The 230,686-nt window shown below is 47.1% G+C and carries 194 protein-coding genes, 1 tRNA gene, 5 pseudogenes and 1 riboswitch (2 of these 201 only partly in view); of the genes and pseudogenes, 90 read left to right on the forward strand and 110 right to left on the reverse strand.

Annotation, left to right across the window (positions count from 1 at the left end; translation table 11 throughout):
- Both AC3CIC_RS19220 and ompV read left to right on the forward strand, forming a co-directional pair.
- A protein-coding gene (locus AC3CIC_RS19220) for an ATP-binding protein (RefSeq protein WP_488516751.1) crosses the window boundary here: on the forward strand, positions 1–481 show its 3' portion. 824 nt of this gene lie to the left of the window's left edge; only the last 481 of its 1,305 coding nucleotides appear in the window; its start codon lies off the left edge, out of view; the stop codon is at positions 479–481.
- Positions 482–574: 93 nt separating this feature from the next.
- Positions 575–1,351: an outer membrane protein OmpV gene (ompV, locus tag AC3CIC_RS19225; RefSeq protein ID WP_488516752.1), complete on the forward strand. Its 777-nt coding sequence runs from the start codon at positions 575–577 to the stop codon at positions 1,349–1,351.
- A gap of 199 nt (positions 1,352–1,550) precedes the next feature.
- Here the strand turns inward: ompV and xsc are convergent, their stop codons facing one another.
- Entirely contained in the window at positions 1,551–3,362 is a 1,812-nt protein-coding gene (gene xsc, locus AC3CIC_RS19230; protein ID WP_394209142.1) for a sulfoacetaldehyde acetyltransferase, read from the reverse strand.
- Positions 3,363–3,571: 209 nt separating this feature from the next.
- On the opposite strand from xsc, the gene AC3CIC_RS19235 reads away from it, so the two are divergent.
- The 3 genes from AC3CIC_RS19235 to AC3CIC_RS19245 all read left to right on the forward strand — a co-directional run bounded on the left by AC3CIC_RS19235 (position 3,572) and on the right by AC3CIC_RS19245 (position 7,228).
- A complete protein-coding gene (locus AC3CIC_RS19235) occupies positions 3,572–4,555 on the forward strand; it encodes an AAA family ATPase (RefSeq protein WP_488516753.1) in 984 nt (327 codons plus the stop codon).
- Positions 4,552–6,309 carry a cobaltochelatase CobT-related protein gene (locus AC3CIC_RS19240; RefSeq protein WP_488516754.1) on the forward strand — a complete coding sequence of 586 codons (1,758 nt, stop codon included), beginning with the start codon at positions 4,552–4,554 and terminating at the stop codon, positions 6,307–6,309. The genes AC3CIC_RS19235 and AC3CIC_RS19240 overlap by 4 nt, the downstream gene beginning before the upstream one ends.
- Positions 6,310–6,424: 115 nt before the next feature.
- The gene (locus AC3CIC_RS19245; protein WP_274164330.1) at positions 6,425–7,228 is read left to right on the forward strand and encodes an IclR family transcriptional regulator; all 804 of its coding nucleotides are present in this window, start codon (positions 6,425–6,427) and stop codon (positions 7,226–7,228) included.
- 150 nt (positions 7,229–7,378) lie between these two features.
- Here the strand turns inward: AC3CIC_RS19245 and AC3CIC_RS19250 are convergent, their stop codons facing one another.
- From AC3CIC_RS19250 to AC3CIC_RS19270, 5 genes are read right to left on the reverse strand one after another with little or no spacing between them, the layout of a single operon-like run.
- A complete protein-coding gene (locus tag AC3CIC_RS19250; RefSeq protein ID WP_274164295.1) occupies positions 7,379–8,110 on the reverse strand; it encodes a DUF599 domain-containing protein in 732 nt (243 codons plus the stop codon).
- A gap of 22 nt (positions 8,111–8,132) precedes the next feature.
- A complete protein-coding gene (locus AC3CIC_RS19255) occupies positions 8,133–9,713 on the reverse strand; it encodes a gamma-glutamyltransferase family protein (protein WP_488516755.1) in 1,581 nt (526 codons plus the stop codon).
- Positions 9,714–9,715: 2 nt separating this feature from the next.
- The gene (locus AC3CIC_RS19260; RefSeq protein WP_274164297.1) at positions 9,716–11,200 is read right to left on the reverse strand and encodes a tripartite tricarboxylate transporter permease; all 1,485 of its coding nucleotides are present in this window, start codon (positions 11,198–11,200) and stop codon (positions 9,716–9,718) included.
- Between the two features lie 15 nt (positions 11,201–11,215).
- Positions 11,216–11,671 carry a tripartite tricarboxylate transporter TctB family protein gene (locus AC3CIC_RS19265; RefSeq protein ID WP_488516756.1) on the reverse strand — a complete coding sequence of 152 codons (456 nt, stop codon included), beginning with the start codon at positions 11,669–11,671 and terminating at the stop codon, positions 11,216–11,218.
- Between the two features lie 46 nt (positions 11,672–11,717).
- Positions 11,718–12,671, reverse strand: a complete 954-nt coding sequence (locus tag AC3CIC_RS19270) for a Bug family tripartite tricarboxylate transporter substrate binding protein (protein WP_274164299.1) — start codon at positions 12,669–12,671, stop codon at positions 11,718–11,720.
- A 137-nt stretch (positions 12,672–12,808) separates the two neighbouring features.
- Here AC3CIC_RS19270 and AC3CIC_RS19275 point away from each other — a divergent pair, with 137 nt between their 5' ends.
- A complete protein-coding gene (locus tag AC3CIC_RS19275) occupies positions 12,809–13,570 on the forward strand; it encodes an IclR family transcriptional regulator (protein ID WP_488516757.1) in 762 nt (253 codons plus the stop codon).
- Positions 13,571–13,676: 106 nt separating this feature from the next.
- Here AC3CIC_RS19275 and AC3CIC_RS19280 read toward each other — a convergent pair whose 3' ends face one another.
- The 3 genes from AC3CIC_RS19280 to AC3CIC_RS19290 all read right to left on the reverse strand — a co-directional run bounded on the left by AC3CIC_RS19280 (position 13,677) and on the right by AC3CIC_RS19290 (position 16,757).
- Positions 13,677–14,966: a TRAP transporter large permease gene (locus AC3CIC_RS19280; RefSeq protein WP_488516758.1), complete on the reverse strand. Its 1,290-nt coding sequence runs from the start codon at positions 14,964–14,966 to the stop codon at positions 13,677–13,679.
- Positions 14,967–14,975: 9 nt separating this feature from the next.
- Positions 14,976–15,503: a TRAP transporter small permease gene (locus AC3CIC_RS19285; RefSeq protein WP_394209137.1), complete on the reverse strand. Its 528-nt coding sequence runs from the start codon at positions 15,501–15,503 to the stop codon at positions 14,976–14,978.
- 90 nt (positions 15,504–15,593) lie between these two features.
- The gene (locus AC3CIC_RS19290; protein WP_488516841.1) at positions 15,594–16,757 is read right to left on the reverse strand and encodes a TRAP transporter substrate-binding protein; all 1,164 of its coding nucleotides are present in this window, start codon (positions 16,755–16,757) and stop codon (positions 15,594–15,596) included.
- A gap of 431 nt (positions 16,758–17,188) precedes the next feature.
- Between AC3CIC_RS19290 and AC3CIC_RS19295 the strand changes: the two are divergent.
- A pseudogene (locus AC3CIC_RS19295) lies at positions 17,189–18,802 on the forward strand (GMC family oxidoreductase).
- Between the two features lie 59 nt (positions 18,803–18,861).
- Here AC3CIC_RS19295 and AC3CIC_RS19300 read toward each other — a convergent pair.
- The gene (locus tag AC3CIC_RS19300) at positions 18,862–19,629 is read right to left on the reverse strand and encodes an IclR family transcriptional regulator (protein ID WP_488516759.1); all 768 of its coding nucleotides are present in this window, start codon (positions 19,627–19,629) and stop codon (positions 18,862–18,864) included.
- Between the two features lie 303 nt (positions 19,630–19,932).
- Complete coding sequence (locus AC3CIC_RS19305; RefSeq protein WP_488516760.1) at positions 19,933–21,123, reverse strand: benzoate/H(+) symporter BenE family transporter; 1,191 nt, start codon at positions 21,121–21,123, stop codon at positions 19,933–19,935.
- Between the two features lie 88 nt (positions 21,124–21,211).
- Between AC3CIC_RS19305 and AC3CIC_RS19310 the strand changes: the two genes are divergently transcribed.
- The 5 genes from AC3CIC_RS19310 to AC3CIC_RS19330 all read left to right on the forward strand — a co-directional run bounded on the left by AC3CIC_RS19310 (position 21,212) and on the right by AC3CIC_RS19330 (position 25,517).
- Complete coding sequence (locus AC3CIC_RS19310) at positions 21,212–21,772, forward strand: helix-turn-helix domain-containing protein (protein WP_488516761.1); 561 nt, start codon at positions 21,212–21,214, stop codon at positions 21,770–21,772.
- Positions 21,773–21,899: 127 nt separating this feature from the next.
- Positions 21,900–22,256, forward strand: coding sequence for a MipA/OmpV family protein (locus AC3CIC_RS19315; RefSeq protein ID WP_488516842.1), 357 nt, complete (start codon positions 21,900–21,902; stop codon positions 22,254–22,256).
- Positions 22,139–22,393, forward strand: a complete 255-nt coding sequence (locus AC3CIC_RS19320) for a MipA/OmpV family protein (protein WP_488516843.1) — start codon at positions 22,139–22,141, stop codon at positions 22,391–22,393. The genes AC3CIC_RS19315 and AC3CIC_RS19320 overlap by 118 nt, the downstream gene beginning before the upstream one ends.
- 458 nt (positions 22,394–22,851) lie before the next feature.
- Positions 22,852–24,156 (forward strand): solute carrier family 23 protein, encoded by a 1,305-nt coding sequence (locus tag AC3CIC_RS19325; RefSeq protein WP_488516762.1) that lies wholly within the window; start codon positions 22,852–22,854, stop codon positions 24,154–24,156.
- The gene (locus AC3CIC_RS19330; protein WP_488516763.1) at positions 24,153–25,517 is read left to right on the forward strand and encodes an amidohydrolase family protein; all 1,365 of its coding nucleotides are present in this window, start codon (positions 24,153–24,155) and stop codon (positions 25,515–25,517) included. The genes AC3CIC_RS19325 and AC3CIC_RS19330 overlap by 4 nt, the downstream gene beginning before the upstream one ends.
- A gap of 72 nt (positions 25,518–25,589) precedes the next feature.
- Here AC3CIC_RS19330 and AC3CIC_RS19335 read toward each other — a convergent pair whose 3' ends face one another.
- From AC3CIC_RS19335 to AC3CIC_RS19385, 11 genes and pseudogenes are all read right to left on the reverse strand, one after another.
- Positions 25,590–26,120 (reverse strand): hypothetical protein, encoded by a 531-nt coding sequence (locus AC3CIC_RS19335; RefSeq protein ID WP_488516764.1) that lies wholly within the window; start codon positions 26,118–26,120, stop codon positions 25,590–25,592.
- Between the two features lie 246 nt (positions 26,121–26,366).
- Positions 26,367–26,504, reverse strand: a complete 138-nt coding sequence (locus AC3CIC_RS19340) for a hypothetical protein (protein ID WP_198928362.1) — start codon at positions 26,502–26,504, stop codon at positions 26,367–26,369.
- A 171-nt stretch (positions 26,505–26,675) separates the two neighbouring features.
- Complete coding sequence (gene sigZ, locus AC3CIC_RS19345; protein WP_488516765.1) at positions 26,676–27,221, reverse strand: RNA polymerase sigma factor SigZ; 546 nt, start codon at positions 27,219–27,221, stop codon at positions 26,676–26,678.
- 60 nt (positions 27,222–27,281) lie between these two features.
- Positions 27,282–28,732, reverse strand: a pseudogene (locus AC3CIC_RS19350) (glutathione synthase).
- 76 nt (positions 28,733–28,808) lie between these two features.
- Complete coding sequence (locus AC3CIC_RS19355) at positions 28,809–28,952, reverse strand: hypothetical protein (protein WP_488516766.1); 144 nt, start codon at positions 28,950–28,952, stop codon at positions 28,809–28,811.
- A gap of 44 nt (positions 28,953–28,996) precedes the next feature.
- Positions 28,997–30,592, reverse strand: a complete 1,596-nt coding sequence (locus AC3CIC_RS19360) for an ABC transporter ATP-binding protein (RefSeq protein ID WP_488516767.1) — start codon at positions 30,590–30,592, stop codon at positions 28,997–28,999.
- Positions 30,582–32,420 (reverse strand): ABC transporter ATP-binding protein, encoded by a 1,839-nt coding sequence (locus AC3CIC_RS19365; RefSeq protein WP_488516768.1) that lies wholly within the window; start codon positions 32,418–32,420, stop codon positions 30,582–30,584. Before AC3CIC_RS19365 ends, AC3CIC_RS19360 begins: the two co-directional genes overlap by 11 nt.
- A 56-nt stretch (positions 32,421–32,476) precedes the next feature.
- Complete coding sequence (locus AC3CIC_RS19370) at positions 32,477–33,256, reverse strand: hypothetical protein (protein ID WP_488516769.1); 780 nt, start codon at positions 33,254–33,256, stop codon at positions 32,477–32,479.
- Complete coding sequence (locus AC3CIC_RS19375) at positions 33,219–33,518, reverse strand: hypothetical protein (RefSeq protein ID WP_488516770.1); 300 nt, start codon at positions 33,516–33,518, stop codon at positions 33,219–33,221. Before AC3CIC_RS19375 ends, AC3CIC_RS19370 begins: the two co-directional genes overlap by 38 nt.
- 260 nt (positions 33,519–33,778) lie before the next feature.
- The gene (locus tag AC3CIC_RS19380) at positions 33,779–34,981 is read right to left on the reverse strand and encodes an acetate/propionate family kinase (protein WP_488516771.1); all 1,203 of its coding nucleotides are present in this window, start codon (positions 34,979–34,981) and stop codon (positions 33,779–33,781) included.
- A gap of 231 nt (positions 34,982–35,212) precedes the next feature.
- Complete coding sequence (locus AC3CIC_RS19385; RefSeq protein WP_016962510.1) at positions 35,213–35,674, reverse strand: TetR/AcrR family transcriptional regulator; 462 nt, start codon at positions 35,672–35,674, stop codon at positions 35,213–35,215.
- Between the two features lie 454 nt (positions 35,675–36,128).
- Here AC3CIC_RS19385 and AC3CIC_RS19390 point away from each other — a divergent pair, with 454 nt between their 5' ends.
- Entirely contained in the window at positions 36,129–37,775 is a 1,647-nt protein-coding gene (locus AC3CIC_RS19390) for an AMP-binding protein (RefSeq protein ID WP_488516772.1), read from the forward strand.
- A gap of 183 nt (positions 37,776–37,958) precedes the next feature.
- Complete coding sequence (locus tag AC3CIC_RS19395; RefSeq protein ID WP_488516773.1) at positions 37,959–38,255, forward strand: DUF406 family protein; 297 nt, start codon at positions 37,959–37,961, stop codon at positions 38,253–38,255.
- Positions 38,256–38,370: 115 nt separating this feature from the next.
- On the opposite strand, the gene AC3CIC_RS19400 is transcribed toward AC3CIC_RS19395, so the two are convergent.
- Complete coding sequence (locus AC3CIC_RS19400) at positions 38,371–42,423, reverse strand: hybrid sensor histidine kinase/response regulator (protein ID WP_488516774.1); 4,053 nt, start codon at positions 42,421–42,423, stop codon at positions 38,371–38,373.
- A gap of 248 nt (positions 42,424–42,671) precedes the next feature.
- Here AC3CIC_RS19400 and AC3CIC_RS19405 point away from each other — a divergent pair, with 248 nt between their 5' ends.
- Positions 42,672–43,526 carry a DMT family transporter gene (locus tag AC3CIC_RS19405; protein ID WP_016962515.1) on the forward strand — a complete coding sequence of 285 codons (855 nt, stop codon included), beginning with the start codon at positions 42,672–42,674 and terminating at the stop codon, positions 43,524–43,526.
- 32 nt (positions 43,527–43,558) lie between these two features.
- Here the strand turns inward: AC3CIC_RS19405 and AC3CIC_RS19410 are convergent, their stop codons facing one another.
- The 3 genes from AC3CIC_RS19410 to AC3CIC_RS19420 all read right to left on the reverse strand — a co-directional run bounded on the left by AC3CIC_RS19410 (position 43,559) and on the right by AC3CIC_RS19420 (position 46,454).
- The gene (locus AC3CIC_RS19410; protein ID WP_016962516.1) at positions 43,559–44,167 is read right to left on the reverse strand and encodes a DNA-J related domain-containing protein; all 609 of its coding nucleotides are present in this window, start codon (positions 44,165–44,167) and stop codon (positions 43,559–43,561) included.
- A gap of 416 nt (positions 44,168–44,583) precedes the next feature.
- The gene (gcvT, locus tag AC3CIC_RS19415; RefSeq protein ID WP_488516775.1) at positions 44,584–45,702 is read right to left on the reverse strand and encodes a glycine cleavage system aminomethyltransferase GcvT; all 1,119 of its coding nucleotides are present in this window, start codon (positions 45,700–45,702) and stop codon (positions 44,584–44,586) included.
- Between the two features lie 119 nt (positions 45,703–45,821).
- On the reverse strand, positions 45,822–46,454 hold the full coding sequence (locus AC3CIC_RS19420) for a helix-turn-helix domain-containing protein (protein ID WP_017003715.1): 633 nt from the start codon (positions 46,452–46,454) through the stop codon (positions 45,822–45,824).
- A gap of 632 nt (positions 46,455–47,086) precedes the next feature.
- On the opposite strand from AC3CIC_RS19420, the gene AC3CIC_RS19425 reads away from it, so the two are divergent.
- From AC3CIC_RS19425 to AC3CIC_RS19440, 4 genes are all read left to right on the forward strand, one after another.
- A complete protein-coding gene (locus AC3CIC_RS19425; protein ID WP_488516776.1) occupies positions 47,087–48,487 on the forward strand; it encodes an L-serine ammonia-lyase in 1,401 nt (466 codons plus the stop codon).
- A gap of 141 nt (positions 48,488–48,628) precedes the next feature.
- Positions 48,629–49,006: a glycine cleavage system protein GcvH gene (gene gcvH / locus AC3CIC_RS19430; RefSeq protein ID WP_394209118.1), complete on the forward strand. Its 378-nt coding sequence runs from the start codon at positions 48,629–48,631 to the stop codon at positions 49,004–49,006.
- A gap of 15 nt (positions 49,007–49,021) precedes the next feature.
- Positions 49,022–51,886 carry an aminomethyl-transferring glycine dehydrogenase gene (gene gcvP, locus AC3CIC_RS19435; RefSeq protein ID WP_488516777.1) on the forward strand — a complete coding sequence of 955 codons (2,865 nt, stop codon included), beginning with the start codon at positions 49,022–49,024 and terminating at the stop codon, positions 51,884–51,886.
- Between the two features lie 360 nt (positions 51,887–52,246).
- Entirely contained in the window at positions 52,247–54,715 is a 2,469-nt protein-coding gene (locus AC3CIC_RS19440; RefSeq protein WP_488516778.1) for a calcium-binding protein, read from the forward strand.
- A 52-nt stretch (positions 54,716–54,767) separates the two neighbouring features.
- On the opposite strand, the gene AC3CIC_RS19445 is transcribed toward AC3CIC_RS19440, so the two are convergent.
- Positions 54,768–55,409 carry a class II aldolase/adducin family protein gene (locus tag AC3CIC_RS19445; protein WP_488516779.1) on the reverse strand — a complete coding sequence of 214 codons (642 nt, stop codon included), beginning with the start codon at positions 55,407–55,409 and terminating at the stop codon, positions 54,768–54,770.
- A gap of 49 nt (positions 55,410–55,458) precedes the next feature.
- A complete protein-coding gene (locus AC3CIC_RS19450; protein WP_488516780.1) occupies positions 55,459–56,133 on the reverse strand; it encodes a GntR family transcriptional regulator in 675 nt (224 codons plus the stop codon).
- Positions 56,134–56,708: 575 nt separating this feature from the next.
- On the opposite strand from AC3CIC_RS19450, the gene AC3CIC_RS19455 reads away from it, so the two are divergent.
- The 4 genes from AC3CIC_RS19455 to AC3CIC_RS19470 all read left to right on the forward strand — a co-directional run bounded on the left by AC3CIC_RS19455 (position 56,709) and on the right by AC3CIC_RS19470 (position 59,017).
- The gene (locus tag AC3CIC_RS19455; RefSeq protein WP_017003719.1) at positions 56,709–56,933 is read left to right on the forward strand and encodes a hypothetical protein; all 225 of its coding nucleotides are present in this window, start codon (positions 56,709–56,711) and stop codon (positions 56,931–56,933) included.
- Positions 56,933–57,283 (forward strand): hypothetical protein, encoded by a 351-nt coding sequence (locus AC3CIC_RS19460; RefSeq protein ID WP_488516781.1) that lies wholly within the window; start codon positions 56,933–56,935, stop codon positions 57,281–57,283. Before AC3CIC_RS19455 ends, AC3CIC_RS19460 begins: the two co-directional genes overlap by 1 nt.
- A 164-nt stretch (positions 57,284–57,447) precedes the next feature.
- The gene (locus AC3CIC_RS19465) at positions 57,448–58,299 is read left to right on the forward strand and encodes an AraC family transcriptional regulator (RefSeq protein ID WP_016962529.1); all 852 of its coding nucleotides are present in this window, start codon (positions 57,448–57,450) and stop codon (positions 58,297–58,299) included.
- Between the two features lie 115 nt (positions 58,300–58,414).
- Positions 58,415–59,017 (forward strand): LysE family translocator, encoded by a 603-nt coding sequence (locus AC3CIC_RS19470; RefSeq protein WP_016962530.1) that lies wholly within the window; start codon positions 58,415–58,417, stop codon positions 59,015–59,017.
- Between the two features lie 107 nt (positions 59,018–59,124).
- Here AC3CIC_RS19470 and AC3CIC_RS19475 read toward each other — a convergent pair whose 3' ends face one another.
- Together AC3CIC_RS19475 and AC3CIC_RS19480 are read right to left on the reverse strand one after the other, a co-directional pair.
- Entirely contained in the window at positions 59,125–60,231 is a 1,107-nt protein-coding gene (locus tag AC3CIC_RS19475; RefSeq protein WP_488516782.1) for a M20/M25/M40 family metallo-hydrolase, read from the reverse strand.
- Between the two features lie 206 nt (positions 60,232–60,437).
- A complete protein-coding gene (locus AC3CIC_RS19480) occupies positions 60,438–61,094 on the reverse strand; it encodes a glutathione S-transferase family protein (RefSeq protein ID WP_488516783.1) in 657 nt (218 codons plus the stop codon).
- Positions 61,095–61,217: 123 nt separating this feature from the next.
- On the opposite strand from AC3CIC_RS19480, the gene AC3CIC_RS19485 reads away from it, so the two are divergent.
- Positions 61,218–62,084: a LysR family transcriptional regulator gene (locus AC3CIC_RS19485; RefSeq protein ID WP_488516784.1), complete on the forward strand. Its 867-nt coding sequence runs from the start codon at positions 61,218–61,220 to the stop codon at positions 62,082–62,084.
- A 156-nt stretch (positions 62,085–62,240) separates the two neighbouring features.
- Here the strand turns inward: AC3CIC_RS19485 and AC3CIC_RS19490 are convergent, their stop codons facing one another.
- From AC3CIC_RS19490 to AC3CIC_RS19520, 7 genes are all read right to left on the reverse strand, one after another.
- A complete protein-coding gene (locus AC3CIC_RS19490; protein ID WP_488516785.1) occupies positions 62,241–62,864 on the reverse strand; it encodes a LysE family translocator in 624 nt (207 codons plus the stop codon).
- A 206-nt stretch (positions 62,865–63,070) separates the two neighbouring features.
- Complete coding sequence (locus AC3CIC_RS19495) at positions 63,071–64,429, reverse strand: diguanylate cyclase domain-containing protein (RefSeq protein ID WP_488516786.1); 1,359 nt, start codon at positions 64,427–64,429, stop codon at positions 63,071–63,073.
- Between the two features lie 59 nt (positions 64,430–64,488).
- On the reverse strand, positions 64,489–65,007 hold the full coding sequence (locus AC3CIC_RS19500) for a CHASE sensor domain-containing protein (protein ID WP_488516787.1): 519 nt from the start codon (positions 65,005–65,007) through the stop codon (positions 64,489–64,491).
- Complete coding sequence (locus AC3CIC_RS19505) at positions 65,004–65,489, reverse strand: YfiR family protein (RefSeq protein WP_488516788.1); 486 nt, start codon at positions 65,487–65,489, stop codon at positions 65,004–65,006. The genes AC3CIC_RS19500 and AC3CIC_RS19505 overlap by 4 nt, the downstream gene beginning before the upstream one ends.
- Before the next feature lie 91 nt (positions 65,490–65,580).
- Positions 65,581–67,737 carry a TonB-dependent receptor plug domain-containing protein gene (locus AC3CIC_RS19510; RefSeq protein ID WP_488516789.1) on the reverse strand — a complete coding sequence of 719 codons (2,157 nt, stop codon included), beginning with the start codon at positions 67,735–67,737 and terminating at the stop codon, positions 65,581–65,583.
- 362 nt (positions 67,738–68,099) lie between these two features.
- The gene (locus AC3CIC_RS19515; protein WP_488516790.1) at positions 68,100–68,645 is read right to left on the reverse strand and encodes an ADP-ribose pyrophosphatase; all 546 of its coding nucleotides are present in this window, start codon (positions 68,643–68,645) and stop codon (positions 68,100–68,102) included.
- 48 nt (positions 68,646–68,693) lie between these two features.
- A complete protein-coding gene (locus AC3CIC_RS19520; protein WP_488516791.1) occupies positions 68,694–69,263 on the reverse strand; it encodes a cysteine hydrolase family protein in 570 nt (189 codons plus the stop codon).
- Positions 69,264–69,459: 196 nt separating this feature from the next.
- Here AC3CIC_RS19520 and efpL point away from each other — a divergent pair, with 196 nt between their 5' ends.
- Entirely contained in the window at positions 69,460–70,026 is a 567-nt protein-coding gene (gene efpL / locus AC3CIC_RS19525) for an elongation factor P-like protein EfpL (RefSeq protein WP_016962543.1), read from the forward strand.
- A 119-nt stretch (positions 70,027–70,145) separates the two neighbouring features.
- Here efpL and AC3CIC_RS19530 read toward each other — a convergent pair whose 3' ends face one another.
- The 6 genes from AC3CIC_RS19530 to AC3CIC_RS19555 form a co-directional block, all read right to left on the reverse strand.
- Positions 70,146–70,904, reverse strand: coding sequence for a DUF3726 domain-containing protein (locus AC3CIC_RS19530; RefSeq protein ID WP_488516792.1), 759 nt, complete (start codon positions 70,902–70,904; stop codon positions 70,146–70,148).
- Complete coding sequence (locus tag AC3CIC_RS19535; protein ID WP_488516793.1) at positions 70,901–72,610, reverse strand: hypothetical protein; 1,710 nt, start codon at positions 72,608–72,610, stop codon at positions 70,901–70,903. Before AC3CIC_RS19535 ends, AC3CIC_RS19530 begins: the two co-directional genes overlap by 4 nt.
- 137 nt (positions 72,611–72,747) lie before the next feature.
- A complete protein-coding gene (locus AC3CIC_RS19540) occupies positions 72,748–74,319 on the reverse strand; it encodes a BCCT family transporter (RefSeq protein WP_394209279.1) in 1,572 nt (523 codons plus the stop codon).
- Positions 74,320–74,407: 88 nt separating this feature from the next.
- On the reverse strand, positions 74,408–75,397 hold the full coding sequence (locus AC3CIC_RS19545) for a membrane dipeptidase (protein ID WP_394209100.1): 990 nt from the start codon (positions 75,395–75,397) through the stop codon (positions 74,408–74,410).
- Between the two features lie 39 nt (positions 75,398–75,436).
- Entirely contained in the window at positions 75,437–76,885 is a 1,449-nt protein-coding gene (locus AC3CIC_RS19550; protein WP_488516794.1) for an aldehyde dehydrogenase family protein, read from the reverse strand.
- Between the two features lie 29 nt (positions 76,886–76,914).
- On the reverse strand, positions 76,915–77,319 hold the full coding sequence (locus tag AC3CIC_RS19555; protein WP_488516795.1) for a RidA family protein: 405 nt from the start codon (positions 77,317–77,319) through the stop codon (positions 76,915–76,917).
- Positions 77,320–77,463: 144 nt separating this feature from the next.
- Between AC3CIC_RS19555 and AC3CIC_RS19560 the strand changes: the two genes are divergently transcribed.
- The 6 genes from AC3CIC_RS19560 to AC3CIC_RS19585 all read left to right on the forward strand — a co-directional run bounded on the left by AC3CIC_RS19560 (position 77,464) and on the right by AC3CIC_RS19585 (position 87,682).
- On the forward strand, positions 77,464–78,363 hold the full coding sequence (locus AC3CIC_RS19560) for a LysR family transcriptional regulator (protein ID WP_488516796.1): 900 nt from the start codon (positions 77,464–77,466) through the stop codon (positions 78,361–78,363).
- A 128-nt stretch (positions 78,364–78,491) separates the two neighbouring features.
- Positions 78,492–78,920 carry a thioredoxin TrxC gene (gene trxC / locus AC3CIC_RS19565; protein ID WP_488516797.1) on the forward strand — a complete coding sequence of 143 codons (429 nt, stop codon included), beginning with the start codon at positions 78,492–78,494 and terminating at the stop codon, positions 78,918–78,920.
- Between the two features lie 219 nt (positions 78,921–79,139).
- Complete coding sequence (locus AC3CIC_RS19570; RefSeq protein WP_488516798.1) at positions 79,140–81,020, forward strand: methyl-accepting chemotaxis protein; 1,881 nt, start codon at positions 79,140–79,142, stop codon at positions 81,018–81,020.
- A 478-nt stretch (positions 81,021–81,498) separates the two neighbouring features.
- Positions 81,499–83,307 carry a hypothetical protein gene (locus AC3CIC_RS19575; protein ID WP_488516799.1) on the forward strand — a complete coding sequence of 603 codons (1,809 nt, stop codon included), beginning with the start codon at positions 81,499–81,501 and terminating at the stop codon, positions 83,305–83,307.
- Between the two features lie 503 nt (positions 83,308–83,810).
- The gene (locus AC3CIC_RS19580; protein WP_488516800.1) at positions 83,811–85,571 is read left to right on the forward strand and encodes a hypothetical protein; all 1,761 of its coding nucleotides are present in this window, start codon (positions 83,811–83,813) and stop codon (positions 85,569–85,571) included.
- A gap of 386 nt (positions 85,572–85,957) precedes the next feature.
- The gene (locus tag AC3CIC_RS19585; protein ID WP_488516801.1) at positions 85,958–87,682 is read left to right on the forward strand and encodes a hypothetical protein; all 1,725 of its coding nucleotides are present in this window, start codon (positions 85,958–85,960) and stop codon (positions 87,680–87,682) included.
- Between the two features lie 80 nt (positions 87,683–87,762).
- On the opposite strand, the gene pcp is transcribed toward AC3CIC_RS19585, so the two are convergent.
- Genes pcp through AC3CIC_RS19600 form a run of 3 tightly spaced genes read right to left on the reverse strand, consistent with a single transcriptional unit; the run spans position 87,763 to position 90,044 of the window.
- Positions 87,763–88,401 (reverse strand): pyroglutamyl-peptidase I, encoded by a 639-nt coding sequence (pcp, locus tag AC3CIC_RS19590; RefSeq protein ID WP_017003735.1) that lies wholly within the window; start codon positions 88,399–88,401, stop codon positions 87,763–87,765.
- An 11-nt stretch (positions 88,402–88,412) separates the two neighbouring features.
- On the reverse strand, positions 88,413–89,318 hold the full coding sequence (locus AC3CIC_RS19595; RefSeq protein ID WP_394209092.1) for a DUF979 domain-containing protein: 906 nt from the start codon (positions 89,316–89,318) through the stop codon (positions 88,413–88,415).
- 3 nt (positions 89,319–89,321) lie between these two features.
- On the reverse strand, positions 89,322–90,044 hold the full coding sequence (locus tag AC3CIC_RS19600; protein WP_029486365.1) for a DUF969 domain-containing protein: 723 nt from the start codon (positions 90,042–90,044) through the stop codon (positions 89,322–89,324).
- Between the two features lie 441 nt (positions 90,045–90,485).
- Here AC3CIC_RS19600 and AC3CIC_RS19605 point away from each other — a divergent pair, with 441 nt between their 5' ends.
- Both AC3CIC_RS19605 and AC3CIC_RS19610 read left to right on the forward strand, forming a co-directional pair.
- Positions 90,486–91,064 carry a hypothetical protein gene (locus AC3CIC_RS19605; protein ID WP_488516802.1) on the forward strand — a complete coding sequence of 193 codons (579 nt, stop codon included), beginning with the start codon at positions 90,486–90,488 and terminating at the stop codon, positions 91,062–91,064.
- Positions 91,065–91,310: 246 nt separating this feature from the next.
- Positions 91,311–91,737, forward strand: a pseudogene (locus AC3CIC_RS19610) (L,D-transpeptidase family protein).
- A gap of 154 nt (positions 91,738–91,891) precedes the next feature.
- On the opposite strand, the gene gbpA reads toward AC3CIC_RS19610, so the two are convergent.
- The 5 genes from gbpA to AC3CIC_RS19635 all read right to left on the reverse strand — a co-directional run bounded on the left by gbpA (position 91,892) and on the right by AC3CIC_RS19635 (position 97,886).
- Positions 91,892–93,454 (reverse strand): N-acetylglucosamine-binding protein GbpA, encoded by a 1,563-nt coding sequence (gene gbpA / locus AC3CIC_RS19615; RefSeq protein ID WP_488516803.1) that lies wholly within the window; start codon positions 93,452–93,454, stop codon positions 91,892–91,894.
- Between the two features lie 80 nt (positions 93,455–93,534).
- Positions 93,535–93,638, reverse strand: a riboswitch (cyclic di-GMP riboswitch).
- Between the two features lie 123 nt (positions 93,639–93,761).
- Positions 93,762–94,241, reverse strand: a complete 480-nt coding sequence (locus AC3CIC_RS19620; protein WP_488516804.1) for a GNAT family N-acetyltransferase — start codon at positions 94,239–94,241, stop codon at positions 93,762–93,764.
- Positions 94,241–96,223: a monovalent cation:proton antiporter-2 (CPA2) family protein gene (locus AC3CIC_RS19625; protein WP_488516805.1), complete on the reverse strand. Its 1,983-nt coding sequence runs from the start codon at positions 96,221–96,223 to the stop codon at positions 94,241–94,243. Before AC3CIC_RS19625 ends, AC3CIC_RS19620 begins: the two co-directional genes overlap by 1 nt.
- Entirely contained in the window at positions 96,220–96,849 is a 630-nt protein-coding gene (locus tag AC3CIC_RS19630) for an NAD(P)H-dependent oxidoreductase (RefSeq protein ID WP_016959649.1), read from the reverse strand. Before AC3CIC_RS19630 ends, AC3CIC_RS19625 begins: the two co-directional genes overlap by 4 nt.
- Positions 96,850–97,250: 401 nt before the next feature.
- A complete protein-coding gene (locus tag AC3CIC_RS19635) occupies positions 97,251–97,886 on the reverse strand; it encodes a LysE family translocator (RefSeq protein ID WP_394209087.1) in 636 nt (211 codons plus the stop codon).
- Between the two features lie 106 nt (positions 97,887–97,992).
- Between AC3CIC_RS19635 and AC3CIC_RS19640 the strand changes: the two genes are divergently transcribed.
- From AC3CIC_RS19640 to rarD, 4 genes are all read left to right on the forward strand, one after another.
- Positions 97,993–98,409, forward strand: coding sequence for a thiol-disulfide oxidoreductase DCC family protein (locus AC3CIC_RS19640; RefSeq protein WP_488516806.1), 417 nt, complete (start codon positions 97,993–97,995; stop codon positions 98,407–98,409).
- Positions 98,410–98,639: 230 nt separating this feature from the next.
- The gene (locus AC3CIC_RS19645) at positions 98,640–99,341 is read left to right on the forward strand and encodes a flagellar brake protein (protein ID WP_488516807.1); all 702 of its coding nucleotides are present in this window, start codon (positions 98,640–98,642) and stop codon (positions 99,339–99,341) included.
- A gap of 57 nt (positions 99,342–99,398) precedes the next feature.
- The gene (locus AC3CIC_RS19650) at positions 99,399–100,691 is read left to right on the forward strand and encodes an alpha/beta fold hydrolase (RefSeq protein WP_488516808.1); all 1,293 of its coding nucleotides are present in this window, start codon (positions 99,399–99,401) and stop codon (positions 100,689–100,691) included.
- Positions 100,692–100,993: 302 nt separating this feature from the next.
- A complete protein-coding gene (gene rarD, locus AC3CIC_RS19655) occupies positions 100,994–101,893 on the forward strand; it encodes an EamA family transporter RarD (protein ID WP_488516809.1) in 900 nt (299 codons plus the stop codon).
- Between the two features lie 245 nt (positions 101,894–102,138).
- Here rarD and AC3CIC_RS19660 read toward each other — a convergent pair whose 3' ends face one another.
- From AC3CIC_RS19660 to AC3CIC_RS19670, 3 genes are all read right to left on the reverse strand, one after another.
- A complete protein-coding gene (locus AC3CIC_RS19660; protein WP_488516810.1) occupies positions 102,139–105,294 on the reverse strand; it encodes an efflux RND transporter permease subunit in 3,156 nt (1,051 codons plus the stop codon).
- A 6-nt stretch (positions 105,295–105,300) separates the two neighbouring features.
- Positions 105,301–106,422 (reverse strand): efflux RND transporter periplasmic adaptor subunit, encoded by a 1,122-nt coding sequence (locus AC3CIC_RS19665; protein ID WP_488516811.1) that lies wholly within the window; start codon positions 106,420–106,422, stop codon positions 105,301–105,303.
- 294 nt (positions 106,423–106,716) lie between these two features.
- Positions 106,717–107,241, reverse strand: a complete 525-nt coding sequence (locus tag AC3CIC_RS19670; RefSeq protein WP_488516812.1) for an NADPH-dependent FMN reductase — start codon at positions 107,239–107,241, stop codon at positions 106,717–106,719.
- 311 nt (positions 107,242–107,552) lie between these two features.
- Between AC3CIC_RS19670 and AC3CIC_RS19675 the strand changes: the two genes are divergently transcribed.
- Together AC3CIC_RS19675 and AC3CIC_RS19680 are read left to right on the forward strand one after the other, a co-directional pair.
- Complete coding sequence (locus AC3CIC_RS19675; protein WP_488516813.1) at positions 107,553–109,115, forward strand: ABC transporter substrate-binding protein; 1,563 nt, start codon at positions 107,553–107,555, stop codon at positions 109,113–109,115.
- A gap of 83 nt (positions 109,116–109,198) precedes the next feature.
- The gene (locus tag AC3CIC_RS19680) at positions 109,199–112,102 is read left to right on the forward strand and encodes a methyl-accepting chemotaxis protein (RefSeq protein WP_488516814.1); all 2,904 of its coding nucleotides are present in this window, start codon (positions 109,199–109,201) and stop codon (positions 112,100–112,102) included.
- 72 nt (positions 112,103–112,174) lie between these two features.
- On the opposite strand, the gene AC3CIC_RS19685 is transcribed toward AC3CIC_RS19680, so the two are convergent.
- The gene (locus AC3CIC_RS19685; protein WP_488516815.1) at positions 112,175–113,539 is read right to left on the reverse strand and encodes an MATE family efflux transporter; all 1,365 of its coding nucleotides are present in this window, start codon (positions 113,537–113,539) and stop codon (positions 112,175–112,177) included.
- Between the two features lie 104 nt (positions 113,540–113,643).
- On the opposite strand from AC3CIC_RS19685, the gene AC3CIC_RS19690 reads away from it, so the two are divergent.
- Together AC3CIC_RS19690 and AC3CIC_RS19695 are read left to right on the forward strand one after the other, a co-directional pair.
- Positions 113,644–114,528, forward strand: a complete 885-nt coding sequence (locus AC3CIC_RS19690) for a LysR family transcriptional regulator (protein ID WP_488516816.1) — start codon at positions 113,644–113,646, stop codon at positions 114,526–114,528.
- 61 nt (positions 114,529–114,589) lie between these two features.
- On the forward strand, positions 114,590–115,399 hold the full coding sequence (locus AC3CIC_RS19695) for a heparin lyase I family protein (RefSeq protein ID WP_488516817.1): 810 nt from the start codon (positions 114,590–114,592) through the stop codon (positions 115,397–115,399).
- Positions 115,400–115,485: 86 nt separating this feature from the next.
- Here the strand turns inward: AC3CIC_RS19695 and AC3CIC_RS19700 are convergent, their stop codons facing one another.
- The 7 genes from AC3CIC_RS19700 to AC3CIC_RS19730 all read right to left on the reverse strand — a co-directional run bounded on the left by AC3CIC_RS19700 (position 115,486) and on the right by AC3CIC_RS19730 (position 120,362).
- Positions 115,486–115,965 carry a DUF3299 domain-containing protein gene (locus AC3CIC_RS19700; RefSeq protein WP_488516844.1) on the reverse strand — a complete coding sequence of 160 codons (480 nt, stop codon included), beginning with the start codon at positions 115,963–115,965 and terminating at the stop codon, positions 115,486–115,488.
- 4 nt (positions 115,966–115,969) lie between these two features.
- A complete protein-coding gene (locus AC3CIC_RS19705) occupies positions 115,970–117,226 on the reverse strand; it encodes an ABC transporter permease (protein ID WP_488516818.1) in 1,257 nt (418 codons plus the stop codon).
- Positions 117,227–117,919, reverse strand: a complete 693-nt coding sequence (locus tag AC3CIC_RS19710) for an ABC transporter ATP-binding protein (RefSeq protein WP_488516819.1) — start codon at positions 117,917–117,919, stop codon at positions 117,227–117,229.
- Between the two features lie 38 nt (positions 117,920–117,957).
- Positions 117,958–118,689 carry a zinc uptake protein ZrgA gene (gene zrgA / locus AC3CIC_RS19715; protein ID WP_488516820.1) on the reverse strand — a complete coding sequence of 244 codons (732 nt, stop codon included), beginning with the start codon at positions 118,687–118,689 and terminating at the stop codon, positions 117,958–117,960.
- A gap of 33 nt (positions 118,690–118,722) precedes the next feature.
- Positions 118,723–119,010: a hypothetical protein gene (locus AC3CIC_RS19720; RefSeq protein WP_488516821.1), complete on the reverse strand. Its 288-nt coding sequence runs from the start codon at positions 119,008–119,010 to the stop codon at positions 118,723–118,725.
- 155 nt (positions 119,011–119,165) lie between these two features.
- Positions 119,166–119,241, reverse strand: a tRNA-Asn gene (locus AC3CIC_RS19725).
- Between the two features lie 146 nt (positions 119,242–119,387).
- Complete coding sequence (locus AC3CIC_RS19730; protein WP_488516822.1) at positions 119,388–120,362, reverse strand: Gfo/Idh/MocA family protein; 975 nt, start codon at positions 120,360–120,362, stop codon at positions 119,388–119,390.
- A 270-nt stretch (positions 120,363–120,632) separates the two neighbouring features.
- Between AC3CIC_RS19730 and AC3CIC_RS19735 the strand changes: the two genes are divergently transcribed.
- From AC3CIC_RS19735 to AC3CIC_RS19770, 8 genes are all read left to right on the forward strand, one after another.
- Entirely contained in the window at positions 120,633–121,310 is a 678-nt protein-coding gene (locus AC3CIC_RS19735) for a hypothetical protein (RefSeq protein ID WP_488516823.1), read from the forward strand.
- Between the two features lie 168 nt (positions 121,311–121,478).
- Positions 121,479–122,105 carry a tetratricopeptide repeat protein gene (locus AC3CIC_RS19740; RefSeq protein WP_488516824.1) on the forward strand — a complete coding sequence of 209 codons (627 nt, stop codon included), beginning with the start codon at positions 121,479–121,481 and terminating at the stop codon, positions 122,103–122,105.
- Positions 122,106–122,196: 91 nt separating this feature from the next.
- On the forward strand, positions 122,197–124,182 hold the full coding sequence (locus AC3CIC_RS19745; RefSeq protein WP_488516825.1) for a metallophosphoesterase family protein: 1,986 nt from the start codon (positions 122,197–122,199) through the stop codon (positions 124,180–124,182).
- 58 nt (positions 124,183–124,240) lie between these two features.
- Positions 124,241–124,504 (forward strand): DUF2960 family protein, encoded by a 264-nt coding sequence (locus tag AC3CIC_RS19750; RefSeq protein ID WP_016958360.1) that lies wholly within the window; start codon positions 124,241–124,243, stop codon positions 124,502–124,504.
- Positions 124,505–124,769: 265 nt separating this feature from the next.
- On the forward strand, positions 124,770–125,006 hold the full coding sequence (locus AC3CIC_RS19755; protein ID WP_488516826.1) for an HP1242/YdcH family protein: 237 nt from the start codon (positions 124,770–124,772) through the stop codon (positions 125,004–125,006).
- Between the two features lie 285 nt (positions 125,007–125,291).
- Positions 125,292–127,304, forward strand: a complete 2,013-nt coding sequence (locus tag AC3CIC_RS19760; RefSeq protein ID WP_488516827.1) for a diguanylate cyclase — start codon at positions 125,292–125,294, stop codon at positions 127,302–127,304.
- A gap of 91 nt (positions 127,305–127,395) precedes the next feature.
- Positions 127,396–128,562 carry a PQQ-dependent sugar dehydrogenase gene (locus AC3CIC_RS19765; RefSeq protein ID WP_488516828.1) on the forward strand — a complete coding sequence of 389 codons (1,167 nt, stop codon included), beginning with the start codon at positions 127,396–127,398 and terminating at the stop codon, positions 128,560–128,562.
- A gap of 391 nt (positions 128,563–128,953) precedes the next feature.
- Positions 128,954–129,757 carry a substrate-binding periplasmic protein gene (locus AC3CIC_RS19770; RefSeq protein WP_488515931.1) on the forward strand — a complete coding sequence of 268 codons (804 nt, stop codon included), beginning with the start codon at positions 128,954–128,956 and terminating at the stop codon, positions 129,755–129,757.
- A gap of 149 nt (positions 129,758–129,906) precedes the next feature.
- Here AC3CIC_RS19770 and AC3CIC_RS19775 read toward each other — a convergent pair.
- Positions 129,907–131,212 (reverse strand): annotated as a pseudogene (locus AC3CIC_RS19775) (glycoside hydrolase family 18 protein).
- Between the two features lie 350 nt (positions 131,213–131,562).
- Between AC3CIC_RS19775 and AC3CIC_RS19780 the strand changes: the two are divergent.
- The 4 genes from AC3CIC_RS19780 to AC3CIC_RS19795 all read left to right on the forward strand — a co-directional run bounded on the left by AC3CIC_RS19780 (position 131,563) and on the right by AC3CIC_RS19795 (position 137,274).
- Positions 131,563–132,066 carry a hypothetical protein gene (locus AC3CIC_RS19780; RefSeq protein ID WP_016958354.1) on the forward strand — a complete coding sequence of 168 codons (504 nt, stop codon included), beginning with the start codon at positions 131,563–131,565 and terminating at the stop codon, positions 132,064–132,066.
- 135 nt (positions 132,067–132,201) lie between these two features.
- On the forward strand, positions 132,202–133,056 hold the full coding sequence (locus tag AC3CIC_RS19785; protein WP_488515932.1) for a lipase family protein: 855 nt from the start codon (positions 132,202–132,204) through the stop codon (positions 133,054–133,056).
- Positions 133,057–133,338: 282 nt separating this feature from the next.
- The gene (locus AC3CIC_RS19790) at positions 133,339–135,015 is read left to right on the forward strand and encodes a YncE family protein (RefSeq protein WP_488515933.1); all 1,677 of its coding nucleotides are present in this window, start codon (positions 133,339–133,341) and stop codon (positions 135,013–135,015) included.
- A gap of 588 nt (positions 135,016–135,603) precedes the next feature.
- The gene (locus AC3CIC_RS19795; protein WP_488515934.1) at positions 135,604–137,274 is read left to right on the forward strand and encodes a YncE family protein; all 1,671 of its coding nucleotides are present in this window, start codon (positions 135,604–135,606) and stop codon (positions 137,272–137,274) included.
- Between the two features lie 124 nt (positions 137,275–137,398).
- On the opposite strand, the gene AC3CIC_RS19800 is transcribed toward AC3CIC_RS19795, so the two are convergent.
- Entirely contained in the window at positions 137,399–137,860 is a 462-nt protein-coding gene (locus AC3CIC_RS19800; protein WP_394209064.1) for a YaiI/YqxD family protein, read from the reverse strand.
- Positions 137,861–137,932: 72 nt separating this feature from the next.
- Positions 137,933–138,271 (reverse strand): c-type cytochrome, encoded by a 339-nt coding sequence (locus AC3CIC_RS19805; RefSeq protein ID WP_488515935.1) that lies wholly within the window; start codon positions 138,269–138,271, stop codon positions 137,933–137,935.
- Between the two features lie 377 nt (positions 138,272–138,648).
- Here AC3CIC_RS19805 and AC3CIC_RS19810 point away from each other — a divergent pair, with 377 nt between their 5' ends.
- Together AC3CIC_RS19810 and AC3CIC_RS19815 are read left to right on the forward strand one after the other, a co-directional pair.
- The gene (locus tag AC3CIC_RS19810; protein ID WP_488516845.1) at positions 138,649–140,466 is read left to right on the forward strand and encodes a PhoX family protein; all 1,818 of its coding nucleotides are present in this window, start codon (positions 138,649–138,651) and stop codon (positions 140,464–140,466) included.
- Between the two features lie 394 nt (positions 140,467–140,860).
- Complete coding sequence (locus AC3CIC_RS19815; protein ID WP_488515936.1) at positions 140,861–141,781, forward strand: hypothetical protein; 921 nt, start codon at positions 140,861–140,863, stop codon at positions 141,779–141,781.
- Between the two features lie 94 nt (positions 141,782–141,875).
- Here the strand turns inward: AC3CIC_RS19815 and AC3CIC_RS19820 are convergent, their stop codons facing one another.
- Positions 141,876–142,340 (reverse strand): Mpo1 family 2-hydroxy fatty acid dioxygenase, encoded by a 465-nt coding sequence (locus tag AC3CIC_RS19820; protein WP_488516846.1) that lies wholly within the window; start codon positions 142,338–142,340, stop codon positions 141,876–141,878.
- A 9-nt stretch (positions 142,341–142,349) separates the two neighbouring features.
- Positions 142,350–142,883 (reverse strand): GNAT family N-acetyltransferase, encoded by a 534-nt coding sequence (locus AC3CIC_RS19825; protein ID WP_488515937.1) that lies wholly within the window; start codon positions 142,881–142,883, stop codon positions 142,350–142,352.
- Between the two features lie 799 nt (positions 142,884–143,682).
- Here AC3CIC_RS19825 and katG point away from each other — a divergent pair.
- The 4 genes and pseudogenes from katG to gltS all read left to right on the forward strand — a co-directional run bounded on the left by katG (position 143,683) and on the right by gltS (position 149,254).
- Positions 143,683–145,892: pseudogene (gene katG / locus AC3CIC_RS19830) on the forward strand (catalase/peroxidase HPI).
- A gap of 402 nt (positions 145,893–146,294) precedes the next feature.
- Positions 146,295–146,909 carry an S-(hydroxymethyl)glutathione synthase gene (gfa, locus tag AC3CIC_RS19835; RefSeq protein ID WP_016958344.1) on the forward strand — a complete coding sequence of 205 codons (615 nt, stop codon included), beginning with the start codon at positions 146,295–146,297 and terminating at the stop codon, positions 146,907–146,909.
- A gap of 295 nt (positions 146,910–147,204) precedes the next feature.
- Positions 147,205–147,543 carry a DUF1840 domain-containing protein gene (locus AC3CIC_RS19840; protein ID WP_488515938.1) on the forward strand — a complete coding sequence of 113 codons (339 nt, stop codon included), beginning with the start codon at positions 147,205–147,207 and terminating at the stop codon, positions 147,541–147,543.
- Positions 147,544–148,027: 484 nt separating this feature from the next.
- Entirely contained in the window at positions 148,028–149,254 is a 1,227-nt protein-coding gene (gltS, locus tag AC3CIC_RS19845) for a sodium/glutamate symporter (protein ID WP_488515939.1), read from the forward strand.
- Between the two features lie 101 nt (positions 149,255–149,355).
- Here the strand turns inward: gltS and AC3CIC_RS19850 are convergent, their stop codons facing one another.
- From AC3CIC_RS19850 to AC3CIC_RS19875, 6 genes are all read right to left on the reverse strand, one after another.
- A complete protein-coding gene (locus AC3CIC_RS19850) occupies positions 149,356–150,447 on the reverse strand; it encodes a TRAP transporter substrate-binding protein (protein WP_488515940.1) in 1,092 nt (363 codons plus the stop codon).
- Between the two features lie 87 nt (positions 150,448–150,534).
- On the reverse strand, positions 150,535–151,824 hold the full coding sequence (locus AC3CIC_RS19855) for a TRAP transporter large permease (protein ID WP_016958340.1): 1,290 nt from the start codon (positions 151,822–151,824) through the stop codon (positions 150,535–150,537).
- Between the two features lie 37 nt (positions 151,825–151,861).
- Positions 151,862–152,392 carry a TRAP transporter small permease gene (locus AC3CIC_RS19860; RefSeq protein WP_016958339.1) on the reverse strand — a complete coding sequence of 177 codons (531 nt, stop codon included), beginning with the start codon at positions 152,390–152,392 and terminating at the stop codon, positions 151,862–151,864.
- The gene (locus AC3CIC_RS19865; protein WP_016958338.1) at positions 152,392–152,868 is read right to left on the reverse strand and encodes a flavin reductase family protein; all 477 of its coding nucleotides are present in this window, start codon (positions 152,866–152,868) and stop codon (positions 152,392–152,394) included. The genes AC3CIC_RS19860 and AC3CIC_RS19865 overlap by 1 nt, the downstream gene beginning before the upstream one ends.
- Positions 152,865–153,767, reverse strand: a complete 903-nt coding sequence (locus AC3CIC_RS19870) for an aldo/keto reductase (RefSeq protein WP_488515941.1) — start codon at positions 153,765–153,767, stop codon at positions 152,865–152,867. Before AC3CIC_RS19870 ends, AC3CIC_RS19865 begins: the two co-directional genes overlap by 4 nt.
- Positions 153,764–154,921, reverse strand: a complete 1,158-nt coding sequence (locus AC3CIC_RS19875; RefSeq protein WP_017006214.1) for an LLM class flavin-dependent oxidoreductase — start codon at positions 154,919–154,921, stop codon at positions 153,764–153,766. Before AC3CIC_RS19875 ends, AC3CIC_RS19870 begins: the two co-directional genes overlap by 4 nt.
- A gap of 224 nt (positions 154,922–155,145) precedes the next feature.
- Between AC3CIC_RS19875 and AC3CIC_RS19880 the strand changes: the two genes are divergently transcribed.
- From AC3CIC_RS19880 to AC3CIC_RS19890, 3 genes are all read left to right on the forward strand, one after another.
- The gene (locus tag AC3CIC_RS19880; RefSeq protein WP_394209048.1) at positions 155,146–155,853 is read left to right on the forward strand and encodes a GntR family transcriptional regulator; all 708 of its coding nucleotides are present in this window, start codon (positions 155,146–155,148) and stop codon (positions 155,851–155,853) included.
- Positions 155,854–155,914: 61 nt separating this feature from the next.
- Positions 155,915–157,048 carry a Gfo/Idh/MocA family protein gene (locus AC3CIC_RS19885; RefSeq protein WP_488515942.1) on the forward strand — a complete coding sequence of 378 codons (1,134 nt, stop codon included), beginning with the start codon at positions 155,915–155,917 and terminating at the stop codon, positions 157,046–157,048.
- Positions 157,049–157,169: 121 nt separating this feature from the next.
- Positions 157,170–157,946, forward strand: coding sequence for a siderophore-interacting protein (locus AC3CIC_RS19890; protein WP_488515943.1), 777 nt, complete (start codon positions 157,170–157,172; stop codon positions 157,944–157,946).
- A gap of 21 nt (positions 157,947–157,967) precedes the next feature.
- On the opposite strand, the gene AC3CIC_RS19895 is transcribed toward AC3CIC_RS19890, so the two are convergent.
- Genes AC3CIC_RS19895 through AC3CIC_RS19910 form a run of 4 tightly spaced genes read right to left on the reverse strand, consistent with a single transcriptional unit; the run spans position 157,968 to position 163,241 of the window.
- On the reverse strand, positions 157,968–158,213 hold the full coding sequence (locus AC3CIC_RS19895) for a formate dehydrogenase subunit delta (RefSeq protein ID WP_016958332.1): 246 nt from the start codon (positions 158,211–158,213) through the stop codon (positions 157,968–157,970).
- The gene (gene fdhF / locus AC3CIC_RS19900) at positions 158,214–161,087 is read right to left on the reverse strand and encodes a formate dehydrogenase subunit alpha (protein ID WP_488515944.1); all 2,874 of its coding nucleotides are present in this window, start codon (positions 161,085–161,087) and stop codon (positions 158,214–158,216) included.
- A gap of 52 nt (positions 161,088–161,139) precedes the next feature.
- Complete coding sequence (locus AC3CIC_RS19905) at positions 161,140–162,717, reverse strand: formate dehydrogenase beta subunit (RefSeq protein WP_488515945.1); 1,578 nt, start codon at positions 162,715–162,717, stop codon at positions 161,140–161,142.
- A complete protein-coding gene (locus tag AC3CIC_RS19910) occupies positions 162,714–163,241 on the reverse strand; it encodes a formate dehydrogenase subunit gamma (protein ID WP_016958329.1) in 528 nt (175 codons plus the stop codon). Before AC3CIC_RS19910 ends, AC3CIC_RS19905 begins: the two co-directional genes overlap by 4 nt.
- Positions 163,242–163,502: 261 nt before the next feature.
- Here AC3CIC_RS19910 and AC3CIC_RS19915 point away from each other — a divergent pair, with 261 nt between their 5' ends.
- From AC3CIC_RS19915 to AC3CIC_RS19935, 5 genes are all read left to right on the forward strand, one after another.
- Positions 163,503–164,594, forward strand: a complete 1,092-nt coding sequence (locus tag AC3CIC_RS19915) for a PfkB family carbohydrate kinase (RefSeq protein ID WP_488515946.1) — start codon at positions 163,503–163,505, stop codon at positions 164,592–164,594.
- The gene (locus AC3CIC_RS19920; protein WP_488515947.1) at positions 164,588–165,502 is read left to right on the forward strand and encodes a pseudouridine-5'-phosphate glycosidase; all 915 of its coding nucleotides are present in this window, start codon (positions 164,588–164,590) and stop codon (positions 165,500–165,502) included. Before AC3CIC_RS19915 ends, AC3CIC_RS19920 begins: the two co-directional genes overlap by 7 nt.
- A 321-nt stretch (positions 165,503–165,823) precedes the next feature.
- Positions 165,824–166,870 carry a choline metabolism transcriptional regulator GbdR gene (gbdR, locus tag AC3CIC_RS19925; protein WP_488515948.1) on the forward strand — a complete coding sequence of 349 codons (1,047 nt, stop codon included), beginning with the start codon at positions 165,824–165,826 and terminating at the stop codon, positions 166,868–166,870.
- A 532-nt stretch (positions 166,871–167,402) separates the two neighbouring features.
- Positions 167,403–168,089 carry an SDR family oxidoreductase gene (locus tag AC3CIC_RS19930; RefSeq protein WP_488515949.1) on the forward strand — a complete coding sequence of 229 codons (687 nt, stop codon included), beginning with the start codon at positions 167,403–167,405 and terminating at the stop codon, positions 168,087–168,089.
- The gene (locus tag AC3CIC_RS19935) at positions 168,079–168,543 is read left to right on the forward strand and encodes a GNAT family N-acetyltransferase (RefSeq protein ID WP_488515950.1); all 465 of its coding nucleotides are present in this window, start codon (positions 168,079–168,081) and stop codon (positions 168,541–168,543) included. Before AC3CIC_RS19930 ends, AC3CIC_RS19935 begins: the two co-directional genes overlap by 11 nt.
- Before the next feature lie 67 nt (positions 168,544–168,610).
- Here the strand turns inward: AC3CIC_RS19935 and AC3CIC_RS19940 are convergent, their stop codons facing one another.
- From AC3CIC_RS19940 to AC3CIC_RS19950, 3 genes are all read right to left on the reverse strand, one after another.
- A complete protein-coding gene (locus AC3CIC_RS19940) occupies positions 168,611–169,072 on the reverse strand; it encodes an Hsp20 family protein (RefSeq protein WP_488516847.1) in 462 nt (153 codons plus the stop codon).
- Positions 169,073–169,738: 666 nt separating this feature from the next.
- Complete coding sequence (locus tag AC3CIC_RS19945) at positions 169,739–170,503, reverse strand: AraC family transcriptional regulator (RefSeq protein WP_017006219.1); 765 nt, start codon at positions 170,501–170,503, stop codon at positions 169,739–169,741.
- A gap of 298 nt (positions 170,504–170,801) precedes the next feature.
- Entirely contained in the window at positions 170,802–171,704 is a 903-nt protein-coding gene (locus AC3CIC_RS19950) for an AraC family transcriptional regulator (RefSeq protein ID WP_488515951.1), read from the reverse strand.
- A gap of 271 nt (positions 171,705–171,975) precedes the next feature.
- Between AC3CIC_RS19950 and AC3CIC_RS19955 the strand changes: the two genes are divergently transcribed.
- A complete protein-coding gene (locus AC3CIC_RS19955) occupies positions 171,976–172,335 on the forward strand; it encodes a DUF6404 family protein (protein ID WP_241823942.1) in 360 nt (119 codons plus the stop codon).
- Positions 172,336–172,889: 554 nt separating this feature from the next.
- Here the strand turns inward: AC3CIC_RS19955 and AC3CIC_RS19960 are convergent.
- The 4 genes from AC3CIC_RS19960 to AC3CIC_RS19975 form a co-directional block, all read right to left on the reverse strand.
- The gene (locus tag AC3CIC_RS19960) at positions 172,890–173,738 is read right to left on the reverse strand and encodes an ABC transporter permease (RefSeq protein ID WP_016958316.1); all 849 of its coding nucleotides are present in this window, start codon (positions 173,736–173,738) and stop codon (positions 172,890–172,892) included.
- Positions 173,739–173,747: 9 nt separating this feature from the next.
- Positions 173,748–175,004, reverse strand: a complete 1,257-nt coding sequence (locus tag AC3CIC_RS19965) for an ABC transporter permease (RefSeq protein WP_016958315.1) — start codon at positions 175,002–175,004, stop codon at positions 173,748–173,750.
- A 70-nt stretch (positions 175,005–175,074) separates the two neighbouring features.
- Complete coding sequence (locus AC3CIC_RS19970; protein WP_016958314.1) at positions 175,075–176,160, reverse strand: extracellular solute-binding protein; 1,086 nt, start codon at positions 176,158–176,160, stop codon at positions 175,075–175,077.
- Positions 176,161–176,350: 190 nt separating this feature from the next.
- Positions 176,351–177,463: an ABC transporter ATP-binding protein gene (locus tag AC3CIC_RS19975; RefSeq protein WP_016958313.1), complete on the reverse strand. Its 1,113-nt coding sequence runs from the start codon at positions 177,461–177,463 to the stop codon at positions 176,351–176,353.
- 259 nt (positions 177,464–177,722) lie between these two features.
- On the opposite strand from AC3CIC_RS19975, the gene AC3CIC_RS19980 reads away from it, so the two are divergent.
- Positions 177,723–178,709, forward strand: coding sequence for an ABC transporter substrate-binding protein (locus tag AC3CIC_RS19980; RefSeq protein ID WP_488515952.1), 987 nt, complete (start codon positions 177,723–177,725; stop codon positions 178,707–178,709).
- Positions 178,710–178,768: 59 nt separating this feature from the next.
- Here the strand turns inward: AC3CIC_RS19980 and AC3CIC_RS19985 are convergent, their stop codons facing one another.
- Positions 178,769–179,530, reverse strand: a complete 762-nt coding sequence (locus tag AC3CIC_RS19985; protein ID WP_488515953.1) for a ribonuclease H1 domain-containing protein — start codon at positions 179,528–179,530, stop codon at positions 178,769–178,771.
- 232 nt (positions 179,531–179,762) lie between these two features.
- Here AC3CIC_RS19985 and AC3CIC_RS19990 point away from each other — a divergent pair, with 232 nt between their 5' ends.
- Entirely contained in the window at positions 179,763–180,110 is a 348-nt protein-coding gene (locus AC3CIC_RS19990; RefSeq protein WP_488515954.1) for a DOPA 4,5-dioxygenase family protein, read from the forward strand.
- Between the two features lie 149 nt (positions 180,111–180,259).
- Positions 180,260–180,826: a DUF6151 family protein gene (locus AC3CIC_RS19995; RefSeq protein ID WP_488515955.1), complete on the forward strand. Its 567-nt coding sequence runs from the start codon at positions 180,260–180,262 to the stop codon at positions 180,824–180,826.
- 6 nt (positions 180,827–180,832) lie between these two features.
- On the opposite strand, the gene AC3CIC_RS20000 is transcribed toward AC3CIC_RS19995, so the two are convergent.
- Positions 180,833–181,720: a LysR family transcriptional regulator gene (locus AC3CIC_RS20000; protein WP_488515956.1), complete on the reverse strand. Its 888-nt coding sequence runs from the start codon at positions 181,718–181,720 to the stop codon at positions 180,833–180,835.
- Between the two features lie 175 nt (positions 181,721–181,895).
- On the opposite strand from AC3CIC_RS20000, the gene AC3CIC_RS20005 reads away from it, so the two are divergent.
- Positions 181,896–182,744 carry a type 1 glutamine amidotransferase domain-containing protein gene (locus AC3CIC_RS20005; protein WP_488515957.1) on the forward strand — a complete coding sequence of 283 codons (849 nt, stop codon included), beginning with the start codon at positions 181,896–181,898 and terminating at the stop codon, positions 182,742–182,744.
- Positions 182,745–182,850: 106 nt separating this feature from the next.
- Here AC3CIC_RS20005 and AC3CIC_RS20010 read toward each other — a convergent pair whose 3' ends face one another.
- Positions 182,851–183,597 carry an AAA family ATPase gene (locus AC3CIC_RS20010; RefSeq protein WP_488515958.1) on the reverse strand — a complete coding sequence of 249 codons (747 nt, stop codon included), beginning with the start codon at positions 183,595–183,597 and terminating at the stop codon, positions 182,851–182,853.
- Positions 183,598–183,798: 201 nt separating this feature from the next.
- Between AC3CIC_RS20010 and AC3CIC_RS20015 the strand changes: the two genes are divergently transcribed.
- Positions 183,799–185,517: an RluA family pseudouridine synthase gene (locus AC3CIC_RS20015; protein ID WP_488515959.1), complete on the forward strand. Its 1,719-nt coding sequence runs from the start codon at positions 183,799–183,801 to the stop codon at positions 185,515–185,517.
- Between the two features lie 100 nt (positions 185,518–185,617).
- On the opposite strand, the gene AC3CIC_RS20020 is transcribed toward AC3CIC_RS20015, so the two are convergent.
- Both AC3CIC_RS20020 and AC3CIC_RS20025 read right to left on the reverse strand, forming a co-directional pair.
- Positions 185,618–185,953: a rhodanese-like domain-containing protein gene (locus tag AC3CIC_RS20020; protein WP_017006633.1), complete on the reverse strand. Its 336-nt coding sequence runs from the start codon at positions 185,951–185,953 to the stop codon at positions 185,618–185,620.
- Positions 185,954–186,095: 142 nt separating this feature from the next.
- Positions 186,096–186,986 (reverse strand): helix-turn-helix domain-containing protein, encoded by an 891-nt coding sequence (locus tag AC3CIC_RS20025; RefSeq protein ID WP_488515960.1) that lies wholly within the window; start codon positions 186,984–186,986, stop codon positions 186,096–186,098.
- Positions 186,987–187,447: 461 nt separating this feature from the next.
- Here AC3CIC_RS20025 and AC3CIC_RS20030 point away from each other — a divergent pair, with 461 nt between their 5' ends.
- The 3 genes from AC3CIC_RS20030 (at position 187,448) to AC3CIC_RS20040 (ending at position 192,322) form a co-directional block, all read left to right on the forward strand.
- The gene (locus AC3CIC_RS20030; RefSeq protein ID WP_488515961.1) at positions 187,448–188,551 is read left to right on the forward strand and encodes an efflux RND transporter periplasmic adaptor subunit; all 1,104 of its coding nucleotides are present in this window, start codon (positions 187,448–187,450) and stop codon (positions 188,549–188,551) included.
- A gap of 10 nt (positions 188,552–188,561) precedes the next feature.
- Positions 188,562–191,675, forward strand: a complete 3,114-nt coding sequence (locus AC3CIC_RS20035) for an efflux RND transporter permease subunit (RefSeq protein WP_488515962.1) — start codon at positions 188,562–188,564, stop codon at positions 191,673–191,675.
- 155 nt (positions 191,676–191,830) lie between these two features.
- Positions 191,831–192,322: a peptidylprolyl isomerase gene (locus AC3CIC_RS20040; RefSeq protein ID WP_016958305.1), complete on the forward strand. Its 492-nt coding sequence runs from the start codon at positions 191,831–191,833 to the stop codon at positions 192,320–192,322.
- Positions 192,323–192,417: 95 nt separating this feature from the next.
- On the opposite strand, the gene rodA is transcribed toward AC3CIC_RS20040, so the two are convergent.
- The 4 genes from rodA to AC3CIC_RS20060 form a co-directional block, all read right to left on the reverse strand.
- Positions 192,418–193,527: a rod shape-determining protein RodA gene (rodA, locus tag AC3CIC_RS20045; protein WP_016958304.1), complete on the reverse strand. Its 1,110-nt coding sequence runs from the start codon at positions 193,525–193,527 to the stop codon at positions 192,418–192,420.
- 65 nt (positions 193,528–193,592) lie between these two features.
- Positions 193,593–194,264: a DedA family protein gene (locus AC3CIC_RS20050; RefSeq protein ID WP_488515963.1), complete on the reverse strand. Its 672-nt coding sequence runs from the start codon at positions 194,262–194,264 to the stop codon at positions 193,593–193,595.
- A 63-nt stretch (positions 194,265–194,327) separates the two neighbouring features.
- Positions 194,328–194,768 carry a hypothetical protein gene (locus AC3CIC_RS20055; protein WP_488515964.1) on the reverse strand — a complete coding sequence of 147 codons (441 nt, stop codon included), beginning with the start codon at positions 194,766–194,768 and terminating at the stop codon, positions 194,328–194,330.
- 159 nt (positions 194,769–194,927) lie between these two features.
- Positions 194,928–195,653: a phosphatase PAP2 family protein gene (locus AC3CIC_RS20060; RefSeq protein WP_488515965.1), complete on the reverse strand. Its 726-nt coding sequence runs from the start codon at positions 195,651–195,653 to the stop codon at positions 194,928–194,930.
- 129 nt (positions 195,654–195,782) lie between these two features.
- On the opposite strand from AC3CIC_RS20060, the gene AC3CIC_RS20065 reads away from it, so the two are divergent.
- Both AC3CIC_RS20065 and AC3CIC_RS20070 read left to right on the forward strand, forming a co-directional pair.
- The gene (locus tag AC3CIC_RS20065) at positions 195,783–196,112 is read left to right on the forward strand and encodes a DHCW motif cupin fold protein (protein WP_394209022.1); all 330 of its coding nucleotides are present in this window, start codon (positions 195,783–195,785) and stop codon (positions 196,110–196,112) included.
- A 189-nt stretch (positions 196,113–196,301) separates the two neighbouring features.
- A complete protein-coding gene (locus AC3CIC_RS20070; protein WP_017006628.1) occupies positions 196,302–196,961 on the forward strand; it encodes a DNA-methyltransferase in 660 nt (219 codons plus the stop codon).
- A gap of 81 nt (positions 196,962–197,042) precedes the next feature.
- Here AC3CIC_RS20070 and rlmF read toward each other — a convergent pair whose 3' ends face one another.
- From rlmF to AC3CIC_RS20085, 3 genes are all read right to left on the reverse strand, one after another.
- Complete coding sequence (gene rlmF, locus AC3CIC_RS20075; protein WP_488515966.1) at positions 197,043–198,080, reverse strand: 23S rRNA (adenine(1618)-N(6))-methyltransferase RlmF; 1,038 nt, start codon at positions 198,078–198,080, stop codon at positions 197,043–197,045.
- Positions 198,081–198,201: 121 nt separating this feature from the next.
- Entirely contained in the window at positions 198,202–198,591 is a 390-nt protein-coding gene (locus AC3CIC_RS20080) for a cupin domain-containing protein (RefSeq protein ID WP_017006623.1), read from the reverse strand.
- Positions 198,588–198,962, reverse strand: a complete 375-nt coding sequence (locus tag AC3CIC_RS20085) for a YkvA family protein (protein ID WP_371732801.1) — start codon at positions 198,960–198,962, stop codon at positions 198,588–198,590. Before AC3CIC_RS20085 ends, AC3CIC_RS20080 begins: the two co-directional genes overlap by 4 nt.
- Positions 198,963–199,199: 237 nt before the next feature.
- Here AC3CIC_RS20085 and AC3CIC_RS20090 point away from each other — a divergent pair, with 237 nt between their 5' ends.
- Complete coding sequence (locus AC3CIC_RS20090; protein WP_488515967.1) at positions 199,200–200,228, forward strand: ion channel; 1,029 nt, start codon at positions 199,200–199,202, stop codon at positions 200,226–200,228.
- Between the two features lie 120 nt (positions 200,229–200,348).
- Here AC3CIC_RS20090 and AC3CIC_RS20095 read toward each other — a convergent pair whose 3' ends face one another.
- Both AC3CIC_RS20095 and AC3CIC_RS20100 read right to left on the reverse strand, forming a co-directional pair.
- Complete coding sequence (locus AC3CIC_RS20095) at positions 200,349–201,305, reverse strand: GTPase family protein (protein WP_488515968.1); 957 nt, start codon at positions 201,303–201,305, stop codon at positions 200,349–200,351.
- 207 nt (positions 201,306–201,512) lie between these two features.
- On the reverse strand, positions 201,513–202,586 hold the full coding sequence (locus AC3CIC_RS20100; protein WP_488515969.1) for a GTPase family protein: 1,074 nt from the start codon (positions 202,584–202,586) through the stop codon (positions 201,513–201,515).
- Positions 202,587–203,095: 509 nt separating this feature from the next.
- On the opposite strand from AC3CIC_RS20100, the gene AC3CIC_RS20105 reads away from it, so the two are divergent.
- The 4 genes from AC3CIC_RS20105 to AC3CIC_RS20120 all read left to right on the forward strand — a co-directional run bounded on the left by AC3CIC_RS20105 (position 203,096) and on the right by AC3CIC_RS20120 (position 207,332).
- Positions 203,096–204,496, forward strand: coding sequence for a tryptophanase (locus AC3CIC_RS20105; RefSeq protein ID WP_488515970.1), 1,401 nt, complete (start codon positions 203,096–203,098; stop codon positions 204,494–204,496).
- Between the two features lie 418 nt (positions 204,497–204,914).
- Complete coding sequence (locus tag AC3CIC_RS20110) at positions 204,915–205,283, forward strand: hypothetical protein (protein ID WP_488515971.1); 369 nt, start codon at positions 204,915–204,917, stop codon at positions 205,281–205,283.
- A 55-nt stretch (positions 205,284–205,338) separates the two neighbouring features.
- A complete protein-coding gene (locus tag AC3CIC_RS20115; protein WP_488515972.1) occupies positions 205,339–206,421 on the forward strand; it encodes a hypothetical protein in 1,083 nt (360 codons plus the stop codon).
- Between the two features lie 65 nt (positions 206,422–206,486).
- Positions 206,487–207,332 carry a hypothetical protein gene (locus AC3CIC_RS20120; RefSeq protein ID WP_488515973.1) on the forward strand — a complete coding sequence of 282 codons (846 nt, stop codon included), beginning with the start codon at positions 206,487–206,489 and terminating at the stop codon, positions 207,330–207,332.
- Positions 207,333–207,361: 29 nt separating this feature from the next.
- Here the strand turns inward: AC3CIC_RS20120 and AC3CIC_RS20125 are convergent, their stop codons facing one another.
- Both AC3CIC_RS20125 and malX read right to left on the reverse strand, forming a co-directional pair.
- Positions 207,362–208,540 carry a MalY/PatB family protein gene (locus tag AC3CIC_RS20125; RefSeq protein WP_488515974.1) on the reverse strand — a complete coding sequence of 393 codons (1,179 nt, stop codon included), beginning with the start codon at positions 208,538–208,540 and terminating at the stop codon, positions 207,362–207,364.
- A 78-nt stretch (positions 208,541–208,618) separates the two neighbouring features.
- Entirely contained in the window at positions 208,619–210,193 is a 1,575-nt protein-coding gene (malX, locus tag AC3CIC_RS20130) for a maltose/glucose-specific PTS transporter subunit IIBC (protein ID WP_016958288.1), read from the reverse strand.
- 251 nt (positions 210,194–210,444) lie between these two features.
- Here malX and malI point away from each other — a divergent pair, with 251 nt between their 5' ends.
- The 5 genes from malI (at position 210,445) to AC3CIC_RS20155 (ending at position 217,015) form a co-directional block, all read left to right on the forward strand.
- A complete protein-coding gene (malI, locus tag AC3CIC_RS20135) occupies positions 210,445–211,458 on the forward strand; it encodes a Mal regulon transcriptional regulator MalI (protein ID WP_488515975.1) in 1,014 nt (337 codons plus the stop codon).
- Positions 211,459–211,554: 96 nt separating this feature from the next.
- Positions 211,555–212,637, forward strand: a complete 1,083-nt coding sequence (locus AC3CIC_RS20140) for a site-2 protease family protein (RefSeq protein ID WP_488515976.1) — start codon at positions 211,555–211,557, stop codon at positions 212,635–212,637.
- Positions 212,638–212,941: 304 nt separating this feature from the next.
- Positions 212,942–214,651 carry a hypothetical protein gene (locus AC3CIC_RS20145; RefSeq protein WP_488515977.1) on the forward strand — a complete coding sequence of 570 codons (1,710 nt, stop codon included), beginning with the start codon at positions 212,942–212,944 and terminating at the stop codon, positions 214,649–214,651.
- 229 nt (positions 214,652–214,880) lie between these two features.
- Positions 214,881–215,633 carry a class I SAM-dependent DNA methyltransferase gene (locus AC3CIC_RS20150; RefSeq protein ID WP_016958285.1) on the forward strand — a complete coding sequence of 251 codons (753 nt, stop codon included), beginning with the start codon at positions 214,881–214,883 and terminating at the stop codon, positions 215,631–215,633.
- A 149-nt stretch (positions 215,634–215,782) separates the two neighbouring features.
- Positions 215,783–217,015 (forward strand): DEAD/DEAH box helicase, encoded by a 1,233-nt coding sequence (locus AC3CIC_RS20155; protein WP_016958284.1) that lies wholly within the window; start codon positions 215,783–215,785, stop codon positions 217,013–217,015.
- 114 nt (positions 217,016–217,129) lie between these two features.
- Here the strand turns inward: AC3CIC_RS20155 and AC3CIC_RS20160 are convergent, their stop codons facing one another.
- The 4 genes from AC3CIC_RS20160 to AC3CIC_RS20175 form a co-directional block, all read right to left on the reverse strand.
- Positions 217,130–219,097, reverse strand: a complete 1,968-nt coding sequence (locus AC3CIC_RS20160) for an LTA synthase family protein (RefSeq protein WP_488515978.1) — start codon at positions 219,095–219,097, stop codon at positions 217,130–217,132.
- A 58-nt stretch (positions 219,098–219,155) separates the two neighbouring features.
- Positions 219,156–219,512 (reverse strand): diacylglycerol kinase, encoded by a 357-nt coding sequence (locus AC3CIC_RS20165; protein ID WP_017003801.1) that lies wholly within the window; start codon positions 219,510–219,512, stop codon positions 219,156–219,158.
- Positions 219,513–219,929: 417 nt separating this feature from the next.
- Entirely contained in the window at positions 219,930–220,484 is a 555-nt protein-coding gene (locus tag AC3CIC_RS20170; protein WP_016958278.1) for a mechanosensitive ion channel family protein, read from the reverse strand.
- Positions 220,484–221,419 (reverse strand): CorA family divalent cation transporter, encoded by a 936-nt coding sequence (locus AC3CIC_RS20175; RefSeq protein ID WP_488515979.1) that lies wholly within the window; start codon positions 221,417–221,419, stop codon positions 220,484–220,486. The genes AC3CIC_RS20170 and AC3CIC_RS20175 overlap by 1 nt, the downstream gene beginning before the upstream one ends.
- A gap of 133 nt (positions 221,420–221,552) precedes the next feature.
- Here AC3CIC_RS20175 and AC3CIC_RS20180 point away from each other — a divergent pair, with 133 nt between their 5' ends.
- A complete protein-coding gene (locus tag AC3CIC_RS20180) occupies positions 221,553–222,902 on the forward strand; it encodes a magnesium transporter (protein ID WP_488515980.1) in 1,350 nt (449 codons plus the stop codon).
- Positions 222,903–222,977: 75 nt separating this feature from the next.
- On the opposite strand, the gene AC3CIC_RS20185 is transcribed toward AC3CIC_RS20180, so the two are convergent.
- Both AC3CIC_RS20185 and AC3CIC_RS20190 read right to left on the reverse strand, forming a co-directional pair.
- Complete coding sequence (locus AC3CIC_RS20185; protein ID WP_029486153.1) at positions 222,978–223,322, reverse strand: metalloregulator ArsR/SmtB family transcription factor; 345 nt, start codon at positions 223,320–223,322, stop codon at positions 222,978–222,980.
- Between the two features lie 87 nt (positions 223,323–223,409).
- On the reverse strand, positions 223,410–223,634 hold the full coding sequence (locus AC3CIC_RS20190) for a glutaredoxin family protein (protein ID WP_488515981.1): 225 nt from the start codon (positions 223,632–223,634) through the stop codon (positions 223,410–223,412).
- A gap of 249 nt (positions 223,635–223,883) precedes the next feature.
- Between AC3CIC_RS20190 and AC3CIC_RS20195 the strand changes: the two genes are divergently transcribed.
- On the forward strand, positions 223,884–225,620 hold the full coding sequence (locus AC3CIC_RS20195; RefSeq protein ID WP_488515982.1) for a hypothetical protein: 1,737 nt from the start codon (positions 223,884–223,886) through the stop codon (positions 225,618–225,620).
- On the opposite strand, the gene AC3CIC_RS20200 is transcribed toward AC3CIC_RS20195, so the two are convergent.
- The 4 genes in view from AC3CIC_RS20200 to AC3CIC_RS20215 are tightly spaced (at most 20 nt apart) and all read right to left on the reverse strand, a layout consistent with a single transcriptional unit that may run on beyond the window.
- On the reverse strand, positions 225,617–226,432 hold the full coding sequence (locus AC3CIC_RS20200) for an adenine nucleotide alpha hydrolase family protein (RefSeq protein WP_488515983.1): 816 nt from the start codon (positions 226,430–226,432) through the stop codon (positions 225,617–225,619). The genes AC3CIC_RS20195 and AC3CIC_RS20200 overlap by 4 nt on opposite strands.
- On the reverse strand, positions 226,422–227,684 hold the full coding sequence (locus AC3CIC_RS20205) for an electron transfer flavoprotein subunit alpha/FixB family protein (protein WP_488515984.1): 1,263 nt from the start codon (positions 227,682–227,684) through the stop codon (positions 226,422–226,424). The genes AC3CIC_RS20200 and AC3CIC_RS20205 overlap by 11 nt, the downstream gene beginning before the upstream one ends.
- Entirely contained in the window at positions 227,677–229,605 is a 1,929-nt protein-coding gene (locus AC3CIC_RS20210) for a DUF3483 domain-containing protein (RefSeq protein WP_488515985.1), read from the reverse strand. Before AC3CIC_RS20210 ends, AC3CIC_RS20205 begins: the two co-directional genes overlap by 8 nt.
- Before the next feature lie 20 nt (positions 229,606–229,625).
- Positions 229,626–230,686, reverse strand: partial view of an oxidoreductase gene (locus AC3CIC_RS20215; protein ID WP_488515986.1) — the 3' portion only. The gene runs 1,000 nt beyond the window's last position; only the last 1,061 of its 2,061 coding nucleotides appear in the window; its start codon lies off the right edge, out of view; the stop codon is at positions 229,626–229,628.

Consider the following 230,686-nt stretch of genomic DNA (forward strand, 5'->3'; position numbering starts at 1 on the left):
AGGCCGTCAGGACGCACCGCTTAACAAAGAGGAAATTGCGGCCCGCCCCTTTATAACGCATTTGATAGCTCGCCTCCCGAATTCCCAAAACCGTCAAATAGACGCAATGGTTGACCCTGACATTGTGTTTATGGCTGACAAAACGTTACTAAAGCGCGCGATTGAAAACGTGTTAGTCAATGCCATGAGGTACTCAGTATCAAGGGTGACAGTGCATTGTTCTCAACATGCGCAAACCATTAAAATCATCGTTGAAGATGATGGCCCCGGTATCCCAGAGCCGTTTCGCGAACGCGTTTTCGAACCCTTTTTTAGCGTTGACCCGTCAAGGAACAAAGCAAATATGGGGCACGGGTTGGGGTTATCCATCGTTAAGTTAATCGTTGAGAAACATGACGGTCAGGCGACCTTCGAAGAAGGTTCCACGGGCGGTGCCAAACTCGTTCTTACCATTCCAAATCATGGCTCTGACAATCAGTGACAAAGTAGTCACCAACTAATGACAAACTGATCCTTTTGTCAGTCTGATTGATTTTGTACGGTGTTCACAACACGTACAGCTAAGGACAGAATCATGAAAAACATTGTCGTTTTATTCTCAACGCTTGCCGCAGCCTCTGCCGTGCATGCCGCGGGGGACACGTATATTTTAAACGGTAGTATCTACACCAAACAAAACACATGGATAGCGGAGGCGGGCGTTGCTGGCATCAGCGATCTCTACAAGGAACAGGATGATTCAGTCGTTCCTGTGTTGAATTTTGGCTACCACGGTGATGACTTCAATGTCGATTTTACTGGCGCGAACTATCGCGTCTACGGTACAGACAGTGATCAGGTAAACATCGGGGTTATCCTGACCAGCGCTGGGCTAGCGTATGACGATGACACCTCAGACTTTCTAAAAGGTATGGATGACCGTGACTTGAGTGTCGACCTCGGCTTGAACGTAGATTTTAGACTCGGGACAGGCGTGATTTCGACCTATTTCCAACACGATGTATCGGGCGCCTACAAAGGATATATAGCTGGTGCAAGATACTTCGACATTGCCACCATCGGTGATGCAGATTTTGTCTCTTTCGCCGGTGTAATGCTGCAAAGTAAAGACTTTGTCGACTACTATTTTGGCGTCAATCAAAACGAAGCGCGAGCCAATCGCCCAGCCTACACCGGTGACAGCAGTGTGGCTTATGAGTTGGGATATAAGCTGATTTATCCTCTCAGTGAAAGCTGGAACCTGACACAGTCAACGCAATACACACGTTTAGGCAGCGACGTTGCTGACTCTCCCATTGTTGACAGCGCCAACCAGTGGATGGTTGGAGCAACCATCGCCTATCACTTCTAAAACGCACAAAAGCCTGACGACAACATCAGGCTTATTTTTCCGCAAACTAACGCAATGAACACCTTACCTGTTTTACCGACAGCACAATGGGTGTTTTAGCGTTTGAGAGAGGTTTGGCTGAATACACTCAGCCAAACACTCACCTTTCCATCATTCAATGAATTTCATCGTTCAGCCCTGCTGACTTCACGAAGTCTGATTAAACATAATCTTGATATTTTTCGAGGAAACGAATTGGCGTAGAGAGCGCATCGCGACGGAATGGGTCTCCCAGCTCCTGAGTACACATGATCTCAATCACGGTGGTTTTCCCTTCGTTCATCTGTTTGTCGATCGCGGTTTTAAGTGCTGGGCCAACATCTTCCAAACGATCTACAGTGACACCTTCCGCGCCCATCGCGCGTGCAATTTCTGCGAAGCTTTCGTTATCCAACTCACCCGCAACAAAGCGACGGTTGTAGAAATCAACTTGGTTCTTTTTCTCTGCGCCCCACTGACGGTTATGGAAAACCACTGCCGTTACGGGAATGTGGTGTCTCACACAGGTCATGGTTTCAATCAGACTCATTCCCCAAGCGCCATCACCAGCGTAAGAAATAGCAGGTCTGTCTGGCGCCGCCATTTTGGCGCCAATGATGGTTGGGAATGCGTACCCACAATTACCAAAACTCATTGCCGCGAAGAAACTGCGGGGCTTCTCGAATCTTAAGTAGCTATTGGCAATGGAGTTAATGTTGCCAATATCTGTAGAAACCATGACATCTTCCGGCATCGCTTTTTCTAGCTCACGCAGAACTTGGCGGGGGTGGAGATATTCGCCACCAGAAAATGGCGTTTCATTTGCGTTGTGTTCAATCATGTCGAGGCTGAAAGCGTCTTTTTCATGCGTCCACTCGTCCAGCTCTTTTTCCCAAGCATCTTTTTCCTGTTTCATGATGCCAAGTCGCTCTTCTTTATTGCTATCACATGCCAGATCTCGGCTACTTAAGCGCTCGGTCAGTGCCACCGCTGCCGCTTTCGCATCACCACAGATACCGACTGAAATTTTCTTCACCAATCCCAGCATTTTGTTGTCAGCATCAATCTGGATGATTTTGGCGTTCTGCGGCCAGTAATCAAGGCCGTGTTGTGGCAAGGTGCCAAATGGCCCAAGGCGTGAGCCCAGCGCAATCACAACATCCGCTTGAGCGATCAATTTCATTGCGGCTTTTGAACCTTGGTAACCTAACGGGCCACACCACTGCGGATGTGAAGCGGGGAATGAATCATTGTGCAGGTAGCTATTTACCACTGGTGCACCCAAACGCTCAGCCAGTGCTTTGCATTCTTCAACAGCATCTGCCATCACGACGCCGCCACCAGAAATGATCACAGGGAACTTGGCTTCAGCAAGGATATCTGCTGCTTCATTCAAACTACTCTCGCCACCAGCGCCCCGATCTAAGCGGGCTGGTTTCGGAATTTCACAGGTAATTTCGCCATAAAAGTAGTCGCGTGGAATATTCAACTGCGTAGGGCCCATTTCGCTCATGGCTCTATCAAAACAACGCCCTGTGTACTCCGCCATTCTTGCTGGGTGAGTGACATGTCCTTGGTATTTAGTGAATTCCTGAAACATCGGGAGTTGGTTACACTCTTGGAATCCTCCCAACCCCATGGTCGTGGTTCCTGTTTCTGGTGTGATCACCACCACAGGGCTGTGTGCCCAGTAAGCCGCCGCAATCGCAGTAACACAGTTACTGATCCCTGGGCCATTCTGACCAATCACCACCCCATGATTTCCAGACACACGTGAGTAGCCATCTGCCATATGTGCTGCACCTTGCTCATGCACCACTGGGATCATCTGAATCCCAGCAGGCGCGAAGATATCCATCGCATCCATGAACGCAGATCCCATGATGCCAAACATCGTTGTGACGTTGTTTGCGACCAGTGTTTCCACAAATGCTTCTGATGGCGTCATCTTAGTTGGACCTTCAACAACAGTACGTCCTGATGATTCACTCATTATGTTCTCCTTGCCAAATTTCATAAAATGGAATTAAATGTTTCGTTATACGGAATTTAACATCCAGTTAATGCCATGCCTTGGGATTGGTCAATGAATAAATTTAATAACGGAATGTTTTATTTCGTAAGTCTCACCACCGAGAAATGGTGTCGTTGGTAAAGCAGGAGGCACAAACGCTTGCTGAAAGGATTATTGAAGGAGGAGCAATGGAGACCACAATGTTACAAGGGCCCGATATTCTGGTGTCTGCCAAAGAAGTATTCGGTATCGATACGCATTTACTTGTACCCGCGTTTTCTAATACCAGTGAATTGGTACCCAAAATTGACCCTGACTATGTGTTCAATCCAGAAGTGACCACGGCTATTCTCGCGGGCTTCGCTCACAACCGAAGAACACTGATTCAAGGGCTACATGGCACGGGTAAATCCACCCACATTGAGCAAGTTGCAGCCCGGCTTAACTGGCCTTGCATGAGAATCAACCTTGACGGGCATATCAGCCGACTGGACTTGGTAGGAAAAGATACTTTGGTTATTCGAGATGAAAAGCAGGTCACTGAATTCCAAGATGGCATTCTACCTTGGTCAGCGAGCCGACCCATCGCGCTGATCCTCGACGAGTATGATGCCGGAAGGCCTGACGTGATGTTTGTCATTCAGCGCTTGCTTGAAAAAGATGGAAAGCTCGTCATGACAGATAAAAACAGAGTGATCGAGCCGCATCCTTCATTTCGCCTTTTTGCCACAGCCAACACTGTCGGCTTAGGGAATTTACAGGGTCTGTATTCTGGCACTCAGATATTAAATCAAGCGCAAATCGACCGATGGAACCTTGTCGTGACACTCAATTACCTCGAACCGAAAGCAGAAGCCAAAATAGTTTTAGCACGTGCTCCCTCCAACAATACTGAGCGCGGAAGAAAGCTGGTGGCACAAATGGTTGAACTTGCGAACCTCACGCGCCAAGCGTTTTCAACCGGTGATACATCAACGTTAATGTCGCCACGAACAGTGATTACATGGGCGGAGAATTGCGAAATCTTCACAGACCCGAAAGTTGCCTTTCGCCTCACCTTCCTAAACAAATGTGATGAAGCCGAATGGCCAATCATCAACGAGCTTTATCAACGTTGTTTCAATGAGGAAATCTTAGAGGAAGACTCCGCTTTAACGGGCACTGAAAGATGAATCGCGCTCACCACTCCGAACCCGCACCTTTTACCCGAGCCCAACAGCGTAGACGGGAGCTCACGCTAGCAACCATCCGCTCAGAAACGGGCAACTCGGAGCTCAAGCTTCGTGGTGAGCATTTTTACAATGGAACGGTGTATATGCCGATCTCAGCCGCTCACTTACAGGCTGATGATCTTTCCCATGATGCGCAAGCACAGCGCGGGCGGGCGGACGCTATTTCATCACGCCTTTTGTTCAGTGATGCAGATCTTTATCAATCTACAATGCCTGCCGAATCTTTGGCTGGAATGCTATTTGACCTGCTTGAGCAATTTCGCACCGAGGCTTTGTTCAGCGACGGCAGCCAGTTGGGTACCCAACAAAATATTCGCCATCGTTTTGATGCATGGAGCAGACTGGCATTGCATGCAAGCCTCATGGAGTCAAAGCTCGGTATCTTACTGTTCACCGTGATTCAAATTGTTCGGTCACGCCTTTTTTCAATGCCTATCGACCCAGAGATTGAAGACTTAATTGAAGCGACCCGCGCCGGCATTGTGCCCAGCCTGGGTACAGAATTATCCGGTCTTCGTCGCAACAAATACAACCAAAGAGACTTTGGGCGACATGCATTATCACTGGCCGAAAAAGTGTCCAACATGGTGAACGAATGCCAGCGAGATGAGGACGATGAAGAGAAAACACATCAAATTCTCAGCGCATTTCCGCTATTACTCAGGGCAGACATTGATACTGAAAACACCTACTCTTCAGCCACAGGAGGAAACAGCAAGTCCTTTGTGGCACATCGTCATCAATATCAAATATTTAGCCGCGAGTTTGATTCCGAGATCGAAGCATGCAGTTTGGTGAGAAACGTACAGCTTGCAGAATTTCGATCACACCTTGATAAACGTTTTGCTCATTTGGGACTTAACCTTCGGGAAATTGCCAGAAGACTGCTGCTTTGTTTAAACCAACAAACACGGGACGGTTGGCAATTCGAGGAAGAAGAAGGATACATCGACGGAGGTCGCCTTCCACAGGTTGTCTCATCCCCTATGGAAAAGCGCGTATTTATTAAAGAACACTTCGTTGAACGTCCTGATAGCGCTGTCACCATACTCATTGACTGCTCAGGCTCCATGAAACAGCACATGGAAAATATTATCCATCTCGTTGATGGGCTGGTCAGGGCGCTTGGCATTGGTAGTGTACCTACTGAGGTTCTCGGATACACAACCCACGCATGGAATGGTGGGCGACCTTACAAACAATGGTTGATGACCAGCAGGCAGGCGATGCCAGGCAGAATGAACGAAGTTTGCCATTTGATCTTTAAAGATGCCAAAACACATTGGCGTCAGGGCTCTAAAAACCTTGCCGCACTAATGAAGGGAGACATTTTCCGTGAAGGAATTGATGGCGAAGCGATTGAATGGGCATCGGCAAGGTCGAATCAGATAGATGCCTCAAGACATGTATTACTAGTGATATCTGATGGCAGTCCCATGGACACGGCGACTCACCTGACAAATGATGATTTCTATTTAGACAACCACCTCAGGCAAGTCATCGCACAAAGGGGAAAACAGGGTGACATCATTGCTGCAATCGGTGTTGGTACAGACCTCAGCCGCTTCTACCCTAAAAACTTAACGTTAAATGTTGATTTCGAGCCCGATAGTGCAACGTTTAACGACGTCATCATGCACATTACGGCGTCAGTTAGGGAAACACGAGTAAAACGGCGGAATTCGCAAAAGTAAGCTAGGCAACGAATATCTACGTGAACACATGGCAACAGATTTCATTTTCTAAGATGATTTATTGTCATTTTCCGAAACTCTGATATACATGGCGGGTATGGAGGAAGGGATAACAATGACAAACAGTAAAAAATCCGATCTGGCCGTTTTAGACGGTGATACACCAACATTACGATTATTCTCTTTGCTGGAAATCATTGCAAAAAAAGACGAATTCTTCTCATTGCAAGATCTCACCGAAGAAACCAATATTCCCAAACCTTCACTGCATAGAATGCTTCAGCAGCTTGAAAGCGCAGGTATCATTCAACGTGACGGCGACGAGCGCCACTATGGAAGCGGCGCGAGATTACGTCATCTGGCAGAAGATGTGTTGTTAAATTCAACAACGCACAGCGCCAGACACCAAGTATTAAGCCAGTTGCGGGATGAGGTTGGAGAAAGCTGTAACCTCACCTCTTTGTCTGGTGGTGAAGTCATTTACGTAGACCGTGTAGAAACAGAAGCACCTTTGCGTTTCCATTTGCATCCAGGCTCTAAGGTACCAGTTCACTGTTCGGCAACAGGTAAATTGTTTCTAGCAAATATGGCCCCTTCCCAGCGCCGTAGACTGCTTAGTAACGCAGAACTGACAGCTTTCACCGAGAAAACAATCATTGATATGTCATCTCTGGAAAAAGAATTAGAAAACGTCAAAGCGTGCGGCTATGGAATCGACAATGAAGAATTCTTGCCTGGATTATTGTGTGTAGCCGTTCTGGTGCCGTCTAAACGCGGAAGGTCAAACCTCGCTGTTGCTATTCAGGCTCCCATCATGCGACTAAAAGCTGAACAGGCCTTACATTTCTTGCCAGCACTGCAAAGGGCTTCTTTAGCATTCGCAAAGATTGAAGACGAAAGCTGGGGCGATGATCATTGACTCTGTGGGGAAGAGATGACTGCCCCACAGTCAACTAGCCTCGCTTGAGTTGAGTTGAGTTGAGTTGAGTTGAGTTGAGTTGAGTTGATCAGTGTAAACGTGGTTCGCTGATAAACATAATATCTCCTCCATTCAACCGACGTTCTGCCCTTAGCGACTCTCCGTTGAAGAACCTGACGAAGGCCATTCAATGTCTTCCATTGACGTTATATTAAAGGCTCTTGAAAAGAACTCTCTTCTTAAAATAACAAGAATAACAATGAGAAATACAGCATAGAAAACATAAGGGTGTATAATCCAGGCCAAAGATGACATCCCAAAATAATACGCCCTTACACCATATTGAAAATGGTATGACGCTAAGACACTCATCTCTGAAAGTTTGTTCACAACAAGGCTCGCTGCTTTTGAGTCTTTCTCACTTGGCTCTGGCGCTGAACCAAGCATAAGCAAAGAATTCGCGTGTAAACTCATAGACCAAGCAAATTCAAAAAATGCAATCACCATAATTATCAATAAACTCGTTATTTTTAAAACCACAGCCTCCTCTGTCGTTCCATTCAAATAAGAAAAAGAGTTTATTTTTTCGGTGATTGAGTGACTCGTACCCAACAGTGCAACTAAGCCACTGATGACAAAAACAGTCGTTGTCGCAAAGAAAGATACATTATGAATAAGACCTCTAACCAAACTGACATCCGTAATTCTCTCATGACGCCAGAGCATTTGTGTTGCCCACGCTTTTCTCCATAACATCATTTGACTGGAAATATTCTTCCCAAATATGGCTTTACTTATAGGCTCATAAAGAAATAAAGACAAAAAGAGGACAACAAGTGCTATCAGATCGCCGTCATTCAGCTTTTGTAAAAATTCAGTCATCCCCTTTCACCAATCACACCCTTTACTCTTTGATCGAATCTGACCAGGCTGACATCACCTCTGTCATCCCAGAGTTTTCAAGCCGACCATCTTCAACTTGACTCGAAATGATGCTCGGACAAGCGAAATTGAACGGATATATAGTCCGTGGGGCTAATTTGACCTGTCGTAGTGATCCCCTTAAATCCTCAACGAGACTTTCATCCATAGTGTCATCGACAATCGTGAGATCACTCAGGCTAGTATCTATCCTCGGCATCCGCATTGCCTTCTCAATATCCACCTTATAATCCAAGATAAACGAGGATAGCTGCGCGACTGCTGGCATTATTTTTCTTCCGCCCGATGCCCCTAAAGCGAAGTAAAGACCATCACTGCGTTTGAGAATAGTGGGACACATATTCGCCAAGCACCATTTATCCGCAGCGAGAGAGTTCGGCATATTGGGCTCTGGGTCAAACCACATAATGCCGTTGTTCATAAGAATGCCACTGTCCCCCAGCATCAACTTGGAGCCGAAAATTGAAAGCAGTGTCTGCGTGACCGATACGCAATTCCCCTCCGAATCAACAACATTAAAATGTGTCGTGCAACTAGGCGCCACTTCTTTACGTTCATCCCCCATAAAACGATAACGCTCTTCGTTGGCCAACCTAATGGCAGTGTCATATACCTTGTAGGCTTTTGAGTCAGGAGAATTGCCCTCTGGCTGCCAATTCTCCATAAGTGAAAGAGTGCGTTTTAAGGTTGGTCCGGCAGTCATTGACGGCGTACCAAATATGGTATGGTCGCGATAACTGTATTTATCTGCAGTCTGCAAAGTCGCCGTGTAGCTTTCAAAGTCTTCCAAGCAATGCTTGCCACCTGCTGCGATAAGTTCATTGACAATGGTTCTTGCTAACTCCCCGCGGTAAAAGCTTTGATGCCCCTCCTCTGCTATTGTCTTCAGCGTTTTAGCAAGGCTAGACTGATCACAGACGTTTGATGAATGAGAAGTCCAAGCAGAAGATTTAGGGAAAAGACCGGAATCCAGAAAAGTCTCGGCGGAGGCTTTATACAGCACCAGATCTTTAGTTACGGAAGAAATAATCAGCTGCGCGTACCAATCAACGGCTAACCCTTTCTTAGCAAGGTCTATTGATGGTTGAATGAGTTCTTTCCAAGGAAGTGATGAAAAATGCTCAGCTGCCAGCCCCATTCCAGCAACTTGACCGGGAATAGCCACCGCCAACGCACCAGTAACATTCCTGTCTTCATGGACGCGTGTCCAAGGAAACAGATCTGTCGCCGAACCTTCAACCAAAGGATAGTCTTCGACATCAAGATTCTTAGGTGATTTCATACCGAAGTTGATCACCTTAACGTCGTCCGTTTTGGCTAAACGAACCACCATAAAGCCGCCACCACCGATACCACTCATCCAAGGTTCTGCGACGCCTAAAGCGAACGATGTTGCTATTGCAGCATCAACAGCGTTTCCGCCGTTTCTTAAAACCTGAGCACCGATTTCTGAAGCTATGCGACTTTGTGAGGTCACCAAACCACGGTGAGTACGAACGACCTTTTTAGTGATATTCCAAGACGATGACTGAGACAAACTCACGGTTAAACTCCATTTTTATTTGTGTTACGACGGAAAATCACCACCGCAGATATGATAGATAAAACTAAAAACAACACAGAAAGTGGCGTAGAGACGAAGATGAGCCAATTCCCTTCAGACAGGGTGAGCGCCTGACGCACTGCTTGTTCACCCACTGGCTCAAGAACAAAGCCAATCATCATTGGGGCAAGAGGAAAATCGAGCTTTCGCATGACGTAACCCAGCAAACCGAACCCCAACATAATCCAAAGATCGACCGTGCTGTTGTTGAACCCATAAACGCCAACAACACAAAACACAGCGATGATGGGCAACAAGACACTTTGGGGTATTCTCGTAATCTGAAAAAACAGCTTTATCGCGACCTTACCAACAAGAGGTAGAAACAGTGATGCGATAAAAAGCACGACGAACAGTGAATAAATCAACGAAATATCTTCACTAAAAAGCGCAGGACCAGGAGCCAAGCCATGTATCAGGAAGGCTCCCATCAGGACAGCAGTTGTCACATCTCCTGGCACACCTAATGCGAGCAGAGGAATCAAAGCACCACCGCAGGTAGCATTGTTCGCTGACTCTGCGGCAGCGACTCCCTCTAACTCTCCTTGGCCAAATTTCTCGGGTGTCGCCGATTTCCTTTTTGCCTCGGAATAGGACAGAAACGCCGCGGGCGTTGCTCCCAACCCGGGTATCGCCCCCAGCACAACACCAATGAATGAGCCTCTGCAGATGGTCTTTAAGCTCCCCCTGATTTGAAACCATGAAATAGATGAACTGGCTTTGCCGTTGGCTTGTTTCGCTGTCTGTTTCTCAACCAAATTTTCTGCTTGGATCAGGAGCTCAGAAACGGCGAATAAACCGATCAGCATCGCCATCAGAGAAATACCGTTCATCAAATTGACGTTATCAAAGGTAAACCTTGGTGTGGCAACCATCGGATCTAGCCCGACAGTCCCAAAAAGAAAGCCTAATGAAGCGGCTATCAACCCCTTCGAAAGTGAATTGCCTGACACACCAGCCACAACAAGAAGCGCAAAAAGTACTAGGGTTGAAAATTCCGGCGGCCCAAAATTCGTCGCCAATTTGGCAAGGGAGACTGCGCCCAGAACTAATATGACAGTAGCAATAACATCAGCAATAACGGAAGCCCACAGCGCCATCCCCATCGCCTCGCTTCCCCTTCCTTTTTGAGCCAAAGGGTAGCCATCCAAAACAGTCGCTGCTGCTGCGGGAGAGCCTGGCGTATTCAATAAAATGGCTGGGATACTCCCCCCAAAAAGACACCCTTTATACGCCCCTAACAAAACGCAAAATGCGGTTAGAGGACTAAATCCATAGGTGAGCGGGATAATCAACGCAATACCCATGGTGCCGGTTAGCCCGGGTATTGCCCCCATAAAGATGCCAAATGCGACGCCAACAAAAATAGCGACAAGATTCACTACAGAAAAAACTGAAATAACAGATTGAAAGATTTCGCCTTCCATACAACCCTCCTTGGTTTAAACGGACATTCCCAGCCCAACAACAAACAGTGCATAGAGAGCGAGGGTGACCAGCATAGGTATGATGATTAGCGTCGCTAGTCGTCGTACTCCATTGATAAGAAAGAGCAGAAACATCATTGCTGATACAGAAAGGATGAAACCGTATTTCTCAAATACACTGATAAATAGGACTATCACAAGAACAGAGAGAGAAGGTCGAAGCCAAGTTCTAACATTCTGCTTTGGGGCTACCGTTTCTTGTTCACTAGAGGCTTTATCGAAACTGCTTATAAACAGAAAACTTGCGCCAATACCGACCAACGCACAACCAAAGTACGGGAAGAACCTTGGTGACAAAGCGATAGATTGAGTATCTTCAACCTGTTCTGGTATTAATATGACACCTATACCCGCAGCAATAATGACAAGCACCACTGCTGACAATCTGTCCTTTAATTTTTGATTCATCATTCCTTCCTGAATTCCTGCTCTAACCTTCCCCTCGCTTAATACTGGGCTATTTCCCTAGCCCAGAAAGCTGAATGATTTCGCCTTGTTCGTGGAACGTTTCTGTCACATTCTCCTCAAATTCCTTCGAGTCGAGATAGTTCACCTGCATAGCCAGTTTTTCGATAATCGCCTTGAAACCCTCGGTTTCTGTCGCGACTTTTATTGCACTGGCAAGTCGCTCTACCACTTCATCTGGGATCCCTTTTGGACCCGCAATACCCAAAATAGAAGGCGCAGAGATCTCGTACCCTGCATCAATCAAGGTTGGTACATTTGGGAACTCAGCCATTCGCTTGTCGGTAATGATTGAAAGCAGTTTAAATTCGCCAGAGCGGACTTGAGGCAACCACTCTGTTGCTCCAGCCATCAAATCGACGTGCCCACCCAACAGCGCAGTGACACTTGCAGCACCACCTTTAAACGGGATGGCTTTCCACTTCAGCGACTCTTGTTGCGCGAGACGCTCCATAGCAAGGTGTTGTGGAGTGCCTGCACCCGCTATTGCATAACTCACTTCGCCTGGATTTTGCTTTACATATTCGACAAGCTCTTCAATGGAAGAGTAAGGAGCATCCTTGGGGGCCACTATTCCAAGGTTCCACTGGGCAATTTGAGAGATAAAAGAAAAGTCATTTAAAGGATCGTATGGCAGGTTTTGCATATGAGGGGACAATACTGCAGCGCCTGTCGTTAATGTAAAAATGGAATAACCATCTGGGCGCTGTGCTTTCGATAACGCCGCAGCGACAGATCCGCCACCTCCCGGTTTATTAATGACGGTGACTTTCTCACCAAGGCTTTTCTCAAGTTCAGTGGATAGCACTCGTGACACTGTGTCCGTTGTTCCACCCGCCCCATAACCAACCGTAAGTTTAATTGTCTTCGTTGGCCATTCAGCAGCTTGAGTGAAATTGGCGACAAAAGAAAGCGCAGCAAAAAGAGTAGCGAATAGATACTTCATGATATTTACCTCTATATACATTGCATTGCAATACTAAGTTGTGTATTGTGTTACTTCGTTAACAACCCTATAACGATCAGGTTACGATCGCAAACCAGATCTTGCTTTCAAATGTCTTATTTCTGAGGATTTAGTAGATGGAGAATCGCTTATTTGTCGGCTCGGTTAAGAAAGCCTTTGAAATTATTGAAGCTTTTGACGTGAGAACGCAAAGCATGAGTTTGACCGAACTCGTTCAAGTTACTGGAATGGGGAAAAGTGCGGTACAACGATATGTTTACACACTTGAAGAACTGGGGTATTTGACCAAGAGTCCAACCTCAAAGCGATATGAACTCTCCTTAAAAATGCTACTTCCAGCAAGTAGTTACCTCAGTCAGAATAATTTGGTGAGTGCTATAAATCCCCATATTATCAATCTGCGTCAGAACTTGGATGCACGCGTGGGCGTCAGTGTTTATCACCAAGAAAAAGTGGTTTATCTCATTCCACTACAAAGCATCACGGAAGCCTACCCTAACGATTATCCAGGCTTTACGGTGCCCATTTACTGTACAAGCTCGGGGAGGATATTCCTTTCCACTTTTGATGATAACAAGGTTGACTCAATTTTGGAGAAGGAAGCCAAAAAACCATTCACGCCACTGACAATCACAAATGAAGAAGACATCAAGAATGAAGTGCAGAAGTTCAAGCAAAATGGATATTGCATAACTAATCAAGAGATCAGTCATGGAAAGATAAATATCTCAGTGCCTATACTTAATTATGACAAAGAGATAATAGCCTGCATTGTCGCAATATTTAAAACAAGCGAATGGGATGATAAACGCTTAGTAAAAAAGGTTTTCCCCATAATACAAGAAGTTGCATCATTCATCCGAATCCCTTCCAGATAAATATGATCATATACGCCCGAATACTGGCCAGAAACAAAAACGGCGCTGTTAGAAAGCGCCGTTTTTCGTTATAGATGATTTCTGCTAGTTCTGAAATCTAAGCTGTCTAGCCGACCGCCGAGAATTGCACCAAATAGGTTGAGAGTGGCGACCAGAATGCAATGATCATCCACGCGACCATGAGCGCAAACAGATACGGCAGTACATATTTCACAATGGTGAAGTACGGTATCCCCGTTATTCCGCTGGCGACATACAGGTTCAACCCATACGGCGGCGTAATAAAGCCAATGGCATCCCCAACCAAAAAGATCACCGCAAAGTGAATAGGGTCAACCCCCACGCTGTAAGCAATTGGCGCAAGGATGGGCGCGAGAATGATGGTATTTGGCAGGCTTTCTAACACGGTTCCCGCCAACAGCACCAACATCATGCAGGCAATCAACACAAAAGTGGGATCACCAATCGCTGACATCCACCCTCGCACCACTTCGCCTGCACCCAGCAATGACAGCAACTGCTGCATCACAACAGACACCGCAATCAAGGGCGCTAGCATGCCTGTGATTTGCCCGGAGCGAAGTAAAATGTTCGGCAGTTCTCGCAGCTTGATTTGGCGCGTGATAAGCACGCCCGCTATCAAACAAAACCCGACCGTTACACCCGCCGCTTCTGTGGGAGAAAACGCACCCGAATAAATGCCGTATATCACAATGCCGATAGCGATAATGCCAAGGTAGGCTTTCAAGCCGGTTTTAAGAATACGCTTGGGTTCAAATTTGATTAAATTCCCCCAACCGTTTTTCTTACAAACCACATAACATGCTAACTGCATGGCGATCACCATGAGTAAGCCTGGTAGCATGCCACCGACGAACAAGTCGCTGATGGAGAGGTCCAGCAAAAAACCATAAACGATAAAGATGATACTCGGCGGGATGATGATCCCAACGGTACCACCCGCCGCCGCTGTTGCAGCTGCAAAACGCTCATCGTAATTATTCTTTACCATTTCGGGCTGCATAATAGAGCCAATCGTCGCCGTCGTGCCCGCATTTGAACCCGATATGGCCGCGAACATGCCACAAGCACCTATGGTCGCCATGCCTAAGCCGCCTCTCACCCACCCCAAGATGGAATACGCGAAATCCGACATACGTTTGGCAATGCCTGCAGCATTGATTAAATCCCCCGTCATAATGAACAGCGGTAACGCCAGCAAGCCGAAGAAATTCAAACCTTCGAACAAAGTCACGCCAATATTGGCGAGAGTAAAATCGATAACCAGGCTGCAACCGACAACCCAAAAACCAATTACGAGAAAAATGGGAACGCCGATAATAAATAGCAGCGTCACACCAAGAGAGATCAGCGTAATAAGTGTGCCGTCTTCCATATTCTGCTCCTAATCCAGTAACGACGCTTGAAGCACAAACGGCTCTTTACGCTGATATTGCTTAATGTCTTTGGCCAAATTTTGCAGCACGCGAATCACTATCAACCCCCATGCGAGCGGTGTGGCGAGATAAAACCACCACTCCATGACATCATCAGTACCACCCACAATCGCGAAATTGTCATAGGCGATATACGTTTGATTGGTCGCATGGTAAATCACGATGCCTGCAAAGGTAATCCAGAGCACTGCATCCAATATCAGACAGAAAAATTGAAGGCGATAAGAGAGTCGCGCCCGAACTTCTGTTAAGGCTAAATGTGTGCGTTTTTTGATGTTGTACGAGGCACCAAACCAGGTCACCCAGAGGAAAAGCAGCACAGGCACAGTCGTGCTCCATGGTACTTGTTGGTTGAACAAAAACCGCCGAACAACCTCTACGAAAATAATGCCAGCCATACTTGAATAGGTGATCAAGATGATGACCTTTTCCGTGTTTTCATCTAACCATTTGAGCAAGGTATGTAGCGGTTTCATGCTGACCTCACAGATCGTTGAATAAAGATACGCGCAGGCCAGTTTGCAGATGCGTTTTCACATCAGCAAACAGACTCAGCGCGACGGTATTTAGCTCGTCCACCAGCGTTGTGGCGGCACATTAACAACTTGCGTATCGCGAGGAATTTCTCGCGCAATGTCGTAGATTTCTTGGTAGGTATCGTGACCACCCGACCACTTGTTTAAGCGATCTCGCCATTGCTGCCAAGGTTCTGGATTAAACTCTGGCGAACACATTTCCTCGGCTTTACGCAATTCAGCGTCAGACAAGGTGGCAACGCGGGTGTTGTTTTCCGCGAAAATGGTGCCTGGTCGTGGCGGGTTTGTCGCACCGACAATGTCAGTAAGCGCGGCTTCATTCATACCTTGCGTAAAGATTTGCGCGACATAAGCAGACTCCATCACGTCGTCTTGAAGATCTGAGCCCAGCTTATCGAACACAGGCAAACTCATTGCAGTGTGTTCCGTACCCGAGAAGAATTTGAGATCAACACATTGCGAAACCACAGGAGCCATACCGGCATACGCCACCGCGCCCATCCAGGTTTCAGCGCCGTCGATCAAGCCCTGCTTCAAGCCATCTAACGTCTCTTCCCAAGCGATTGGGACAGGGTTGAGGTTCATCAACTGCATGGCGATTCGCCCGAGTTGCGTTCCCGTAACGCGGTTTTTTGTTCCTGCAAGTTGATCGATGGATGTCACCAATGGCTTATCTTTCCATTTCAAGCCAAGTTGAATGCCTCGTAACTCACAGTGCGTAAACAAAAATTGCAATTTGTGACGCTGGCGAAGGGGCTCTCTAAATAACGGTTCACTTTTCTTACTGTAGAAAAAATGAAATTGAGAAGCGCGGGATGGGAACATATAGGCGTAATCCAACACATTGAGATACGGTGCACCCCCTGCGGAGTTTTGGGTCGAAGCTGAATACATGTCGACAATGCCCTGCTGTGTTTTTTTCACACAGTTGGTTTGTCCACAGATTTGGTTACTTCCAATAAACTCAACGCGAATCGCGCCGTTTGTCCGTTGCTCAAGGTCTCTAGCGAAAAAAAGCTGTGCCGATTTTTGAATATCGAGGTTTTTCTCGTTAAAACCTGACGCACCAAATTTCAATTGGAACTTTGGCGGTGCAGAATAGCGTTCGTTTTGGGTATTCTCGGCGGCTCTCGCCAGCGTGGATACGGTGGCTCCTACTCCCAATGTACCCGCAGCGATCAGGGTTGATGTCATCCCAAAATGGGCGGACACCTTCATAAAGTCCCTTCTCGTGAGTATCTCCCGATTCTTGCTCATGCTCGCACTCCTTTGTGTTGGCTTTCGCTCAAACGTTTACGCTGGCATGCCGACATTTGCGTTCTCAAACAGAGCGGATGGCATTCACCACCGCTAACTCTGAAATCCAAGCAATCCAACGTTCAGTCGATATATTTGTCCCTCGCTCTTCATCATTATCCAATCACCAAAATGTTAATGGCTGGTTAATTTTCGAACCAGAACATTCCATTTATGGCATAGAAAAACCAAAATTCAAGCCTTGACTATGAAAATCGAGATCATTAGTCTCATATTTTAATGTTTGAGAATTTCCATATTTGGATTGAGTCAAGAGGATGTCGCCTTGAGTTCATGACATCAACTAGCAAACAGGGAGGAGGGAAAAGATGGGATTATCTTCAAATCATTACGATTTTATCGTGGTTGGTGCGGGATCAGCTGGGTGTGTACTCGCCAATAGACTGTCCGAAAACCCTTCCATTCGGGTGCTTTTGATAGAAGCTGGCGGGAAAGACAACAATCCCTGGTTACATATACCGGTGGGATATTTCAAAACCATGCATAACCCAAAAACGGATTGGTGTTATGTCACCGAGCCTGATCCCGGTATTAATTCACGCCAATTACAATGACCAAGAGGAAAAGTGCTTGGGGGTTCTAGCGCACTCAATGGTTTGCTGTATGTTCGCGGGCAAGCGGAAGATTACGACCATTGGGCAGCGTTGGGGAACCAAGGCTGGTCTTATCAAGAAGTTCTACCCTACTTTAAAAAATCAGAGGACCAAGAACGCGGCTCGGATGATTTCCATGGGGTAAACGGTCCGCAAAAAGTCAGTGATTTACGATTACGTCGCCCCATTGCTGACCATTTTATTAACTCAGCAATTAAGCTAGGCATCCCCTACAATCCTGATTGCAATGGTGACGTTCAAGAAGGCGTCGGATACTTCCAACAAACGGCATATAAGGGCTTTCGTTGGAGTACGGCAAAATCCTTTCTACGCCCCGCTAAACACAGAGAAAATTTAGATATTCTTACCCATCACCATGTGTCAAAAGTACTGTTTGAAGGCAAAACTGCCATCGGCATTGAAGTGCTTAAAGACAATGTAAAACGTCAAATCATGGCAAATCGTGAAGTCATTTTGAGCGCAGGTGCCATCGGATCACCACAACTGCTTCAACTCTCTGGCATTGGCCCAGCTTCTCTGCTCAATGAACTCAATATTCCGGTGTTACATGATCTAGCAGGCGTAGGGGAAAATTTGCAAGATCACCTTCAAGTCCGATTGGTATTCAAAACCAGCGAACGAACGCTCAATGATGAATTAAACAGTCTCGTAAAACGCGTCATGGTGGCGATGCAATATCTCTTTAATCGCACTGGCCCACTGACGCTGGCGGCAAGCCAAGTCACCATTTTCACCCAATCAGACCCTCATTTAACACGCCCAGATATTCAATTTCACATGCAACCTCTGAGTGCGGATAAACCGGGAGATGGCGTACACCCATTTTCTGCGTTTACTGCATCAGTGTGTCAACTTCGCCCTTACAGCCGAGGAAGTGTAAAAATCACCTCGACAGATCCCCTTGCGCACCCTGCCATTCAGCCCCGCTACCTTTCGGATGAACGCGACCAAACCGTGATCATCAATGCAATAAAAGTGGCCCGAAGTATCGCCAGCACGCCACCGCTTTCTGAACATATTTTGAGTGAATATGTACCTGGAGAGAAATACCAAACTGATGAAGAATTATTAGTCGCGGCGAGAGAATACAGCCAAACCATTTATCACCCTACCAGCACATGCAAAATGGGCCTTGATGACATGGCCGTCGTGAACCCAAGGCTACAGGTTTATGGAGTGAAGAATTTACGTGTGGTTGACGCATCGATCATGCCGGAGATCGCCTCTGGCAACACCAATGCACCCACTATTATGATCGCCGAAAAGGCATCAGACATGATTTTGGAAGACAACGGTATCCCACATTAAATATTAGGAAAATCGCGCATTACAAACACAGCAATTGGCGATGAAATCGCCTTTGCTGCTTACTCGTCGGAGATACCGAATTCAGCCACCGCCAAACGCTGAGCCGCGCGACGCAACAGCGGTAAATACTGCCTGAGTTCTTCCGGCGTTTTTCGAGCAGAAGGCGCATGCACTGCCACGGTAAACGCAACACGGTTATCGTTGTCAATCACAGGAACAGCAAGCGCGACCATATCATCAAGAAACTCTCCTGAATCCATACCGACTCCATCTTCGGCGATTTTCGCCAAATGGGTTTCTAACTGATAGATATCAGTGATGGTTTGGGCCGTTTCACGCGTGAGGTTCATGCTTTTGAGCAGACGTTTACGCGCTGACGCTTTCATGTCCGCCAAGAACAGTTTTCCGGATGCGGTACAATGCAGCGGATAATGCGTGCCAACAGGCAAGTGAATGCGATAAGGCCAGTTAGTTTCGACGCGTTCTAAATACAAAATTTCATAGCCGTCCAAAATGGTCAGATTGCAGGTTTCCCCTACCTCGTCAGACAGCTCTTTAAGAATGGTATAGCGGTGCACATTGATGGAGGAATTCTTTAGCGTGTCTCTGGCTAGATCCCGTAAACGAGGACCCGCGGTGAAGCGTTTGCCATCTGGCTCTCGCTGCAAGAGCCCCTCTTCTTCCATCTGTTGCGCGATCCGGTGAACGGTTTGTTTTGGAAGATCTAACTCTTCGGCAAGATAAACACTCGAGAGCGGCTTGTCTGCTTTCACAATCTTTTCAAGGATATGAAAGCCACGAATAAGCGTTGATTGTGTTTCCTTCATTCTACCCTTCCGTTTGTCGTTTGTTCTTTATTGGAACGTGAAAAATGAAACATCAAAGTATCTTGATTTTATTAAGCATCGATAAGGATAGCCAACTCTCATCCATTAATTGAGACATTGAGTCCTGAATGTTCACAAAATCATATTGGATAAGCATGCCATTAAACATCGCATTGCGATGTTCTTTTATGTCAGAGAAAGAAAAAAAGAGATGATGAGAGCAAATCAAAACAACTATTTCTAAACGGTAACGCACTGATATCAGAGCGATAGTATTGCGTTCAATGCTCGAAGTGGTTCCCGTTATTCAATCGACGAAGAGCCATTTTTACGAACCGCGCTAGCCCCATAATTGTAGAACCAGCAGCAGAACAGTCCGATACACAACCCCCAAAAAGCGCTGCCGATACCAAATAAATTCGTTCCAGACGCGGTGAACAGAAACGTAAGCAGTGCTGGCTCTCGATACTGAGTGTCTGACATCGACACTGCTAAGCTGTTCATTAGTGTTGGCATCACCGCAAGACCTGCAATCGCAATGACAATCGCTTCGGGAACTGCACTAAATAGAGAAACAAATGACATGCCCATGATGCCCGCTAAAAGGTAAAACACACCCATCGAAATCCCGGCCATATAACGTGTCTTTGGGTTTTCATCCGCATTTGGCCCCATACAAATTGCGCCAGTGATTGCGGCAAGATTAAAAGCAAAGCCACCAAACGGCGCTAATAACAGACCTGTCACACCTGTGGTTGTTATCACTTTGGACGAATCAACGCGGTAACCATTCGCTTTCAATACCGCAAATCCCGGTAAATTCTGCGAGGCCATGGTCACGATAAACAGGGGTATTCCAACACTGACCAACGAGAAAAACTCAAAATCTGGAGTCATGAATACAGGAACGGTTAAACCCATCGTCACCGCACTGACATCTAGCTTCTCCATACCAATACACATTCCCAGCGCAACGATGAAAATAATTGGAATCAATAAGTTACCTAACCAAATCCTTGCCACTATAAACACTGCCAGCATGACAAAGACAACTTGACCTTCTTCAACCAGTGACGTAAACAAGCCCAATCCAAATTGCAGTAAAATGCCCGCTAGCATGGCAGATGCTATCGCTGTTGGTATCTGTTTCAGTACTCTTTCAAATATTCCCGCTAATCCAACTATCGTAATTAACGCAGAACTAAACAAAAACACGGCAATTGCCTGATTCATTGTCAGCCCTTCGAGGGATGTAATTAACAATGCCGCGCCAGGTGTAGACCACGCAGTGACGATAGGTTTCTTATAGCGATATGAGAGCGCTATGGTGGTTACACCCATACCTATCCCCAACGCCCAAAACCATGAAGCTACCTGCTCTTCAGTGGCACCAGCACTCATCGCGGCTTGGAAAATTATCGCTGCGGCACTCGCATAACCAATGAAAACGGCGATAAAACCCGTACTTACATGGGAAAGTTTTAGCTTAGTCATGTTAATTCGTCCCTGTGTGCGTTATAACGTCTACTTAATCAACCTAGCATCCGTGCGTTATAGCGCACAAGTTATTTGTTGAGAAAATATGCAAACAGAAATAAAAGTCGGTGAACACTTAAAGCGTCTTCGTAAAGAAAAAGGGTGGAGCTTAGACAAAGCAGCGAAAGCTACTGGAGTGAGCAAAGCAATGCTGGGGCAAGTTGAGCGCGGCGAATCAAGCCCAACCGTAGCAAAACTGTGGCAAATAGCATCGGGGTTCGATGTGTCATTTTCTAGTTTTATCGCGACCAGTTCCAATAATGAACTCACCAGTCTTTTCAGAGATGCGAGCGAATTAAGGCGTGAGGAATACAATGTTGGATTTTTTGTCAGCTTGTTGTTTCCTTTCGAACCGGCACTAGGCTTTGAAATATTCGAACTAACCCTCGCACCCCATTATCAGCATGAATCCGATCCTCACAATCTTGGCGTTACCGAACACATCCTGTGTATTTCTGGCGAGATGGCGGTATTGTTTGATGGTGAATGGCATACGTTACTTGCAGGACAAGCCGTACGCTTCAGTGCTAACCAGGTTCATGGCTACAAAAACATCGGCGAAGTAAATGCTGTTTTCCATAATGTTATTCATTACCCTCACAAGTAGGCAGCAGAGCATTCCCGAGTGCCTTGGATAACCGACGAATCTGGCAGGATATGGACAGCCCTCGCGATATTTTGGAGAAAATCGTGACTACGGTACAGACAGTGATCAGGTAAACATCGGGGTTATCCTGACCAGCGTTGGGCTAGCGTATGACGATGACACCTCAGATTTTCTAAAAGGTATGGATGACCGCGACTTGAGTGTCGACCTCGGCTTGAACGTAGATTTTAGACTCGGGACAGGCGTGATTTCGACCTACTTCCAACACGATGTATCGGGCGCATACAAAGGATATATAGCTGGTGCAAGATACTTCGACATTGCCACCATCGGTGATGCTGATTTTGTCTCTTTCGCCGGTGTATGCTGCAAAGTAAAGACTTTGTCGACTACTATTTTGGCGTCAATCAAAACGAAGCGCGAGCCAATCGCCCAGCCTACACCGGTGACAGCAGTGTGGCTTATGAGTTGGGATACAAGCTGATTTATCCTCTCAGTGAAAGCTGGAACCTGACACAGTCAACGCAATACACAAGTTTAGGCAGCGACGTTGCTGACTCTCCCATTGTAGACAGCGCTAACCAGTGGATGGTTGGAGCGACCATCGCCTATCACTTCTAAAACGCGCAAAAGCCTGACGACAACATCAGGCTTATTTTTCCGCACACTGACGCAATGAACACCTTACCTGTTTTACCGACAGCACAATGGGTGTTTTAGCGTCTGAGAGAGGTTTGGCTGAACACACTCAGCCAAACACTCACCCTGAACGCCTATCTGAGGACAACGCCTATGTGAGGACAGGCATATTAAATATACATCCTAAGTTCACATCAATAATGAAGAATTCGCACGGTCGAATCGTTTATGCTTCGACGGGTTTTCTTAAAGTGCCCACAAAACCACCACTCAAACACGCAATCGAGAGAGATCGATAAAAACCCATACGCAAACGATTGCCTTCCTTCAAAAAGCGAGTAAGATGCGCGCCAATTTCAAGGCGTTACTGACGTTGGTTGCTCACCAAAGGGCCAAGTGTACGCCTGCCGATTTCAAGACTCACTTTGGTACTAAAACCTATGAAAACTGCTGTTCCTTTGAATATCGATGAAAAGATCTCTTTGCCGAAATCTTTGTCTCTTGGTGCACAACATGTGCTGGCGATGGACCTCTACATCGTCCCAATTATCCTTGCGGGTTTACTTTCTCTTTCCGTTGGTGATACATCTTCTCTCATCCAAATGACGTTTATCGTTGCGGGTCTGTGTACCATTATCCAATCTGGCTTCTTACTCAAATTACCCGTCATGCAAGGCCCCTCTTACATTCCTATCGGCGCCATTGCCGCAATTGGTAAATCTATGGGCATGGGCGCGGTGTATGGTGCGATGATCCCCGTCGCGATTTGTGTCGCGCTACTCGGTCGCCCTTTGAACCTGTTCAGTAAGTTGGTCAAAACCTTCGTCCCCCCCATCGTCGGTGGTACGGTGATAATTGTCGTGGGCATCTCTTTGTTGCCTGTGGCATTTAATGGCATTTACACCGTCGACCGCCCCGCTGCGAATATTCTTATCGCCATGGCGAGTATGTTCTCACTAAGCGCGTTCATTTTACTTGGCTGCTTTATCAAGCAACTTCATTGGCTACGTTTGGCATCCGTTCTAGGAGCCATTGTTGTTGGTACACTCGTTGCTGCGTCAATGGGCATGGCGGACTTCTCTGCCGTATCCCACGCCGCATGGATTGAGCTTCCAAGCTTGCTGCCGTTTGGCGCACTGGTATTCGACCCACTCGCCATCATGACGCTGTTGTTTGTCACCATGATCGTACTGGTTGAAACCACAGGCACTTGGTGCGCGGTTACTGCGGTCACGGGTTCCGATTTGGATGACAACCGTTTGAACCGCGGCGCAACGGGTGAAGCAGCAGGTCAATTTATCTGTTCCCTATTGGGCGGAAGCCCTGTGACAGGTTATTCCACTAATGCAGGAATCATTGCCGTAACCGGTGTGGCTTCACGTCGCGCGATTATCGCAGGCGGCTTTATTCTTCTCGTCCTTGGCCTTGTTCCAAAGCTCACTAGCCTGATTGCTTCCGTACCGCATGCAGTAATTGCCGGCATATTTGCGGTTATCTGTGTGGTGATTGCCATGAACGGTTTTCGCGTTGTCCAGAACATACAGCTTACCGAACGCAACATGTTGGTGATCGGTTTGCCTATTATGCTTTCACTGGGTGCGGTTCTGATGCCTCGTGAAATCATTTATGCGCTCCCTGAACTCGTGGGATATTTGGCGAACTCAGGCATTGCTATTGGCGCGCTGGCTGCGGTTATTCTGAATTTCATTCTTCCTGAAGAAGCATCACAAGAGGCCAAGGCATGATTAACATGACCCAGATTCAATTCGGCATTTTGGCAGACACTTTCCATGCCCCTGTAAAAGGCGAGCTGGCGTTCATTCCAGACTTCTTGATCCTTGTTGATTTACGTGGCGACATTGTAGCTACCTTCCATTCTGACGATGTGGATTACAGCGTTCATCTGAACGCATTATGCGACTCACTGACGCTGATCACCGTTGAGAAAGGCCAGTACCTGATGCCAGGTTTGGTTGACTTGCACTGTCACGCTCCGCAGTGGCCACAAGCTGGTAAAGGGTTAGATCTGCCGCTTTACGATTGGCTCCAAAACTACACTTTCCCACTGGAAAACCGTTATAGCGACTTGGCGTTTGCTGAAAGTGTGTATCAAGACGTGACCCGCACACTTTTGGCGAACGGAACCACCAGCGCGGTGTACTTTGCGTCTATACATCGTGAAGCCTCAGTGCTTCTCGCAAACATCAGCCTTGAACAGGGCCAACGCGCGTTCGTTGGCAGAATCAACATGGACAACGCAGAGCAATGTCCTGCGTTCTATCGCGAGTCATCGGTTGAGCAATCACTCGCTGACACGGAAGCATTCATTCACAACGTGCGCGGCATGAAAGGCAATGAACACGGCTTAGTGAAGCCAGTGATCACACCTCGCTTCGTGCCGAGTTGCACCGAAACATTGCTACGGGAATTAGGCAAACTGGTTCAGCACCACGACGTTCACATGCAAACGCATTGCTCTGAAAGCGACTGGGCACGGGATTATGCATTACAACACTATGGCAAGTCCGACATTGAGATCTATGCTGAAGCTGGGTTGTTGAATAACAAAACCGTGCTGGCACACTCTATTTTCCTGACCGACAACGACGTTGCTGTAATGAAAGAATTTGATGCGGGGATTGGCCACTGCCCGCTGTCGAATATGTATTTTGCCAACGCCGCCATGCACACGCGTGAATTACTAGATAGCGGCGTAAGCATTGGCCTCGGCAGTGATATTGCAGGCGCACCATCTCCTTCGATATTCCGCGCCAGTTTTGACGCTGTTACCCATTCTCGCGTTCGCGAAGACGGTGTAGATTCACGTTTGGCGGCAGGAGAGCGCGGCGTTGCTGGTTCGCGTGTTAGCTTTGTTGATGCATTCTGGATGGCAACCGCGGGCGGTGGACGTGTATTGAATGAAAAAGTGGGTCTGTTCGAGAAAGATTTCCATTTCGATGCGCTCGTTATCAAACCGAGTGCCTTGGGTAACCTACGAATCTGGCAGGATATGGACAGCCCTCGCGATATTTTGGAGAAAATCGTGTCATTGGGCCAACGCTGCGATATCGACAAAGTCTGGGTACAAGGCAAGCAAGTTCGATAATTTCTGACCATCACTCAACCTCCCCTACGTGTGTATGGGAGGTTTTGTTAGTGTGCTCTCATCGCTCGCTCATCATTCAAGAACAATAGAGATATAATTCGTTTTGTACGGCGCTATAGTGGCCTCGCCGGTCGCATAATACTTTGTGCCGGTCTCTTTAGATTGCACTTTAAAATAGTACTTGCCCGCCGCAACGGTAATCGTTTGATAAGTCCCCTCGCTTGCAATGAAAATACTATCATCCGCGAGCCAGCCTTCCGGCGACACTTCAAAGAGATTCCCATTGCATTCCAAAGAACCCGTTCTCGGCTGAGAGCAACTTTCGACAAATACTTCCGTTCTGGAATTGGGGTTTTTTACTGTTTTGGTCACTGTTATCGAACCATAATCTCGACTTGATCTTTCTGCGTCGAAAATCGAAATCGTCTCTTTCTCTACGCTAAAGCCCTTGTCATTTTTCACCACGGTGCCAATGCCCCCTACAGAGCCTAAAACCCCATTTATGGCACCATTAACACCATCATTAACCACTTGTCCTAAATCTTTATCCGCACAACCAGACAAAGTTGCGGTTACCACTATCGCCAACGCTAATTTCTTCATACTCTTTCCTTTTTATTCTTATTTACATCCCATGCCGAGAGAACATTAACACCACTGAAAGCACGTGAGATGTCTCAAAATAGAGTTCAACTGCAACCAAGGAATCGGCGTTCACATATGTCACTGTTTGCTCACTGGCATTGTTGTTTTTGCAAAGAGAAATCAAAGCGGCTTTCATTAAGCGGACACAAAAAGAGCCACAATATGTGGCTCTACGGCAAAGCGATTAAATGACTCAAAAAGCCGTTAGTGATGACCACCATTGTGGCAATCAAAGAATGAAAGGCTTGGCATTGACCAGTCGTGTGTCAAATGCGTGTCTAACGCATACGCAGTGCCCGTTAGACCGAAAAGCACAAGTGCAGCAATTGCGAGTTTTTTCATTGAGTAAATCCTTATTATTTTTGCTTATACCCAAACAACGCAGCAAGTATCGTTGTTTTCGCTGCAAAAAGAAGGAGATTTACCTAGCTTTACGCTTAGTGACCATTCAATGACATAAGGACAAAAAACCGCCTTTCTAAGACGGTTTTAAACCGCGGATTTTTAGAACCGTTATTGGCAGCGCACATCGCCTTTCTGACGCGCTTCGTAATCAATCACACTCCCATTCTTATCGAGAGACAATTCGCAGCACGCGTGAAATAGCGAATTGATCTTTTCTCGGCTTTTTTTAAGGCGTGATTTCAGCGTCGAGTAGTTGATTCCCATTTCTTCGGCATACGCCTTTTGGGACTGTCCATGAAGCTCAATGGACGTGAGCATTTCTGCGTCTTCTTCCGGCAGCGCTTGAATAAAAGGCAGCAGGCAAGTGAGAAGATCTTCTCGCACTTGTTCCTTTTCTTTCTCAAACCAAAGGTCTTCTTGACCAATTTGATTTAAGCGACCCTTTTGACGATAAAAATCGATAATGGCATTGTTCGCCACCTGAAACAGCCAAGACTTCACTTTCGTCCTGTCTTTCACTTCATTAAGGTGAAGATAGGTTTTCAGCAAGATGTCTTGCAACAAGTCTTCGACATCATCAGAGCTGGATACTTTCGAATGAAGAAAAGCTTTCACACTCGATTGGTACTCACCCCACACTGTTTCAATTGTCATCGTTTCACTCTTTAAGCGCCGCGATCACTCGCGGCTATCGATTTTCATTGTCGACCGAATCTATTCGATAAGCGTGATGGAATCTACTATCCCCTTACCGCTATGAATGCCGCCTTCGTTTTCTTGTGCTGGTTTACTTCGCACTAAGTAGCCAGCGTAGCCACTGTACTCTGTGACAGGCACGCCGTTGAAGTAGGCCGTAAACAGACCTATTTCACTGACAAGATCATCCACAAGCGTTTGCTTCCCATCGCGCACGGCAATGGTCGGGCGTTCTCGTTCGTGTGGATATAGCCGCTGCATCAGTGCCCACGCATCATAATCTTCAGGCTTTAAGCTGGCGAGCTTATTTACAATGTCGTCACCGAATACACAGTGACCACCGCCTTCGCCTTGGTTTTTCAGCACCCAAGCATGTTTGTCAGCGTCCGCTTTAAACCACGCGATGGTTTGTGCGCTAACTGGCAACATGTCTGCCAATACACTTTTCACTCGCAACGCTTCTTCTTCGCTCAATGCCCAGCGGGTTAAATCTCGCGCCGTCATCATGGTGAGGAGCATCTGCATGGTTTTGCTGGTTGCCAATTGTTGCCCTACGGTCGCGTTCACTGCCACATGGTGCTGTTCAATAAACACGCGGGTTTGGCTCAGCGTTTCGCAACACTCGTCTTCGCACAATTCAGGCGCAAAATAGTCTGAATATTGGTAACCGACGCGGAGATATACCACATCAATCGCCCCAATGTCTTTCAAGATCAAGCGTTGGTTTTCGCCAGTCGATAATTGCGTCGATAATTGGTCAAACGTTCGGCGCACCGTGCGAACACCACGTTGTTGCAATGCCACTTCCAATAGATGCTGGTCATAAACATTGTCTTCGTTCTTTTGCACCACCATCAAGAATGTGTGCTGCCCTTCACCACCAAAATGCGATCGAATTTCTTGCGCAGCAATCGCAATACCGTGCGCCAATTGGTCTAAACAGGCATTGTCTGCAGGGACAGCAGTTGGCGATTCTACCCATGTGTTATAGGTATCCGGCCATTGGGGCGCATGTAGTCATGCAGTTCATTGGCACGCTGGCCAAAAGGCCCCATTCCCGCTGCAATACCGTTGAATTCGATCACTTTCGCACCTTGTTCACGGTCATCCATGTAATCGGTTCGCATCAAAAGGAGCGGCTTGCGTTCTGCCATTAACGGCGCGTGTTCCGTCCCGTGAATTTGCGTATGCATTTTCAGCAAACGGCCAAAGAACGGATCCGCGTTCGCCATGCTGCGAAGTGATGACTGCAGAAAAGCGTGGTCTTCTGACACTTGGCTGATCAATTTGGTCAGCATCGGCGTCACATTCATTATGTGGTCGAACACATGACGTTTCATGGTCATCGGGGCAAGGCTATACGGACAATGTCTCGCGGTTCCATCCGCATTTTTTATTGCCACGCCATGCATGATTTGCCACTGGCATGCTTCGTCTGTGATTTGTTTATCAACGATTGGAGAATTCACTGTGTTCACCTTACTGCTCCCTTCGACGCATGTTGTTTGTGTTTTAACGCTGCGCATGACGCCATTTGATGACGTTTCATGCTGTTGCCAAGCCGAGATGGGCATTTTCAGTTTCATGTTCTTCTTGTTCTTTCTGTGCAAGATATAACTCTCGGTACTCGCCAATTTGAGCCACTAGCTCGTCATGGGTACCGCGTTGGACAACCTTCCCTTTGCTCATCACTAATATTTGATCCGCATTCTTAATGGTTGAAAGGCGGTGCGCTACCGCAATGACTGTTCGTCCATGTTGAATATTTGATAACGCGCTTTTAACGGTTTCTTCGGTTTCGCTGTCAATGTTGGCCGTCGCTTCATCCAGCAAATAGATCTCTGGCCCGTGAGCAAAACGCGTGCCAACGCAATCAGTTGCTTTTCACCCACAGACAATGATGAACCGCCATTGCCGGGTTGATGTTCATACCCTTCAGGCAAGCGCTCGATAAACGCCGATGCATTCACTTCTCTGGCGGCATCAATCGCAACATCTGAGCGGGTTTCACGCTGCATTAAGTCGATGTTCTCTCGAATGGATCCGCTAAACATGTAAGGGTCTTGCGAGACCAAGCCAAACAGACGACGAATTTGCGCATCAGGCAGATCGTCGATGCGTTGTCCACCCACCAAAATGTCGCCTTCATGATGCGGATAAAAACGCATCAGCAGGTTCACCACCGAACTTTTCCCACTACCACTAGGGGCGACAATGGCTGTGAACTGGCCGCTTTTTGCCACGAAGCTGACATCATCCAGCGCGTTAACGCCCTCTTCATACGCTAAACGCACATGCTTGAACTCGATGTCTTTTTGTGGCGCAAGTTCGACCATTGGCGCATCGTCTTTTTGGGCGTGATGCACAGGTTCATCAAGGATTTCGAAAATGCGCGCGGAGGACACCAGCGCCACCTGCATCTTTCGAAGTTCCATCGACAGCTGCCTAAACGGTTCGAAGAAGCGTTCGATGTAGTTCAAGAAGGCGTAAAGCGTACCGACTTCGACCACGGTTTGTAGCGAAGCATTGCCAAACCAAGCCACGATGCCAAGCGCGGTTAATGAACCAACCAAGCGCGTGAATGGCAGCAGCATCAAACTGTCTACGGCGATCGAGCGGGTGCGGAAGTTAAACCATGTATCGTTGTCTTTCTCGAAGCGCGCTTTAAACGCGTTCTCTTGGCGAAATGCCTGAACCAATGACATGCCTTGAAGCGATTCACTGATAGTGTTGTTGATATGGCTAATCTGAACGCGAATACCATTAAACACGGGCGTCGACACCTTGCGGTAGATCTGCATGGTTGCTAGCAGCACCGGAATCAATGCCAGGCTGATAATCGCCAAACGCCAATCCAGCAACGCTATCGCAATGAAAATACCCACGATGCGCAAACTTCCCTGAATGACAGTGGGAAAGGTCGAAACAAACAGATCACGCAGCGATTCGGTGTCGTTAGTGACATAAGACACCATACGACCTGTTGATAGGCGGTCAAACGCCGCAATCGGCAGTCTCAATACATGATCAAACAGCTGCTTGCGAACATCGTTGACCACCAACAAGGCGCCATGCTTAAACGAGAGAGACTGCAAATACTGAAAGCCTGCTTGGCACATATAAAGCAGCAATACGGCGGCACTTAGCACGCCTAAGTGCTTCCAATCAAACTGCTGAGGCACGATCACTTCGTCAATGATGACTTTCGCCAGCCAAGGAATCGCCATTTCCGCGGATACAGACACCAACATGAATGCAAAGGCAACGGCAAATCGCGCCTTGTGTGGCAAGGTGAAACGAACGAGACGCCCCATAGATTTACTCAACATGGCTTCCCTCCTCCGCATCGGCGTTATTAACGTCATGATTGTCATGCGTGATTGACGTGTTTAACTGAACATGCGTGTGAGCTTGGCGTTCATACACGGCGGCGTACCAACCCTTTTCTGCCATTAATGCCTGATGCTTGCCGCGTTCAATCACCTCGCCTTGATCGAGCACGAGAATGTCGTCAGCATGTCGTAAGTTAGGGAGCCGTTGTGTCACCAACAGCATGGACTTATGACCATAGTGTTTCTTCAAGTTATGACGAACGATGGCCTCTGTTTTCATGTCTAGTGCACTGAATGGGTCATCCAACAGCAAGATATCGGCATCCACCAACAATGCACGCGCCAACGCTACACGCTGTCGCTGACCACCAGACAGGTTTGCTCCATTCTCATTAAGCGGGGCATTAAACCCGCCCGTCATCGCTTCAATTTCCTGCTTGATACCTGCCATTTCGGCGACAAACGCGATTTCTTCGTCTGTTGCATGAGGTTTCCCCATGGCAATGTTTTCTGAAATTGAACCCGAGAACAACAGCGGCTTTTGAGGCACCCAAGCCAATTTTCCGCGTAGTGAATCAAACGTCAGGTGCTCGGTGTTCATCCCTGCCAAGGTGATCTCAGATTGCATATCGCTCAAACCGTATTGACGCATGATCAAACTGATCAGGGTACTTTTCCCACCGCCTGTTGGGCCGGTGATGCCAATAAAACCACCCGCTGGTATCGTAAACGCCACGTCTTTGAGTACCGGTATTGATGTGTCAGCGGATGAGGTATCAGTAGATGAGGTGTAAGCAAATGAACGCACATTCACAGAAAGGTTCGAAGGAGCGCCGTTAGGAATCACGGCGTGTCCTTCTATCACGTCTGGCTTTTGAGCAAACAACGCTTCAAGACGTTTCCACGACGTATTACCACGTTGGAACACGTTGAACTGCCAGCCAAATTGCAGGAACGGCCCCAGTAACTGCGCAAGGTACAACGTGAAGCTCGTAAACAAACCAACCGTAATGGCATTTTCACTGATCATCCATCCGCCATAAGCAAGGGTGATGACGAACGAAGTGCCGTAGATCAATTGAATGGTTGGCCCAAACAGTGAATCGACTTTCGCAACATCAATGTTGGCTGCTAACGTCTCATCCAGCTTTTCACCAAAGCGCGCTTTTTGTCGTGGGTTAATGCCATGAGAACGCACGGCACGAATACCTGCGACAGTTTCACGCACTTCCTCGTTCAGGTGAGAGAATGCCTGCTGCGCGCGTCCAAAGTGTTTTTGCATACCTGCGCCGTAACGATTGGTAACCAGTACCAACAGCGGAAACGGCAACAATGCGACGGCGGTGAGATGGCCGCTAACCAAAAACACCATACCGAAGATCACGGTAAAGCCTGCAATTAACGAATCCACCAGCGTCATCACGCCATCACCCGCAGCGGATTCCACCGCATTCAGGTCATTGGTGGCATGTGCCATTAAATCGCCCGCACTGTGCTTGCCATAAAACGACGGTGACATGGCCGTGAAATGCAAAAACAAATCTCGACGGATCACACGGGAGATCTCTATTGCTGCCCCATAAAGCTGGCTATTCCATACATACCTGAGGGCATACATGGCAATCGCGGCGACAAAGATACCCGCTAAGTGGGTTATCAGTAATTGGCTTGTCAACGCATCATTACTGATCGCATCAACAATACGGCCAATTAGCCAAGGTGGTGCAAGGTTAAGTATCGCGACGGTTTGCAGCGCAAAAAACGCGATCAAATATCGGCGAGTACATAGCTTCATGTAGCCGCGCATTTTCCAAATTAATTCCATGGGGTCATCTATTCGTATTAGTAGCCGAAGTTATCAATCACAGTTATCAATCACAATTAGCAATCGCACGTGATGGCTGTTTTCTTGGTCAAGAATGTGCTGAATGACAATTCCTGCACATGCTCCAATTCGGCTTGCTGATTGAGTAACGTCGTCTCAAGATCATTGAGCTGGCCTACCGTCTCTGCCGAAACGGGATACGCGCTGTGTGTCAACATGTGCCCTTCAGACAATCGTTGAACCAGTTCACGATAACCAATGTCATTCGCTGTCATGTCGGCCAGCATCATCGCAGAAGGCGTTAATGACATATCGGACAGCTTCTGTTTTTCCAACGAAAGGCTCAACGAATGCGCCTGCGTGTTGAAACCGCTATCAAACAAGGCGGCGACATCATCCATCGCACCTAATAGCGCTTCTCCTAATTCAACAAGCGACACGTCACCATCGACCGTCGGCAGCATAAGGCCTGGTTTTCTTCCCATTGTTGTCACTAATTCAACACGCTGTTGAATCATTAATTGCTCTTCACGGGTCAACGATGGGCTCGGCGCGAGCGCACAATGCGTGAGGAAGAGATCGAGGAAATCGCTCTGGGCTTCACTCAGACCGAGCGGCAAATAGGGATTGTTGTCTACCGTGCGAAGCTCAACATACTCCACACCATGACGACACATGGCTTCCAATGGACGCAATTCTGCATTCACGACTTTCGGTCTCACTGAGCCGTAGAGTTCGTTTTCAAGCTGTAAAATGGCGTTGTTGAGTTGCTGATTGTCGTTCAAATGACGGTATTGCTCACTCGGCATCGCCAACAGCGCTGAAACGCCTTTCAAATACGCCCGAAACGAAATGATGCAATGAGGACAAACAATCAAACATCTGGTTTTTGTTTGTGTAGGCTGGCGTGATCAACTCCAGCTGAGCTTCCGCAAAATCAGTGGTGATAAACGGATGCGTTAAAGCAGAACCCAAGGTTCTAGGGTGTAAGGTTTTCGCCAATGCGCCTTTAGGCGTTGTCCGAATGGTTTCCTTTTCAATACCGCGGCGGATGCCTCCTAGCGTGCCTACCAATACTTTCTCTAGTTTTTTCGTCATCTTTCTTATATTCAGTAATGAGTGACATAAAATCACCACATAAAACATGCGTGGTGTTTCAGTGTTCTTTACCTATAAGACGCAGACAAACGAGAAAAGACGACGAAAAGTGACATTTATTTTTAGCCCGATGCCGCTAAATGGATCGAGTGGCTTCTCACTCTATAAATTTGACCACCTTCAAACATGTAGAGCTTGGAGAACACAAAAAAGCCGCTGACTCTCATCAGCGGCTTTTCTTAACTCAACGCGATATTGATTTATTGCTTAGTGAACTCAACAGCTTGCGATGCAATCACGAATTCTTCGTTCGTTGGGATAACCAACACGACAGCATCCAGGAGGTCAGATTTTGCAATCATGCCGCCTTTGCCGAAGCGTGCTGCTTCATTACCCGTTTCGTCTTCAACAAAACCCAAAATTCTTAGGTTCTTGAGCACTTCACGACGAATTGGCAGTGAGTTCTCACCGATCCCGCCCGTAAAGATGATGGCATCAAGGCTGTCGAGGGTGATCATGTAAGAACTGATGAACTTAGCAACACGATAGGTGAACACTTCAAAGGCCAGTTTTGCACCTTCGTGACCGTTATCCATGGCTTCAAGAATGCCACGTGCATCAGACGTTAGTCCGGATACACCTAGGAAACCCGATTTCTTGTTCAAGGTGTCGAACACTTGCTCTTGGCTCCAGCCTTTTTTCAGCAAGAACTCGATGATACCTGGGTCCAAGTCGCCAGAGCGTGTCCCCATCATCAGGCCAGCTAGCGGTGTGAAGCCCATTGAGGTATCTACCGATTCGCCATTGCGCACAGCACACACCGATGCACCGTTGCCCAAGTGAACAGAGATAACGTTGGTGTCTTCAATCTTCTTGTCCAATACCTTTGCTGCTTCACGGCTAACAAAGTAGTGGCTAGTGCCGTGGAAGCCGTAGCGACGAATACCGTATTCTGTATAAAGTTCGTTTGAGATAGCGCCCGTAAACGCTTTCTGCGGCATAGTTTGGTGGAACGCGGTATCGAACACTGCAACTTGTGGCAAGCTTGGGAAAGCCTTCATGGCAGCACGAATGCCCATGACGTTTGCTGGATTGTGAAGCGGAGCCAAATCACTCAGTGCATCAATTTCAGCGACTACGCTTTCATCAATCAGCGTTGCAGTAGCAAACTTCTCACCGCCGTGAACGACGCGGTGACCAATAGCAACCAATTGGCTGCCAACATCCATGTTTTCGACCAATTCAACGATGATTCCCACCGCTTTCTCGTGGTGACTACCACCTTGTTCAAGCATAACTTCTTGCTTGTCTTGTCCTTCGCGTTTCCAGCTAATGCGCGCATCGTCAAGACCGAAGCACTCGCCAAGGCCAGATAGGATAGCCTCGCCAGATTGTGCATTCATCAATGCGAATTTAAGGGAGGAACTGCCTGCGTTGAGGACCAGTACTAGTGAATTGCTCATGAAAAATCTCGTTGGCAAATGGGTGATACGGAATACTCAGATTCAGAATCTCCATTATTCAATTAATTTTTAACTACACAATGTTTATTTGAATGATTAAACGTTTTTTAACCTTTTAATGTTTCAGATCAAAAATGCGCACGCTTACTGACAAAAATGAACGTTATCAGTCTCCATAAGACACAAAAAAACGCCGATATAGGCGCTTTAAAAGTCAAGCTATTTGGCAATTCAGGCCATGGTAAGAAGCGACTTGCCTAGCAGCCATTCAAACTCTTTTTCGAACTCTTCACCATAGCGATTACAGCACACATCATGCAATTTTCGGCTGGCATGGCTGGTGAACTCTACTGCATTTTCCGACGAAACGGAGTGAAGAAAGAAGAGGCGGAGAACGGCAGTAAATCGGTTGTCAGATCGAAGTGCGGTTAGCCAGCTCTCAATGAATGTACGCTTATCGCCTTCTAGATCTAACCGATCGATCAATATGTTCAGTAACCTGTCATCTAGACGTGTAATGAAATCGGTTTTCTTTGGAAAGTGGTGGCTGATCCCTGTACGAGATATGCCTGTCTGCTGACTCAGTGTTGTGTATGACATCTTGTCGTATCCAAGCGTAACCAATTGGTCAACCACCGCATCAAGGATCGTTCTTATCGTGACTTCAGTATCTTCTTTGCTTCTCTTTGGCATGGTCTTATCCCTGTTTCTTGGCTTCAATCAACTGTAACAATCAAGACATCAGTTCTACTGCTGCAAGCGCTTCTATTATTTATGTCGCATTACCGTAGAGCTTGATTACGCTTAAAACGAAAGAGTTTACCGACCACCTACCCTTAAGTTAACGATCTTAAAGATAGTACATGTGTACACTTTATGAGCAAAAGACGTTCGAAAATCCAAGAAGCGTGAACAGCGTTAGATTTGAGGGCGGGTATCAACATGAATCTGTAACGTACTGAAAGCAAAATGCTATTCTATGTTAACAACACGTGAACAAAATGCAGCGAGCGTTACCTGCATCAAAATTTGAACAAGTGTTTAAATGAATCTCTTGACCTAAGCACATAGAAATCCTTAATTTAACACTTCGATAACATAGAATTATAATTATTACTCTATTCCCTACAGCTATACGGAGTCCTTTATGGCTCAACCAAAACCTTACCAACAAGCTCTTCGCTGGGCTGAAGAACGCCCGAATGAGATCTTTCTTCGCCAGATCATCAACCGTCAGTTTAAGGACTTCACTTACTCTGATGCTGTTGACCAAGCTCTGAGGATCGTTTCTGCCCTGAGAGGTATGGGACTGGAACCTGGAGATAAAATCGGCTTGATTTCGAAGAACTGCGCAGAGTGGTTCATCACCGATCTTGCTTTGATGCTAGGAAGTTATGTCAGCGTCCCCATTTTCCCAACCGCGGGCGCAGATACCATTGGGCATTGTCTCGATCACTCAGAAGCAAGGTTGTTGTTTGTAGGTAAATTGGACGACACAAAAGCGCTGAAAGAGACCCTAGAAACCCGTAGCAAGCTTCCCACTATAGCGTTCCCTTATCCCACCATTCATTGCGGTTACGACTGGGGTGATTTGATTGCTCAACATAGCCGAGCTGAAGTGAACCCAGAGCATCAAGACGACGATTTAATGTCTATCGTGTACACCTCCGGTACGTCTGGTTTGCCAAAAGGCGCCATGCTGACTCACGGTGGTTTTGCTTGGTCGTCACAACAACTGATTAATAGCATTGGTATGCGAGAGGGCGAACGCCTGTTTTCTTACTTGCCACTCGCACACATTACAGAGCGTGTTTACATTCTTGGCACAGCAATGATGTCCGGCATTTGCACTGCATTTCCTGAATCTCTCGATACCTTTATTGATGATGTCAAAATGCACCGCCCGACCCTGTTCATTTCTGTACCGCGTCTATGGACGCTGTTTCAGCAACGTATTCAGCAAAAACTGCCTCCTGCGAAACTCAACATTTTGCTCAAGATCCCTGTGGTTTCTGGCTTAATTAAAAAGAAGATCGCGCAGAACCTTGGCTTGGACCAAGCGCGCGTACTCGGGTGTGGTTCTGCACCAGTATCAGCAGCACTGCTGAGCTGGTATGAAAAGCTCGGGTTACACATTACTGAAGCATGGGGTATGACGGAGTCGTTTGCTTATAGCACGTTGAATTACCCATTCAGAAAAGACAAAATCGGTACCGTCGGTAATGCCGGCCCGGGTGTTGCGATGAGAATTGCTGCTGATGGCGAGATCCTTGTGAAAAGTCAGGGGCTTTTTGCTGGATACTACAAAAACCCAGAAGCCAGTGCTGAAACCATCATTGATGGCTGGCTGCATACCGGTGACATTGGCGATATTGATAACGAGGGTTACCTCACTATTCAAGGGCGTAAGAATGACACGTTCAAAACGGCCAAAGGTAAGTTTGTTAGCCCTGTGCCTATTGAGAAGCGGCTGTTTGAACTCAGTAACGTGGAAATGATGTGCTTGGTTGGCTCAGGCATGCCTGGTCCTGTTCTTCTGGCTCTCCCCCATGATTTCCCTAACTTTGATCGCGCGCGCTATGAGCGTCGCGTGACGAAAGTGATTGAGACCATCAACAAGGAGCTTGAATCACACGCGAAAATCAAAGGTGTGTTGATGATCAAAGAGCCTTGGAGCATTGAAAACGGATTACTAACACCAACGTTAAAAATCCGTCGTCACCTGCTTGAAAAGAAATACCATGATGTCGGTGCGGTATGGCCTGCTGATAAACTGGTGCAATGGGAAGACTAATCCTATTTATATCAAGCATCTAAACGGGCCTTTTGGCCCGTTTTTTATTGCGTTCAATTCGACAGGTTGATTCATTTTCTCTCGATAACCCAATAAAAAACCCTACAAACCGAGGCGTTAAATGTAGTAATATTACGAAAAGTCGAAAGACTATCCTCATCCCCATCATCGAGAGAGTGATCAATGAGCCAGGAAGAATATCAAGTATGTGATGCGTGCGGCGTGACCGCAGAAATGGGTTACGTGATCAGCGAAGGCGATGACGCTGCTGAAGTTGAAATCTTTGCGTCGGACAAAACAGCCGCCATGGCTGAGTTTCGTGCTTACCTGTCACTGGCGAAAGAAGTTAATGACGCAGTGATTCATGACCTCGATGAAAACGCAGAGTGGGTGTTAAACCCACTGACCGTGAAGCTTAAGTTTGAATGCAGTGCTGAGAAGCTCATTTTTGAACTCCGTAGCCGCGCACTGGCAAAATAAAACTCGATCATTCTTGTTAGTGCTTGTTGCTATCACTGAACACAATGAATGAAAAAAGGCCGTTAGCTAAATCTGCTAACGGCCTTTTTGTTTTCAGTCACTCACCAAAACAACGTTAGAACAATGTCGGCGTGTTTTCCTCTTCATCCACACCCAGCGTATCGATAACTGCTTCAAGTTTCTTCGCCGCGATTTCATATTCGAACTTGCGAATGGCGTCTTCAACAGTATCGAGATCAACATCCATGCTTTTCGAGCTTTGTTTTATACCTGTAATAAAATCAACCGCCTGCGTATCAAAATTATTGAGCAAGATTTTAAGTTGCTCCAATTCAATACGAAACTCTCTTGGCGTATAACCCGCAAAACCGGCTTCCACGGGCTTCGCTTCTTCCTCTTTTTCACCCGGAATGTAGGTTTTTATTTGTTTTAAGCACGCCTCGATTTTGTCCATCAGGCTGGCATCCATTTTCAGATCTGTGCTTGCTTGATCTTCAAGATTCCCGGCAAGAACGGCCAAACCTTTCGCTGAAACATTGGCAGCAGCGCCTTTCAAAGAGTGAGCAAACATCTCAACATCTTCTCGATTTTCATCAGCCAGTGCCTGACGGATTTTATCAATCACGGCCAATTTCGTATCTGTGAATGCCCCCATAACTTTCCAGTAGGCTTTCGAATTGCCGCCGATACGGTTAATCCCCTCATTGGCATCAAGAACCAGTGGATCAATGTCTGCAAGTTGAACATCAATTTCATCTTGAACTTTTTGAACGTTGAGCACGACCGACGATTTCACCACCTCTTTGGACGCTGTCGTCCACCGTTGGATGGTCGTAAGAAGCTCATCCACATCTATCGGCTTAGATACGTGGTCATTCATGCCTGCTTCTTTACACTGCTTCACGTCTCGTTCCATGGCATTAGCCGTCATGGCGACAATCGGCAGCCCCGCCAATGACTCAATTTCTCGAATTTTCTTGGTGGTCGTCACCCCATCCATCACGGGCATCTGCATATCCATCAACACAATGTCGAAGTGTTGCTCCTGCACCATGTCGAGTGCAATTTGGCCGTTGTCTGCCACTTCAATCACTGGATCAAACTGCTCAAGAATACCCTTGGCGACTTCTTGGTTGATCATGTTGTCCTCAACCAGAAGTATTTTTAGCCCTGTAAAGTCGATCTCTTCAGACACATCTTCATGTGCGTCACGGCTATTAAGAAGTTTAAGCTCCTCTTGCCCGAATGCTTCCATCAAAGCATCAAACAACGAAGACGGGTTAATTGGCTTAACCAAAGCAGCATCAAACAGCGTCTGAACATCGTCACCGATCAACCCAGCATCTTCACCATAGGCACTGGCAAGAATCACTTTCGGCATTTTATTGATTTCTAGTGCATGGATTTGCATCGTGGCTTCATCACCATTAATGCCCGGCATTTTCCAATCCATCACGACGACATCAAAGCCATCGTTACTTTGATCGGCAGATTGCACTTCGAACACGGCTTCTTCACCATTAGAGACTGCCGCCACGCGCAGATTTAGGTTATCAAGCAAGGCATACATGATGTCTCGTGACGCTTGGTTATCATCCACAACCAACACACGTTTATCATTGAGCACGGTCGCTTTAGCCACCTGCTCTTTAATGCTGGATTCGCTGCGACCACAACGAATGGTAAACGAGAACGTGGAACCTTTTCCGGGTTCACTCGCGACCCAAATTCGCCCGCCCATCAATTCAACAAAGCTTTTTGAAATGGTTAAACCAAGCCCTGTACCACCGTATTTTCGCGTGATAGAGCCATCTGCCTGAGAGAACGACTGGAATAAGCGCCCCAACTGTTCATCGGACATGCCAATCCCCGAATCCTGAATGTCGAATTGCACTTCGACAATGTCATCGCATTCGGTCACTTTTCTGGCGCGAATAATAATTTCGCCGCTGTCGGTGAATTTAACGGAGTTACCCGTCAGGTTAATAATAATTTGTCCTAGGCGTAACGGGTCACCAACGAGGTCATCTGGCAGGTCGGGGTCAATATCGAAAATGAGCTCCAACTCTTTTTCTTTCGCTTTGACTGAAATGATGTTGCTGATGTTATCCAGCACTTCACTAAAGCGGAATCCGATGTGTTCGACCGAGAGCTTACCGGCTTCAATTTTCGAGAAATCGAGAATGTCATTGATGATGCCAAGCAACGACTTACCCGCTTTTTCAATATTGCCGACATAGTTACGTTGCTTGTCATTCAAATCCGTTAACAATGCTAAGTGAGACATACCCAATATGGCATTCATTGGAGTACGGATTTCATGGCTCATATTCGCCAAGAATTCCCCTTTGGCTTTACTGGCCTCTGTGGCTTGGTCTTTCGCGGCAATCAAATCAGATTCGAGGCGTTTTTGGGTAGTGACATCGACGAACATGCCCACAACCCCCAAGGGCTCGCCATCGCCGCCGTAATAAGTGGCTTCATACACCGTTAATATTCGGACATCGCCATTGGCATTCGGAAGCTCTATCTCATAGACACTTGAGCCTGGGTTTTCGAGCAGTGTTTTTTCTTTTTCATCGAACATGGTGGCGACATCTTCGGTAAATAGCTCCGACGGTGTTTTGTCCATGACATCGACATAGAAAAGGCCAAGAAAGTCAGTGAACGCGTCGTTGACGCCGATGTAATAGCCTTCGGTGTTTCTAAAGTAGGTAGGGTTTGGTATCGCATTAATAATTTGCTGGTTGAGCTTCAACTGCTCAGAAACACGGTGCTCCGCTTCGAGCTGTAACTCGGCGTTAATGGTGAGCTGAATGCCCACGGCCAAATCTTCTTGCGCCTCTAATAACCAATCAATTTCCTTGTCAGAGAAAGTACGTACAGACCCTAATTCCAACACCCCGACCATGTCGTTATTGACAATAAGGGGCATGAAATACATTTCTTCCAACATCAAGTGACCAGCAGGTAATGCAAGCGCGAATTTGTCTTTGTCGTTTCTGATCCGCAGAAACTCTTTCGTCAGCATAATCGTGCGATGGAAAGAGACGGCTTCTACGTCCATTTCTTCCGTTTTTTCATCAACACCCACGCCGCCCACCAAATTCAGCTTTTCACCTCGGAGAACGTAGATTGCAACATATGGCAACTCAAGGCGTTGTGAATAGAAGTTCGACACTTGAAGGCCAAGATCTTTTGTGTCTGAACACCCCCGAATCAAATCTGAAAACGCTTTGATTTGACGGCTGAACTCAAACCTCTGGGCAATTTCAGCCAACACTTCATTTTGAGCAGCAGCAAGGTCTTTCAATTCGCCTTGGCTTTCCACCTCAAGTTTGAACTCAAACTGCTTGTCACGCACCTTGCTGACGATAACGCGACGAATGTTATCCAGCGGTTTTAGGAATCGATACCACAACAAGACGGTGGACATTCCCACAGTTACTATCAACAAAAATGCCATCGATATAGCAACGCCATCCATGTTTGCCCGTTGCTGAATCAGCTGATCCAGTTCTGCATGGGAACTTTTATCGATGGCATCATAAAATGCGCCAATAGGCCCCATAATTTTATTCTTTGCATGGATATACTCTGGCCCGAATAGCATTTGTTGCGCAAGTTCAGGATCGGGAATGACACGTTCAATACCACGAGCCGTGCGTTTCTTCCCTTGGATCAAATTCATTGCCTCTTGCTCAATGGAAATGAGCTCTTGCGATCGAATAAGTGCTTGGGTCAAAAACGACATTTGCGCTTCACTCACCCCCGAATCGCGCATGCGGCTGAACAACGAAGGGAAATCGGGACGAATTGGAATATCAGGGGCTTGCACTTCATAGTTGGGATCAGACAACTGGGCCCAATAATCAAAATTAAAGCTCTCAGGAAGCGGGAGCTGTCCATCACGTACCGCTTTCACATTCTCGAACAAGTAACGCCAGCGATTGTTCGATGTGACGGCATAATTTCGCGCAAACTGTGTTAGCAATTCGGAGCTGTTTTTTAACTCTGTTGCCAACGCATACTGTTCATAGCGTTTTTCATAAATGATATTTATGTCTTTTGAGAGGGCTTCTGAGCGTATGTTTGCAAATATAGTTAACACGCCAAGAACGAGAATAAACCCCATTAATGCGAAGAAAATGTGGCGAATCGATCTCATTTTGTCTCCAAAGTCTCGAAATGGTGACACCGCTATCACATAAGCGTAGACCGCTAGTGACAGTTGATAAAGTGAGAAAAAGCAAAAGCCTGTTTGCACTTATCGATAAATCACGTCATAACTGAGTAACGCTCAAAAAATATCCAAACATGAGCAGTACGAGAGTTTGCGCGAGCACATTGGATTGGCACAGAGACGGAACTCATGAAGAGGTAAAAGTGACGCCCATTTACAAAGGAACGATGGCAATGCTAATTGGCATTTCCATACTCAGCGTCGATAGTCTGTTAATCAGATTAATTGAGGCATCCGGTTGGACGTTGCTTTTCTGGCGAGGCCTGATCTCTGCAATAGTGATTACGGCATTTGTACTTGTCCGTAACCCCAAAGAATCGCTAACAGCACTGAAAAAACCTTCCAAAAATTTACTGATCGGGTCTTTGGCATTCTCTCTCTCCACGGTGTGTTTCGTTTTATCGATTGAACACACTCAAGTTGCCAGCACGCTTATTATTATCAATGTCAGCCCGTTGATCTGCGCAGCGCTTGCGTTTGTGTTTTTAAAAGAAAAAATTGACACAAGAACTCTCTTGGCGATAGTTGCAGCGACTTTTGGCATCGTGTTTGTTTTTTATGGGAAGGCGTTACCGAACGCGTCGTTTGGCAATATGATGGCGTTAGTCACTGCATTGATGTTGGCCACTTATTTTGTGGTACTACGAGAAAGTAAAAGCGCAAATGCTCAACTGTTCCTGATCTTTGGCGGACTATGTACAGCGACCATTGCGCTGATAGCAGGTGCAGAGCCCTTTTCGCTGACGCAGCAAGAGTGGGTATATATTCTCATTTTGTGTGCGGGTGTTGTGCCTGTTTCCTTTATCTTGATTTCCATTGGCCCGAAATACCTTCCTGCTGCTCATGCCAATCTCTTCATGCTGTTAGAGGCAATTCTTGGGCCGATTTTTGTTTGGATGGCATTGGGAGAAGTACCGAGTGAGAATGTATTGATCGGGGGTGGAATTATCTTGCTGACGCTAGTGTTGTTTACACTCTCGGCGGCAAAGAGCCGAAAAATGTCCAATAAAAAGCCCAGCGCACTGTAATCAATACGCTGGGCATCGTGTTGAATGCCAACCTATAAGCGCAAACTCTGCCACGCTTCGCACATAGTACGAAATGTCGCAGCATCACCTTCAGGGCGATCGGGGTGCCACTTCAACGCCATTTTGCGCCACTGTCGGCGGATCTCTAAGTTTGATGCTGTATCTGATAACCCCAAGGCTTTTAACGCATTGCGCCGTTCTACGGTAGTTTCGCTGCAGTGACCAACGTGCTGCTGATACCGTTTCCAAAATGACTTGAGCAGCTCTCGAACGTCTTCTGTCTGCGCATCATAGTTTTTCCAATCCATGTAGTATTCGCGCAATGGATCATCGCGATTCACTTCATGTTGGACAAAACCTGACCCTGCTCCACGCCACATCAATCGAATATCCATGGATTCAACTTGAAGCCATTGGTTGGGAAGCAACGTCTCTTGTAACTGGTAGAGCGCGTTCATGATGAGAAAATTACGCTTAAACAGGTCCAATTGGGGATCATCATCCAAGTGGTCCATGATGGTATTTTTCTGCAGTTCAGCCATTAGGTAGTGGACTTTCCAGCTTTCATTCGACGCTTCAAGAACACTAAGTATCGGCCAGATCAGAGGGTTATCAATTTCATCCCGTTGTTCTGCAAGCATACTGCCATTTCTCCTTTGCCCTAATGTCGTACTTATAAGACATTAATCCATAATCACGTGAATCGCCTACAAAATTGCTTTCTTCTGTAATGAGTCACAACTTCTTGTCTTCTTCAGTTTGGCGTTACCGCTCGCTATTGACAAAAGACTCAGAAAACAGAGGTTGCATACTCAGTGCCAGTTTTGAGATTAAGTGTTAGATTTTTCGACATTGTGATTAGTGAAAAACGTGAGATATGCGCAGGGTGTTGAGAAGAAAGAAAAAAGGCCAAAGCGAGGCTTTGGCCTTTTGACTAGATAACAATAGACAAGCGTTAATCAGATTAAACGCATCGTGACAAAGCGGCAAAAAAGTGACGCAATATCATTTTCACCGCATCGCTAACAACGTTAAACGACCTGATTACACGCAGTGCTTAACCGCGGTAATAGCGCTGTGGCACGAACGGCATTTTCTCTACCGTCATCGGCAATTTCTTACCACGCACTTCCGCAAACACTTCCGTGCCAATCACTGCACTTGCTATTGCTACATAGCCCATCGCTACGGGTTGACCTTTGGTTGGGCCAAACGTGCCGCTGGTGACGATACCTATTTCATTGTCATCGGCATCAAACAGTTTTGCGCCTTCGCGAACAGGCGCTTTGCTTGAACCAATGAGACCAACACGCTTACGTGACACATCTTTGGTGGCGATTTGATCAAGAATAATGTCAGCACCAGGGAAGCCACCCGCTCGTTCGCCGTCTGCACGACGTGGCTTGCTGATCGCCCAAAGCAAACTTGCTTCAACTGGCGTAGTGGTGGTGTCGATGTCGTGCCCATACAGGCACAATCCGCACTCAAGACGCAGTGAATCACGCGCGCCAAGACCAATCCACTCGACTTCGTCGTTCGCTAGCACTGAGCGAGCAAACGCATCGGCTTGATCGGCAGGCACTGAGATTTCATAGCCATCTTCACCGGTGTAGCCTGAGCGACTCACCACGCATTCTATGCCGCCAAGATCCATCATTGCCGCGTCCATAAACACCATGTCTGCCACAGCAGGGTTCAAACGGGCAAGCACGTCAGCCGCTTTCGGGCCTTGTAAGGCAAGCAGTGCGCGATCTTCAATCAGTTCCAGCGTGACATCCGCAGGCAAGTTAGCCCGTAGATGTGCAATGTCCTGTTCTTTACATGCTGCATTAACGACCACAAACAGGTGATCGCCAAAGTTGGTCACCATCAAGTCATCCATCAAGCCGCCTTGCTCATTGGTAAACAGTGCATAGCGTTGTTTACCTGCTGGCAGATCAATAATATCGACTGGCACTAATGCTTCCAGCGCCTTTGCCGCGTTTTCGCCGTGAAGGCGAAGTTGCCCCATGTGCGAAACGTCAAACAAGCCGGCATTATCACGGCAATGAATGTGTTCTTTACGCACACCTAACGCGTACTGAACGGGCATTTCGTAACCAGCAAATGGCACCATTTTGCCACCCATTTCAATGTGCAGATCGTGTAGCGGGGTTTTCAAAAGATCCTGAGACATGTTTCACTCCATGATCACGGCGTCAGCCGACGTTCTCGCATTTCCGCTCTATCTGTAAGCTCAAGATGTACGCAAGCTAAAGATATTAACGGGCTAAAATATGTGTGCACCTGACACTATCAGGACGCGGTCACCCATAAAATCAGGGCATCTTGTTCACTGGACGAGGTAAGCATGTGACCCATCGCGGCGTCGTAATACACGCTGTCACCCTCATTCAGTTCAATCGCTTCATAAAACTCAGAAAAGAAAGCAATGCTGCCTTCTAGTACTAATAGGAATTCTTCGCCATCGTGACGGATCCACTCGTCGTACTCTTCAAATGTGCGAGCACGAACCCGTGATTTGAACGGAAACATTTTTTTGTTGGTGAGTTGCGACGCCAACAATTCATGTTCATAGGTTCCCGTTGGGCGCATCTTGCCTTCACCCATGCGCGTGACATCACGACGACCCATCGCTTTGCGCTGTTTCGGTGGCGCAAACAATTGGGGAATATCAATGTTCAACCCCGCCGCCAGTTTCTGCATGGCTTGGAATGTAGGCGAGATTTGTTCATTTTCAATCTTGGATAAGGTAGAGCGCGCCAAGCCAGTTAACTTGCTCGCTTCTTCTAACGTTAGCCCACTACTCGTGCGAATTTCTTTTAGGCGCTCGCCTAACTTTAGCGGTGCAATATGTGCATCAGCTTGTCCACTCGCTCTTTCAATGGTTACTGACGGATACACATCCTGTGCATCTGAGTCTGTCATTTTTCGTCCCTCACCTTTGGCAATTCATCAAGCACGTTGTTGGCGTATTTGTCGTGAGCCGCCATTTTTACACGAGAATAGATTTACTCAACACGGCCAAGTTAACATTTTTAACAAAAAGTTTCCTATAGGAAACTTACTCACTCACCATGGTTTGCTTAACACTGATGTTCAGCACAGAATTTCAGACTAAGTCCAATGGGGTGACAGCTCAAGAAATAACCGCTCGAACAGAGATAATATCAAGTGACTGTTTTATATGATTATTATTTATTTACAAGTAAATGCTAATTGCAATCTTTTCAGCAAAATAGTAAAAAGGCAAACGTTTGCGCAAGCTAGGTATTCTTGATGCATCTATCAAGGAACTTAAATGCAAAACTGTCTACGGGATCACAATGAGAGTTTCCTATAGGAAATTTTGTTTTGCACGACGCAAATACGGGTTGTATGTTACGCAAATGTTGAAGTCGAAATAACGATAATAAACCACTCTTGCTATACCCAAAGTAGACATGTGCAAAGCACAGGCTGAAATGGGCAACAATGAGAACTGGACGACAACACCTGACACGGACTAACCATTACCTCGGTATCCGTGATGCTTAACCTACAAAGCAAGGATACGTGCGATGAGTCATAGCATGTTTGACCTGTTTAAAATTGGCGTTGGCCCTTCAAGCTCCCACACTGTGGGTCCGATGTTGGCAAGCGCTCGATTCGCTTCTGCGTTACGTGAAAAGGAACGGCTCCACAATGTGGAGAATGTGCGTGTCGAACTTTATGGTTCGTTGGCGCTCACCGGAAAAGGCCACGCAACCGATGTTGCTTGTGTGATGGGATTAATGGGGGAATGGCCAGATAGCATCAACTCAGACGATATCCCTACACTGGCCGCCATGGTCAAAGGCAGTAAAGAACTGCCTTTAGATGGTCATCGTTTTATTCCGTTTGATTGGGATACCGATCTGGTCTTCCATTTTGACCAAGTGCTCCCCGAACACCCTAACGGTATGACGTTGACAGCCTTAGGTGAGAATGCTGAAGCCCTGCTCTCTCGGACCTATTTTTCGGTTGGAGGAGGCTTTGTTGTAGAAAAAGGTGAAACGGATGCGCTGGCCTCTGATTTCAAGCCGCCTTTTCCGTTTACCAGTGCCGTCGAACTGTTGGCACATTGTGAGGAAGAAAACAAATCGATTGCGCAAATCATGTTTGTGAACGAACTCGCTCGAGCAAAACATGAGGACAAACACGCAACCATCGACACAATAAACCAAAACATTGAAGCCATTTGGCAAGTGATGTTGTCTTGTATTGAGCGCGGCATTGAACAAGACGGCGTCTTACCTGGCGGATTACAGCTCAAACGACGCGCTAAGAATCTACACGATCGTATTGTAAAGAAAGATACCGATGGCTTGCCCGTGGACACCAACGATTGGGTCAACATGTATGCCATGGCAGTTAATGAAGAAAACGCCGCGGGCGGTCGTGTTGTCACGGCACCAACCAATGGCGCGGCAGGTGTCATCCCAGCAGTATTGGCGTACTACAACAAGTTTGTTGCGCCAAACAATGTTGAAGGCATCCGAACGTTTTTGGCGACAGCCGCTGCGATTGGTTCGCTTTACAAAACCAATGCGTCTATTTCAGCTGCCGAAGTTGGATGCCAAGGTGAAATTGGCGTGGCGTGCTCAATGGCAGCAGCTGGATTAGCCGCGGCGATGGGGGCGACACCAGAACAAATTGAAAACGCGGCGGAAATCGGCATGGAGCACAATCTTGGCCTGACGTGTGACCCTATCAATGGTTTGGTGCAAGTACCCTGTATTGAACGAAACACTATGGGCGCAGTGAAAGCGATTAACGCGACTCGCTTAGCGCTCAATGGTGACGGCAGTCACCATGTTTCGCTTGATAGCGTGATTAAAACCATGCACGAGACGGGTCTCGACATGATGAGTAAGTACAAAGAAACGTCCCAAGGCGGGTTGGCAACGAACGCCATTGCCATCAATGTGGTCGCTTGCTAACCAATGTTGATGTGAAAAAACCTGACCAGCACGAAGAATTTATCGGTGTTCAGAGGGAAATGCTGAACACCAAGGAAGCCCAAATTTTCCGCTGTATGTATAGCGGACAACAATTAACTCGTTTCATACGGAGATGTAAAAATGGATGCAACCCTGAAGTTTTCTAAGAGCCATGAGTGGGTAAAAGACAACGGCGACGGCACTGTCACTGTTGGGATTTCTGATCACGCACAACAACTTCTTGGCGATGTCGTTTTTGTCGATCTGCCAGAAGTTGGTAGTGATGTGGAAGTCGGCGAAGGCTTTTCTCTCGTAGAATCAGTAAAAGCAGCATCGGATATTTACGGCCCAGTAAATGGCGAAGTGCTTGAAGTTAACGAAAATCTGGATGACAGCCCAGAGTTGGTTAACGAAGAACCTTTCGAGGGCGGTTGGATTGCAAAAATCAAGCTCGCAGATGACAGCAACCTTGATCATCTGATGAACGCTGAAGCATACCTAGAAACTATCGAAGACTAATTCAGGACGCAGGTCATGACAGAATCACGCCTACTCGATCAACTGCAATCTCACAATGAGTTTGCCACTCGCCACAATGGTCCGCGCGAATCCGATCAGCACGAGATGCTGAAAACGGTAAACGCCACCAGCCTCGAACACTTGATTGAAGAAACAGTGCCTGCTGCCATCCGTTTGGCTCAGCCGCTGGATCTTGACGACGCTCTGAGCGAAGTCGCTATGCTGCAAAAGCTAAAAGCGATTGCTAGCAAGAACATCATTAAGCGAAGCTTTATTGGTCAAGGTTACTATGGCACTCACACGCCAAACCCAATTCTGCGCAACGTGCTTGAAAACCCAGGTTGGTACACGGCTTATACCCCGTATCAACCTGAAATCTCCCAAGGTCGCCTTGAATCTCTGCTGAACTTCCAGCAAATGGTGATGGATTTGACCGGCATGGATCTCGCAAACGCATCACTGCTGGATGAAGCGACAGCTGCTGCAGAAGCCATGACCCTGTGTAAACGTGGCGGTAAGAGCAAAAGTAATACCTTCTTCGTGGCTGACGACGTTCACTCACAAACACTGGACGTGATTAAGACTCGCGCACAATTTATGGGTTTCGACGTCGTTGTTGGTGCAGAAGACACGCTGCCGACCCATGATGTCTTCGGTGCGCTTCTTCAATACCCAGGCACAACGGGCCAAGTGCGCGATTTGACAGCGCTTATTGCATCTGCCCAAGCGAACAAAACATTGGTTGCTGTGGCGACTGACCTTCTCTCGTTAACCTTGTTAAAAGCTCCGGGTGAAATGGGCGCTGATGTTGTCATTGGTTCGGCACAACGATTCGGCGTGCCAATGGGCTTTGGTGGTCCTCACGCGGCCTTTATGGCCACGCGTGACAAGCTGAAACGCACCATGCCGGGCCGTGTTATTGGCGTATCTGTTGATACCAAAGGCCACCAAGCATTGCGCATGGCGATGCAAACTCGCGAGCAACATATTCGCCGTGAGAAAGCCACGTCTAACATCTGTACGGCGCAAGCACTTCTGGCGAACATGGCAGCTTTTTACGCGGTTTATCATGGTCCACAAGGCCTGAAGAAGATCGCACGTCGTGTACATCATTTGACGGCTTTGGCAGCAGCAGCATTTAACCACGCAGGCGTTGCGCTAGCGCACCATGATTTCTTCGACACCATCGCGTTGAATACTGGCTCGGACACTGACGCTTTGTTCCAAAAAGCACAAGACGCTGGTTTCAATCTGCGCAAACTAGAGGGTCAACTGAGTATCAGTTTCGATGAGACAACCACACTGGAAGAAGTGAATGCACTGGTTGCAGCACTGACTGACGAATCAGACGTTGCGCCTTTCGCTTCTTCTGTGGAAGCAGACGAATTCGCCGCGATTCCAGAAACGTGCCGTCGCACTAGTGATTACCTGACTCACCCTGTGTTTAATACACACCAGAGTGAAACCCAGCTAATGCGCTACATGAAGAAGCTGGAAAACAAAGATTTTTCTTTGACTCACGGCATGATCCCACTAGGCAGCTGCACCATGAAGCTAAACGCAGCCGCAGAAATGATCCCTGTGACTTGGCCAGAATTCGGCGCATTGCACCCGTTTGTTCCTGCGAATCAAGCGTTAGGTTATGGCGAACTGGCAACGTCGTTGAACAAGATGCTTTGTGAAATCACAGGCTACGATGCCATGTCGCTTCAACCAAATTCTGGCGCGCAAGGCGAATACGCGGGTTTAATCGCCATTCAGCGTTATCACGAAAGCCGTGGCGACACGCACCGCAATGTTTGCCTGATCCCAAGCTCTGCACATGGCACGAACCCAGCATCAGCCTCGATGGTTTCCATGAAAGTGGTCGTTGTCGGCTGTGATGACAATGGCAACATCGATGTGGCGGATCTGAAAGCGAAGATCGAAAAACACCGCAACGAATTGTCATGCATCATGATCACTTACCCATCTACACATGGTGTATATGAAGAAGCGGTTCAAGAAGTGTGTGAATTGGTTCATGAAGCAGGCGGTCAAGTTTACCTTGATGGCGCTAACATGAACGCACAGGTAGGTTTGACCACGCCAGGCTTTATTGGCTCTGACGTGTCTCACCTTAACCTGCACAAAACCTTCTGTATTCCACACGGTGGTGGCGGTCCAGGTATGGGTCCAATCGGTGTGAAATCGCACCTTGCACCCTTCTTGCCAGGCCACGTAGAAGACGGCTCAAACTTCGCGGTGTCTGCTGCGCAGTTGGGCAGTGCGTCTATCTTACCTATCTCATGGGCATACATCGCCATGATGGGTGAGCAAGGCCTAACAGAAGCCACCAAGATCGCTATCTTGAGCGCGAACTATGTGATGGAGCGTTTGCGCCCTTACTACCCTGTCCTGTACCGCGGTACACATGGTCGTATTGCGCATGAGTGCATCATTGATATTCGCCCACTTAAAGACGCGTCAGGCATCAGTGAAGAAGACATCGCGAAACGCCTGATGGACTTTGGTTTCCATGCACCAACCATGTCGTTCCCTGTTGCGGGCACACTGATGATTGAGCCAACGGAAAGTGAAGACAAAGCAGAGCTAGATCGTTTCTGTGATGCAATGATCGCTATTCGTGAAGAAATCGCAAAAGTACAAGACGGTGAATGGCCGCTGGAAAACAACCCATTGGTCAATGCACCGCACACCCAAGCTGATCTGATGTCGGCAGAGTGGGAACGTCCATACAGCCGCGAGCAAGCCTGTTTCCCTAGCGTACAAGCGAAGGCTGCCAAATACTGGCCAACGGTAAATCGTGTCGATAACGTCTACGGTGATCGTAACCTGATTTGTTCTTGCCCTAGCATTGAAAGCTACGTGGAAGAGTAATCCACTTGTTTCATTAAGCGCTGCAGAACGATATAAAAAGGGCCATCGAATACGATGGCCCTTTTCTTTTTGATCAAAATCTATCTTTGTCTAGATAAAACCCCATATTGACCAGTTATTCCCCCCCCCTCAAAAAACTCTCTATTTTCACTTAAAACATCCTTCACCTCGCTGGGACCTAAAAACAGTAGAAAATCACAGGAAAATCACTAATAAACAAACGTTTATTGTTTAATGTCATAATGAGAAATACGCAAAAATCATCTTCATTATGAGACGCATATTGCACTATTTGTACATCCCTAAAATTACTTCTAGGCTCGAGTCATAAGTTAACTTTAATGGACTCTTGGAGTTGTTATGACAAAGCGCAAATTGGACGTTACAGATGTGGAAGGAAACGTATTTGTCATTTCATCATCTGGCAAGCAGGAAGTATTAAAGGCAGGCGATGAGCTTAAGAAAGGCGACATCATTGTTAGTGAACATAGTGACTCTGCATCCGTAGAAACCAAAGACGAGGTCATTGAACTCAATGATGAAATCTTACTGATCGGGAAAGATGAAGATACACAAATCGTTTTACCGGACAGTACGCCAGCTAAAGTCATTGAAATAGTCAGTGCTCAAAACCACCCCGTTGAAGCCAACTCGATGACTGATTTTTCCGGCTTCAATGGTGACGACGGCTCATTACTGAAGAGCTTGTTTGATGCCGCAAAAGACCTAAACCCAGAGGTCAATCTCACGCCTCCACAGTTTTACGGTGTGCTGTCTACCAGATATAGCACGTACATCGCCGCCCAATTAGGAAACCAGGACAACAACGATCAAAATAACGACACCAACTCTCAAACCGAAAACAACGGGAAAGATAAAGATAAAAACGACGATGAAGATCGTCCAGATTCCGTTATCGTCGGTACACCTCAAGATGACGTGTTAAATGGCACGTCACAAGACGACATTATCTTCGCCAAACAAAATGACGATATCGCCCACGACCTGGAAGGAGACGATAAACTCTACGGCTCGCAAGGAAACGACATCTTATTCGGCGATGAAGGCAAAGACACCCTCTATGGCAGCGTAGGTACCGACACACTGTACGGCGGTGACGACGATGATGTGCTTTACGGTGGCAACGCAAAAGACGGCCTGTTTGGCGGCAAAGGCGACGACATTCTATATGGCGGTACCGGCAAGGACATCATGAATGGTGGTGATGATAAAGACACGTTGTATGGCGACGTCGGTAACGACATTCTCAAAGGCGACAAGGGTGATGACAAGCTATATGGCGGCAAAGGCAACGATGTTCAGCTTGGTGGCGAGGGTGACGATAAGCTTTGGGGTGATAAAGGCAACGATAGCCTGTCTGGTGGTGACGGCAAAGATTTGATCTATGGCGGTGTTGGTAACGATGTTGTCAAGGGTGGCGACGGTGACGACACCCTTTATGGTAGCGATGGCAATGACGTCGTGTTTGGCGACAACGGTAAAGACAAGCTTTACGGCGGTAACGGCAATGACACATTAGACGGCGGGGATGACGATGACCGTCTGAATGGCGGCAGCGGCGATGACTTACTGTTCGGTGGCAAAGGTGATGATAACCTTTCTGGCAGCAGCGGCAGCGATACTGTGTATGGTGGTGAAGGTACAAATACCCTTACGCTCGGCAGCGGTAACAATGTGGTTGTTTATGACGGTAAAGGTAATGACACTGTGACCGATTTCAGTGTTCGCGATGACAAAATCGTGGTGCCTAAAGCCTTGGGACTTCTTTCGTTCGAATTTCTTGATTTATCACAAGATGGGGACGACACCTTACTGTCGGTTGGCGATAATATACTTCGTCTAGAAAACATCGCATTCTCAACGCTTAGCGATGACAATTTTGAATTTGCATCAGACAATGAGTTCGCGTCTTTCATCTCAACCCCTGCCCCCTCTTTTGATGAGGTGGCCGTCGTGAACAACAGCCAAGGTAACTTCCTTGCTACAGGGAATTTGGTCGAGAGTGAACAAGCCGTTGGTCAGTGGCATCTCGCCTCGTTCACAGTGGATGGCTCTGTTTATGAAGTGAGCGATGCGACTGTCGTAGTTGAAACTTCGCGTGGCGAACTGACCATTTTTGGCAGTGATGATGAAAACCATGACGAAGGCAGCTACTCCTATCGATTGACGTCGGAAGCGATCACAGACGAAGTACTAGAGCAGTTTGAGTTCACGCTGGCGAATGAATTTGATGAAACCATAGAAAGCACCTTTGATATTCGTTCTGGCGGCAATGCAGATGCTGCGCTGCATGATCTGGTCGATGATAATATTATCGACGGGCTCACGGGCGACAACGTCCTAGTAGGTGACGACGACATGAATATCATGCGTGGTTTCTCTGGGAACGATTATATCGACGCCGGCTTGGGGAATGATCTGATCACTGGCGGTGCAGGCTCTGATGACATGTTTGGTGGGGAAGGTTCTGATACGTTTATTTTCCTACAGACCGATGCAGGTCAAAACACCCTCGATACCATCAACGACTACTCAGTGACTGACGACCTACTTGATCTCCGTGATATTCTTGATAGTGTCGAAAACGAAGATATTGGCCTATACCTAGTGTCACTTGAAAACAATGCTGACAATGAAGCCGTCCTATCCATTGCGTCAAATGCATCGGATGTGGACCAACAAATCGAATTTTCTGGTCTGTCTGTTTCCGATATTGCAGAAAGTCTTGGTATGGCATCTTCTTCCTTCGGACAAGACGTCATTACAAATCTGCTAGAAGAAAACAAAATCATCACCGCTGATTTTTAGTTTTCACCCAATTCAACCAACACCCAAAGGCCTGTCATCGCAGGCCTTTTTCTCAATGTGCGAATACCGCTTTAATCTCGGCAATCTCTTCATTACTGAGATATTGCAGGTTTTCATTTGGAGTTTGTAATCTTAGTGCTGCCGTTTCTTCCAGCTCTTCAAAGTTATACATAGCACCTTTAAGGTTTTCACCCATGACAACTAAACCCGCATTTGTTGTCAACAAAGCATGATGCTGTCTGGCTTTTTCTGCCAGCATACAAAACTCATTACTGATTCCATTGTTATCAGTGACCGAGACTCGGGGTAGTATCGGCGTTCGCATCGCAACAAACGGCGCAAACGCAGGCAAAACGTTCTCCGGATTAAGGCTCTCGTTGTCTGCCAGTTTTGAAATGTGTTTGGAACGCATAGAAACAATGGCGCGATACTTGGGATTCGCACGATATATAGCCAAGTGGCACTCAACATCCCATTGCGGCTTCTCTCCGGATATGAGCTGACCTTCTAGAGACATTAATGAAAGCAACTGTGGTTGCAGCTTTCCATGACCCAAACCGTTTGGCGTCATCAAGACTGTGTCATCGCTCATCAACACAGAGAGATTACCTCGCCCTTCTACACCTTGTCTGTGCAAAAAAAGTTCGCGGCTGTAATCAACGAGCTGCTTCCGTAGATTACCCTGCTCTAACATGTCTCATCTCCAACCAAATAATTGTCACTGCCAAAAATATCGTAAACGTCTATTGAGTCTGTCTTGCTTCAATCAAGCCTGTAATACCTTTCATTAAAGCAATCAAATCTTCCGAGGAACGCTGTAAGTACGCTTCATGAGTATGTTTCGCCGTTTCTTTGTCACCACGTTCAATTGCGCTGACTAAATGCGAGTACGCATCAACTGAATCCCAAGGCGTTGCGCCTAATTTGGAAACCATTGCCCGAACACGGCGAGATTTATCCATCATGCGCTGCATGAGCAATAAAAAGGTTTTGTTACCCGTTAACCGGATCAGCGACATACGAAAACCTGCTTCATGCCTCATCCACTTAGTGTGGCTTTGCTGGTCACGTGCGTCATGAAGTCCTTGAAGATGAAATCTTAAGGTATCCCAACGCTTTTCATCCAGCGTTTGGAGATCAAGATGGCTGATGGCAAATAGCTCCAACGCGGCAACCACCTCAAGCACTTCATGAAGCTCATCCAAGGAGATTGGCTTGATATAGATGCCGCGTCTTGGCACTGGCTCAACCAACCCTTCTTGCGCCAACCGAATACATGCTTCCCTCAGTGGCGTACGTGAAACGTCGATACGACGTGCCAGCGCCTCTTCGAGGTAGTAACTCCCGACTTCAAGTTCATTGGACAAAACCATTTGCCTGACAGCCTGATATGCCGTTTCTGTCAGCGTTCTTCTCATCACCATCCTTAACATTCATGCGCTTCGCTGTGGAAGATGCCTCCCCCGAAAGACTCGCATTGCGTCATGACCATTTATACGTATTTCATACTTTATGTATACATTGATAGTTTTGTTAGAAAGTGAAAATTTCGCAAGTTGAAGACACTTATTAACTTATATACATCAATAAATGAGAGGCTTATCACTTAATCTCTCAATCTCAAGTCATAAAAATCATAGGTCATTTTTGCGAATTTAGAATTTTCCTATTTTTAATGTATACATTAAATTGTCTTTTAGAGCCGCTAGAAATACGTTACATGGATAGAATGAGGAATGGATAGACGAATAGATGGAGTGTCTAAGCAAGGGCGGCACTTGAAGGGAGAGAACAATCAGCCTCTGATTGAATCCGATACGGTTAAAATACCTCCATATTTTCACTGTTCTATTGATACAGATCTCAAAAATAGGCTTTTAGACTACCGATTCATTCGGCAAACCGTAGTCTGAATACTCCTTTACAGCACAAAACATCAGGATGATGAAATGTTGCAGTAGAGTATCTCTAGTAAGAAACCAAGGAGGGCGAGATGGCAGAACAAAACGATACGCTTTATTGTGAGGACTGTGGGCAGGTGACGCTCCATATGCACATCCAACTCGAGCCACGAAAAATTTCCCCAGACAGCACCTTCTTTCAACGTGCCACGATTGTTCTTTCGAACTCAATGGATTTAATGCTCGGCAGCGCCTACGAACAATGCACATGCTGTGGTTCAACGTTTGGGTACACAGACAGTATTGGCGGTATCTAATGGCGTTAAGCGCGCTTAGTGACCTGCTCAATAACAACGGCTTTAACGCGACAATGAAAAATGGGAATGTCCGCGTGCATTCAGGTTGGGCGGTGTTGCCGATTACCATTAAGCACGACATCGCCAAAGACATGCTTGTCGTGGCATACAATCAAACCGGTCAATTGCTTGTCGCTATCCTCTTTGTTATTCAGTGCTTCATGTTCCTAGGCGCTGGCGCATTTTTCTCAGCTGGGCTTGCTGGGTCTGTCGTGTTTTTGTGTGCGATGAATGTTGTTTTGACTGACTCTTCGGCCAAAGAAATACGCCAACACTTACGGCAAATGGCCCTTCCTCAGCAAGACATTTAATCCTTTCTCTCATCCTACTAAGAGCCAAGTTCCTTTTGGACGAGGCCTTACATCAAAACGTCTTGACGCCGCTGGGCGTAAATCGAGCAATTTTGTTCAAGTTTTGATGCCCTTCGATGCTTATACTTTGCCAAGATGTTAAATCGGCACACAGGGGAATCGACGTGAACGCAGAGAATCACTTTCATTTTGCTAACAGCAAACACCTTGATGGTGTCTCCGTACTTGATGCCAATATGCGTGAATTTGCCTACGATAAGCATGCCCATGAAGAGTTCTCGATTGGCGTGACATTACAAGGCCGCCAAGATTTTTTCTGTCAAGGGGCGTACCACAAAAACCCCGCTGGCTGTGTGTTGCTGTTTAATCCTGAAGATGTCCACGACGGCAGTTCAGGCGGTCAACAAGATCTTGAGTACCTGATGTTGTATGTGCATCCCAAAAGCGTAGACAGTCAGTTTAAGGCACTTGGTGTGCGTGACCCCAACCATCTTCGCGTTGAAGGTTGCCGTCTTGATAGCTTGGCGCTGCGCAACCAAGCATTGATGATGTCTTCGTTAATCAAAGATAAACAAAGCACTCGCATTGAACAGGAATCAGCGCTGTTTCAGCTTTCTCATGCCATGGTGTCTTGTGCTGGGCTGCTTGACGAATTAGGCCCGTCTCGCCGACAAGATACCCTACTCCTTCGCGCCAAAGAGTTTATCCAATGTAATCTCGATAAAGACATGTCTATTGATGACATCGCGAATGCTGCATCTCTATCAAAATTCCACTTCATTCGGCTTTTTCGGGCCCAATTTGGTATCACACCACACCAATATGTTTTGAATTGCCGCATCAATGGGGCGAGAAAAGCATTGGGATCAGGCATGCTTTCCAGCGATGTTGCCCAAGCATTCGGTTTTGCTGACAGCAGCCACTTGAATCGTCGCTTTAAGCGCGTGTATGGCATGACGCCGAAACAATATCAGATTCAGGTCCGCCAGCTACCGCCGCCGATATTCTCTACCTAACGTCTTTTTCGCAAGCACTTACGCTCGCTATTCCATCCTATTCATCTCATTCATTTCTTCAGTAAACACACTGAGGACGTCATTTTTGCGCCTTCAATAAAGAGGTAAGATCGCCATGTTAGAACTCTGGGCATACGCTTTTGGCATCATGTACTCCCCAGGCCCTGTCAATTTACTCGGGCTTCACGGGGGGATTCACGGAAGAACAAAGCAGAATATCCCTTATTTTGTGGGGGTTGCAGCAGCAATGTTTATCTTGTTTGTCACCATGAACCTCATTGGTGGCTCGCTGGTCACTCAATCCTCGTTGCCATATTTCAGCGTGCTTGGTTGTGGCTACATTTTCTATATCGCCTACAAACTGCTAAGGGCTACTGTGACACTGACGGGGCATGATAATGAAGAATATCTGACCTTCAAAGACGGGCTCATCCTGCAACTGCTTAACCCCAAAGGCCTAATTGCCACGCTCCCTATCGTCACCATTCAGTTTCCTGCCGCAGGTATTCACGGTACAAGCAGTGTATTTTGGATCGCCGTCTTAAGCATGTTGGCCTTCGGTGCGCCAACGTCTTATTCATTAATAGGTAGTTTGCTAGGAAGACGAATTGAACAACCCATGTATTTTCGGGTGTTTAACATCGTAATGGCGTTGTTACTTGTCTTCGTTGCGTTTGAGATTGGATACCAACACGTTTATTTACCTTGGTTTGGATAAGATAAAAAAGGCCGCCTAAATAGGCGGCCAGTGTGATTCGATGTTCACTTCAACGTTGGACTGCATGTGATAGTTTCAATGTCTGTACACATCACAGAGTCTCTGCATCATTTGGTCACGTAAGAACGAACAAACTCACTGATAGCGACGAGATCGGCAATCGCAATGAACTCTTCCGTCGTGTGAACTTTTGCCATGCCTGTCGACATGTTCACCGTCAGCAGGCCTTTCTCGTTAAAAACGTTGGCGTCAGAACCGCCACCCGTAGATTTGGTCACAGGCTCAATGCCGATTGCTTCGAACGCTGCTTTAATCGCAACAACATGTGGGTTGTCATCAGAAATACGGTAGGCGTTGTAAGAACGCGTTGATTCAATTTGAATGCCTGCACCGTGCTTTTCCGCTGCGGCTTCAAACGTCGACACCATATGCTCAACTTGTTTCGCCAGTTTGTTGTCATCCAGCGAGCGCGCTTCTGCTTCAATGTAAAGCTCAGGCATCACGATGTTAGTCGCTTGCCCTCCACGCACCACACCAATATTTGCAGTGGTTTCTTCATCGATACGACTGAGGGTCATGTTACTGATTGCATCAGACGCCACGGTTAGCGCATTAATGCCAGTTTCCGGCGCCAAGCCCGCGTGCGCAGGTTTGCCTTTGATGGTGATTTTTAGGCTTTGCTGACCCGGTGCAGTCGTAATAATCGTGCCTATTGGGCCGCCTGAATCCAAGACAATCGCTTGCTGCGATTCGATCATACTCATGTCGAAGTGCTTCGCACCTTCAAGGCCCAGTTCTTCATAAACCGTAAAAGCCACTTCAATCGTTTTGTGAGCTTCACTGCTTTCTTGAATCGTGCGTATCGCTTCCATCACAGCGGCAATACCCGATTTGTCATCGCCACCCAAAATGGTTTCGCCGTTGGAGCGAATAATGCCATCTTCAATAACGGGCTCAATGCCGTTGCCTGGCGTCACAGTATCCATGTGGCTGCTGAAAATGATGCTACCATTCAGCGAACCTTTCAGTTTCCCGTAGATGTTAAAACCATTAGAAATGGCGTCTGGTACAGGCAATTTTGTGACTTCAAAACCCATCTGACCTAGCTGTTCAGCCAATACTTCTGCTACGGCTTTTTCATTGCCAGATTCACTGTCAATTTTCACCAGCTCAATAAAATGCTCAACCAGTCTTTCTTGATTAATCGTTGTCATCGGTGTGCGACTTCTTTTCTGCGAGATGAGGCAATACCATAAACCCAAATGAGGCACCGTTTAGATGGGTTACATCAATAAAATGGCCGATTTGAGAAAATGACAGACAAAAAAAGAACAAAAAAGACGGGCTAATGCCCGCCAAAGGTATGGTACCTGTTCCGCATCATTTCAGATGCTTTGTTCCTCCGACATACTTGCCAACGCTAGGATTTTTCAACACCCGCTTCATCTTCAGAGACAATAGAGGTGTCAGATTTCGATTCGCTGATCCATTGCTGCACGGCGGGGCTGTTCATGACTTGCTCTGCGTATTTCTGCGCATCAGCAGATAACGCCACGCCATATGTTATAAAGCGCAATACTACCGGCGCATACATGACATCCGCGATGGAGAACTCACCAAATAGCCAACCGCCTTCATTGCCAAACTCTTTCATTTGATCGGCCCATATTTCATCAATGCGGGCGATGTCGTTTAGGCATGCTGCCGACGGCGATATTTTTCTTCGACCACGAATATTCATAGGCATTTCATTTCTCAAGGCATTAAAACCTGAGTGCATTTCTGCAGACACTGCACGTGCTTTGGCTCGCTGTGCCACGTCCTGAGGCCAGCCCTTTCCATCGAGATAGCGATCATTCACATATTCACTGATTGCCAACGAATCCCACACCGCGATGTCACCGTCCACCAGCACAGGTACTTTCGCTGCACCTGAGTGTTTAGCGATCTCTGCGTAGAAAGACTCGGTGAAAAGCGCCAGTTCAACTTCATCAAAATCGATGTTGAAACCACGTAGTGCTAGCCAGCCGCGTAACGACCACGTTGAATAATTTTTGTTTGCGATGATGAGTTTCATTGCACACTCCTTTGCATTGATAGGGGGTGAAGACAGAACCAGTATGCTTGGTTGCACTGAAGGTTTCTAACGCATAGTCTTGATACCTTGTATTTGAATTGTTGATGCTAAGGATTTGCACATATGGATATTGATTCACTGAGAAGCTTCTTAGCCATCGTCGATACAGGCAGTTTCACTCGTGCCGCAGCACAAATTCATCGCACGCAATCAGCGATCAGTATGCAAATAAAGCGGCTTGAAGAAGAGCTGGGCAGCCCGCTTTTTGAACGAGAAAAACGGCCTCTTAGCCTTAGCTTTGCTGGTCAGCGCCTTGTCAGTCATGCGCGGCGTTTAATCGCTGGGCACGATGAAGCGCTGGAAGCATTCAAGCGCGAAGATACCTCTCGCCCGATACGAATTGGCTGTCCCGATGACTACGCAGAATCTTTGTTACCCGACTTTATTAGCACATTGCGGTCACGCATCGGTGAGCAAACCTTCGATGTGCTTTGTGCTTCTAGCACACGCCTAAGACAACGTTTAGATAGCGGTGAATTAGACATGGCAATCCTCACCCGCTCACCCGATTCTGACGAAGGTTGGCTGCTCAAACATGATAAAGGGGTATGGGTGTGTGGCAGCGATACAAGTTTGCTTCATCGCAGACCTTTGCCCATCGCCTTGTTCGATAAGAACTGTAAGTTTCATTCCACCGCATTGGATGGGTTAGGCAAATTCGGGATCGAGGTCGATTTGGTGGCGTTTACCACCAGCGCTTCGACCCTTCATGGTTTAGCCCGCGCAAACCTTGCTATTTCCGCCATGGCGTCCAGCAGTGTGCCGCCAGATTTACAGCTCATTGATAGTGGTAGTCTTCCGCCACTGCCTGCGGTTGATATTGTCGTCGTTACCGCAAGCCGCTCACACCCATTGATCACACCATCGCTAATATCACAGATATCTCAGGCGTTTTTGATCCAAGAGCAGAGTCATATGCACATCGCCTAGCTTTGGAACAGGTCTAGGTCTAGGTCTAGGTCTAGGTGAGGAATTCATTGCGATTTTTGCCGCGATCAAAAACAAAAAAGCAGCGAATTCGCTGCTTTTCTATTTTTGAAACCTTGAGCCACTCACTCTGTGGTCACTGGCCAAGCGACGAAGCCACTAACGACTCAGCGCCAAGTAAGCCCCAGCACCAATCATGATGGAGCCCGCACCACGGTTCATTCGCCTGACTGCTTTTTCAGTTCGAAGTAATTTCGCCGCTTTCGCCGCGCCAAACGCCACCAGCATTGCACCACTCATCAATGCAATGGCTGCCAGCACATTAGCCAATACCACATCTGCCATGCTGAGTACGGTCAAATCCATAAACGTGGGCAGGAAAGCGATATAGAACAAAATCACTTTCGGGTTGGAAGCCGAAATCAAAAAGCCTTGGATGAAAGCAGACAAGTGCCCTTTCGTTTTCTCTTCCGGCGAATCTGACATCGAAGCCAGTTGCGGTAACGCACGAAACATTTTGTAGCCAAGGTAAATCAAATACGCCGCGCCCACAAAACGGATAACCGTGAAAAGTTCAGCATAGTTTTCAGCAATGGTTGCCAAACCAAAACAGGCCAACGTCAGATAAACCAGATCACTCACCACCATGCCCGCAGCCAGTGCAGTGCAATCACGCGCCCCCTTTACCATGGCACGCGCAAGAATGGCAAAAACCCCCGGCCCCGGAGTCAATACAAAGATAAAAATAGCGAGCGTAAACGTTACCGCGCCTTCGAGAGACATAGCTCTTCCTTTCGGCATTCAATAATTTTCAGAAATTACCAGAAATCGTAGGGTTACTCGAGAGGAGTTTTGCATGAATTGACCGACTATCGCTCACAATCTCCACCTCCCTGACTTAAGCCCAACAGCGAGACACTCATTGAATCATCTCGCTGCTCTCATGGTATGGCCTAATTGATGGCTGAATGTGCTGAGAAATCGCTTACCTAAACGTATTCCAACACGTCTTCTTGACCTTCTTTTGCTACCGAATAGCGGTTTTTACCACTGGCTTTAGCGTGATACATGGCTTTGTCCGCCTGTTCAATCACCGAGCTCAACGATGTCGTGTCATCGGAAGCCCAAAAACGCACACCTATACTCGCACTGATTTTCGGTTTACAACTATTGATGACAATGTCTTGATTCAACCTATCGAGAATACGCGTCACGATAGGGTGAACGGTCGTCATATCATAAATGGCGATAAGGAATTCATCTCCCGCTAAGCGAGAAACGAAATCGAGACGAGAAACACTGGCTTTCATCCGACTTGCCACCACTTTTAGCAGTTCATCACCCACCTTGTGTCCATATTGGTCATTCACCGCTTTGAAACCATCCAAATCAACAAATAGGACATACATGTTTCGCCCCTTGTCGTGGTTCAGCAAGAGCTTTTCAAACGCGCTGGCGCGATTAGGTAACCCTGTCAGTGCATCGTGGTTGGCAAGGTAGTTTAAGCGTTTAATTTCAACTTCTACAGACTGGTCAACAATCGACACCACAAAACCCTCAACTTTCCCTCGGTGATTCGTGAGTGTTTTCACGGTGATCTTACAAGGCAAGCTATCGCCACTCGCGGATAGTATCACTCGCTGCCATTGGTAACTCCCCATCGACATCAACGCTTTCATCTCACTAAAAGTAATGCTGCGCGGATGATCCGCTGCGAGATCCTTCCAATGGCGATTAGCGCCAAATTTGCTAATACTCGCCGTATTTTGGGTTTTAATATTGAGTGAGCGCGACAAAACCAATGTGGCATTCGGGCTTTTATCAAAGATCAACTCCGCCAGTTTTCGGCGCTGCTCTGCCTCTCGATGAGCCGTCACATCTTCAAACTGCAACAAAGAGTGCTGGGCAGACGCCATCGGATGAGTGCTGACTGAGAACACCGCACCTGTTTCAATATGAACCAATTCCACGTTTTTCAACGGCAAGTGTTCATCAACTGCTTTTGATATCGCCTTCATGCTTGCTGCTGGCTCGAACGTTTCCAGTAGCAGTTCAAGTTCTGTGGGTGAACAGTCAAATCGACTTAACTGCATTGCCGCAGCTGGGTTGTAATAAGTGACTTTGTCACCTGGAGAGATCACGATAACACCATGTTCCATGGTATCGAGGACTTGGCTGATATAGCGGCTTTTATTCTCAAGCTCTTGCAACGTTTGTTTCAGCTGATTGTCGCGCTCAGAGAGATTGGTCACCATATCGTTAAAGCAAGCAGTCAATTGACCAAGCTCATCATCATGACGAACAGGTATGGTTCTATTTAACACACCAAGACGAACAATCGATGACATAGACTGATGCAGTGAACCCAGGGGGGATGCGACGATTTGGTGTAGTAACTGCGCAAACATCAAAGAGACAAATGACAACAAACGTTTGTACCAACAGCCAAATAAACAAGCAACATGCGATGCTCACTGTCGATGGTTTCACGAGAAATATAGAGCTCTATTTTCCCTAGCGTCTCTTTACCCAAAACGATTGGCCTGACCACATACTCAACGGCGATGTTGGTACATGCGATAGTGCCGTTTTGAGATCCGCAATCTGACGGTAACCTCATGAACGAAACAAACTCAATCTGCTCGGGAGACACAACACGTGCAGCAATTAAATCGGGATCAGCGCTCAGCGCCATCAGTTGCTCTCGGCCTGTCTCTTTGTCACTAAATGCGATGGCGGCGGTCAGGTTGCTCGCTGCCGCGTTAGCCATCACAGTTGCACGACTAATCAAACTTTTTTCGAGATTTTTTCCCACAATATGATCGACGGCTACGCCAAGCACAATCGCGCCAGCGGTCATCAATAACCACGTTGGCAGAATAAACTTCACCCTTAACGGAAGGTTGTTAAATAGACGGAAGATCATAGGTTATCCTCCTCATCAATGACGGCGATTGAAAACAGTTGAGAGCGCAATGTAAACGGCAAACCCAATAAATTGGCTCTGTTGATCAACGGCTTGACGCGATTATTGACTTTAATGAAGGCTATCATCCCACCTGCAACAGTAAAGTTAACACCGTCACCAACAATCAATGCCTCGGGAAAACGAGTGCGTAGCGCCGCAATTCGTTGTTCTGCATTTTCGGAGGTGTAAACAATATGACAGCTCAAATCAATGTCATCGCTTTGCGTAATATCGTGAAAATTTGCCTGCTCTGGTTTTTGTGCAACAACATCTTGTAAGCGTTCGCTCACGACGCTGTTCCCGTCTACACAAAATTGATAGCGACCATTTTGGGGTTGACGGTCTTTCCAATCAGTCAAAAATGCAAATCGAAATAGGTACACAGCTTTCAGATCTTCATCTCGAAAATCACTCGCACGCACCCCTAAACTGACCATCATGACTGTCGCCAACAATAGCCAATTTATACGTAGGGAGAAGGTGCGTTTCGCCAAATCAATCACTTAAAAGTGCGACCTAATCAACATGTTTCTATTTCCACTGCCAATCGACTTCAAGCCAATATTGCGTGCCATTATCAAAACCCCGATAGCTTTCGGGAAACTCGTTCACTTGGTCGTTGAACAAGCTTTCTGCGCTCAAAGTAACAAGCGGCATATGTTCAGATGCTTGCCAACCGATCACCATGTCCCACGTTAATACTTCCGGCCACGCGTAGTACTCATCATTCTGAAGCACGTCATCGGGAGTGGTCGCATGTACATAGTTAAGGACGTTACTCACCCACCATTGCGACGTGATGTCCCACATGATCAGGGCATTGGCTAAATGCACAGGTTCATTTTCGTAAGAACGCATTGGGACGTCCGTCGAAGAACAGATCGCGCCGTGACAATCCGCTTTGATTTCGCGATAGCTGTAACTCGCATTCACTTGTACCGCTGAAGATGGCTGCCATTTCATGCTCAACTCACCACCGTAGGTCTGAGAACTTAGCGGTGCAATGTGTTGATATTGGAATACGTCAATGATCGTTCCAACGGTTCCAGGAGATGAATTCTCAGGAAGAAAAACGCGTTGTGAATTAATCAACTGCCAAGCAGTAATACCGTCCTCTTCGCTATAGAACAAATTAGCATCAAACTGGAAGCGGTTTCCTTCCCAGAAACGGTAACCCAGTTCGTATGTATCAACATTCTGAACAGGAAGATCCTCGTTTCCATGATTCTCAACGATCTGAAGGTAATCAACTGGAATGCAGTTTGGCGGTGTGCCTTGATCGCAAAATGCCAAGTTGCTTCCATAGGCATTTTGATGGAAATCCGTTGTGCGTCCTTGGCGCGCAGGCGTCACCACTGCCCTTCCCCAACCCGCCCATACTCGTTGATTATCACCAACTTCTTGCATGATACGTACCTGAGGCTGAGAGAAGGTCTCACTGACCATATTGAAATACTGCCAACGGTTACCCAGCATCAGTGACGTTGTGGCTGTCAGCGGATAGGTGTAGTTAAAATACGCCGCAGCGCTTTGATTCACGAAGCCGGGTTCGTCTGCGACACGCACATACGGCGAGGTGTAAATTTCATTTTGCTCATACGGGCGGAAATATTCGTCAATCAAACGATAGTCAAAACCCACCGTCAGTTGCCCGCCCCACACGTTGTTGTCGCTGTAACGCGTTTCCGAGTCGATACGTGTAAAATAGGCGTTACGATCCGAGCTATCGCTATTGCTATAGGTCAGCCAGAATTGCTGCTCCCACTGTTTGGAATTACCTAATTCTTGCAAGAACTTAACGCCGGCAAAATACTCTTCCGCCAGCATTTCAGTTTCATAATTGACGTAATCTGGGCCATCTACACCTGGGGTCAAAAAATGAGGTTGATAAGAGCCCCAATTGTAGTCTTCGCGAGAACGAATGCCGCCAAGCTGAAACGACACCTCTCGGTCGTTTTTCTGATAGTCACCACGTACACCAAAGCGCTCGGTTTGAACACGAAAGTGCTGTATAGGCTGGACGCGTCCTTCATCACTGGTCCATGGCATGTGTTCAACAAGCTCGGCGTACCCACTCATATAGAGATTATCGGTAACCTGACCACCATGATGAATTCGCGCTTCTTTGTAATGGTAATTACCTACCGAGGCAGAGACTTTATTTCGTGGCGCATCTTCAGCATCATAGGTAATGATGTTCACGACCGCATTCACGGCGTTGCCGCCCCAAATCGTACCAACCGGGCCCATGACCACTTCGATACGTTCAATGCCGTCCAAACTAACGGGAATCAAGTCCCAGTCCACGCCAGAAAACATGCCGTTAAACACACTGCGCCCATCCACCATCACTAGCATGGTGTTACTCAGCGTTTCATTGGGTGAACGAGCAGCAATACCCCAGTCATAGTTAGAATATTTCGCCACGTGCAAGCCCGGTGCTAACACCAGAACATCTGCCACGGAACGTGCGCCTGAGCGCTTAATTTCTTTTGCCGTAATAACATGAACAGCCGCCGGTACATCGGACAGGCTCAATGCCGTTCGCGTTGCTGATACCACTTTGGTTTCTGAAAGCGACTCAAGTGGCATATCCAAAAGGTCACTTAAATCGGTATCCGCAAAGGCTGGAGATGATATTTGCAAGCTTAAACATGCAGTAGTCACTGCAAGACTGACTTTAAGCATAATGTGGTTCCAGTATATAGACGCAGATGCCACGCCATCTGTAGCGTCCGGCTACAAGCGTCATATCCACGAATGAATGCATTGGCTGCAATTCGCTTAGCCATTACATTGGCAATTTGGATTACAGTGTATTTTACGCATATTATACGTGGGACTTTTGAAATTCTGTACAGCAACAGTCTGAAAATATGTATTTTATTTACTAGTCTGTGAGTGAAAAGCAACCCGCGGCATTAAAATGACTTCAAGCGTAATAAAGTGTCAGTTTTACGACGATATTTGCACAAAAAAAACACCAGAAATCCGTACTTTCTGGTGAGTGGATATAACGCGAATTGAAGGGGCTTTTTTAAGGCGGGTTTTTACACCAAGCCTTTCAGTTTTGCTAAACCGTAAGCCGCAATGGTCACAGTGTCTTTAATCTCACCGTCTACAATCATTCGCTCAAAATCAGCAACCAGAAAAGCGTGTGATATAAGATCTTCTTCTTCGTCATCAAGTTGTTTTCCCACTTCACTGAGCTGGCTAGCAAGATACACATGGCAAGTCTGGTTAAGGAAGCCATAAGCCACAAACTGCGCGCCGACATACACCATGCTTTGCGCCTGCATGCCTGTTTCCTCGCGAAGCTCTCCCTTTGCCAACTCAGCATGATCTGCATCTGGGTTTGATTCCCATGCCCCTTGCGGAATTTCCCAACAGCGCTGTTGCACCGTATAACGATATTGCTGCACCAAGTGAATCAGCCCGTTATCAATGGCGAGGATGGCAGCGCAATCCGGTTTATCAACCACACCATAAATGCCTTCAGCGCCGCTGGGGCGAAGGATTTTATCTTCCCGCACTGTCATCCATTTGTTCTGGTATACGATCTTACTGTCGAGTTTCTTTATCACAGGCTTGTCCATTCGCTAAGGCGCATTTGCTTCGATGTTCAGCCCTCAAGATTATCAGGGTTATTCATTGAGTAAACTTGCTTGATGCAAGGTCGCGATCCGCTCAAGTAATTGAAGCGATGTTTGGTGCTCATCTTCTGAGTGTGCTGTGCAGGCATCTGCGACAATATGAACGGAATAATCTCGGTCGTGGGCATCTCTAGCAGCACTTTCAATGGCCCATCCTGTGCTAACGCCACAGAGGAACACACTGTCTATTTGATTCGCACGTAAAATTGAGTCCAGCGACGTATTAAAGAAAGGATTCACGCGAGGTTTTACTACCACAAGATCAGAGTTCTGCACATCCAAATCATCATGGAATTGCGTTCCCCATGCGTCCAACTGGAGCGCCCCAATTTCGTTCGCTTTACCAAACATAGGAGAACGTTTAGGTTGGTCTTGATAGCTAGGGTGAAAACCCACTTTGATAAACACCAACAGATGATGATGTGCACGCGCCCATCGAATCGCGACGTTTGCATTTTCAATCACTTGCTTTTGCGAAACCTGAAGCGCGCAACTGGGGATTTTCCCCTGCGGATGAACAATGTCGTTAATAAAGTCGATAACGATAAGTGCGTTTAGCATAGCGCCCCATCCTTTCCATAATTCACGAATTGATCAGTATAGACACGCCGTACGGAAAACTGAGTACCATTGAAACCAAGCAGGGAGAATTGCACTCAAACAGCACGTTTGAGAGCTGATAGTCACATTGATCCACTTGCGAAAATTTTGATTCGTGATATTTTCTTGCCAAATTTTCTAAATTGGAAATACGACCATGCCAAAGGCAAGTGACATCAAAAAGAACGCAGTTATCGAACATGGCGGCAAAGTGCTTGCGGTTAAAGACATTGCAAAGCTGACTCCTGCTGGCCGTGCAGGCACTAGCTTGTACAGAATGCGTATGTACGATGTAGCAACAGGTGCAAAAGTCGACGAAAGCTTCAAAGCTGACGACATGCTGAACTTTGCTGATTTCAGCCGCCACGCAGCGGATTTCTCGTACATCGATGGTGAAGAATACATCTTCATGGACAGCGAAGATTACACGCCGTACCACTTCAACAAAGAAACCATTGCTGATGAACTGTTGTTCATTAACGAAGACACCAAAGGCATTCAGATCCTGACTGTTAGCGGTAAGCCAGTAGCGATTGAACTGCCTTCTACTGTTGATATGGTGATCACCGAGACGTCTCCGTCTATCAAAGGTGCTTCAGCGAGCGCGCGTACTAAGCCTGCTACTGTGTCTACTGGTCTGACTGTTCAAGTGCCAGAATACATCGGCATTGGCGACAAAATCCGTATCAACACCACGGAACACAAATTCATGAGTCGTGCGTAGTTTTTAAACATTACACTGATTCGTCGCGCCAAATAGAAAAGCCCTGATGACTGTCTAAAAGACATAATCATCAGGGCTTTTTCGTTTATTTGCCAAGCTTTGCTAGATTGCCATGCTCACTATTCTCCAGCACCTTGCAGGGAACGTTCGCTGTTTTCCACGAGACTTCTTGCCACGTATTTTTTCAATGTATTCCAGTCATTTTCTTCAATATCAATGCCATGTTTCCATGCGCGTTGTTCGGCCACGGATTGCATTTCAGCACTGATGTCTGGCTCATTGTTTGCGCGAAAAATCTCGAAAGAATAGCGTTGAACATCCACCAGCAAATCGTTTTTCTGTAGCTGTTCTGGATGTATCTTGGTTGAGAACAGCGGCTGTGTTCGCAGTTGCCCTGGGTTATCAAAATAGATATTTGGGTAGCGAAAACCGGCATTGTGCACGTAATCAACATAGTGAGGTGCTTGGTCATTCCGCCACTGTGCTCTCACAGAAAGTCCTTTCCCGGCGAGCTTTAATAACTCACCAAAACCAAACCAGCGGTTATGACAATCCCGAATATGAAGCTGCACTCGCTGCCCATGAATAAGCTGCTCTAACGCCACATCAATCAGTGCAGGGAAATGGCAGAGTAAACTCGCCCCACCCAGATCGACCTTGATTTGATGATCATCAGCATCAAAAACAGGCACAGGGTAATCGGTATCCTGCTCGATTGATTCCAATGCAGCAAGGAAAAATGACATCCCTTGCAGCCCTGCCATTTCCAAATCGACAACCATGTTGGCAATCGTTTCAGCTTCGCCACATTGCCGCTTTAAGCTGTCATAGGCTTTGGTGCAAAGCGTGACCAGCTCATTGTGGGAGACTTGCATCATGGCTGATTCTCCCTCTTGGCATCGGCTTCGGGCAACAGCGGAAATAGCCAGCTTTGCTCGATATCTTCAGTCGACAATTCTGCAAACAGAGGGGCACCTTGGAATAAGGTTACGCGCACCCAGCGGTCAGAACGAGGGTCAAACTTGGTCGCACCAAACATTGATAACTTGCACCTCAATAGATGCATAGGGCGTACTTCGCGTGACAGCACGTTTATCTGAATATCCCCCATAGGTAAATTCCCCATGGTCCATACTCGACGCGCAATGGTCCTTAAGCTCGAATAATTCAGCAAAAATCGAGCAAGAGATGCTTGCTGATCACTCTCTTTTAACGCGAGATAAAGCCGATGCACTTGGCGAGCAATGTCTAGATTCAGTTCATTGTCTTCACCCGGTTCCTCGCCTCGCACCGCCATACGTGGCTCTTCTTTATCAACCGAACGATACCAGAACCAGTATTGGCTATCAGGTTGGGAGAAGTCGATATCCATCACCCACTGATAACGTGTTTCAATCAGTGACATCATCGCCCCAATTTGAACACCTGGCGTCAACGACAATGTCTGATCGCAATTCATGTCTTCAGCAAACACATTCACTTGCTCAGGGTGGACTTCAAGAAGACAGGTCAGCAATATTTCCTGTGTTTCGAGGCTGAGCGATTTTGCCAACGCGTAAATACTCTCCCATTGCATTTTGGGGTTCGTTTTCGCATTAATCGTCGCGATAATATCAACAAGCTCAATCACGCTTTGTGCATTTAATGCGCGCTGATTGTTGTCGATAGTTTCTACTTGGCACAAATGCTTGCAGGCTTTTTCAAGTAGACGGCAAACATCCGCGACACGCATTTCATCGACCGGGAGCGCCAGCACTGTTGCTAACGCCACTTCACGCTGAGTGAGCCACTTATCAACCACTCGAGGATGCGTAATAAGATAGGGCGCCATTCCTAGACCGGTGGCATTGCCTATCCCGATATATCGCTGCAGGCCCGGCGATAAGGTGACAGCGCCTTGCCCTCCTCGCTTTTCAGCGATGAAGTGAACCCAATCCAAGCTGAACTGCCGCAACAAGTAAACGGCACACATTTGCGCACTGAACGAGAGGTGAAAATCGGCGTTATCTTGCAACGTTTCGAAATCCGCAATGCCAAATTTCCCGTTGCCATACACTGCCGTGGTTCTCAAAATGTAACCCACGCTCGCGATCACAGAAGAGTCAGGTTGTTCACCGTTTGCTAACGTATCAACGATATGTTCAAACACGCGAACACTCTTGTTTGCACGAGATAACACCAACACCTTGGGCGAGTTACGTCCTGCTTCTTGCAGAGGAACGTTCTGTCTCAACTGCTCAAGCCCTTCTTGACTGACACGCCCTTTGATTAATGCGAAAGTGACATCCCATTTTTCGGCTATTACTCGGTCAATGCGTTCGTCATCAGCGATCGCGTCAGAAAAAACCACCATCTGATAGATGTGCTGTGGCGTCGCCAACTCATAGATCACTGTGCCAAAGCCTTCGTCCTGAAGGTCCCATCGCTGAAGTGACAGGCGCCAACCCTCGTTAGCCATTTTACGAAGCAGTGAACGAACAAAACTGATACGTGTTTGATGCATGGCACCAAGGCGATGGGGGTTCATTACCATCGCAGGATCGCGCAGCATCATCGTTGCTTCCATGACAGAGTTTGCAGTCATCACTTCTTACCTATGCTCTACATCTCGGTACAACCGTTTGGCTAACAAAGCCAACACTCGGCCTTACCATTATTATTGGGAACAACCTGGGTTCAGGTTGTCCCGATATTGCATCTGTTCAGATATGGCGCGTTGCGTTAATCCAACCCCTGCGCTTTTGCCATTTTCAGTGCGATTTTGGGTGCATTCCATAACGCAGGGAGAAGGATCAAGGAAACAGGCACTGCAGTAATAACGATGAAGGATTGCAACGCAGATACACCGCCGGATCCTAAAGAAATCAATATAATGGCTGTGGCACCCATCATGACCCCCCAGAAGATACGCATCAGCGCGTTAGGCTCCAAATCCCCACTGATCACCACACTGATGGTGTACGTCATGGAATCGCCCGTGGTTACGATAAAGACCGTCGTAAGGATCAGGAACAAGATTGACATCAGTGTCGGGAATGGCAGTTGTTGTGTGATTGCCAGTAAAGACGCAGGGAGATTGAAGCCTTCAAACGCTTTACTCACCGAGCCAGGTTCTGCCATTTCAAATGCCAGCCCTGAACCACCCACAATGGTGAACCAGAAACAGGTGATGAGCGGCGCAATAATACTGATGGTGACAATCAACTGACGTATGGTTCTGCCTCTAGAAATACGGGCAATGAAGATCGCCATCATTGGCCCATAACCTAAGAACCAGCCCCAGAAGAACACGGTCCACCAGCTTAACCATCCCATATCTCCGCGGAATGTCGCCATGGGAATAAAGTTATCTACCATGGTGCCGACACCTTGAACGTAGCCGTTGATGATGAAGTCTGTCGGGCCAACCAACAGAATGTAAGCCATCAGCGCAACAGCAAGAATGACGTTGTATCGACTCAAGATCTGTATGCCTCGGTTTACGCCACTCAGTGCAGAGATGGTATAAATAGCGATGGCAAACAAAATGATAATAAGTTGGGTGGTGAAGCCATCAGGCAGAGCAAATAAAGCATTCAACGCATAACTGATTTGCAGGCCAAGAAAACCGATGGGTCCAATCGTACCGGCAGCGACTGCCACAATGCAGCATGCGTCAATCAAGGCGCCAAGCCAACCTGTCATGGCGCGATCACCAAAGACTGGATACAGCAAAGTGCGCGGTTTCAGTGGTAAACCTTTGTCATAATGCAAATGCATCAGCACGATGGTGGTCAAGGTGCCAAGAATGGCCCAAGCAAGAAATCCCCAGTGCATAAACGATTGTGCAAGTGCATTAAACGCTTGGCGCTGAATATTGCCTTCTGGCACACCATAAAGCGGTGGTGGATTAACAAAGTGCGCAATGGGTTCGGCCGCCGCCCAGAAAACGCCGCCCCCTGCGAGCAAGGTACAAAGGATAATCGCCAGCCACTTAAAACCGTCCATCTCGGGTTTGTCCATCGCCCCGAGACGCACCTTGCCCGTAGACGGATTGAACGCCAACGCGAGACCAATTAAAAAGGTGGCGAGTAACAGCAGTTGCCAGTAAGGACCGAAAATTTTCACGCTCCAACTGAACCCGCTATTCACCATGCTCGAAAGCAATTCGTTATCGATGAGTGCAGTGACAACAAAAGCAGTAAGAAACCCACCACTCAGCCAGAACACAGGGTTATCTAACCCCAATTTCTCCCAGATACTTTGCGTCTTTGGCATCGCTGTTGTCTTCTCGTTATTGAGTAAATCAGACATCATCTGTCTCCACGTTATTGCGGACTCTGCGCCTTGTCAGCGCCAATTCCTGTTTCCTTGTGAGCGGGTCTAACCCGCACTGCGATTGTCAGAGTGCTGGTCGTAACCCAGCATCTAAAAAGTTGAGCCAATTCCCCCCCATGACCGCGGTGGTTTCTGCCTCGTTGAAGCCAATATCGCGTAATCCCTTATAAATATTTTTCATACCGCTGCTGTCGGGGAACCATGGCAATGCCGCAGGCCACCCCGCATTCGATGCCGAGCCTTCTCCATAATCGAGGCTTTTCGACCAGCGTCCGTTTCGCATCCAGTCCAGAACACTTTGAGGTTGGTTTAAACACAGATCACTGCCAATGGCTAAGTGCTCCACGCCGACTTCATCAGCGGTCTCTGCAATCATCTGGCAGAAAGTTTCGAGGCTGCATTTGCTTCCATCCGGCAAATGGAAAGGATAGAGACTGAAACCGAGTAAGCCGCCCCGCGCCGTCAACGCACGGATCACTTCTGGTGATTTATTTCTCAGCGCAGAATGCACGTTGGACGGGTTGGCGTGGCTGATACAAATGGGCCTCGCCGACAGTTCAATCGTTTCCAACGTGGAACGTTCGGCACTGTGTGACATATCGATCACCATGCCGACACGGTTCATCTCTTCAATGACCTGTTTGCCGAAACGCGTAATACCCGCATCTTCTTGTTCGTAACAACCCGCCGCCAGCAGGCTCTGATTGTTGTAGGTCAGCTGCATGATAAGCAGCCCCTGCTTACGCATGACCTCCACCAACCCAATTTCGTCATCAATCGGCGAGCAGTTCTGCGCACCAAAGAAGATACCCACTTTGCCGCATTGCTTTGCCGTGCGGATATCCTCCATAGACATCACTGGCATGATCAGGTCGGCATTACGTTCAAACAGCAAATTCCATTCTGCAAATCGCGTAAGCGTTTCACGGGCGTTTTCGTGGTAAACCAAGGTCGCGTGCACCGCTGTCACCCCACTTTTTTGCAGGCTTTCAAAGTAAGCGCGATCCCAATGGCAATACTGCAACCCATCAACAATGATTTCGTTCTGATACATAGCGACTCCTTGCTCGACACGCGTAATGGCAGTCAGTCATTAATACGGGCGCTGATAAGCGGTTTTAACAACCGTGTAAAAATCACGCGCGTACTGCCCTTGTTCTCTCGGCCCAAAGCTGGATTCTTTTCTGCCTCCAAACGGGACGTGATAATCCGTGCCAGCGGTCGGTAAGTTCACCATCACACAGCCTGTTTGAGCTTGCTGCTTAAACATGGCGCTACTACGAAGACTGGTGGTCACAATGCCTGCGGTAAGGCCAAAACGTGTGTCATTAGCCTGAGCAATCGCCTCTTCCAATGACCCCACTCGCTGCACACACGCCATCGGTGCAAACAATTCCTCTTGGTTAACATCCCAGCTATTTTCAGTGTTGATGAACAAGGTCGGTGCCATGTAGTAGCCATCATGTTCAAGCGAAATTCGCTCCCCGCCCGCCACTAATTCACCGCCCAATTCTTTGGCACGTGTAACCCAGCGTAAATTTGATTCAAGTTGTTTTTCATCAACGACGGGTCCCATGAATACACCTTCTTCTAATGCATGCCCGACTTTCAGTTGGGCAATACGTTGAGTCAGTGCATCCACATAAGCATCATGAATACCGTCCATCACGATGAGGCGTGATGAGGCAGTACATTTTTGTCCAGCGCCGGAAAATGAACCTGCAATGGTGGCATCAACCGCCACGTGTAAATCAGCATCATCGGCTATCACAAGTGCGTTTTTGCTACCCATTTCTAACTGACAACGCACGAAATTAGGCGCAGTTGCTGCGGCCACTTTTCGCCCAACATCAACTGAGCCCGTAAAACTGACCGCATCAATGTTGGGGCTATGGATCAAGCTATCCCCAACATTTGAGCCTGAGCCCAATACCAAATTGAACGCCCCAGCCGGAAGGCCAGAACGGTGAATAATGTCAGCCAATGCCACAGCACTGGCTGGCGTTAAATTGGCAGGTTTCCAAATCACACTGTTACCAAACGCCAACGCAGGCGCGATTTTCCAGGACGCAGTCGCTGTCGGGAAATTCCAAGGGGAAATAATGGCGACCACGCCAACGGCTTCACGGGTGACTTCCACTTGAACGCCGGGACGAACGGATTCCGCTGTCTCACCCATTTGGCGAAGCACCTCCGCCGCGTAGTATTGGAAAAACTGCCCTGCGCGATACACTTCACCACGACCTTCCGCAAAGGGTTTACCTTCTTCAAGAGACAGCAAACGTCCTAGCTCATCACAACGCGCAATCAACTCATCCCCAATGGTCTGCAACACTTTTTGTTTTTGCTCTAACGGTGTTTTTTCCCATTTCGGCTGCGCTTCTCGAGCACAAGCGATGGCTTGTTGAACGTGTGTTTTGCTCGCCTGTGCATAATTACCCAGTGACTCTTGGATATTGGAGGGGTTGATATTTGCAACGGTGCCGCTGCCTTGGTGCCATTCGCCGCCAATATATAGGGCGCTTTCGCTGTGTTGTGTCATCTGTTATTCCTTTCATCCAAATCCAGTGTCTATTTCAATACAGCGGCATACACCACCAACTCAACCAACATGCCTTCGCGTGCCAAACCTGCAACGACCATCGCAGCCCTGTTCGGGAATGGAGCGCTGAAATATTCTGCATATATTTTGTTCACGGCAGGCAGATCATTTCTGTCTGTCACGTAAATCAATACTTGCAGCACGGCGTCACTTCCTACGCCTGCCGCCTCAAGCGTGTGCATCAAATTACTCATTGTCTGCCGCGTTTGTCCTTCAATACCGCCTTCTACCAAATCGCCATCCGCATCAATGGGTATTTGCGCAGTGTAGAGCGTACCGTTATGGGTCACTGCCCACTCAAGTGGCGCTTTGGAAGCAAAAAGCGGGGTTTTCACTGCCGTGATCCCATGCCTATTTGAAGGTAATCCTGACATGCGTGTCCTTATCAATTTGTGCACTTGTTAACAGTTGGTTAAATCTTGCATCACAATAATTGATAAATCGAACGGTTAATTTTTGACAATTGTTCAGTTTTACTTATCACTAGAAGGCAGATAACGCAGGGGAAGGATCGCAGCGTGGATATTAAACTTCAGCAACTCAAACATTTTTCTTTAGTTGCAGAGCAACGCGGGTTTCGTGCGGCAGCTTCTAAGGCAAATCGCTCTCAAGCGGCGTTATCTACCTCAGTGAAGGAGTTAGAGCGCATACTCGGTCAGACACTATTTGACGCAGGCCACAAAGCCAAGCTCACACCGTTTGGCGAGTTCTGCCTCCCCAAAATCAATGACTTTCTTGCACGTTATGACGACCTAAATTCTGATTTACGCTCAGCCGCCGCTGGTCAGTTAGGGCAAGTGCGCATTGCCAGCGTCCCCTCGGTCGCTGCCAAGTTAATTCCCGGCATTCTCGCCCATTACACCGAAAGCCACCCAACGGTGGAAGTGGCGCTGATAGATGACAATGCAGCAGGCGTAGAAGCACGTTTATTGGCGGGAGATGTGGACCTCGCGTTGGGTAACTGCCTGCACATTCAAGACGAACGTATTGAATTCACCTTGTTGATGACAGATCCCTTAGGCGTTGTCTGTCTAAAGGATCATCCCCTCGCTACACTCAACACCCCTATCGATTGGCAGGCATTACAGCCCTATCCTTTTGTGAAAAATGGCACCTGTTCTTTGTTGGAGCCAACACCAGCCAATATACTCGCCGCCAATGCGCTCTACAGCGTGGAAAACATCACATCGCTTTTCTCGGTCTTGGAGCTGGGTGTTGGCATCACCACTCTGCCTAAACTGGCTTTTCCTGAAAATGCGGAGCACCTTTGCTGGCTGCCTCTTTCTTCCCCTTACGTTGAAAGACAAATCGGCATATTCCGTTTGCGCGACCGATACATTTCGCCTCAGGCGTATGACTTCTTCGAACTTTGCATTTCGTCTTTAAGCACCACTACACCCGCCCCAAGTAACCTGTGAGAGAACTAGCATGATTTCTTCGGTTTAATAGCTACTTACTATCGATACCATTGATAAAACCCAATGGTATTTTTAGAAGCATCGGTTTAGGCTATGAACCATAAACAGAACAAAGGAAAGGTTTAATCATGAGTACATTAACGGTGCGTTGCCCACACTGCCAAAAAATGAACCGTATTCCCGCCGATCGCGTTGAGGACAACCCAAACTGTGGTTCATGTAAGTCGTCGCTGATCAACGGTAAACCTATTGAAGGAACGGAAGCCAACATGGATGTCCTTATCGCATCAGGTAAGCCTGTCGTCATTGACTTTTGGGCTCCGTGGTGTGGACCTTGCCAAAGCTTTGGCCCGATATTCGAAGCCACTGCAGCACACAAAGGCGATGATGTGATTTTCGTGAAAGTGAATACGGAACAAGAGCAAGCCCTTGGCGCGAAATACCGTATTCGAAGCATTCCGACCATTATGGTGTTTAAAGACGGGAAAATGGCGAACCAAATCAACGGTGCATTACCGCAATCTGAGTTCAATGCTTGGTTGGATCAAAGCATCTAGCTTACTTTCGATAAATCAAAGCGTCTTCTAAATTAAAACGCCTCTAGTGAAGGCGTTTTACTTATGGTTACGTCGCTCAACCGAGCGACTTTCTTATCTCTCTGAAACGCCCCTTCCTCGCCGTCTCAATAAAAAACTTAGTGTTTCTTTTTTGACTACACTTCTTATTGATAAGCCAATAATTAATTATTGAATCATACGAAGTGTTAGAGGTAAAGAATGAAGGTTTCCCATAAAGTTGCGCTGCTGGCTTCCAGTATTGTTGTTCTCAGTTTCTCTGTTTTTTCTTGGTTTCAATACGATATGGTGAAAAATTCACTCTACCAAAACAAATCCCAAACTACGCTAGAGTCCACATCAGCGCTTGGCAATCAAGTGACCAACTGGCTAAATAGTAAGCTTGCGTTGATCGATATGATGGCTCAAACCATTGATGCCGACTTTAATGCTGAAACCATTCAAAAAACCTTTGATACTCCCCTTTTGAAAGACGAGTTCATTCTCATTTTTGGCGGCTTAGCGACCGATGGTAAATCCATCACCAATGACATGACATGGACACCAGACAACTGGGATGCCAGAAAACGCCCTTGGTATCCGCTCGCCAAACAACATGACCGCGCAATTCTTACCGAACCTTACGCGGATGCAGGCACCAACGAAATTCTCATCTCTGCCGTGGCAAATTTCTACGACAAAGGCGAATTCAAAGGCGCGTTTGGTGGCGATTTGAGCCTCAGTTCCGTTTCTGAGGCGGTGAATACCTTAAACTTTGACCAAACTGGATACGCTTTCCTGCTCAGCGCAGATGGCAATATTATCAGCCACCCCAACACGACCTTGAATGGCAAATCTATCACCGAGTTATTTGGCGATAACGTACCGTCGTTTTCTCAAACGATGACCGAGTCCACCATCGGCGATCAACGTGTCTTTACGGTTTTTTATGAGCTTTCTAACCTTTATGGCAACAAGTGGTTGATTGGCGTTGTGCTCGACAAAAATCAGGTCATGACTGAAGCGACACAATTTGGCTGGACCGCACTGATTGCTACGATCTTCAGCGCCTTATTTTGTTCCATTGCCTTGTATTTCGGCGTGTCACGTCAACTGAAGCCGCTAGAAGGCCTCCGTCACTCACTAAGAGAAATCAATGGCGGTGAAGGTGACTTAACCAAACGCATTGTTGTTTCTGGCAATGACGAGTTTGGCAAATTGTCGATTGAGTTTAATGCGTTCCTCGAATATTTACAGAGCCTTATCGGGCAAGTAAAAAGCATTTCACTAGAGGTCAGAAAAAACACCGACTTCACTGCAGAATCAGCCTCAGCCTCATCGCAACGAATTCAAAAGCAACTTCATGAACTCGAATCACTGACTAATGCAATGGGGGAGATGTCATCTATTGCCCAAAACGTGTCACACAACGCTCAAAGAGCATCAGGTGCCGCACAAGAAGCGGATGATGCCGCATGTAAAGGGGTGGAAGTAGTTTCAAATACCGCCAAATCTATTTCATCATTAACCGTAGAAATGGAATCGGCGGTCGGAAAAATTAATGAGCTCTCAGGCTATAGCGACAACATTGCGTCAATTCTGACGGTCATTACTGGTATTGCTGAGCAAACCAACTTACTCGCTCTCAACGCTGCGATTGAGGCAGCGCGAGCAGGTGAAATGGGACGCGGTTTTGCTGTCGTTGCTGACGAAGTTCGAGCGTTGGCATCTCGAACACAACAATCAACAGAAGAAATCAAAAAGATGATCAGCCAACTTCAAATCGGAGTCGGCAGTGCTGAAGAGATCATTCTCAAAGGACGTGATACAGCCAAAAACACACAAGAAATTGCAGGCCAAGCTGACGCTGTGCTCGCTGAAATCCGAATCAGCATTAGTGAGATAAATACGCTCACTACCGATATTGCTAGCGGTGCCGAAAGCCAAAACACAACATCAATAGAAGTTAACCAAAGCACCAACAACATGCGCGCAATGAGCCAAGCTGCATCCGAAAAAGCCACAGAGCAAGAACAACGTTGCGCAGGCATGGTTACGCTCACTAGCAAACAAGACATTGAGCTGAATAAATTTAAGGTGTAAGCATAACGCGTTGGCAATATCACCGAGCGAACTCCAGTTGCTGCGTTCAGAGCCGATTATCACGTTCAACTTGGGAAAAAAGGCAAAACAATGTTGAAAAACGTTTCGAGGTTTTTCGACACAAAGTGGACGTGATGAGGCTCCCCCCCGCCTCAGCCTGAATGCCGACCAATTTTCGCTGAGCAATCATATTGAGGTTAATTGGGTATATCGACGAAAAGAATAAGACATAGGAAAGCGCTTTCCCATTAGTATATTCTAAATAATTAATATGAAATTAGTCCCACAACAGAGACACCCCACCTGCACCACCTTCGTGCATACTCGTCGAAATCGAGATACTCATCTACCCGTTTACCTTCTGATTTACTTAACAAAGCCTTCCTTTCATTGTGGGAATGGCTGTTAGACATTCACTCAAAGGCCATAAACAGCACCCATCAAAATAATAAAATACGTAAAACAACAAGGACTATTCATGAAAGCACGGCTAGCACTCTCTTCCCTTGCATTATCACTGGCAGCCATGGCTGCCAACACCGCACAAGCACAATGTTTTGGCAATGTTTATTCTATCAACGGGGGGCGGGGCGACGTTGGCTTCCTACTCGACCTCAAAGAAGACAATAAACTGCTGGGCTATTCGAACCCGGGAGACCGTGCACTAATATCATCTAGGGCGGCCTTTAGTAGCTCTGCCATGGCCTACGACCCAACCACCAACCGCACCTATTATGTCAGCGTGCCGAGACCGGCTGATTATCATGTCGCAGATGCAAACGCGCATGTCTCGTCCGACGAGTTCAACAGCCTTTCTCTCCATGCGTCAACGTCGTTGCCCAATCAACTTGCCTATTTTGACCACGATGCACAACGCCATACCGTGGTCGCCAACGTGCCTGCTACACTACGAATGGCTTACGATGCGGCCAACAGTAAACTCATCGCGTCCAATGCAACCAAGCTGTTTTCTATTGACCCCCTTTCTGGTGCCGTGTCTGACACCAAAGCCTTCGACAATAACATCGCATTTGGGGGCTTTTCGTCTTGGGGGGACTTTGTCTTTAAAGACAATGCGCTTTTGTACGTCACCAATACCCGTACCTTCTCTGTCGACCCGTCCACGGCTGAAATGACGCTCAAATCATTCCATAACATTGACTTTGTCACCGCGGCTACCCTCGACCAAAACGGTCAAATTCTTGTTGCCGCCAAGAATCAGAATGTCAGTGGGAACATCAACAGCACATGGTTATATCGCGTTGACCCAGTGACCGGTGAGCAAGTTAGGATCGGCCTCTTCCCTGCTCGCGTGAATGCCATGTCGACCAACACACAAGAAGAGCATACGTGCTATACCGCTACGACCTTCCCGAATGCACAAGAAACACGTGTTAAGAAAATCACCAACCCTACCGTGGAAGAAGGCGAAACTGCCAGCCTCAAAGTCTCTTTTAATAACCAAACCAAATTGTCGCAAACCGCCACATTGAAACTGGTGAATGGCACAACAAAAGACAGTGATTATTCAAGAGACGTGAAAATCTTGTTCAGTGATGGCTCAAGTGTCCAAGAAACCATCACGTCTGCAGGCGCTGATATCGCTGTGCCGGCGGGCGTCGCATCGTTTAACGTTAACATTGACACCGTGGATGACAAACGAGGAGAGGAGAGCGAAACGGCAACGCTTAAGGCATCAATGCTAGCAAACGGCAATGATAGGAAAAGCGGTACGCTCACCATCACTGATAACGACGTATTCACCGAAAATAGTATCTGTAGTCAGGCTAGTCATGTGTCAATCTCTGGGGCTGGACGCACCGCATATATAGATTGTGACAAAGGCATTGTTGGTATGACCGATATTCAAGGTGAGTTTAAGGAACGCTTTCAAGATCGCGTATACACATATTATGAGGATCCCCTTCAAAACATGAGCATAACCGGCGAGGGAAATCTATCTTGGGTTTCAGGGAGTGGTCAAGGATTCAACAAAGCATTCCGAGCAAACATAGGCACTTCAATAACAAAAGATATGACGTATTTTGCTGCACAAGATAACGCAAATTATACGGAAGCTGAACCATGCGCCGTCGCACCCAATAGCCCTTATTACACTCACATGGTGGCCATCATTGCGTACCGAACAGAAGAAGAATATTCCAATCCAATTCAGTGCTCTATGATACTAAGAGAAGGACAGTGTGCGAATGGTGTTAAACAGCCAGTAACATATACTACATTTGCCTCGTATCTCGACCCAAATGCGTGCGTTGTTGTCGAATAGAAACGGATAGTCTCACACTTTTTAAAGGCATTAAGACACTGCTACGTGAATAAAAATTCATGGTGCTTATAGTGTTGGTTTATTGTAAATATTGTCATTTACGCCGCTCAACAGAGCGGCTTTTTATCACATGTCGCTTCAATCTTTGGTTATTTAACTCACATCCAAACACAGACATTAATATTTATATAAATTATCAACCAACAGTATTTCAGCATCCTAAACTCATCGACAATCAGACTGTTAGAAATAGAAAGAATAAGAATCACGAAAGTACTCTCTTATTAGTATATTCTAAATAATTAATATGCAACACATCTCATAATGGAGACGTCCACTTGCACCTCTATCGTGCATAATTCCCAAAATATAGACTCACTATTGCTTACCTTCTGATTCATAAAAACTCTCTGCTTAAAGGAATGGATATTAGAGATTTCACTCAAAGGCCATAAACAGCACCCATCAAAATAATAAAATACGTAAAACAACAAGGACTATTCATGAAAGCACGTCTAGCACTCTCTTCCCTTGCATTATCACTGGCAGCCATGGCAGCCAACACCGCACAAGCACAATGTTTTGGCAATGTTTATTCTATCAACGGGGGGCGGGGCGACGTTGGCTTCCTACTCGACCTCAAAGAAGACAATAAACTGCTGGGCTATTCGAACCCGGGAGACCGTGCACTAATATCATCTAGGGCGGCCTTTAGTAGCTCTGCCATGGCCTACGACCCAACCACCAACCGCACCTATTATGTCAGCGTGCCGAGACCGGCTGATTATCATGTCGCAGATGCAAGCGCGCATGTCTCGTCCGACGAGTTCAACAGCCTTTCTCTCCATGCGTCAACGTCGTTGCCCAATCAACTTGCCTATTTTGACCACGATGCACAACGCCATACCGTGGTCGCCAACGTGCCTGCTACACTGCGAATGGCTTACGATGAGGCCAACAGTAAACTCATCGCGTCCGATGCAACCAAGCTGTTTTCTATTGACCCCCTTTCTGGTGCCGTGTCTGACACCAAAGCCTTCGACAATAACATCGCATTTGGGGGCTTTTCGTCTTGGGGGGACTTTGTCTTTAAAGACAATGCGCTTTTGTACGTCACCAATACCCGTACCTTCTCTGTCGACCCGTCCACGGCTGAAATGACGCTCAAATCATTCCATAACATTGACTTTGTCACCGCGGCTACCCTCGACCAAAACGGTCAAATTCTTGTTGCCGCCAAGAATCAGAATGTCAGTGGGAACATCAACAGCACATGGTTATATCGCGTTGACCCAGTGACCGGTGAGCAAGTTAGGATCGGCCTCTTCCCTGCTCGTGTGAATGCCATGTCGACCAACACACAAGAAGAGCACACGTGCTATACCGCTACGACCTTCCCGAATGCACAAGAAACACGTGTTAAGAAAATCACCAACCCTACCGTGGAAGAAGGCGAAACTGCCAGCCTCAAAGTCTCTTTTAATAACCAAACCAAATTGTCGCAAACCGCCACATTGAAACTGGTGAATGGCACAACAAAAGACAGTGATTATTCAAGAGACGTGAAAATCTTGTTCAGTGATGGCTCAAGTGTCCAAGAAACCATTACGTCTGCAGGCACTGATATCGCTGTGCCAGCGGGCGTCGCATCGTTTAACGTTAACATTGACACCGTGGATGACAAACGAGGAGAGGAGAGCGAAACGGCAACGCTTAAGGCATCAATGCTAGCAAACGGCAATGATAGGAAAACCGGTACGCTCACCATCACTGATAACGACGTATTCACCGAAAATAGTATCTGTAGTCAGTACAGTTATGTGTCTGTATCCGTTTATGGCCATACCATTTACATAGATTGTGATAATGGTGTTATTGGTGGACCTGACTTAGTCACAAAGTTAAACATGAACTATCAGGGGTCGGGACTGATCAATGAATGGGAGACTGTGACTGAAGGTAAAGGATCGAATGTTGATTGGAAAACAAACGTTGGCGTCTCGATCACAAGTGGTATCACAGATTTTTTATATACCAATGCCGCAAACGATAATGCGTTCAAAGTGTGTCAAACTCATCCCAACGGCTACTATTACAGTGTTGTTCAAGGTGGCATTGCTCTTGGTTCGAGCCTATCTGATAGCAGTGGATTGTTTTGCAATATTGTTGTCAAGGAAGGGAAATGCGTAAACGGTGTTGCTCAACCCATTGTTGCAATAGGAAAAGCGAGCTATACCGAAGAAGCCTGTGATGTTATCGAATAGATATCAATAAAATTACCATCTATCAACTGTCAGTGGCTAATTAGCCAAACTGAACATGCCATCTTTAAGCCGCTCTGTGAGCGGCTTTTTAGTCTCGCTGTACTCTTCCCATAAGCATCATTCATCGCGTCGACGGAAAGCACCGAAAGGCTCAAGGCCAATACAAATATTCTGATACCACTCCTCTATTAAAGCCTTGTCGATAGAAGGCTTTTTGCATCATCAAGACCTATTTTAGGTTTCGTTACATTAGTTATTTTATATATAAATACCATCTCATAATTGGACCACTCCACGTATCATTTTTAAGGTTAGAGTGTGAGACACAATGGTTCAGGCTTTAACAATACAAACTGTACCAACAGGATTAATGAAAGGAGCTCAGCGTGTACAAAAGCTATCAAAAAAAAGCCCTTGCTAACTTCATCGCTGTTGTCGTGCTGGGTTCAAGTAGCGCATACGCCGCCTGCCCAGGGAATGTCTATTCCATTAATGGTGGCAGAGGCGAGGTCGGCTTATTACTGGATATTCAGGAGAACAAACAACTCTTGGGCTATGCGAATCCCGGCACGCGTGCCATTTTGGAATCTCGGGCGCTTTTTAGCAGCTCTGCAATGGCCTATGACCCTACGACCAATCGCACCTACTACGTGAGTGTGCTACAACCCACTAGTTATCACATTGAGGGTGTTGAAGATGTGGTCTCCGCTGACGAATTGAATAGTCTGTCAATTCATGCAGCCAATACGAAACCAAATCAACTAGCCTATTACGACCACAACACCCAAACACATACTGTGGTAGCCAACATGCCCGTGATCTATCGAATGGCTTATGACAGTGTGTCACAGCGGCTCATCGCATCAGACCAAAACACAATTTTTTCTATTAACCCTAGTGACGGTGTCGTCACCCAGCTTTCCAATTTTAGTAATATGGTCAGATTTGGCGGTTTTAGTTCGTGGGGTGATTTTTTATTCTATGAGGGAGAGCTGCTGTACGTGACGAATACACGCACTTTTTCAGTTAACTCAGCGACAGGCGAGGTTGCACTCAAGTCCTTTCACTATATCGATTTCGTTACTGCTGCTACCCTTGATCAAAATGGTCAAGTGCTAGTCGCCGCCAAAAATCAGAATGTCACCGGCAACGTAAACAGCACGATTCTTTGGCGATTGAACCCTGATACGGGCGAAAAAGCACAAGTAGGGCTCTTTCCCGCACGCGTGAATGCCCTATCAACTAACACGCAAGAAGACCACACATGCTATGACCCTACCGTGTTCCCGAGTGATAGAGTCATAAATGTCCAGTCTGTGGGCAACGACACGGTCACCGAGGGTGAAACAGGCAACATCTCCGTGACGTTTGATGTGGAAACGAAGGCAACAAAAGACGTCAACCTCTCACTAAAAAATGGCACGGCAAAAGCGGGCGAAGACTATAATCGCGACGTTAAAATTGTGTTTAGTGATGACTCGACAGTCAACACTAAAATCACGGGTAGCGGTATTGTTGTTAATGTACCTGCAGGCGTGACTGGATTTACTGTCCAAATCCCCACTATTGATGACACCACTGATGAAGAAACTAAATCTGCCACTCTAAATGCTTGGTTCAAAGACGATGAGAGCGATAAACAAACGGGCACTTTGACAATTGAAGACAACGATGAGCCTTTAGTTCCAAACCTCTGTGGCACAAATAGCGCTGTAACCGTGTCTGTGAGTGGTGCTTATGTGCAAGTTAACTGTTCAAATGGCCGGATTGGTGGGCCATCTATCAGTGCTCAAAGCATTAGCAAACGTGTGTCTTGGTCGACCAATAGTTATGGAGGCGGCTCGCAAAATGACTGGAGCACACAAATTGGCGTAACTGAGGTCAAAGATCTTCGTTCTGTTACATATTCTGGCAGCGGTTCAAACAGCTCAGGTGTTTGTAGCAACGGTGGTACCACTGGCACACGCATTAACACCACCATCAACGGCAGCATAAAGCTCGATGCAAACGGTAACCTTGTCTGTCAGATAACACTCAATGAAACCTTCTGTAACGGTAGCGGCGGTCTACGTTATCAGAATGCTAGCAATAACGTGTGTGTTATCCGTTAAACGCTAAACCTTAACAAAAAGCCTGTCAGCAATCGCTGTCAGGCTTTTCGTTATTCAGCTTTCAACGTTCATTTCTGCTGTTAGCAAATCTTTCCCGCACCCACTGCAATGTCGTGCTTGTTATCCAGTGTTGCTTGCGCAGCCACTTTCAAGCCTTCCACAATGGTTTCAAGAGACATTGACGGTTGATCTGTCGCTGCCGCTTGTTCAGGTAACAATGGAATGTGAATAAAGCCGTGTCCAATATCCGTGTCACGCAAGAAATGTTGAACACCATAGAAAACATGGTTACAGACAAACGTACCCGCCGTGTTAGAGACGGTACATGGAATACCCTTCTCTTGCATGGCGCGAGTGATTGCTTTGATTGGCAAGGTACTGAAATACGCATCAGGGCCATCTTCATCGATTGGCTCGTCGATTGGCTGGTTGCCACCGTTATCTGGGATACGAAAATCATCAATATTAATCGCAACACGCTCAGGGGTGATCGCATTGCGACCCGCAGCCTGACCCACTGTAATCACAAATGTTGGCTTGTGAGTCTCAATGGCTTTAGTGACGGCTTTAATCGCGTCATAACGCGTCACAGGCACTTCACAGATAACTATCTCGCCACCATTAAGCTGAAAACCATCAAGCTGCTTTACTGCTTCCAATGCAGGATTAACTAAAGCGCCACCAAAAGGCTCAAAGCCTGTAATCAATACTTTTCTCATCACTACTACTCTCAGAATGCAAAGCTATACATAACGAAGATGTTGAACGCCAAGATGCACAGGCCAGGAAACACCTGCATCAAAATAACGTGGTGTTTATTTTTCAATTCAAGTAACGCAGCAGGTACGACATTGAAGTTGGCAGCCATTGGGGTCATTAGCGTACCGCAATAACCGGAAAGCATACCCAGCACACCTACGATGGCTGCGTTGCCGCCGTTTTCGAGTATCAGTAATGGAATACCGATACCTGTTGTGATCACGGCAAACGCGGCAAACGCATTACCCATCACCACGGTGAAAATGGTCATACCTACGCAGTAAGCAATCACGTTCACCAGCAGCATGTTCTCAGGGATCATCATTTTGACAATTTGCGCGACGGTATCGCCCACACCCGCCTGATTAAACAGAAAACCTAACGCGGCGAGAAACTGCGACAAGATGGCAGCCCAACCGATGGAGTCGATCAAACGACGTCCTTCGTTAAGGCTGTGCATCGGTTTGCTTTTGGTGATCATTAACGCCACAACGATGGCTGCAATAGAGCTAATGCCCAAACCTACCAGCGCGCCGAGTGACGTAAACTGGCTGATAGCAACCGTGCCGACTGGCACGATAGCAGCAGGAATGAACAGCTTGTTTTTAAGCACGGATGCTGTTTGTTTACGCTCTTCTTCGGTGGTGGTGCGGTAGTTGCCCACGCCCATAAACCCACCCGCCGCCAACGCGGTAAGCGCCAATACCATAAGGCCTGTCACCCAGTTCGGGATCATCGCGCCAAACAGGAATGTCATGCCGTAGATCAGCCAAAACAATCCACTACCTATACGTTTCGGATTCTCTTTATCAAGGAAGCTTTGCAGCGAGAACGCCAGCAGCAATAAACCCGTGGTTTGATAAATGTACTCTAACATGGGTTATTGCCCTTCTTTTTGCGCATCAGCGTTTGCAGTCGCTGATGCACTTTGATTGGTCGATGACTTAAGAAGACGCACTTCCACGATTTTGCTGAAGATAACGAACAGCACAAACGATGCAACAGCGGTTGGCAGTGCCCACAAGGCCATGGTTTCAAGCTTCACGTCGAGTTGATTATCAGTCATCACGCCTTTGATAAGAAGAATACCGCCTGTGCCGATAAACAGCAGCTGGCTAAAGAAGTTGCCAAAATTTTCACTCGCCGCTGATAACGCACGAATCGACTGACGTTTTTCATCTGACAAATTGGGGCAGTCTTTTTCTGCGGCGGCTTCCGCCATAGGCGCAATAAGCGGACGGATCATCGATGGGTGACCACCAATACTCAGACCCATACCGTTGGTCGCTTTACGCAGCAACAAGTAAGTCATCAGAATTTTACTGACTGACGCTTTCTTCATCGAGCCAATCAAAGCTTCTGCGCGCTGACGAAGGCCGAAACGTTCAAGAATGCCAATCATTGGCAAAATAAGAATGAAAAGGGACATATAGCGGTTTTGGGTAAAGGATTGACCTAAGATAGACAGGATTTCCATTACCGCGATGTCTGCGACTAAACCGGTTGCGACGCCCGCAACCAAAATGACCAGTAACGTATTGAGTTTTAACGCTAACCCGACCGTAATTACAACAATGCCAATTAATGGCCAAAAATCAATCATGATGCCCTCTACACGGCCTTTATATAAGTAATGGTCAATGGTTTAACTCCCATCGACACCCCGAGTATACGAAAGCACCAAAAGCAGCTCCAATCAGAGATTTTTGTGGTTATAACCAATAATTTCATTTATTGAGGTTAACTTTCCACCAGTGACAGTTATTTCACCTTAATCCTTACCTGACAGAGCCTTGATTGAAGAAAAATTCAAAAAAGTCACGTTAAAGATGATTCATTGATATAACTTAATGTTAAAAAATTTAGGCTAATTGCCTAGTTCATCCATTTGAACGATAAACACTCAGTTTCATCCACGTGGCAATCCTCAACATCTTTCGACAGGTCTCATTTAGAAAACAGTTAGCGTCCATTTATAGCGGTATAATTCACACTAATATTTCCATTTCTGCTGCCTCGAATCGCCCCCTATCAATAAGGATGTATGATGGTTCCGACTCGTTTTTTCTTCGGCTACCTGCTTGCTGTAACCTCTCTAGTCGGCTGTGCGACTCAACCTGAACCGGTAAAAACCATTCAGTTGTATTCAAACAAAGAAGTTATTCAACTGTCGTATTGCACTGAGCTTGCAGATACCGCCTATTTCATTGCTTCAGAAAAATTGAAACAGCGTCCTAAACAAGCATTGATTGAACGCTATGCAACAGAGGCTTCCTCCAAAATTAAGATTAACGCTGTTCAGCGCATCTATAGCACGGACTTTGACAGTGCTTGGGATTACTCAGTCAACCTGTTTGGTGAATGTGCGCAGAAAGTGGCTGAGATCCCGTCACAACGGTTAGATATCGCCAGTTTCTGTGCGCAAAAAGCTGTAGTTGCGGGCGGCGCTTATGATTTCAAACAAAGCGGCGCGCCCAAATTAGATGCGTACATGGCATTCGCCAGCTATAAGCCGACACGACCTTATGAGGTCATCGATGCTGTCTATGACAGCAGGTCAACATCTCACCTTAATGTTTCTCAAAATACATGGGATCACTGCATTGACGTGATGTCCGAGTAATAACATCGCCACAGGGCAGGCCTTGAATGTACTGACCTTTGGTAATTTTCCCACCAAATTGGGTATTTACTGCGATTAAGTGGTAATACTTAATATTCGTAGGAAAAAGTTCAGGGATGTTATGGGACGGAATTTTTACCATTGGCTGTCATGAAGGGGAAAGCGGTGATACGAGGCTTTATCAAATCTTCATGGTGGTTTTTACTGCCCATTATCCTTGCCTTACCCGCTCAAGCGACGAACAGTATGGTTGACATTGATTTGGTCAAAGTGGATAAATCTGCCCGTAAAATGTATCTGATCCAAGGTGATAAGATCGTCAAATGGTATCCCATTGCACTTGGTGCCAACCCGAAAGGTCACAAACTACGTGAAGGCGACAAACGCACGCCGGAAGGCCGTTATACCCTTGACTTCATTAACGAGAAATCCCGCTTTTATCGCTCTATCCGCATCAACTATCCGAACACACGAGATCTCGCGCGCGCTGAATTATTGGGCGTGAGCCCTGGCGGTCAAATCATGATTCATGGTCAGAAGAACGAGGCGACCGCACCCTAGCCTTAGTCGAGGTGAGGATTGGACAGATGGTTGTATTGCGATTGCCAACGAGCAGATGGATGAGTTTCTGAGCATGGTCTCAGTAGGCACGCCGATAACAATTGAATGGTAAGCCATTCTGCTCAAAGCTTTCACTCTGATCACATGAAATCAGAGACATTGTCGACCTTTGTTTGTACCCAAACAGCCCAAACAAAAAAAGCCCGATGCGTTGCTTCGCATCAGGCTTGTCATTTGATTTATTATGCTATCAACAATGTACGTTGTTATTCACAAGCAAACGGGCCTTTGTTCGTCCATGCTTCTGGTGCTGATACTGGGCTGCTGTTTACCCACCATTTAGCCTGATACAGGTTGCCTTCAAACAACACTTGCTCGCCAGTTAAATACGCTTTGCCTGATGTCCACGCCACTGGCAATGTACTGATCAATTTCCACGCATCGCTGCTTTCTGGTGCTGCTCCCTGAATCCAGTATTTTGCTTCCCACACTAAACTATTGAAGCTTACTTTTTCGCCGCCTGTGTAGGTGGTGTTTTCGTCCCATGCTGGGTGGTTCGTCGCCTCAGGATCAGTGCCACACTGGTCGCTTTTTTCAATCAGGTGAAAGTCTACGGTTTGCTGTTCAACCAGATTTCCTTCACTGTCTTTCACGCGAGAAACCAGCATATGGTGACCGGCGCTAATTTTCGTCAGTTGTAGATTCACGTTTTCAGACACGCCATCTTCCAACGACAACTTTTCGTAAGCTAATGCTTCTTGTGCGTGATTGTAAACGGTCATTTCAACCGTAATGTCACCAGAAGCCGTAACGGTGAAATCGAGATCAATCCCGTCTTCTGAAATCATGTATTCGGATGCCACGCCATCAATGATCACGCCGTAATCCGGCTCAGGTGATACAATGTCATACCCGACTTCTACACGTGCTAGCCCACTGTCTTTCTTCAAGTAGATCGGATTAGCACCGTAAACGGCGATAAAATTGCCATTGCTGTCACGAACACCCGCTTTGATAACGTTATTAGCCTGATTAATTTTTGCCGCAAGATCGAATGACCAGGTGTTTGCCACACCGGCTTTTTCGCTCTCAATGATCAGACGCGTTGACAGCTCTGGGCGCTCGCCTTCGTTGTCAAACACACGGGTAAATACCGCATCGCCCTCTGTCAGGTTCATACCAGGATTAATTTGACCATGTTGAGACCAATTAGGTTGCTCTGGCTGCTCGCCGTCAAATTGCACATCGATGGCGTTATAAAAGGCTGCGGCAGTATCACCCACATCCCAAACAGCCAAAATGACATGGTAACCTTCACGAGCAGGCACATTACACGAGTGAACCATGGTCTTTGGCGGCTTTTGCATGTTGCCTTCAATCACACAAAACGGATTCAAATCTAATGCAGCGCGAGCCAGCGGCTGATTCACGTTCCAATCAGGTTGAGTGATGTAGTACTTCCAAGTTCGCGTCACATGGTTTGCCGTGAACGTCCACTCAAAATCATTCTGACCGGCCACAATCGAGCGTTTGACCCAGCGTGAAGCGGTCTGCTCATCTAACGCTGAAAACTGGATCAATCCCGCGCTGGCCAGTTTGCCGTCTTCGGGGCCAAGTTCTGGGAAACCCTCTGGCCCTTCCACACTTTGTGGCTCCCACTGAACTTGACCACAATCAGTATTTTTCTCACCCGTTTCAGAGGTGTATTTACACATTGCCGCACGGCCAGCTAAGCCATCATCAACGGCACTAATATAACCATGAGACATCACGCTTGCGCTGAAAAGCGCGGCGGTAACAGACAAAATAGAGGTGTGGATCTTGAGCATGTATGTACTTCCTGAGTGTTTTTATTGTTATTCACCCACAGCACGGACAGACGCGAAAAGCAGACATTTTCAATCTCGAAAATGGCAACCCCGCTATCATCATTGTTCTCGACATTAAGCAGAGAACACTCTTAGACCGGAGGCTTTGCGTCCTGTTTTTTCAAACAGTTTGCCGATAATTGTGGAACGCGCGCATCGTATTCTGAATAGCTTGATATTCAACAGAAATATAGGGGGCGCGGAGGTGGCAAGAGCCTTAATGGAAGGAGGATCACACAGGGTATGTAGTGGCAGTACGCTTTATCACCTAACGCCGCTTTTGCATTCTCAGTAGCGTCCATGTTTCTTCTTGAAACTCACGCGTTTTGGTCTCTTCTTGTAGTAAGTCGAACCCTAGGGCGGTGTAGCAAGCGACTGCGATCTTATTGCGCTCAAACACGGCCAAGCTAACTGTCGTAATTTTAGGCTCTTCAAAGGCAACATCCAGTGCCAATGACACCATCGCTTTGCCCCACCCTTGCCCACGGCTATTTTCAGCGGCGATCAGCACCCGACATAGGCGGTATTCAGTGGCAGATACTCGATAAAGCTCAATGTATCCGACTGCTTCACCCTGATGACGAAAGAGAAAAGGGCGCACTTCGGGTTTCGCAAAGTGCGCTGCGACCTGCTCAACCGTGATTGGAAATTCAAACGCCGGACCTCCCCACAGGTAATTGTCTCTGGCGTTTGGTATCCAATCGCAAAGTTGTGGTGCATCTGCTGCTTCAAAGGGCACAAGCAACATTAAGCGGGTTTCTCCTGTTCGTCCGACGCGTCATTCAGCGGTTCATTAGGCTGATCATCCGAAGGAGGCACACCAAATTCATCTAAGTAACCCTTTGGTGGCGGCGTCCACTCACGCTCAGTGAGAGCATGTTTATCCATGCGATCCGTATCCATCGCTTCTCGAATGGTTTCTTCTAACTCAATGAACAGATGTTGGAAATGGTTATCGTAGGTTTGAGACTCTTCACCGCCCAACCAACTTTGATAGAGTTTTTCAGAGCTCTGTTTCTCAATTTGGTTAAACATCGCTTTTTGCTGCTCAACCAAAAAGGGATGTGAGCCAAGCGTACGCAGCGCTTCTGCGCCCATTTCCAGTGCAGAGTGGTAGGTTTCTTTGATCACAAAATCCGCACCCGCATGGCGAAGCTTATACGCATGCCCACGGTCAAAGGCACGAGCGAGCACTTTCACATGGGGATAGGTGTGTTTCACGTACCCAACAAGCTCGGTGGTGGTTTCTTCGTTATCCATGGCGACCACCAACAACGCCGATTCTTCGATACCTGCGGTATGCAATAGATCGGGTCGAGTGGCATCACCAAAGTAACTTTTGATGTTAATTTTACGCAAATTTTCGACTTGCGTGGCTTCGTGATCAAGTACGACAGTCTTCACGCCATTACCCGTCAGTAAACGGTTCACTACCTGCCCAAAACGGCCAACGCCAGCAATAATCACCGTCCCTTGTTCATCAATCTCATCGGCTTCACGGTCATTGGAGACTTTCTCGTAACGCGGCAAAATGACGTTGTCATAAAGAATGAATAAACCGGGTGTGAGAAACATAGAAATTGCTACTACCAGCGACAGTAACTGCGCAGTTTCAGCAGGCAATACATTATTTTGCATTGAGAAACTGAGTAACACAAACCCGAACTCACCCGCTTGGGCGAGGCTCAGTGCAAATAACCAGCGAGCTGAGCCTTTGATCTTGAATATCAAGGTCAGCAAAAGCAGCACGATGGCTTTCAATGCCATGAGGCCGATGGTTAGGCCAATAATGACAAAAAGATCTTCAAACAAGATGCCAAAGTTGATGCCCGCCCCAACGGTAATAAAGAACAAGCCCAGCAGCAGTCCTTTAAACGGTTCAATGTTTGATTCCAGCTCATGACGGAACTCACTGTTGGCCAGCACGACACCCGCCAAAAACGTACCTAGCGCTGGTGAAAGCCCTATCAAACTCATCAGTGCGGCAATACCAATCACGAGCATCAGCGCGGTGGCGGTAAATATCTCACGAAGACCAGAGCTGGCAACAAAGCGTAGTAACGGACGGCTTAAATAGTGGCCGCCTACAACGACACCTGCGATTGAGCCCAAGATCACTAAACCGACAGCCCAACCCGGCAATCCCGCGACTAGGCTCATTTGTTCATGGTGTTCAGACGCGGAAGCGGCGGCATGTTTTGCCTTTTCCACCAACTCAGGAAGTGCCAACAGCGGAATAAACGCCAGCATCGGGATCACGGCGATATCTTGAAACAACAATACTGAAAAGGCATTTCGACCGCCTTCTGTTTTGGTGAGTCGCTTTTCATTAAAGGTTTGCAGCACAATAGCAGTCGAAGACAACGCGAAGATTAAGCCAATGGCAAGCGCAATGGTCCAAGGTTGCTCAAAGAGTAACGCAATCGCCATCACGATGGTCGTTGTAATACCCACTTGGAGCCCGCCTAATCCCATCAAGCGGTTTCGCATTGCCCAGAGCATTTTCGGCTCAAGCTCTAAACCAACAAGGAACAACATCATCACAACGCCAAACTCTGCGAAGTGCTGAATCGTATTAGTCTCCGATCCCACAAGCCCCGTCAAAGGCCCAATAATCACCCCTGCAATCAAATAGCCAAGAACCGAGCCCAAACCCAAACGCTTAGCAATGGGAACAGCGATGACAGCGGCAACTAAATAGATAAATGCCTTTAAGAATAAGTCTGTCATGCTTTCCCTTCCTTGATGACACTATCAATAGAGCGTGCTGTTATTTTCTCACTACCCGCAAGCAAATCCGTATCCAACCTGCCATCAACCAGCGCAGTCAGCAATTTTTTATAAGCTACGGTATGTTGGCCGACTTTTCCTTCTTCTGCAGCTGTACGCGACCCAAAAAGTGCAAACGGCGCCAGATAATTCATGCCCGTCAAATTCGCCATTTGCTCAAGAGGATAAAGTAACTCTCTAATTTTGAAGTGGTTAAACCCATCGGATTTATACGCTTCTTCACGTCCACCCGCGGTAATGGCACACATGAAGTATTTCCCCTTCAATGCGGTGCCGCTCGAGCCGTAAGCAAAACCATACTCCAACACCAAATCTTGCCATTCTTTCAAGATGGCAGGCGTTGAATACCAATAAAGGGGAAATTGAAAAAGCACCACATCATGCTCACGCAAACGCGCTTGCTCGCGGTCAATGTCAATGTGAAAGGTCGGATACTCGGCATAGAGATCAACCACGGTGACCCCATCAGCCGACTGTGCGATTTGATAAAGCGGCGCATTCACTTCCGATCGTCGTTGAGACGGGTGCGCAAATAACACCAGCACTTTCTTTTTATTGTCGGCCATAAACTTCCTTTTTTTGACATTGGTGCCGCTAACGTGAGTGCTTCAAACGCATGACAAGATAGGTTACTAATTGAATGCTGGTTAACATTAGTAACTTAATGTAGCAAAATACTGGCACTTTCTGCAATATTAGTAAATGAGCATATACCCTTTCTCAGAAGGTAGACTAAACACTCGCTTGGTTGAAATCGCATCAATCACACTTGAGTCACTAGGCCATACTATAAAGACATCCCATGCTGAATCTGAGTACGACATTCAAGAAGAAGTCGAAAAAACATTCATGAGCATAGGTAGAACACAGTGTCGTGCTGGAGACCATGCTGCACTTAGTTTCATTCTTAGAGGCTCTATCACGATCAAAAAAGCCCCTTACGGGGCTTTTCAACGCTTGTGACACGCTATTTCGATGAACTGGTAAACAGTAGTTTCAGACCGAATGCCAACATCACCGAACCTAATACTCTGTCTACCCAATGCCCAACACGTTTGAATTTGGCTTGGACCGACGGTTTCGACAGAACAAGCGCCACTGAACTGAACCACGCCAATTGAACAAACATCATCCATATACCCAGCAAGAAAAGCTCAAAGGTGGGCATGTCCGGTGAAACCACCAAGGTAAATACAGAGAGAAAATACAACGGTGCTTTCGGGTTTAACGCATTACAAACAAAGCCCATCGAAATCAGCTTCGCCGTGGAGCGTGCTTTCACTGGCACAGACTGCTCATCATCGCCTACTGCTGCTGCTTTACTTCGAATACCCTTCACACCGAGATAAATCAGATAAGCTGCGGCTAAATACTTCATTACCGACAAGACAATCGCAGAGTCACTGATCACAGTCGCGAGGCCAATAGAAGAATAAATAATATGAACAGAAAGGCCGAGCGCAATACCAAGACTAACGAGCAACCCTGCACGGCGACCATGCACAAGTGATTGTTGTGAAACCATCACAAAATCAGGTCCTGGCGACGCTGCCCCCAATAGATGGACTAAAGTCAGGGTAATAAACGCATGATAGAATTCCATTCACATTTCTCCGTTTTTCCGATAATAACTAACTGTTTGGTATGGTGACGATCCGAATATAAATCAACTGCGTATCAATGTAGAACTCATGATTAGGACACGCACAATGCTATTCACACTTTTCTACGATGGAAGTTGCCCTTTATGTGTGGCCGAGATGAACCAACTCCGCACCTTAAACACGAATGGCTTACTTCATTTTGAAGACATTTTAGCGTCTGATTTTACCGAACGTTATCCAGATATTAGCCCTGATGACGCACGTGAAATTTTGCATGGAAAATTTCACGATGGCCGAGTAATACTAGGGTTAGACGTGACACATCAGGCTTGGAAACGGGTGGGCAGAAAACGTTGGATTGGTTTACTTCGCCTTCCTGTCATTCGTTGGTTTGCAGATAAAGCCTATCTAACTTTTGCCAAGAACCGTTATCGCATCTCATGGTTACTCACAGGGAAGTCACGTTGTGAACCTTGTGCTAGCGGAGTGTGCGAGATAAACGAAAACAGGCCGAAAACATAAGTTCATTGAAAAGCCACACCAGTGTAATTAACTATTAACAACAACACATGCCTACTGTAAATTTTGCGTTTTCATTGATATACGTCACTATTATTCCGTCAATCATTCTATTGACTAATTGTTCATTTAGACGCACCATCCCTGCCAAAATACGTGTCGTAAATTTGAGAAATAATTAACGCAATTTCTAATTTCGCGACTCAATTCAATATTTTGATTTGTATAACAGAATGAAAACCACCGACACGCTTTCGGCTACGGCCTTTTTGCCAACGATTCCCGTTGGTACTGCTCTCACGTTTGAACTGAGATACAAAGATAATATCAAAGCCTTTAGCGGGTCCTCCCGCCTCATTGGCTATCGTGATCGAAAGTATCTGCTTCTTGAAACACCAAGCGACCCTGAACTGAGTAAATTGCTGTCCGACCCTTCTGGCTGGCAAGTCATTGTGCGCGGTATCTCTTCGTCACGTTATGGCGAAATATTTGCGTTCAAATCCCATATTCTTAGCGTGATGCACAGGCCCGAAAAGATGCTCGCGATTGCCATTCCAGATTCTGTCGGCATTCACCGCATGCGCAGATTTGCACGCTACACGGTATCTCGCATTGTGCAGTTCGAAATTAATGGCAGAAACACGCTGGCAAAGCTTGCCGATTTCTCTTTGGGCGGATGCGCCATCAGAGTGTCGAACAGTCAATTTATCGAGTCTGGTGAGTCAGTGCGTTTTAACATCAACGCGCTGTTTGATACGCCCATCATGTTTGAAGGCACAGTAGTGACGGTCACCAGCAGTGGTGAAGGCATTCAACTGGGCATCAAATTCAACGACGAAGGCACCCACCAAGCACGTGATACACTTGCTAGGCTCATCATGTCATCTGAAATAGATGCCAAAAATTCAACAAGCCATGTATCCACGGTTTCTTAGCAAGCCGAGAGGCGTTAAAGTCAGTGATGAGACCGTCCAAGACGAGAGGAAAAAGTCATGCAAGAAACCTTTATCGATGATGGCTTGCTCTATCGTCAACACCACTTTGATTTACCGCTAAATTACGATGACAAAAACAGCACAACACTTCGCGTTTTTGCTCGAGAAGTCGTTGAGCATCACCGTGATGCCGACGCTCTGCCTTGGCTGGTGTATTTTCAAGGTGGCCCAGGCTTCCCTTCCCCACGACCAGACGGTCGGAGCGGTTGGCTAAAGCGTGCATTGCAACAGCACCGTGTTCTCTTGTTAGATCAACGTGGCACGGGGCTCAGTTCCCCACTCACACTTCAGACACTTGCCGACTTACCCTCGAGTGACCAAGCGGAATTTATCTCACATTTTCGCGCAGATAATATTGTTCGCGATGCAGAAGCCATTCGTGAGCAGTTGGCCATCAAAGCATGGTCAATTTTAGGTCAAAGCTTTGGCGGTTTCTGTGCACTCACTTATTTGTCGTTCTATCCAAACAGCCTCAGCCGCGTATACATTACAGGTGGTGTACCTTCGTTAACTCGCCCTGCCGATGACGTTTACCGTGCCACCTATCAACGCGTGCTAGACAAAAACGAGGCTTTCTTTGCACAGTTCCCAAGCGCCCAAACACGCTGCAAAGAGATCGCTACTCACTTAACATCCAGTGACGTTAAATTGCCAAACGGTCAGACATTTACTGTGGAACAATTCCAGCAAATTGGCATCAATCTTGGCCGCAGTGGTGCAAACTTGCCGATGTATTATTTGCTCGAAGACGCATTCGTCAATACCGCTACCGGCAAGGCGCTCAGCTATGCCTTTTTACAAGCTATGTTGGCCGAACAAAGCTATCAGACCAACCCTATTTATGCCTTCCTACATGAACCGATTTACAACCAAGAGCAATCCTCTGATTGGTCTGCCCATCGCGTTCGCAATACAGAGTTTCCGGCATTTAACTATTCACCCGAAACGCCATTTTTGTTCACGGGCGAAATGGTATATCCGTGGATGTTTGACCAACTTCAAAATCTGGTACCACTAAAAGGCGCGGCGGAATTGCTTGCCGCTAAATCGGATTGGCCTGCGTTGTATGACGTGGACGCACTCAACGCGAATATGGTTCCCGTCGCTTGTGCGGTATACGCAGACGACATGTACGTGGAGATGGATTATTCACGCGAAACACTGCGAAACATTCCTAACAGTCGCGCCTGGATCACCAACGAATACGAACATAACGGCCTTCGCGCTGACGGTGAACGTATATTGAGTAGATTGATTGATATGGCAGAAGAAATCGCAAATCTCCCATAAATACGCGTTAGCCGCATGATCCTTTCATGCGGCTTCAAAACTGCAAAAAATCACCTTACTAATAGCCGTTTCTATTCGATAAGTTATGATTGAAAACCTCAATAGCAATGTTAAATATTGGTAACTAAATCACTGTTATTTTTATATTTTCATAGAAATCAAAAGTATAAATGTCCTATTGTTTGACCTAATAATCACACTTCGATTTAAATCGTTATTTCTTCATATCAAGTGCTTTACAATTGCCATTCTCGCTATAAAATTCCGCATCTTCTGACTATTTTTCATCCAGGTACTATTCTATGAATCCGACACGTTTTGGTAACGTGATGGCGGCGATTGCCTTTCTGTTATGGGGCGCGATGCCGCTCTATTATCAGCTTCTCCCTAACGCGGCAATGGATGAGCTGCTCGCCTTGCGTATCGCTGCATCCGTACCATTTTTACTCATCATTTTGCAGAGTCGTCGCGGGCGCTCACTTAATTGGCGAACATTGACCGCAAACAAACGCTCTTTTGCTTTCGCGTCATTAGCATCAGTCATGATGTGTATATCTTGGAGTGCTTTTACATGGGCGATGACAAACGACCGAGTGTTAGATGCAAGCCTAGGCTTTTTCATTAACCCCTTACTGGTTATCGCACTTGGCGTCTTGGCATTTAAAGAGACGCTAAGCTTTGGTCAAAAAGCCGCGGTTGTCTTTGGTGCGTTAGGGTTGAGCTATCAGGTGTGGCAATACGGTGAAGTGCCTGTTGCAGCCGTATTGATGGCGGTATTTTTCGCACTATACGGTTGGTGCAAACGCTATGTGAAATATGATGCTATTTCGTGCCTATTCGTCGAAGCCATCGTTTTATTTCCTTTTGCAGCGGGATATATGGCTTACAAAATGGCCACAGGAACCAGTGTCGCAGTATCTAGCGAGATGTCGACGCTACTGCTTTATCTTGGCGCAGCGCCAATCACACTCGCACCGCTGTTCTTCTTCTCAGAAGCCGTGAAGCACGCAAAAATGTCGATGATTGGACTCATGCAATACATCGAACCTAGCCTGCAGTTTCTCCTCGCGGTGTTAATCTTTCATGAAACATTCGACAGCATTAAAGCCGTGAGCTTTGGTTTAATTTGGCTGGGGTTGGTTGTTTCAATCACAGAGGGTCTGATAAAGGTGAAAGCAAAAACGAACCTGCCACAGACCTAATGCCCATAGGGTTAAGCAAGCGGTCATAACTTTGCGCAGGAACAATCGTCAAGAGCAAGGAAGGAATCCCAGTGACTCTCTATTCCCATTATAAAATTTCTGACACAGCTATTGCCGACTTTAACCAGCAAGAATGACTGAATACTTACCTAATTGGTGTAAATGAAAACAAAAAAGAAAGGCATCCGAGGATGCCTTTTTCATATCAAACTTGGCCGCATTCGGCGGTCATAGCGCTCGCTTGATTATTTTTCGTCTTCCACTTCAATCAACTTAGTGGAGCCGCCGTGATACTTCTCACGCAGTCGCTGGATAATGGCAAAGAAGCCAGGGATAAAGAACGTACCCGCCAACAACACACAGAGCAAACCACCTGCCAGTGATATACCCAGTGAGTTCTGGCTGATGTTACCCGCCCCACTCGCAAAGACTAACGGCATGATGCCGAGAATGAATGACCAAGACGTCATGTTCACCGCGCGGAAACGCAGCTTGCCGCCCATCACCGCAGAGTCACTAATTGGGTGTTCATTCTGTTCACGCTCATTTTTAGCAAATTCAACGATCAAAATGGCATTTTTAGCGGCCATCGCAATCAACAGAACCAGACCAATTTGCGCGTACAAGTTAAGCGGCGTGCCAGTGGCAGCGAGAGCGAGGAAGGAACCCAAGGTTGCAACCGGAACCACCAGAATGATCGCCAGTGGAATCGTCCAACTTTCATACTGTGCCACCATAAACAGGTAGATGAAGATCAGCGCAAGACCAAAGGCATAGATCGCCAAACTGCCTGCCTGTTTCTCCTGATAGGCCATGCCCGTCCACTCATATTGGTAACCTTGTGGCAGTTGTTCTGCCGCAACACGTTCCATTGCTTCAATCGCATCACCTGACGAGTAGCCTGGCGCAGGTGACCCTTGGATGACAGCAGAGCGATACATGTTGTAACGCCATGCGACATCCGGTTCGAACACCTGCTCGATATCAATCAAAGTACCCAGTGGGATCATTTCACCCGAGTTAGAGCGAACATGGAAACGACTCAATGAATCCAGATCGTTACGGAAATCCGCATCAGCCTGAATCGTCACACGGTAGCTCTTGCCGTACAAACTGAAATCATTCACATACATCGACGCCAAGTTGCCTTGAAGCGTAGTGAAAATTTCGGACAGAGGAATACCCAGCTGCTTCGCTTTCTCACGGTCAATATCAACGTAGAAATGCGGAACATTCGCGCGGAACGTACTAAACGTACTCGCAATTTCCGGTTGCTGGTTAGCCGCTTCCATCAACTGTTGTGACACCATGGCCAAATCACCACGACTTCGGCCAAGCGTATCTTCCAATACAAACTCGAAGCCAGACGCCGGCCCCATCCCCGGAACAGCAGGTGGACCCATAGTGAACACAATCGCTTCCGGTAGCTGCATGGCAGCAGCCCCATTGATTCGGTTAATGATGTCAAACGAGGAATGGTCACCATCAAGTGCTTGACGCGTTTCCCAATCCTTCAATTTCACAAACATTGACGCACCGTTTGATGCAGAAGCACCCGTCAAGAATGCGTAGCCGTTAGCAACGGTAGCCCCTTCAACACCCGGTTCGCTGGTCACAATGTCATTCAGCTTTCTGGTCACTTCCTCTGTACGTGACAAAGACGCCGCATCCGGTAGCTGAACGTTGATCAGCAGAACACCTTTATCTTCTTGCGGTACAAAACCTGTTGATGTGGTTGTGGCAAAGTAACCTGCCGCACTGACTGCAACGATAAATAGCACACCCAACACCGCAGTTTTACGGACTAAGAAGCCTGCAATCGCGCCGTATTTGTTAGTAACGCTTTCTAAGCCACGGTTAAATGCCGTAAACCAACGCGCGTGATTGTCTTTACCTTGCTTGAGCACAAGGGAGCACATTGCAGGTGACAAGGTCAGTGCGTTAATTGACGAGATCAGAACGGAAATACATATCGTCAATGCGAATTGGCGGTACATGATCCCGGTAATACCCGGCAACATTGCCACGGGTAAGAACACGGCCAGCAACACCATCGTCGACGTAATAATGGGACCCGTCACTTCCTTCATCGCAAGCAATGTCGCTTGACGAGGCGTCAAAGACGGATCTTTTGCCATGTTGGTATCAACGTTTTCGATAACCAAAATGGCATCATCCACCACAATACCGATGGCCAAAATCAAACCAAACAGCGTCACTGTGTTGATGGTAAAGCCCGCCGCCAACATGATGGCAAACGTACCCACAAGTGACACAGGAATCGCGACAACGGGGATCAAAGTAGAACGGAAACTACCAAGGAATAGGTAGGTCACCGCAATAACCAGCAATATCGCTTCTATCAGCGTGACAACAACGCCTTTGATAGACTCAGAGACAAACAGCGTCGTGTCATAACTGGTCTCATAGCTCATCCCTTCAGGGAAGCTCTGAGAAAGCTCTTCTAAACGCTCCATGACCATCCCCCCACTTTCCAGCGCGTTAGCGTCAGATTGCAGATTCAAGATCACGATAGAGGCAGGCTGTTCGCGGAAATTACCGTTACCCGTGTATGACTTACGACCCAATGACACATCAGCGATATCTTTCAAGTACACCATGGTGCCGTCCGCATTTGCGCGAACAACCACGTCTTTAAACTCATCCACCGAGCTCAGACGACCTTGTGTCACCAGTTTGAACGTCATTTCTTGTGCGTTGTTGAATGGCGGCGCGCCAATATCACCCGCGGCAACCTGAACGTTTTGCTCAGCAAGCACAGAACGCACATCTGACGTGGTGATGCCTAGATTGGCCATTTTTTCTGGGTTAAGCCAAACACGCATCGAGTATTCGCCACCACCAAGCACATTGACATCACTGATGCCTTTGACACGTGCAATTTGGTCTTTCACGTTCAGGTTGATGTAGTTAACCAAAAACTGTTCATCGTATTTGCCGTCCGGCGCATAGAAGTTCAGTACCATTAACAAGTCCGGCGAACGCTTCTTCACCGTGACACCAATCTGACGCACTTCTTGCGGCAGCTTTGATTCTATTTGTGCAACACGGTTTTGTACGTTGACCTGTGCCATATCAGGGTCAGTGCCGATATCAAAGGTCACGTTTAAACTGTAGGAGCCATCATTAGCACTTTTGGAAGACATGTAGATCATGTTTTCCACGCCATTGACCGATGTTTCTATCGGGTCTGCGATGGCTTGCTCAACCACCTCAGCACTGGCACCTGCGTAAAACGCGGTCACACTAACAGAAGGTGGACTGATTCGAGGGTATTCTGCGACTGGCAGGTTCAACAATGCGATGAGACCTGAGAGCGTCAGAATGATGGAGATAACCAGCGCAAATTTTGGGCGGTTAATAAAAAAGCGACTTAACATATCAGCTTATGCCCCTTGGCCTTGAAGGCGAACTGTCATGCCATTTCGAACACGCTGCAAACCTTTGGTCAACACTTGCTCGTCTTCTACTAGGCCGCTTAATACAATGACACCTTGTTCCGTTTGAGGGCCAAGCTTCACGTTACGACGCTCAGCGACATTGCCTTCTTTCAGTACCATCACGAAATCACCTTCTAGATCGGTCTGAACCGACAAACGCGGCACAACGATGTGTGGCGTGGTGGCTTTTTCTTTGACGATAACTTCAACATATTGCCCCGGAAGCAGGCGATAACTCGGGTTAGGGAATTTTGCGCGCAGCGCAATGGTGCCCGTGTTAACGTCAATGCGGTTACCGACGTAGTCCAACTTACCAGCATGCTCATAGTCGTAGCCATTACCCATACTTAGGAACACTTCAACACGTTTTGCGCCGCCCTCGCCGTTACCTGACATTCTGTCAGCACCCGCAGCCAGACGTTGCTTCTCACTCATAGAAAATGATGCCTGCATCGGGTCAAGGCTAACGATGGTGGTGAGAACGCCAGTGGAGGGTGAAACCAAATCACCAATACTGGCCAAGCTTTCACTGATACGCCCAGTGAATGGCGCGACGATTTCGGTATGAGACATGTCAGTTTCAGCGGCTTGCAGTTGCGCTTGCGCTGCCTTCAAGGCGGCTTCAGCTTGCAGCTTTACTGCGGTCAAACGGTCAAACTCAGATTGGCTAATACCTCCACGAGGTAACAAATCTTTCCCACGTTCAAAATCCAACGCGGTATTCGTCACGCCAGCCTCTGCTTGCGCCACAGATGCCTCAGCACTGGCGACCTTCGCACGATAAATAGCTGGGTCAATTTGGAAAAGACGTTGGCCTTCTACGACCATTTCACCTTCGGTAAAATATCGCTCGGTTAAGTAACCAGAAACTTGAGGAACAATGCTGACATCCTCCATCGCTTCGGTTCGTCCCACAAACGTTTGTTGTGGCTGATAATCAATCACTTCAGCAGACTGGATATCAACGATAGGTGAAAAGCCACCCTTCTGTTGAGCTTCTTGCCCACCACAACCTACAAGCACTGATGCGCTAATCAGCGCAGGAAGCAATAACTTCCGTTTAATCATTTTTCTCTCCTCACCTAACCTGTTTGCATTGAGACAAACGCAAAAAAGAATAGCGATAATTTATAGTGATATTATTGGGCTCATCGCCAAAATCAGACGTGATATTTGTTGCAATAAAATGACATGTGTAGCAACAAAACAGCAAGCCGACCCTAGTATGCCAAGCTATCCTTTCTGAAAGCTGTACGACACACAAAATTGCGACAGAATTGTAGATATGCAGAATTAAGATGTTACAAAATGTGATGCGACAACAAAGGCGGCTATTTGCCCGCCAATGCAGTAAAGATGGGATCAGAGAAGAGTTTGCATCGCTTCAGCAAGTTGGACTGAAAGGGAGTCATTGCTTAAAACACCCACTTCCGTATCAAAGTTGTCAAAAAACGAAGGGATCGACAGTGATGCTTTTAAATCACCGTCAAAATGAGGGCATGACGCTGATGCTGCAGCAAGTACATTTTTCGCCCCGCCCGGCCCTGGCGATGTTGATAGCATCACCACTTTCTTACCTTGAAAGACTTTTTGATTAATACGAGACGCCCAATCGAACACATTTTTGTAAGCCGCACTATAAGACCCATTGTGCTCCGCAAACGAAATAACCAGCGCGTCCGCTTCGCCAATTTTCGCGAAAAACGCCTTAGCTTTTTCTGGCTGGCCTAACTCCTGTTCTCGATCAACGCTGAACAAGGGAAGTTCGTAATCGTTGAGATCCAAGATCTCAGCTTCAGCACCTTCAATCATGCTAACCGCGTGAGTGACCAACTGCTTATTAATTGACGCTTTACTGCTAGAAGCGGCAAAAGCAATAACCTTCATATTGTTCTCCTAAGCGTTTGTTTTGACATACATAACAATCATCGCGTCTTGCCTGTAGCCTATGCGTTTTACTTTTCAGATAGTTAGAGAAAACATCATGCTTTTCTTACTGGAAAAGAACACGTTTCAACATGGCTTCAATCCTTCACGTCAATGTAAAAACAAATCTAACAAATTCAAACAGATAAGTTGAATAGATTTATTTATGATTCAATGCTCTCATAAATGAGTCATTGATTAACTACACTTTTTAAGGAGAAAAACCAATACACCGACTTTTAACTGTCAGATGGTAGACCAAGGTAGTCAATATGAAACTTGTTAACTCACTCATCAAAAGCGTTATCTCGTTATTCATCATTTCCCCGATGGTGTCCTTGGCAGCACCAGAACCCGGCTCACATTTGAAAGTCTTTATTCCCAGCCTTCCTTATTTATATATTTCACATTCGATCAATGGCGCGCTTCTGAGACCTGCAAATAACGATCGCGGTTGGGACTACGACATGGCGGTTTCACATAGAAAGGTTGACGACACAACCTACGAGTTCAATTTACGACAGGGTGTGAAGTTTCAAGATGGCACACCATTTAATGCCGACGCGGTATTAATGAACATGAAATTTTTTAAGGAAGACCCGTTTTTATTTACGAAAATAGACACGGTTTTTGATCGCGCAGAAAAAGTAGATGACTACACCGTTCGATTTCATCTCACAGAAAAGTACGGTCAATTCCTAAACGATGCTATTTGGATTCAGTTCTACACCCAAGCCTATCTCGACAAATTTGGTTGGAACGGCAAACCAACATGCCCGAACCTTGCCGAACCAGGCCCTTACGGCTTGGGGCCCTACATTCTCAAAGAAGGGTACATTGAAGGTGATCGTCAAACACCCAAAGCGGTTTTAGTGGCTAACCCTAACTATTGGAATTCTGAATTTCCAAAGATTGAAACGGTGACCGTCTATACCGAGCTCGACTCCAACCAAGCACTAGAGATGGCTATTGATAAAGATGCCGCTATCGACATTATGCCAATACCCTTTTCTGAGAAGAAACGAGTCGAACAATCACGATTTGCCAAACTTGTGAGTGCACCGTCAACCAACAACATCGCTATTCACATCAACATGCGAACTGGCAATAAGCGCCTTCTTGACAAAGACGTTCGTGTCGCCCTCAACAAGGCAATAGACCAACGCCGCTTACTTGAAAAGAACTACGCAGGCGAAGGTCAGATAAGCCCAACACTCGCTGCGCCTCTCTATCCTGGTGTAGACAAAGTGGTGAAAAAACTCAAAGCCTATTCTGAAGTGCAAAACCCCAAATCCATTCGTGACGAGCTCAAGAAAACTTTAGATGGACTTGAACTCAACGTATATACGCAAGACCGTTTTATGTACATCTGGAAAGGTATCGACCGTGACTTACGCAAAGTTGGCGTAAAACTCAATTTCACCATCACATCTAGTGAGAAAGATGTCTTTGGTCAGTTGCTTACTACTAACGCCAAAAAGAACACGCAAGATTGGGATCTCCTCGTTTGGGGCAATGACGATTGGTATTACAACCACCCATGGTCAGCATTTTTCGTGTATCGCACACACAATGCGTGGAGCACCATCTTCCCAGACAGCACTTTGGATGGGTACATCGAGAAAATGTTCCGCGAATCTGCAGGAACACCTGAGTTTGATAACGTCTCTGACAAAATCATGCGTCATGCATATAACAACGGGTACATGTTGTTTGTTCCAACGCCAAACAAGGTGTTAGCCGTCAATAGAAACGTGAATTACTCACCATTTAGAATGGCCAACATGCCACTGTGGGAAATCGAAGTCACACCGTCACATTGGTCAGTGAAATAACGTTTTAGTGAGTCACTGAGCACAATGAAACGAAAAGCGAGAGCATTCCGACATCGCACTCGCTGGTAAAAAAAGGGTCTCGAATGTTTGCAAAGCTAAAAGTAAAGCTACTTCTTATCTTCTTGTTCACTGGCGTACTACCCATTCTTGTTGTTGGGTATTTGGCACTTGCAACATCAAGTGCTGCGTTACAAGATCAAGCGTTTGCACAGCTTGTGAGTATGCGAGAGGTTAAAAAAGATCAAATCGAGTCCTATTTTAGTCGTGCTCGAAAAGACACGATGATCCTTTCCGGCAGTGAAGACACCAAGAAAGTTCAAAAATTGCTTCAATTCTACGCTGCAGATGAAGATGTCGAACGTGATGACCCCTTTCCTACTGACACATATGAATACGAAGAAATCTGGAGCGTCAACGGAAAAACCCTCAGTGATTATGTCAATGTCTACGGCTATACCGACGTTTTCATTATTCAAGCCGACACTGGTCACGTGGTTTACACCGCACAAAAAAGATCCGACCTTGGCGCGAATCTCATTTCGGGGCCATTGAAAAACAGCCCCCTCGCCACCTTGTTTCGAAATGTCGTTTCCAGCAACGACGTTAGTGTTCAAGATTATCAGCGTTATGCTCCTCACAATAATGAACCTATCGCACTGATAGGCGGCCCAATCACTGATTTGGGTGGCAACATTCTCGCCGTGGCTGTTCTACAGCTTTCTGTTCCCGAAATTAACGACATCATGTTACAACGCACAGGCATGGGGCTAACCGGAGAAACTTATCTTGTGGGCCCTGACTTTTTAATGCGATCAGACTCCTACCTAGCCGACAGTTCTCACACGGTTAATGCGTCATTTGCGACACCTGAAGACGGTTCAATCAAAACCGTCGCCACTGAAAAAGCAATTGAGGGTGAAACAAGCTTTGACATCACACAGGACTATTTGGGCAATCTGGTATTGTCGGCTTATACCCCGATTAAATTTGGCGATACCAACTGGGCACTTGTAGCCGAAATTGACGAGTCAGAAGCATTCAGCCAAGTCAGTGCCATGAAATGGATGATCGGTATCGCACTGCTTTCAGGTGTGATTATCATCACTTTGATTGCACTTGTGGTGACGAGGTCGCTCACTCACCCTGTGTTGAAACTGACTGAAAACTTGGAAGCCGTTGCGCTAACTGGAGACTTCTCTGCACGAGTCGTGGTGAAAACCAAAGACGAACTGGGCCAGTCTGCTGATGCATTCAACACGCTGATGGATAGTATGCAAGCAGCAATTGGTGACATAAAAAAAGTGATGGAGGGCTTAGCAGAAGGCGATTTCAGTCATCGTATTGAAACTGATCTTCGTGGCGATCTCTTATCCATCAAGCAGGCAACCAACACTTCCCTAGAAAATGTAGAAGCTTCTGAACGAATAAAAGCAAACCTCGAGCGTGATGCAAAAATTCAAGCGGAGGAGAATGCTCGTGTTCGCCAGGCTCTGGACAACGTTTCTACCAACACTATGATTGCAGACAGAAATTTCGACATCATTTACCTCAATAGTTCGTCTCAGGCATTACTGAGAGAAGCAAGAGATGATTTTGCTCAGGTGATCCCGCATTTTAACCCCGATGATATCATCGGGCAGAACATTGATTTCTTTCATAAGAATCCTGCGCATCAGCGACAATTACTCGAACATATTGATGACACACATGAAATGCAAATGCCCGTTGGTAATCGCATTATGGCCATTGCTGTCAATGCGATTATTGACGAACACAATGAAAGAATTGGTACCGTTATAGAGTGGACAGACCGCACCGCTGAAGTCGCCATCGAACGTGAAATTGATCAGATGGTAGAGGCCGCGACACGCGGTGACTTCTCTAAACAACTTTCTCTCGATGACAAGAAAGGGTTCTTGTACAAACTCGCACAAGGCTTGAACTCTCTGACCAACAATACCGACGCCGCACTCGAAGACGTGCAGCGCATTTTAAGTGCAATGGCCAAAGGCGACCTCACACAACGAATTGAAAAAAGCTACAACGGTCGCTTTGCCCAACTGAAAGCCGACACCAATGCCAGCATTGACAGGCTGACTCAAGTCATTGGCAATATCCGACGCGCATCGGAAACCATTACCAACTCTTCCAATGAAATCGCATCAGGTAATCGAGATTTAAGTCAGCGTACCGAAGACCAGGCAACATCGCTTCAAGAGACTGCAGCAAGCATGGAAAGCATGACCGATACGGTTAAACAAAGCGCAGACAATGCCAAGGTCGCCAACAAATTGAGTGAAGACGCGCGACTAAAAGCTCGTGAAGGAGGAAATGTGGTGATGAGAACCATCACCGCCATGGATCAAATCAGCGGAGCCAGTAATAAGATTTCCGACATTATTGGCGTCATTGATGAAATCGCCTTCCAAACAAACTTGCTGGCGCTTAATGCAGCAGTAGAGGCAGCACGTGCAGGTGAACAAGGCCGAGGGTTTGCTGTTGTGGCAGGCGAAGTACGAAATCTCGCACAGCGTTCGGCAGAGGCCGCCAAACAAATCAAAGAGCTTATCCGCGATACGAACAAAAAAGTAGAAGATGGTGCAGAGTTGGTCGCTGAATCCGGCGAGACACTGCAAGAAATTGTCAATATGGTTGAAGAGGTCAGCAACAAAATGTCTGACATCAGTGAAACGGCACAAGGTCAAAGCTCCGGCATTGAACAAGTGAATATCGCCGTCAATCGCATGGACACCATGACTCAACAAAACGCAGCACTTGTGGAAGAAGCCACAACGGCGGGCGAAAGCATGCTCTCTCAGGCGCAAGACATGAGCGCCATGATGGAGTTTTTTACCGTTTCTGGCGGAAATGATGCTATTAAAACGCCGAACTTAAAAAAAATGCGTAGTGTTAAACCTCCACATAAAAAATTCGCTAGAACGCAGAAAAACGAAGACGATGATGAAATTGAGTGGGGAGAATTTTGATCACCCAATAACCTTCCATCAGGGAGCATTCGCTCCCTTTTTACTGAGTTGATATCTAATAGAAATGAAAAACTACGCGATTGCCGGCGTTAGCGGGAACTGCTTACGTTTTTGTCTATAAATATCGTTCCACATCACAGGCAAAACAATTGATGCAAGAACAATATTAGAGATAGGCATCGCTAACCACACGCCTTCAACTCCGTAGAATTTTGGCAATATATACAGGAACGGAAACTGGACCAGCATATTGGCGACAGAGATACCAAGTGCTTTTCCGCCCTTGCCCACCGATAGAAAATACATTGATGCGAGAATGATCAGCCCATCAAGATACATCGCAGACAGGTGTAAACGAATACCCAGTGTTGCTTGTTGTAATAGCGCCTCATTGCCACTGCTAAACATGCCAATAACAATGTTCGGAAATACATTCAGCACTACTAACCAAGCCAATCCTGCGACAAGTGACACCAATGAGGCTAGCTTTGCCACTTTAGCTATCTTGGCGTACGACTTTTCCCCATGATAAAAGCTCACTTGCGGCTGCATACCCTCAGCGATACCTTCTGCTACCACGTAGTACAGTGTCATCAAATAACCCACGACGGCGAAAGCGGCGACACTCACTGGTGTTCCATATTCAGCAAATAAACGGTTGTGAAAACCAACAAGCACACCGTAATACATAAACATGACAAGCGACGAACACCCAAGGAGCAAACTCTGTTTTGCGTCAGCAAGACTTAGCTTTACCTTGTGACGAAATACCCCAAGAAACGAACGGGATGAACACAGATAAGCCAAACCTATGACAACACTAACTAATTGTGCCAACACTGTTGCAACGGCGGCTCCTTTCAGACCCCACGACATCACACCGATAAACAGGTAATCGAGCACGATATTGGTCAATGCGCCGACGACCATCATGGACGTCGCCACAAAAGGACTGTCGTCATTTCGTATCAAAAAAGGCAATGCACCGGCAACAACCGTTGCCAATGCGCCTAACTCAAACACCATCAGATAATCGGATGCATAACCATGTGCCAACCCCGAGGCCCCTTGTAAACCAATCAGTAAAGCACTGAAGCAATACAAGTAAACCGATGCGACAATTGCCAGCCCAAACGCTAATACAAGCCCTGTCGCCATGGCGCTTCTCGCTTTGTGTAGGTTACCTTCACCACGGTAGATGGAGACCAAACTGCCTGCCCCCATGCCTATCATTAACCCCAAACCACCGACAACGGCAATCACTGGCCAAGCAATGTTGATGGCTGCTAACCCTTCTGCGCCAATGTAGTGCCCAACAAAAATACCATCCACTAATTGATAGAGTCCGTTGACGATCATTGCAGCAATAGCCGGGATGGTGAAACGCCAAAACGTTTTGGTGATGGAATCACTCTGTTTTAAATCGGTGGTATGCATAAACAGTGAACTTAAAAAGGGAAAGAGACTGGTACGAGTTTGACGTTGTTTTGATATAGATAAAAGTTACAATCAATCCTCAAAGCGGATACATAGGTGACATCATGCAGTGGACACTCGAACAACTCAAAGCCTTTACAGAAGCAGCCGAGGCTGGGTCATTTTCTGCTGCAGCACGCAAGCTCGGCAAAGCGCAATCTCGCGTTAGCACTGCCATTGCAAACTTAGAAGTCGACCTAGGGTTTGATTTATTTGATCGCAGTGCCAAACTACCGGTGTTGACCAGTGCCGGGAAAGAAATGCTCGTTGACGCCAAGGCTATCTTACAGCAGTGCCAACGCATGAACTCACGCGCGATGGCGGTCACTAAAGGTGAGCCTGTCGCATTCACGGTCGCCATGGATGAAGCCGTTCCAATCCAAACTTTTGAAACTTTGTTTGAAATGATGGCCGATAGTTTTCCGGAGCTAAAGCTCACTATTTTGAATGGGTCTCAGGATGATATCGCGACATGGGTTAACGAAGGCAGAGCAGACATCGGGTTTATTTTTCGCGTCAAACCTTTGTCTGAGTCACTCGATTGGTACGACATCACCACGGTAAAACAAGTACTGATTGCTTCGCCTCAGCACCCTCTTTCGGCAATTGATCACCCGCATGAAGATGACTTAGTTAAACATCGCCAGCTCGCGATTCGAGACCGTTTAGGTTCTTCGCAAGAACAGCCTCTTTCTCCTCGCTATTGGCATGTTGACAGCTACTACTATATTTCAGGACTGGTTAATCGGAACCTTGGCTGGGCTTTTGTGCCGGAACATATCGTTAACCATGATTGGATGGAAGGCTCGGTCAAAACGCTCTCAACTGCAGAACTTTCAAGCCCGCCGTTACTCACTCTCAGTGCCATCAAGAAGAAAACACGTGGTTGGGACAAGGTGATGTTATGGATCGACAACACCTTAAATACTCTGTTTCCGACTCAGGTGTAACGAGAACCCTAAGCTGCTGTGGTCTACTATAAAATGATGATTTCAAACCATGAGGTGATCGATGTTTTGCCGCCATGCTCGAAAGCCTCACACGCCAAAGAATGCAATCAATTTCACCCTTGTAGACGTTATCGCTTTCGTATTTGCTATGCTGCTAAGCGGTTGCTCCTCCGGCATCGATAGCAGTGGTTTTGGTCCGTTTCAGCGCTCTTTAAATTCAACGACCCACGGTTATCAGATCACGCCCGATCTCACTGGTAGTGCGCCAACTGAATTAATAGAAATATTCGACGTTCGCCCCGGTGATTGTTCTTCAAACGATGGTTGGAATGATTGTAAAAAAGATCGAGAACGAAGTGAGTTATCGGAGAAAAACAAATCAACCCACGTAAACAGTGAATACTGGTACGGCTGGTCTATCTACTTCCCCGACGACTATGTGAATGTTTTCCCAACGAAAACCTCACTTGGGCAGTTTCACCAAAAGGGCTCGCACCCCGTTTGGATGTTTCAAAATAGTGCTGGCGGCTATCACCTTGATAATCAAGTCTTAGGGCAGACAACCGAGTATTACGCACTTATTGATGACAAAGACCTTCGCGGCCGTTGGCATCACATTGAAGTGAACGTTCGATGGGCAACCGATCCATCCGGTTTTTTCGATGTATGGGTGAACGGCGAGCAAAAAGTGGGCTATCAAGGACAGACGATGGATGCATCGATCGTGTACTTTAAATATGGCCTTTATCGTTCTTTCCTTTCTCGTTATAAAACCGCGAATAATGCTAATGAAGTTCCCGCCCAAACGGTTTACTTTTCTAATGTTAAACGCAGTCAATCTCGACGTGGCCTTATCCCTGATGGCGACTAACATTTAACTGAATACCCTTCTACAAAAAACCGCCCTAATATTGGGCGGTTTCAAGTAGTGTTTTGTGAACGTCTTAATCGCTTTGCCTATTCGTCGTAAGCTTCTATCGACACACCCTCAAGCAAATACCCTGCTTGAGCGAGATCATGTGACACAGTTTCCGTTTTCAACGTCCCAATCACATACACCACATCCCAAAGCTCGTGGACTGGCGCACCTTTATCAAATTTCACATACACAATTTGGTTAGGGGGCGGTGGCGGTACGTGAATACACGCGCCAAAAAATGGCACCAATAAAAATTCCGTCACTGTGTTGGCATCACCTTCCAGCGGGATAACAAAACCAGGGATTTTCACCTGGCTGTTATTCAACTCAGAACGAATACTTCCCACTAAGTTTTGCTGAGGCTCATCACTTTCGTGATTGACCATTGGCATGCCTCTGTCATTGAATTGATTGCGTTCTGACTCTGGGATCAGGTCAATCCAATCCAACATCAATGTCTCATTTGCTTGAACGAACAATGGCAAACAAGTCGCCATTAATAGAAGCCATTTTTTCATCATGTTATATCCGTATGGTCATGCCATCTGATAGTGATTGGCGATACGCGCGCAACGCAGGCAACACGCCCACCAATAGTCCCGCCACAAGTACAATGCCCATTAGCATCCATTCGCGGCTATTTAAGAATGTCGCTGAAAGTTGTAAGCCGTATTGGCTTAACACAAACGGCGCGGCAATGGTGATGACTGCAAACACAGAAACAATCCCGAGCATGATGCCAAGCAAAGTTAAACACACCGCTTCGCTGATCAACAGTGCAAAGATATGTGCGGGCCTTGCACCCATGGCGCGCAAAATCGCCATCTCTCGTCGTCGCTCATTCAAGCTTGTCAGTAGGCTAGAAAGCATTCCCAGCAAGCCTGCAACCACCACAAATCCTGACACCACCAACAAGGCTTGTTCAGCCACGGACATCAGCCCCCACAATTCATGCAGTGCAATGCCGGGCATGATAGCGGTCAGCGGCTCTCGCTTATATTCGTTAATGGTGCGTAACAAAGCAAAGGTTTGGATCTTGCTTTTCAATCCCACTAAGAGTGCCGTAATTTGTTCAGGTTGAAGCTTATCAGGATCAATACCTTCCGCGCCAACACCTACCCCCATTCGAGCACCACTTTCCCAGCCGATGTGAATCGCTTCAATCGCAGGTAGAGAGACATGTACGCTCCGGTCTACGGGCGTGCCTGTCGGTGCCAGAATACCAGTGATGGTAAAAGGAAGGTTGTCGTGACGACTGAACTTCCTGTCCGCCAGTCCATGCGCAATGACGATTTCATCACCCAGTTTATAATTGAGTCTTTCCGCAACTTCAGCGCCAATCACGGTATCAAACAGGCCATTAAATGGCAGCCCTTGAGTAAACGTGAGTGGCTGTTTATTCCCGTATTTGTAATGCGTGAAGTAGTCTCCCGTTGTACCTACCACACGGAAACCTCGATGAGAGTCGCCTAGGGAAATGGGGATAGACCATGCCACCGACGGATGACGCTGAATTTCTTCAACGCTGTCCCAACCAATGTTATTGGTAGCATTGCCAATACGAAACACCGAATAAAGCAGTAAGTTCACTTGGCCAGATCGCGCACCAACAATCAAATCTGTGCCAGAAATAGTGTTCGCAAAACTTTCTTTCGCTTGAGTACGAACACGCTCCACACCTAGCAGTAACGCCACTGAAATTGCCACCGTCAGAATCGTGAGAAAAGCCGTGGCTTTTCGGTTATTTAAGCTTTGAATCGCCAATCGGAATATGGCCATTTACACCACCACCTTATTCGATACACTGCGGTTGATCTCGGACAGTGACACCGCTCGGTCGAAATGCGTTTCCAGCGTATGATCATGACTGACAAACAGCAGGCTAGTTCCCGCATGGTCGCATTCTTTCATTAATAGCGAGATAAACGCGTTACGACTATCTACATCCAGTGCAGAAGTGGGTTCATCGGCAAGCAACAATGCTGGTCGGCCAATCAGTGCGCGAGCTGCGGCAACGCGTTGCTGCTGACCAATGCTTAGTTCGGTCACGGGCTTATTCAAACACGCATCCGGCAGGGCGAGTGCGCTCAATAGACGAGTGGCTTCTTGGTTCAAATCACCGCTCACACGCTGTTTTCGCATCGACGAAAATCGACAAGGTAGCGTGACATTATCTAAAACAGACAGATACGGCAAAAGGTTGAACTGCTGAAAAATGTACCCCAAATGATCGGCGCGAAATACATCCCGCCTAGCACCTTTCAACAGCGAAATGTCGATATCCTGAATGTACAACGAGCCTGATTGCGCGACATTAATGCCTGCAACCAAACCCAGCAGTGTAGATTTACCGCAACCACTTGCGCCTTTGAGAAACACTTTCTCATTGGCACCGACTTCAAAATGCGGAATATCAATCTGCCACTCAGACTGTCCTGGCCATCGAAAGAAAAGATCTTTTATTAATAACATGCAGATACTTAAGGCCTCAGTGATGAGGCCTTCCTGTACTAGAAACGAATGGTTCTTGACGTTGGCGTAAGCTCGCCGGCAGAGACACCTTTATCAGTGATCGCTTGGACACTGATTTTTTCTGTCTGACCAAATGTATCAAACCAGCGCGAAGTGACAGATTGAAGTTCAGCAGGATTTGAACAATGGAATGTGTATTGGGCAGAAAACTCACCGTGTGACTCAATGTCTTTTTGATGGTGTTCGCGATGGTCATCATGCTTATCGTGAGCATCATGGCTGTCATGCTTATCGTGAGCATCATGACCGTCATGCTTATCGTGAGCATCATGACCGTCATGCTTATCGTGAGTATCATGGTCGTCATGCTTATCGTGAGCATCATGGCTGTCATGCTTATCGTGAGCATCATGGTCATGATCAGAATGATCGTCTGATTCATCTAACGTCTGAGTGACCGATTGCTCAACCAGTTCACAATTAGCAGATGCATTAAGTTCTATCAAAGTATCTGCTTTAGCCAGCGACTTCAGCGCTTGCTCAATGGCGGCTTTTTGCTCTTCATTCTGAGGCGCATATTCAAAACCAACAATGTCACTGCCCGGCGCCGTAATTTCAACGAGAAGCTCTTCGCCATCCTGCGCAATATGCCATTCAACCAAACCATGTTGATGGGCACTATGCTGGGTAAAATCGTTACTTTCCGCAACCGCAAATGTCGCCATACCCAATGCTATCGCGCTGAGCGTAAATCGAGTTGTATTACGCATGTTCTCTCCAAATTGAATTGATTAAATATCGTGTTAAGTTGGAGAGAAGAGTGGCGGAGCACGTGCTTTAGGTTCAAGCAATGATGTTTGAGGAGATTGGGATACATAGCCTGAAGGCATATAACCGCTGACCAACGGCGCAGAAGGGATTGCATCATTTGAAGTTATCGCGGGTGCCCCCATGGCACACAGAGCGCAATGATGATCAGTATTTAAAGAATGTTGATGCGATGCCTTGTGTTCCGCAACCGCTAAACCTTGCCAGCCCATAAGGACTGCAAGCAATAAAGGAAGTAACAATTGGCGAAACGCGAGTGTCATGATCCGTCAGGCACCTTTCGATGTAATGTTATAATATAACATTATCAATTCGGCTTGCCCATTAGGATAGTGAAAGATTTATATCTGAAAAGCGAAGAAGCGATAAGCAATATCCAAAACGCAAAAAACCTGCCATAAGGCAGGTTTCTTTAATTTGGCTCCCCCTGCAAGACTTGAACTTGCGACATACGGATTAACAGTCCGCCGTTCTACCAACTGAACTAAGGGGGAATTGAGTGTTCCTAAGAACGAGGTTGATAGTAGGAAAAGCACGGGAGCCTTGCAAGCACTAATTTGCATTCCCACGCTTTTTTTGGTTCAAATGGCTAATTGATAACCTATTCTCTAAAAATCATGCCGCATTCTTTTGCTATTACTCATTGTCCCGCGAGTATTTGTTCCATCACCCATGTGGTATTTCTGCCACTTTCAGCCAAACTTGGGTGAGTTTTTTCACCTTTAAGGTGCTTAACCATGTTTTCAACATGAAAATACTGCACAGGATCAGGATTCTCGATCGAAGACGTAGCCTGTTCAGTGCCTTCTAGCACAAAAGGTTCATCACCAAATACCGAACACAGAATTCGCCCTTCACTGCCAATAATCTCAACCCTGTCTTCTCGTATGGCAGCACCAAAGTTCCAATAGCCAGAACCGAGTACACCATTTTCGAAAACGAACGAAGCAGATACCGCATCTTCAGCGGCATAGTAACCTTGCTGATTAGCAGCAATACCACGCGCAGTTGTGATGTCACCAAACCATTGTTGAAAAAGATTCAAACCATGGCTGGCCAAATCAACAAAGTAGCCCCCACCCGCCTGGTCCGGATTAACCCGCCAGTTTTCAAGCCCTGCAACGTCATCAGGGTTTGGGGCACGATGATACGTCCAATGAATATGACGTACAGCACCGATCTTTCCTTGGTCAATCCATTCTCTCACGGCCTGAAACCGAGGAAGGGAACGACGGTAATACGCCACGAACAAGGGGACATTGGCCTGTTTAAATGCGTCAATCATGTCATCACATTCCGCTGTGGTTAATGCCATCGGCTTTTCAACCACACACGGTTTTCCCGCTTTCGCAGCCATCAACGCATATTCACGGTGACTGTCCGGAGGGGTCGCGACATAAATCGCATCTATGTTGGGGTCGTTAATCAACGCGGAGGCATCTGTGGTATGGGCAGGAATACCATGCTTGGCACAGTAAGCTTTAGCCCTCTCTTCGCGACGAGCCATCACCATGCTCAATGACGAGCCTTCGACTTGCCAAAATGCAGGCCCACTTTTACGCTCAGTGACACTACCGCAACCGATCATGCCCCAACGAATTGTCTTTTGTTCCATCATTTCATCCATTTTTTACAGTTGTCGGTCAGTTAGCGTGCTGATTTTCGACCGTTTATTGCGTTGATACTGTGTATTGTAAGCATATTGATACAGGGATTAACAACACGTCTCGCGCTACAAACTGCTCAATACATTCCATTGTTGTATGATCCCCGCTCATTTTTCACCACTCGAAAGCGTGGAACGCTTTAGCAAAACTATGTGACTCTTATCACGGAATGATGGTCAGGTGACAACTAACTCATTTCAAATTATAGGAGGTTGCTGATGCAGTTTCGTCATACACAAACAGACACCATCTTTTATGCCATTGGCCAATTCTTTTTGTTTGCGCTGCTGGTTACCATCCCCGTTATTATCATAAAACTTGATCTCCACGTACTCAAAAATGGCTTATCTGAACAGTCGCTTACTGAATATGGCGAGCAATTTCTGCTGGCAGCGACCATTTCATGCTACGTGATTATTGCAAAGAGGAATCCTTCATTTCGTCGTTTTGGTGCACTAGTCATTGGCTTTTTCATGTGTATGTTAATCCGAGAACTCGACAAATTTTTCGACGATTGGATGTGGCATGGTTTCTGGGTTTATCCTGCCTCACTGACTGCGGCCAGCGCCATGTTATATGCCCTGCACAACAGAGCTGAAACCTTAAAAAGTTTCAGTGAATTTGTCAGCCATCGTTACTTCCCGTTGCTCAGCCTTGGACTTGCCCTTTTATTGGTGTTCTCCCGTCTGTTTGGCATGAGTTCCCTGTGGCACGACGCGCTCGGTGATGGCTTCGTCCGCGCAGCCAAAAACGTCGCAGAAGAAGGTACCGAGCTCATGGCCTATATCACCATATTCTACGCCTCACTGCGTTACACAATGGCAATGCGCCCCGTGGATGTCACAGACACTCAGCAAGAAGAAGCCGCCGAACTTTGTAAGCAGTCACGCGTATAAGAATATCCTCTTAGAGCCAAATCTTGACTGATGTGGCTCGATACTCATCAAAGCACTTCTTTTTCCATTCTCTTGAATCCCAATTTTGCAACGCCCTTCAACACGCTCCACTTCGTAAACTGCATGGATATGTAGTGCGATTGCCCCTTGTGTACAAAGGAACGAAGTATGAAGTGGTTACTTCCGTTATTCATTGCCACCAGCACCGTGAGTTGCTCTGACGAGATAGATCAGCCGCTCGCTGATTGTCCCACCCTACAAAACTACTCCGAAGCGTTTCTCAACAGCGATTTCTATGAAGGTTGGCGGCATTTACAGCGCGGTTCATACCCTAGAGAGCATTGTCAGGCCGCTACACCTTACTTTCTTGAAGGGGTAGAAAACGATGCTGTGTTTGAGCTTTCTACTTTGTATCTTGATTTTTGTAGCGAAACACCCAATGTCGATGCACTCAATCACAGCAGCATTTATCACAGTAAGCGCCTAACTAACGGCATCGACTATGACGAATTCAAGTGGGTATTAGACTTGGCTTTGTGCAATAGCCCCGTTGAGCAATATGCGTTAGGTAAAATGTTACACGATGGTTTTGTCACCGATCAGGATACAGAGAAAGGGATCTACTTCTTAAGTTTGGCCGCACATCAAGACCATATTCAGGCACAAGTTGCGCTTGCGAACGCGTTAGTGGGGATTGATGAACACGACATTGCCGCACGGTGGCTGGAGAAAGCACGCAGCCATGGCGGTCAAACCTTTGTGGGTTTGAATCTGTCGCCAAATACCACGAAGTAATGTCTTTGCATGAATTTACACAACGGAAGCTACAAATTCCTCACTTGGACACGTAAAGTAAGGGCATTAACGTTGGAATACTGAGAAATACATGTCGATGCCATTGCCCCTATTTCTTGCGGGCCCGATATTAAGAAGAACAACCAAAACAGAGATCTGCGTCTGGGCGGTGACATCTTCTCCGTTGAATGCGGACTTCTTACTGTATGAAAAAGACAGTGACATTCCATTTTTTCGCGCCTCCTTCAAATCCCAAAAGCAGATTCAGTTAGGCTCTCATTGTTTTGTCGTATTTGCACATTTTTCCAATGCGCAGCTTTCCCAACATTCATCTCACCGAGATGAGATCGCAGACAAGAACATTGGCTACTTCGAAACAGACACGCAATTAGCATACGACATACTGTCACAAGAGCATTCTTTACTCACCGACATTGACGGATTGTTGTATGACGGCGAAAAGCGCCCGAGCTTTATCATCTCATCACGCGCGGAAAGCCTTGCACACGGCTCATGTCGTCACCCACACCACCATTGTGATGACGCCCTAGTGGCATTAGACACAAAATATGATGCGCTCGCCATCGATGAGCGTGCAGACATGTTGATCATGGGTGGCGATCAGATTTACGCCGATGACGTGTGCGGCCCCATGATGTTCGCTATTCGCCAAGCCATTACCAGACTTGGACTTTACGATCAGGAAATCGACGACGAAACAATCACCCATTGCAGCCAACTCGCATTAAATCTAACGCCGCTATATGGTCGAAGCGACACACTGCCCAAAACCACCATCAATCATGGTTTGATGAAGCGACTACTGAAAGCAGGCCCAGAACCAATATTCAGTTCACGCACCACCGACAACCACTTGATAAGCTTTAACGAGTTTATCGCCATGTATCTGTTGGTGTGGTCACCATCTCTGTGGGCAACCATTCCATTGCCTGAAGCAAACGCAATAGCAGGCTTGTCTGATGAAAATAAGGCACGTTGGACATCAGAGAAAAACGAGCTGACTCACTTCTGTGCCGGACTCAAACAAGTCAGACGATTGTTTGCTCATATACCCACATACATGATTTTTGATGATCACGACATCACCGATGATTTCAATCTCACCGTCGGATGGGAACGCGCAGTTTATGACTCGCCCTTTGCACAAAGTATTATTACCAACGGCATGCTGGGCTATTTCTTCTGTCAGGGATGGGGCAACGACCCAGATGCCTTTGATGACAATTTCTGGCGAACCATCACACGGTTTGTGGCAGAGCCAACGCCAAGTACCCTCAATGACGCTACGCAGCTAATTCACCATTTTGAGCGTTGGCACTATACGCTGCCCACCACGCCAAAAGTTGTGGTGATTGATACACGAACACGCCGATGGCGCTCAGAGTCAAGCAACAACAAACCGTCAGGATTGATGGATTGGGAGTCCCTGATGGATTTCCAGCAAGATGTTATCAATGCTAATGCCGTTGTCGTGGTGTCACCCGCGCCGATGTTTGGTATTAAGTTCATTGAAACCTTACAACGTATTGTCACGATGTGCGGTCAGCCGTTAGCGACTGATTCTGAAAACTGGATGGCGCATCCGGGTTCGGCCAATGCACTGTTAAATATTTTCAAACACCCTAAAACGCCCAAGAACTTCGTGATCCTCTCTGGGGATGTTCACTATTCGTTCGCGTATGATATTCGTCTGCGATTTCGAAAAGGCAGTCCGAGAATTTGGCAAATCACCTGTAGTGGGTTTCGTAATACGTTCCCAGAACCTTATCTCTCAATTTTCGAATGGTTCGACAGAAAGCTTTTCTGGCCGGGGTCACCGCTCAACGTTTTTACACGCCGCAAGCGCATGCGAATAGAACGACGACGCCCAGACAATGGCTGCTCTCGGTATTTAGTCAACAAAAGTGCCGTTGGCGAAGTCTTACTGAATCCTGATGGCTCTCCCGCAAAAATAGGCCTATTGACGGGAACGGGTGAGCAAGTCGCATTTACACCATGCGAAGAGATGCCGAGTAAAACTTATGTTTCTACCTCTGATTCCGTGACGCGGGATTGACTTGACGAGGAGGCTGATAAATACTCCGCCTCCTCAAAAACTCGCTAAAGGTGCGGATATGTCACGCCAACTTCAATACATTTACAAAGGCGAAACCAAGGTCATGACCTTTTCTTACCGTCAGCACCGCTCGCCTCATGAAGCTGCTGCAGAGGCCGAAGGCATTGATATCAATGATTTCCTAAAAATGGAAAGACAACTGGAAGTGATTGCAGATGGTAAAGCGGTGAAAAACCATCGTGAGAGCTACTTCAATAAGTTAGGGTTTGGCAAGATCATACTGCTAAAGAAAGAAGCCGAGTCAATCAAAGACAAACGCTAACTATTACACCTTTCTGCACACTGGTGACGGGATAGTTATCACTACCCGTCCCACCTTCAAGACTTGCATTCATCACCCTTCGCATCGCGCTAGAATCCCAGCGTTATTGTCCCTATTCTCTGAGCAGTGGACGTGCATACAACATTATTTGCAGTTTCTTGTCCGTCGTTCGTTCACAAGCACAATTCGCCGCCATCTCACCCTTATGGCAGGCTTTGCTCATGCGCTGCGCCAAACGCTCGCACGAACTCATACAGGAGCGACTATGCAAGGTGAAAATCACGCACTCATGTTCGAATTCCCAGAGTACAAAGATAAAATTCACGAAATGAAAATGGCCAACAAAGGCTTTGGTAGCTTGGTGGATGAATATCATCACCTAGACCATAAAATTCGCGGGCTAGAGATGGCGAGCATACCCACTGATGATAAGAACTTCCGTGACTTGAGAATGCGCCGAGTGCAACTCAAGGATGAAATTTACCAGCAAATCACCCAGTAGTCATAACACCGCCTGTACTGGCTTGTTCAAGCCAAGTTAGTTCAGGCTCTCTTTTCTTAATACGCAAACTCTGTGCAGCTTCATCCCAATTTATCACCAGTCCGATAATGGGGTTTCCACTTACAGGAAAAATGTCATTTCCCTATCTACGCTTAACTAACACAGATTAAAAAAAACCATACAAATGTCTTGAAAATGAGTCAGAGTGAAATCTGTGCGTTGAGTAATCTATAGCCTCTAAATAACGAGTGACGTATAGCTATGTCGGTCAGGGAAGCTCAATCAATGCGAAAACCGTTTTTTAATATACTTGTTCTATTACTTGTTGCCCTTTTTTCCGTGTTCTCACACGCCACAGTAGAAAAGACACAATCCTTTGAAAGAACACTCAATGGCGTTCAGTCGATCCTCTACTCCGTGCCAATAAAAGCACGCGCATTACTCAGTGAATTGGAAAAGGTAGAACTAAAAGAAAACCAACCTTTACCTTTGTTAGCGCGCTACTACCTACAGAAATCAACGGTTGATTTATTACTGAACGACCCTGAAAGTGCGATTGAAGCCGCTAATCGAGGCATTGAACTCACAGCAAGCGATCCACTGCTGCAGGCCGATCGCTATTTGATGCAATTGCGCTTAAGCCAGGCACGTATCTTAAAAGGCGAAGAAGCCTTAGTGCTGGTGCAACTCGATCAACTTTTGTCAGAGTCACAAGCCCTCAATAATCCTGAAGTCACCGCCGAGATTCTGCTGGTGAAAGGGCAAGCCTATAAAGCGCAAAATGAATATGACGTGTCGATGGCAGCATTAATGAGCTCACTCGAAGCCGCCAAAAACACAAAAAATGACCTTCTGATTGAACGTATCGCGTCCAATCTTGGTGGTATTTTGGTTCAGCTCAATGGGTTTGATAAAGCCTCAGTGTTACTTGATCAGTCCTACCAGTTCTTCCGTCAACGAAAAATGTCCTTTAACCAATTGCTCGTTAAACTCGACATGGCCGAGCTTGCAAAAAAGCAAGGCGATGATAAAAAAGCACTTCTTGAATACAAGCAAGCGCTTCAAATTGCGCAGGTGCTTGGAGACGGTTCACACCGTTTTCGCATCAACTTACAAATTGCGGATCTCTTGCTCCAGGCTGGGGATATCAAGAACATGATGCGTTATCTCAAAGCAACAGATAACCTGCGTGAACGTGAAAACATTCGCTACTACATCAGTAAATACAATTACCTCAAAGCCAACGAAAAGCTATTGAGCAATAACTATCAAGCCGCCATTGATTTAGCTACCCCTTTGGTCGTTTCACTGACCGAACAAACGCGCCTCTATCGCTCAGAAATTGCGCTTTATCTTGTCTTATCAAAAGCCCATTTTGGCCTTGAGGATTACAAGAACGCCTATCTAACGCTGCTGGACTACCAAAACCGCTTCAATACCTTTAGCGCCGATGAGCAAGTAGACAATCTAGAACGGCAACAAATGCTGTTTAATCTGGAAAAAATCAAGGCTGAAAACCAACACCTCAGCTGGAATAACGTACTGCAAACCCTTGAGCTAAAAACTAACGATCAAAAGGTGGAATATCTGAATGTACTGGTCGTGGCTGGCATCGGCTCAACGGTGATTGCATCACTGATTGCGCTATGGATTAATCGCCGCAGAATTCGTTGGGGCAAGATTGCTAACACCGACAGCTTGACGGGTCTTTTCAATCGCCGCTACTTTGGCACTCAGTTGGATCGCTTACAAAAAGAGATGGCGGCGGGCGATTTCTCGCTCAGTTGTCTGTTGCTCGATGTGGACCACTTCAAACAGGTTAATGATAATTTCGGTCACCCAACTGGAGACAAAGTCCTTGAAGGTATTGCCGGGCTGTTTAATAAACATTTACGACGAGACGACATCTGTGCGCGAGTGGGTGGCGAAGAATTCATGCTCTTGCTCCCAAACAGTGAAATCGAGAAAGCATCAGTGATCGCCGAAGACCTACGTCTGCGTATTAGTGAGTTAGAATTCCATACTGAGCAAGGCGTTAGTTTCAATATAACCGCCAGTTTCGGCGTAACTGACGTCAGTGAAAATCAGTCTCTGTCTGACATTTATAGCCGAGTCGATAAACTGCTGTATCGCGCGAAGCAAAATGGTCGAAACCGCGTCGAAACAACCATCAGCGATCACGACACTGTGACAGATCAGCCGTCTATGGAAACACAGCCATCCATGACAGACCGTATGCAGCGCATTTCTCGTCGAGTTCGCCGATTGAAATTTAGATTCGCTCAACACTTTAGTTAATGTGCAACAAACGTTAACGTGAGAGATGGAAAAGGCTTCCTATCTGCGCCTTTGCATTGCAAGGGCGCCATCGTCAAAAAGGAAACAGCTTATGCATTTTCTCATACGTCTAGCGCGCCTAAGCCAAATCGCCCCTTTTGCTATTCTCTCCATTCTTTCCGTGCAAGCCTTTGCTGATACGGTTAAGTCTGAAAAACACACCTTTAGCGTTGAAACTCTTGTCAAAAATCTCAATCATCCTTGGTCTTTAGTTTTTCTTCCTGATGGCAGCATGGTGGTGTCAGAGCGTAATGGCGTACTAAAGCACATCTCAACCACCCATGAGGTGACACCAATCCAAGGGTTACCAGACAAGTTGGTCGATAAAGGTCAGGGAGGGTTGCTGGGGCTAGCGCTAGCAACCGACTTTGAGGAATCAAAAACAGTATATATCGCGTTCACGGAAAGCGGCCATCTTGGTAAATCGGGAACCAGTGTCGTCCGTGCACAGCTAAATACCCCATCGCCTTCAAACTTGGTGCTTTCAAACTTGGTGCTTTCAAATATTACGCCGTTATTTACTCAAACGCCCAAACTTGGCGGTGGTCGTCATTTCGGCGGGCGATTATTGGTCACGGATGAATATCTCTATATCGCACTGGGCGACCGCGGAAACCAAGACAAAGCACAGCAGAACCGTTCCCATATCGGCACGCTTGTTAGACTCAACCATGATGGTTCCGTGCCAATAGACAACCCATTCACGTCAGATCCCACAGCGAAGCCTGAGATATATAGCTTTGGTCATCGCAACATCCAAGGAATGACGCTAGACAACGACGGAAAAACGATTTGGACCCATGAACACGGCCCACAAGGTGGCGATGAACTCAATCCCATCGCCAAAGGCGCCAACTATGGCTGGCCTATCATCACCTACGGCGTGAACTACGGCACGGGATCAACCATAGGAAAAGGGACGGAAGCGGATGGGATGGAGCAACCACTGCATTATTGGGTACCTTCTATCGCGCCTTCTGGTCTTGAAATGGTTTCCGGAAGTACTTTTCCTCGCTGGGAAGGCGATCTACTTCTGGGCTCTCTCAAATTTGGCTTGTTGGTCAGATTAGACATTGAAAATGGCAACGTCGTTAGCGAAGAGCGACTTTTGGACGGCAAATTCGGACGAATTCGAGATGTCGTCGAAGGCCCAGACGGCTTTATCTACCTTTTAACCGATTCTTCAAATGGCGCTTTGCTAAGACTGCGCCCTCAATAACAATGGCGAGGCATCATGATCACATCTGTGTCGAGCCAACAAATTGTAAAGAATTATGTACAAGCATAAATCCCTAATTCTGCCCGAGATTTGGTGAATTTCTGGAAATGACTCTCCAAAAAATCCATGTAACAGAATTGGTTGCATAATATAAGTGATACGCAGCCCAGCATTTAACATGTGTGTATTAACTATTGGACAGACCCTATCTGCGCCACTATATTCAGCGCATACCAACTAGAAACAAAGTCATCTTTGCTTGCTAAAACGGCATAACCCCGCTCTGCGGGGTTTTTGTCGTTTTGAGAATACTAAGTTTCAGAATACAAAGACAACGGGTTAATCAGAGCTATACTTTTCTCGTGTTTAAGATTAAGGAGAGAAATGGGAAATGCTGACATTTAGGCGATTACTGGTTAGCATTTTTGTATTCGCATTCTTTGCCTCTACCAATATCAGCGCTGAACAAGAAAATCATTTCGTTATCGGTGTACAAGCCTTTGCTGACTACGCGCCATATTCAACGTTTAAGAATGGTGAATATCAGGGCTTTAATCGCGAGTTATTGGATGCTTTTGCCAACGAATATAGCTATGAGTTTGAGTATCGTGCACTGCCACTCAAACGTCTTTATCGCAACTTAGTGTCCGGCGAAATTGATGCAAAATACCCTGACAACCCGTTATGGACACAAGATTTAAAGCAAAGCCGAGAGGTCATATACAGCGACCCAGTGGTATCTTTTATCGACGGTGTCATCATGCTCGATGAGAACCATGACAAATCAAGAGAAGCACTAGCAACAATCGGTATGATTTCAGGTTTTACCCCATGGCCTTTCCTTCAGGACATTAAAGCCAATACCGTAACAGTGTATGAAGCCAACAACATGGATGCGCTAATAAAAATGCTGTTGACCAATAGGATTAATGGGATATACACCAATGCTGCTGTATTCCGCAACAGGATCAAGTCAGGCTTTGAATCTGCTCCTTCTATGTCTCTTAATACGAGCCTCCCCTTCCTTGCTGGTACGCGTCATATGTCTAGTGTGTCTCGACCTGATCTCGTTATTCAATTCAATCAGTTTCTTGAAAATCGCGCCTCTTTTGTCGAATCGTTAAAACAACAATACGGGCTTATTAATGCTTCGTTGCTTCATAGCAACACACAAAACAGCTTAGAGAAGCAGTAACTCTACCGTCTTCAAACGCGTAACCTGCATGCCCAATCAATCTCAACACACTGATTTAGCGAGAATTTATTTGGATCCACCCCCACAAAAAAGCCCAACTAATTGCTGGGCTATCTATTTAGAAACGTGACTTTTTACAAACGTGACTTTTAGTTTTTTGCTGTTTTACTGCTCAGAACTTGATGTATCACTTCGGTCAACTCATCGTCTGGGTCACCCGATAATTCCCAAGTGAATACGCCGGCAAGACCTTGCTGCTTCGCCCATTCCGCTTTTGCTTTTACAGAACGTTTATCTTCAAAAGAAATGAAGACTTTCTTCTCTGCGTTCCACAAAAATGGTGCGTGAGACTCTTCATCATAGCCGTACTCGTAACCTTGCTCTTTGCTATAGTTGGTTCTCAAATCCCAGTACATGAAATAACCCGGCTCACCAGAACCAAAGCTTGCCCCTTTCTCTGATGCTAAATCAGCACTCGGCAGCGATCCATCAAACTCAGACCCTTCCCAACCACGGCCATAGAATGCAGCACCCAATACCAGTTTCTCTTTAGGGATCCCTACTTCTATCATTTGATTAATGAACACGTCCGCGCCCATGCCCCACCAGCTACGATCTGTCGCATGTAGATTAGTCTGATGGCCTGTTTGTGTCCCCCACCCGCCAAGAAAATCGTACGTCATGGCAAACATGTTATCCATTTTTGGCGCAACCGCTTTCCAATCAATTTGCGCGGCTTTCGGGCCGACACCCACAGCAGTAGAGAGCTCATAGGTTTTGCCTGTGTTCGCTGACAAGCCATCAAGTTCGCTGCGAAGCGCCGTCACCAATGTCGTGAATGCATCACGCTCAGAGGCTTTCGCGTCATCCGACAGTTTTGTATCAGGGTTCCAAGGAGATGTGGTTAAACCGCCACCACCTGGGTATTCCCAATCCAGGTCGATGCCGCCAAAGAAATCGTACTCGCCAATCAACGCCACCGCGGATTTTGCAAAGTATTTGATCGCTGCATCGTCCTTTGCCATCGCATGGAAAGGTTCAGACATTGTCCATCCACCAAATGAAGGCAGAATTGTCAGCTCTGGATTGTCTTTTTTCAGCTGCGCCAATTGTGCAAAATGTCCTTGGTAAGGTACATCAACACTCACCTTGCCAAAATCCACATCAAAGGCGACCTTGATCAACAACAATGGCGGAAAAAGGCGCTTTGCCCTCACACGCTTTTGCGACTTGCTGCTGTACCGCTTCAGATGCACTTTCATGTGGTCCACACATGCTCAAGAAAGCGTAAATGACGTGCGTGAGTTTATCCGCTGGAATATCAGAAACCGTATAAGGGTTTTCTGCATTGGCATACTGCCAATCCGCAAAATAGCCACCAACAACGTGATTTTCTGCAAACGCTGGAGCCGTTAAACACACACTCAGTGCAGCCCCTGCTATTATCTTTTTCATACCATCTCCTTGTATGAGCTATTCATTAACCAACTAATTATTAAACGATTAACGGAAAAATTAATGTTGGCTTCATTCCGAACAGAACTTTATTAACAGTTAGGCTACAAAGTTTGCGAGGGTAACCTTTTTTAGATGGAGAATAGATTTGCAGAGACGCATAAACTTGCATTGCCGCGCACACTATTTTGGCAGGCAGCGAATCAAAGTGTCTGAGCTTTCCAGTAAAGCGATTCCGTTTTCGGGGTGGACAGAGTATGCTGCGGCTACATCGTTTAAAATCATGACTTTGCCTCTCATTCGCACTTTAAAGCGATTCAGCAAAGAACCGAAACAAGGACACCACCATTTTGAGCAATAAACTCATCAGTATCGATTTGTTTTTTGTGATTGAAAGGCTCTTACCGGGCAAGCGCACAGTTGAGCTATTCCGGAGTAACGCTAAACACCTGCCGATTACAACGTTGTCATTGGATCACTGCGATTCCGCATCAGCACTCCAGCTCGCCTTGTACAAATACTGCATCAACTATGCAGCCTTCTCACGAGGTAACCCTCTCGCCGACGAATATGCGATAGATGGGAAAGATGAGCAAATTCAACCTGCAACGACCATTGTTGCTGCATTTATACGTGGCGCGTATTGGTGGGTAGAGCATTACCATGAGCTTTACCGCGAAGATTGGAGTGAAGATCAGAAAACGCGTTGGCTGAGAGATTTCAAATTACTCGTTCAAGCCATTATCGGCGTAGGTAACTGCACCAAAGCAGAATGGTTAATTAAAAATCACAGCGCAGTGAAGGCTCTGACCTATAACAGCCACATCACCCCTTTTATGCAACACTACGATTGACATATATTCGCCGCAGACTCTGCGGCAAATATTTCTACACCGTCTTTTCATTCCCCTCTCGCATCATCACTGTCGTCTAAACGTCATGTTCACGATCTACACTGTCGAGAACGCTCGTCGAGATTGAATTCACTATTGAAAAGACTCAAACGTTATCAATATGAACGTTACGCTATCCTTTGTCGTGATGCCTATCCTGCACACTTTGATCATCTTCAATATGGATTTTCAGAACTCGGACGACGAGACATAAAAAATCGATGGGGAAAAACCATTATTCGCATACTTTGGCGAAATGACGGTGATGCCGTCGTCGTATTCAAAGGATCGCAAAGTGTATGGGATTGGCTGTTAAATTTGGTGTTTATTCCTAGTCGAGTCGACGCGCCGGAGCATGCGGGTCATGTTCACTGGGGGTTTCAATTTCTTCTGCGCCAGCCAAGTCGATCCGCCTCCCGTATTTCAAAACGAGACACTTCCACGTTAACATCCGCCCAACAGGCAGACATCACACACTCTATTGAAGAAAACCAACTTGATGGTGTGTCCGTCATAGAAAAACTCGAGTCATGTCTCGCACCGCTCATTGCCCAAGGAAAACGTCTGTCATTCACTGGTCACTCATCCGGTGGCAGCATGGCAATTATCGCTGCGGAGATCTTGGAACAAAAATACCCAAACGCCATCAAACGGATCGTCACATTCGGACAACCTGCGACGGGTTACTGGAACTTCAAGCAACGCTATCGATTAAAGTCGAAAACTTACCGAATATGCTGCGATGTCGACATGGTGACATTTTTACCAGGGCTACCCTTTCTCTTCTGGCATGTCGGAGAGTTGCTTTGGCTTCACAATGATCGGATTTACCACAATATGCCCTCTCTTGTTCGTATCATTCGCGTTCTGACAAGTTGGCTATTGCGACCCATCGCCTATCACTTTATGGACAAATACATTCGCCGTAAGGACTATTTTGATAAACATTAGCAATAGAGCTGACTTATCCATCCTCTCTCCTTTTTCACTCATGCTTTACTCAGCAATCCCGCCAGAAGAATGAAATTAATCTACCTAAAAATCATGAAAAATACATATGTATCATTCTCTGGAACGATATTTCGCTTCATCTAGTATATGGTCTTTACATCGCTAAGGTGTCTTAGGCGCTAGCGAGTTAGAGACTCACGAACTTTTCTACCCGATATATTTGGGCGAGAAAGGGAATGGAAGGTGAGTTAGCAAACTTAGAATGGATGACAGGTATTAAAGATGATTAAAAAAACTTTGCTTTCTACCGCAATTCTCGCTGGAATACTCACCTCAGCACAAGTAATGGCAAACTGTGCAGGCAACGTGTATTCCATGAACGCTGGTCGCGGACATGTCGGTTTATTACTTGATGTGCAAGAAGCCAAAGAAATGCCCGCGATGTATACCGACGCCAGTGAGCGTGAAGAATACCATTCTCGTGCGCAGTTTAGCTCCCCAAGCATGTCTTATGACCGTATCACCGATCGTCTGTACTATATCAGCGCCCCTCAGCCTACGTCCTACCATGTTCAAGGTCCTGATGCTGACGTTTCAACTGAAGAGTTCAAAAATCTAGATTTGCACGCAAAAACCGTTGGCGCATACCAACTTTCTTATATGGACCCCGCCACTGGGGAACATGTCGCGGGTCCAACCGTGAAAAAGCAAATTCTACGCATGGCGTTTGAGCCGGACAGTGGCGAGTTATTTGCTTCTGATGCACAAACTATTTTCAAAGTTGACCCTGTTACTGGCGACATCACGCAACTTGGCAATTTCGAGAATAGCCTCAAGTTTGGTGGTTTTACTAACTGGGGTGACTTTGTCTTCCAAGACGGCGAGTTGTTGTTTGTGACCAATGGTCGCACCTTTACCGTTGATACTTCAACGGGCGCACAAACACTCAAAGGCTTCCACTTCATCGATTTCGTCGCTGCGGCAACATTGGATCAAAACGGCCAAATGCTGGTTGCAGCGAAAAACCAAAACGTCTCTGGCAATGTGAACAGCAACATTCTTTATCGCATCAAGCCGTCTACTGGCGAGAAAAAGCGTGTAGGACTGTTTCCAAGTCGCATCAGTGCCATGGCAACCGTGACATCAGAAGATCACACCTGCTATGAAAAAACCGTCTTCCCAAGTGATTTAAAACCTGAAGTCACTGGCATTACGTTGGCGTCAAACTCAGTCAGTGAAGGCTCTACAGCCTATTTCACCGTTGGTTTTGACAAAGCAACGGGCGATGCCAACACCAAAGTACGTGTCGCATTGAAAAATGGCAGCGCCGTGTTAAACAGCGATTACCGCAACACCGTTGCACTGTTGTTCTCTGACAACACCACAGGGTCAGCAACTATTTCATCAACGTTGACTGAAATTGCGTTGCCACAAGGCGTGACATCCGTTCGTATTGCCGTACCAACCGTGAATGACTCAACACACGAGAGCAGCGAATACTTCTCTCTGCAAGCTTGGGCGAATACCGATAAGAGTGACGTGACTACAGCCAATGTCACCATTACTGATAACGACCCTGATGTGCACACTTTGCTAACACAAGCTGCTCAAAACAGCGGCGTAGCATGGCACGGCAGCCGTGGCGGCAACTTGTTCACTAAGGATCAATGGATCCGCGGTGTGCATGCCAATGTTAGCGGCACGATCCCAGCTGGCACAACGCTTGAATTTTACAAAACAGGTGGTTATTTGCGTAGTATTTCCATCAGTCATGGCGGCCAATACTATGAGCAACATGCCAACCATGAGCGTTATTACAATTCAGGTGACATTGCTTGGGCACGTTTGAGGGGATCTAACGGTCAATACTACAACATTAAGACTGGGCACCGCGCACAGTTGCATTGGAACAAAAATGTAGATTGTTCAAACGGCTGTTGGAGCCGGATCTACAACTAACTTGATGAACGAATCACAGACATAAAAAAGGAGCGCAGCCGCTCCTTTTTTATATGTATACATCAGAGCAACCAAAAAGCACGCGTATAATACTAAAAAAAAGACAATGAAATAATTCTAGACGTTTAATTTCAACGCTGTCTTTATTTATTAACAAATAAGCCTACTTTCATTGCTGAAAAACGTAAACTCTCTTTGACCTAATTAATCTGAATCATACTTTCTTCATCTCAATATGTGAAAGCGTTACATTAACCGTTGGACATCACTAATACTTTATTCACAAATTCTATCAAAAGGCTTATAGCGGCCTCCTTAAAAACCATTAAAACCTCACTCATTTCATTAATGAGAAAGAAAACTGACCGATAGTCCAATAATATTCTTACACAGCTGACGTGTAACTGTATGCCTCCGCGAATGAGATAAATCCAAATCCCAAATTGCATAGGTAACCCGAAATATCGGGGTAGCTGAAGGCACTTCGGTGAACCGTGCTAATCATCCACTCCGGCACGCACAGCAAGTGGAAGATAAGTGAGATAAATATTCGGTTCGCTAACTTAAAATGGATGACAGGTATCAATAATGATTAAAAAGACACTGCTCTCTACTGCGATTATCGCTGGAGCACTCACTTCTGTACAAGCAATGGCAAACTGTGCAGGCAACGTGTATTCCATGAACGCTGGTCGCGGACATGTCGGTTTATTACTTGATGTGCAAGAAGCCAAAGAAATGCCCGCGATGTATACCGACGCCAGTGAGCGTGAAGAATACCATTCTCGTGCGCAGTTTAGCTCCCCAAGCATGTCTTATGACCGTATCACCGATCGTCTGTACTATATCAGCGCCCCTCAGCCTACGTCCTACCATGTTCAAGGTCCTGATGCTGACGTTTCAACTGAAGAGTTCAAAAATCTAGATTTGCACGCAAAAACCGTTGCCGCATACCAACTTTCTTATATGGACCCCGCCACGGGGGAACATGTCACGGGTCCAACCGTGAAAAAGCAAATTCTGCGCATGGCGTTTGATCCAGACAGTGGCGAGTTATTTGCTTCTGATGCACAAACCATTTTCAAAGTTGACCCTGTTACTGGCGACATCACGCAACTTGGCAATTTCGAGAATAGCCTTAAGTTTGGTGGTTTTACTAACTGGGGTGACTTTGTCTTCCAAGACGGCGAGTTGTTGTTTGTGACCAATGGTCGCACCTTTACCGTTGATACTTCAACGGGCGCACAAACACTCAAAGGCTTCCACTTCATCGATTTCGTCGCTGCGGCAACATTGGATCAAAACGGCCAAATGCTGGTTGCAGCGAAAAACCAAAACGTCTCTGGCAATGTAAACAGCAACATTCTTTATCGCATCAAGCCGTCTACTGGCGAGAAAAAACGTGTAGGACTGTTTCCAAGTCGCATCAGTGCCATGGCAACCGTGACATCAGAAGATCACACCTGCTATGAAAAAACCGTCTTCCCAAGTGATTTAAAACCTGAAGTCACTGGCATTACGTTGGCGTCAAACTCTGTCAGTGAAGGCTCTACAGCCTATTTCACCGTTGGTTTTGACAAAGCAACGGGCGATGCCAACACCAAAGTACGTGTCGCATTGAAAAATGGCAGCGCTGTGTTAAACAGCGATTACCGCAACACGGTTACCCTGTTGTTTTCTGACAACACCACTGGGTCAGCAACTATCTCATCAACGTTGACTGAAATTGCGTTGCCACAGGGTGTGACATCCGTTCGTATTGCCGTGCCAACCGTGAATGACTCTACGCATGAAAACAGCGAATACTTCACTCTGCAAGCATGGGTGAATAACGATAAGAGTGATGTGAATTCCGCGAATGTCACTATTGTTGATAACGACCCTGATGTGAATACTCTGCTGACTCAAGCCGCACAAAACAGCGGCGTAGCATGGCACGGTAGCCGTGGTGGTAGCGGTAAAGACCAATACATTAGAGGTGTACATGCCAATGTCAGCGGCACGATCCCAGCTGGCACAACGCTTGAATTTTACAAAACAGGTGGTCATTTACGTAGTATTTCCATCAGCAATGGCGGCCAATACTACGAGCAAAACGCCAACCATGAGCGTTACTATCAACAAGGTGATATTGCATGGGCTCGCCTGAGAGGCTCTAACGGACAGTACTACAACCTTCGAACAGGTCACCGTGCACAGCTGCATTGGAACAAGAATGTTGACTGTTCTAACGGTTGCTGGTCAAAAATCTACAACTAAATTATTGCGTTAAATAGAGAAAAGGGAGCAAATCATTGCTCCCTTTTTTTGTGTTTAAACGCGAATGGTAAGACGCTAACTATACCCCCTGAAACCGATATGGAAATTCAAAGCTTAGCTAGCGCTACTTTTTTTGTATTTTGCTTTTCTGCAAGTACTTGTCCAGCTCATTGGCAAACTTCTGACGATCTTGTTGATTCAAGGTTGGAGGCCCACCCATCTGCACACCACTAGAGCGCATAGTATCCATAAAATCACGCATATTAAGTCGCTGACGTATGTTCTCTAATGTATAGAGCTCACCTCGCGGATTCAGCGCCAATGCTTTTTTCTCAATCACTTCTGCAGCAAGCGGTATATCTGCTGTAATAACCAGATCGCCCACTTCAACACGCTTTACAATCTCATCATCAGCAACATCAAATCCCTTCTCCACTTGAACGCTGGAAATAAAGCGAGATGGTGGCGTTCTTAAGCCTTGGTTAGCAACAAGCACCAACGGTGTTTGGGTTCTGTCTGCGGCTCTATAAAGCACTTCTTTAATCACTGTCGGACATGCATCTGCATCTACCCAAATCGTTGCCATTACGTTCTTCCTCAAACATCAATTGCTGCGAACATTACCAGTCGAGCCAAAACAGCGCAATCTCTCACAGCATCACTCAGGCTTACCCGGTTTTTGCTCTGAGTAAAAAGCCGCCACATCAGCGAGATCTTGATCATTGAGTGACGAAACCTGCTGCTTCATCATTATACCCAACGCGCTGCCACGATCCCCTGTTTGGTAGTGCTTCATTGCGTTAAACAAATACTCTGCATGCTGCCCATTGAGGTTTGGATAGTCTTGACGAAGGCTATAACCAGTTGCACCGTGACAAAATTGACAGGAATAGGCTTTTTGCTCACCCAGTTCAGGGTTACCCTCTGGCATCACTGCAAACGCCGAATGCGTCATCAAGGCAAATGTCGCGCTGAGGTAGGTTAAATATCGTTTCATCTTAATGCCTCTCATTCAGTTCACGGTAGCATCTCGTATTACGACACAATCAGCCCTGCTTCGGATCAAGCTGATAGCAGTATTGATGCGTGCTGACGCGAGAACTCACATATACGACGCCTCTCACATCTATCGAAAGTCTCTCCATCTTGCGAAAAACCCATACTTTATGCTCTTTAGACGCTTTGACATATTATCTTCATTGTCATTTAACCTAAGTTTAACAATCACCACGCAAGATTTGGAGCCATAACTTAGATCATTCTCCATCCCCGTTAAACACATGAAAGGAAGTCATCGTGAGCGAATATAACCAACATAATGACCAACGTGAGTTGGACGCAGAGCCAGAGTTCAACCGTTTTATTGATGCCGCAATGAATCGTCGAAATTTTCTTCGAACCGCTGGCGCAGCAGGCTCTGTTGCATTCTTTGCCGCAAACCCTGTTGCACAAGCGGTTGCGGGTACAATGGATAAAAGCAAACTGATCGGCTTTGAAGCGATTCCCGCTTCCACCGCAGATACTGTACTTGTCCCAGAAGGATATGTGGCAGAGCCACTGATTTCTTGGGGTGATGCTTTGTTTGTTGAGTCCCCTGCTTTTAGCCAATCTAACGATTCAAAAGCACAGGAAATGCAATACGGTGACAACACCGATGGCATGACCCTATTTCCTATTACTGACACCCGCGCTGTATTGGTTGCTAATAACGAATACACCAACAACGAATACCTTTACCCGCATCAAGGCAAAAATATTTCCGCAGACGATGTACGCAAGTCTCAAGCAGCTCATGCGGTATCAATCGTTGAATTAGTGAAGAAAGACGGCCAATGGCAGGTCAACCGTGAAGGTCGACTGAACCGTAAACTTACTGCCTATACGCCAATGGAAATGACAGGCCCAGCAGCGGGTAATGATTTACTGAAGACCAAAGCCGATCCAACAGGTAAGAAGATATTAGGCACGTATAACAACTGCGCTAACGGTCAAACGCCTTGGGGCACATACCTAACATGTGAAGAAAACTTCAACGGCTATTTTGCAACAGATGAAGACGTTGAATTAGGCGACACTTATAAGCGGTATGGCGTCAGCAACAAAGACTGGGGATATGACTGGTGGAAACACGACGAGCGATTCGACGTTGGCAAAAACCCCAATGAACCGCATCGTTTTGGTTGGGTCGTAGAAATCGACCCAATGGACCCGAACTCCACACCGAAGAAACGTTCTGCGCTTGGCCGCTTCAAGCATGAAAATGCCGCCATGCTCATCAACGATGATGGTCATGTCGTGGTCTATCTCGGTGATGACGAGCGCGGTGAGCACTTGTACAAGTTCGTCTCGAAGAATAAGTACAAACCAGGCACACACGCCTCAAACCGCGATTTGCTGGAAGAAGGCACCCTTTACGTCTCGAAATTCGATGGTAAAGAAGGTGAGATGAAAGGCGCTGGTGAATGGATAGAGCTAACGTTCGGTAAAAATGGTCTCACGCCAGAAAATGGTTTTAACAGTCAAGCCGACGTCATGATCTTCGCACGACAAGCAGCAACACAAGTGGGCGCGACAACCATGGACCGTCCTGAATGGGTTGCGGTTCACCCAGACAACAAGCATGTGTTCTGTACGCTGACCAACAACAAAAACCGTGGTGTGAAAGAAAACCAGCCGGTGAACGTAGCCAATCCACGTGAGAAAAACCCGTACGGCCATATCATCCGTTGGGAACCGAAAGGCGGCGACCATACCGCTTCTGATTTCACATGGGATATCTTTGTGATGGCAGGCAACCCAGAGGTCAATGAAGGGCTAATGGCCGGCTCTGCAAATATTAACAAAGACAATATGTTTAACAGCCCCGATGGTCTCGGATTTGATGCCAGTGGACGAATGTGGATTCTGACCGACGGTAAATATTCCAATAAAGGCAATTTTGCAGGCATGGGCAATAACCAGATGTTATGTGCCGACCCACAAACTGGCGAGATCCATCGCTTTATGACAGGTCCCATTGCATGCGAAATCACCGGCCTGACATTTTCACCTGACTACAAAACGATGTTTGTGGGCATTCAACACCCAGGTGAGAAATTGGCACCCTCACACTTCCCTGAAGGGGGCGATGCTATCCCAAGATCAACGGTAATACGAATTACCCGCAAAGATGGTGGTGTTATTGGCGCGTAATTCATACCGCCTCCACAATAAAAACGGCGATCTTACGATCGCCGTTTTTTCTTTATTTCGCCAAAAAAAATCACCGGTAAATAAAATATTTATTGATATTTTAAACAAAACAAAAATAAGCATTGTTGGTATCTCTTACTCAACGCGTTTTATATGAGAAAGTTGTATCGCCTACGAGAACACGCATTGTATTTACCTATTATAAAAGGCAAAAAAACCATACCAGTGGTAGCTTTGTTTCCAGACATCCGTCCTAATTTACATCTAGAAAATTTAATGATGATTTAACGATGTCGTGTCTAATGGTGCGCATAGGCTTGTAGGATATTATATACACCATCACAAGACAAAATGAATATATAGGATTAGCCCTAAGGACAATGGAGCTGGAAATATGAGAAAAACTTTACTATCTACCATGGTATTGACTGTTAGTACTTTCGCTACATCTGCATCAGCGGTTGATTGCGATGGCAATCTCTACACCATGAACTCAGGACGTGGTGATGTTGGTATTCTCGTCAATATTGACGAAAGTCGCGCTCGTAACGTGAGCAACTACTTTTTCGAAGCCAATGAAATCGCAACCATACATTCTCGCGCCCTATTCAGTGCTTCCGCAATGGCGTATGACGCCTCAAGCGATCGCATCTACTATGCGAGTACGCCAACTCCTGCAGATTTTCACATAGCAGGCACAGATAACGGCGACTATACGGCTCAAGAGTTAGAAGGCCTAAATCTTCAAGCCAGTGCATTCAAGCCGCATCGTTTGGCATATTTCGATATTGCTACACAGACTCATCACTTTGTAGGCAACACACGATTCCAAATTACTCGTATGACGTTTGACCCAACGACCGGCACACTATATGGCTCGGACATTGGTCGTTTATTTACGATTAACACGAGTACCGCAGAGCAAACCTTAGCGGGCACTTTTGACATCAACATTAGATTAGGCGGTTACTCAAACTGGGGCGACTTTGTTTTCTATGGCGGCGAATTGTTATTTGTTACCAATACCAGAACGTTTGCCATCGACACATCTGACGCATCAGCCACAGTGAAATTCTTCCACAATGTTGATTTTGTTACCGCTGCAACCTTAGATCTGAATGGTGAAATTTTGGTGGCATCACGTAACGCTAACGTTGCTGGTTCACCGAATAGCACCAACCTCTGGTCGCTAAACCCTGTGACGAATGCTAACAACTTCGGCTCTCAGGCTTATGCTGGCTTGGTGCCAATGGCGGTTGACGCAATGACGAATGTCACGTCGGAGCAAGACGCCTGCTACTCACCACGCTTCTAAACGCATTCATATTGAGTGATGATGAATAAATATATAAGCCAACCTTAGGGTTGGCTTTATTGTGTATTAAAGTCTTCACTCTGACTCAATACAATTACTCAATCCCGTCATCCGTTGTCAACGGCAAGATAAAATGAAACACCCATGCTGGCCCAATCAACAAAAACTGAACATCTTTAAAAAAAGAAGGTTTTTTGCCTTCGATGTGGTGCCCAATAAACTGCAACACCCACAGCACAACGAACATCACGACAGAGATGATAAGAATGTTGGCGCCAATACCTTGAAGTTCCAGCAACACCATGGTGCAGAATCCTGAAAAGACCGCCATCACCGCAAACGCTCTGAACGATAGAGCAAAGTAAAACCCAAGAACCATCGCCAAAATCAGAAAGTACGGGGCAATGCTATAACCAAACATCGAAAATGACGGTATCAGCCATAAAAGCCCTGCCACTGAAAAGAAAATGCCGGGCACAGCCACTTTGTGAATCTTCTGGTTAGTAGGGTTCTGGTGACTGTCGCTGTATTCCTCAAACCATTCCTCTAACGACTTCATCATTGTTCCTTAGCGCGTTACCTGTAAGCCATAAATAGCATGGTCAACGATACGTCCATTTAAGTTTTCCGCATTGCTGATCTCGCCCTCCAACCGAAAACCGAGTCGTTCACACAAACGACGACTAGGCAGGTTTTCGACTGCCGCTGCAATTTGTACTTTCTCCACCCGAAGCTCTTCGAAAGCTTTTGTGATCATGGCAGACACACTGCGAGAGGCAATGCCTTTCCCTTGATAGCTTTCACTCAACCAATAACCGATCTCGACCTTTTTCAATTGATGGCAGATAGTATTGAAACTGACGTTCCCGACAACACGCCCTTGATAAACAATCGCACAGGTCAGCGATTTTCCATCCGCGTAATCGTGCAACGCACCTTGGATAAAGCGTTCAAAAAACGCCTCTTCGTTTGCATGAGGTGACCAGGCTAACCAAGTAGACAGGTATGCGCGCTCTTGGCAAACAATTCGATAATAATCCTTAGCGAAGGAAGGCTGAACAAGTGCGAGTGACACCTCGTCATCAACAGTGAAGATAAACACGAATCACTCCTTAACATTGTTTTTAAAGGTCATTTTTCGCATCCTATCAGGAAATTAACGAAAAATGTGTTGGCAAAGCCACAGCATGATTAACAAATCCCCCCTGTTTAATGCAAACATTTTTCGCGAAATACTTGTTATTTTAGAACGCCCCACATTCACTATTAGCATAGTTAGTAAAGAGTCTAATAAACAAGAAAATACAAATGGTTTCATAACAAAAATAAGCATTAGATTAATGAGAAAAGAATTAATTTACTGCCGATAAAATCAACCAATAACCAAATGGAAAATCTAGAATAAAAACAAAAAACCAAGAATATTAGTACGTTAATACACCAAGGAGAAAAGTCACACATTCGTCATTTGATTTTTCTATTGGAGCAATCGAAATATTCCCTTATATATATTCACCGTTTAATACCTATAATTTCATCATGGCGAATAAATTGGACAATTTCATCTGAAATCAAAAGTCAGCCTCGGTACGTTACAATTAATATAAACATTAAAAATCAAATACTTAGTGTAATGAAAATTTCGGATTACGATTTGAGGAAGCATGAAACACCATACAAGACCTTAGTTAAGTAAGTGCATGCTAATTTACATGTGAATATTGGAACTTTGATATCAGCGTTTAATCTTCACCTTGTCCCAATTTGAATAATACCAAAAATCACGAAAGAGAATTAACACCAAAATTCCAATAGAAAATATAAACGTAATTCAAAACAAAAAAAGTCCAAAGCACGTGGCGAATTATACGCATTGGGTACACATGAAAAAGGAGACAACCATGTTAAAACGTACATTACTGTCCATCGCATTATCAAGCGTGTTAGTTGCTGCCCCCGCACTCTCACAGAGCGAACCGAAATCTAATCAATTTTGGTGGCCAGACCAACTCAACCTTGCACCGCTGCGCGACCATAGTCAGGAGTCTAACCCAATGGGTGAAGATTTCGATTATGCAGAAGCATTTGGAACCCTTGACTTAAATGCAGTGAAAAAGGATATCGGAGAGGTGCTTGTTACGTCTCAAGACTGGTGACCGCAGACTATGGCCACTATGGTCCCTTCTTTATTCGAATGGCATGGCACGCCGCAGGCACCTATCGTGTAGGGGATGGCAGAGGCGGAGCCGGTGGCGGTCAACAGCGCTTCGACCCGCTCAACAGTTGGCCAGATAACGGTAACTTGGATAAAGCCCGACGTCTGCTATGGCCCGTGAAACAGAAATATGGCGCAGACCTTTCTTGGGCTGATTTGATGGCGCTAACGGGCAACGTTGCCCTCGAATCCATGGGCTTTAAAACCTTCGGTTTTGCCGGTGGACGCCAAGATGATTGGGAACCAGAGCTGGTATATTGGGGTCCAGAAGAAGAGATGCTTGCCGATGAGCGACGTGATGAAAAAGGCAATTTGAAAGAAGGCCTTGCCGCGGTTCAAATGGGCTTAATCTACGTTAACCCTGAAGGGCCAGGTGGCGTTCCAGACCCGATCGCAGCCGCCAAAGATATTCGCCACTCTTTCGGTCGAATGGCAATGAATGACGAAGAAATCGTCGCACTTATCGCTGGCGGGCATACCTTTGGTAAAGCACATGGCGCACACAAACCTCAAGATTGTGTCGGTGCAGCTCCCGCGGGTGCCCCTACCGAAGATCAAGGTTTTGGCTGGAAAAACACCTGTGGCACAGGTAAGGGCGGCGATGCTGTCACCAGTGGTTTAGAAGGCGCATGGACGTCAACACCCACCCAATGGACAACCGCTTATCTCGACAATTTATTTAACTTCAATTGGGTACTAACCGAGAGCCCAGCGGGTGCCAAGCAATGGATTCCAGATACTAAAGCCGCCGCGCAACTGGTTCCTGACGCGCACGATCCTAACAAACGTCATGCACCCATCATGTTCACCACAGATCTCGCCGTGAAGGAGGATCCGCGGTTCCGCGCTATTGCAGAGCTTTTTCGCGCTAACCCTGAACAGTTCGAACAGGCATTTGCAAGAGCTTGGTTCAAGCTGAACCATCGCGATTTAGGCCCGCGCGCTCGTTATATTGGCTCTGAAATTCCAGAAGAAATTCTTGTTTGGCAAGACCCTATCCCTCAGGTTGATCACCCACTGATCTCCGATAAGCAAGCTGACGCCATCAAAGCGAGTATTTTGGCATCAGGCCTGACCGTTCCTGAGCTTATCCGAACGGCATGGGCATCTGCGGCGAGTTATCGCGGCACTGACATGCGTGGTGGTGCCAATGGCGCACGCGTGGCGTTAGCCCCTCAAAAAGACTGGCCCGTGAACGACCCTAAAGAGCTACAAAATGTGTTGAAGACACTCACTTCAGTTCAGCAACAATTCAACGAAAAAGCCGGTGATACCAAGGTCTCCTTGGCGGATGTCATTGTTCTTGGTGGTGATGCCGCCGTCGAAAAAGCCGCGAAAGAGGCAGGCTATACCGCCGATGTGCCTTTCACACCCGGTCGTATGGATGCCTCTCAAGACATGACAGATGTTAACTCCTTCGCTGTGCTTGAACCCACTGCAGATGGTTTCCGTAACTATTATGACGCGTCTAAGAACTACCGCTCACCCGCTGAAATGCTGGTTGAACGTGCAGATCTGCTCACGTTAACTGTGCCAGAAATGGCGGCCTTGGTGGGTGGTATGCGTGCGCTCAATGCCAACAGTGATGGTTCGTCGAATGGTGTGCTCACGGCGAAACCGGGAACGTTAAGCAACGATTTCTTCGTGAACCTGCTTGATATGTCCACCAAATGGTCACCTTCTCAGGAAGATGAGAGTATCTACGTGGGTTATGATCGTGCATCGGGCGATAAGAAATGGACGGCAACACCGGTTGATCTGATCTTTGGTTCTAACGCTGAGTTACGCTCCGTTGCGGAATTCTACGCTTCAGACGATGCTCAACAGAAGTTTGTTGATGATTTTGTCGTCGCTTGGACCAAGGTGATGAACAACGACCGTTTTGATGTGAACTAAAGTCCATCCCCCTTTGAGGTTTTAGCTGATTCCGTATCACCTCGCGTTCAAAGCGCTCGTCCTGCATTGGTCGAGCGCTTTTTTATGCAAACAATGTACATTCTTAGTGCTACCCATCAATCCAACCCATTTCATACAACCAAACACGCTGCGCTCCTTGCCGAAAATGAAGATCCAACTCAGACTCGATGCGTTTTCACAACAGAGTTTTGCAAAACGACGCATATTCACCGCCCGTAAGTATTACTAGGATCAAAGCGGTACTCTTTGCGGGCACACGCCCTCGTGCAAAAGTAAAACACATGCATAGGTAAAACCACCGAGCCATTGTTCATTCCAACGAGCAAACTCAACGCCATAGGGCACGCAAAGAGAGGGGATCTTCATAAAACAGGAGGTCAAATGATGTGGAACGGAGTTCGAAATCTCATTGCTAAGGTGTTCCCTATGACTATTACTATCCACCCCGCCGTTAATGGTGGTGTAAAACATACTGACGTTGCTGGATTCGCTGGCGGCAAACTAACGTGCAAATGCTCGTCCGACCCCGTTGTGGTTGGCGTCACTGCCCAAACGGCCTATAACCATGTGTGTGGCTGTTCCAAGTGCTGGAAGCCAGAAGGCGCACTGTTTTCTCAAGTCGCGGTTGTTTCCAAAGACAATGTGGCCATTGAGCAAGGTAGCGACAAACTCGATATCGTTGATACCAGCGCAGCCATTCAGCGCCATGCCTGCCGTGATTGCGGCGTTCACATGATTGGACGTATCGAAAACGCCGACCACCCATTTTATGGGCTAGATTTCATTCACACTGAACTATCAGATTCAGATGGCTGGTCAGCGCCTGAGTTTGCCGCGTTTGTTTCATCCATTATTGAAACAGGCACGCCACCAGAACAAATGACCCCCATCCGTGAACGTTTGAAAGAGCTAGGCCTTGAGCCCTACGATTGCTTGTCCCCCGGCTTAATGGATGCCATCGCCACTCATGTTGCTGCACAACGCGCAGCGCATTGATAAGAAGACAAGAAACCTTCGTCAATTAAACGACACATTAGATAAAAAGCCGACTTCGTGTCGGCTTTCTCATTGTCATCTTTTCGTCCAACGCAAAGCACATCTTTCCCGCATTCCTGTTTAAAGTTTATCACGCCATAACAAGATGCCACATTTGCTCAAAGTCGAGATATCACATTGTGTTAGGGTGAATTATGGTTACAGAACGCGCTTGGAGTTTGTGCCATGTCACTTGCCATAAGGCATACTGGCTGAGTGAATATCCCTTGAGAACATAAAATACAGGATCACCAATATGCTGATTAGATTTAGCTGTAAGGTCTACGCAGATATCACTATGTTTGGTGATGTGGGTCTTCAGATGTTGAAGATGATGGGACACAGCGAAACCGTGCCGGGCGCGATTCTCGCTGAAGATATTCACGCAGCACTGGCACAGTTAAAGAGCGCAATAGAAGCGGAGAAGAATCAGCCAAATCCAGACCCGCTAGAAGATGAAGAGGAAGAAAACTTCATCGAATCTCCCGTCAGCATGGGGAATCGCGCCATTCCCTTGATAGAGTTATTAACAGCCGCCGCCAAAGAAGAATGCGACGTCATGTGGCAAGACGCTACCAATAGCAATTTTCTTTAAGGCCGAACTGAACAGTCCGAACCTTCGAAGAAACAATAACACTTCAGCAAAAACACAAAAGCATCGATGGGTTTGTCATCCGTGCTTTTTCGCTTCCCCGTCTATGACACTCACACGTTAACCTTCATATCAGAACAGGCTCGTCGAACGCCTTTCACCGAATCTATGCCATCGAACTGCGCTCAAAGAGAAATCGAATACTCATCAGTTCACATTATTCGAGCCGTCTCGGCACTAAACGCGTTTGTTTGTCAGCAGGAAAATAGCCGTGTATTGCTCCGCTGTTCTTGCACCAAACAGACATCTGCGTTCTTTTGACTATGCAATCAACCAAAGGAACGCACCCTGCTCAAGCCACTGATTCTAAAGTGATTATCTAGCGAATATCCGCGAGTCATCTCACACTCTAACTTGCTAACAAAATAGCGAGAGTCAAACATCGTTATGATGCGCAATCCGATGCTTAATTATGAAAAGGATTGTCATGAACTTCGTTGACGGTTTCTTGCACATCGAATCATTTCTCGCCGTTACACTCGGTATCATCGTTCTTTTCTTAGGCCGGCGATTAACTCAAATGAGTTACTGGCTAAAAGAGTTCAGCATTCCAGAGCCTGTTTCAGGCGGTATTCTGGTTTCACTGCTTTTTGCGGTTGTTCACTATGCATTTCAGGTTGATATCTCTTTTGATCTCGCCACACGCGACCTGCTGTTGGTTTACTTCTTTACCACCATTGGTATTAATGCCAGCTTGAAAGATCTCTTCAAAGGCGGCAAACCCCTTATCATTTTGTTGAGTATCACCATTGGTTATATGTTCATCCAAAATATAACGGGAATAGGCCTCGCTTTAGCGCTTGATCAGCCCGCGGCATTTGGTTTGCTGAGTGGGTCTGTGTCTCTCATTGGCGGTCACGGCACAGCCATCGCATGGGCACCAAAAATTGGTGAAGCTTTCGACCTCAATACAGCAATGGAAGTTGGCATTGCCTGCGCGACCTTTGGACTCATTCTTGCCAGTTTGATGGGTGGACCCATCGCAAAATACCTCATCAACAAACACAACTTGAAAGCCAATGAGGGCGAGAAGGTGGATGTCGGTACTTGCCAAGATTCCAAAGAAACGCGTATCACGTCTTATGATTTTTTAGATGCGATGCTCGCCATCCATCTCTGTATTATTTTGGGCGCAGTGCTCAACGAAGTGATATCTGGGCTCGGTTTGGATCTTCCCCTGTTTGTTAGTTGCTTGTTTGCAGGTATCTTAATTTCTAACCTTATTCCGTCTTCTTACCCTCGTTTAACCGGTACTCGCTGGCCATCCCGTCAACCCGCTGTCGCATTGATTGCAGACATGGCACTAGGCGCTTTTCTGTCGATGTCGCTCATGAGCATGCAGTTGTGGGCTTTGGTAGATTTAGCAGGACCACTCTTCATTATTTTGGCCGCTCAGTTCTTGATTGCAGTAAGCATTGCGGTATTTGTTGTCTTCCCTTTAATGGGCAAAACCTATGATGCTGCAGTGGTTTGTGCCGGGTTTGGTGGCATATCGCTCGGCTCTACACCAACAGCAATGGCAAACATGTCAGCCGTGGCGCAAAAGTACGGTAACTCACATCAAGCTTTCATCATTGTGCCTTTGGTCTGTGCATTCTTTATTGATTTAGCCAATGCCCTGATCATTCCCTATTTCATTGGGGTGATTAGCTAACTATCTTGGTTCAATAACTGCCTCGACGAGAGTAGCCATATTGGCGAAAAAAAATCAGCCCATCTGGGCTGATTTTCATTTAAGCAATTGGAACATAAACATTAAGAAAGGTCGGCTTTATCCGCCCCTGCAATCTGCTGTTGGGCTTTTTGAGATTCAACCTCAAGTAACTCAAACCATTTCTTGCCGTCTTTGACGTTCTCTTGAAACCACAAATATACAGGCGCAGCAGCTTCCTGAAACTTGGCTTTTTCGGCAGGCGTTGGAACGTAAAGCGTGCCGCCTGCTTTCTTAAAGGCATCATACGCTGCAATGGATTTACGTTTCGGTGAGGCAAACGTCGCTTGCTGTAGCGCGCGGAAACCGTCAACAATCACTTTGCGCAGCGCTATTGGCATGTCTAAGAAGGCTTCGTTATTCATGTACCACAGGGCTGACATGTAGGCGTGTCCGTCCAAGGTGACGTATTTGAGACCAGCTTCTGGGAACTTCATGCCCATGATGTCAGTAATGCCATTTTTAGAGCCTTCTACAACACCCGTTTGAAATGAGGTATAAAGCTCAGGCCATGGGATCGGTGTTGGGCTAGCGCCCAGTGATTTAACCAGCTCTTGCGGTAAATCAGCCACCACGGTGCGAATTTTCAGCCCTTCCAAATCACTTGGCTGTTTCACCGTGCGCTTGGTGTTGGCAAAGTTACGCCAACCGCCGGTGTTACCAATGGCCATCAAACGTAATTTGTCGTCAGTGTCAGCCAAGATTGCTTTGCGCAATTCACGCACGAAGTCGCCTTGCAATACCGCTTCTGCGGTACGGTCATCCGGTAACAGGTAGGGCAAATCCAATACTTGAATGTACGGGAACATGTTCGCAGCGCCACCTGATGTCGATATGTAGATATCCACTGAGCCATCTTCTACTGCTTGGATACACTCAGTACCGTTACCACAAAGCTGCGTACCTATGTACAGGTCAACTTTGATCTTGCCGTTAGAGTGCGCCTCCACAAAATCTTTGAATACGACCAAGCCATCATAGTCTTCATCGTTTTCATTCGAGTTTGCGACTGCACGAAGGTTGAAATCTGCGGCCATAGCCGGAACTGACAGGGCTGCGGTGGTCATTAACCCCGCGAACAGCGCCAGTGCACTTCCCTTTAATGCATTACGCACCTGATTTACTGTTTTATTCATACTTCACCTTTCACTTCCGTGATCATCAGCGTTCTGCTGCACTTGTTAAGGTAAGAACTCACGTTCTCGGTTGCTAGAAACCCACACTCATTGAGCCAATCCCAGCCATTGCGGGATGGTCATTGAAAGAGCAGGGAAAAACGTAATGAGGAAAATCACCGCCACCTCAACCGCCAAAAACGGCAAGATGGCGCGGGACAAGGTTTCGACTTTGACGCCAGAAACACTCGACGCGACAAACAGCACCAACCCCATCGGCGGCGTCGCCAAACCCACCGTGAGATTGACACTCATGATGATGGCGAAATGCACAGGGTCGATGCCTAAACTGACAAAAACCGGTGCCAGAATAGGCCCCAAAATAATGATGGCTGGCCCTGCATCGAGGAACATGCCAACAATAAAAAGCAGAATATTGATAAGAAAAAGGAGGATCAGTGGGTTTTCACTGATACTTAGCGTCCATGCCGCCATGGCTTCTGCGGCATGAGAGAGCGAAACCACGGTTTTGAAGGCCAACGCCGAACCAACCAACAACAAAATAACCGCTGATGATTTCGCGCTTCGGGTGAAAATGTCAGGAATGTCTTTCCAACTGATAGTGCGAAGCACGAACATGCCAACCACCAAGGTATATAGCACGGCAACGGCAGACGCTTCTGTTGGGGTGAAAATACCGCCGAGGATACCGCCCAAGATGATCACTGGCGTAAGCAGTGGCCAGAACGCCGCTTTGGTGGCTGTACCGCGCTGCTTCCATGTGGCCTTTTCACTGGCTATGGGCAGGTTTTGACGCTTCGCCATCAAGGCGATCAACAACATCAGGCCACCACCAATCATCAGCCCAGGTATCACCCCTGCTGCGAACAAAGCCGCCACCGAAATTTCCATGGTATAGGCGTAGATGATCATGATGCCGGATGGCGGAATAATGGGGCCGATCACCGAAGACGCTGCCGTAATCGCCGCTGCGAATTTACGCGAATAGCCGTTCTTTTCCATCGCGGGGATCATCATGGAACCAATGGCAGAGGTGTCTGCTACAGCCGAACCAGACAGACCCGCAAACAACATGCTCGACATGACGTTGACATGCGCCAATCCTCCGCGCACATGTCCAATGAATGATTGCGAAAAATTCACGAGGCTCATGGTGATACCGCCTCGGTTCATCACCTCGCCAGCGAGCATAAAGAAGGGAATTGCCATGAGGGGGAACGAATCAATGCCGTTGTAAATATTGCGAAACAACAACGGGATATCACGATCCATGCCTTCTGCATACAACATGATGCCGGGCGCGGCGAGCAGCGCAAAAAACACTGGCATGCCGATCAGAAGAAGCAATAAAAACAGAGGTAAAAAGAAGATCAACATCTACAACCATATCCTTAGGTAAATCAGTCCCGGTTGCTCATCCTTTCTCTGCTTGCGCAGTGATGGCATTTTCTTTGTTATCCATGAACGCTTTAAGCAGCATTTCTATATTGGCCAGCAACATGGTGCCGAAGCACACGGGCATGGCGAGGTATATCCATGCGCGTTTTAATGGGAAGGAAGCCGCTCGCGTGCGGAAACCTCGATCAAAGAACTCAATCGCAACCACACACAACTGAACAAGCACAGCGAAAGCCAGTACTAACAGAATGATTTTTATCGCGCGCGCCACAGAAAACGGCACATAGTTGTAGAGCATGTCAATCGACACAAACATACCTTTGCGATAGGCCTGCCCTGCTACCAATGCCATCATCCATATCATTAGCGCTCTGGCGACTTCTTCTGGCCAAGGTAGCGCTGAATTGAAGACATACCGACACACCACTTGCAGCAGAATGCTAGACACCATTAAGGCCACCAGCACCCACGCAATCGACGCGCCAATCTTGTCTAATTTGTCATTCAGCTTTTCCAGTGCCGTTACAAACGACGTCACCACTGTCATTACGCCACTTCTCCAACCCGCCCAAATCGGCTGCGTTCAAATACCAAACCTGCACTGTCTTGCTGCGAACTAAACTCGGTGACTTTACCCAGTAAAATATCGTGATCACCCGCCGCAATAACGCCATTCAAATCACAGTCAAACCACGCCACTGCACCTTCGATGATGGCGCGACCGCTGGGCGCACGCTCAATAGCGACTCCATTGAAACGTTCATCGTGGCTGTCACGACAAAACTTCATGGCAAGCTCGGAATGCTCAACAGCCAACACGCTCACCGTGTACCCACCAGATTCGAGTATAGGGCTCTTAGATGTCGAGGTTCGATTGATGCTCCACAGCACAATCGCAGGGTCGAGCGAGACCGAATTAAACGACGAACACGTCAACCCAAAGTCTTGATCATCATGTCGTGCTGTAATCACAGTCACGCCCGTTGCAAAACAAGAGAGTGCGTTTCTCAGTTCACGACTCATGCAACTTCCTCCCCGGCGGCTGCCGTCCACAATTCAAACCATGTTTCTCTGTCTATCGACACGTTCAATGCATCGCTGGCGGTGCGAATGCGCGACAGATTATTCGTACCCAACACCGGCAAAATGCCCGCAGGGTGTGCCAGTAACCATGCGGTTGCCACGGCATCAATGCCAACACCAAACCGCTCGGCTTCTCTTTCTAGCAAGGGTCTGACGCGTAACGCGGCTTCCCCATGACCAAACAATTCGCCGCCAGCAAGGGGAGACCACGCCATCGGCGTCACGCCATATTGCTGCATAAACGCGAGCGTGCCGTCGGTAAAGCTGTTTCGTGTCAGCAGGTTCATTTCAATCTGGTTGGTCACCAAAGGGTGGCTCATACCCGATTGCAGTAAATCCCAATCCCAACGCTGGAAGTTCGACACGCCCACGCCTTTCACTAAGCCTTCGTTAACCAAAGCGTCAAGCGCTTGCCCTGTTTCGATATGATCCATGAAGGGATCTGGGCGATGTATCAGCACGAGATCCAGATAGTCTGTGTTGAGGTTTTTCAGCGATTGGGTCACTGATTGGCGAATATGTGCCGCCGAGGTGTCGTAGTGCTTCACGCGACGCTGAGGATAACGCTGAGAGAGCAGCATGATGTCGCATTTACTCACGAGTTGGATTTGTTCCCGCAGAGACGGTTTTGCCGCCAGCACCTGCCCAAACACCGCTTCACAGGCGTAGTCCCCATAAATATCGGCGTGATCAAAGGTGGTGATACCCTGCTCTAAACAGGCATCCACTTTGGCGCGAACATGCGCTTCAGAGGTGTCGCAGTCATCGGCCAATCGCCACGCGCCATACACAATACGGCTAAATGCCGACAGGCTTGGATGAAGTTCACTGTATTTCATTTTCGCTCTCCTACACCCAACGGTGTTGCTGGCGTGGTTGCAGGTACTCGCCCATATTCATCAGGCAATGAGCACGTTTTCAATTCTGGCAGGATTTTCTGCCCAACAATTTCACATTCGTCTTTGTGCGGGTAACCCGAGAAGATAAACGAGCGGATTCCCATCTTTTGATAGCGCTCTATTTTGCTTAATACTTGATCGACACTGCCCACCAGCGCAGCACCACACCCCGAGCGGGCGCGGCCAACACCTGTCCACAAGTTTGGCTCCGTAAAACCAAATTGATCCGCGTGATCACGTTGCTCTGACTGCAGCGCAACACCGAGGCTTTTTGCGTCTAGCGCACGGTCTCGAATCGAACGACCAAATTCATCATCCAATTTTGATACCAGCGATTCAGCATACTCTCTGGCTTCCGCTTCAGTATCACGCACCACCATGTGAACCCGCAGACCATAGTCCAAGGTCCTATTGTGTCGTTGAGCGACATCGTTCACCGCGCGCATTCGCTTTTCGAGCATGTCTTCGGTTTCTGGCCACATCAAATACACATCGCATTCAGAGCCACAAAGCTCGAGTGCATCGGGTGAGTAGCCCCCGAAATACAGTAATGGCCCGCCGTTTTGTTGATACGGGCGCACAGGGTCGGTAGATATTTCGCTCAATTTGTACACCTCACCGTCATAGCGAATCTCATCTTGTGTCCACGCTTGACGCAAAATATCGACCACTTCTTTCGAGCGACGATATCGGAAAGCACTGTCGGCTTTCTCACCAGGGAAATCAGAAGAAATCACATTCAGGGTTAAGCGCCCTTTCATGATGTGATCAAGGGTTGCCACCGTGCGCGCCAACATAGCGGGATGCACTTCGCCGCAACGAATGGCTGCCAGCATATTGATGCGATCCGTCAACGGCGCCATGGCCGATGCAAACGTCAGGGTGTCTTGGCCTACTTGATAAGATGACGGACATAAAATGTTACGAAAGCCCTGCTGCTCCGCCATCAACACGATATCGCGGGTGTTTTCCCAACTGCTTCGCAGACGTCCTTCTGGTACACCCAGATATCGATAATCATCACTGCACAAGGGCGCAAACCACGAAACCTCTGAGGCATCCAATCCTGCACTTGTGATGGGCACTACACTCATCGCTATTCTCCTGATCCTTAGACCTTAAACCGTTTTTCTTGGCTAACTATTCACACACTTCATATGAAAATGAATAGTGAATGATTTGTTAATAAATGCTATAAGATAACCAAGAAAAGTAAATCAATGATGAATGTATTAAATCAAGATCTCGTATCTTTCACAGATAATCCGCCTCTAACTATCTAGAATTAAAACGATTATTTTTTTTGAGAATATAAGAAATGAGTGAATCAACCCGATTACCCCTGTTCATTCAAATCAGTGAATTGTTACGCAGGGAAATCTCTGCTGGGTATTGGCTGCCAGGTGAACGCTTACCGACAGAAGCCGAACTCGCGAAGAAACTCGGCGTCGCCGTAGGCACGTTAAGAAAAGCGCTGACCGAGCTTGAAAACAACGGGCTGTTGGAACGTAAACAAGGTTCAGGCACCTATGTAAAAACCACACCCGATAACAGTGCGGTGTATCACTTCTTCCGCCTTGAATTGCAAAGCGGTGGCGGACTTCCGAATGCCGATATCTTGAACGTTGAACGACTCAGCAATACCCACGTCGCTTCATTGTTGGGGCTGCCGTCTAATGCCCCTTTATGGCGCTTCAGACGGCTTAGAAAATTGGATCAGCAACCTGCTGCTATGGAAGAAATTTGGATTGATGGTCGCCACATTGAGCACGTCACCCCCGAAGAAGTGGTGGAATCGCTCTACGTGTATTACCGCGACAAGCTCGGGTTTTGGATTTCACGCGTGCAAGACAGCATCACCGTCGGTCACGTACCGGACTGGAAACACGCAGATTTCGCGCCTGACATTGGCAGCGCTTGCGGCTACATAGAAAGGTTAAGTTGGTCAAACCATGATCGTATCGATGAAGTCTCATTCACTTGGTATGACCCAGAAAAAGTGCGCTATGCCGCGCGCTGGACATGACCCCATGCCGCTCGAGACTACGCCATCACATGGATTAACAGTACAAGGAAGGTAAGGAAAAATGACAAAACGACATCCAATCCGTTACGGCATTCTTGGTTGCGGCATGATGGGACAAGAACACATCCGCAATATTCAGTTACTTGATCATGCTGAGATCACTGTGCTTGCCGAGCCAAACCCTGACATGCTCAAAAAAGCCCAAGCGCTCGTTCCCAGTGCACGTGCGGTATCGGATCTGGATGCCTTGCTTGAAGCAAACGATGTGGATGCGCTCGTTGTCGTGACACCTAACTTTCAACATGCGGAGCAACTGCTTGGCATTATGAGCCGCTGTACCTTGCCCATTCTGATAGAAAAGCCGATTTGCACTCACATTGATGATGTGAAAAAACTCAGTGAAGCAGCCGCCAATTACCCTGCGCCCATTTGGGTCGCGATGGAATATCGCTACATGCCGCCCATCACCTTATTGCTTTCACTGATTCATGGCGGTGAAATCGGGCAGCGCCACTTGTTTTCCATTCGAGAGCACCGCTTTCCTTTCTTGCATAAAATCGATGATTGGAACCGCTTTAACCAAAAAACAGGCGGCACTTTAGTCGAAAAATGCTGCCACTTTTTCGATTTAATGCGCCTCATGGCGAACGCCAATCCCGTGCGCGTATTTGCCTCTGGTAATCAGGCAGTGAATCATCGAGACGAGCAATATGAAGGGAAAACGCCAGACATTATCGACAATGCCATGGTGACCATCGAATTCGACAACCACACCCGCGCCAGCTTAGAACTTTGCATGTTTGCTGAAGGTTCACGGTATCAAGAAGAGATCTGTGTGGTCGGCGACAAAGGGAAAGTCGAATGCTTAGTGCCGGGACCGGGTCGATTTTGGCCAACAGATACGCTAGGTGATGCGCCCGTGCCGCAGGTGATTTCCAGCCCACGAGACCCTAAGGGGCCTAAAGTCATGGATGTGCCCGTTGACTCCGCCCTGCTTGAAGCGGGCGATCACAATGGCTCGACTTTCTATCAGCATCAAAGATTTCAACGTGCTATTTGGGGCGAACAAGAGGTAGAAGTCACGCTGGAAGATGGCTTAAAAGCCGTGGTAATGGGTTTAGCGGCGCAAACATCTCTTACGCAACACAAAGTTGTCACCCTAAACGACGATGGCTTGGACTTTAGTTTGCGTTGATCCCTAACTGATATTATTCAAATGTAAATTTATGCAAATGATAATTGTTATCATTGATAAGTTCTTTGAGTGATCTTATTGTAGGCACAGTCCAGTCGTCTTAAAAACCACGAGAACAAGAATGAATAAACCCAGCCCTACTTCGCTTGTCGTTCAATCTTCTGAGCAAATCACACCTAACATGCAGCGTATTGTCCTTCACGGTGAAGGGTTGTCACGCTTTCCTTCCAATTGCGAAGGTGGCTATATCAAGCTGATGTTTACACCCAATGGCAGTACCGATTTGAGCACATTGGCAGACAGCGAACGCCCCGTTCTTCGCACTTACACCATTCGCGCTATTGATCTAAGCGCACATACCGTCACTGTTGATTTTGTAAGGCACAACGTCAATGACTGCGGTTGTGGTCATGCCGCGCGTTGGTCGATGAATGCCAAACAAGGCGACACCATTAACATTGCAGGCCCCGGCACCATTCAAACTATCAATCAAGAAGCAGGCTGGTTCTTTATGGTGGCAGATATGACGGCGTTGCCTGCCCTGTCTGTGAAAATCAGTGCGTTGCCCAAAAACGCCAAAGGCTATGCTGTGATTGAAGTACTCTCGAAAGAAGACATACAAACGCTCGATGCCCCAGAAGGCATGAGCGTGGAATGGATCGTGAAAGGCCAAAACGATTCTCTTGCCTCACACGTTGTGCAAAAAACATGGCTTGATGGCGAAGCCGCCGTCTGGTGTGCCTGCGAGTTTGATTCCATGCGGACACTTCGCCAGTATTTTCGCAATGAAAAAGGCGTAGAGCGCGACAACATTTACATCAGCAGCTACTGGAAAAATGGCGTGACAGAAGAAGGCCATAAAGTGGCAAAGCGCGAAGACGCGGAAGCCACCGCCTAGCCCATCTGAGACTTAAGCTAACTATTTGCGGTAGTCGATCGCCAGTTTTTCTGCTGCCGAATTGGCGATTGGGTTCAACGCTTCCGAACCCACCGCATCAAACAAGCTTTCTTTCATGTCGAGCGACCAAAACCGGCGAATGTGCGAAGCCACTTCGTCGACGGTGTCAGCCTCATCCCTGCCATGAATGAGGTTGTCCGCGATTTGGTTAGCCATATCATACAAACGCTGATTTCGTATCAGCTCGCCGTTCATATTGTGTTCCATTCAGGACTCTCCATCTTGCGTCGCTGCCGACAAATGCGCTTGCTGTTCTTCATCAAACTTTTGGAAACGCGCCTGCCAATCGCCCTGCGCCACCGCAATTTTCACCTGCACTGCCGTGACCTTGTATTCAGGGCAGTTTGTTGCCCAATCTGAGTTTTCGGTAGTGATCACGTTAGTGCCAGAAACAGGATGATGGAAGGTGGTATAAACCACGCCGGGCTGCATACGTTCGCTAATTTTCGCTTGAAGGGTTACGGCCCCTGCTCGGCTACCTACACTGACTGGCGTGCCATCAGTAATACCGCGGTCTTCCGCGTCCAATGGGTGAATTTCCAATACATCTTCAGTGTGCCATTGCGAGTTGTCTGTTCGACGTGTCTGCGCGCCCACGTTGTATTGTGAGAGTATTCGACCCGTGGTCAAAATGAGCGGGAAGCGTTTGTTCACTCTCTCTTCCGACGCCACATATTCAGTGACGACAAAGCTGCCTTTTCCTTTCACAAAGCTACCGATGTGCATGGTAGGTGTGCCGTCAGGCGCTTCTTCATTACACGGCCATTGAATAGACCCCAACTCATCCAGTTTTTCATAGCTCACGCCATGAAAGGTCGGTGTAAGGAGTGCTATTTCATCCATGATTTCTGATGGGTGGCTGTAGTTCATTTCAAACCCAAGGGCGTTAGACAAGGCGACCGTTGCTTCCCAATCACCTTTGCCTGACAAAGGTGCCATCACTTTCCTAACTGGAGAGATACGTCTTTCGGCGTTGGTAAATGTCCCATCTTTTTCCAAGAAAGTTGCGCCTGGTAAAAACACATGGGCGAATTTGGCGGTTTCGTTGAGGAAGATGTCTTGCACGATAAGACACTCCAGCGCGGAAAGCGCGGCTTCTACGTGTTGGGTATTAGGGTCCGATTGTGCAATATCCTCACCTTGCACATACAAAGCTTTGAATCGACCCGCTATGGCAGCATCAAACATATTGGGAATGCGAAGACCTGGCTCGCTGTCGATGGGCACGCCCCATTCACTTTCAAACAGCGCTCGCACTGCAGGATCAGACACGTGTCGATAACCCGGTAACTCATGAGGAAACGACCCCATATCGCAACTGCCCTGCACGTTGTTTTGACCGCGCAACGGGTTCACACCGACACCTTCTCGACCAAGGTTACCCGTTGCCATGGCAAGGTTGGCGATACCCATGACTGCCGAACTTCCCTGACTGTGTTCAGTAACACCTAGGCCATAGTAAATCGCGCCATTGCCCGCTTTGCCATAAAGCCGTGCCGCTTCGCGGATCAGCATCGCGGGTATCCCTGTTTCGCTTTCCATCACTTCAGGCGCGTGGGAAGGCTGAGCGATAAATTCGCGCCATTTGTTGTACTCAGCGATATCGCAACGTTCTTCAATAAACGGTAAATCTTCCAGACCCTCTTTGATGATCACATGCGCGAGCGCATTCAATACCGCCACATTGGTTCCCGGACGAAGTTGTAGGTGATATTGCGCACGCACATGCGGCGCATTCACTAAATCAATTTCACGCGGATCAATCACGATCAGCTTGGCACCCGCCCGTAATCGACGTTTTAGTTGGGAGGCAAACACAGGGTGACCGTCAGTCGGGTTTGCGCCAATCACGATAACGACATCGGCCAACTGCACGGAGTCGAAGGTTTGTGTTCCTGCGGATTCACCAAGGGTGGTTTTAAGGCCATACCCTGTTGGCGAGTGACAGACGCGGGCGCAAGTATCGACATTGTTCGTGCCAAAGGCTCCTCGCACCAGTTTCTGTACCAGATAGGTTTCTTCGTTGGTACAACGAGACGAGGTAATACCGCCCAAGGCATTCACGCCATGCTTATCACGAATGTTGGTTAGACGATTGGCAGCAAAAGTAATGGCTTCATCCCAACTCACTTTGCGCCAAGGCTGATCGATTGATTCGCGGATCATGGGATCCAGCATGCGATCTTTGTGAGTTGCATAACCAAAGGCGAAGCGCCCTTTCACGCACGAATGCCCCTGATTGGCCTTGCCGTCTTTGTTCGGCACCATACGCACTAACTGATCGCCGCGCATTTCCGCACGAAACGAACAACCGACGCCACAATAGGCACAAGTGGTAATGCGAAAATGACTCGGCGTACCTTGTTCAATCACGCTGTTTTCTGTCAGCGCCGCTGTTGGGCAAGCTTGCACACACGCACCGCAGGACACGCATTCAGATTCCATGAAATTGTTATCGCCCGCCACAATACGGGATTCAAACGCACGACCGTTAACCGTTAACGCATGCTGGCCTTGAATGTCTTCACAAGCACGCACACAGCGCGAACACACGATGCATTTGCTGGTATCGAAGGTGAAATACGGATTCGAGGTGTCTTTTTCCATGTTGAGGTGATTCTCACCATCGAATCCATAGCGAACATCACGAAGTCCAACGGCACCTGCCATGTCTTGTAATTCGCAATCGCCATTCACCGCACACGTCAGACAATCAAGCGGATGGTCTGAGATATATAACTCCATGACGTTACGTCGTAACTTTTTAAGCGCACTGTTTTCGGTGGTCACTACCATGCCTTCAGCAACAGGCGTCGTACATGAGGCCGGTTTACCGCGCATGCCTTCAATGTCAACCACGCATAATCGGCAAGAACCAAACGCATCCAAGCTATCTGTTGCGCACAGTTTGGGGATTTGAATGTTCAAGGTTGAAGCGGCACGCATCACAGACGTGCCTTGTGGCACGGTGACAGGCCAACCATCAATCGAAAGGGTCACTGTCTGCACATCTTCGCCTGTAATGGCAAGCGTGCCAAAATCCTTGCGGTCTTGCTCAATGGGAATGTAATACTCAACCATTGCTTTGCTCCTTGCCGCGCTATTGCGCTGACTTCGCTAGGTTATCTAAAACTCATTGGTCTGCCTGCTCGGCAAGTCCAAAATCAAGGGGGAAGTATTTCAGCGCACTTTTGACCGGGTAAGGCGTCATGCCACCCATGGCGCAAAGCGAGCCTTGTTCCATGGTTTCACAAAGATCGCGCAGCAAAATCTCACTCTCTGCTTTCGCTTCACCGGTTTCGGTCATTAACTGGTCGATCACTTCCACACCGCGCACCGCACCAATACGACACGGCGTACATTTACCACATGATTCAATACTGCAAAATTCCATCGCAAATCGCGCCATTTGGCTCATGTCAGTACGGTCGTCAAAGGCGACAATACCCCCGTGCCCTAACATGGCACCTTTGGTGGATAGTGCTTCGTAATCCATGTCGATGTGCCATTCTGATTCCGGCAAATACGCGCCCAACGGACCACCCAATTGCACGGCTTTTAGCGGCCTGCCGGTTTTGCTACCGCCACCGAATTCAAACAGTAATTCACGAATTGACACCCCAAACGCAAGTTCGAACAAGCCCCCTTGTTTGAGGTTGCCGGCCAGTTGGATGGGCATGGTGCCGAGCGAACGTCCTTGACCGAAGTTCTGATAATACTCAGCCCCTTGCGCCATGATGGTGGGGATCGAGGCTAGGGATATCACGTTGTTGATGACCGTTGGCTTATCGAATAACCCTTGAATCGCAGGCAGAGGCGGCTTGCTTCTTACCAGTCCACGTTTTCCTTCAAGGCTTTCCATCAGCGAGGTTTCTTCGCCGCAAATGTACGCCCCAGCGCCGACGCGCAACTCGAGTTCAAACGAACAATGAGAACCGCAAATGTTATCGCCTAAATAACCTGCGGCTTTGGCCGTATCAATGGCTTTTTGGAAAATGTCACACGCTTTGGGATATTCAGATCGGGTATACACATAGCCATAATTTGCCCCCACCGCCATGGCGCAAATGATCATCCCTTCAATCAAGGTGAACGGGTCGCCTTCCATTAGCATGCGGTCTGCAAAGGTGCCGGAATCCCCTTCGTCGGCGTTGCAAATCACATACTTTTGGCGATCGACTTGATCCGCCACTGTCTGCCATTTGATACCTGTTGGGAACGCCGCTCCGCCGCGTCCACGTAAGCCCGATGCTTTGACTTCGTCCAAAATGCCTTGCGAGGACAATGCCAACGCATTTTTAAGCCCGACAAACCCGCCGTGCTTTTGGTAATCATCAATATCCAGCGGATCAACAATGCCTACACGGGCAAAGGTCAATCGCTGTTGTTTCTTCATATAAGAAATGTCTTCGGTAACGCCAAGACACAACGGGTGATTTAGCCCTGCATCGCCGTTGCCATCTGGGTCGAAAAAGCGAAGTGCTAACAAGGCGTCAACGTCATCTGGCGTCACAGGGCCGAACGCGATGCGCCCTTGCTCAGATTCCACTTCAACCATCGGTTCAAGCCAGAACATACCGCGCGACCCCGTGCGAACCACGACAATGTCTTCACCAAGGTTGGCTGCACTGTGCAACATGTGATCAGCAACCTGATCGGCACCGCGAGAGACGGCAGACGTATCAAGCGGGATATATATTCGATAACTCATGGCGCTTTTACCTCTATCACTTGTGTCAGTAACCCGTTAAGCAGGAGGTCAAACTCTTCGTCTGTCATGTCGCCATAGATTTGATCGTCCACCCTCACAGCCGGTGAGTTCATGCAATTTCCAAGGCAATAGACAGGCTCCAACGTGAAATTGTTATCTCGCGTGGTTTGATGGTATTCGATACCTAAGCGTGAACACGCATGCTGTTCAAGTGAACGCGAGCCCATTGACTGACACGACTCTGCGCGACAAATTTGAATGACATGGGCTCCCGGCGGGGTATGACGAAACTCGTGATAGAAGCTAATCACACCATGCACGTCGGCATCGGAAAGATTCAGCCCTCTGGCGATCACCGGAACCGATGATGGAGGCACATAATTCAGCACCCCTTGAATGTGATGAAGTACTGGCAGCAATGCACCTTGTTTGGCCTTTAGCGCATTTAGCGCTTCATTGACGGCTTGATATTCTTGTTCTGTCAGCGAGCGATGTAATGCTGGCTGTGACGCAGAGTTATCCATTTGCCTTCCTTGCTAAGCGAACTCGTCTTCCTAAGTGTAGTGGTATTTACGCCTCCTCCTGTTCTCGAAATGAGACCACTTTTACCCGTTTTACGACCTATGAGCCTACGCAAGGCCATTGGGAAATGACTAATAATTCAGCATATTTTCATTTCACCATCACACTTTGATTAATTATTGCTCAGTAACAATTGACAGTTTACACAGCAAGATAAAAACTAACATTTGTTTACTATCTAAACAGATGTTAGGTGAGAGGCTATGACCACCCGTGAAGATGAAATCCTGCAACTGATCAAAGATGACCCCTTTATTCAGCAACAGCGCATTGCCAAGTTACTGAATATCAGCCGATCTTCAGTGGCGGTTCATATCATGAATATGACCAAAAAAGGCGTGATTCGCGGCAAGGGATACATTGTGGACCAACAACGATATGTGGTGGTCATTGGCGGCACCAACATTGATGTGTTAGGCCAACCCAATGCCGAATTGATTCCTAGAGACTCTAACCCTGGTAATATTTCTCATTCAGCAGGCGGCGTTGGGCGCAATATCGCGGAAAACCTGGCGCGATTAGGCACAGACGTCAAACTCATTTCTGTGGTAGGAGATGACACTTACGGCAGCATGGTACGAGATATCACGCGTCGTGCTGGCGTCGATGTTCGCGGGGTCAGCGTCTTAGAAAACGAAATCACTTCTACCTATTTGTCGTTGCTTGACCATGATGGCGATATGCTCGCTGCAGTCGCGGATATGTCTATTCTCGACAAACTAGATGTTTCTCTGATCAGCCGACAGGCAGAGATGATTCGCCACGCAGAAGCAATAGTGCTGGACACCAACCTCAGCGATACCGTGTTGGCTTATGTGTTTAGCAACTTTAGTGATCAGGCTATTTATCTCGACACAGTGTCAGCAACCAAAGCGATGAAAGCCCGCCCTTATTTGTCACACATCCACACCCTGAAACCTAACTTGGTGGAAGCGCAGATGATTTCCGGAATGACGGTGGAATCCGAATCAGACATCGACGAAATGGCGGATTGGTTTATCCAACACGGTGTTCAACGGCTGTTTCTTAGTATGGGAGCTGACGGCATCTTGTTCCGAACACCCCGAGAAGAACGCCTTATCCGCCCTGTTACGTCGCACATCATTAATACCAATGGTGCAGGTGATGCGTTTTTAGCTGGCCTCGTACACGGCCAACTACAAGGCATGAAAGAAGCCGACGCTTGCGAGTTTGCTGCAAGTTGCTCCGCGCTTGCCATGGAACACATCAACACCATTAACCCAGACATTACCGAACTTTTGGTTCAACAACGCATTGAGGGCGTCTTATGCTAAATCCTTATCTCGATATACATCCTGACGTAAAAGCCGCCTTAGATGCTGGTCAGCCTGTTGTAGCGCTTGAGTCCACCATTATTTCCCACGGTATGCCCTACCCAGAAAATGTCGAAACAGCGTTACGCGTTGAGCAAACTGTAAGAGACAATGGTGCCGTGCCGGCAACGATTGCGATTCTCAAGGGCCGTTTAAAAATTGGACTCTCGCAAGAAGAAATTACTTACCTCGGTAAGCGCGGTCAGGACGCCATAAAAACCAGTCGCCGCGATATTCCGTTTATTGTGGCAAACCGATGTGACGGCGCAACCACGGTCGCATCCACGATGATTTTGGCGGATATGGCTGGCATTCGCGTGTTCGCGACAGGCGGTATTGGCGGCGTTCATCGCGGCGCTGAAACCACTTTCGATATCTCTGCTGATTTGGAGGAGCTTGCTCAAACCAATGTTGCTGTCGTTTGTGCGGGTATCAAATCTATCTTGGATTTAGGTCTGACTTTGGAATATCTCGAAACCAAAGGTGTACCTGTGATCGGCTACCAAACAGATACCCTTCCCGCTTTCTATACCCGTGAGAGCGAATTTGGCGTCGACTATCGCCTTGATTCTCCCGAAGAGGTGGCTGCAGCACTAAATGCTAAATGGTCAATGTCACTGAAAGGTGGTGTCGTGATAGCCAACCCGATCCCTCCTGAACACGCCATGGCTTCAGCCTTGATAAATGGTGTGATTGCAGAAGCTATTACCGAAATGGATGAAAAGTGCATTAAAGGCAAAGACTCAACCCCATTTTTGCTGGCGAAAGTTGCTGAGAAAACTCAGGGAAGCAGCTTAACAGCAAATATTGCATTAGTACTGAACAACGCCAAACTAGCGGCGAACGTGGCGGCTTCGTTTTGCAAATAACTGCATCTTGCTAAAAGCCGTGGGATGAAACTCACTCACTCCACACACCCAAATAATGTTTACACGTCTAAACACATTACTCCTACACACCCGCGGAGTAATGTGTTTCATTTTCGATAATCAGCCCCATCATTCCTCATATTTTCAAGAAACATCGCCTTTAATGGACAGATTTGGATGTTCACATTTTACTTTTTGTTAACAATGTCCTACGCAGAGGTTATGAGCCACTAATACTGCTGGCTGATTTCAATACGAACTGTAATGAATTTAAACATGGACGGTTTAGTTCACTAAACCCATAACGGAGGGGTTCCATCAATGGGCTCAGTATCCTCAATTCACCAACCTGTCCGGCTTGGTTTCTACCTTTGCAATGGCTTCACCATGCTGGCGATGGCATCTGCCATTGAAGTATTGCGAATGGCCAACCGATTGTCTGGCGAAACGTTATACGAATGGTTTACCTTGAGCGAAGACGGTCACCCTGTGTCTGCTAGCGACTCACTAACCATCAATGTGGACGAACACATTAAGACTCAACGAGAGGTTGATATTGTGGTTGTGTGTGGCGGCGTTGATATCGAACGTAACTACACGCCCAAATTGCTCAGTTGGCTGGCTTTACAAGATCGCAAACACAAAACCCTTGGTGCCATTTGTACGGGTAGTTATGTGTTAGCAAAAGCCGGACTAATGAAAGATAAAACATGTTCCATTCACTGGGAGAATTTGGCCGGATTTCAGGAAGCCTTCCCATCAGTAAGAGTCAGTAACAAGCTGTTTTCCCTGTGTGAGAAAAGAATGACCAGTGCAGGTGGGACCGCACCTATGGACATGATACTGAGCATGGTGACACAAGAGCATGGAAATAAGCTGAGTGCCGCAATTTCAGAAATGTTCATGTGTGAGCGCGTGAGAAACAGTGAAGATGTTCAAAAAGTGCCGCTCCGGAACCTGATTGGTACAGCGCAACCAAAACTGTTGGAAACCGTGTCATTAATGGAAGCCAATCTTGAAGAGCCCTTTTGCATTGATGAATTGGCTGCGTTGGTGCTTTTGTCACGACGCCAATTGGAAAGGCTTTTTCAACGTCACATACAGTGTTCGCCTTCGCGCTACTATCTGCATTTAAGGTTAAGCCGCGCAAGGCAGCTCCTGAATCAAACTAACTTATCGATCATTGAAATATCTATTGCCTGTGGGTTTGTTTCTACGCCGCACTTTAGTAAATGCTATCGCGACTATTTTGGGATTCCGCCGCGAGAAGAGCGTCTTGGGCTCAAACAATCTCTGAATGTACCAACAACGCAAATGGTGGACGCAACGTTGATAACGACTATAGATGGCGAGCAAATAGCCATCTAGCGCTATTTACGCCACTCAACCTACCCCATCTCGCCTGAACATTGTTGTTCGGGCTTTTTTCGCTGAGATTTCAACACTTCCTTACCGTCACTCTTGCCGTTCAAATATTAACCACCCAGTGAAAATACGTCATAAATGAGCCGCACAAGCCTACTATTTGCCAATAAAACTAGGCTACTTTAAAGATGAATAAGCAGTGAGACTCATACACAAAACCCCGATAAACCATTACTTTTTTTGTCAAAGAATAAAGTGTGTGCTGTTTTAATCCAAATCGTTAACACGCTAAATTTAAAGATCAAATCGTTAAAAATCACAATGACAATTGTATCAATTAAATGTTACCCAGAGGGTTATCCACCGTTTCTGTGGGTAACTTTATTTGCGAAGCGTAATATATTGAACTGTCAGGGTTATTTCCTCGCCACAGTGCAATTTGCGATCTGATACGTAGATTGCTGAGTTTGATTTCCGCTATTTATCAATGAGATATAATCTATCTGAAAAATCAGGCATTGGAATTTCTCGTCATATGAATACAGTTTTAGTCACGGGAGCAACCCGAGGAATTGGGCTTGAGTTAGTTAAGCAGTTCCTTGAAAGCGGTAATCAAGTCTTCGCGACCTACCGAGGCCATACAGCGCCCGACGCCCTCAATGCGCTGTTATCGACCAATCAACTTTCATTGCGTCCTTTACAGGTCACTGATGAAAAAAGCATCGATGAACTTGTTTCGATACTTGACGGTATCGTCATCGACATTCTCATTAACAACGCTGGCAGCATTGGACCCGATAACCAGTCCTATCATGATATGGACGCAAAAGGTTGGGCAGAAGCATTTAGAGTAAACACTATCGCGCCATTAATGGTCACAAGTGCGCTCATACCAAACCTTGCTATAAGTGACTCACCCCGTGTGATCACGATATCCAGTCAAATGGGCTCATTGCATCGCGAATCTGTCGGCATGCATGCTTACCGAAGTTCAAAAGCAGCAGTGAACAAAGTCATGCAGGTACTTGCTTTGGAATTGAAAGAGAAAGGCATCATCGTCTGTCCCGTTCATCCAGGATGGGTGAGAACTGACATGGGGGGTGAAGACGCTGAAATATCCGCAAAGGAAAGCGCACAAGGCATTGTTGCACTGACCAGCCAGCTGACCCTTGCACACACAGGAAAGTTCTTAACATGGGAAGGGAAAGAGCATGCATGGTAAAGAAACCGCAACTTTTCAACAGATCACCACTGAATCCCCACTCTATGCACAAGCCTTGCAACTACGCTATGCGCTATTTTTTGAAATGCACCATCTCCCGTTTGAAACAGTTTTTGATGATCTCGAGGCGACCAGCCAGCACTTTGCCTTTGCCGATCACGAAAATATCCTTGCTTACGGCAGGTTAAGTGCCCTCTCAAACGGCTCCATGAAGATTTCACAGATGGTGGTTGCACAAGAAGTTCAACAGCAAGGCTTTGGCTCAATGCTGTTGAATAGAATCGTTGAACACGCCGATCATTTAGGCACCAAAAAAATAGAGCTGAATGCTCGCATACAAGCGATATCTATGTACGAAAAAGCAGGATTTATATCCGTGGGAAATATTTACCTCTCTAAATCTACCCAAGTAGAACACATCAGAATGGTGCGACTACTTTCATGCAAAAAATAAAAAGCCGAAATCTACATTTCGGCCTTTAACTATCACATTACAATATCAGTGTTAATACCAATAAGCGTTACGCTATCATTTCTTCTTTTGGCTCAACACTGTTTTTCTTAGCCGTATTAATCACAACAGTTCTTGGCTTCATCGCTTCAGGCACGATTTTCAAAAGGTTAATGGTTAATAAACCATTCTCTAAATCAGCCCCCGTCACTTCGATATAATCAGCAAGATTGAACTTACGCTCGAACGTACGGTTAGCAATGCCTTGGTAAAGGAAATTCTTACCTTCTACCTTGCCTTTCTCACCACGGATAGAGAGCACGCCACGCTCAACATTGATGTTAAGTTCCTCTTGCGTGAAGCCCGCCACAGCAAGGGTGATGGAGTAGTAGTTGTCTTCTAAAGACTCTATGTTGTATGGGGGGTAGCCGCCCGCCGCGCTTTCTGCACGGAATGCGTTATCCAACAATGACGCGAAGCGGTCAAAACCCACACTGTTACGGTATAGCGGTGTCAAATCGATAGTTTTCATCATATATCCTCCAATGAAGCGATATGGGTTATTTAATTATTAATGATTATCCAAGGTCGCACGAATATCGCCACAGCCTCTTCACCGATATATTTGGAGGTAACACATGACACTTTCAAGTGATGAAATATAAATATTTTTCAAAACCGCTCTAAGGCACTGAATGGATTAAATAATAATTGATGGATTTTCTGGCCAACATTTGGGGTAAAACATTCAATTAACATTTCACTATTGGGGCAAATTAGACGGATTTCAACCCAGACATTATCTCGACGTTGCTCAAGTATATTCACGAGTAACTTCAATCTGAAACTCGCCGACTTTCAACTTCTCTTCACGACAAATCCGATGCATACAGGTGTTCAAGCAGAGTGATTGTACGGCTTGTTTTGATTCGGCATTCAAGCAACTGAACTCGGCGGCACAAAGCTGTCCTTGAACAAACAAACGTTCGAGCGTGTTTGCGCTTATTTCGATCTGTACCTTTTTTGCGCTAGCTCTCGATTTCCTCTCAAAACAATCAGGTTCTCTGAGTCTCTGATTGGTGTACTCATCGCCTCTGTCGCTCTGCATACTCAGCCTCCCATTTACGTATACTTAACATTAAATGAGAATGGGTATCATTACAAATTAAATTACAGTGTAAATTTCCACCCTATAAGGTCAGATATATCGCCCTGGAGTGTCACCCGTCATCTTGCGAAAGAAACTAATAAAAGCACTGTCACTGGAGAAACACAGCTTTTTGGCAACCTCAGAAACACTTGCACCATCAGACAAACATTCAATAGAGGCTTGTAACCGCCACTGTTGTCGCCATGATTGGTAAGGCATACCCGTTTCTCGGGTGAAAATGCGGCTGATGGTTTTTGCGCTCGCACCAATTTTATCTGCCATATCTGTGAGTGGTTCTGGTAAGTGCTTCCCTTCCATGACATCTTCTAACCATACCTTTAAGCGCCTATCAGTCGGGAGTTTGAGAGATAAGTATTCTTCTTCTGCAGCATTAAGCTCTTCACAAAATACGGATAAAATCGTTTGCTGTTCGTTAATCGATTTATCCCATTCCCAATACGCCATTCTCTCGATGAGTTCTCGCAGCAGCCCATTAACTTCAATGATTTTAATGTCTGTCGGCAGTGTCAAAGAAACACAATGCTGAAAATACAAAGAGCGATAAGCAACGACATTTCTCATTACTGCGCAATGCTCAGTACCAGAAGGGATCCACGCTGCACGCGAAGGTGGCAGAACGCACCACACGCCAGCGAAATTGATGCTCATGCAGCCCGATGAAGCCAACAATAGTTGATGTTTCTTGTGTTTATGTATACCAGAATCATGCGTACCTATTCGGGCAGCGACGCCGACGACCAAGTTGTTTATTTGATCTGCGTTGAAACGGGTATTTTCAGTAATTTCAGCCATTCGTCTATATATCAGTCGTTATTATGCTTGTATCCAAACAGCCATCGTTGCACTAGTGTCAGCACGACAAACCTCACGATTATGCCAGTTCAAGAGTGTCATAGGCGTAAAATACAACCACATTGTCTCTTGCTAATACGGGGTAGGCATCAGTGTTGGTTTACTTTTTGTATCGAGGAAAACTGGCTAGGCGCTCATTAATCATACAGATCATGTTAGGCATATTGATGAATCAAAGACTTGGGAGAGAGTTTATGGCCGAAGAGAAAACCGCCCGTATTCACGGGCGGTTTGCGATTTACATTTTAATGGCGGTGCAAAAGCTCACATCTGCTTGATGTGTCTTTGGGTCAAAGCTGTGGTAAAGCTCAAAGCAAGGTCGGTTGTCCGTTTCAAAGCCCGACGCAATCACATCAGCCATGATCTCGTCCCATGCTTGAGGGTACTGACTGAAATCGGTGATCGTTTTGCGCATCACGCCATAGTGACCACCCGGAAAATCTTGTAACTCAATGCCAGCAGCTACTTCTGTGTCTGTTGGCACCATTAAACAAATATCAGTTCGGCATTTTTCAGCAGGCGTAATTTCAGGATTATCGTGATAAATAAAAATACACGTGCTGCCAGCCAGCCCTTTCGCGCCCGCCCATTGATAGAGGCGACCTGATGCCGCTTCGTAACCTTGCCCATAAGGGCCAGTGACTCGAACATAAGCCAGTGTTGCTTGGTCGAATAATTGCGTTTCCATATATGCACTCCGTTGTGATGTGTTGGAGCCAGTATATGGATTGTCATTTGTGTCAGCGTTTCCAATCTTGCGCAGTGCGTGTCCAATCTTGCTGTTTCGAGAAAGCGTCGCAAACGCAGGGAGATCTTCACACTCTCGAAAAGCCGAAGGTGTGACACCGAAGTGTTGATTAAACGCTTTGGCAAGGCTTTGAGAGGAAGAAAATCCATACTCTAGCGCCACGTTAAGCACGGCCTGCTTTTTCTTAAAAAGATCATCGGCAGCAGCTTCTAACCTCAAGCGTCGGATGTAATCAGCCAACGTTTCTCCTTGTACCGCTTTAAAGGTGCGATGAAAGTGATACGGCGATAAGTTGGCCAGCGCTGCAACTTCAATCAAATTCAAGGGTTGATTAAAGTGTTTTTCCAAGTGACGGATCACGGGGAGCAAACGTTTTTGATAGTCGACTTTCATGGCGGAATATTCGCTTTGGGCAAGAACAGAACATCTAGCCTAGCTGGAGTAGAAGACCGTTCAATGGCAGATCAAAACAAATGGGACAACTGCCCAACTTAAGCCAGAAATTACACGTCTTGTCGAACTCGTCACGCGTCTTGTTTTACCCATGTCGCGGGAAAACAGTGAAATCCTCATCCCAACGAGAGCAGGGTCACCAAATACGTTTGCATCTCTTCAATATGCAAATGGTTTAGGTATAGTTTCAGCACTGAGTTGTAGATAGTGAATGAACATGGATTTTGAGCAACAATTGGACCGCGCACATCAAGTGCTGCTTAAGAAGGGGTTTTCTGGCGCAGCCATCAACCCCATCATTTATCGCCTTGTGCGAAAAGCGGGCCTAAAAGTCCCACCACCCCAATTTGCCCATATTGGCATTAACATTCTCGTTGGCACCGTTTGGTTTGGCACGTTGTGGGGCGTGATCATGTGGTTTATGCAATGGCAGAGCCTTGGTGTGACGTTGAACTACGCCGTCAATGCTTCTCTTCTGACGGGAATGATTTTCGGCTTAATGATGTCCATTTGGTACAAGATAAGTGCTAGACGAAAGTCATTGCCTAGCTGGCATTCTTTAGCCGAGTAAACGTTGAACAGCAGTGTTTAATCAAGCACTGCTGAACAATTAAGCGCCAATGAATAAACAGTTTGGTTTGCCGGTTACCTTATTTGGGGGAATGGGTGACTGGCACACCAACCTTCAAAAGCACGATGAAACTGTCATCGTGCTTTCTTGTTTTACACACTATTTTTTCAATTCATTGCTCTAAACGCTGTCTTCTAAGCGCTATCAACACATTTAATAATTAGAGTGTTTATTGGCTTTTCGCTTCCATCAGCTTTTTCAAATTGCCCAGTCCTGCTTGATATAACCCTGTTACACCTCTCACTGTCGCATCATCAGTCAGGTACGGTGGAGAATCGCTTTCTGGAAAACCGCGAAAATTGCTGCATTTCGGACACACGAATTCATTGTTATCTTCCTTAAACGAAAAGAGATCTCAAATGAAACTAGTTAAATTTGGCGAGTGACAGATGGCATAAACATGGGAATGAGAAATTGAAATTTACGGTTTGGACAAGTGTGAACCACCTGCGCAGCATTGCAGCCGCACAAGTGTGTCATCGCGTGAAGTTCAGTTAGTCTTCAAGGCCACGCAGTCTTGCACTGCGACGGCGAAGTAGTTCAAGCGTGGTCAACAAGGCAATTGAAAGCACAACCAGCAAGGTCGCCGCAGCCAGAATTGTTGGGCTGATTTCTTCCCGTATGCCTGACCACATTTGGATAGGCAAAGTGGTTTGTTCCGGTCCCGCAATAAACAGCACCACCACCACTTCATCGAATGACGTGATAAACGCAAACAGTGCGCCAGAAATGACGCCCGGCGTCACCAATGGCAATACCACTTTGAAGAAGGTCGTTACAGGGTTGGCCCCTAAACTTGCAGCAGCACGTGTTAGAGAATGGTCAAAACCGCTTAAAGTGGCGGTGACAGTGATCACCACAAATGGAATACCCAACGCGGTGTGCGCAAGCACCACGCCTAAATAGGTGTGGGTCATCTGAAATCGGGAAAAGAAGAAAAACATCGCAGCGGCAGAGATTATCAAGGGCACGATCATTGGCGAGATCAGTATCGCCATGATGACGTCTTTGTAAGGCATGTAGCGGCTAGATAAGCCAAGTGCCGCAATGGTACCGAGTACTGTCGCCAAAATCGTTGAAGCGATTGCGACAATCACGCTGTTCTTCACGGCGGACTGCCAAGCGTCTGACGTAAAGAAATCTTCATACCAGCGCAATGAATATCCCGCAGGATCAAAACTCAGCATCTCAGGAGTAAAGGTAAAATAAGGTTCAGCGTTGAAGCTCAGCGGTAAAATGACGAGCAGCGGGCCAATCAGAAACAAGAATATTCCTGCACAAATCACGCGAAAGACCACAAACCATACTTTTTCGCCTGTCGTCGCACATTCTGGTAATGCCATCGTTATTTCCTACCCTAACTTCACGTTGTCGACGCCAACTAGGCGGTTATAAAGCCAATACAAAACCATCACGACCACCAGTAATATCGATGCAATTGCCGCTGCCAGACCCCAGTTCAGGGATGTTTGCATGTGATATGCAATAAAATTAGTAATGAAAGTACCGGTTTGACCGCCTACCAACGCTGGGGTGATGTAGTAACCAATCGAAAGAATGAACACCAGAATCGACCCTGCGCCGATGCCAGGTAAGGTTTGCGGGAAATAGATCCTTCGGAACGCCAGCGCCTGTGGCGCACCCATTGAGCGGGCAGCACGGACATAGCTCGGCGAGATGGTTTTCATCACGGAGTAAAGCGGAAGGATCATAAACGGCAGCAAGATATGCGTCATCGCAATCAAGGTGCCCGTTTGGTTATAGATCATTTGAATGCGGTTATCATCATCCAGCACACCCGCCCCCACCATTAAATCGTTCAGCACGCCCTGTTGCTGCAAAATGGCTATCCAAGTTGCGGTGCGAACCAATAGTGACGTCCAAAATGGCAGCAATACCAAGATCATCAACATGTTGGCTTTTTTGGCAGGTAAATTCGCCAACAAATAAGCGACGGGATAACCCAATAGCAAGCAAAGAAAGGTGATCGCCATACTCATATAGAGCGTGCGCCAAAATAGAGAGGTGTATATCTGTAAATATTCGGGTTGAGCAACAATATCGCCGTTGTCGTCGTAACGCAGGTCAACGGCATTAAGATAGTAAGAAAGCGTGTAAGGCGACGACTCTCGCTCGATCAGCTTCCAAGTGCCGATATCCATCCAGCGCTTATCCACTTTGGCCATCGCGTCTTTGTATGGCCCTTCTGTGATTCTTTTCGATTTTCGCGCCGATTTCATGATCAGCGAACGCATTCCTGATTTTTCATAGTTTAAGCGAGACGCAACTTTGCCGATGTTTCTCGCTTCAGCACCGATCTGTAAATCAGACACCAGTGCTGCATAAATTTCTTCATTCGGCAGTTCATTGCCATCCCAGCTTTCGAGCGCTACCGTCGTTTGCGGCATGTAGGTAGCCACTTCTGGGTTTTCAACACTGCGTTGCAGCATATCAAAAATGGGGAGCACAAAAGCCACCAGCAAGAAGGCCAGCAAAGGAGCAACAAGCAAGAAGGCTTTGATTTTGTTACGACGAATTGAGCGCTGTTGGCTCACGCGAAGTGATACACCATCTGCCGTTTTAATATCGTTGGCTGAAGTTTCCTGCACCACACTCTCCCATTAGATAAAACGCAAAAAGGCGAGGATCGATATTCGAATCCTCGCCTACAACATCAACTTATTTCACTAACCACGCATTGAAGCGCTGTGCCAATTCGTCACCGTTATCCGCCCAGAACACATCGTCCTTCGGAATTGCGGTCGCGAAATTAGGTCCATAGGTTGGCATATGCGGTTTCATTTCAATGCCAGAGTCGGCATGGGTTGTCACCATACCTGCTGATGAGTTACGTGCAGGCCCATACGAAATGTATTTGGCTTGATCAGCAAGGCGCTGCGAATCCGTCGCAAACCGGAGGTAGTCTTTCACCTTGTCCAACTTACCTTTTGGCACAACCCAACCATCCAGCTCAAACACTTGGCCATCCCAAATGATGTCGAACGGTTGCTTCTCGTTAACGGCTGCGTTAAAGATGCGACCATTGTAGGCAGACGCGAACGCCACTTCTTTATCAGCCAATAGTTGTGGCGGCTGCGCACCCTCTTCCCACCAAATAACAGAATCTTTGATGGTATCCAGTTTCTTAAACGCACGTTGAACGCCAGCTTCGGTGCTCAAAACGTTATACACATCAGAGGCGGGAACACCATCAGCAATCAAGGCCCACTCAAGGTTATTGATCGGCTTTTTCTGCAAAGAACGTTTACCTGGGAAGTTTTTCAGGTCAAACACATCTTGAATCTTGCTTGGTTGTTTACCGTCAAACATCTCAGAGTTGAACGCAACAATATTGGAGTACACGATGGATGGGACAAAACATTCACCCAAAGATCCTGCAAGGAAGTCTTTCGTCGCTGGCGTACCATCTGGCGCCGCAGCAAGCAAAAGATCGTGATCGAGAGGCTCTGCTAGCCCTTCATCACAAGCAACAATGGCATCAGACGGCAGAATATCGACCAAATCCCAAGTCACGTTTCCAGCTTCAACCTGTGCACGCAAACCAGAAAGGCCATTTTGCGCTTTATCGATGTTAACCACTTTTTGGCCTGTCTTTTCAGTCCAAGGTTCGTGGTAGGCTTTGGTTTGGCTCGCAGTATACGCTCCCCCCCAAGACACAACGTTCAGAGTTTCTTCAGCCATTGCTGTGGAAGCAACGCCAGTAAAGCCAGCCAAAATGGCAATATGTAACGCAAGTTTCTTCATCGTCTTCTTCTCCGTGAGTCTTTCACTTATTGACGTCTGAGCAGGAGTAGGAATCCACTTCTTCGCCTAACGATCGACGATAGAAAAACTGCGTTCCAAACTTACCCAATTCTTTCCCAACCATTGATCAACTAGCTTTGTGACCAGTCGAACATTTCCTTTGCATCAAAAAACACGAACCTAGAACGTATTAAGAGGCGTCCAAGGCTCTGCAATCTTCTTCAGACCAACCAACACTGATCATGTCCCCACGGCGAAGGTCTGGGTGACCTTCTGCATTGGGTGTTTTAATGATGAATTCATTGCTGTCACACACTTTGACGCGTGTGCGAAGGTGATCGCCGAGGTAAATCACTTCCTCTACCTTGGCATTGAAAATATTAGGTAGCGCCCCTTGTTCAGGGTTGATGATAATACGCTCAGGACGAAGCGATAAGGTGGACACGTCACCCTGCTTACCGACGGCAACAGGCTTGGCAGTAATGATGTCGCCATTAGGAACTTGAACCCTGCACAGGTTGTCATCCAACGAAATTACATTCCCTTTGAGGCGATTGTTTTCGCCAATAAACTGAGCAACAAAAGCATTCGCAGGGCGCTCATAAAGCTCTTCAGGTGTCGCAAGTTGCTGCACCACACCATCATTAAATACCGCGATTCGATCTGACATAGTCAACGCTTCTGACTGATCGTGAGTCACGTAAATCATGGTCACACCCAAATCTTCCTGAATGTGTTTGATCTCGTATTGCATCTCTTCACGTAGGTTTTTATCCAACGCGCCGAGCGGTTCATCCATTAATACCAGCTCAGGTTCAAATACCAATGCGCGCGCCACGGCAACACGTTGCTGCTGACCGCCCGACAAATGTGCAGGACGGCGATGGCCGAATTCTGTCAAACGCACCATATCGAGTGCTCGTTTCACTTTCTTTTCGATATCGGATTTTGAGAGATTGCGAACTTGGAGGGGAAAAGCGAGGTTTTCTTCCACCGTCATATGAGGGAAAAGAGCGTAATTTTGGAATACCAGACCAATACCGCGTTTGTGCGGTGGGAGCGTTTTGATCGGATTACCATTGAGATAGATATCACCGTGAGTAGGCTGCTCAAAGCCTGCCATCATCATCAATACGGTGGACTTTCCTGAGCCCGATGGGCCAAGAAGAGTAATGAACTCACCTCGCTCGATATCCATCTCAAACCCTTTGACCACCAAAGTTCTGCCATCGTAGCTTTTCTGGATATTATCGAACTTTACAAAGGGGAACGCCGTACTGTTTGAATTGCCATCCTGTTGCATGATCCATGCATTCCTTACACCTCTAAACAATCTAAAGCGTATAACACGGTGTTAACAATGATCAAAGTGCATGCTAACTAGTGAGAGGCTGATCATGAGCAATGCTTAAAATTCTTTCACAAACGCGTGGTGAAACTGTGCATTCAAATGTTAGAAACATCACGTTTATCAACAAATGCTAAACAATCCTTACATTCCCTTTGTTATCGTGGGCACAAATAAAACAGTACACAATTTCCTATTGCTGGAGGCTTTGTAAATGCTTGCACGTTTAACCCCCTTGGCACTTATTGTGCTCTCACCTTTCGCTAATGCTAGTGAATGCGGCGATGTCACAATTGCCGATATGAACTGGAATTCCGCGACGCTGATGGCGCACGTTGATCAATTCATCTTGCAAAATGGCTATGGCTGCAACGCGGAGTTGGTTCCTGGTGATACCATGCCAACTGGCGTTTCGATGACAGAAAAAGGCGAACCGGATATTGCACCCGAATTTTGGAGTAACTCACATAAAGAGATGCTTCAAAAAGGCGTTGATGCCGGCAAACTGCGATTTGCAGGTAAAGCCTTCGCCGAAGGTGGAGAAGAAGGTTTCTGGGTGCCTAAGTACATGGTTGAAAAACACCCAGAGCTCGCCACCATCGAAGGGATTAAAGCCAATGCGAAGCTATTCCCGCACCCAGAGGATGATAGTAAATCTGCCTTTATGACCTGTCCGTCAGGTTGGACATGCCAGATCACCGCAGGGCATCTGTTTGATGCGTTGAACTTGGAAGCATCTGGCTTTGAGCTGGTTGACCCTGGCTCTGGCGCTGCACTTGCTGGCTCAATCGCCCGTGCTTACGATCGCGAAAAGCCTTGGTTTGGTTACTATTGGTCACCCACCCCTGTGCTGGGTCGCTATGACATGGTGAAAGTCGACTTTGGCGTTGACGCCGATCCTGCCCACTATGAAACTTGCATCACTCAAGAAGATTGTCTCGATCCAAAAGTGACGGCTTACCCACCCTCTGCAGTGAACACCATCACCACAGAATCCTTTGCGCAGAAATCACCCGCGGCATATGAATACATTGCCAATCGCGCTTACGCAAACGCTGACATGAGTGCCATGATGGCATGGATGGAAGAAAACCAAGCCGACGGTGAAATAGCCGCGCTGGAATTTTTTGAATCCTACCCACAAGTGTGGACCCAATGGGTACCCGCTGATGTGGCAGACAAGGTTAAAAAAGCACTGTAGCGCGTTAACTGACCAGCAAACAGAGAAGCGGCCCAATGCTTTCACCTTGAGCCGCTTTTTTAGCCCCTTCTCAACGCCAATATTTCATTGATATCGGTGGTTTCTCGATACAGATTCAATGTTTCGTCTTTACGTTCGATCGCCAAAATCGACATTCGATCAGCCAGTTCATTACCTTCAATACCAACATGACCATTGACGTGATAAACAGTGATGTGAGATTTCAACGTTTGATAGAGCGCGTAAGCGGGCTGAATAATGTCGAGATTTTTAATTTCTCCCCCCGCCTTTTTCCATCCTTTCGCTTCCCAACCCGACGCCCACTTGGTCACGCAATCAATCGAGTATCGAGAATCACAATAGATCGCCACAGACAGCCCTTGAGCAAGCTTCTCTTTGGCGATCATAAACGCTTGGTATAATCCGTGAAGTTCTGCCGTGTTGTTGGTACCAACCGCCTGATAAAGCCCATACCATAACTCACTGAGTGCATTGTTCTTATAGACCGCCAACCCTGTTCCGGATTCGCCAGGATTCGGTTCACAGCCACCATCCGTAAATATTTTGATATCAAACGGCATCTCAGTGATTTGCGTTTGTGTCAGTGCTGCGGGCTTAGGTTTGGCGATTTTTGTAGCCGTTGTGGCCTTGCTTGACGCTGCGCTAGCCTTGCCGCCATAAGCTGCCTCAGCTTCACCTAACGTTGGAAACGATTTAAATTTTGCGCCTTGAAAGCCGTCAACTTGCGCCTTGCACTGTGTCCAGTCAGTGTAAATACCGCTCTTACGACCTTTCCACACAACATAATATTTTTTAGCCAAACCGAATCCTTACTTAATGGTTGAGGGAAACTTACTTGATGGTTAAGAGAAAAATACCCATGTTTTGAACCCCCTGTCATGCGGCGATTGCCGAACCAATGCCATTATTCATAAATCCAATGCCAACGCCACATTGAAGGCATCATGAATGAAGGCTTATATAACCATGGTGGAATCATCGACTTAAAGTGCGCTAGTCTATGAACAAAGAAGCAAGGCTGAGGAGACAAGGATGGACAGCCCAAAAAGACCAATCAATGCGCATAAAGCGTATCACACACATGTGTATTTCGATGCTACCACAGTGGATGCTGCTAAGCGTCTGTATGAGAAAACCCAACAAGCATTTTCACTCAAACTTGGTCGAATCCATGAAAGACCCGTTGGCCCGCACAGCATGTGGAGCTATCAAGTGCTTTTCTTCGATACCGATTTTGACAGCTTCATTCCTTGGCTGGATGAACAACGAGGTACTCTCGATGTGTTAGTACATGCAAGTACAGGCGACGATCTTGCTGACCACACACAGCACGCCTATTGGCTTGGGAATGCCGTGAAACTCGACCTGCGCGGGTTTTAGATAAATACTCAGGATCGTTTATGAGACTGGCCCCTAGGTGACTTTCTCGACGCTGGCTCCTTGATGCCATTCGTTATAGGTTCAATGAGCACTCTAGTCGCGATTCACGGAATCGATCACGTCTTATTATTCAGAAATGGAATTCTCTTATGACAGATTTAACATTGCAGTGTGATTGCGGCGCATTAAAAGGCACGGTCAAGAATGTATCACCCAAGAAAGGCAACCATATGGTTTGCTACTGTGACGATTGCCAAGGCTTCGCAAATTACATTGGCAATGAAGAGAAATGGTTAGATGAATTTGGTGGCACGGATTTATTCCAACTGGCTCCCTCACAAGTTGAAATCCACCAAGGGGCAGACCAATTGCGCTGCATACGCATGACACCCAAAGGCGTTTATCGCTTCTACACCGCGTGCTGTCATTCCCCTATCGTGAACACCATCAGCAGAAAAATGCCATTTGCCGGCATTCCGCTCACCGCGCTTCAAGGTGAAGGCAAAGACGCAGCCGTTGGTCTCGTAAAGTGTTATGTCATGGGCAAATTTGCCAAAGGCACACCCCCAACCAACCCACACCCGAAATTTTCCTTTGCGTCACTCGCGGCTGTGATGTCATTCATGCTGAAAAACAAAATTCAGGGCAACAACGTGCCGACGCCGTTTTTCAACGACAATGGCCATGCCATCGCAAAGCCAGACGAGCGCAACTAGACGTGTTCACATTCGGCTTTGCTCGTCGTTAAACCACGATTGCATAAATTCGATGAATTTGACCAATTTCGGTGGCGTGTAATGCCGACTGGGATACAACACATAAAAGCTCAGCGTCGGTAAGGGCTCGTCTTTCAAAAGCTCCACAAACTGCCCAGATTGGATTTCGTCAGCGCACACAAAGCTAGGAAGTAGACCAACTCCTAGCCCCTGAAGTAATGCCTCTTTCAGGAAAATCGTGTTATTCGCGATGATGTTGCCAGATACCGTCAGCCCACCATTGATAGGCCACTGATTTTTTCTCATCGCCAAGCTATATATGTAGCAATTGTGCTGACTCAGTTGCGCGGCAGAATGCAGAGGCTCATGCGCATCAAGGTAGCTGGGCGTGGCCACGAGATGCAAAGAAAATGTCGTAATCGGTTTTCCAATATAGTTTGAGTCAATACCGACACTGGAAGCCCGAAAACCCAAGTCAAAGCCCTGATCAATCAAATCGACCGGATCATCATTCAAATCCACATCCAGCTCTACTTCAGGGTGCAATGCAGTGAACGCGGCAAATGCAGGCCCTAAGGCGGTGATCCCTAACGTCATAGGTGCGTTGATCTTCAAGCGTCCTTTAGGCCGCCCTTGCATGTCTTGTACATAATCTTGTGCGTCTTGATGAGAACTCAAAATATTCTGACAATGCACCAAGTAACCTCGACCAATTTCGGTGAGCTGTATTTTGCGGGTAGAGCGTTGCAACAAGCGCGCGCCCACTAACTCCTCCAACTTCCCGATATCTTTACTTATCAGCGAGTTTGAATGATTCATTTCCATCGCCGCTTGCTTAAAACTGCCCGTTTCGGCCACTTTCACGAACAACGCCATCGCCCTCAATGTGTCCATATCATCGCCCCACACTTATTTCCATTTTGGAAACCAATCATACACAAACACCCTGTTTTTCTCTCAACTGTTGCCCTATAGACTGCATCCATCGCTGACACAGTCTCCAACACATCAAATTTAGTTGATGATTTGGAAACAAACCGTCAGTTAAAAATAACCTCAGGAGAGTACGATGAAATCAATGACTAAAACCCTACTAGCAAGCCTAGTGTTCGCGGCAGGCAGCCAAGTAGCCCTTGCAGACAACATCCTCGTTGTCATGTCAGATGAAGACCACCTAAAACTCAAAGGCACTGATGTCTACGAAACAGGCTTCTATCTAAATGAGCTGATGCAGCCAGTAAAAATGTTTCTTGATGCAGGTCATGACCTCACGTTCGCAACCCCAAACGGCTTGGCGCCAACTGTCGATGTTTTGTCTGACAGCGTGATGTTCTTCGGTAACGATGAAAAATCAATGGCAGAGCACAAAGCGCTGCTGGCAAAGCTCAAAATCACTGACAAAGAAGATTCCCCTGTTATTAGCCTGAGCCGCGTAGAGCAAATCGGTTATGACAAGTTCGATGCTGTCTATGTGCCAGGCGGACACGCACCAATGAACGATCTGCTGACCGACAAGCAAATGGGTGCATTGCTGACTGATTTCCATAACAAACAGAAAATCACGGCGCTGGTCTGCCACGGTCCAATCGCGCTGATTTCTACATTGCCAAACGCACAAGCGTTCGTGCAGTCGCTAGAAGCAGGAAAATCTCCCGCAACACCAAAAGATTGGATCTACAACGGCTACAAAGTGACTGCATTTAGCAATGGTGAAGAGGAAGCGAGCAAAGGCTGGTTGGGCGGCGGAGAAATGAAGTTTTACCCGCAAGATGCCTTGAACGTAGCTGGCGCAACGTTCAACGTTGGTTCTGATTTATGGTACCCGAACGTTGTCACAGACAGAGAGCTCATCACAGGTCAAAACCCAGCGTCTGCTGTTGCTGTTGCAACAGAAATGCTTAATAAACTGCAAAAGTAACCGTCACAACACGCTTTAACTTCTTGGAGAAGGTCTGATATACATCGATTTAACGTCGATATTGTCAGGCCTTTTCTGATCTGAATATGTCAACTTAACGTCAGTATTAATCCAAAAACAATTGCTCTAGCATCGGCGCAGGGTTGTTTAAAAACGCTTTGGTTATCTGATAATGCTCTGTGTCCTCGTACTTGATGCGGTTGATACCAGATTGATCTATCTGATAAATCCGTGCGCCGGGATAGGCCATGAGTAACGGGGAATGCGTCGCAATGATAAACTGGGATTTTGCTTTCACCAGCTGATGCATGCGGCTCAATACAGATAGCTGCCGCGTTGGCGAAAGTGCCGCTTCGGGCTCGTCGAGAATGTACAAGCCCTCCCCACCAAATCGTTCCACCATCAAAGCAAGAAACGACTCGCCGTGAGATTGATGATGCAAAGAGACACCGCCGTATGAATTGATGATCGGCGGTCCACCGCCCCCTTCATCCAATTCATCAATGTTTGTCGCGACGTTGTAAAAGCTTTCCGCCCGCAGAAAAAAGCCGTCACGGTGCTTCTTGTAGGATTTCGATAATAACAAATATTTGTAGAGGGACGAATGCGTAGATCGGGTGCCAAAGTTAAAGTTTTTTGTGCCGCCTTCCGCGTTAAACCCCATTCCGACAGCGATAGCTTCTAGCAGTGTCGATTTCCCGCTGCCATTCTCCCCCACCAAGATGGTCACGTCTTTTGCAAATTCAAGCGTATCAAGATGGCTCACTGCCGGAATAGAAAACGGGTAGGCGTTGAAAGAATCTACCTGTTCCCGTTTCAAGCGAACCTCTTTCAAATAAGGTAATGCTTCCATGTGTAAAATACCTGACGTTGGAAGAGACTAAGTATAAAGTGAAACATAACGCGCCTGCAAAAACATGCCGAATAGCCCTGAATTTAGGGTGAGGGCGAAACCAACAACGGGAAAGCGACTATCACGAGGCTGTCCAAAGTAGTATTTCTCACCTAAACAGGTAAAATCACGCCCCCATCGTGTTGCTGATAGATATTTACCATGCACCCAGACGCATTGTTTACCCCAGACGAACTGTTTACCCGCTTTAACGCCACTATCGATCAATTCGAGTTGCCGAGCGCGTTTACATTCCCCTTTTACTATCAGCCACATCCGCTTTGTGTGCTTGCTGCCACTGAATTGCAGCAACACCTAGTCACGCAATCCGAATGGCACCATGACTTTGGGCTAAGCGATGATTTCGAGCTAGACAATGACAAGGCGTCAGATGGCACAGGTAAAATGTTTGGCGTCTTGCTTGTACGTTCTCCAAGCGGTGAGCTCGGCTATTTCAGTGCTTTCTCTGGCAAAATTGCTGAGCAAAACATCCTCCCGAATTTCGTACCCCCCGTGTTTGATATGCTGGCCGAAGCGTGTTTTTTCCAAACAGAGTTGGAAGCGATCACTGCATTAAACACACATGTCACCGCGCTTACTGCTAATCCTTTAGTGGCGCAACTGACGGCCCAGATCGCGCAATATCAAACCGAATACCAAACCCTTGAACAACAACAACGTCAATCCATGATTGCGGGTCGCGCAGCACGCAAGCAACAGCGCCAACAGGCAGAGAGAGCCCTGACCGGAGATCCACTGAAAGACGCTCTCGATACACTTGCCAAACGAAGCGTTGCGGAGAAAAACGATCTTAAATACCTCAAGCTGGAATGGGATAAAAAAATCGGTGCGGTTCACGTAGAACTCACTCAGTTAACCGCTGATATCGAGCACGCCAAACAGCAGCGTAAAGCCTTATCTAATGCGCTTCAAAACAAACTGTTTGAGCAATATTGCTTTCTGAATGCACGCGGGGAAGATAAATCCCTCAAAGCCATTTTCGCGCCAACGGCCAGCCCTGTCCCACCTGCAGGGGCCGGCGAGTGCGCGGCACCCAAACTGCTCCACTACGCTTACAAACACGACTTTACCCCGCTTGCGATGGCCGAATTTTGGTGGGGCGTTTCACCAAAATCAGAAGTGCGTCAGCATAAAAAGTTCTACCCATCATGCCACGGCAAGTGCAATCCCATTCTTGGGCATATGCTGCAAGGGTTAAACGTCGACCCAAACCCATTGGAAGAAAACTGGGCAGAAGATAAAGCGTTGGAAATTGTCTATCAAGACGACGCTATTGTCGTGGTGAATAAACCCTCTGGCCTACTCTCTGTGCCAGGGAAAACCATTAAAGACTCCGCGTACACCCGCGTTATCGATATATTTCCTGACGTTGAAGGGCCGTTTGTGCTGCATCGATTAGACATGGCGACATCGGGCTTGTTGGTATTTGCCCTCACGCGACGTGCGAACAAGAGCTTACAAAAACAATTCATTACTCGCGGCATAGAAAAACGCTATATCGCCATGGTGGAAGGCGTTGTTGAACAAACTCAAGGTGAGATCAATTTGCCAATGCGCGGCGACCCAGACGACAGGCCTCGTCAATTGGTCTGCTTTGAACATGGCAAGCCAGCAACAACTTATTGGCAGTTAATTTGTATTGAAAAGGGTCGCAGTAAGCTTCATATGTACCCGAAAACAGGCCGTACTCATCAGCTTCGCGTGCATTGCGCACATCACATGGGGCTGAATATGGCGATGGTAGGTGATGGTTTATATGGCGATAGAGATGCTCGCCTTCACTTGCATGCGGAACAACTCGCGTTTGATCACCCTTACACGCACCAACGCATGACGTTTAGCGTTGATTGTGATTTTTAATCAATAGAAGACAGAAACAACTGGCGGGCACAGCATACTCATATTTTGTTGAATGAGAGCCCGTGCCTTTTCATCTCTAACTGGCGTTGGGAACGTGGGTTCATTGGTCTTTCAAACCACGCTCCACTCTCGCATCGCTAATACCCCCCGCATTAAACACATTCTGATAGCCTGCACCTTTAAGTGCATTCATTGCTTTGCCTGAACGAACGCCGCTGAGGCAATACAAGCGAATTTCCGTGTCTTTGTCAGGGTAAAGCGCACTGACTTCTTTAACGATCTCTGAATGAGAAACCCTTGCGTCACCCGGTATGTTATCGAAAAAATGCTCCGCAGCACTGCGGGTGTCTATCCAAACAGCCTCAGCATGGGCTGTCGCACTGAGCAGAATAGCCATTAGGGCAATGACAATGTGTTTAGTGCTTTGAAACGTCATGGTTTTCTTTTCCCTTAGTGATGAATGTTCCTATGGTTGCTGTTCCAATCTCTAACATTACCCATCTCCAATGCAAGCTTTGCTGAATGAGGTTCAGGCTTTACTCGCAGTTGTCTTGGTCAGATCAACAAACGTTTTTCGATCACCGAGCCTTTTTTATCTGATTGGGTGTTTTTCCATATTTCAATTTAAACACTCTGATAAAATTAGACACATTTTCATACCCCACCTCTAAGGCCGCATCCGTCACCGATATCGCCCCTCGTTCAAGAAGCGTATTTGCACGAACCATCCTTTTGTCTCGCAACCATTTTTGAGGCGTCACGTTATAAATATTTTTGAAGTCCCGATTAAAGCTAGAAATGCTTCTTCCAGATAATTGAGCCAAATCACTGACCGTTAAGTGCAGTATGTCTTCCGATTCAAGCAGCCGACGGAGATTTCGTTTGTTAGATATTGCCTTTTGGGCAAGCAATGCATGAATCAAATTTTTGTCACCCATATATGCTACAAGGTGCAATAACTCTTGGAGTTTAATATCCAAATAGCTTGAAGATTTTATATCAGACTGAATCGTACTGAAGAAATTGGCTAAGCCATTATCTTTTTCTTCCAGAAGGCAAAAGCCCTGATCTGTGTTTGAAACCAAATCGTCACTTTTCACCTTTTTCAAGTATTCGAGGATCGCCTGCTCATCAAAAAAGACCAAATAGGCTTTCAATGATTCGGTACTTTTTACGAAATCAGAATGCAAATTTAATCCTTGAGCAAGAAATATCGCCGACCCAGGGAACAACTCTGTTGTGCCGTTATCACTGTTAGTCAGCGTTTCACGGCCACTTTCGATGTATATCAAACACGGTTGATTGGTATAAAACTTAATATCAGACAAGTCTTGTTCAAGCTGCTTTCGAAACACCACAGCATCGCCACTTTGCATCAGGACACTGACATCTTTCATCGCAAACAATGCCTGTGGAAGCACTAAAATATTCGTTTGTGTATATTCGTAAATTGTTTTCATTCTTGGCATTTACACCCATTCCATCGCGACCTACAGACTATAGCAATGACCAGCACAGAGCTTCACTCATCATGGGACATAAAGGAGCAAGTGGCCATCGGCGTCATGATAAAGTCACGCCAAACAGCCTTAAGTGGTGTGCCGATTTGGTGCTGCGCCCCCCTTTCCACCCTCCATGACCTCTTTATCTATCACAAGCCACTGTTTCGTCCCAACAAGGAAACACTCCTAACTTGCTCGCCGCATATACTTTTTACTGAAAGTCACCAATGAAGTGAGTGAACATGGCGTCGCAAACCGTGCTTTTGATCCGGTGCTACCTCTCGAACCACGAGACAAACACCCAGCCTGATCACCCAAGCGAAACCTTCCATGTTTTGCTGTATTCCCATGCCAATGTGGTCTCGTCATGGGCGCCTTCACCTTCACTTTTTGAACCATCAATTTGATAAGAGCATGGAGATTCACACATGAGTAAGTGGGTAATAGGGATGATAGTGATTGTTGTGCTCGCCTTCGGCACAGTGATTGGGTTCAACCTCTTTGTGAATAAAAAAATCGAGAACACACTGGCCAACTTGCCCGAGCCTGTGTATCCCGTGACCATCGAAAAGCTCACACCAACAGTGTGGCCACAAGGCATTAGTGCTATCGGTTTTATCGAACCCAACCAAGGGGTAGATGTATCCAATGAAGTCGCCGGTATTGTCACCGCGATTAACTTTGACAACGGTGGTTCAGCGAAACAGGGCACTGTGCTACTCAGCCTTGATGCTTCGGTGCAAAAAGCTGACCTCAAAGCGCAACAAGTACAACTTCCTTCCGTACGTGATGATTACAACCGCCTCGTCAAACTCTACAAAGAGCGCTCTGTATCTGAACAAAGCGTTGAAACAGCACAGTCAAAATACCAAGCCATGCTCGCCAATATTGAAAGCTTGCAAGCAACTATCGCATTGCGAGAAATCAAAGCCCCGTTTAACGGCCTACTCGGTATTCGAAACGTTAACCTCGGCCAATATGTGTCAGTAGGAACAGACATTGTTCGCCTTGAAGATCTGTCTGTGATGCGCGTGCGTTTTAGCGTGCCTCAGGCTGAATTAGGCAATATCAGTATCGGCCAAGCCATTTCGCTCACAGTCGAAGCTTTCCCTGGTCGCACCTACAAAGGCGCGATCAATGCTATTGAACCGGTAGTGAACAACCAAACGGGGTTAGTGATGGTGCAAGCCGAGCTGCCTAACGATGACAACTCCTTACGCGGCGGCATGTTTGCCGATGTGAACATCGCGCTGTCCAACCTCGACAATCAATTTGTGGTACCACAAACCGCCATTGTGTTCGCGCTATACGGCAACTCGGTATATGTGGTGGAAAAGAAAGACAACGAAACCCGCGTCAAACAAGTCACGGTTGAAGTCACTCAACGCAATGGCAACGACGCATTGGTCACTGGCACACTGAAATTTGATGATGAAGTCGTCACCACTGGCATATTGAACTTAGGTAACAACGCAAAAGTAGACATTGTACCTAACCCAATTTCCGTACCCGATAAGATGCCGCAACTTTAAGGAGCCGGAAATGAAATTTACCGATATTTTCATACATCGTCCGGTAATGGCGGCGTCTCTCAGTGTGTTATTGCTGTTGCTTGGTTTGAACGCACTGAAAGATCTGCAAGTACGCCAGTACCCAGAAATGACCAACACCGTTATCACAGTGACCACGCCCTACCCCGGCGCTGATGCCAATTTGGTGGAAGGCTTTATTACTCAGCCACTAGAGCAAGCACTGGCACAGGTTGATAACCTGGATTTCATGACGTCAGCCAGTCAACTTGGCAGTTCCAGCATTGTGCTGAACATGATGCTCAATACCAACCCCGAAGGGGCTCTGGCGAATGTGCTTTCGCAAATTAACTCGGTGAGTAACCAACTTCCTAAAGAAGCCTATAACCCCTCGGTCACTTCATCGACGGGTTCCACCACATCCATTATGTATATCTCGTTCTTTAGTGGTGATTTGAACTCAAGCCAAATTGCGGACTACTTGGAACGCGTGGTCAATCCGCAGCTATCAACCGTTAATGGCGTGTCTAATATCGTCATGATGGGCGGTGCGCCGTTTGCGCTGCGAATATGGCCAGATCCGAAAAAGTTAGGACAATATGACCTTTCAACAACGGACCTCGTCAACATTTTGCAGCAAAACAATTACCAATCTGCCGTCGGGCAATTCAATAGCTATTTCACGGTATTGAACAGTACCATCGACAGTCAGGTTGACACCGTTGATGGTCTGAAAAACCTGATCATCAAGAGTCAAGATGGCCAAGTCGTGATGCTTCAAGACGTTGCCGAAGTGAACATGAGCAAAAGCAGCGACAGTTCCCGTGCGTTGGCCAATGGACGTGAAGCGGTGATCATCGGCATTAATGCCACACCCACGGCGAACCCACTTGATGTAGCGGCAGGTATTCGTGTGCAGTTTGAATCTGTTAAGCGCAACCTGCCTTCTACGATCGATGCAGAAGTGCTGTACGACTCCACCTTAGCGATTACGGATTCTATCGACGAGGTGGTGAAAACCATCATCGAAGCCGCGGTGATTGTTATCATCGTGATACTGCTTTTCCTGGGCTCATTCCGCGCGGTGGTCATTCCAATTGTGACGATTCCGTTGTCATTGATTGGCGTCATGGCTGTTATGCAAGCCTTTGGTTTCACACTCAATTTAATGACGCTGCTCGCGATGGTATTGGCTATTGGTCTGGTGGTGGATGACGCCATTGTGGTGGTAGAAAACGTCGATCGGCATATCAAAATGGGCACCAAACCCTTTAAAGCCGCTATCGAAGCGACCCGAGAAATTGCCGTTCCGGTTATCTCGATGACCATCACGCTCGCTGCCGTATATGCGCCGATTGCCTTAATGGGCGGCGTAACAGGGGCATTGTTCAAAGAGTTTGCGTTAACGCTCGCTGGCGCGGTGTTTATCTCCGGTTTTGTGGCACTCACCCTCTCGCCCATGATGTGTTCGAAAATGCTGAAGCCTCACGTGAAACCAAGCAAATTTGAATCTACGGTAGAAAGCGTGTTGGGGGGAGTCACTAAGCGTTATGAACGCGCGCTTCATGCCGTATTAGATCACAAGCGCGTTGTAGTGGTCTTTGCCCTTTTTGTATTGGTATCACTGCCAATCCTCTTCAGCTTTATCCCATCACAGCTCGCACCCGATGAAGATCAGGGCGTGGTCGTCGTGATCGGCAGTACACCATCTACTTCAAACAATGACTATATCCAGTCCAACATGGAATTGATCGGCAAGATCATTTCCAAGCAACCTCAAGCAGAAGCGTCGCTTGCCATGATTGGTGTGCCTACCAGCAGCCAAGGGATTGCTATCGGGCCATTGATCCCATGGAGTGATCGAACGCAGAGCCAGAAAGAGATCTCAGCCACCATCAATAAAGAGGCAAAAAAAATCCCCGGCATTAATGCCACCGCATACCAAATGCCATCATTGCCCGGCGCGTCTGGCGGCCTACCAGTGCAATTCGTGATCACCAGCCCGGCAGATTTCGAAACCCTGTATAACATCGGCAGCAAAATGCTGGAGAAAGTGAAGAACAGCCCGCTATTTGTGTATTCGGACGTTAACTTGAAATACGACTCAGGTTTGGTGCAATTAACCATCGACCGAGAAGCAGCAGGTGCGTATGGCGTCACTATGCAAGCGATTGGCGCCACATTAGGAACAATGATGAGCGGTGGCTACATTAATCGCGTCAACATCGATGGGCGTTCATATGAGGTCATTCCTGAAGTCGAACGAGCCAATCGTGCCAACCCGCATCTCATCAATCAGTTCTATGTCACGGCGCAAAATGGTTCCGCCGTTCCGTTGTCGAGCTTGGTGAGTTTCACCGTTAACGGACAGGCCAGAACGTTGCCGCACTACAACCAAATGAACGCCATCTCAATTGAAGGTGTGCCTGCACCCAATGTTGCGATGGGTGATGCGATCAGCTTCTTAGAAGGACTCGCAGCCACGGACCTACCACAAGGTTACACCTACTCCTTCATGGGAGAAGCAAGACAGTTTGTGGAAGAAGGTAGCTCCCTGTACCTAACCTTTGCACTGGCATTGGCGATTATCTTCCTCGTGCTTGCTAGCCAGTTTGAAAGTGTTCGCGACCCTTTGGTCATCATGTTCACCGTACCGCTCGCCATCAGCGGTGCATTGATCGCGTTGGGCTGGACACACATGTCTGGCGAGACATCGATGAACATTTATTCGCAAGTTGGCTTGATCACCTTGGTCGGACTCATCACCAAGCACGGGATCTTGATGTGTGAAGTGGCAAAAGAAGAGCAAATCATGAAAGGCGTATCAAAACAGGAAGCCATTGTTGAAGCCGCCACTGTGCGTTTGCGTCCTATTTTGATGACAACGTCAGCCATGATTGCGGGCTTGATACCTCTATTGTTCGCAACCGGTGCAGGAGCAGCATCACGCTATAACATTGGTTTGGTCATCGTGGCAGGCCTTGCGGTTGGCACCTTGTTCACCTTGTTCGTTCTTCCCGTGATGTACACCTATATCTCTGGCGGTCACAAGCTCCATGAAGGCGAGATGGATGATGAGCCCGATGAGCCAACCGCTATCCCTGAACAGCCTGAAACAACCCACTAAAGAACGTTTATAGGCCATAGACGGTAGATAAAAAAGCGCTCAGTCTTTTTGACTGAGCGCTTTTCTCGTTTAACGGCTTCATCATCACTACTTTTAATCTTTGGCTTTGCGTATATACTGCGCCCCTTTCGTTTTTATCCAACGGCTTTCGACCTATGATTATTTTTACCACTAACTTCGGCGACATTGAAATCGAATTGGACTCAGACAAAGCACCCGTCTCGTCTAAGAACTTTTTGAAATATTGCGAAGACGGCTTCTACGACAACACCATATTTCACCGAGTGATCAAAGGTTTCATGATCCAAGGCGGCGGATTCACGGCGAAAATGAAAGAGAAGCCAACCGACGCCCCTATTGTGAATGAAGCGAACCGTGGATTGAAAAACCGTATTGGCACTATTGCAATGGCCCGCACGGATGCACCGCATTCAGCAACTGCACAATTTTTCATTAACTTAGAAGACAATGGCTTTTTGGATTACACCGCGACCACTAATCAAGGTTGGGGCTATGCCGTATTTGGTAAAGTGACAGCAGGAATGGACGTGGTAAACAACATTGGTAACGCAATGACAACACGCGTTGCCGGGCACGATGATGTGCCGATGGATCCTATTGTTATTCAAAGCGTCACCATTAAGTAATACGTTCTAAGCGGTTATTTAGACAAACAAAAGGCAGGTTCAGAACCTGCCTTTTTTGATGCTTAATTTTTTGTTTAGTCAGTATGAACCTGCGACTATTTCGAAAGGCTTCGCTGTGACCACGTCGCTTCAACTTGCTGAACACCACAACACAACGCCATGATGATGCCAAAGCATGCGCCCTGAGTAATCATAGCCGTTCCCCCATAGCTAATGAATGGCAATGGGCTTCCCATCACAGGCAGTATGCCGCTCACCATACCAAGGTTAATGAATGCGTACAGAAAGAAACTCATCGCCAAAGCACCACTCACAAGACGTGAAAATGCTGACGGGGATTGACTCGCCAACCACAAAGTTCGACCTGAAATAAATAAGTACAGAAGCACCACAACTGCACTGCCCATGTAACCCCACTCTTCCGCAAGTGTCGAAAAAATGAAATCAGTGTGGCTTTCGGGAATAAATCCGAGTTGCCCCTGCGTAGCGCCCATGAATCCTTTTCCATCAAAACCACCAGAACCAATCGCAATCAAAGACTGGATGATCTGATAGCCAGATCCGAGCGGGTCGGATTCAGGGTTCAAAAACTGAGTAACACGCATTTTTTGGTAGTCTTTCATAAAGAAAAACCACATCACGGGCACTATCGCCGCCACGGTAGCCAAAACACCGCCAATGATTTTCCAGCTCATCCCCGCAAGGTACAGCACAAACAGCGCGTACATCACGGTGAATATTGCGCCGTCCAAATCAGGCTGGATCACAATCAATAACACAGGCAAGGCCGTGACTACGGCACACAAAGCTATTTTCTTTAACCCAGGTCGCCCAGGATCTTTCACAATCAGCCATGCCATCATCATCGGCATGGCCACTTTGATCAATTCAGAAGGTTGAAAGCGAATGGGTCCCAATGCTAACCAGCGTTTTGCGCCATTCACGGTATCACCAGCAATGATAACCCCGAACAAAAGCACAATCGCGATAACGAAAAGCTTAGGTGCGAAATCTTTATAAATTCTTGCCGGAATAGTGGATAAACCCACGAGTGCCAAAATGGCCAACGCCGCACGCGCTAAATGGCGTTCAAGGATTGGCAAGCTAAAGCCACTTGCACTCCAAACACTTATCGATCCCAAAGCAATCAACGCACAAATCGCAACAAACAACGGATAATCAATCCGCAAGCGATAGCTGTTCACAACATTCTCTATTTCACTCGGTAAAAAGGCGCGCAAGAATACCGCTAGCACGCAAAAATGCAACCTTATGCGGTGGGATTAAGGTCTGCTCGAAGCGCTTTACGAATACGCCATGTCACCGCAGTTAGAATTCCGATACACAAGGTAATAACAGGTGCAGCCATCAACCCCATGGTCACTAAACGGCTAATGGGCTCAGGAAGCGAAGGCAGCAAGTAACCCATACCCGCCAACAAGAACACCCACATACTGGCACTCAGCCACGCGAAACGATGAAATCTCGGCACTTCATCCACACGCATTCCCATCATCATTGGCAAAACAGAACGCACACCCGGTACAAAGCGAGCAATAAACAGCGCAACCAAACCGTGGCGACACAAAAGCGCATCCACTGTACGCATTTGTTTTTCTGGTACCTTTGCTAACCAAGATTGCACCAGCGGAAATTTGTTAAGCCAGCGGCCTTGTAAGAACGCTAACCAACTTCCTATCGACGCGGCAATGATCAGCATCGGAAAGGCAATAAAGGGATCCAATACACCTACAGCTGAAAGCGTACCAACAAGTACAACGATGCTGTCACAAGGCAGCGGTGCGGCGGGAAGAAAACCGCTTTCTAGGCTGATTAACATCGCCACAAGAATATAAATTAGGGTTGCACTACCAGGGGTTAGCAGTGCATTGAAATCTTGGTGCCAAATGGCGACCAATACGTCTTGGATTGCTTCAAACATTGTTTCTCCAAAATACCAAGGTGCAAGGAATGCGAGTTACGGGTTTCATTGGCTTTTTGTTGTCTATATTGATACTTCTCTCCGTTTCCTTGCGTGAATACAAAGAGTCAGGCGTGAATGTATCGTTCGACGAGAATGAATAAATCGATACTGCAAATTGGCATCTTGCCAGCCCGCGAGGCGATCACTATCAATGAAAGAATATGTGCGAGGTAGCCCGAACAAAACATGCCCCAAAGCCAATAAGCTCGCTATCGAAGTGAGCAATATCGGCCAAGAAAATGGGTCATTTTTTAACGGGGTTGGAGTGGCAAAGTAGATACGTGGCGAAGCGATACGACGGGCCAACATATCAATTTTTACGTCAGGTGCTGATTCTTGGCTAACCGCGCTGTTTATCACGTTCTCAGCATGACTTAACCCAATCACACCAAGGGTGTAACTGCCAAGTAACACAGTAAACAATGTCATGATAAATGGTAGCTTTTTGAGCAGTCTTTCCACGTATATGCCAAGAAAATGAAGATGATACTATTTACGTCTAAACACGAAAAAAGACAACGTTTTTGTCATAGGTATCGCACGTAAAGTTGAGCAAACACCCAGTGTTTAAAAAACTCACAAACAGACATAAAAAAAGGGCTGACGCCCTTTTTATCACCCTCAGCTAATTTGCGTTCGAGTTTGCCGAGAGAACACACGTTCAACCAAGGGAATGAGAAAGCACAGCCCTGTCGCGAAAATGAGCGAGCCAAAGAGATCCACAGGCCAGTGCATACCAAGCCAAAGTCGACTCATACCCACTAACCCCGCCCACAACGTGAGTATTACAGCAAAAAAACGATAACCTTCAGACAACAAAATTGCCCCCCAGAATATTGCTGCGCAAGCAGCAAAAAGGGTATGCCCAGAAGGGAATGAATAGTTAGTTTCTCCTCCCCAATGTAGCAAACGCCATGAACTAACGTTTTCTTTCACATTATCGATAACACTCAAACGCTGGTCGGGCGACAAAGAATAGAAATCTGCGGCAGAATCAACTTCACCCATATCCTGCAATACATACGTGTAAGGGCGAGGCTCTTTGGTGACTGACTTCAACACCGTTTTGGTGACAAAGCTGGCGCCAAGAACAAAGGCAAAACACGACAAACACATCAACACTCGCCTAAGAGGCCATCGCAGTAAGAATGGAATAAAGCAGAATAGTGCAGTGGTGAACACGAAGCCTTTTGAACCAGCAGACCACGACAACAAAGAAAACATCATTCCCAGCGTTTCGCTCACGTCCCCAGCATACGAAAAGCGTGTTGAAACACTCGCAGAGAAAGCATAAAAAATGCAAAGTAGTACGGCACACACCCATCCGTATTTTTTACTAAAAACCATGAATAATGTCTCCCAAGGCATCTCACAAAGAGATAATCTAAATTCGAGACCAGAGTTTACCCGTCTCCGTAGCATTGGGATATGGGGTACTCGCCTATACGCACCCTCTCATAAGGAAAGAGTCGAAATATGGAAATGAATAATCTGCCATTTGGCACAACAGACTGGGAAACAATCACGCCGACTGAACACACTGGCGAAACAGGTGTGGCTTACTGGCGAACTCAAAAATTCGGCGATATAAGAGTGCGTGTTGTGGAGTACTCAGCCGGTTACCTCGCAGACCATTGGTGTAAAAAGGGGCACATTCTGTTTTGTCTGTCGGGTGAATTAACCACAGAGCTAGATGACGGCAGCATTCACGTATTGAAGCCCGGCATGAGCTATCACGTTGCGGATAACGCCGAAGCCCATCGCTCATCCACCGAGATTGGCGCCACGTTATTTGTTGTCGATTAATTCTGTAGGCAAGGCGTTAGTCAACAGCGCCATTACTTCAGCAATCTTCGGCTGATTAAAGATGACAAGAGCGTATGTTCTCCCTGCACAGATCAAACCTCTGCATTGATTGCCGTAGATTGGATAAAGGTGTACCTTCTCGCACTTATCAGAAAGGCCGTATTTGCAGTGATTTAACATAGAGGCTCAATGCTTACTTTTAAAAATGATGCCGTAGAATGGCTTTCAACGCTCGCAGACGGGAGCGTTGATCTTTTCATCACAGATCCACCCTATGAATCACTGGAAAAGCACAGAAAAATTGGGACAACGACAAGACTGAAGGTAAGCAAGTCTTCAAGCAATCAGTGGTTTGATATTTTTCCCAATGACCGCTTTGAAGCGCTTCTAAAAGAGATCTATCGCGTTCTAAGAAAGAACTCTCATTTCTATTTATTCTGTGACCAAGAAACGATGTTTGCAATCAAACCGATTGCAGAAAAAGTGGGCTTTAAATTCTGGAAGCCGATCATTTGGGATAAAGTCACGATTGGCATGGGTTACCACTATCGTGCTCGTCATGAATATATTCTGTTTTTCGAGAAGGGAAAAAGAAAACTCAACGACTTAGGCATGCCTGACATTCTCGTTAGCAAAAGAGTCTACAACGGGTATCCCACTGAGAAGCCTGTTCCGCTGATCGAAATGCTCATCTCTCAGAGCAGCACAGAAGGTGAATTAGTTGTCGACCCGTTCTTCGGATCAGGTGCAACGTTAGTCGCCGCAAAAAATCTTGGCCGAAATTATATGGGGTGTGACCTGTCTGATTCTGCACACGAACATTTTCACAAAAGAGTGTCTGAAAGCTAGCGATTCCGTTGTTATTTCTTACCTCCTAGATTGCTTCAACAGGGTCTCTAGGAGGTCATCACATTGATCAGAATGCTCGCCTTACGCTCCCCACCCACTGCACCACAAATCTCTCGCGTCTTTGTCCAAGAATGTCCACGCAACAACACGAGTGACCTTCTGGCCTTGTGCCATGTCGATGGTTTTCACTTCTTTGGCACCAACCGCTTTCAATGCCTGATAAATAGCAGGGAGATTTTCTTTCTTCGACACCATCGTCGTGAACCAAAGACATTGATGCTTGAAGTCTACGCTTTGAGTGATCATGCGATTGACAAACGCGGCTTCACCACCGGGACACCAAAGCTCTGCGTTTTGACCGCCAAAATTCAAAACAGGTTTGCCCTTCCCTTTAGTGAAGTCTTTCGCGTTTGTATGTGACATCGCGTGGGAGGGACGGTTTTCGGCGCCTTTCTTGCGCGCATTGGCTGCAAGGTTACGCACTTTACGCTCAGAACCTTTGGTCGCCTCCTCCATTGAGGTATGAAACGGCGGATTACACAGGGTGAAATCAAAACGATCTTTGGCGTTAATCATGCCGGTGAAAATATTGTCGGGGTTGTTTTGCAAACGACACTCAATACCGCCTTTCAACGTTGAGTTGGCATCCACCAGCAGCTTGGCACTTTTAACAGACACTGGATCGATGTCTGCACCCACAAATTGCCAGCCATACACCCGGTGACCGACCATGGGATACACACAATTTGCCCCCATGCCGATATCTAACCCTTTAACTTTTTTACCCGTCGGAATATTGCCGTTATGGGTGTCAGCAAGAAGGTCTGCAATGTAATGCAGATAATCCGCACGTCCCGGAATAGGCGGGCACAAGTAGCCTTTAGGAATGTCCCAAAAGCTGATTTGGTAGAAGTGATTCAACAGGGCTTTATTCAGGATTTTGACCGCGTCGGGATCAGAAAAATCCACCGACAATTCGCCAAAAGGATTCTTTTTCACAAAAGCGCTCAGCGCTGGCGTACTTTTTACCAACGCTGGGAAGTCATAGCGCGCACGATGCGGATTGCGCGGATGCAGGCCCTTTTTCAATTGTGGGGATGTCTTGCTCGGTTTTGCCATGTTGAAGTCCAGTTGGTGCTGTCTGGGAATCGCAGGGCTGGCATTCTACGCGCTCAATGCCATCTCGGGTAGTCACATTTGAGCAATGCTTTCCGTGTCTCCACGATTTGCTTCCCTTTGTTCAAAATGACGGCACTTGAATACTGTGTTCTGTTGGTTGAGGCGTGATGGTAAGCACTTTCACACCATTTGGAGTATCAAACCGATGCCACACCATTTCTGGCACGACGATCAGCTCGCCTTCAGACAGTGATACTGGCCTTTCTTCCCCGTTTTCTAATAGAAATACCGTGGTTTGTCCTTCAATAATTTGTACTAACTCGTCACCAGGGTGACGCTCCCATTCACTCTTACCGTCATAGTAAGCGATAAATACCCCTCCATCTCGATACGCCGACAAGGTATCAAATGCGTCAGTGCCTTCTCCACTCAACGAATGTTGTGGCGTCCTTCCGGCGAGAAAGGTGACCTTTTCAAAGGCATTTCTGATGTTGATCCGTGATCCCCTCATTTCTCGCTCTCCTTTCCCGTGCTTGTGCTTTGTTTGTTGAACCAACTATCGAGTTTCTCGGTAGCTTTCTCACCATGCTCTGCTTTTACATGCATCACTACCGCAGCGGCAGCAGCCACCAGTACACCTAGGTCGTCCGAGAACCCTACCGCAGGGGTCAGGTCAGGAATGGCATCAATGGGGCTAATAAAGTAACCCAATGCCGCGAACATGGTGGTTTTCGCCCACTTGGGTGTGTCGTCATCAGTGGCGGAATAGTAGAGCCTCAGCGCTTTTTCCAACACGTCGTAACCGGCTTTTTGCGCGAAGTTGCGCGTTTTTGTCCAAAAGCTATCTTCTGAATACTCATCAAGATATTTGTTATCACTCATTACAGCTTCCTTCTTACGCCCTAACGGCATCAAGATGCTTAGATATATCGCAATTGTTCGACATTAGTGGGAAAGTTTCGGCGCATCCAGCACTAAGATGAGAACTTTTTCACAATCAGCAGTATTGAGAAATTGGCTTTGTGAATAGGCTGTTATAATGTGCGGCTAAATTTAATAGATACGCCCAAAAAATCTCGAGATAATTGGGTATAAGACACATGTTAAGGAAAACGGCTGATGACAAAGTGGTACATGGTTCGCCGATGGATCACCTCTCAATTTCAGCATCTGAGTGGTAAGCACGTCGCCATTGCGGTACTGGCTTATGCCGCGCTGAGTTGGGTGTTGCTTAAGGCAGCAGGAGAGCAAGAACTTACCACACCAATTGTTGATTTTGTTTACTATTTACTCGTCACTGCTTCGACGGTAGGTTACGGCGATATGTCTCCACAGACAGACGCAGGAAAATGGGTTGCCGCCCTTTTTGTTATTCCCTGCGGTTTAGGTATTTTTGCGATAGGTGTTGGCCGTTTAGCGGGTATTGCCATTCAGTTTTGGCGTAAAGGATTAACAGGAAAAAGGAGCGTTGACGTGTCTGACCACATTTTAATTTTGGGCTGGAATGAAAGCCGTACCCTACACCTCATCGACATGTTACTCCATGAAGAAAAAAACAAGCGCCCTATTGTGCTTTGTGTTCGAGTAGACATTGAAAACCCGCTGCCGAAAGACATCGATTTTGTTCGCACCACCAGCTTTACCGATGAAACGGCCATGGCACGTGCGGGGGTTAAAGATGCTAGCTGTATCATCATTGATAACCCAGAAGATGACATTACGTTTGCGGCGGCCTTGTTCTGCGCAAGCAAGAATCCCGATGCGCACATTCTCGCGTACTTCCAAGACGAGGTGTTGAGCAATCTATTGAAAACACATTGTCCGAAAGCAGAATGCATTCCGTCGGTATCTGTTGAGATGATGGCAAAATCCGCGCTCGATCCTGGCTCTTCTGAGCTTCATCATGAGCTACTGAATACCCGCAAAGGAATGACCCAATACGCAGTCAGCTACCCCGCCGATGCAAAATACACGACGGTGAATGCATTGTTTCTGAACATGAAAGAAAAACATGATGCCACGCTGATCGGCATACGCCGAGATAGTAATGTGCAGCTTAATCCACCACTGGATGCAGAAGTAATACCAAACGATTTGTTGTTTTACATTGCTGATGAGCGCGTGACAGATTTTAGCTGGGAGCACTAACGAGCAAAATGCCTTTTGCCTAGGTATGAAATGCCTATGTAAAAAGCCAAATGCAACACATAGAGAAAGGGAGCTATCACAGCTCCCTTTCTCTTGCTCTTCAGAAAACAACAAAAGTGCTTATTCCTGATGAAGCGTTCTACGCAAATTACGGCGAACTAAATAGCCAAGTTCCCTGCCTTGCTTACCAAGATAAGCGCCAAGCAAACCACCAAATCTCGCGCCATCTTTCGCGCCTTCGTAAACCAAATCAAACAGATTGTTTTCCATTTCTGTCAGATAATTATCACGATCATCACTTTCATACCACGCCTGCGTTTGTGCGTTTAGCGGCGCATCAATCAAGGTAAGTTTTTTCTCAAGCGGGAGCTTAACGACCATCTGGTTCATGAGTTTCAGCAAATTAAACGGACGAGCTGCTTCATCACGACGTGCGAATTCTGCTGCATAACAAACAGGGGCGATTTCCAGGCCCGTTTCATCCAGCATGCAATGACGCAACAAGGTCGCTGTACTTTCAGGCCAGATTTCCACTTCCGTTGACGGGCTGTCGACAACATAGTCCCACTCGTAACCATAACTGGCGGCATCAACCTTATTGAGCCCGACTACCAATCGGCTATCTAACTTATCGCCCAATGCAGGCACAAGCACTTCTGTTATCAAGCGATAACCACTGTTGAGGTTTCTTTCCGCCGCGTCCAACACCACAACAACCATATCGATAAGCGGATTACCGTCGCTGTCCCGCTCTGTCAACGTTGCTGCCAACTGCATGTCCAGCATAGCGTCTTGTTCAGGATTGCCCGTGTGCCCAGGATAATCCCAAACCACTAAATTGCCCACTTCATAGCGACCAGCATCCGACGAACTTGGCTCTAAAAGCGCGCCACCAAACAATGCCTTGATAGTAGATGTCTTGCCAACGCCTTGCGGCCCAGCAAACAGAATGTTCAGGGGTTGTGCTTCCAATTGATGCAAGCGAAGTTGAAGCGCTGCTTTTTTGAATTCATCCAACAAAGAAGAATGGCTGATATCCATTGCTAGTTGCCGAGAAAATGCGGTGCTATTTTGCATGGGGTTGCCCTCAATGAGTACTACGTAACCAAATGCAACTATAAGCAAAGCAACAGAGTGAATCTGTCTCGCTCTTGATAGTCTTTAACAATTTGTTTACTTACAGGTTGTCGTGCGGAATAGAGCTAAGGGATAATCGAAAGGAGGATCGCCCTAATAGCGAGCCCTCCAGCGTATTTTTCGAAAATAAATGGATGAGAGAAGATGTTAAATCGTCATACCCATTTGTGCGCGAATTGTGTCTGAAACAATGTCTCCCATCGCTCGACCATGACGCCCCAGAAACGCACCAAGTTGCCCACCGAAACGATCGCCATCTCTCGCGCCAACGTGCAAACTATCAAAACAGAGGTTTTCGATGCTTTGCATGTAAATCAATTTGTCATCATGATCACGCCATTGGTCATCACCACAAGTCAGAGGCTGATTCAGCAACAATAAACGCTTTTCCTCTGGCAGGTCAGCCAACATTTTTGCCATGAGTTTTTGTAAGTTATAAGGACGACCATTTGGCGATTCGCCGGCCAACGCACTGTAAGCCAACGGGCGGGTTTGAATACCCGTGTTGTGAGCTAATCGATAGCGCAAGGTCGCTGCGGTGCAATCAAGCCAAATCTCTGCATCCAACGGCATAAGCACATTCGCGTGTGTCCCACGAATATGCCTGGCAACTTTATCGGCTTTGTTCATCAAGATGGTCAAGCGATTTTCTGTCATCGCGCCCATCATGGGCACAATGGAATAGCAGATATCTAAATAGCAATCATCAATATTGCTGCTGGCGGAGTCCAAAACCACAATCACGCGATCAATCAACGGCTCATTATCTGCATTGGTTTCTGATAGCAGTGCGCCAAGCTCACTCCATCGCTCCTGCGCGGGATCATTTTCGCTCGGCAGATCTGCCTGCCACACGGTAAGTTGATTCAATTGCTGACGGCGAATCTTCGAAGAAGCGTCGCTATCATCGTTTTTTAAATCAGCGGCTTGCCAATCATACCCACCAAAAAGCGCCTGCACGGTCGCTGACTTCCCTGCACCTTTTGACCCGATGATCAGTAGATTGAGTGTGTTATGGGATAGCACCTTAAGGCGACGGTCAATACGCGCCTTGTAACTGGCATCCATATCAGTAGACGCAGACACTTGCTGAGATATCGCGTCAAACAAGGGCAAACTAGACATCGCGTTAAGCGCTGGCTTCTTGCCGCTCTCGGACACCTGCGAGCGAAAAATTCTTGGATTAAAAATCGATGTGTTGACGTGGTTATCGAACTGCATAGTGCGGGCTCTCCTCTCCATTAGAATCACTGCTGAACCTTATGCTCTTGCTTCCCTACTATATGCATAGATATGACCAGCGAAGTGTCTCGCACTTGATAGGATCGGATAGTTTTCGCCGTGAATTTATCACCCTTGCGCTTTTAGGCCGCTAGACGCTCAGTTGCATTCATCACTAAATTTGACTACTTTATCAACAGTTGTAACCAAACCATCTTTAGCCAAAACATCAAGGAGGATAGCGAATGAATACGTGCACGCATGATGACAGCGCAGTGCTATTCCATTGGTACAACAACGATATCCAACTCGCCTACGACTTCCCTCGCGATTGATCCTCGCTGACGCACTCGCGTCGATATTTCACCTCGTTTAAACACTCACAATTTACTCGCACGTCCCTTTTTTGTTGGGGTCGGTTTGTGGTTTCTGCGCTTTCCTGATCGCTCACTCGTGAATCATCAGGCGAAGAAAACACCGTCCGTGCGAGCGTAAAAAGGATCAATCCTATGAAACGCTTACCAGAACCGTTCCGTATTAAAATGGTTGAACGCATCAAAATGACCACCCCTGAACATCGCGCGCAAGCATTAGAAACCGCAGGGCTCAACCCGTTTTTGCTCAAAAGCGAAGATGTGTATATTGACCTGTTGACCGACTCCGGCACTGGCGCAATGAGCGATAACCAGTGGGCAGGCATGATGATGGGCGATGAGGCTTATGCTGGCAGCCGTAACTACTACAACTTGTGTGATGCGGTAAAACACTTCTTTGGTTATGAACTCACCGTGCCGACCCACCAAGGGCGTGGCGCAGAGCAAATTCTGTTCCCTTGTTTAATTGAACGGATGCGTCAGGTACGCGGGGGCACAAACCCTGTGTTTATCTCTAACTACCATTTCGATACCACGGCAGGTCATGTTGAAATGAACGGTGGTAAGGCCATCAATGTGCTGACCGAAAAAGCCTTCGACACCGACACCTATGATGATTGGAAAGGCAATTTTGACCTCGATACATTGCGCGAGACCATTGGGCAGCATGGCGCGCACAATATCGCAGCCATTATTACTACCATTACCTGCAACAGCTCCGGCGGTCAGCCTGTTTCCATGGCGAACATGCGCGAGGTTTACCAAATCGCCAAAGAAGCCGATATTCCGGTGGTGATTGATTCCGCGCGCTATTGCGAGAACGCTTGGTTTATCAAACAGCGCGAAACGGGTTACGAAAACCACTCGATCACTGACATCATTCGCGAAATGTATACTTATGGCGATATGCTCACCATGTCTGCCAAGAAAGATCCACTGGTGAATATCGGCGGGCTTTGCTGTGTGCGCGACCATGAAGAACTGTTCCAAGCCGTGCAAACACGCTGTGTGCCCATGGAAGGTTTTATCACCTATGGCGGGATGGCTGGCCGAGATATGGAAGCGCTGGCAAGAGGTTTACACGAAGGTGCAGAGGAAGATTACCTTAACTACCGAATTCGTCAGGTGGAGTATTTGGGCGAGCGTTTACGCGAAGGGGGAATTCCCATCCAATACCCAACAGGGGGTCATGCTGTGTTTGTCGATGCGGGGAAAATGCTGCCTCATATTCCCGCCGAACAATTCCCAGGCCATGTGCTCGCTAACGCCTTATATGTGGAAGCCGGTATTCGCGCGGTTGAAATTGGCTCTTTGCTGCTTGGGCGAGACCCATCAACGGGAGATCAGAAACCCTCCCCGATGGAGCTGATGCGACTCACTATTCCCCGCCGCGTGTACACCAACGACCACATGGATTACATCGCAGACGCGTTGATTGAACTTAAAGAAAAAGCCGCGTCGCTTAAAGGGCTCGATTTCACCTACGAGCCAACAGTGCTGCGACACTTTACGGCCAAATTTAAAGAAAAAACGTAGTATCGGATTCAGACCACATCTCCTCCCTCTTAGCAGGGAGGGGATTTTTAAAATCAAAACTAATTATGAAAGCATATCTCAGACATGTCCTTTCTTATTAATTTAAATAACTCCCTCTTCCTATATCCATATTATCAATAACATAAAAAAGATTTTCACCTCAGACTCTAACTAAATAATAAACGGAATTTTGACCATGCCTTAACAATTGGACATGAATCAAAAGTCATACACAGTGTGAATTCACCAAAAATAAACCATTACCTTGTTTCAGGCTGTTACTATCCTTTCAGTAGCCTGATTTAATGTTCAGACAATCCCCTTCCTCTCTCACCATTAATAGTGGTTCAGGCTGTAGTCATTATAAAAAGACTAATAGCTGGCGTTCAAGCCAATCAACACTTGATGGATAAATACCATGTCTATTCATATATATAGAAACAACATCATCACGCATGAAGCTCAATCTACCGTGGATGATTTCATTACTGAAATCCAAGCCAAGTTTGACGAAATAAACGAAGTAGAAAATCTAACTGTATATTCTGGCTATCATGGAGATGAGAATGGAGACTGGTTCATTGATTTTGATGACCAAGAAGTGGCCGACACAAAAAAATCGGCCACAAATTTCAAGAAAGCCTCCGTTGTTTTCATTTCCACAAAAGCATCAACGATACTGAGTGACGAAGATATAAAGTCTGCCTGCAAAAAGGGAAATGTTTTTTTCACATGGTGTGATGGTGACACAAAGATCAAATCAATTGTGGGGGAACTTGCCGCATAAAGCACCCCACTCTGGTTTCTAAACTTCCCTATTTACACTGTATGAGGATATTCCCATGGCAGATAATGCAAAAATCAAAGCTACTGAAATAAACCCACCAGCCAGTAACCCACATAACATTGAGGCGACGAAGTACTACATTTTCAATCAAACGGGCAACATCATGATGTCCAGCACCATAGATTCGAATACACCTATCTCTGAGGACGTTCAGAAGATTTTTTCTGAGGTTTCTGTGTTTTTTGCGGGGATGTCTCGGGCAATTAGCACAACCAAAAACCCTGCAACGGGTAAAGCTTACTCCTTGTATAACTATGCCGCTTTAGAGAGTGTCATAAAAGGTTCAGGCTTGTTCGTTCATGTCACAGAAGAAGACGTCACCCACTCCAGCAAAAGCGGCGGCGCAACGTTCAGCAAGGAGTTAATTGAATCACTACTTGGGCTCGCAACCGGACTGGGTGGGCTCGCCTTTGCCTCTTCCATGATCTCATCAATAGGCCAAGAAGGTTTAAACATTTCAGCCAGTCAGGATAAAACCAACAGTAAAGTCGGCAACATCGTTTTTGTTTGTGAATACCTCTTGGGCATGCCTTCTATCAGCGCCATTGTTGTCTATGCTGATATGGCGAAAAATGAAGTCGCCTTTAAGGCCGGTCCTTGCATAAAGGGTCATTCGTCTAGCGTTACGCTGACTATGCACAAAGACACCTATATGTTCGTAACACCCACTTTTATTCATGAATATGCTGGCGATCTTGGCTCTATTAATTCCGATCCTCAGTATTTGGCGATGATCAACTGGCTTGGCGGGCTGCTACTTAGAACGCCAACGATATTTAATGTTGCTGATAGGGGTAACGGATACGCATCTGTTGATTCAGGCTCAGCACTTGTTGCCGGACATTCCTACGCACTGCAAGGTCAGTTCCTTCCTACAGATAAAGTCTCTCTCATATGGGCATCGGGAGCGACAACCTCTACCTTCTCAGAACCGAATTACACTGGCGATCAAATTGCTTTCACCGTCAATGGCACCATGGATGACGAATCAGCCATCAATGTGGTCTTGACCGATGGCGGTAAAGATACCGTGGTTGCTTCCTCTCCAGGATCATTCACCGTCACCAGCGGTACCTAAGCCAGAACGCCGCTTTACCGCCTAGGTAAAACGGCGTTTTATCAATGGTGCTTTGAGCGATAACCATGGAAACGACGCGAATCGAATTGTTCCGTGACTTCTTCCCCCCGCTTCTTCTTGTGATGGCTGGCGCTATTTTATTACTTATTATTTATGCCATATGGGGTAAGCGTCGACATATCGCACCCAAAGAACCCACCCCGAAAGAAAAACTCGCACCATCACGCTATGTCATCCTCAATGAGACGGGAAACATCGTCATTGCAAGCCATCGCCCTCCGAGCGAAAAGCTCCCTGACGACGTCCAAAAGTTGTTTCTCGAAGCCATCAGCATGCTATGTATGATGACAAAAGCCGTCGCCTCAACCACCGACCCACAGACAGGCAGACCATGCTCCATCTACAACCAATACGCACTTGAACAGATGCTGGCGCATCACCCTCTATTTGTTCATATTGGGCAAGTATCGACGGAATATGAGGTACGAAAAAACAATGATTTAATAAAGAAAACGTCTGATGACATGTTTGGTGTGAAAAACAATGACAACGTGAATAAGAAAATCAAAGCGATTTACACCAGCATGGAACTCGCGGCAAAAGCCGTCAGTCAAAGCGGTGAAAATGCACACGCCAAGTTTGGCTATTTAACGCTGTACTGCGAAGACATCATGGGGGTACCTGTGATCACGGCAGTGCTTACCCACTTAGGGAGAGAGGAATCAGCAAAACTTCAGGTGCTTGCAACGAAACCGCTATGGAACATAAAAAAAGACGTCATCAATATGCGAAGAGATTCGTACCTATACAACAGCCCTTCCATGCAAGAGCAGTTCTCTTTGGACACACTGACTGACGCCTTAAAACGTACTCAATCGCCCTCATATCCGCCAGATAACGAAAACGATTAACCCGTTTTCCCCTCAATCAGCGGCGTAAATTAATGGGTCTGAAGCCTGATCGCGCCCACGAGCGCATCCAACCCCGCCTGTACTTTCGAACGTGGACAGCCAAGGTTCAATCGCACGTAACCTTTTCCAACCTCGCCATAAACGCCGCCGTCCATGATTGCCACGTTGAAATGTTCAATAAGGTCACTTTGTAGTTTTTGCATATCGAGATTCAACGCAGAAAGATCGACCCATGCCAAATACGTGGCATCTGGCACCTGATATTGCACGTTAGCAAAGGCACTATTCAACGTATCACGCACCAGCTCATGGCTTTCTTTCACATACGCATTCAACGCAGTCAGCCATGTTTCTCCGTGGTTATAAGCCGCCATCATCCCGATGACACCCAGGATGGATGGAGACGATAGTCCGTCTACTTCTTTCAGTTTGAACAAATAGTCATTACGCGATTGTTCGCTAGAAATCATGGCATACGCGCCATTGAGCGCCGGAATATTGAAAGACTTAGACGCCGAAGTCACCAATGCCCAACGCTGTTTCATGCCAAAACCCAACCATGGCGTATGTGCTTTGAACGCAACATCCATGTGAATTTCATCCGAGATCAAGGCAACATCATGTTCATCGCAAAGCGCTGCAATGCGCATCAATTCTTCGCGGCGCCATACTCGTCCCGTTGGGTTGTGCGGGCTGCATAACAAGAACACGGTGGTGTCAGGTTGCGCCAGCTGCTGTTCCAGTAGCGACCAGTTAATGTCCCAACCGCTGGCGGTTTTTAGCAACGGATTGCGAATACAGCGACGACCTGCGCCTTCGACCAGTTTGTCGAATGCATCATAGGCGGGTGTTTGAAACACGATGCCATCGCCAGCATGGCTCCATTTCTCAATCAACTTGGCGATGATGTAAATCACCGATGGACCATAAACAAGGGTGTCTTTATCAATCTGGGTATCGAATCTGCGTTGATACCAGCGTTCAATCGCGCCTTTAAAATCATCGTGATTCCAACGGCTATAGCCCAGCACCGGATGCTCTAAACGTGCTTTTAATGCGTCAATCACGGCTTCTGGTGCCGCGAAATCCATGTCTGAAATGGTGAACGGTAGCAAGCCTGCTTTGCCGAATCTGTCCTGCACATAATCCCATTGCGTGCAGTAGGTGCCCATGCGGTCAACCGGCGTATCAAAATTCATCGTTGTCATTTTCTCATCCACACAAACAAGAAAACCCTCGGTCTGACTTTGACCGTCAATCCGAGGGCTTTAGGGGGAACCGTTTAATTAGCTCGCGGTCATCAACGCTTGCATTTCATTCTTCACAAGGTGTACTTGCGTACCAATAACCACTTGCAGGCTATGTGCATCGAGCTTAACTACACCCAATGCGCCGTAAGCTTTCAGCTTGCCAGCATCCACCAAATCCATGTTGTCGACCGTCAAACGAAGGCGAGTGATACAGTTGTCTAGCGAGGTGATATTACCTTTACCACCAAGGGCTTTCAGAATCGCTGCACCTTTACCAGATTCGTTGATAAATGCCGCTTCTAGCTCGCCATCTACTTCCGCAGTATCCACTTCACGGCCTGGTGTTTTCAGGTTGAACTTCAAGATAGCGAACTTAAATACGGTGTAGTAAACCGCAAACCATGCCGCTGCGACCACTGGCACCAAGTACCACTTGGTTGCTGTACCTTGCAGTACGCCGAACACCAAGAAATCGATGATATTGCCATCAGTGTTACCAATGGTCACGTCCAGCAAGCCCATTACCATGAAGCCAAGGCCAGTCAGGATTGCGTGAACCACATACAGCACAGGGGCAACGAATAGGAACAGGAATTCCAACGGCTCGGTAATACCACCGACCACACACGCCACCACACCAGAGATCAGTAGGGCTTTAATCTTTGAGCGGTTTTCAGGTTTAGCGCAGTGGTACATCGCCAATGCCGCACCAGGAAGGCCACCCAAGAACGCAGGCATCTTGCCTTGAGATAGGAATGCAGTGACTTCTGGCGTGAAGCCGTTCGTTTCCGCACACGCTAGCTCAGAGTAGAAAATATTCAGTGCGCCAGAGACTGTCTCGCCACACACCGCCATCGTGCCACCCGCTTCGGTAAAGCGTACCAGCGCCACCAGAATATGGTGCAAGCCGATTGGAAGCAGAAGACGCTCACCCGTGCCGAACAGCATTGGGCCAAACGCGCCAGCACTTGCAATCAGATTGCCAATACCATTGATGCCTGCCGCAAAGTAAGGCCACACGAAGGGAACCAGTACACCGACCACACCCAGTGTAATAGCCGAAATGATAGGAACGAAACGCGCGCCACCGAAGAATGCTAACGCATCGGGCATTTTGAAGGTGTAGAAGCGCTGATGCAGTCTAGCAACGATAATACCGACCATCACCGCACCCAAAATACCGGTGTCGATAGATTCAATGCCAATAATGCTCTTCACGCCATAGGCTTTACTTGCAACAGGGTCGCCAAGCACGTTGGCCACTGTCAGGAAGAAGTTGATAGCAAGGTTGAACGCGGCATAGCCAACGAAGCCTGCAAAAGCGGCAACGCCTTTCTCTTCACGCGCCATGCCAAGCGGAATCGCAATGGCGAACATAACAGGCAAATAAATGAATGCCACCAAGCCAATCTTGGTCATCCACATGAACAGGTATTGAAGCAAGATGTTATCTAAAAAGGGGATGGCTTCACGGATTGCTGCGCTCGACAGCGAACTGCCGACCCCTAGCAAAATACCCGAGAACGCAAGGAGGGCCACAGGCAGCATGAAGGTTTTGCCAAGGCTTTGCAGAAACTCCCACATAGTGGTTTTTGTCGCTTTGTTCGTCATAACAACTCTCCGAAACATGAGAACATGACAGAAGTGACGGGTCATCGGACCAGTACACTGAATAAGTGATTTCGGGGCCATCATAGGGGATTTAAATTTTGGTAAAACGTTTTATCAAAACAAATGTGATCTCTGCATACTCCCTTAATCCACAAATTTGATCCGGTTTAAAAAACGGGAAAATATTAGTATCCTTTCGAGGTAAAACGTTTTATCAAGGCACCCTGCCCTAAGACCAAAAAGGAAAACACTTGAAGAAAGTGACGATCACGGACGTGGCTGAGCATGCTGGCGTTTCTGTTACCACAGTGTCGATGGTGCTCGGCAACAAAGGGCGGATATCGGCAGATACGATTGAAAAGGTCAATAACGCGGTGGCGGCCATTGGCTATGTGCGCAATCGCGCTGCGGCAAATCTGCGCTCTCACAGCAGCGAAATCATTGGCCTGATTCTTAAAGACATCAGCGATCCTTACTACGCGCAAGTTGCAGCGGGGCTTTGTGAAGAAACGGAGAAGCAGGGCTACATGGTGTTTTTAACCCAAAGCAGCGATGAAGCCAAATTTGAACAATGCGTACTAACCATGGCAAGACAAGGCGTGGGTGGCATTGCCTTCTGCCCAGCCAATGAAAACCAACACGTCGATGTAGATGCGTTAAAAGCGCACAATCTACCGTTGGTGTGTATTTCGCGCGCTTCAGTGAATCAGCAGATTGATTATGTCGGCCCCGATAACGCCAGCGCTGCGAAAATGGCAACGGAGCATTTGATCAATCAAGGGCATCGTCGCATTGCATATGTGGGTGGAAAAATCAGTTCACTGTGCCGCGCCGAACGCGTAGGCGGATATTGCAGTACCTTGATGCAGTTTGGGCTGCCCTTCAAACCTGAGTGGGTGGTGGAGTGTGACGCAGGGCAAGCGCCCGCCGCCAATGCGGTCGAACAGTTACTGATCAATCATCCGCAAGTCAGTGCGGTGTTATGTCACTATTCGTCGACCGCGGTTGGGGCTGTACAAGGCATTCATCGCCTTGGGCGCTCTGTTGGCACCGACAATCTTTTTAATAAGCAAATCTCAATTGTCGGGTTTGATGCGGTGCAAGAAGCTGAGTTGTCAGAGCCCCCGATTACTTTCGTTAACTCTGATGCGAAAGAGATTGGCCGGCAGGCTGCAAAGCGTCTGATTGAACAGTTTGAAACCAGCGACACTGTCGCCCGTAAAGTGATTGTGGCGCCAACATTGGTCAATGCGATGACAGAGTAAGATGCGTTGGGGCGCATGCGCCCTTCTGTTCTTTTCGTCACCCTCAAAAAACTGCTACATTAGCGCCCATCATTTATCAGATTTAATTACATCATTTTGGAATTATTCAATATTTCGTGCATGGGCAAGCCACTGCGTTTGGAAGGCTCTTTAGCAGGCTGGCAAGCGCTTTACTGGGACAACCAACTCGTGTCTCAACTTGCCGCCAGTGCCGACCCAGACGGCGAGAAAACCCATACCTTTCAGCTTACTGCCAATGACAGCATCATCACGGTGGATGTCTCTACCGATATCCATTGGCAACCTTTCAATGTCGACTATCGTGTGACCGTTGATGGCGAGGTCATTGAATCTGGCTCACGCAATGAAAAAGACATTGAACGTCAGCAGCCTGTCGTGACACCCCAAACGAAACCAAAATTCAGCGTTGTGGGTTTGGCCTCACTCGGCTTCAAGCTTTTAAAAAGCGCCAAAGTCATCAAGGTAGTGTTGGCGGGTGCCAGTGTTGCGGCTTATTCGTGGCTGTTTTCTTGGCAGTTTGCATTGGCGTTGATCGCTTGCCTTGTCGTGCACGAATACGGACACATTCGCGCCATGAAATACTTCGGTATGAAAACCAAAGGCATTTACTTGATCCCCTTCATGGGTGGCTTGGCGCTGTCTGATGAAAAGATAAACACCCGCTGGCAAGACGTGGTTATCTCCATCATGGGGCCAACATTTGGTTTGTTCATGTCGTTATTAGCCATGGTGGCGTATTGGATCACAGGCAATGTATTCTTTGCGGGCATCGCAACCTTTAACGCCCTGCTTAACTTGTTTAACTTGTTGCCTATTCTGCCGCTGGACGGCGGGCATATCCTCAAAAGCATCAGCTTTTCAATGAACAGTATTGCGGGCTTAGTGGCCTGTATTGCAGGTGCTGCCGTCGGTGTGTACGTCAGTTACGCATTTGGCTTGGCGCTACTGGGTTTTCTTCTGTTGATTGGTAGTGGTGAGATCATCTTTGAATGGAAGTACCGCCATCACACGCATTTATTGCCGCTTAACCGCTACGGCCAAATTTTCAGCACACTTTGGTATTTTGCTACCGTTGCGTCGCTGATTGGCGTGATCATCTATTTCGCCACAAAAGGCGATGACATGTTGGCCCTACCGTTAATGATTTTGCAAAGCTAGTCATTGCGTCAGTTACCCATACTAAACAACAAGTACGCCAGCACCAGAGCGTATTTGTTGTGATTTTTTTACTTTAAAAAAAATACAACAGTCTCAAAAAATATCGCACTTGAGGTAATTCGTTTTTTGTTTTTTATTCATGAATTTACTCATACCCTAAATTAACCTTCGCTCTCTCATGCTTTCTCAATGCTTTTTCATGCATCTCATTTTTGTATCTTATATGAGACAAATTAAGACACCCATTTCGACATATCTTGAAAGCATGCTTTTATGCCACACTTTGATTGCTGGGACGATTACGATGAAAAAAACACTACTTACTACCATGATTCTGTCATCTGCCATCGCAAGTCAGGCGTACGCGGCATGTTTAGGCAATGTTTATTCACTCAATGCGGGTCGAGGCAACGTAGGCATTCTTGTTGACTTACAAGAAAGCGATAAACTGAATGGCGCTTACAACGGCACTCGCGCGCTGGCTGTTTCACGAGCGGCCTTTAGCGCTTCTGCGATGACATATGACAGTAACACCAATCGCATTTACTATGTCGGAGCTCGCAGCCCTACCGCTTATCACGTACAAGGCCTCGAAAACCTCGTATCAGCCGATGAACTCAACAATCTAGATTTTCATGCATCAACGACTGCGCCCACTCAGCTGGCTTATTACGACCCTAGCACAGACACCCATGCAGTGGTTGCCAACGTGCCAGATACTTTTCGGATGGCATTTGATGCAACCTCTGGCCTTATCTATGCCTCTGACAATCTAAAAATCTTTACCATTGACCCAACCACAGGCGCGACCAATCCCGTCGCCAATTTTGAATCCATGATGATCTCTGGAGGTTTCACGTCTTGGGGTGACTTCGTTTTCTACAAAGGTGAATTGTTGTATGTCACCAACACACGTACCTTCGCCATTAATACCTCCACAGGTGCTGCAACCCTCAAATCTTTCCACTACGTGGATTTCGTGACGGGCACAACCTTGGACCAAAATGGGCAGCTTCTCGTTTCTGCTAAAAATCAAAACGTAACAGGCAACATCAACAGTACCCAGTTGTGGAGATTGAACCCTGAATCGGGCGAAAAAGTGTCTGTGGGGCTAATCCCAGCAAAAATCAGTGGTATGGCGACCAACACGCAAGAAGAGTACACCTGCTACCCACCCACTATTTTCCCTAGCGATATGAAAAATGACGTGGGTAGTATTTCTGGCTCGACAGTGACTGAAGGTGAAACAGCTGTCTTTACCGTGACGTTCGCGAAAGATACCGCAGCCCCGATGAACATTAATCTGGCGTTGAATAACGGCAGTGCCGCTTTGAACCAAGACTACCAAGGAAATGTTTCCATTGAGTTTGAAGATGGTACTTCAACCAACATTAATCTAGGAGCGACAAGCACGGCCGTCAACGTGCCTGCAGGGAATGGTTGGTTAAAAGTCAAAGTTAACACCGTTCAAGACATCACCTATGAAGGCAACGAAACATTCTCATTGCAAGGTTGGTTCCGCAATGATCAGAGCGACGCAAAATCTGCGAGCGCTATCATCAATGATGATGACTATCGTTTAGGTGAACGCCTTTCGAATCCAAGCATCAACGGTACTAGCGGTTGGAGCCAGAGCGGCAGTGTTTCCTGGCATGACAATGGCTTCAACTTTAACTGGGCAGGCTCAGGATCTGGCGGTGTCATCCATCAAAACTTTACCGCCGTTAGCGGTGCGCCTTATTCCGTCAACTTACGTTTTTGGTCTCACAATTCTCGAAATGGTGCTCGACATGATGGTCGCGTAGAAGTCATCGACCTTTCCGGATACCGAACACTGACTAGCACCAACTTCTCACTCTATGAAGGAAATTCGACCAACATCAGATTAAACTTCAGCGGCTCTCACTCAGGAAACTTGAGAATACGAATCACCAATACAGCCACACACGGTGATATTAGCAGCACCGATTTGGTTGCAGATTCGGCTAGTGTATACGGCGCAATCCCACGATAAAAAAGCCGTGGTAAACAATGTCCAGACTGAGTCTGGACATTGTTTTACGATGTTTTAGCGTATGACGACCACCCAAACTTGCCCCGAATCACAACTGAAAGTCTTGTCAAGATCTTGTCTCCCGCATGGCACATTACAGGCTTATTTTTTCACAAAAAACGTTAACCACTTCGCAAAACAGTGCAAACGGTATAGTATTCGCCACCTTCATTTTTCCTGGTGAATTTGCTTGAACACACAGCCATCAACTGCGCTCTATTCTGACCTGTCTGGTTATTACGATTTGATGTGCGCTGACATTAACTACCAACAACAAAGTGACTGTGTACGCAGACTCCATCAAATGTTTGGTAGCGAAGGAAAAACCCATTTAGACCTTGCATGTGGCACGGGTCCGCATGTGCGTTTCTTCATCGATAATGGCTATGAAAGCAGTGGGTTGGACTTAAATCAGCCTATGCTGGATTTAGCGAAACAGCGCTGTCCTGAAGCCCAATTCTCGCTGCAGAACATGTGTGATTTTGTGGTTGATGAACCTTACGATTTGATCACCTGTTTTCTCTATTCGATTCACTACAGCGGCAGCCTTGAACAGCTTCGCGCCTGCATTGAGCGCGTTCATGCCGCGCTGAAACCAGCCGGTGTCTTCTGTTTCAACGCCGTTGAGAAAAAACTGATCAACAATGACTCTTTCGTTCGCCACAGCGTGGAGCACGAAGGCAGCCACTTTGTGTTCAAATCAGGATGGTTTTATGGCGGTAATGGCGACAAGCAAGCGCTCAAGCTCAGCATTGAAAAAACCACCAACAAAGTGACCGAAGAATGGCACGATGACCACCCGATGGTCGCGGTCGGATTCGATGAACTAACAGCGCTACTTGCGCCGTATTTCGATGTGACGATTTTAGAACACGATTACGACAAATTGCTCCCGTGGGACAACGCATCTGGCAATGCAATTTTCACCTGCGTGAAGCGCTAGCCAAACTGAGTTTCTCTATCGAGCTTGTCAGCCTGCACTGACCTTTACATTTGAAAAATGCATATACTCAAGCAACCTCAAGATGCTTGGGTATAATGCAAGGCAATCTGTTACACTCGCGCTCCTTTTTCTAGGTCGAATTTTTCATCATGTCTGACAGCGCCTTTTCACAACTTCACCCTACCTTGCAGCAAACACTGGTTAGCCTTGGTTACACCGAGCCTACGGACATTCAGCAGCAAGCCATTCCTCAGGTTTTAGCAGGGAATGACGTGATGGGCGCAGCGCAAACCGGCACAGGGAAAACCGCGGCTTTTACGCTGCCACTGATCCACCAGTTGCTCGAAAGCGGCGCAAAAGGCGCAACCCGAGTATTGGTGGTCACACCAACGCGCGAATTAGCACAGCAGGTGTATGACAAAGTTATCGAGTACAGCCAAAACACATCGCTTAAATGTGTCGCTCTGTATGGCGGTGCCAACATCAACCCGCAGAAAAGTCAGCTCCAAAAAGGCCCAGAAATCGTGGTGGGCACGCCCGGTCGTCTTTTAGACCATCTGCACATTGGCACGCTGAACCTTTCGAGCCTCGACACGTTAGTATTGGACGAAGCGGATCGTATGCTAGACATGGGCTTTATTTCAGACATCAAACGATTGATGAAAAGAATGCCCAAAGAACGTCAGACACTGTTTTTCTCCGCCACCTATCCAAAACAGGTATTGGAGTTAGCATATGGCCTACTCAACCAGCCAGTGCGTATTGAAGTGTCTACCTCAAACAGCACCGCAGATACCGTTAACCAATTGGTGCACCCTGTCGATAAGAAGCGTAAGCGTGAATTACTGTCATTTTTGATTGGTAGCCGCAACTTAAAACAAGTGTTGGTGTTTGCCAAAACCCGCCAAACCACAGAAGCCTTAGCTAACGAGCTAAAGCTTGATGGATTAGCCGCTGAAGCTATTCATGGCGAGAAAACCCAAGGTGCAAGAAACCGCGCCTTAGAAGGCTTTAAAGAAGGTAAAATACGCGTGCTGGTTGCCACCGATGTGGCGGCACGTGGTTTGGATATTCCTTCCCTTGATACCGTGTTTAACTATGAACTGCCACACGCGGCGGAAGATTATATTCACCGTATTGGGCGTACCGGACGTGCAGGCAAAAGCGGAAATGCGATTTCATTGGTGAGTCGAGAAGAAGAAGGCATGCTGGCGGCCATTGAAACCTTAATTGACCAACGCTTGCCACAAGAATGGCTGGAGGGGTTTGAACCGGATTTGAATGCCGAAATCGAACACCGTGAAAAACGCGGCGGACGAGGCGGTGATAAACGCCGTTTGAAACACCAACTGCTGAAAAAGTCTGGCGGTAAAAAGCGCTAACGAGCCGCCAAGATTGATCACGAATATCAAAATAAAACACTGCGAATATTCGTGGCGTTTTCAATTTTCATCCTTACAGCTTACGCTAGGTAGTTTGTTTCGCTGCGTGAGCATTTACTCTGCGACAAGCTTGCTATTACTGGCAGAATAGTAGTTTTCACGAAACGCCAAACTCCCCCAAAGCGCATTAGCATGGGCACAATTCACAATACCTTGCTCGATATCTTGCTCCTGCAAGGTATCCGCAACCGGATCGTATTGATAGGTTGAGATCCCGAGTCCCGGCTGGATCACGACCACTTTATTGTCTTCCGTCATCCACGCAAAATTCTTGTCACGCTGCATCAATGCACGTTGTTTTTCAGCGGGCACCTCTTTCGTTAGATCGTGGCCGATCATCGGGTTATCGCTACTGATCCCCGCCAACGAAAGCAGCGTCGGGGGAAGATCAATTTGGCTCACTAAGCGAGTATCCAAACGTGGCTTAATACCACCACCCAAAATCACCGTTGGGATCCTAAAATGCCCAATCGGAACCGGTAAATTGCCATACGTGCGCGCATCATGATCCGCGACAACGACGAACACAGTATCATTCCAGTAATTTGATTTTTTCGCTTTATCGATAAATTCACCCAATGCAAAATCAGCATACTTCACCGCATTTTCAACGGTTTTCTCGGGCTTGTTATAGGGTTCAATGACGTTATCAGGGTATTCAAAAGGACTGTGATTGGAGGAGCTGAATACTAAACTAAAGAAAGGCTTACCTTCTTTTTCCAACTGGCTGAACTGTTGATCGGCTTTATCATACAAATCTTGATCTGATGCCCCCCAAGAACCGACAAACGTGGGAGAGTTAAAGGTTGGGAAATCCTGCATATCAACAAAACCATTACCCAAAAAGAAGCTCTTCATGTTGTCAAAATGGCTTTCTCCACCATAAATAAACTGGGTGTGGTATTGATTTGCTTTCAGCAGATCTGCAATCGAAAAAAAGTTGGTCTGACTCTTACCCAGCTTCACCACCGAACGAGCAGGTGTCGGTGAAAAGCCTGTTGTGACCGCTTCAATACCTCGCACAGAGCGCGTACCGGTTGCGTACATGCGTGTAAATGCCCACCCTTCGTCAATCAACGCGTCTAAATTGGGAGAAGCATCTATCCCACCAAGGCTTTTGACATAGCGCGCACCATGGCTTTCTAGCAATAAGATCACAATGTTTTTAGGCTTACCTTGATAGGTCGATTCATGATCGGCAAGTGTTGGAACCTTGTCTGATGTAAACGCTGACTCAGGCACATTCATCGACCGTCTGACTTCAGAAATGATGTCATCACTGTCCATCTTGGGATAGAAATCAAACGCACTCGCTTCTGAGCCCATTTGCTTGGCAGCAAACAATACCGAGTATGAAGAATTCAACGTAATGTCGTTGACCAAAGGGTCACTAGAGAAGAACACCATCGCAGGATTAAGTGGGCGATGACCTAGCGAAGAACGCGCTCCCATCACGCCGATAGCAACAACCAAGACAGCAATCAATGGGCGCCAATACCATTTGGGGTAGCGCAAACCTGAGACCAGAGATTTGCTCCATGTCCATCCCAGCGACAAGGTCAGTAGCGATACAACAAGCCCGACAAACAATTCGAGTTTATAGCCACTCCAAAGCATGCCAAACACCTCTTTGGGATAGACAAGGTATTCAACAAACAAACGATTAGGCCGAAGGTCGTACTCTATGATGAAAGGCGGCGTCACCACTTCCATATAGACCACAAACCATAAGCCTAGAGTGATCCATACGCGCAAAATCCAGTCCCAAATTCGCCCAATAACATGGTCTCCGGACAAAAGAGAAGCAAGCAACGCGGGCAGTATGAAGAGATAACAGATTGATGCGATATCTATACGTAGCCCACTGAGAAATATTGAGCTCCAGCCATGGGCGTCATTCACGCGGTCGATATGCCAAATGGCGAGACTTAATCGGGACACAGTAAAGATCAAGATCAAGACCAGGCAGGCGCAAACAATCGGGTATAACGGGCCCAACACTGATTTTATATTTTTCAACACATTCACTCCATGTGACGGCTAAACGCGTTTTTATAAAACTAAACGGGATGTACTTGGGCTAAATTAATATCCAAACCCACGTAAAAAGGGCAAAGGCTAATGAGACAAACACAGCCGCCGACGCGATGTCTTTGGCTCTGCCACTGAGCTCATTCCACTCATCCCCGACCCTGTCGACAACCACTTCAACCGCTGAATTCAAAAGCTCTGTAATAACCACCAGCATCAACGAACCAATAAGAAGGATTTGTTCAATCTTCTCTACGGGTAACCAAAATGTGAGGATGACAAGCGGCACGACCAGTGCTATTTCTTGCCGAAAAGCCGCTTCGTGCTTCCATGCTGACCGAAGACCAAACATCGAAAATCGCGTCGCATAGATAATTCGCATCAACCCTGTTGCTGGGGATTTCATTTAGGGGATTTTCCTTTCCATCACTAAGTTGTCAGTACTCATGTTTGACCATGACGCTGCAAGTCTATGTAACAAATGTAATACATCGATCTATTAGCGAATTAACACACCGGTTTTCCATCGAACAGCGCTCCACACACCGCAGTGTGAGACCAAGCGTGAGCCTATCGTTCGAAACTTAAGGAAAGCTTAAGAGGTGAAAATCAGGCTAGATGCCATGAAAGGTTTTGTGGAAACTCGGGAGGTAAAAATAGCGCGTGGCGCTCGTTGCAAATCAATGTTTAAAATAAAGGTCAATAGAACAGGGCAGCGAAAGCCTGCTCACTGCCCTAACCTATGAACCTATGAACCTATGAACCTATAAACCTATGAACCTATGCTCGACGAAACCAAGCATCCGTTTCCGAATGTGTCGTATCAACTGCCTTCAGATAAAACATCAGCTGCTTTCACTGGTTCTTCTGCGACGATTTTCGTCACCCCTTTTTGCAGTATAAGGTTATTGGGGTACGTAATTATGTTGCCGCTCGCATGACGAAGAATCACGTGAAACATCGTGATATCAATGATGACACCACTAATGTCATCATCTTTGTCCGACACTTTGACTTTGTCACCAATGCGATAAGGGAACACAAAAAATATCAACACACTGGCTGTCAGGTTACTCAGTATTGACCATTGGGCAAACAGCGCAACACCAAGCACGGCGAAGATCGAGGACAAGAATAACGAGATATCACCAAATCCCAAATCGAGAACAATAGTGAAGATGGCAACGAACAGCAAGAACGACGCCGCATTGAATGATTTGATCACAAACTGAGTGCGTTTCAGGTTCACGCGCTTGTTTTGAGCCAGTGTTTCTATCCACTTTCGACCGACACGTTTAAACACCAAAAAAGCAACAATTAACAGTAAACCGAGACCGAATTGCTTCAACAACACATTGGATAGTAATAACTCAATCATTAAATAAATCTTAACCTCTTCAAAACAATCACTTCAATGCCCACCACTGCAACCAGTCCGATACAGAATAAGGTAAACGCTATCGGATTTTCCGTTCCCGGAATCCCACCAATGTTGACACCAAGCAAACCCGTAAAGAAACCCGCAGGTAAGAATATCCCTGCGATAATCGAGAATAAATAGGTATTTCGATTCATTTTCTCTGCTTGTCGCTGGCTTAAATTCGCTAAGAATACGTTGATTTGATCAATATAAAACTCAATCGACTCATTGATTCTCATTGTGGTATCGAGACTATTTTTGAGATGGTTTTGCGCATCCACGAGTGCTTTAGGCTGTATCTCAATAAGGTCTTCAAACACATACTTTTGCGGCTTCAAGTAACGTCTCAACCTTAACAAACGCGAGTGCAAAGCGTTGAGCGCCTGAGTGTCCTCATGTCCTTCCCAATCTAGGCCATCGAGCAAAGTTTCCACAGGAACCAAAAAGCTTGAAATGTGCTTATTGATACCCGTCACTATGCCAATAATGACGTCAGACAAAGATGTTGGGCCCAGCCCTTTTTCTAACTGAGCAATCAATCCAGACACTGAGCGAGAAGGGACTTTACGCGTTGAAATGAGCACCCCTTTATACCAAAGAATGCGTAAGCTCAGCATATCGTCTGGCTGCGAACCTTCGTTAAGGTTAATGCCGCGTAAGATCATCAAAAAACAATCATCGTCGAAATGCTCAAAGCGAGGGCGCGTATCATCGGCCAACAGCGAATCAACAATGGCTTCAGGAATCGCATTGTCTTCCAGCCACCCTCGTAATCCGTCTGCATCACGTTGACAGTGATACCATACAGAAGGCTGCAATTCCCCCGATAACTTTTTGTTTTCATGAGCTATGCCTGACGAAAACCGCCAACTTGAGATGATAAAATCGTCCATGCGTCTAACTCTTCACCTAATAATGTTCTTATTTAACATATAAAATTTCTATCGCATCAATGTTTTTTATTGCTACATCCAGATCCTTTGCATTACTCTCGCCAGATCGCTTATCTGCTGACTTAGAGAACCCATGGAAAATAACACGATTCAGGACGTAGTCAGTGAGCTTCTCACAGATAGTGGCGACGTTGACTCGCAACATGCTTTCATCGAACAGTGGGAACAATTCAACTCTCCTATTGATGTCGCGCTGCTACTTGAGTCACTTCCACTTACCGAGCGTCTAAGCACATGGGATCAACTTTCAGATGCGATGAAAGTTCCCGTTCTGGTCGAGATGCGTACAGACGCCAGTACATCCATCCTCAACAACCAGGATGAAGAGAAATTACTTTCTCTGTTCACGGGAATAGATGCAGATACACTGCTTGAACTTCAAGACAGCATTCCAGACCATTTGCTCGAGAACGTGCTTGGGCGAATGGATGAAGAGCAGCAAAATCGCTACTCGGCTGCACAACAATTTGAAGATGACGAAGTCGGTCACTGGTGTGATCACCAACCTTTAGTTGTGCCTGCAAAAACCAAAATCAAGGTAGTGATGCGACTGTTGCGTCGCCATCTTCCGCCACATAGCCATGTTATTTTCTTGGTCGACAGTAGAGGGAATTGGGATGGCACAGTGCGAATCAATCGCTTGTTTGGCGCCGACCCGACACTTCGCATTTCAGAGTTTTCTGAAGATGACTTTCCGTCACTCAACGCTAAAGAAGATATCTATTCCGCCGCAAACAAGGTAGCAGCTAGTGACGAGTCATCACTACCGGTTATCACGGATAGTGGCTTGTTGATTGGTCGCTTAGACATGGGCACGGCTTACGAACTACAAGGTGAAAAAGCCGAATCACAATTGATGGCAAAAGCCGGTCTAGATGAAGATGAAGACCTTTTTGCTTCCGTTCGCAAAAGCGCGCAGAACCGTGCAATTTGGCTTGGCATTAACCTAATGACGGCCTTTCTCGCGTCATGGTTTATTGGCTTGTTTGAAGCCACACTGCAACAAGTGGTCGCATTGGCGGTCTTGATGCCTGTTGTTGCCTCCATGGGCGGCATTGCTGGCAGCCAGACACTCACCTTGATTGTGCGCGGCTTGGCGCTCGGGCAAATATCAAAAGCCAACCTCAAGCCCTTGCTTGCCAAAGAAGTGAAAGTTGGCGCATTCAACGGCGTGCTTTGGGCCATTGTGATTGGCTTTGTTGCAGGTTATTGGTTTGACAGCCCAATGCTTGGTGTTGTCATTGGTATCGCCATTGTCGCTAATATTATTTGCGCCGCGATATCGGGGATTTTCATTCCAGTGATACTCGACAAGTTCAAAATCGATCCCGCGCTGTCTGGGTCAGTGATCTTAACCACAGTCACCGATATTGTAGGCTTTGTGGCTTTCTTGGGATTGGGCAGCGTGTTTTTGCTCGGCTAAATCTTAAGTATCTAAATCAAAAACCTCATCGAATTTGCTGAGGTTTTTCTAAATACTCAGTCATCAATTATGCGTTTAACAACAACTCAACACTCGTTCAGGTCGGTCACCCATTCGGCACAATTTATCCATGCTGTCTTGCAGGAAGATTTGATTTGATTCAATGGTTAGCGCTAACACATCTTTTGCCCACGAAGGCAGTTCATTACGAATGCGATAGAACACCCATTGCCCCTGACGGCGGTCATTAAGCAAACCACTCTTACGCAATTGCGCCAAATGGCGAGACACTTTAGGCTGGCTTTCTTCTAATGCAGCCATCAGTTCACAGACACATAACTCACCTTCCTGTTGAAGCAACAACAAGGTTTTCAGGCGCGTTTCGTCCGCTAAACATTTGTAAAAAGTCACGGGTGACATAGATTTCGCCGTATCAATAAGCAATGAATTTTGTAGCAATCACTTTATATATGATTTCCCATATGTAAAGTGACGATTTTCTTTCAATCACTTCAATGCTTGTTCTACGGCTTTTACTGAAAAGCCATGTAGCACCTTATCGCCAATTTTGATCACGGGAACGCCACGCGCACCTAATGCTGCGTGCTCTTTTCGCCCGCGAGGCGTACCAACATCACACAATCGATAAGTCATATTCTTGCTATCAAAGAACTGTTTTGCTGCCTGACAGTGAGCACAACTCTTGCTGGTGTAGATCACGATTTTTGTCACATTGCCTCCATTATCATGCAAAGATAATAATTCTGCATTAATAAGCTTACAAAGGTTAATTATCTTACTCTAATTTAGTATTGAATTGTTCATATCACTACCAATTGAATACATGAGATTTTTAGCTATATCTAATAAACAATATCTTTACGCTACCAACCCTGAGACAACATACCTGCCGCGTTCAACATAATCTCCCATTTGATAACGAGGTTAAACCTCACATAACAATATAAAAAGTAAGGATATATGATGAAAGTAAAGGTGATTGCCAGTTTGATCATGGCAACAAGTCTCTCTTCTGCAGCATATGCGGATTGTTTCGGTAATGTTTATGCGATGAACGCGGGTCGTGGTCATGTTGGCTTCATGATTGATGTACAAGAAGATAAGCAACTCACTGGCGTTTACAATGGTGACAGGGCACTCAAAGAGTCACGGGCCCTGTTCAGCAGCTCTGCCATGGCGTATGACAAAAACACCAACCGTATCTACTACGTCAGTACACCGCGCCCTGATGACTACCATGTTGATGGGCTTGATGACGAAACGGTGGCCAAAGAATTCTCCAACTTGGACTTTCATGCTTCACGTGTGAAAAACAACCAACTCGCTTACTTCGATCCAGAAACCAACCAACACACCATTGTTGCTGAGGTGCCCAACGTTTTCCGCATGGCCTTTAACCCAGCAACCGGCACCTTGTTCGCCTCTGATAATCGTAAAGTCTTTACGATTGATCCTGTTGATGGCTCAACAACCGCCGTGGGCAATTTTGAAACCAATATGGTCGCGGGTGGGTTTACTAACTGGGGCGATTTTGTCTTCTATGACAACAAGCTTCTTCTCGTCTCCAACACACGCTCGTTCAGCATTGATACCTCAGACGCCTCATCAACGCTTGATTCTTTTCACTACATTGATTTCGTCACCGCCGCCACGCTCGACCAAAATGGACAACTGCTGATTGCCACCAAAAATCAGAATGTCACGGGCAACATCAACAGCACAGGGCTGTGGCGCTTGAACCCAGAGACAGGTGAAAAGGTTTCTGTCGGTTTGTTCCCCAGCCGCATCAGTGCGATGGCGACCAATACCCAAGAAAACTACCAATGTTATGACCCCACTGTATTCCCGAGTGAAACAAATGTTGAGATTGAGGATGTCACAGGCAGTACTGTGACTGAAGGTCAAAACGTGAGGTTTACCATTAACCTTGATAAAGAACTCAAGGCAAGCAAAGAAGTAACGCTCGCACTTAAAGACGGCACTGCCATTGCAGGGACCGACTACAGCCGTGATGTTCGGGTGAGGTTTAGCGCTGGCGATAATGTCTATGTGACATTGACCGAGGCAGGCGTCAAAGTCACCGTGCCACCAGGAATCAGTAGTTTTCGAGTGCTTGTCTCGACGACGGATAATGACAAAGATGAAGAAAATAGAACGGTATCTCTCGACGCTTGGATAAAAGATGATCAAAGCGACAAAGCATCTGCTCTGGCCACGATTAACGATAACGATGAACCAACAGGTACCTGTAGCAACGGCAAATCAATTACAGTCAATGCGAGTAAATTAGGCGCTTGGTCTCAACTTAGTCTTGATTGCACCAAATCTGAAGCGTCCTTTGTTGCCGCGGGTTTATCGAACCCATCCGCAAGGAACACACGCCTCGCGTGGACAACCGATTTCGGCAATTTCTCAACGACAACCTATTCGAGCAACAAAATTGCAGGTTATGTTGGTGTGACAGAGGTGAAAACGCTCAGCTCGTTGACGATAAATGGCAGCTCTACTGTAAGAGACCGCTGCTACCATGGTGATGTAAGAGGCACACCGCTATCTTACGTCTACAATGGCCAAATCACATTCAGCGAAGACGGTACACCGCAGTGCCGATTAACCCTCCATTACGATTACTGTGATGGTGCTGATAACCGAGTGAAAGACCAATTCACTCAAACTCAATGCACAATATCTAACTAGAATGCAGGCCTCCCGTTATGTGGAACATAGAACAACCCTTCTTTTTTAAGCAACACCAATATAGCCTCAGCCGCGTCTTGTGGGCTGGGGTTATTCATGACCTGACCGCCAGAAGACACAGGTGCTGCCGTCGCCGCCAAAAAGCGATCGCGCCCTGACGCTGATGCTGCCACTGTTTTGACTCGCTTCGGTTTCTTCTTCGCCGCCTGCCATTGCCAAGTCTGTGCAAGTTCATCTTTGTGCGCTGCCACTTCCAATACATTTACGATGCCATCACGTGCCTTCGTAAACGCACTCTGACGCGGCTCTGGCGCAGCGCCACTTGCCAATAGCACCGCAGGTAATGTGATGCGCAAACGACGACGCTGCCCACCTGACAAGGCTTGCAGCACCTCGGCGTGTGTTTCTGTTTGAGTGAGCACATCCACCACGTCGGGCACAACCGTCGCGCTGAGAGATTGAGCAACCAGATAAGGCACCATTCCCGAAGATTCGCCCCATTCGGCTCTTGCGCCACACATCACTATGTTAGGTTTTCGCGCCAAAACATGATCTGCCAAGGCAAGGCTCGCATCGGCGTCTTGCGACACCTTGAGCACATCCAACTGCTTCACGCCCATACCGAGGTATTCTTGAATAGCGAGTGAATCCGGATCGCCTGCGAAAATCACCGCAGGTGCTTCTCCTAAGCCCTCTTCTAACTTCAGTGCCAATTCCAAGGCTTTGGCGTCACTTTCCGCCCGACGCGCTCGACCAGACAAAGGATGCTGACCGCAAGAAACCAAAACCATCACACTGCTGTTAGCTTGCATCTTCAATCTCTCCTAACTCGCCTTGCGTGGCGTCAATCAAAGCCTGCATCACGGCTGCGCTGTCGGCGATGATGCTGAGATCGGCGCGTTTCACCATGTCGCAAGACGCATCGGTATTGATCGCAATCACGCTGTCGCAATGCGTCATGCCTTGAAGATGTTGAATCGCACCAGAGATGCCGACTGCAATATACACTTTGGCGTTGACATACGTGCCCGATGCGCCCACCTGAGTAGGACGCGGCATGTGTCCGTTATCGACGGCAACACGGCTTGCCCCTTCGGTGGCGCCCAGTGCGTCGGCACATTGATGAAACAAAGCCCAGTTACGCACGCCATTACCGCCCGACAAAATTAATTGGGTTTCGGGTAACGGGATATCTTTGGGATCAACCGCCACACGACCGAGATCGACAATCTTAGCCTGACCGTTTTCCACATCTGGACAAGCACAAGCCGATGCTTCACTGACGAACCCTGAAATGGGGTCGGACACTTGCTCTTCCACCAGCAAGAAGCGCGACAGCACTCGGGTCACAGACTGCTTTTCATCGCCGCTACCGCATTCAATCGAACCATGAGAAGCTGCCTTCACGCGCGTGGCGGGACGCTCGCCCAAAGACGCACTCAGCTTTCTTGCGAGATCGCCGCCGATTAATGTTTCATCGGCGAAAATCCAATGTTGAGGCGCCAGTTGGGTATGCAATGCATGCAGCACCGCCAACCAATGATCCGGCGAATATGTTGTATTGTCGCCAAGTGAAATGATGCGATCCGCGCCGAAAGCCACCATGTCATCATCGCGGTTAAACAAAGTGAGAAACACAATTGCGGTGTTTGGCGCGACGGTCTTATCGTCGCGGGTTGTCGCCAGTTGGTGCGCAAGGCCAAGCATATCTTTATCAAGAGTGGTGAGCTTTTTGCTGTCAGCGTCAGACACCACCACGATGTAACGTGTTGGCTCGGTGATCTGTCGACGCGGCAAAGATTGAGACTGTGATTTTTTCGCAACGCCTGAAGACGATGATGACATGCCGCCAGAACGATCAATGCGCTTAATGCCATCCGCAGAGGTAAAGCCAACTCCATGCGGATTCTTTCGGCGAACCCCATTTACCATCATGTTAGCTGTACCGCTCTCAACACCCCCATCAGAGCGACCATCAAACGTGGTGAGTTCTTCGTGCTTGGGGTTCAGACGATCACGCAGGATTCTCTCTTTTCGCGGATCGCGCCGTTTTATCTCATCCATTGCGACCCCCTGCGCTTTGCCCCGTATCGATCACCCGTTCAAGCAGCATGACAGCCACATCTTGAACGGCAGGGCGTGGCATCACCACGCCTTCTAGCATTACCGCACATTGCGGGCAAGCAACGGCTACCATGCTGGCCCCCGTTTCGCGGGCATCGTCCATTCGCATATCCGCGATACGTTGCTCGCCTTGAATATCCGTGATGGGCGCGCCCCCTCCACCACCACAACAGCGAGAGCGAAAACCTGAGCGTTCCATTTCGTTGATCGTCATCCCCATGCGCTCCAACAAGAATCGCGGGGCATCATAACCACCGTTGTAACGCCCTAAATAACAGGGATCGTGATAAGTGACGCTTTGCGCTTTGGCCGTATTCAAGGTCAGCGACTCGCGTTCGACACATTGGGCGAGAAATTCGGTGTGGTGCATGACTGAATAGTGACCGCCAAAGTCGGCGTATTCATTTTTCAGGACATGAAACGCGTGGGGATCGGGCGTCACAAGGGTGTTGAAGGAGTATTTGTTCAGGGTTTTTACGTTGGCCTTGGCTAAGCGCTGAAACGTGGCTTCATCGCCCAATCGACGCGCTAAATCGCCACTGTCGAGTTCTTCATTGCCCAAAATGGCAAAGCTAACGTTTGCGTGTCGAAGCAGTGCCACTAGCGCTCTCAATGTGCGCTGATACGCCAAATCAAACGCGCCATCGCCTGCCCATAGCAACACATCCGTCTTGCCTACGTTTGCCATGGTATCGAGCTTAAGATCAACCGCCCAAATGGCACGGTTTTGCGGTGACAAGCCATTCGGGTTATCCGTCGCAATCAAATTATTCAGGGTTTCTGCGCCTTTTCCTGCGGTTTCCCCTTTCGCCAGTGTCAGATGTCTGCGCATATCAACAATGGCATCAACATGCTCAATCATCATCGGACACTCTTCCACACATGCGCGACACGTGGTGCATGACCACACGGTATCGGCATCGAGCAAGCCTTCAAACAATGGCTTATCCGGCGCACCGCATCTCGCTTCGTCAGATTTACCTGCTTCTTTTCCAGGATAAGCGCTGCCTGCATATTGGCGGGTGTCTCCACCCGCCATGCCGACCACCATATCCTGAATCAGTTTTTTGGGGTTAAGCGGCTGACCCGCGGCAAATGCTGGACATACTTTTTCGCAGCGTCCGCATTGCACACAGGCATCAAAACCGAGCAATTGGTTCCAATGAAAATCCGTCGGCTTTTCCACGCCTAGCGTGTTTTCATTGAGATCGATGGGTTTTAAGCCCGTCGAACGCCCACCACCGAATCTGCCTTGCCGGCGATGAAACCCCAAGTGGAGTGCGCCAGCAAACGCATGTTTCATTGGGCCACCCCATGTCATGCCAAATATCAGTTCTGCTAAACCGAGCAGCACGCCACCGAGCAACAAAACGGTAAGCACAATCGGCACATTACCGATACCAAGAAGTTGAATCAGTGAGATGCAAAGGCCTGACAATGAAAATGCTAACAAGCTATAGGGAAGACGATGCCAAACGCCCTTAGATAAATTTGCAGGCGGGTTATCTCGGCGTTTTTTCACCTGATAAGCGCCAATACTCATGACCGAGAATGTCACCGCCAACAAGCCATAGGTAAATGAAGAATCGCCGCCAAAAACATACACCACCAACATGGCAAGCACAGAGGCAACAAAGCCACCCGCAGTGGCGACATGGGTATTGGCAAATTTTTTGTCTCGCGCCACCACATCATGCAAATCATGCAGGTAGCGAGGAAGAATAGCTGCAATGCCTTTAAAGAATGGAACAGCGTTAGGGTCAGGCTTACCCTGACGCCACATTTTGACTCTTCTCGCTGCACCTATGGCTGCAAGCAAGATCGCAAGGAGAAGAAGAGGACCAATTAGCGCTGTGGACATATCGCTTCCCTCGCTAATGGCTATAGGTCTTTACACAGACGAAGCGCATCATAAATGGCTGCATGAATATTGCGTGGAGCGTTGCAATCCCCGAGTCGATAGAGCAAATACCCCTCCCCTTGTTCGGCGAATATAGGTTGAGGTTTGGCAGCATAAAGGGCTTCAAGATCGACTTGACCGTGATTGCGCGATCCCTCTTTGAACGCGTAATACAGGGCTTCATCGGGTCTTACGCCGTTTTCAATGACCACCTGATCCACCACGCGCTCTTCGCGCACACCCGTGTATTCATTTTCAAATCGGGCGATCAGCTTCTCGCCTTCTCTGTAGACCTGCTCCAACACAAGATCCGACGACATCACTACGTCGCGCGCATACAGGCTGCGGTAATAAGTCGGGAAGCTGGTTCCCCCAACCGCGACACCCGGTTTAATGTCGTCCGTGACCATCTCAACTTGTGCGCCTTTGGCTGCCAGAAAATCTGCCACCGACATGCCACTGAATTCGCAAATGGTGTCATATACCACCACGTTTTCCCCCGGCGCAACCGCACCGCTGAGAATGTCCCAACTGCTCACCACCAAGCCATCTTCCGCCCCCCATTCAGGGGTTTGATTCGTGAAGGGCGTGCCACCGACAGCGAGCAGCACCACATCGGGTGTTTCGGCCATGATCACGGCTTCATCGGCTGTCACGTCAAACACCAGATTGACGCCAAGGCGGCGAAGTTCGAGATCAAACCAACGGGTAATCCCCGCGATTTGTTCCCGCTGTGGTGCTTGTGATGCGAGTGAAATCTGCCCACCCAGCTCGCGGCTTTTCTCAAACAGCGTGACTTGATGACCACGCTCGGCGCATACCCTTGCCGCTTCCATTCCCGCAGGACCGCCACCAACGACGACGACTTTACGAATTTGGCCATCGGTTTTAGTGATGATGTGCGGCATGGTTTGCTCGCGAGAGGTCGCGGCGTTTTGAATGCACAACACATCAATGCCTTGATACTGTCTGTCGATGCAGTAATTCGCGCCAACACACTGACGAATTTGGTCTGTCTGTCCCAGCTTCACCTTGGTGATGA

It is taken from the genome of Enterovibrio sp. QJM3NY_24, assembly GCF_057786035.1.

Bases quoted from the DNA above. Each gene is read 5' to 3' on its own strand.
- ompV (WP_488516752.1), top strand. From the start codon at position 575: ATGAAAAACATTGTCGTTTTATTCTCAACGCTTGCCGCAGCCTCTGCC.
- xsc (WP_394209142.1), bottom strand. From the start codon at position 3,362: ATGAGTGAATCATCAGGACGTACTGTTGTTGAAGGTCCAACTAAGATG.
- AC3CIC_RS19235 (WP_488516753.1), top strand. From the start codon at position 3,572: ATGGAGACCACAATGTTACAAGGGCCCGATATTCTGGTGTCTGCCAAA.
- AC3CIC_RS19240 (WP_488516754.1), top strand. From the start codon at position 4,552: ATGAATCGCGCTCACCACTCCGAACCCGCACCTTTTACCCGAGCCCAA.
- AC3CIC_RS19245 (WP_274164330.1), top strand. From the start codon at position 6,425: ATGACAAACAGTAAAAAATCCGATCTGGCCGTTTTAGACGGTGATACA.
- AC3CIC_RS19250 (WP_274164295.1), bottom strand. From the start codon at position 8,110: ATGACTGAATTTTTACAAAAGCTGAATGACGGCGATCTGATAGCACTT.
- AC3CIC_RS19260 (WP_274164297.1), bottom strand. From the start codon at position 11,200: ATGGAAGGCGAAATCTTTCAATCTGTTATTTCAGTTTTTTCTGTAGTG.
- AC3CIC_RS19265 (WP_488516756.1), bottom strand. From the start codon at position 11,671: ATGATGAATCAAAAATTAAAGGACAGATTGTCAGCAGTGGTGCTTGTC.
- AC3CIC_RS19270 (WP_274164299.1), bottom strand. From the start codon at position 12,671: ATGAAGTATCTATTCGCTACTCTTTTTGCTGCGCTTTCTTTTGTCGCC.
- AC3CIC_RS19275 (WP_488516757.1), top strand. From the start codon at position 12,809: ATGGAGAATCGCTTATTTGTCGGCTCGGTTAAGAAAGCCTTTGAAATT.
- AC3CIC_RS19280 (WP_488516758.1), bottom strand. From the start codon at position 14,966: ATGGAAGACGGCACACTTATTACGCTGATCTCTCTTGGTGTGACGCTG.
- AC3CIC_RS19285 (WP_394209137.1), bottom strand. From the start codon at position 15,503: ATGAAACCGCTACATACCTTGCTCAAATGGTTAGATGAAAACACGGAA.
- AC3CIC_RS19290 (WP_488516841.1), bottom strand. From the start codon at position 16,757: ATGACATCAACCCTGATCGCTGCGGGTACATTGGGAGTAGGAGCCACC.
- AC3CIC_RS19300 (WP_488516759.1), bottom strand. From the start codon at position 19,629: ATGAAGGAAACACAATCAACGCTTATTCGTGGCTTTCATATCCTTGAA.
- AC3CIC_RS19305 (WP_488516760.1), bottom strand. From the start codon at position 21,123: ATGACTAAGCTAAAACTTTCCCATGTAAGTACGGGTTTTATCGCCGTT.
- AC3CIC_RS19310 (WP_488516761.1), top strand. From the start codon at position 21,212: ATGCAAACAGAAATAAAAGTCGGTGAACACTTAAAGCGTCTTCGTAAA.
- AC3CIC_RS19325 (WP_488516762.1), top strand. From the start codon at position 22,852: ATGAAAACTGCTGTTCCTTTGAATATCGATGAAAAGATCTCTTTGCCG.
- AC3CIC_RS19330 (WP_488516763.1), top strand. From the start codon at position 24,153: ATGATTAACATGACCCAGATTCAATTCGGCATTTTGGCAGACACTTTC.
- AC3CIC_RS19335 (WP_488516764.1), bottom strand. From the start codon at position 26,120: ATGAAGAAATTAGCGTTGGCGATAGTGGTAACCGCAACTTTGTCTGGT.
- AC3CIC_RS19340 (WP_198928362.1), bottom strand. From the start codon at position 26,504: ATGAAAAAACTCGCAATTGCTGCACTTGTGCTTTTCGGTCTAACGGGC.
- sigZ (WP_488516765.1), bottom strand. From the start codon at position 27,221: ATGACAATTGAAACAGTGTGGGGTGAGTACCAATCGAGTGTGAAAGCT.
- AC3CIC_RS19355 (WP_488516766.1), bottom strand. From the start codon at position 28,952: ATGAGCAAAGGGAAGGTTGTCCAACGCGGTACCCATGACGAGCTAGTG.
- AC3CIC_RS19360 (WP_488516767.1), bottom strand. From the start codon at position 30,592: ATGTTGAGTAAATCTATGGGGCGTCTCGTTCGTTTCACCTTGCCACAC.
- AC3CIC_RS19365 (WP_488516768.1), bottom strand. From the start codon at position 32,420: ATGGAATTAATTTGGAAAATGCGCGGCTACATGAAGCTATGTACTCGC.
- AC3CIC_RS19375 (WP_488516770.1), bottom strand. From the start codon at position 33,518: ATGACGAAAAAACTAGAGAAAGTATTGGTAGGCACGCTAGGAGGCATC.
- AC3CIC_RS19380 (WP_488516771.1), bottom strand. From the start codon at position 34,981: ATGAGCAATTCACTAGTACTGGTCCTCAACGCAGGCAGTTCCTCCCTT.
- AC3CIC_RS19385 (WP_016962510.1), bottom strand. From the start codon at position 35,674: ATGCCAAAGAGAAGCAAAGAAGATACTGAAGTCACGATAAGAACGATC.
- AC3CIC_RS19390 (WP_488516772.1), top strand. From the start codon at position 36,129: ATGGCTCAACCAAAACCTTACCAACAAGCTCTTCGCTGGGCTGAAGAA.
- AC3CIC_RS19395 (WP_488516773.1), top strand. From the start codon at position 37,959: ATGAGCCAGGAAGAATATCAAGTATGTGATGCGTGCGGCGTGACCGCA.
- AC3CIC_RS19400 (WP_488516774.1), bottom strand. From the start codon at position 42,423: ATGAGATCGATTCGCCACATTTTCTTCGCATTAATGGGGTTTATTCTC.
- AC3CIC_RS19405 (WP_016962515.1), top strand. From the start codon at position 42,672: ATGCTAATTGGCATTTCCATACTCAGCGTCGATAGTCTGTTAATCAGA.
- AC3CIC_RS19410 (WP_016962516.1), bottom strand. From the start codon at position 44,167: ATGCTTGCAGAACAACGGGATGAAATTGATAACCCTCTGATCTGGCCG.
- gcvT (WP_488516775.1), bottom strand. From the start codon at position 45,702: ATGTCTCAGGATCTTTTGAAAACCCCGCTACACGATCTGCACATTGAA.
- AC3CIC_RS19420 (WP_017003715.1), bottom strand. From the start codon at position 46,454: ATGACAGACTCAGATGCACAGGATGTGTATCCGTCAGTAACCATTGAA.
- AC3CIC_RS19425 (WP_488516776.1), top strand. From the start codon at position 47,087: ATGAGTCATAGCATGTTTGACCTGTTTAAAATTGGCGTTGGCCCTTCA.
- gcvH (WP_394209118.1), top strand. From the start codon at position 48,629: ATGGATGCAACCCTGAAGTTTTCTAAGAGCCATGAGTGGGTAAAAGAC.
- gcvP (WP_488516777.1), top strand. From the start codon at position 49,022: ATGACAGAATCACGCCTACTCGATCAACTGCAATCTCACAATGAGTTT.
- AC3CIC_RS19440 (WP_488516778.1), top strand. From the start codon at position 52,247: ATGACAAAGCGCAAATTGGACGTTACAGATGTGGAAGGAAACGTATTT.
- AC3CIC_RS19445 (WP_488516779.1), bottom strand. From the start codon at position 55,409: ATGTTAGAGCAGGGTAATCTACGGAAGCAGCTCGTTGATTACAGCCGC.
- AC3CIC_RS19450 (WP_488516780.1), bottom strand. From the start codon at position 56,133: ATGAGAAGAACGCTGACAGAAACGGCATATCAGGCTGTCAGGCAAATG.
- AC3CIC_RS19455 (WP_017003719.1), top strand. From the start codon at position 56,709: ATGGCAGAACAAAACGATACGCTTTATTGTGAGGACTGTGGGCAGGTG.
- AC3CIC_RS19460 (WP_488516781.1), top strand. From the start codon at position 56,933: ATGGCGTTAAGCGCGCTTAGTGACCTGCTCAATAACAACGGCTTTAAC.
- AC3CIC_RS19470 (WP_016962530.1), top strand. From the start codon at position 58,415: ATGTTAGAACTCTGGGCATACGCTTTTGGCATCATGTACTCCCCAGGC.
- AC3CIC_RS19475 (WP_488516782.1), bottom strand. From the start codon at position 60,231: ATGACAACGATTAATCAAGAAAGACTGGTTGAGCATTTTATTGAGCTG.
- AC3CIC_RS19480 (WP_488516783.1), bottom strand. From the start codon at position 61,094: ATGAAACTCATCATCGCAAACAAAAATTATTCAACGTGGTCGTTACGC.
- AC3CIC_RS19485 (WP_488516784.1), top strand. From the start codon at position 61,218: ATGGATATTGATTCACTGAGAAGCTTCTTAGCCATCGTCGATACAGGC.
- AC3CIC_RS19490 (WP_488516785.1), bottom strand. From the start codon at position 62,864: ATGTCTCTCGAAGGCGCGGTAACGTTTACGCTCGCTATTTTTATCTTT.
- AC3CIC_RS19495 (WP_488516786.1), bottom strand. From the start codon at position 64,429: ATGTCATCGATTGTTCGTCTTGGTGTGTTAAATAGAACCATACCTGTT.
- AC3CIC_RS19500 (WP_488516787.1), bottom strand. From the start codon at position 65,007: ATGATCTTCCGTCTATTTAACAACCTTCCGTTAAGGGTGAAGTTTATT.
- AC3CIC_RS19505 (WP_488516788.1), bottom strand. From the start codon at position 65,489: ATGATGGTCAGTTTAGGGGTGCGTGCGAGTGATTTTCGAGATGAAGAT.
- AC3CIC_RS19510 (WP_488516789.1), bottom strand. From the start codon at position 67,737: ATGCTTAAAGTCAGTCTTGCAGTGACTACTGCATGTTTAAGCTTGCAA.
- AC3CIC_RS19515 (WP_488516790.1), bottom strand. From the start codon at position 68,645: ATGGACAAGCCTGTGATAAAGAAACTCGACAGTAAGATCGTATACCAG.
- AC3CIC_RS19520 (WP_488516791.1), bottom strand. From the start codon at position 69,263: ATGCTAAACGCACTTATCGTTATCGACTTTATTAACGACATTGTTCAT.
- efpL (WP_016962543.1), top strand. From the start codon at position 69,460: ATGCCAAAGGCAAGTGACATCAAAAAGAACGCAGTTATCGAACATGGC.
- AC3CIC_RS19530 (WP_488516792.1), bottom strand. From the start codon at position 70,904: ATGATGCAAGTCTCCCACAATGAGCTGGTCACGCTTTGCACCAAAGCC.
- AC3CIC_RS19535 (WP_488516793.1), bottom strand. From the start codon at position 72,610: ATGACTGCAAACTCTGTCATGGAAGCAACGATGATGCTGCGCGATCCT.
- AC3CIC_RS19540 (WP_394209279.1), bottom strand. From the start codon at position 74,319: ATGTCTGATTTACTCAATAACGAGAAGACAACAGCGATGCCAAAGACG.
- AC3CIC_RS19545 (WP_394209100.1), bottom strand. From the start codon at position 75,397: ATGTATCAGAACGAAATCATTGTTGATGGGTTGCAGTATTGCCATTGG.
- AC3CIC_RS19550 (WP_488516794.1), bottom strand. From the start codon at position 76,885: ATGACACAACACAGCGAAAGCGCCCTATATATTGGCGGCGAATGGCAC.
- AC3CIC_RS19555 (WP_488516795.1), bottom strand. From the start codon at position 77,319: ATGTCAGGATTACCTTCAAATAGGCATGGGATCACGGCAGTGAAAACC.
- trxC (WP_488516797.1), top strand. From the start codon at position 78,492: ATGAGTACATTAACGGTGCGTTGCCCACACTGCCAAAAAATGAACCGT.
- AC3CIC_RS19570 (WP_488516798.1), top strand. From the start codon at position 79,140: ATGAAGGTTTCCCATAAAGTTGCGCTGCTGGCTTCCAGTATTGTTGTT.
- AC3CIC_RS19575 (WP_488516799.1), top strand. From the start codon at position 81,499: ATGAAAGCACGGCTAGCACTCTCTTCCCTTGCATTATCACTGGCAGCC.
- AC3CIC_RS19580 (WP_488516800.1), top strand. From the start codon at position 83,811: ATGAAAGCACGTCTAGCACTCTCTTCCCTTGCATTATCACTGGCAGCC.
- pcp (WP_017003735.1), bottom strand. From the start codon at position 88,401: ATGAGAAAAGTATTGATTACAGGCTTTGAGCCTTTTGGTGGCGCTTTA.
- AC3CIC_RS19595 (WP_394209092.1), bottom strand. From the start codon at position 89,318: ATGTTAGAGTACATTTATCAAACCACGGGTTTATTGCTGCTGGCGTTC.
- AC3CIC_RS19600 (WP_029486365.1), bottom strand. From the start codon at position 90,044: ATGATTGATTTTTGGCCATTAATTGGCATTGTTGTAATTACGGTCGGG.
- AC3CIC_RS19605 (WP_488516802.1), top strand. From the start codon at position 90,486: ATGATGGTTCCGACTCGTTTTTTCTTCGGCTACCTGCTTGCTGTAACC.
- gbpA (WP_488516803.1), bottom strand. From the start codon at position 93,454: ATGCTCAAGATCCACACCTCTATTTTGTCTGTTACCGCCGCGCTTTTC.
- AC3CIC_RS19620 (WP_488516804.1), bottom strand. From the start codon at position 94,241: ATGTTGCTTGTGCCCTTTGAAGCAGCAGATGCACCACAACTTTGCGAT.
- AC3CIC_RS19625 (WP_488516805.1), bottom strand. From the start codon at position 96,223: ATGACAGACTTATTCTTAAAGGCATTTATCTATTTAGTTGCCGCTGTC.
- AC3CIC_RS19630 (WP_016959649.1), bottom strand. From the start codon at position 96,849: ATGGCCGACAATAAAAAGAAAGTGCTGGTGTTATTTGCGCACCCGTCT.
- AC3CIC_RS19635 (WP_394209087.1), bottom strand. From the start codon at position 97,886: ATGGAATTCTATCATGCGTTTATTACCCTGACTTTAGTCCATCTATTG.
- AC3CIC_RS19640 (WP_488516806.1), top strand. From the start codon at position 97,993: ATGCTATTCACACTTTTCTACGATGGAAGTTGCCCTTTATGTGTGGCC.
- AC3CIC_RS19645 (WP_488516807.1), top strand. From the start codon at position 98,640: ATGAAAACCACCGACACGCTTTCGGCTACGGCCTTTTTGCCAACGATT.
- AC3CIC_RS19650 (WP_488516808.1), top strand. From the start codon at position 99,399: ATGCAAGAAACCTTTATCGATGATGGCTTGCTCTATCGTCAACACCAC.
- rarD (WP_488516809.1), top strand. From the start codon at position 100,994: ATGAATCCGACACGTTTTGGTAACGTGATGGCGGCGATTGCCTTTCTG.
- AC3CIC_RS19660 (WP_488516810.1), bottom strand. From the start codon at position 105,294: ATGTTAAGTCGCTTTTTTATTAACCGCCCAAAATTTGCGCTGGTTATC.
- AC3CIC_RS19665 (WP_488516811.1), bottom strand. From the start codon at position 106,422: ATGATTAAACGGAAGTTATTGCTTCCTGCGCTGATTAGCGCATCAGTG.
- AC3CIC_RS19670 (WP_488516812.1), bottom strand. From the start codon at position 107,241: ATGAAGGTTATTGCTTTTGCCGCTTCTAGCAGTAAAGCGTCAATTAAT.
- AC3CIC_RS19675 (WP_488516813.1), top strand. From the start codon at position 107,553: ATGAAACTTGTTAACTCACTCATCAAAAGCGTTATCTCGTTATTCATC.
- AC3CIC_RS19680 (WP_488516814.1), top strand. From the start codon at position 109,199: ATGTTTGCAAAGCTAAAAGTAAAGCTACTTCTTATCTTCTTGTTCACT.
- AC3CIC_RS19685 (WP_488516815.1), bottom strand. From the start codon at position 113,539: ATGCATACCACCGATTTAAAACAGAGTGATTCCATCACCAAAACGTTT.
- AC3CIC_RS19690 (WP_488516816.1), top strand. From the start codon at position 113,644: ATGCAGTGGACACTCGAACAACTCAAAGCCTTTACAGAAGCAGCCGAG.
- AC3CIC_RS19695 (WP_488516817.1), top strand. From the start codon at position 114,590: ATGTTTTGCCGCCATGCTCGAAAGCCTCACACGCCAAAGAATGCAATC.
- AC3CIC_RS19700 (WP_488516844.1), bottom strand. From the start codon at position 115,965: ATGAAAAAATGGCTTCTATTAATGGCGACTTGTTTGCCATTGTTCGTT.
- AC3CIC_RS19705 (WP_488516818.1), bottom strand. From the start codon at position 117,226: ATGGCCATATTCCGATTGGCGATTCAAAGCTTAAATAACCGAAAAGCC.
- AC3CIC_RS19710 (WP_488516819.1), bottom strand. From the start codon at position 117,919: ATGTTATTAATAAAAGATCTTTTCTTTCGATGGCCAGGACAGTCTGAG.
- zrgA (WP_488516820.1), bottom strand. From the start codon at position 118,689: ATGCGTAATACAACTCGATTTACGCTCAGCGCGATAGCATTGGGTATG.
- AC3CIC_RS19720 (WP_488516821.1), bottom strand. From the start codon at position 119,010: ATGACACTCGCGTTTCGCCAATTGTTACTTCCTTTATTGCTTGCAGTC.
- AC3CIC_RS19730 (WP_488516822.1), bottom strand. From the start codon at position 120,362: ATGGAACAAAAGACAATTCGTTGGGGCATGATCGGTTGCGGTAGTGTC.
- AC3CIC_RS19735 (WP_488516823.1), top strand. From the start codon at position 120,633: ATGCAGTTTCGTCATACACAAACAGACACCATCTTTTATGCCATTGGC.
- AC3CIC_RS19740 (WP_488516824.1), top strand. From the start codon at position 121,479: ATGAAGTGGTTACTTCCGTTATTCATTGCCACCAGCACCGTGAGTTGC.
- AC3CIC_RS19745 (WP_488516825.1), top strand. From the start codon at position 122,197: ATGTCGATGCCATTGCCCCTATTTCTTGCGGGCCCGATATTAAGAAGA.
- AC3CIC_RS19750 (WP_016958360.1), top strand. From the start codon at position 124,241: ATGTCACGCCAACTTCAATACATTTACAAAGGCGAAACCAAGGTCATG.
- AC3CIC_RS19755 (WP_488516826.1), top strand. From the start codon at position 124,770: ATGCAAGGTGAAAATCACGCACTCATGTTCGAATTCCCAGAGTACAAA.
- AC3CIC_RS19760 (WP_488516827.1), top strand. From the start codon at position 125,292: ATGCGAAAACCGTTTTTTAATATACTTGTTCTATTACTTGTTGCCCTT.
- AC3CIC_RS19765 (WP_488516828.1), top strand. From the start codon at position 127,396: ATGCATTTTCTCATACGTCTAGCGCGCCTAAGCCAAATCGCCCCTTTT.
- AC3CIC_RS19770 (WP_488515931.1), top strand. From the start codon at position 128,954: ATGCTGACATTTAGGCGATTACTGGTTAGCATTTTTGTATTCGCATTC.
- AC3CIC_RS19790 (WP_488515933.1), top strand. From the start codon at position 133,339: ATGATTAAAAAAACTTTGCTTTCTACCGCAATTCTCGCTGGAATACTC.
- AC3CIC_RS19795 (WP_488515934.1), top strand. From the start codon at position 135,604: ATGATTAAAAAGACACTGCTCTCTACTGCGATTATCGCTGGAGCACTC.
- AC3CIC_RS19800 (WP_394209064.1), bottom strand. From the start codon at position 137,860: ATGGCAACGATTTGGGTAGATGCAGATGCATGTCCGACAGTGATTAAA.
- AC3CIC_RS19805 (WP_488515935.1), bottom strand. From the start codon at position 138,271: ATGAAACGATATTTAACCTACCTCAGCGCGACATTTGCCTTGATGACG.
- AC3CIC_RS19810 (WP_488516845.1), top strand. From the start codon at position 138,649: ATGAATCGTCGAAATTTTCTTCGAACCGCTGGCGCAGCAGGCTCTGTT.
- AC3CIC_RS19815 (WP_488515936.1), top strand. From the start codon at position 140,861: ATGAGAAAAACTTTACTATCTACCATGGTATTGACTGTTAGTACTTTC.
- AC3CIC_RS19820 (WP_488516846.1), bottom strand. From the start codon at position 142,340: ATGAAGTCGTTAGAGGAATGGTTTGAGGAATACAGCGACAGTCACCAG.
- gfa (WP_016958344.1), top strand. From the start codon at position 146,295: ATGATGTGGAACGGAGTTCGAAATCTCATTGCTAAGGTGTTCCCTATG.
- AC3CIC_RS19840 (WP_488515938.1), top strand. From the start codon at position 147,205: ATGCTGATTAGATTTAGCTGTAAGGTCTACGCAGATATCACTATGTTT.
- gltS (WP_488515939.1), top strand. From the start codon at position 148,028: ATGAACTTCGTTGACGGTTTCTTGCACATCGAATCATTTCTCGCCGTT.
- AC3CIC_RS19850 (WP_488515940.1), bottom strand. From the start codon at position 150,447: ATGAATAAAACAGTAAATCAGGTGCGTAATGCATTAAAGGGAAGTGCA.
- AC3CIC_RS19855 (WP_016958340.1), bottom strand. From the start codon at position 151,824: ATGTTGATCTTCTTTTTACCTCTGTTTTTATTGCTTCTTCTGATCGGC.
- AC3CIC_RS19860 (WP_016958339.1), bottom strand. From the start codon at position 152,392: ATGACAGTGGTGACGTCGTTTGTAACGGCACTGGAAAAGCTGAATGAC.
- AC3CIC_RS19865 (WP_016958338.1), bottom strand. From the start codon at position 152,868: ATGAGTCGTGAACTGAGAAACGCACTCTCTTGTTTTGCAACGGGCGTG.
- AC3CIC_RS19870 (WP_488515941.1), bottom strand. From the start codon at position 153,767: ATGAAATACAGTGAACTTCATCCAAGCCTGTCGGCATTTAGCCGTATT.
- AC3CIC_RS19875 (WP_017006214.1), bottom strand. From the start codon at position 154,921: ATGAGTGTAGTGCCCATCACAAGTGCAGGATTGGATGCCTCAGAGGTT.
- AC3CIC_RS19880 (WP_394209048.1), top strand. From the start codon at position 155,146: ATGAGTGAATCAACCCGATTACCCCTGTTCATTCAAATCAGTGAATTG.
- AC3CIC_RS19885 (WP_488515942.1), top strand. From the start codon at position 155,915: ATGACAAAACGACATCCAATCCGTTACGGCATTCTTGGTTGCGGCATG.
- AC3CIC_RS19890 (WP_488515943.1), top strand. From the start codon at position 157,170: ATGAATAAACCCAGCCCTACTTCGCTTGTCGTTCAATCTTCTGAGCAA.
- AC3CIC_RS19895 (WP_016958332.1), bottom strand. From the start codon at position 158,213: ATGGAACACAATATGAACGGCGAGCTGATACGAAATCAGCGTTTGTAT.
- fdhF (WP_488515944.1), bottom strand. From the start codon at position 161,087: ATGGTTGAGTATTACATTCCCATTGAGCAAGACCGCAAGGATTTTGGC.
- AC3CIC_RS19905 (WP_488515945.1), bottom strand. From the start codon at position 162,717: ATGAGTTATCGAATATATATCCCGCTTGATACGTCTGCCGTCTCTCGC.
- AC3CIC_RS19910 (WP_016958329.1), bottom strand. From the start codon at position 163,241: ATGGATAACTCTGCGTCACAGCCAGCATTACATCGCTCGCTGACAGAA.
- AC3CIC_RS19915 (WP_488515946.1), top strand. From the start codon at position 163,503: ATGACCACCCGTGAAGATGAAATCCTGCAACTGATCAAAGATGACCCC.
- AC3CIC_RS19920 (WP_488515947.1), top strand. From the start codon at position 164,588: ATGCTAAATCCTTATCTCGATATACATCCTGACGTAAAAGCCGCCTTA.
- gbdR (WP_488515948.1), top strand. From the start codon at position 165,824: ATGGGCTCAGTATCCTCAATTCACCAACCTGTCCGGCTTGGTTTCTAC.
- AC3CIC_RS19930 (WP_488515949.1), top strand. From the start codon at position 167,403: ATGAATACAGTTTTAGTCACGGGAGCAACCCGAGGAATTGGGCTTGAG.
- AC3CIC_RS19935 (WP_488515950.1), top strand. From the start codon at position 168,079: ATGCATGGTAAAGAAACCGCAACTTTTCAACAGATCACCACTGAATCC.
- AC3CIC_RS19940 (WP_488516847.1), bottom strand. From the start codon at position 169,072: ATGAAAACTATCGATTTGACACCGCTATACCGTAACAGTGTGGGTTTT.
- AC3CIC_RS19945 (WP_017006219.1), bottom strand. From the start codon at position 170,503: ATGGCTGAAATTACTGAAAATACCCGTTTCAACGCAGATCAAATAAAC.
- AC3CIC_RS19950 (WP_488515951.1), bottom strand. From the start codon at position 171,704: ATGAAAGTCGACTATCAAAAACGTTTGCTCCCCGTGATCCGTCACTTG.
- AC3CIC_RS19955 (WP_241823942.1), top strand. From the start codon at position 171,976: ATGAACATGGATTTTGAGCAACAATTGGACCGCGCACATCAAGTGCTG.
- AC3CIC_RS19960 (WP_016958316.1), bottom strand. From the start codon at position 173,738: ATGGCATTACCAGAATGTGCGACGACAGGCGAAAAAGTATGGTTTGTG.
- AC3CIC_RS19970 (WP_016958314.1), bottom strand. From the start codon at position 176,160: ATGAAGAAACTTGCGTTACATATTGCCATTTTGGCTGGCTTTACTGGC.
- AC3CIC_RS19975 (WP_016958313.1), bottom strand. From the start codon at position 177,463: ATGCAACAGGATGGCAATTCAAACAGTACGGCGTTCCCCTTTGTAAAG.
- AC3CIC_RS19980 (WP_488515952.1), top strand. From the start codon at position 177,723: ATGCTTGCACGTTTAACCCCCTTGGCACTTATTGTGCTCTCACCTTTC.
- AC3CIC_RS19990 (WP_488515954.1), top strand. From the start codon at position 179,763: ATGGACAGCCCAAAAAGACCAATCAATGCGCATAAAGCGTATCACACA.
- AC3CIC_RS19995 (WP_488515955.1), top strand. From the start codon at position 180,260: ATGACAGATTTAACATTGCAGTGTGATTGCGGCGCATTAAAAGGCACG.
- AC3CIC_RS20000 (WP_488515956.1), bottom strand. From the start codon at position 181,720: ATGGACACATTGAGGGCGATGGCGTTGTTCGTGAAAGTGGCCGAAACG.
- AC3CIC_RS20005 (WP_488515957.1), top strand. From the start codon at position 181,896: ATGAAATCAATGACTAAAACCCTACTAGCAAGCCTAGTGTTCGCGGCA.
- AC3CIC_RS20010 (WP_488515958.1), bottom strand. From the start codon at position 183,597: ATGGAAGCATTACCTTATTTGAAAGAGGTTCGCTTGAAACGGGAACAG.
- AC3CIC_RS20015 (WP_488515959.1), top strand. From the start codon at position 183,799: ATGCACCCAGACGCATTGTTTACCCCAGACGAACTGTTTACCCGCTTT.
- AC3CIC_RS20020 (WP_017006633.1), bottom strand. From the start codon at position 185,953: ATGACGTTTCAAAGCACTAAACACATTGTCATTGCCCTAATGGCTATT.
- AC3CIC_RS20025 (WP_488515960.1), bottom strand. From the start codon at position 186,986: ATGCCAAGAATGAAAACAATTTACGAATATACACAAACGAATATTTTA.
- AC3CIC_RS20030 (WP_488515961.1), top strand. From the start codon at position 187,448: ATGAGTAAGTGGGTAATAGGGATGATAGTGATTGTTGTGCTCGCCTTC.
- AC3CIC_RS20035 (WP_488515962.1), top strand. From the start codon at position 188,562: ATGAAATTTACCGATATTTTCATACATCGTCCGGTAATGGCGGCGTCT.
- AC3CIC_RS20040 (WP_016958305.1), top strand. From the start codon at position 191,831: ATGATTATTTTTACCACTAACTTCGGCGACATTGAAATCGAATTGGAC.
- AC3CIC_RS20050 (WP_488515963.1), bottom strand. From the start codon at position 194,264: ATGTTTGAAGCAATCCAAGACGTATTGGTCGCCATTTGGCACCAAGAT.
- AC3CIC_RS20060 (WP_488515965.1), bottom strand. From the start codon at position 195,653: ATGGTTTTTAGTAAAAAATACGGATGGGTGTGTGCCGTACTACTTTGC.
- AC3CIC_RS20065 (WP_394209022.1), top strand. From the start codon at position 195,783: ATGGAAATGAATAATCTGCCATTTGGCACAACAGACTGGGAAACAATC.
- AC3CIC_RS20070 (WP_017006628.1), top strand. From the start codon at position 196,302: ATGCTTACTTTTAAAAATGATGCCGTAGAATGGCTTTCAACGCTCGCA.
- rlmF (WP_488515966.1), bottom strand. From the start codon at position 198,080: ATGGCAAAACCGAGCAAGACATCCCCACAATTGAAAAAGGGCCTGCAT.
- AC3CIC_RS20080 (WP_017006623.1), bottom strand. From the start codon at position 198,591: ATGAGGGGATCACGGATCAACATCAGAAATGCCTTTGAAAAGGTCACC.
- AC3CIC_RS20085 (WP_371732801.1), bottom strand. From the start codon at position 198,962: ATGAGTGATAACAAATATCTTGATGAGTATTCAGAAGATAGCTTTTGG.
- AC3CIC_RS20090 (WP_488515967.1), top strand. From the start codon at position 199,200: ATGACAAAGTGGTACATGGTTCGCCGATGGATCACCTCTCAATTTCAG.
- AC3CIC_RS20095 (WP_488515968.1), bottom strand. From the start codon at position 201,305: ATGCAAAATAGCACCGCATTTTCTCGGCAACTAGCAATGGATATCAGC.
- AC3CIC_RS20100 (WP_488515969.1), bottom strand. From the start codon at position 202,586: ATGCAGTTCGATAACCACGTCAACACATCGATTTTTAATCCAAGAATT.
- AC3CIC_RS20105 (WP_488515970.1), top strand. From the start codon at position 203,096: ATGAAACGCTTACCAGAACCGTTCCGTATTAAAATGGTTGAACGCATC.
- AC3CIC_RS20110 (WP_488515971.1), top strand. From the start codon at position 204,915: ATGTCTATTCATATATATAGAAACAACATCATCACGCATGAAGCTCAA.
- AC3CIC_RS20115 (WP_488515972.1), top strand. From the start codon at position 205,339: ATGGCAGATAATGCAAAAATCAAAGCTACTGAAATAAACCCACCAGCC.
- AC3CIC_RS20120 (WP_488515973.1), top strand. From the start codon at position 206,487: ATGGAAACGACGCGAATCGAATTGTTCCGTGACTTCTTCCCCCCGCTT.
- AC3CIC_RS20125 (WP_488515974.1), bottom strand. From the start codon at position 208,540: ATGACAACGATGAATTTTGATACGCCGGTTGACCGCATGGGCACCTAC.
- malX (WP_016958288.1), bottom strand. From the start codon at position 210,193: ATGACGAACAAAGCGACAAAAACCACTATGTGGGAGTTTCTGCAAAGC.
- AC3CIC_RS20145 (WP_488515977.1), top strand. From the start codon at position 212,942: ATGAAAAAAACACTACTTACTACCATGATTCTGTCATCTGCCATCGCA.
- AC3CIC_RS20155 (WP_016958284.1), top strand. From the start codon at position 215,783: ATGTCTGACAGCGCCTTTTCACAACTTCACCCTACCTTGCAGCAAACA.
- AC3CIC_RS20165 (WP_017003801.1), bottom strand. From the start codon at position 219,512: ATGAAATCCCCAGCAACAGGGTTGATGCGAATTATCTATGCGACGCGA.
- AC3CIC_RS20170 (WP_016958278.1), bottom strand. From the start codon at position 220,484: ATGATTGAGTTATTACTATCCAATGTGTTGTTGAAGCAATTCGGTCTC.
- AC3CIC_RS20175 (WP_488515979.1), bottom strand. From the start codon at position 221,419: ATGGACGATTTTATCATCTCAAGTTGGCGGTTTTCGTCAGGCATAGCT.
- AC3CIC_RS20180 (WP_488515980.1), top strand. From the start codon at position 221,553: ATGGAAAATAACACGATTCAGGACGTAGTCAGTGAGCTTCTCACAGAT.
- AC3CIC_RS20185 (WP_029486153.1), bottom strand. From the start codon at position 223,322: ATGTCACCCGTGACTTTTTACAAATGTTTAGCGGACGAAACGCGCCTG.
- AC3CIC_RS20195 (WP_488515982.1), top strand. From the start codon at position 223,884: ATGATGAAAGTAAAGGTGATTGCCAGTTTGATCATGGCAACAAGTCTC.
- AC3CIC_RS20200 (WP_488515983.1), bottom strand. From the start codon at position 226,432: ATGCAAGCTAACAGCAGTGTGATGGTTTTGGTTTCTTGCGGTCAGCAT.
- AC3CIC_RS20205 (WP_488515984.1), bottom strand. From the start codon at position 227,684: ATGGATGAGATAAAACGGCGCGATCCGCGAAAAGAGAGAATCCTGCGT.
- AC3CIC_RS20210 (WP_488515985.1), bottom strand. From the start codon at position 229,605: ATGTCCACAGCGCTAATTGGTCCTCTTCTTCTCCTTGCGATCTTGCTT.